The organism is Mycobacteroides sp. H001, assembly GCF_001440005.1.
GTDB lineage: Bacteria > Actinomycetota > Actinomycetes > Mycobacteriales > Mycobacteriaceae > Mycobacterium > Mycobacterium gwanakae.
Genome location: NZ_LJYH01000042.1, coordinates 1 through 227501 on the forward strand (window position 1 = coordinate 1; position 227501 = coordinate 227501).

A 227501-nucleotide genomic window follows, 5' to 3' on the forward strand; every position below is an offset into this window, starting at 1 on the left:
GAGATTGCCACCACCGGCCTGTACCGGATCAGCACCACGTACCGATCGGTCACTGCCAAGGGTACGTCTGTGCCCTATTGGGTGGTGTACAAGAACGGCTCCCGCATTACTGGGGCCATTCCGTCGGGTTGCCCGTTTGAGATACCGCTCGTGGCGGGAGATGTCGTGCAGCCGGGATTCATCGCAGTCGACTACGACCTACGGTCCAACGGCTCAACAGGGTCGGAAACCATTGTGCCACGCAGCATCACAGCCCTATCCGGCATCGCCACATTCGATGGCCGCCGAATCGCATAACCCAGAGAGGCGCAAGAGATGGCTACAACATTCACCATGCCCGAACTCCCCGGTATCACTTTCACGGTAGAGCGCGGGGGGCTCGATCCGGACGGGAAACCCAACCCGTCCTGGATGCAAATTACCGGCACTCGCGACGCCGACAATGCCGAAGAGGCGCAGGTTGTCTCGCGCATAGGGTTCGCCGGGCCCTAGATGCCCTGGTCCCCCAACCCGACCGCCCCACCGGCGCCGTCGGGCGGTAAGTGGTCGACCAATCCAGTCGCGCCAGCAAGCGCACCGGGAGGCCGGTGGCACGCCGTCATCGGTATCGACGTATCGCTGGCGATCATGTGCGTCGGCGAGGTCGAACTATCGGCCATGCAGGCAATGGGCGTGGTGCTGTCCGTACACCTCGACCGCAACCTCGCACTGGCGGCGGTCTACCAGCTGGCCGCGCAGCGTTCCATCTTGGTCACCCGGAATCTGCACCTAAAGGCCACATTCCAACAGGATCTCGCCCTGGCCGTCACAATGGAACGGGCACTGTTCCTGGCCAAGGTCATCGGGTGCGACCTTGCGCAAGCAGTGAGCATGACCGGCACCATCGGCCTGGCCCGGGTAGCCCCGATCGACTTGACCTGCAACGTGACGGTGCCGCGCTCGATCAGCTTCGACAAGCTACTGCCCGTCAATCTGACGCGCACAGTCTCGATGTCCTCGGTGCTGGTGGTCGAGCGGGTCGCCAAGATTGACGCCGCACTGTCGGTGACCATGGCCCGCGCCTGCAGCCTCGGGTACCCGCCGGGCGGGTTGCCCGCTCTGGCCAACTATACGAACGCAGGGGCGTTCACCCACAACATCGTGCGCAACTGCGACTACATGGACGCTGTTGGGTGCGGCGCTGGTGGTGGCGGTGGTGGTGGAGACGGTGGGTTAGGCACCACCGGCCAGGGCGGGCGCAAGGGCTCATGGAACGCGCGCACCGTGGCCCGCAACATCGACATCCCCGGCGCCGCGCTGACCCTGACCGGCGTCGTCGGGGCGGCCGGCACTGCGGGCGCCAAGGAGAAGGACGGCGGCACCGGCGGTGACACCACATTCCTGATCAACGGGGTCACCACAACGTGTGCAGGCGGGGCGGGCGGTAAAGGCGCCTACGCGGGCAACGGACTGAACCAACCCGGCGAGGCCGCAGGAAACACCACCGTGAGCGGCCAAACCTACACCGGCGGCGCGCAAGCGGGCACCAACACCAACGGCAACGCGCCCGGTGGCGGCGGTGGGCCCGGCTCGGGCGGGGCCTTCGGAATCGCCAACCCGGGGCGTGTCGGCGGCGTCGGCCGCGCACACATCCGGTCCTACCAATAGAAGGGAAATTCATTATGGCTTGGGGTATTTCAACGTATCTGGCGAATAAGGTTCTCGATCACATCTGCCGCAACGTGGCCTATACACCACCGGCGACGGTGTACGCCAAGATGCACACCGGCGACCCCGGCGCGGCGGGAACGGCCAACGCGTCGTCGGTGGCCACCCGGTACGCGTGTGCATTCAACGCCGCGGCGGCCGGTTCGATCAGCCAATCCAATACCCCCGAGCACACCCTCGGCGGCACGGAAGCTATTGCTGGGGTGAGCTTCTGGGACCACCCCACCGCCGGAAACTTCCTGTGGTCCTCGCAAGCCACCGTCTCCAAGTCGGGAGCCAGCGGAGACATCATCCGCATCAACACCGACACCCTCTCGCTCGGGCCGCTGGCGGCATGATGCTCGCCCAACTCGCCCGCTATGGAGCGTTCTACCTCGCCGTGTTCGCGGGCGGATTCCGCCTCGGCTGGTGGGCATCCGACCAGCTCTCGTCCTACGCACAGGAAATCGACCCACAGATTGAAAGGCAGTACACCCGATGAGTTTCCGTACCGCATATGGCAATACGGTGTCCGAGAACGGTTGGCGCATGTGCAACCGGGATGAATGCGACATCGTGCGCATCCCCGAGCTGTACCTCGTAGACACCGCACCACTGCGCAAGGGTGCGCCGCTGACCATCCTCGGCGCCTGGCTGTATTGGTATGACCGCAACGTCGAGGAAATCACCTCGCCCGTGTGGGGTTGGTCGGCGACCAACGATGTCGGCGACTCGAATCACCTGGCGGGCACAGCCGTTGACGTGATGGCGCCCAAGTATCCATGGCAGCGGTACACGATGGACGCCGCAACTCAGGCCAAGGTCCGCAAGGGGCTCGCGTTGTTCGAGGGCTCGGTGTTCTGGGGCCGCGACTGGTCCCGGCCCGACGAGATGCACTACCAGCTGGCATGGACAGAGGGCGACAAGCGCAATGAGGCGTTCGCCGCCAAGCTACGCGCCGGATACCTCGGCATCTACGCGCCCGCACAGCCTCAGGTGCCCGTGCAGAAGCGATTCCCGCAGGATCTCACCGACCGCGAGCTACTGGAGTACATCGCCGCGCAGCTAGGACCCGGAGATCCGGCATGGGCATCCAAGGGGATGACCCTGCGCGACAAGGTGTGGTCCAAGTGATCCGCATCGAGGACCGCAACGAGGCGGTGCGTCAATGGCGCGACGTGATGAACGACCGGTTTGGCCCGCTGTACACACGCCTGCTCGGTGAGCTGCCCCGCGATACCGACAAGTTCGGGCCACGTGCCGCTGCATGGGCCAGCGAGTATCAACGGCGCACCGGCCAGATACCCACCGGCGAGGTCTCCGACGATGATCTGCGCGCGTTGGGAATTGCACCCCCGGCGCCGCCCGCCAACCGTCACCTTGGCCTGATGTTCCGAGGCACCGGAGGCATCATCGGCCAGGACTACGTAAGCCGCGTCATGCAGGCGGTGGCCAACCTCGTCGAGGAAGTGCACCCCGAGTTCGCCGCGACCATGGGCGGTCTGCCGGTCGGCGCCGCTGGCGGCCCCGGCGACATCTCCATGGCCAAGGCCGTCGAGATCGCGGTCGCCGACGCCAAACGCATCTTCCTGGATCGCCACAACGCGAATCCGAAGATCAAAGTCGTCATCGGCGGCTACTCGGCGGGCGCGGTCGCAGCTGCCGGATTCCGTGCATGGCTGCTGGAGTTCTTTCCCGACAACTACCTGTGCTCATTCAGCATCGGTGACCCCACCCGCCCGTACGGTGGCAGCTACTACGGTGGCCCGATCCTTGCCGGGCAGGGCATTTCGTCGTGGCGGTTCGGCGATACCGGTGACTACCGGCACTGCTGGCTCACCGAGCCCGGCGACATGTACGGCAACATTCCGCTCGGTGTCGTCGGCGACATCATGGACGACTGTTTCGACATGGTGACCGCCTTCCAGCTCTCCGACCCCCTCGGGGCCGCTGGCGCGATCTTGCCCAAGATCCCCGAAGTGGCAAGCAAGGCCTTGGGTATCGAACTGCCCGCCGTGTTCAGCGCGCTCACCGGGGGCCCGGCCGGCATTGCAGCACTGGGCGTTCCGCTGGTCATGGGTGGGCTGCAGGGCCTACTGGGCTGGGGAGATGTCAACAAGCTGACCGGACCCGCGGCCGCGGCGCAGGCCGCGATCATCGCGCTGCGATTCGTCACCGCCAATCCCCCTACGGCGCCGCATATTCAGTACGAATTCCGTGAAGTGTGGCCCGGTCAAACCTATCTCGGTCTGGCTATCCAGCACGTCCGCGACTGGTGCAGCCGCACACCCGCAGTAGCCGCGTAACCACAACTTCTCGAAAGGACGAAGCTATGCCCAATCCCATCCCGCAAAACGACACCACCCGCCTGATCGTCTACGCGGTCATGTTCCTAGCCGTGTTCGCCGGAACGGTCGCCCTGGTGGCCCTGGGCAAGATGGAGGCCGACGACGCGCTGCAATGGATCGTCTCCGGAGCGGGCCTGATCGGAACCGGCCTCGGTGGCCTCAAGCTCGCCCAAGACATGCGCGGTGGCGGGACAGGTGGGTCGGCCGAGTGATCGTGCCCCTTCTCACTGACTGGCCATCGCTACCGCCCTTGGCACGTGACGGATGGGAGCTGGCCACCTGGGTGGTCATCGGCCTGGTGGCGCTCGTGCTCGGGCTGTATCGGAAGGATCTGCGGGCCGTGCTCCACCAGGTCAAGAACAGCCACCAGACCAACCTGCGCGACGACGTAGACGGGGTTGGCGGCCAGCTCGACGACGTGCTTGATCGCCTCGAAGAATTCGGGCGTGATCTGCGTGGCATGCGAGGCGACATCGGCGGCCTACGTGGCGAACTACGCGACGAGCGCAAGGACCGCTTGGCTTTCGAGCATGAGATCACCGACCGGTTGCGCGACTTCAAGTAGCCCGGGAACGTCAACGACAGCGCGCCCTCACCCCCCACCCGGTGAGGGCGCGTTTTGGCGTTAACGGGACAGAAGGCTCAGCCCGACTGAGCTGCGACGTTTCCGGTTTCGCTCCGAAATATGAGGTAGCTCAGCGACCGCGGGTCGCCAGCTCGGGACACTCGCTCATGACCTCTTTGTCCACGACAGCCCTGGCGGCATCGTAGCTGCGGTAGAGGTGTTGATCCTCGACAAACGTCAGGGCCACATCGACCGGACCCATGCCGGGGTACTTGCGCAGCATGTCGCACACAATCCCGGCTGGTTGAGGACTGGAGTGCGCGATGGGTGCGCACCCGAGGGCGATCATCGCGGCCAACACGAGCGACCTCATTCGATGTGCCCGGGCTCGCCAGGGGGGATGGCGTCAGGGGCGACGGTGTAGACGCTCGTCGCAACGGCGAAGCGCTGACCAGGCATGTAGGTCTGACGTGTCCGCTGCCACGAACCGTCCGGGGCTATCGGATCGTCACAGATGGTCCGGAACTGAGTACCGAACAGCCCCACGCGGTCGGTCTGACAGCCCGGAGGTACGGGATCTGCATTGGCAGGCACCGCGCAGAACATCGTCGCCGCTGCAACCATGGCGACTACCCCCGGTATGTTCCCCATGCGCACAGATTACAAGATCGCGCGCAGGTCGAGCGATGATTGGACTGATTCACGCCTTGAGACGGCCAGGTTGCCAACGGGGCGGTCCGGCCTATCTCAACTTCGGCAGTTTCGGCAGGCAGCGGTCGGGATCGGGTACCGCGTGCAGCCCGTTGCGGGCTTGCGCTTTGCGAAACGCTGCCGCGGTCTTGTCGGCCATCTTTTCCACCAGGTCTTGTGTCACGTAGTACTTCGCAGCTTGCCGGCCGATGCGCATCCGTTCGGCGGTGAAGTCCACCTGGTTGGATATGCGCTCACGCGCCCGGTCCTCGGGGATCTCCAGACCGTGGGCAGCGAGTCGGGCTATGAACTGTGCGGCGCGTTCATTCATCCACGGAGAGCGGCGAGCAGGCATGTCGGTGACGATAGAACGGGCCGGGCTTGCCGAACGCCTGACGAGTTCGATCCGTTATCTGGCGCCAGCGGTGTTCACTTACCCCGCTATGTCATCGCGGGCGCGACCGATTGCGTCCGCGATGCCCTAAATGGGTCGAGTCGGTTGATGGCGGCCTGGCGGCGCTCGTCGGGCACTTTGGTGTAGATCGCGGTCGTGGCCAGGGACTTGTGCCGAAGCAGCGTTTGCACCACGCGTACGTCCTCCCCGTCGTCCAGGAGTGTCGTGCCGAACCAATGGCGAAGGCTGTGCGGGGTGCCCGGGATTCCGGCGCGGCGCATGGCCTGACCGATGATGTCGCTGACCCCTTTGGAGTGCACATGCTGGCCGGGGCGATTGCTGTTCGACGGGAACCACCAGCCGCGTTCCGACATCGTCAACGCCGCCTCGGCGAGCAGTGGATGCAGCGGAAGCATTTCTTTCGAGCCGCCCTTGCCGTGGACGTAAAACACCCGACGCGCCAGGTCAATGTCCTCGCCCCGGAACTTGGCGATTTCGTGCACCCGCAAACCGCCAAGGGACGCCATCAGGATCATGACCCGCGTCCGGTGGTGCATTCGGCTGCGGAGCAAGCGCGCTAGGCCATCGTCGGGCACAGGCCTCGGTACCCGGTCGGGATACTTGGGCGAGCCGAGTTTGGCCATCGGGTTATCGATGCGGTAGTCCATGAGCACAAGCCATTTGAACCAGGCCCGTAGATAGCTGTGATATGTCGCGGCGGTCGATTCAGACCAGTCGATGGCGTGTGAGGCGAGCCATCGCATGACCTCGATCGGTTGCGCGGTGGCCGGATTGCAGCCTGCCTCAAGCGCGAATAATGCTATGACACGCAGCCTTTCGCTGATTGTCACCGCCTTGAGCCGGCCTGCCGTCTGCCAAAGCTCCCATTCGGTCAACAGTGGATGACCCCCGAAATGATGCATGCTCCCCGTTTCTCGCAGTGTGATTTGCGAGGACACTAGGGACAGGCGAGGCTCGACAGAGGCGTTCGCGGTCACCATTTGGACACCTTCTAATCTCTCCGAGATAACTGTGGGTACCGGCCGTTTCATCACTTATTGCACTGGCTACCAGCGGATTTGGCGATTTCATGCCGAAATGTTGAAAGTGGCAATAACACACCGCGTGGGGGTGGGTAGTCAGTCAGCGTCCAGCCAGGAATGCCTCAAGCTGATCAGCCTTGCCGATGCCGTCAAAATGGCGCGGCTGGCGCGTGATGTCTTGGCCGCCTGCCCACAGCATCACGCCGTTCATGGCGTAGACCGCCGAGGCGTACGCAGGCGTTCCGGGTAATCGGTATATGCACTGACGAGTAGGCCCGACCGCGCCCGAGGTGCCACCGTTCGATATCCAGCCGTTGACGAGAGCCACACTGCCGTGGCGCTGCGCGTCAGTCACGCGGTGGCCCGAGCTTCTAGCGCTAGGTCTATGCAAACGGGCAGGCACCCGCAGTCGTATGGCCCGTCATGGTGGTATCCGATGCAGCGGTCATCCGGGCAACCGCAACGGTCGCCGTGCCAGCTGTCCCCGCCCATATGGTGGCGAATGTAGCCCGCGATTGTCAGGCCCGAATCCCTTATGTCGGCTCGCGCCGACTTGCTGAGCGCGCTCACGCCGCGATCCGGTCGGGATCAGAGGGCGCAGGGACAACCGTGAGGCGCCCGAATCTCCGTATCTTCTGCCCAAACCTACGGTCTTTTAATCCGCAGGTCCCAGGTTCGAGCCCTGGTGGGGGCACCACATCGCTGGTTGTGATCAGCGGGAGCAGGAGCCTTATCAGGCCCTCGCCCGCTGCCTACCGTTCGGGCAATGACGTCGACAGCCGAGGAAACCACCGAGACACCCGCGCGGCAATCCCGCCCGGTGACCTTCCGGCAGGCATTCTTCGTCGCCGTGACAGCGGGCCTCGGGTACGGCTTCGACTCGTATGCGGTGAACATCTACGGTCTGGTGCTGCCCGAGATCAAAAAGACGCTGCACATCACCGAGGCCCAGGCGGGCTACATCGGTTCGATCTTTCTGCTTGGGTACACCATCGGCACCATAGGCTTCGGTCTCGCTGCCGACCGGTGGGGTCGCAAGACCACACTCGGGGCCTCGATCCTGCTGTACGGCATCACGACCGCCCTGGCAGGTCTCACCACGAACGTCGCCGCATTCACCGGGCTACGGTTCCTGACGGGTGTCGGCGGGGCCGGCGAGCTTGCGGTGGGCGCCCCCTACACCGCCGAGGTGTGGCCGGCCAAGACCCGTGCCATAGGCGTTGGCGGCGTCATCTTTTCACTGTTCTCGCTGGGATACGTGCTCGCCGCCGGCGTTGCCCTGGTCCTAGTACCACGGTTCGGCTGGCAAGCCGCATTCGTCGTCGCGATCGTGCCCGCGGTCGTACTTTTCCTTGCCCGGCAAGGCATCAAGGAATCTCACCGCTACACCCAGACGAAAGCCAAGATCGAACGCGGCGCCACCAAACCCAAGCTGTGGCATGTCCCCGGTGTGCGTCGACGGCTCATTGTCGGCTGGCTGGTCTACACCGCCAACGCGGTCGGCTACTGGGGCATGACCCTCTTCCTGACCACATACATCGTCAAGAAATTCCACGCCACCTCGGTGGAAGCGATCCGCTATGCCCTGATCTTCTTTCTGCTGCAGGCCGTCTTCGTCTTCATTGGCACCGCACTCGCCGACTGGATAGGGCGGCGTCCCTCGGCCATCCTCGCCGCAGTCATCGAAATCACCTCTACGGCATTGGGTGCCACGTCAGAATCGCTGTCCCAGTACCTATTGTTCGGCGCCATCTCCATCGCGACACTTGGTTGGCTGTGGGGCGTCGGCGATACCTATGTCGCCGAACTGTTCCCCACTGTCTTGCGCGGCACCGGATTTGGTATCGCGGTCGGCGGTGGTCGCGTCGTATCCATCGCCGCGCCCACTCTGGTGGGCTGGGCCATAACGCATTACGGAATTCAGACGCCCTATCTTGCGCTGAGCGGGCTGTGGATCCTGACGATTATCGGATACCTGCTGGGCCCCGAAACCAAGGGCAAGGAGCTCGAAGACCTTGCCGACGAGGCCTTTACCGAAGATCTGGTGACCTAACGAACGCCGATGGGGGCACCGGCAGCATGTGCCGATGCCCCCGCGCGTGTGATTCTCTTAACCGGCGAGTTCCTCAGCGGCCTCGGAGATCAGATCGGCGATGGCAATGGGTTGCGACGCCAAGGAGGCGTGGCTGGCGTCCAGTTCGATGGTCTTGCGGGGGTTGATCCGCTGCGCCATCTTGCGCTCGTTATCCGGGTTGATCATCCGGTCCTGCGTGGATACCTGGTACCAGGAGGGCTTGACCTTCCATGCGGGTGCCGTGATGGCGTCACCGAATGTCGATGCCAGTGGCGCCTTTTGAGTGACGGCCATGATGAGTGCCGCATCCTCGGGCAGATCCTGCGCGAAGCTCTCACGGAACTTGTCCTGCTTGATCCACAGATAGCCATCGCTGTCGGGGGCCAGATTGGCCGCCGCAGCAGGCGGCAGCTGCTCGGTCAGCTGACCGGGGCTCTCCCCCGCGTCAGGAGCGAACGCCGCGACATAGACCAGGCCCACCACGTTCGGGAGATCGCCCGCCTCGGTGATCACCGCGCCGCCGTAGGAGTGCCCGACAAGGAGCACCGGGCCGTCGATCTGCTCCACCATCTGCCGTGTGCGGGCGGCGTCATCGGCTAGTGACGTCAATGGGTTCTCGACCGCATATAGCTCCCCGTAGCCGCGCTTGTGCAGCTCGACGATCACGTTCCCCCAATGTGCGGCGCCACCCCAGAATCCGTGGACCAGGACGATAGCCGGTTTGCTGGACATATCTGCCTCTCAGTAGATGTTGGACGACCTCGACCCCGTCGTGTCCGCTCTCGGCGGCGCTGTTGACTTACCGGGGCTCCACCAACATATTTGGACTATGGAGCAAGTGGTATGACCGATCATCCTGAATATTTTGCCGATCAGCCAAAATCACACAGCTGGTTCTCAGATTCTCCCGATATCGACGCCTTCTCGGGAGTCTTGTCCGCCATCGGGTTGCGCGGAGAAACCGTCATGCGTTGCTCCTCCGAACCGCCTTTCGACATCGCACTACCTCCGAACGAGCGCGTGCTGCACATCGCAGAAACTCCGGGCCTTCGCGTGCACATCGACGGAGATCTCGAATACACCCTCGGCGCAGGGGACATGGTGCTGCTGGCACGGGGTACGGCGCACCGCCTCGCCCAGGGCGAGTCAACCCGTGTCCGAAATCTTTCTGCGGCAGACGGGCACGTGAGCGCTCGTGATAGCCACACCGCAACCCGTTGGGTCAGTGGACGATTCACCGCGGAGAAGAAGGCCGCCGACCCCCTACTGTCGGTCCTGCCGCCAGCCATCGTCGTGCGGACCGACCAGCCAGGACATGAATGGCTATCACTGTCTCTTCAGCTCGTGCTAGCCGAAGTCGTCACGCCCAGCCCGGGCTCCTGGGTGATGCTCTCACGGATTCTGGACCTGCTGTTCATTCACGCACTGCGGGAGTGGTCGACCTCCGACCGCGCCGAACCAGGCTGGCTCACCGCGGCTCTGGATCCCCGGCTTGCCCCCGTCCTCACCGCGATACACAACAACCTGGCGCATCCCTGGTCCATCGCGGAGCTCGCCAAGCACGCGCAGCAGTCACGCTCGGCCTTCACCCAACGATTCACCGCGCTGCTGGGGCAACCGCCCGCCGGTTACATCACCGAGCGACGGCTAGACCGGGCAGCGCATCTGCTGCGCTTCAGCACCGACGCGGTGAGCCAGGTCGGCAAAGTCGTCGGTTACACCTCCGACGCCGCGTTCAGCCGGGCGTTCCAGCGCCGATTCGGCGAGCCTCCGCTGCGGTGGCGCATGCGGCACCGGTCCAGGTGACCACCGGTCAGCGACTTCGCTTGCGGCTCAATACAATTCCTGCGACCACGATCGCCCCTCCCAGGGGTTCATGCCATCCGATTCGCTCGTTCAAGACCAGTGCCCCCAGCAGCACCCCGATCACCGGGGCCAGGTAGGTGACCGAGGACGCGGCGGTGGCACCCCATCCGTTGACGATCTGGGTGTTCCAGACGTACGCCAGTCCGGTGCCCAGCACCCCGAGAGCCGCCATGCTCAGCAGCACGGCGGGGGTGATCGCCATCCGGTGATGGTCAGCGAGCGCCACCACGGCGGTCATCAGCACCGCTCCCAAACCCACCTGAATACCCGCGACCGCAAGCGCGGGGAGCCCCAGCGGCGTGACGTACTTGCGCATGTACACAAACCCGATCCCGTAGCTCATGGTTGCCCCCAAGCACGCGAACTGCGCCAGCACCGGCCCTCCGTGGCCGATCAACTGCCACGGGGCCAACACCACGCACACCCCCAGAAACCCGAGCCCCAATCCCAGCAGCTGCATCCGGCCCGGTCGCTCAGCGCGCAAGGCGACAAGGGTCACCAATGTGGTCATCAGTGGGGTCGCCGCGTTGTAGATGCTGGCCAGCCCCGAGTCGATGCTCTGCTCAGCCCAGGGATAGAGCACGAACGGAATGACGCACAAGGTCAGCGAGACAACGCCGATGTGCCCCCACACCTTGCGCTCGCGCGGCAGCGAAACACGCAGCAGCACAACCAGAGATGCCAGCGTCAGGGCACCGAAGTCCAAACGCGCGGCAGCCACCTGTAGCGCCGACAGTCCGTGCAGCCCGACCTTGATGAAAAGGAAACTCGCACCCCACACCAAAGCAAGAGCGGCGAACCTCAAGGGAAGCCAGCGGCTACGGGCAGGGGCGGCAGTCGCGGTGTCCACCCAGCAATTCCACAGGACACCCAACCGCCCGCGCTAGCGGTTTTCCGCCATCTAGACGCCGGTACTGGACCCTGGGCGCACGATCATCAGCACGGTCACCGCTGCCCACAACAGGTTGAAGATCCCGGTGAACATCGCCAACCGCGCGAATACCCGCGCATCGAGGGACTCACCATCGCCCAGCTGGACCAACACCCGTTGTTGGCGCGGCAGCATCACAAACACCAGCACCACCGCCGCTATGCCGGTGAGCATCAGCGATGCGATCAGCCAGGGGCTGCCCAGCACCCCCATCAGATCGGCCAGCGGCAGACCAAACATCGGAATCGCAATCCCTACCACGGCATATACCCGGCAGACCCGATGCAGGGTGCGCAGACTTCCCAGCTCGCCGCCACCATCGGGCGTGGCGGCGGCCCGCCGCGCGAATGCCGGAAACATGCTGGCTGCCACGGCGATTGGCCCCACCGCGAGAATCACCGCCAGCACATGGATGGAGAGCAATAGCTTGGTCACGCGCAGACGGTATCGGTACTACCGCAATGCCGAAAGCCTGCAGCTGGCCATATTTCGACGACTTTCGGCCGTATCACGCCACAATCTTGGGAGTATGTGCCGATGGGCCGACGGATACTGATGTACTTCACCGTGTTCGGAATCGCGATGTGGTTCTTCGGAAACCTCTACGAGGCGGTCGTGATCGGACCGAACATCGCCGGTGACACCAAGGAACAGCTACGGGCCTTTCAGCAGTTCACCGTGGTCACCAACCCGGTGTATTACTACATCCCGCTCACCCAGATCGCCGCCGTCACGCTGATCGTCTGGTTCGTGCGCACCCCATGGGGGGCCCCGGAGAAGCGCTCACTGTTTATCGCGAGCCTCGCCGAGATAGCGGCGGTCGCTCTCTCGATCTACATCATTGTCAAGCTCAACATGACGCTCTTCTTCGGATCGCTTGGCGAAACTCCCGACGAGCTCCACCGTCTCGCATTGCAATGGAACCTGCTCAACCTCATCCGGGTTGGGGTGACGGCACTAGCACTGGTGTTTGCCCTGGGGGCATTGACCAAAGTACGCGCGCGGACATCGACGCAGATCCCTTAACCTGTGACACTCGATCTCATTTAGCCATCTCAGCGAGGAGTGGGCATGCCCAAGACGATCGTCATCACCGGCGCCAACGCCGGAATCGGCCTGGCCAGTGCGCACCGATTGGCCGCGGATGGGCACACCATCGTCATGGCGTGCCGCAATCAAGCGAAAGCCAACGCCGCCCGCGATCAAATCCTGGAAGCGACGCCGGGCGCTCGAGTCGACGTCTTGTCGCTGGATTTGTCTTCGTTCGGGCACATCCGACGTTTCGCCAGTGAGCTGGCAGCGCAGCATCCCCAGGTCGATGTGTTGATCAACAATGCCGGCGCCTCGCCCATGCGCCAGTCGAAAACCGAGGATGGTTACGAGCTGCAGTGGGGAGCCAATTATCTAGGCCCCTTCTTGCTGACGCACCTGTTGCTTCCTCAGTTGCAGGCCGCACCGACCGGCGATGCCCGCATCATCCATCTGGCTTCGGTCGCCCACAGCGTGGGCAGGATCAACGAAAACACCTGGCGAGGAAGGCGTTTCTACTTCACTTTCTCTGCCTATGCGCAGTCCAAGATGGGCAATCTTCTGTTCAGCAATGCGCTGGCCCGCCGTCTCCCCGAAGGTGTCACGTCGAACGCACTGCATCCCGGTAATGTCAGATCCGACATTTGGCGCGAGATACCGCAGCCCGTACGGTCAGTGGTGATGCTGGCGCTGATCACACCGGAGCGGCCGAGTCAGCTGATCACCGACATGGCGGTGTCGGAAGAGCACCGCGGACGCAATGGGGAATACCTCGCCGCACAAACACCGAGCCCGGTACGGCGCTACACCAAAAATCAAGCGGCGCAGGACGACCTGTATGCCAAGAGTTGCGAGCTCGTCGGTGTCGAGCCGTTGCCGGTCCGCGGCTAGGAAAGGTTCAGGCGGCGCTCGGCTTCGATGGCGAGATGCAGCTCGGCGATGTCACGGGGGCGCGCGATATCGCGTCCCGTCAGTTGCTTGAGCCTGCGCAACCGATACCGCACGGTGTTGGGATGGCAGAACATCGCACCTGCAGTGGCCGGAATGGAACCGTCACAGGTAACCCACTGCTGAAAGGTGCTCACCAGCAATTGCCGATCCGCGGCACCAATGTCACCGAGGCCACCTAACACCAGATCACAGTATCGCTCCATGGTCGGCGGATCGGTAACCGCCGCTATCGCATAGGGATTCACGTCGAACGCCAAAACTGCCTCGTCCCCCGTGGCCGCCAACAAAGCGGCCTTCGCATAGTTCAGAGCCGAACCATGCGGAGGGTAGCCGTCATAAACCGGGCTAACCCCTATTCGCTGCACGACAAGACCGCGTAGCGCTTCGCCCAGCTCTCCGAGCCGCGAACGCATAACGAGCGCAACCACTCCCACCTGCATATCAGGCTCAACCCGCCATGCGGAGGCAAAGCCACGGTCGCCCAGGGTCTTCTCCGCAGCACGCAACGCGCGGTAGTCAAGCGGCCCCGAATCAATGGCAACCACGACGAAGCAGCCGGATTCCGGTAGCCCGAGTAGATGTGCCGCATCCCCTGCGGTCATGCCTGCTGGCAGACGGCCGTCGATAAGCCCACCTACCAGCGCAGAACGTTCCTGATCCCGGTGGATGAGCTGCTCGACGACGACCTCGCGGTACCCCTCGGCCATCGCGTCGGTATAGATGTCCTGGTTCTGCCACGCCTGTGAAGCTGCGGCCCGCAATTCCTGCCGTGACAAGCCGGCTGCGTCAATCGCCTGCAAGATTTGGTCCCATAGAAATTGTCCCCCGGCCCGGTAAGCCGACATCACGTCGGCCAACGGCACCCCTTGTTCCGCACGCAGCCTGCCGACCCGCCCCGCCACACTCGTATCGGGAGCTCCCGCTCCCATTACCTCCAAGACGAACACCATCTGGTCACGGCCGGCCGCGAACAGATCGTCATCGGTGACCAGCGCAGGATCCCGGTATGCGGCGACCCGTTCACGAATGATCCGACATTGTTCGGCGCACATCTCGTCAACTCGGACAAGCAGCTGACGTCCGACAACATTCAGATTTGCCTTCGCGGCGTCCGACAGTGACTCACCCACGGTGACCAGGCTACTGCTTCCCCCACGTCACGGATTGTTCAAATGGACAATCATTCTTGGCCTGTACACCATCGACGTGCGACTTATAGCTAGATACGTTGTTCACAGAGTCAGAATCACGTCGATAGAGCACGGTGAGGCGCCACCCGGATAGCCGCGCACGCGCGGCAAGGCAAGAACCCGAATCTGCCGTTGCTACGCCACACAAGACGCAGGAGGAACAATGAGCGATCAGCAGAAGACCATGGCAGTCGTCGGCGCCGGCGTCATCGGACTGTCGTGGGCACGGCTGGCCCGTGACCATGGGTGGCGCGTTGGCATAACCGATCCCCGCGAGGACCTCGATGCGGTGGTTGAAGCAACCTTCGGCGCAGATGACCCCGACGTGTTCGCCAGCCACACACTCGCCGAGGTCGTCGCCGAAGCAGACTTGGTCCAGGAAAACGGTCCCGAACGCCTAGCCGTCAAGCACGACCTTTTCGGCCAGTTCCTGGAGTCGGCCCCCGAGCACGCGGTGTTGGCCACCTCAAGTTCCTCGATCGGCGCGACGCTCATCGCCGACGGCCTCGAAGCAAGCGACCGCATCGTTGTCGGTCATCCTTTCAACCCGCCCGAGTTGATGCCTCTCGTTGAGGTGGTTCCCGGAGCGCATACGAGTGATTCCACGCTTCGGACCGCCCTCGAACTGTATCGAGCTCTGGGCCGCGCGCCGATCGTGATTCGTCGCGAGGTCCCCGGTTTCGTCGCCAACCGTCTCCAGGTAGCACTCACGCGCGAGGCCCTGTACCTCGTCGCGGAAGGTGTGGTCAGCGTCCCGGACCTCGACTTCGCCCTCCAGAACTCGCTTGGCTTACGCTGGGCCGCAACAGGATTGTTCGAAGGAAACGCACTGGGCGGCGGCCCAGAGGGTGCGCGGCATCTGTATAAGGGCCTTGGTGCCGAGGTAGGCAAGATCACGCCGGGAACTCCCCCATCGGACCCACAGATCGTCGAACAACTCCTCGATGCAATTGACACCGCGTACGGGACCGGCGACGAGAACTACCACCGGCTACTGACGCGACGCAACGAACGCACCCGTGCGATCTTGGCGGCACTACATCAACTAGATGCCTGAATGGCACGACAGCCCAAGGAGAACAGCATGTTTCGACACCTTCTTGCCCTGAATCAGCTCCAGAGGGCGATCCTGAAGTTCCCCGTCTCGGGTGGAGAACCCACGGAATTGGTGACCGAACTCAACGAACTGCCCGACGGCATAGTCGTCGACCCCGCACGGCAGAACATCTACTGGACCAACATGGGCGTGCCCACGCTCACCGACGCCAACCAACCCCTTACCGAGCACAACCTCGACTTCTACGGAAAGAACGGTTCCATCGAGCGAGCAGCCATCGATGGAACCGAGCGATCCTACCTGCTGCCAGCAGGAAGTTTTGTTACTGGTAAACAACTTTCGGCGGCATGGTCACTCGGACGGCTGTACTGGTGCGATCGCGAGGGCGCGGCTGTCCGCAGCGCGCGGCTGGACGGCAGTGACCTACGCGACGAGGTGACCGTCGCGGTGAACGAATCGGACCGCAACATTGTTCGCAATCATTGCGTCGGCGTGGCGGTCGACGAACAAAACGGACTTCTGTACTGGACGCAGAAGGGCCCTACCAAGGGCGGCGATGGACGGATCTTTAGAACTTCCTTGGAGATCCCCTACGGACAGACTCCACAGCACCGAGACATAGAGGTGCTATGGAGTCGCCTGCCCGAGCCGATCGACATCGAACTAGATCTTGACGCCGGATTGATCTACTGGACCGACCGCGGCGCAGCGCCCTTGGGTAATACGTTGAACAGAGCCAAGATTCCTGCACCCGGACAGGGAGGTGGAGAGGTCACGATTCTCGCTTCGGGATTCAGCGAAGCGATCGGCCTGGCAATCGACAAGGAAGCCGGCATCGCCTACGTGAGCGACATGGCGGGAGAAATCCGGGCCGTCAACCTCGACGGCAGCGGCGAGCGCTCGTTCGCGAAAGTCGAAGGCAACCTCACCGGAATCGTTGGAATCTAAACGAAACTCGCCAATCGTCAACATAGATCGGAACAAAACATGACGTACTCGCCCCCGACAACCATCGCCAATCGACCCGTCACCGTCTTGGGAGCGGGCACACTCGGCCGCCGCATCGCCCTCACCTTCGCAACGCGTGGCGGCGCGGTGCATCTCTACGACGTATCCGAGGACTCACTGAAGTGGGCCAAGGAATTCCTCGATCAAAGAATTCCGGAATTGGTCAAGGCCAGAGCCGATGTGGGCGCCACACCGGCGAGTGTCGAGTTCTTCACCGATCTGCCCAGCGCGGTGAAAGACGCTTGGTATGTCGTCGAATCCGTTCCCGAGGTGCAGGCACTCAAAATCGATATCCTCGGCCAGCTCGATGACATCGCCGCACCCGACGCGATCATCGGCACCAACTCGTCGTCCTTCATGAGCAGCGAGCTCATCGGCAAGGTCAAACACCCAGAAAGATTTCTGAACACCCACTACGGCCAGCCTCCCGAAGCGCCGCAGGCCGAGCTGATGACCGACGGGCAGACCGATGAACGGATCTTCGACATCCTTAGTGCAGAGCTGCCTACGCACGGCTTCGTCACCGCCGTCGCACGCACGGAAAGTGTTGGTTTCATCATCAATCGGGTGTGGGCTGCCATCAAGCGGGAAGCCTTGGCCGTCGTTGCCGAGGGCGTTTCGACACCGACAGAATTCGACCGGATCTGGGTCGCGGCACATATGAGCCCGGTGGGTGTGTTTCGCGCGATCGATCAGGTAGGCCTCGATGTCGCGCTGGACATCGAAGAGAACTACATCAAGCACTTCCCCCATATCCCCACCACATCGCGGGACCTTCTGCAGCGATATGTAGATGACGGCAAGCTGGGCGTGAAATCCGGCGAGGGGTTCTACAACGACTACCCGAAGCCGTCACACGGCTGAACACGGCCTCAGGCCAACGCGTGAATTCCGTTGTATAGCACCATCACACCGATCACGATCAAGATGGTTGCCATCAGGGCCGCGTTGTTCTTCTCCATCCAATCCTTGAGCCGGCTCATCGTGTCATCGAGCCGGTGGCCCGCCGCCGCGTAGGCCAGTATCGGGATAGCGACGGTCGAGGCGGCGACAACGACAAAGAAGGCTGCTGCCGTCCACCGATCAGCGAGATCCAGCCCACTGGCACCAATCGCCAATCCGGCTGGGACGCAAATGAACAGGACATCCGGCCGCACCAGCACCAGGGCCGTCCCGGTGATCGCCGCCCGGGCCGGGCCGATGGTGGAGAACGTTCGCATCCAGGCCGGTGAGTCGGTGTGATGATGCCGGGTCAGCCATCGATAGATACCGAACAGGATCAGCACCGATCCGAGGACCACCCGCACCCACGAGGCCCAGTTCGGCGCCGATCGGTGTAGCCCGCCGAATAAACCTGTGGCCGAGACACACAGCGCCGTGAGCGCGGCGAGGCCGAAGAGCCATCCGGCCAGGAAGGCAAGCCCACTCGGCCGTGGCCGTGGCGCTTGCAAGACCAACACTGCCGGGATGACGGTGATCGGCGAGAGCGCGACAACCAATCCGAGCGGAACGAGTCCGGTAAGGACAGAGCCCCAACTTCCTGCCATGAGCAGAAATCATGGCAGGTAGACCGCGCTGTCACCGGCGAAAGTCGAACAACGGCTATGACACCTTGGGGTTGTAGTGGTTGGGGCTGCCCCAGGTATCCAGCGGCGGCAGGTTGCGGTCCGGGGTCTGCGGCAGCGGCGCATCCGTCGGCGTACGCCCAACCGCGCGATCCCATCCGGCGCGGGCCCGGGGGTGACGGCGCTTGCGCTCGGGCACGAACTTGAAGAGCACATTGACGGCCTGCCCGAACTTTCGGTGCCACCATTCGTCGCGCGCAGACCAGGTGTAGCCGAAACGTTCCCGAACGGCCGGGTGGTACAGCCCAACGGTCAGCCAGACAAACATCGGCGCCACCAAACGCCGCTGGAACCGCCACAGCCCCTCGGGAATCCAGGGCGCAAACGGCGGCACCGCCAAAGTGGACAGGTCAAGCACATCGCGCGTGGCCTTGTTGTCCTCTAAGACGTTGGTGCACATGTGATCCCAGTACTCCTGGAAATCCTCCCAGGTCTTCGGCACCGGCCGCATACTCATGCCATACATCCGGTACCACGTGATGTGCTCATCGAAGAGCTGACGCTTCTCGGCCTCACCGATACCGCCGCTGAGCCAGTCCGCGACGACGATCGTGCCCATGAAGAAGGTCGCGTGCGCCCAGTAGAAGACGTCCGGATTGAGTGCGCTGTACCGGCGCCCCTGATCGTCGACTCCCTTGATGTTGACGTGATAGTCGCGCACCTCGGCACCCGTCATCGGTGCGCGATCCCCGTCGAACACGACGCCACCGATCGGATACAACGAGCGCAGGAGCCGCTGCCAACGTTCCCGGAAGAACAGGGAGTGCTGTTCGACGGCCGCGCCCAGTTGTGGATGCATGTTCTGCATGGACCCGGCATAGGGGCCTTGCAGCACCCCACGCCAATCGCCGAAGTACTTCCACGTCAACGATTCCGGGCCAAGCGGCACGGTGGTCGACGAGGCCGCGCCATGACTCACCGGGCAGCCCGACACGAACGCACTGGATTCCGCGGCAGACTGGGCGAGCTCGGACATATCGTTGACCATTCGGAACGCTCCATTGCAGTTCGACGTATAGTGACAATCAAGGTTGTCAACTTTGGTATCAGATTAGGAGGCCCGTGACGAACGGTCAAGCGCAGCGACGTAGCTGGGCGGGTATCTCGGCGGCCGAGCGCGCCGATGAGCGGCGGCGCGAGCTCATGGCAGCCGGCGTGCGGCTACTCGGCGTGAGCCCACGGCCTGCCGTCACCGTCCGTGCCGTATGTCGATCCGCCGGCATGACCGAGCGGTACTTCTACGAGAACTTCTCCGACCGCGACACCTTTGTCCGGGCGGTCTACGACCACGTGGGATTTCGTGCGATCGAAGCGCTCAGCGGCGCGCGGTCGGCACACGAAGGTGTCGACGCGTTCGTCCGGCTGATGGTGGACGAACCCACCATGGGGCGAGTTCTCTTGATAGCGCCGACATTTGAGCCAACGCTCTCGGAGTCCGGTTATGACTGGCTGCCGCGATTCGTGGCGTTGTTGCAGGGAAAGCTGAGCACCAATCTGGCCGACGAGGTGCAGCAACAACTGGTCGCGACCAGTTTGGTCGGTGCGCTGACAAGCCTTTTCAGGGGATACCTGAATGAGGAGCTGAAAGTGGAACGCCAGCGGTTCGTGGATTACTGCGTGCAGATACTGCTACAGGGCGCGAACTCGGCGCCGACGACAACGACTGGGTCGACTACGCCGCCGCAGACTTCGCCTTATCCTCGGCAGCCTTCTTAGCCGCCGCGACCTCTGCCTTGTAGCAGCGCAGGGTCACATGAACCATCTTTCCGCGGTCGTCCTGACCCTTCTTGACGGTGAATGCTTCCTGGTGCGAGACAAGACAGTTGTCCAGGCCTACCTGATCACCGGAGCGACCGGCCACAACGACCGTGTAGCCCTCACCCTTGAGGGTCGAGGAGGCGTCGCTGTAGAACTGCCCGGTGGTATCGGTCGGACCACCCGCGTGGGCTAGCCCAGCCATCGCCAACGAAAAACCCGCACCCGCAACCGTGACAATGGCCGCGTTGACTACCGACTTCACTGGTTACACCTCCACCTTGGGTTGTCAGCAAGCATACTGCGGGTGTACAGGCCTCGCAGCTCGAGCGAGAAATGCCTTCATCCGCACGCCAGAGGGCCCGCGGGCAGGTTGTTGTGCGCCACAGTTCGTCCACTTGTATGCAACCGCCGTTTACAGATATATTGACTGCAACTTCCAGATACAGATAACTCTGTCGAACCTGAGGGATGTCCATGCAGAAGGAATTCACCGACCTGGAGCTGCTCCATGAGCTTGAGCCCGTGGTCGAGGAGAATGTGCATCGCCACCTCGGCGTCACCAAGGACTGGAACCCGCATGACTATGTCCCCTGGTCAGAGGGCAAGAACTACAAGGCTCTAGGCGGCCAGGACTGGGATCCTGAGCAGTCCAAGCTCTCCGAGGTGGCCAAGGTCGCCATGATCACCAACCTGCTGACCGAGGACAACCTGCCCTCGTATCACCGCGAGATCGCCATGAACTTCACCATGGACGGACCGTGGGGCACCTGGGTGAACCGGTGGACCGCCGAGGAGAACCGCCATGGCATCGCCATCCGCGACTACCTGGTAGTGACCCGTTCGGTGGACCCGTTCGAACTCGAGAAGCTGCGCGTGGAGCAGATGACCCGCGGCTTCTCCCCCGGCCAGAACCGCCAGGGCGGCGAGGAGCTCTTCGCCGAGAGCCTGTTCGACTCGGTGGTGTACGTGACCTTCCAGGAGCTGGCCACCCGCGTCTCGCACCGCAACACCGGCAAGGCCTGCGCCGAGCCCATCGCCGATGAGCTGCTCAAGCGCATCTCCACCGACGAGAACCTGCACATGATCTTCTACCGCAACATGGTCGAGGCCGGTCTCAAGATCGCCCCGAACCAGGCCATGAAGTCCATCTTCCGGGTGCTCGACAACTTCAAGATGCCCGGCTACACGATCCCCGGCTTCCGCCGTAACGCGGTCACCATCGCCACCGGCGGTGTCTACGACCCGCAGTCTCACCTCGATGAGGTGGTGCTGCCGGTGCTGCGCAAGTGGCGCATCTTCGACCGTGACGACATCAACGGCGAGGGCGACGAGTACCGCGAGGGTGTCGAACGCATCATCGGTGACCTCAGGAAGACCTCCGAGGACTTCGAGGAAGTCAAGGCCAAGTACCTGGAGCGCCAGGCCAAACGTGCCGAACGCAACGCCGCCAAGGCAGCCAGGGAAGCGGTCAGCGTCTAATCGACTGACACGTGACCGCATCTGTCGACCTCCCGAAGGCCCGATCCCGCGAACTGCGGATCGGGTCTTTGGCATTGCCTAGCCCAGTCGTACTGGCGCCGATGGCGGGTGTCACCAACGTGGCGTTCCGGACGTTGTGCCGGGAGCTTGAGCTGGCCACCACCGGCACCGTGAGCGGACTGTATGTCTGCGAGATGGTGACCGCGCGGGCGCTCGCCGAACGCCACCCTGTCACCCTGCACATGACGACCTTCTCCCCCGAAGAGTCGCCACGCTCGCTGCAGCTCTATTCGGTGGATCCGGAAACGACCTACCGCGCCGCCAAGATGGTCGTCGATGAGAATCTTGCCGACCACATCGATATGAACTTCGGCTGCCCGGTACCCAAGGTCACCCGAAATGGCGGAGGCGCCGCGCTTCCCTATAAACGGCGACTGTTCGGCCAGATCGTCTCCGCCGCCGTACGGGCCACCGAGGGCACCGACATACCGGTGACGGTCAAGTTCCGTGTCGGCATCGACGACGACCACCACACCCATCTGGATGCCGGAGCCATCGCCGAGGCAGAGGGCGCCGCGGCCGTCGCACTACACGCGCGCACCGCCTCGCAGCGTTACTCCGGGGCCGCCGACTGGAACCAGATCGCCGCACTCAAGAATCACGTCACAACCATCCCCGTCCTCGGGAACGGCGATATTTTCGATGCCGCCGATGCGGTCGTGATGATGGAGCAGACGGGCTGCGACGGTGTTGTCATCGGTCGCGGTTGCCTCGGCCGCCCCTGGCTCTTCGCCGAGTTGAGTGCAGTATTCAACGGTCAGACGATTCCCGAGCCCCCGAATCTCGGTCAGGTCACGGACATCATGCGGCGTCATGCGGTGTTGCTCGTCGACCATTTTGGGGAGGACAAGGCGTTGCGCGATATGCGCAAGCACATCGCGTGGTATCTGCACGGCTTCCCGGCCGGTGGAGACCTCCGCCGGGCGCTCGCGCTCGTCAGTACCCTCGCCGAGCTGGACACCCTTCTCCATCAGCTGGACGCCACGGCTCCTTTCCCCGAAGGCGGAAACGGCCCCCGCGGGCGCCAGGGGTCACCGGGCAAGGTGTCGCTACCCGATGGCTGGCTCAATGACCCCGACGATTGCACTGTTCCCTCGGCCGCCGATGTCATGCACTCTGGCGGGTGACGTGGGGTCACATCTCGGTCACTGGGCATGGTGATCTGCGGCAATGCTCAGTAGCATGTGACGACGACCGTGCCCCGGGCACGGCGCTATGTGCTGCCGGTGTGCCGTGTACTTGCAACTGTCCAGACGTTTTAAGCGAGGTTGAACATGGGTGATGGCCCCAACGCCACTCCTGCCCAACCACGCGCATATGGCGCGGCCCCATGGGAACGCGCCATCGAGCCCGTTGGCAGTCATCCTGACATCGACGTGGCGCCGGAACGATCCAACACACCGTGGACACCACCGCCGGCCCTGAATCACTCGCTGCCTGACCCCACCGACGACGAGTGGACCCGGCGCTTGGAGATCGAGCAGTCAGTGCGCGAGACGCTGCGCGCCGAGCCGTCGTCACGTTCCCCCCGGCCCGCACCCGGACAGGCCGCACGGCCTCCCCGACCGGCTCCCAGCGGAGCCAAGCCAACTCCCGCGCCGGAGGAGACCGCGGCGTCGGCGCACGAGACTGGCTCGCACTCCCTGTCCGTGGCCGACCTCCTTGCCCGCGAGGGCGCTGGCGGTGGGCGCCGATCGCGGCGGCACGCTCGCTTAGAGGACGAGGACCGCGCCGAGGAGCCCGCTCCCGGCCCGATCGCCGACGAGAGCCACACCGATGTCCTGCCGCAGGTGCCGCAGGACATGCCCCATCTCGATCACCACCCCGATGAACCGGTCGATGAGCGCCCCGACTTTGTGGACTACCCCGACGACGCCCCCCTCTACGACAAGGCCGCCGCGCGCCGCGTCCGGGCATCGAATCTGGACGACAACATCGACACCCGCGCCATTCCGATCCGGGTGGGCAATCCGGAAGCCTCTGTTCGGGAACCTGAACCCAAGCGCTCGCGGCGGCCCATCTACCTCGGACGCTCCATCGCCGCCGTCGTCGCGGTGTGCTCCCTGGCGCTGACCGGCGGTGCGTGGCAGTGGAGCAATGTCAAGAACAACCGACTCAACCGCGTCGAGGCGCTGGACCCCAACTCTCACGATATTCGTGATCCCAACGCTCAATACGGCGACGAGAACTTCCTGATCATCGGCGTGGATACCCGGGCAGGGGCCAACAGCAGCATGGGAGCCGGAGACACCTCCGACGCCGAAGGCACCCGCTCGGACACCATCATGTTGGTCAACATCCCGGCGAACCGTAAGCGTGTCGCGGTGGTGTCCTTCCCGCGCGACCTGGCGATCCAGCCGACACTGTGCGAGGTCTGGAACGAAGACACCCGGTCCTACGGACCCGATAAGGCGTACACCGAAACCAAACTCAATTCGGCATTCGCATTCGGCGGACCCAAATGCCTGGTGAAGGTCATCCAGAAGATGTCGGGGTTGAACATCAACCGCTTCCTCGGGGTGGACTTCGCGGGCTTCTCCAAGATGGTCGACGCGCTCGGCGGCGTCGAGGTGTGCACGCCCACGCCGATCGAAGACTACGAGCTGGGCACCGTGCTGGAAAACGCTGGGCGCCAAACGATTGACGGGCACACCGCCCTGCAGTACGTGCGCGCGCGCCAGGTCACCACCGAATACAACGGCGACTACGGACGCATCAAACGCCAGCAGTTGTTCCTGTCGTCCCTGCTTCGTTCGATGATCTCGCACAACACGTTCTTCTCGTTGAGCAAGCTCAACAACGTGGTGAACACCTTCATCGACGACTCCTACGTCGACAACATCAGGACCAAAGACCTTGTGGACCTGGGTCAGTCGCTCCAGGACGTGAAGGCCGGCCGAATCACCTTCCTGACGGTGCCGACCGACGGCACCGATTCCGAAGGCAATGAGACGCCCCGCACCACGGATATCCGAAAGATCTTCGACGCCATCATCAATGACGATCCGCTGCCCGGCGAGCTGCAGCCCGACGGCACCCGCGTTCCGATGCCCGGCACCACCACCCAGGACACCACGCTGGCGTCCAGCGAGCACGGAGCAGCAAGCGAGCTCGGCGAAACATCCACCGCCACACCAACTCCGGCCGCCACACCAAGTGAGCCCGTCGATCTGGTAACCACCGAGCCCAGCGAGATCAATGTGCACGTGTCCAACAGCACGGGCCAAACGGGCCTGGCAGCGTCGGCTGCGAGCCAATTGACCCACTATGGATTCGGCATCACCACTACCGACGACTATCCGTCCGCCCTGCCCTCCACCACAGTCTTTTTCTCGCCGGGGCACGAGCAGCAGGCCGCGACCGTTGCCGCCTCCTTCGGCGGTGCCAAGCTCCAGCGAATCAACGGCGCGCAAACCACCGTGCGCGTGGTCCTGGGCAGTGACTACGCCTCCACCGCGAACTTGCAGGCTCCGCCCGCCGCCGGCTCGACCGTGCCGTTACAGCTGTCCTCGGGCGCGATGGCGCCCGCCGAGCTCCCCATGGACCTGACGGTCGTCAACGCCGGCGACGCTACCTGCGGATAGTCCGTCTATTTAGACGCTGATCTCAGTTTCTTTCACGGAACCTGTGGCGGCATTCACTCGCCGTTCACGCCAGGGCCATGACTCAACGACGGCGGGTCCGTAGGCTTGATCCATGCGTACCGCGTTTCAGGAGCAGCTGTCCTCACTATCGGCACAGCTGGGGGAGATGTGTGGGTTGGCCGGAGCCGCCATGGAGCGGGCCACTCGTGCACTGCTGCAGGCCGATCTCGTGCTCGCCGAGCAGGTCATCTCCGACCACGAGCAGATCACCGCGATGAGCGCCGCCGCCGAGGAGAATGCCTTCGCCATCTTGGCCCTGCAGGCTCCCGTGGCCGGAGACCTCCGCGAGGTTGTCAGCAGCATCCAGATCGTCGCCGACGTGGACCGGATGGGCGCTCTGGCGCTGCACGTCGCCAAGATCGCCCGGCGCCGCCATCCGCAGCACGCACTGCCCGAAGAGGTCAACGGATACTTTGCCGAAATGGGCCGCGTCGCGGTCGATTTGGGCAACAGTGCGCAAGAGGTGCTGCTGACTCGCGACCCGGAGAAGGCCGCTCGCATCAACGAGGAAGACGATGCGATGGATGACCTGCACCGGCACTTGTTCACCGTGCTCATGGACCGCGAGTGGAAGCACGGAGTGGCCGCCGCCGTCGACGTGACGCTGCTGGGCCGCTTCTACGAGCGCTTCGCCGACCACGCGGTCGAGGTCGCCCGCCGGGTCATCTTCCAGGTGACCGGCACCCTGCCGCCCGAGGGACAGGGTCACGACCACCTGACGTCGCTCTGAGCGGCTAAGGCACCAAAACGATCTTTCCCCGGGTGTGCTGCCGCTCTAGAAGTTCGTACGCATTGCGCACCTCGTCCAACGGGAACGTCTGCGCGACAATCACATCAAGCTTTCCGTCGACAATCAGTGCGGCCAGCTCGGCGAGCACCTGCGCGGAGGCGCCTTCGGCGTTTCCCACACTTTGCACGCCGTATCGCTCGATCGCCGCGAAGTCGATGATGGTGTCGATTCGCCGCAGCTCCACTCCAAGCTCATTGAGCGCCAGCTCGACGTAGCCCCCGCCGAAGAGGTCGAGGAAGGCATCGACCCGCCCCTCGGGCGCTGCTGCCTTGATGCGGTCCGCCAGCCCGTCGCCGTAGTTGACCGGGATGACGCCATGCGCGGTAAGCCACTCGTCGTTACCCGGCCCCGCGATACCGATCACGGTCGCACCAGCGGCCTTGGCGAGCTGTACGGCGATGGTGCCCACTCCACCCGCCGCGCCAGAGACGGCGACCACGTCACCCGGAGCCAGATCAACCGAGCCGACCGCGGCGTAGGCGGTGGTACCCGCGACGAACAGACTGCCTGCCACCTCCCACGACAAACTCTCGGGCTTGGTCACCAGCTGGCTGGCCGGAACAACGACAAGCTCGGCGTGACTGGCCCGATCGTCGGTATAGCCGAACACCTCGTCCCCTGGTGCAAAACGCGCCACGCTATGGCCGACCTCCACCACGACACCCGCCAGGTCGCTGCCCTGCCCGGAGGGGAAGGTCGCAGGGAACCGGTCGTGCAGCATCCCGGTACGGATCTTCGCCTCACCGGGGTTGATTCCCGCGGCACGCACCTGCACAAGCACGTCCGTGGGCCCGGGTACTGGACGCGGCACCGCACGCACCTGCAGGACATCGATGTCGCCGTACTGGTCGAACTGCACTGCCTTTGTCATGCCGACTAAGACAGCGGCACGGCCCGAGGTATTCCGCCGAGTCTGCGTCTCACGACGTTTCGAGGCACAAAACCGTCGTGAGATGCAGACTCGGAGCCAATCGTGCGATCTGGATCAGCCGAAACGACCGGAGATGTAGTCCTCGGTGGCCTTCTGGCTGGGGTTGGAGAAGATCTTCTCGGTGTCGTCGATTTCCACCAGCATGCCCGGCTTGCCTGCGGCCTCCAGGTTGAAGAACGCGGTCTGATCACTGACACGCGCGGCCTGCTGCATGTTGTGCGTGACGATGACGATGGTGAACTCCTGCTTGAGCTCGGAGATCAGATCCTCGATGGCCAGCGTGGAGATGGGGTCCAAGGCCGAGCACGGCTCGTCCATCAGCAGCACGTCCGGCTGCACGGCGATGGCTCTGGCGATGCACAGACGCTGCTGCTGACCTCCGGAGAGCCCGCCGCCCGGGCGGTCGAGACGGTCCTTGACCTCGTTCCACAGGTTGGCGCCCTGCAGCGAACGCTCAGCGACTTCGTCAAGGGTCTTCTTGCTGCGCACACCCTGCAACCGCAGGCCGGCCACCACGTTGTCACGAATCGACATGGTGGGGAATGGGTTTGGCCGTTGAAACACCATGCCGATGGTCTTGCGCACCGACACCGGGTCAACCCCGGCACCGTAGATGTCGGCTCCATCGAGCAGCACCGAACCCTCGACGCGGGCACCGGGCGTCACCTCGTGCATCCGGTTGAGGGTGCGCAGCACCGTCGACTTGCCGCAACCGGACGGGCCGATGAACGCCGTCACGCTGCGGGGCGGAACCGACAGCGCGACATCCTGAACGGCATGAAACTTGCCGTAGTAGATGTTGACGTCCTTGAGATCGAGACGCTTGGCCATGACTACCTTCCTAGACCTTTTTGGGCGCGAAGAAACGCGAAATGAGTTTGGCGATCACGTTGAGAATCGCGACCAACAAGATGAGGGTGAGGGCAGCGCCCCAGAGCCGGGACTCGGCAAGACCCACCACCGAACCACTGCGCTGATCGAGCATCATGCCCGGGAGTGAGGCCATCTCCCCGCCGAACATGTCGTAGTTGATCAGCTTGCTGTAACCGACGAGCACGAGCAGCGGCGCGGTCTCGCCCATGACCCGTGCCAGCGCCAGCATCACACCGGTGACCACACCCGAGAGTGCCGTCGGCAGCACGATGCGCGCGATGGTCTTCCATTTGGGCACGCCCAGGGCAAAGGAGGCCTCGCGCAGATCATTCGGGACGATCTTGAGCATTTCCTCCGAGGAACGCACCACCACCGGAATCATCAACAGCACCAAAGCCAGTGAGACCGCAAGGCCCGACCGCGGCAGCCCTAGCGTGGCCACCCACAGGGCGTAGATGAAGAGCGCGGCGACGATGGACGGCACACCGGTCAGGATGTCGACCATGAACGTGGTGACCTTGGCCAACCGGGAGTTCGCGCCGTACTCGACCAGGTAAATGGCCACGAAGATGCCGATGGGCACCGAGATGATCGCGCAGAACAGACCTTGGAACAGCGTGCCGACGATGGCGTGATAGGCACCGCCGCCCGCGATCCGGTTGGTCATCATGTTCTGCGATTTGAACCACCAGTCCGCACTGAGAATGGCGGTGAATCCACGGTCGAACACCGTGTACAGCACCCACACCAGCGGGATCAGCGCGATCAGCACCGCGGCCGAGACCAACACCGTGGCAAGGGCGTTGGTGGCCTTGCGCCGGCCCGAGAGCGGATGGAAGGCGGGCTCCTTCACGGGCCTGTCGAGAGTCGAGGTCATGCCCGGCCCTTTCCGCCGACGACGGCACGGGCCGCCGAGTTCACCAGGAATGTCAGCACGAACAGCACCAGCCCGGCCGCGATGTATGCTCCGGCCTCTAGTTCGTTATTGAATTCCGATGCGTTGGAAGCGATATGGGTTGCAAAGGTGCTTCCGCTGTCGAACAGCGACCATCCGAACGCCACCGAGGTGCCCGACAGGATCAGCATCAGCGCGATGGTCTCGCCCAGCGCACGGCCGAGCCCCAGCATGGAACCGCTGATGTATCCGGAGGTACCGAAGGGAATGATAGTGGTGCGCACCACTTCCCATTTGGTGGCACCCAGCGCGAGCGCGGCCTCGATCTGCCCCTTGGGGGTCTGAATGAAGACCTCGCGCGTCACGGCCGCGATGATCGGCAGGATCATCACCGCCAGCACAATGCCGCCGGTGAACAGGTTGCCGCCGCCTGCAATGTTCACGGGGCTATCGGCGAAGAGCGGGATGAATCCGAGATTTCTGTTGAGCCACAGGGCAACCGGCGCGATCGCCGGAGCCAGTACGTAGATGCCCCACAGGCCGTAGACGATGGACGGCACCGCGGCCAGTAGGTCGATGACGTAGGCAAGCGGACCACGCACCCGCGCGGGTGCGTACTCGGTCAGGTAGATCGCGATGCCCAGAGCCACCGGCATCGCGAGTAAGAGCGCGAAGACCGAGACGAAGACGGTGACCTGGAACAGATCGAGCACGCCGAATTGCATGTGCGACGTGTCGTCAGTGCGCCATGGCCCGTTGTAGAGGAAGAAGTTCTCGTCGTCGTTACTCAGCGCCGGCACGGCACGCAGGATCAGGAATACGGCCACCAGACCGATGAGCGCGACAACAAATACACCTGACCCCTTGGCGAGTCCGGAGAAGATGCGGTCGCCGGGACGGGTGACCGTCTTCGTGACCGTATTGGTGGCCTTGGCGGGTGGCTGATGGTCGCCCTCGTCGCTCATGGGTTGTGGCTTCTCCTCGAAGACCGATCCGTCAAGATCCGCCGGACGGGCTACCCCCACGGGATCGATCCCGCTGGTCTGGCTGCTCATTGAACTCGCTGTCTATGTCGTTGATGGTACGTCCCCACCCGGGTCACCCAAGCTCACCGGGTGGGGACGAATCAGCTGCTAAGAGAGCGCCTTGATGGCCGTCTCCAGACGAGACTTGAACTGCGTGGGCAGCGGGGCGTAGCCGACATCGGCCAGACCCTTCTGGCCCTGGTTCACCGCGACCGTCAGGAACGACTTCACCGCGGCGGCGACGTCAGCGTCCTTGTAGCCCTTGGAGCAAACGATCTCGTAGGTGGCCAGCACGATCGGGTAAGCGCCGGCTGTCTTGGTCCCATAGATCGAGGCCAGGTCCAGCTTGAGGTCGTTGCCCTCGCCCGCGAACTTGGCGGTCTCCACCGAGGCGGCGGCGGTCTCCGGGGTCAGCGCGACGGCGCCGGCACCGCTGTCGATCTGGGCGTACGGCATCTTGAGGTCGTCGGCGTAGCCCTTCTCCACGTAGGTGATGGCACCGGGCAGAGCCTTGACCTTCTCGGCCACACCCGAGGACTTCTCGGCGCTCTCACCGGCGCCGCCCTCCCAGGTACCGCTGCTGCCCTTGGTCCAGCTCTCCGGCGCGGCGGTGGTGAGGTACTTGCCGAAGTTCTCACTGGTACCGGACTTGTCCTTGCGGTACACGGGGGTGACCTTGGTGTCCGGCAGCGTCACACCCGGGTTGAGGGCGGCGATGGCCGGGTCGTTCCAGGTGGTGATGGCGCCGGTGAAGATCTTGGCGGCCGCGTCCGCGTTCAGAACCAGCTTGTCGACACCGGGAAGGTTGTACGCCAAGGCAATTGGGCCGAAGACGACGGGCAGGTTCCACGCCTCGTTGCCGCTGCAGCGCTCCTTTGCCTTGCCCGCTTCTTCTTCGGACAGCGCCGAGTCGGAGCCGCCGATGTCGACCTGTCCGGCGATGAAGTTATCGCGTCCCTTGCCCGAGCCGGTGGGGTTGTAGTTGATCGACTTGCCGGAGCACGCGGTCGAGTACTCGTTGGCGAAGATGTCGAAGGCGTTCTTCTGGGCCGACGAACCCTCGGCGCTCAGCTTGGCCTTGCCCGCACACTCACCCGAGCCGGAAGCAGCGCCCGATGCGCTCGAGGAGGAGCCCCCCGTGGTGTTGTCGCTGCCGCAGGCGGCGAGGCCAGCGGTCAAGGCGACCGCGGCGGCTGCCGCGAAGATCGTGGTGCCGGTACTTTTAAGATTCACGGCCTTGAGGTTCACGGCTCTCGCTTTCTCGCATGAGTGATGGGAAGACGGGTGATGAGGGTGGATCTTCTACGCGCACCCCGGAAACTAAAGGCAGACGATGGACGGGCACCCGACCGCAGGTGAACGGAAAGTGAACTCACAGACTTGACAGTCCGGTCGTTATCGCAGGTAAACGCCTTGTCAGGCCCGACCGTATGCCGCGTCGGTGTGGAACACCGCAAATCCCAGCCGCTCATATGTCCGCAGGGCCGCGCCATTGTCCGACTCGACGTACAGCAACACGGTGCCCAGACCGGCGTCAGCCAGATGGTGCAGCCCCACCAGAGTCAGCAGATGGCCTAGCCCCCGCCCCTGCGCGGCTGGGTCAACCCCGACGACGTACACCTCGCCCACTCCGGGCTTGTCCAAATGCGTTTTGGTCCAATGAAATCCGAGAAGATCGCCGGTTTGTGCGTCGTGCGCGAGGAACAAACCACCCGGATCGAACCACGGTTCGGCAAACCGGGCGGACAGATCGTCCTGACCCCAGCCTCCCTGCTCCGGATGCCAGGCGAATGCGGCATTGTTGACCCGCAGAATATCCGAATCATCTTGCGGCCCAGCATAATGGCGGATTACGACACTCGCATCGGCGGAGATGGCAGGCAGATCTGCCAACGGTCGGCGCATCTGGTGCAGTCGCCGCAACGCGACCAGTCCGAGCGTCGCGGCCAGTGCGCGGGCGGGCGGAAGGTCGCCATGCGCCCAGATCCGGGTACCGTCACCGCCCTCCGCGAGGGCAAGCCGGATCATCGCCGAGCCGATTCCCCGGCGCCGTGCCCCCGGCACGACCACCAATTCGGCCATCGCCGTGACATTCTCGTCGGCGGCGCCCTCATCGGGCAGCACCAAGTTCAGGTACCCCGCCACATCGTCGCCGTCCTCGGCGACCAGATGCTTGGCCCCGGTTCCACGCAGTTCCCGCAGCACCTGCTCCCCCACCGGGGCAATGCCGTCGACGCGAGTGGCCTCGACGATCAACTCACGTATCTGCAATTGGCGCTGATCATCAAGAAGCGGGACCCATTCGGTCATACCGCCACGCTAGTCGTGATTCAGCCCGCGTTGCGCGCCCCTGGTTCGGCGGTGATGTCCTCGTCGGCGCCGTCATCATCCACGTCATCGAGCACGTCGTCGTCCAGTTCAGCGTCGTCATCAGAGTCCACGGCACCGGCACTCTCGGATCCGCCGGCATCGCCCTTCGCGCGCGGTGGGCGCACCGCCTTGTAACCGACATTGCGCACGGTGCCGATGAGCGATTCGTACTCACCGCCCAGCTTTGCACGCAGCCGTCGCACATGGACGTCCACGGTGCGGGTGCCACCGAAGAAGTCGTATCCCCACACCTCCTGAAGCAGCTGGGCCCTGGTGAATACCCGGCCGGCATGCTGCGCCAGATACTTGAGCAGCTCGAACTCCTTGTAGGTGAGGTCGAGGGGGCGGCCACGCAACCGCGCGGTGTACGTGCCCTCATCGATGACCAGTTCACCGAGCACCACCTTGCTGGCGTTCTCCACGTTGACCGCACCAGCACGGCGCCCCACCAGCAGACGCAGTCGCGCGTCGATCTCAGCGGGTCCCGTCCCGGGCAGCAGGATGTCGTCCAGACCCCAATCGACGTTGACTGCCACCAGGCTGCCTTCGTTGACCACGGCGACCACCGGAACCGAGGATCCGGCCGCGCCCAGCAGTCGGCACAGTCCGCGCGCCGACGCCAGATCGGTGCGCGCATCGACGATCGCCACGTCGGCGGAGCCCGCCTCTAACAGCGAGGACACCTCGCTGGGCACTGGTCGCACGGTATGGGCGAGCAGCGACAAGGACGGCAGCACCGCGTCCGGATTTGGGTCAGCGGTCAGCAGCAACAGGTCCAACGAGCCCTCCAACACCCGGGTGCTTCGGTCTCCAGGTGTTCCATAATGTACCGCGCCACCTGCTTGTAAGCGTGGATGAGCCGCCTGCATGAACACCAGCAGTCCGTGGCCGAGAACCGCGAACGCGCGGGAGTACGCCAGAATGTGCAGATGCGCAAACCCCTGATCGCCACTATCGCGGCGGTATGTGCACTGGCAATCGTGGCCACCGGCACCGATTTCGGGTTTGCGATTTACGCCGAATACCGGCTGTCCCGGACCCTGCGCGCCGAGGCGAACCTGAGCTCCGATCCGTCCGTCGCCATCTTGGTGTTCCCGTTCATCCCCCAGGCTCTGGCGCACCGGTACAAGGAAGTAGAGATCAAGGCGCATGGCGTGGACCACGCCGAGACGGGGAAGGCAACGCTGGAAGGCACGCTGCACGGCATCGATATCTCCCAGGCGTCCTGGTTGATCCGCCCGGACTCCCCGCTGCGGGTGGATCGGGTGGAGAGCCGGATCATCATCGACTCCAATCACCTGGGTCGATTCATGGGGATCAACGACCTCGCCGTCGAACCACCTCCGAAAGAACAGAACGACGCCACCGGCGGCACCACCGAATCGGGCATCTCCACCGGAACCGGTCTGCTGTTCACCGGCACTCCGAAGACGGGTGATTTCCAACATAAGGTGACCGTGTCCGTAGACGTCTCCGTCGGGGGACGCGACAAGACAGACCTTCAGTTCGTCGCCACATCCGTGGTCACAGGCCCGGGAACGGCCGACCGCGACGTGCCCGAGGAACAGCAGGCGGGTGTGTTCGCCGCGTTCACCAAGGTTGTCCCCCGGCAGAAGCTCCCCTTTGCCATCGAACCAACAACGGTCGGCGCACGTGGATCAGATGTGATCATCGAAGGTATCGCCAAGGGAGTAACCATCTCCCTGGACGCGTTCAAGCAGTCATGACGCCAGGTTTGTCCGCTCTTCCGGCGAGCGGCTCATCGCCATTGGTGACCGCGGTCATTGCGATCGCGGTCGCGCTGCTGGCGTCAAGCCTCATCGCGGTCGCCATCAAGAGCAAGTCCGGCAAGCTGCGTGCCGGTCCCGGTGGCGCGGACGAGGCGCAGGCCCCGCCAGGTATCGCACTATCGGCCACCGGACCGACAATCGTGCACTTCAGCGCGGTGTGGTGTGGCCCGTGCGCGGCGGTCCGTCGCGTCGTGGACCAGGTCTCGGCCGAGCAGCCCGAGGTGGCGCATATAGAGGTCGATATCGACGCAAACCCCGACGCGGCTCGGACCCTGTCGGTCTTGTCACTGCCGACCACCTTCATCTTCGATGCCAGCGGACGGCAGGCATATCGAGTCTCAGGAGTACCGAAGGCCGCGGACCTGCGCACTGCCCTGCAAGGCCTGACGCAGCCGGGGTAAACTCGTCGCCGTGCAAGCCCGCCTTGAGCCGATGCTCACCAAACGACGCGCCGTCGATCTGTGCCGCGTCGCGGGCTGCTGCTGTTGTTGCTGCTAATCGCGGCCACCTTCGAGTGTGCCGTAACAGGTGTAGCCATATCCGCCACCCTCAGGAGCACAACAACCCATGACCACTGCCAACTCAACGCCCGCAATCACGCAGGTTGACGTTCGCGGACCCCGCTTCGTCGCCTGGGTCACCACCACTGTTCTCATCGTCACCCTGGCGGTATCTGCCGTGTCGCCGGTGTCGGCCGCGGTCATCCTGGGACTCCAAGCGGTGGTCTTTGCGATCGGCGCGCTACTCGGGCCGCATCGCGGCCCCTACGGGACTATCTTCCGGACGCTGATTCAGCCCAGGCTGAGCCCGGTGACCGAGCGCGAGCCCATCCCGCCGCTGCAGTTCGCCCAACTGCTGGGCTTCACCTTCGCCGCGGTCGGAACCATCGGTTTCGCCACCGGCGTCACATTGCTCGGCTTGATCGCGACGGCGTTCGCGCTGGGCGCTGCCTTCTTGAACGCCGCCTTCGGCATCTGCCTGGGCTGCCAGCTGTACCCTCTCGTCACCCGTTTTCGCCGCACACAACCGTCGGCTCAGTAACCCGACAAAACCAACTAATTACCCTGAAAGGAACCCCTGCATGGCACGCTCTGACGTACTGGTCTCCGCCCAATGGGCGCAAGACAACCTTTCCGCCCCTAACACGGTGTTCGTGGAGGTGGACGAGGACACCAGCGCGTACGACGTCGGCCACATCGAGGGCGCCGTCAGGCTGGACTGGAAGACCGATCTGCAGGACGCGGTCAAGCGTGACTTCGTCGACCAGCAGCAGTTCTCGAAGCTGCTGTCCGACAAGGGCATCAGCAATGACGACACCGTGGTCCTCTACGGCGGCAACAACAACTGGTTCGCCGCGTACGCCTACTGGTACTTCAAGCTGTACGGGCACCAGGACGTGAAGCTGCTCGACGGCGGCCGCAAGAAGTGGGAGCTGGATGGCCGCGCGCTGTCCACCGACACCGTCTCCCGGCCCGCGACGTCCTACCAGGCCGCCGCCCCGGATAACTCCATCCGCGCTTTCCGCGACGAGGTGATCGCCGCCATCGGTGCCAAGAACCTGGTCGACGTGCGTTCGCCCGACGAGTTCTCCGGCAAGATCCTGGCTCCCGCGCACCTCCCGCAGGAGCAGAGCCAGCGCCCGGGGCACGTCCCCGGCGCCATCAACGTCCCGTGGAGCAAGGCAGCCAACGAAGACGGCACCTTCAAGTCGGATGAAGAGCTGGCCAAGCTCTACGCCGACGCGGGGCTGGACGGTGAAAAGGAAACCATCGCGTACTGCCGTATCGGTGAGCGTTCCTCGCACACCTGGTTCGTGTTGCAGGAACTCCTGGGACACCAGAACGTGACGAACTACGACGGCAGTTGGACCGAATACGGCTCTCTGGTGGGAGCCCCGATCGAGTTGGGAAGCTAGTTATGTGCAGTGCACCGAAGCAGGGCCTGGCCATTCCGGCGGGCGTCGACGTGGAGAAGGAAACCGTGATCACCGGCCGCGTGGTCGATGGCAACGGCCAGACGGTGGGCGGTGCTTTTGTGCGCCTGCTGGATTCCTCCGATGAGTTCACCGCCGAGGTGGTGGCGTCGGCGACCGGCGACTTCCGGTTCTTCGCCGCACCGGGCGACTGGACGCTGCGGGCGTTGTCCTCGGCCGGGAACGGCACCGCGACGGTGAGCCCCACCGGCGCCGGGATCCACGAGGTCGACATCAAGATCGAAAGCTGAGCGCCCTTTTCGCTCTATCTCGATAAGGCACCCAGGTACGTATTCAGCCCGGATCACGTACCTGGGTGCCTTTTCGTGTCAGCAGCTGACCGCCCGACGGATTCAGTTCGCGGTGTCCGGCGCGGCGGCCGCGCTCCGGGCCGGTTGCCGAGCCTCCAGGCCGGGCATCGGCGCATCCGGCACGGTCCCCGTGGGGGCCGGATTCTCCAGACCGAGGGGCTGCCCGGTAGGGATGTTCTGCCGGCCGTTGGCGGCCGTCGCCCCCGGCGCGGTACCTCCGGCGGCCTCCGGTGCGTCGGTCCGCTGCATGGGCGACGACGGACGGGCGCCAAACACCTGCCCGAGCGGACCGGCTTCATGGGGCTTGACCGTCACATGCTTCAGTTGCACACCCAGCCGATCGCCCGGCATACCCACATGGGATGACATGGGGTCGGCGTTGGTCATCGCCCTGGTGCCGCCGGCGTCGCGGACTCGGGGTGGCGGAGTCAACGACCAAATGGACTGCAACCCATAGACACCGGGGTAATAGCCGATGTATCCGGGCGGCGTGTAGATCTGCCCGGTGGGGTCTCCCGGAACGGACGGGTCGGCCGCGGCGATGGGCGCGCCCAGTACGCCAGCGCCCACGAACGCCGCGATGACACCGGCCTGGCGAATTCGAGCTCTCATACTCTCAGATCCCTCGTGTTGTATTGCGGTGCAGGACAATTCAGTGCGATGCGGCAGAGCCGAGGTCCGGACCACTGTTGAGTGAGCCGGGCGCGATGGTTCCGTTGTCCTTCGGCTGGACGGACTCGCTGTCGGCAGCCGGTGGTGGTTGATGGGTGCCCGGGACGGGATCTTCCAGGCCACCTGGGACGCCACCGGGCGGGCTGGCACCAGGCACCACACCGGCGGAGGGATCGGGCGCACCGATCGAGTCCATCGGCGATTCCGGCCGCACACCCGGCGCGACTCCCAGCGTCGAGTTGCGCAGCGGTTCGACACCGAGTTCCGAGCCGGGCATTCCGTACTCGGCCGACGCCGAATCGGTATTGCTCATGGCGCTGGTGCCGGCCGCATCCAGGACGCGGCGCGGCCGCATCCAGAAGCCGAGGATGTAGGTGTAAGCGCCGGGCTGGTGACCGATCCGGCCCGGCATGTTGTGGTACGGGAGCCCGTCGTACCCCGGCGGCGGCCCCGGAGGGACAGGTGGCGACGGGGCGGCGAGTGCGGTCGGTGCGAGGACGAGACCCGCGCCGAGGAGAGCGACGAGCACTCCCGTGCTCTTGCTGATGCGTGATGCCATTCGGGTGACCGTCCTCGTCTAGATCTTGATGGGTTCGCCATAGATGGCGTACGAGGAATGGGCATTGGTGGTCGAGATCCGCAGGTAGCCGTAGGACCGGATGGTGACGTCCCCACCGCAGGCGTCCACCTTGACATGCAGGTTCGTCACATCCAGTGTTGCCCGGCCCGCGGGATTGAGCGCCATGTTCGACATCGGCAGATCAACGATGACGCCGGGTTCCAGATCTGTCTGCACGTATCCCGTGGCACCAGCTCCTGCCGATCCGCCGATGGAGTTGCTCGAGCCCAGCGAGCCCGTGCCGCTCACACCCCCGGACACGGCACCACCCAGCTGCAGCCCGCTGGACACGTCGGACTGACAGCCCAACTGGTATCCCATGATGAAGAGGCTGTCCAGAATCGAGCCCTGCCCGCCGCTGACGGTCGCCGAAGAGTAGAGGTTAACGAAGGCCTCACGGGAGTTCGTGGCATTGGCGAGGTTTGGGATCGAGTTGACGACCTCGTTGTAACTATTCAAATGAATATGCCAGCCATCCGGCGTCACCTGATCCAGGTCCTCCGGCAGCATGGTCACCGGTTCCGCTAATGCCGCGGGCGCTTCCATTGCCGCCATGGAGCAGAGCACTGCCACAACACATGCAGCGCGTGTAAATCGATCCAGCATTCCCGCCATGTGACCCTTTCCAATGGTTTCGATATCTGCAACACGTCAATGAGAAGCACCCATTCAGGCAGGCATAATTCAGCCGCAATTCCGGTTCATGCTTCGGGCACAATTTGCCCATCAGGAAGGATTCGCAAAGAGATCCAGAAATTAAAATGCTGCGCCCATTGCCCGATAAACGCTCTCCCACTGAACGGATCTCATCTAGCTAGAGAGCCGTTAACGCCGTCTCGAATCTCGGTTAACGGAGCCTAAACGCGAAATTTGTTGCGGTTTACCACTATTGGGCAGGTGGGGTTACCCCCCACACGCACACGCTGCGGCAACCCAATCAGCGGATCGGAATCGAAATGTCCAGGGAAGTGCCGCGCCCGACGGGGCTGGACACGCTCAACTGCCCACCGAGTGCTTCGACCCTGTCCGTCAGCCCAACGAGTCCCGAACCTTTACGCGGATTGGCCCCACCCACCCCGTCATCGCGAATGACCATACAGAGATTGGGCCCCTCGCATCGCACCGAAACCCGCACCCCACTGGCCGCGGAGTGTTTGGCGGCGTTGGCAAGTGCCTCCGCCAGCACGTAGTAGGCGGCCATCTCCACCGACTCGCCCACGGCACCGTCGACATTCACCTCGATGGTGACCGGAACAGCCGAACGCCGAGCCAGCGTGCACAATGCGGGCCGCAAGCCGCTGGACAGGATCGCCGGGTGAACACCCCGCGAGAATTCCTGAAGGTCTTCGGCGACGCCGACCAATCCGGCATTCAACTCGGCCAGTTGGCTGGCCAGGTCCGGAACACCAACCGGCAGCTCCGCTGTCATCATGCCGAGCCGCAGTCGCAGCGAGGCCAGGCGCTGCTGGACACCGTCGTGCAAATCGCGCTCCAGGCGACGACGTGCCTCATCGGCTGCTGTCACGATCCGCGCGCGAGAGGCCGTGAGCTCTTCGCGGGTGTGAGCGTTCGCGATGGCGGTGGCCGCCAGATCGGCAAAGTCATTGACGGGCGCAACCTCAAGGCCGTCCCCCCGTAAGACCGCGGCCCCCCAGGTGTTCCCGCCCACACGGATCGGGGTAGACAAGCTGGCACCGAATGCCAGCGCTTCCCCGGGAGGCGCATCGTCATCCAGCGTGAGCTGGGTTCCCGGGACGTGGCCGATCCCTACCTCGCCGGATGCCGCGACGATGGTGACGTTGTTGCCCGCCTCGTAACGCAACAGAACCGCGGTGTCGGCGTGCAGACAATGAACCATCTCGTCGACCAACGCCGCGAAGACCTCCGCTGGCGGTACCTCACGCGCGACCAGCGTCGCTATTCGGCGCAACCCGGCCTGTTGCTCGGCGATAGCGGCCGCCTCCCGGCGGCGCGCTTCGACCTCGTTGGTGCGTGCACGAGCCAGGCTTGCCAACCCATTGGCGACCAGCGCGGCAACCAGGAAAATCACGTGCACCACGCCGTTTTGCAGCTCAACCGACAGCACGTGACCGTTCGGCCAATCCCGGACGTAGTCGAACGTGATGGCACTGGCGATGGAGGTGAGCACCGCGAGCCGCAGGCCCCAGATCGCCGATACGACCAGGATGCCCAGAAGGTAGATGGTGCCCATGCGTTCGGTGGGCGCGATCTGCCGCAGCAGCAGCGCGGCAACGGTTTCGCAGACGAGAAAGCCTGCGGCCACCAGGATTCCCAGAGTCGCCGAAGGGGGCGCACCCGGCCGAAAAGGCAGGGTCAGCCACCCCCGCAGTCTGGGTGACGATGCGCGGTGGTCATCGCCGACCGCGTCGCCGGCCACCCTGGACCGCCCCAGCGGCAGCGTTGAGATGGTGGGGGTCACGTCGGGAAACTTCCTTACCTCCGGGACCCAGATACGTCCCGCCACTTCGAATATAGCCACGCAGGTTGCGCGGCTACCCTGTCGCTGTGGTCGCCTTGCGGGTGGTAATCGCCGATGATGACGTACTCCTTCGTGAAGGGATTGCCAGCCTTCTCGAACGTTCGAGTTTCGAGGTTGTCGGTCAGGCACGCGATGCCGTCGACCTGATGGCCTTGGTCAGGGCTCAACGGCCCGACCTCGTCGTCACGGATATCCGGATGCCGCCGGCGCACACCACGGAGGGACTCGACGCAGCCCGGGCGATACACAAGGAATTCCCCGAAATCGGGGTGCTGGTCCTTTCCGCGCATGTGGAAGTGGAGTACGCGATCGAGCTCGTAGCCACCGGCGGTGGACGCGGCTACCTCCTCAAGAGCCGCATCGGTGATGTCGCGGAGTTCCTTGACGCACTGAACCGGATTGCCGGCGGGGCCGCGGTACTGGATCCAGCACTGGTCAGAGAGCTGGTGTTGACGCGCCGCCAGGATCACCCGATCGACGCCCTGAGTCAACGGGAACGGGAGGTACTGGGGGTGATGGCCGAGGGCTACTCCAATGCCGGTATCGCCCGCAGACTGTGGATTACGGAAAGCACCGTCGAAAAGCACGTCCACAATGTGATGACGAAGTTGAATCTCACCGAAACCGACGAGTATCACCGCCGGGTGCTGGCGGTGATCACCTTCCTGGCGGGCAGCTGATCCCGGACAGGTAAATCGACTGTCCCCGAAGGTTTTCCGGCCGACCTATGACGCAGTGTTTCCACAGACAACGCCCGGGTTCTCGCATTCGGGACCGGTGGCGTCAGGCAGCTGTGCCCATTCGGGCTGGCCGCGCTGACTCTGAACCTGGTCGGGGTACCAGATTCCCGTACGGCAGATGACACCCCTGTCCATGCACTGTGGCCCAGTGCCATCGGGATGGTCGACCCAACCACCGGCACTGTCGCGCGGTTGCTGCGCTTCGGACGGGGCCATGCCTCCGTCGAGCCATTCACCATCGTGATTCGGCGATGGCACCGGGGTGGGCTTGTCGGTCGCCGCATACGCAAGACCCGGCGTCGCCACCACGAGCGCGAGACTGACCAGACCCATGCCGATGCCCCGGAGTACTGATTCTGATTGCCACACAGTTGATTTCTTATTCACGACGCCCACCGGGCAATCGTCCTGCGTGCACCGGCAGCGGGCATCCAGACGGACACCCAATGTTCATGGGGGATTACCCCCAAAGATCGGGAGCGTGCGCTAGTAGGACCAGCTGCCGGAAGGCTGCACGACGAATCCGTGCTCGCCGTAATGCCGGTCCGGCGGATCCGGTGTGTCCTTTGGCCAGGAATCGGGTTTCTTGGCCTGGCACGCCAGCGCATCCTCGGCGATGACCGCACAGACGACGCCGTTACCCGGCGCGATCTTGGACCCGGTGGGTAACAGCGGGTAGGCGCGATCGTTGGGCGTCTGGTCGTACTGTGCGATGAGACCCGGCTTGGTCAATGACACCGCCACCGAGTTCATGCCCTGGCCGGCTCCCACGATCCCCCCGGTACACGACACCCCCAGATCCGCGATCATGTTGCTCTGGCAGGCGAGGCCGCCGGGAGTGCTGAACACCCAGCCCGACATGCTCGGGTGCGCGCCGATCACCCGGTAGTCGCCGAGGTCGACCGCGGGATAGGAGTCGACGTCCGGGAACTTGGGTGGTTGCGCATTCGCTACGGGCGCTGCCACAAGCCCCACAGACACCGCAAAGGGCGCGAAAAACGCAGCTAAGAATCGGCTCCACAAGATCCTCACACCCCTCCATCGCAGTAGCTGAATGTGACGTTACCCGGCGAGTTGTGGGTCACACCGTTGTCCCAGGTAAGCTCCCTTTCCGTGGTGCTCTTCTTCGAGATCGCGTTGGTGGCTGCCGTTGTCGTCATCACCTGGTTCGCGCTGTACGCGCTGTACCGGCTGATCACCGACGAGTCGTGACGGAACCAGATCCGACCGCCGCCGAGCCGCGGCCATCGGTGGGCCGGAACGTCCCCACCTTTCAAGACCTTCCCGCCCCTGCCGATACCGCGAACCTGCGCGAGGGCCCGGACCTCAACCAGGCAATGCTTGCGCTGCTGCCCCTGGTCGGGGTGTGGCGCGGCGAGGGCGAAGGCAGGGATGCCGACGGCGACTACCGCTTTGGGCAGCAGATCATCGTCGCGCACGACGGCAGCGACTATCTCACGTGGGATTCGCGCTCATGGCGTCTGGATGCCGACGGACATTTCGAGAGGCTGACCCTGCGCGAGAGCGGATTCTGGCGGTTCGCGCCCGATCCCGATGATCCCGATGAAAAACAGGCCATCGAACTGGTGCTGGCACATGCCGCGGGTTTCGTCGAGCTGTTCTATGGCTATCCGCGCAATGCCTCGTCCTGGGAGTTGGTCACCGATGCGCTGGCCCGGAGTAAGTCCGGAGCACTCATCGGCGGGGCCAAGCGTCTATACGGCATCGTCGACGGTGGCGACCTGGCCTATGTCGAAGAGCGAGTGGGCGCCGACGGCGGTCTGTCACCGCATCTGTCGGCACGGTTGTCGCGTTTCGCGGGCTAGAACTTCCCCGCCTGGCGGCTCGTAGCCGGGTACCTCAGTGACGTCTTTCCGGCCGCCCCAGAAAAGGGGGCGGCCCCCGAACCGTTCGGCTCGATCGGACTAATCGAGGGTTCGGGGGCCGGGTGGCTGCCGTGGATTTGCCCACCGCAGCACATGGCTGCAGCTAGCGAGCAGCCACCTCACATGTCCAATAAGCAATCAATTTGTCGGACCACCTCCTTCCTTGTGTACCGACGACGGTACGACGCAAGAGCGTGTGCGACAACCGATTTATTCTGCGGCGATCCGAACTGGCGATCAGAACTAGAGCGTGATGGCCTTGTCGACCAACTCGGGCAGCCGCGCCGCCAGCGGCCCCGCGGGACGGTCGGCACCATCGAGCGTACGCACCCGGGCCGCAAGCGTGATGCTGGCCAGCATCCAAACATCTTGGGCGGCAACTAGATCGGCGGGCTTCACGGCCTCGTACCGGCATGGGATGCCCTCGGCCGCAGCCACTTCGAAGAGCGCACGCTGAGTGGTTCCGTGCAAGATTCCGTGCTCCGGAAAAGGGGTGACCAGTGCGTCACCGGTGTCCACGATGACCGTCGAGCGCGGGCCCTCGAGCACGAATCCGTCCGAACTGACGAAGATGACGTCCTGAGCCCCTTGAGTTTCGGCGTACCGCAGCGCGGACATGTTGACTGCGTAGGACAATGTCTTGGCCCCCGACAGCAACCAGGGCAGCGGATCGGCGGGCTGCGCGGGCAGCCCACGATCCAGGGTGATCACCGAGACGCCATCGCGACGCGCCAGCAGCGACCGCTCGGGCACCGGCGCGATGGTCAGATATGCCGTTGCACCCCCGCCACTTTCACGCCCACGGGTGTACACCAGGCGTAGCATCGCATCCGCGCTTGATGTCGAGTTCCATTGCCGCACACCAATCTCAACCGCCGTGCGCCAGGCGGGCCGATCAGGTTCGGATAGATCCATCGCTGCGGCCGACGCGGCCATCCGGTCCAGATGCGCCTCCAGCTTGCAGACGACACCGCCCCGCACCAACAGCGTCTCGAACGCGCCATCGCCACGAACGGCGGCGAGCTCATCGGCATACAACAACGGCACCGTCGGGTCGTGCACTTCACCGTCGAGTGTGACCAGCACCGCTACCGCCATGGGCAATGAGATTAGCGGTCGTAGAGTTGAAAACATCATGACGGCCATCTACGTCCCTGAAGGTAACCCCGACACCGGTGCGGTGTGGCACTACGGCGACCCCCTCGGCGAGCAGCGGGCCGCCCTGACCAGTGCCGTTCTTGTCGATCAATCGACGCGTCCCGTCATCACCCTGACCGGCGCCGAACGGCTGAGCTGGTTGCACACGATCTCCAGTCAGCATGTCGCCGATCTGCAGGACGGCCAGACGCGCGAGAACCTCAGTCTCGACGGGCAGGGACGTGTGGAGGACCACTGGGTGCAAACCGATCTGGACGGCGTCACGTATCTGGATACCGAGCCATGGCGGGGCCAGGCACTGAAGGATTTCCTCACCAAGATGGTGTTCTGGGCGAAGGTCGAGGTCTCGTCGTCCGAACTGACGCTCTTCACCCTGCTGGGACCGGACACCTCCGGCCTGGCCGCAAAGCTGGGCATCACGGCGCTCCCCGGATTCGAGCGTGCGGTCGCGCTGCCCGGCGGCGGCCTCATCAGGCGCATGCCGTGGCCACTGCCCGATGCGACATTCGATCTGCTGGTGCCCCCCGGTCACAAGCTCCCCGAACGCCTTGGCCTACGCCCCGCCGGGCTGTGGGCATTCGAGGCGCTTCGCGTCGCCGCCGCGCGGCCACGACTGTCCCTCGACACCGACGAGCGGACCATCCCGCATGAGGTGGCGTGGATCGCGGTCGACGACGATCCCCGAGCCGTCCATCTGGCCAAGGGCTGCTACCGCGGGCAGGAGACCGTGGCCCGGGTCCACAATCTGGGCAAGCCACCACGGGTGCTGGTGTTGCTACATCTTGATGGCTCTGCCGATCGCCCATCCCCCGGTGACGAGGTGGCTGCCGGCGGGCGTTCGGTGGGCCGGGTGGGCTCGGTGGTCGACCATGTTGACCTGGGCCCCATCGCCCTGGCTCTGCTCAAACGTCCGGTGGTCGAGGCCCTCGCCAAGGGCGATCAGACGCCCCTCACGGCCGGGCCGGCGGCGGCCGCGATCGACCTCGATCTACTGCCCGAACTGCATGGTCAGCAGCCTGGACGCGAGGCGGTCAACCGTCTGCGACAAGGTTCGGCCCAACCGGGCGGTTAGGGCGTGCAGCAGTTGGTGGATCGGCACGCTAAACTATCGTCAGGATCGATAAACAAACTCCACCGGAGCCGCCCTGAAATCGGGCCGCTCCGCTATTGCGCGAGGGGGTTCCCCCATGGGCCGCGGCCGGGCAAAGGCAAAGCAGACCAAGGTTGCTCGCGAGCTGAAATACAGCTCTCCTAACACGGATCTCGAGCAACTCCGCCGTGAGCTTTCGGGGGCTCCGGTATCACAGCCGGACGATGACCGCACCGGCGATCGCTGGACTGAAGACGAGGACGCCTGGCGCCGCTAAGGCTCCAGGTATCTCTTCTCCCTAGAACCTCGGGTGCTGGCCCACCAGCACCGCATTTTCGCTGCCCGAATCCTTGCCCGACTTCTTGATCGTGCCGAGGGTCCAGCAGTCGATGTGCCGTGCGGTCAGGACGGCGAGCGCCCTGTCCACGTCTTCGGGTGCGACGACGGCGACCATACCGACGCCCATGTTGAAGGTCTTCTCCATCTCGGCACGCTCGATCCGGCCTCGCTGGGCGATCATCGCGAAGATCGGGCCCGGGGTCCAACTACCGCGCTCGAGCTCGGCGACCAATCCGTCGGGGATGACCCGGGCCAGGTTGCCCGCGAGTCCGCCACCGGTGACATGGCAGAAGGTCCGCACCTCGGTCTCGGCCGCCAGCGCCAGGCAGTCCTTGGCGTAGATGCGGGTGGGCTCGAGGAGTTCCTCGCCGAGGGTGCGGCCGAACTCCTCGACCTGTCCGAACAGGTCCATCCGGTCGATCTCCAGCAGCACGTGCCGCGCCAGTGAGTACCCGTTGGAATGCAGGCCCGAGGACCTCATCGCGATCACGACATCGCCCGGACGCACCCGGTCGGGTCCGAGCACCCGGTCTGCTTCGACGATGCCGACACCGGTGGCCGACAGGTCGAAATCATCGGGAGCCATCAGACCCGGATGCTCGGCGGTCTCGCCACCGAGCAGCGCGCAGCCTGCAATGGCGCATCCTTCGGCGATGCCGGCGACCAGCTCACTGACGCGTTCGGGCACCACCTTGCCGACGGCGATGTAGTCCTGCAGGAAGAGCGGCTCGGCACCGCACACCACGAGGTCATCGACAACCATGGCCACCAGGTCCAGGCCAACGGTGTCGCGCTTGTCCATGGCCTGCGCGACGGCGATCTTGGTGCCGACGCCATCGGTGGAGGCCGCGAGCACTGGCTCGCGGTACCCGCCCTTGAGGGCGAACAGCCCGGCGAAGCCGCCGATACCCCCCAGCACCTCGGGGCGGTGGGTCTTGGCGACGGATTTCTTGAACAGCTCGACCGCCCGGTCGCCGGCTTCGATATCCACACCGGCCGCGGCGTACGAGTTACTGGGTTTGTCGGCTCGCTCGCTCATATCGGGCCTTAGGCTACCTGTCCCAGCTGGCAGCGGTGTCCGCACAGCCCTACTTGAACCGTCCCGCGAATCCACGCAGTGGCAGGTCGGCCGAGGTGAGGATGCCGGGCGGAGCATCGATGACGCTCCGGATGGCGTTGAGCGCGGGCAGCCCGGTGACGGTCATTCCGACAGATGCGAAGGCGGCCGGGTCGGAGAAATCGGTGCCAGGCCTGGGAATGACCATGTGTTTGCTGTACACGCAGGGGTCACCCTGGATCTTTGTGATGTAGCAGCCCTTGACGTTCCAATGCGGCTGCGTCTTGGGGGTCATCTGCCATTCGACATGCACCTCGACCTTGGGGATGCCGCCGACAATCCCCTGATACTTCAGGTAATTGGCACCCAGGGAGCCCTTGGGCAATCGGTACCAACCGAGGTCGATGTCTTCGGTGCACGCGCCCAGCTCATAGGAAAACGTGACGTCGTCGAGCTCGAGGCCGAAACAGTCGGCCATCAGGTACACGCCGTCGGCGAAGACACGCGTACCCTTCTCCAGGAGTGCCGGGATCTCCGGGTCATCGATGGGGCGTCCGTATCCGACCATCTCCCAGGAGTCCACCGAGTGATGACAGGACACATCCACCGATTCGATGACCGTCACGTTTTCGATCTCCGCGACATCACAGGAGTGGATGACGCCCAGGATCTGCGTGAGCCCCGGGTTCATCCCGGTGCCATAGAAGGTGGATCCGCCACGCTCGCACGCGGCTTGCAGCACCTCGGTTGTCGGCCGCCCCGACGGATGCGGGTGGTTCTGGTCGCGGTGGTGTCCGGTGATCCAGTCGGCGGTGGTGACGATGTCGATGCCCGCTTCGAGCACCTTCACATAGAGATCCTCGTCGGGGAACACACCGTGGAAGGTCAGCACATCGGGTTTGGCGGCAATGATCTCTTCGACGGTACCGGTGGCGATCACGCCATTGGCTTCCAGACCCACCAACTCACCGGCGTCTCGGCCAACCTTTTCTCTTGAGTAACAATGCAATCCGGCCAGCTCGAGGTCGGGATGCTGGGCGATACGTTTGATCATCTCAGTGCCGACGTTTCCAGTCGCCACCTGAAAGACCCTGATTCCACTCATGTTCGGACATCCTCCGGATAGAACTGGGCCGCCCATTTCCGCAGGGCGATGAAGCCTTCGTATTCGGCCCGCACCAGCGCGGGCGGGTCCGAGTAACGCTGATGCGACCAGATGTGGATATCGGCGAGAAACTGGTCGATGATGGCCTGCGCAAAGGCCTTTGCGTTCTGCGGGGGTTCCGCCGCGCCGCCGGGCTCCCCCTCGGGCGGCCTTCCGATGAAGACGGTGAATCTGACGTCACAAGTCTCGTCGTCGACGGGGGTCACCGCCGAGACGGTGCGGTTGTCGATCATCCCCCAGCTCTTGGTGACGGCGACACCCAGTCCGCCGTTGATGGCCCGCACACCACTTCTCATGTCTTCGGCAGACATGCCCGGCACCTCGTCGAAGGCGATGGTGAAGTCGACATAGGAGACGGGCCGCTCGAACTCCTGCCGGGTGAACTTAGGAATGAAGGGAGTTTTGTGCACGTATTTGAAATGCGCGAAGTCGACGCCGTTTTCGAGAACGTACTGCGGATGTAGTTGGAGGCGTTCGCGATACAGGGTGCTGTGCGGATAGCCAGGGTAGTAGTCCTGGGCGCTGCTGCCGTCTTCGAATCCGGTGAAGACGTCCGGGACGTCGAAATACGGGTCGAGGCCATCGACGTCGTGCCAGATGTACACGGCCTCGTTGCGTTCGACGACCGGGTAGCTTCTGATGCGCCGCAACGGATTGGGCCGCTTTTCGTAGGGAATGCACACGTTCTTGCCGTCGCGGTTCCATTCCCAGCCGTGGAAGGGACAGACGATGCGATCGCCTTCGACATGTCCACCGTGCCCGAGGTGCGCGCCGAGGTGCTCGCAGTAGGCATCCATGACGGCGAGTTCACCCGAGTGCCCGCGCCAGGCCACCATCTCGCGCCCGAAGTAGGTCATCCGGTGCACGGCACCCACGGCGATCTCCGCCGACCATGCGACCTGGAACCATCCCGTGGGCTTCATCGACAACGGCGGCTTCGGCATCGGAACCTCCCTACGCGGCGACAGTAATCCACTCCCCGCATTTTTCACAGAGACTTCTATGAAAAATTCTTCGGCGGCTAGCATCACTGAGATGAGCGAAGGGGTAGCCACGGGGCGGCGCGCCAACCGCCGCGGCCTGGCGACCCGGGAGAGCATGCTCGATGCCGCGCTGCGGGTACTTGCCTCGGGTGATCCCACCGCCGTGTCGGCGAACAGAATCGCCAAGGAGTGCGGTGCCACCTGGGGCGCGGTGAAGTACCAGTTCGGTGATATCGACGGCCTGTGGGCTGCGGTGTTGCAGCGCACCGCCGAGCGCCGCGGCGACCAGCCGTGGCGGTCCGATCCCGAAGGCCCACTGGATCGCCGGGTCAGCAAGATCGTCGAAACCCTCTATCGGGGGTTGACGTCGCCTGACTCCCGGGCCATCGAGAACCTGCGCCGGGCACTGCCCCACGAATCTGCCGAGTTGGAACGGCTGTACCCCCACACCGGCGCCGAGCTGGCCTCATGGAAGCATCGTTGGGCGCGGGCGTGCCAACTGGCGTTCGACGGTTTAGACGTGGATCCAGTCCGGGTGCGCGAGGTGGCAGCCTTCATTCCCGGTGCCATGCGTGGACTTGTGTCGGAAAAACAGCTGGGAACCTATTCGGATCTGGAGGAGGCCCGCCGAGGGCTGACCAACGCGATCGTCGCCTACTTAGGAGGTCACGCATGACACGCGTGCACGCATTCACCGAGGACGCCCTGGGCGACCTGGATGCCACCGGGGTTGCGGAGCGGATCGCCTCGGGCGAGGTCACCGCCGCAGAGTGTGCCGACGCCGCCATTGTGCGCCTGGAGCGCGTCAACCCTGCGCTCAATGCGGTCGAGTTCAAGGATTTTCCGCGGGCACGGGAACGCGCACAACAGATCGAGGACGCCGCCGAACACTCCGCTTTTCGGGGCGTGCCCACCGCGACAAAGTGCAACATCCATGTCGCGGGCATGCCGCTGACCGAAGGCTCCGCGGCGATTACACCGATACTGCAGACCGCAGACGGACCATTCACGCAGCAGTTCCTCAGCACCGGGTTGGTCCCCATCGCATCGACAACCATGCCCGAATACGGATGGTCGGCCAGTACGGAACGTTCGGGCGGCTCGGTCACCCGCAACCCCTGGCATACCGACTTCTCGGCCGGAGGATCCTCGGGCGGCTCGGCGGCACTGGTGGCTGCCGGGGTGGTACCGATCGCGCACGGTAACGACGGCGGCGGTTCCATCCGGATTCCGGCGGCGGCCTGCGGTCTGGTAGGCCTCAAACCCAGTCGCGGAAGGCTTTTGGGCGATCCGTCGAGCGGCTCGGCGCCCGTGAAGATCGTCGCCGACGGGGTGCTGGTGCGCAGCGTCCGCGACTGCGCACGGTTCTTCGAGGCGGCCGAGCTGCACTATCGCAACCCCAAGCTGACTCCTATCGGTCGCGTGGATCGCCCGGTGCAGCGGCGGCTGCGCATCGGGCTGTGCATGGATTCCCCGTTCACTCCGGCCACGGATACCGCGACCCGGCAAGCGGTGAATTCCGCGGCGGAATTGCTTGAATCCCTTGGCCACACCGTCGAGCCGTACGCACCGGCGGTGCTGCCCTCTTTCAAGGTCGACTTCGAGGATTACTGGTCCTTCTTGGCGTTCGCGGTCGCCAAGGGCGGCCCCCGGCTGTTCGACGGGTTCGACGCCACCCGGCTGGATCCGCTCACGGTCGGGCTCAGCCGCAGGTTTGTCCGGCGGTCGTACCGCACGCCGCTGTTCTTGGCCCGGCTGGCCGCGTCGGCCCGGGTGTACGAGCGCGGGTTTACCACCGGCATCGATGCAGTGCTCACTCCGGTGCTGACCCACACCACGCCGCGGATCGGGTACCTCACCCCGGACCAGGATCCTGAGGTGTTGCTGGACAAGCTGAGCTCCTATGTGGGATTCACTCCGGTACACAACGCATCCGGTGCACCGGCGATATCGCTGCCGCTCGGCCAGGATCCCGACGGTCTGCCCATCGGGGTCATGTTCAGTGGTCGTCGCGGCAGTGAGCGCACGTTGCTCGAGTTGGCATTGGAGATCGAGGAGGCGCGGCCCTTCTCACTTCTGGACTAGCCGACCGCACGCCCACCGTGATGCCAGTCACAAACCGCCAGTGTTGCAACAAAATTGGCGTTCTCGACATGCGATCGGCCGGTTGAACACCTACCGTCGTGGTCATGCCGACGGCGTCGCACCGCGCGAGCAGTGACCTCCGGAATCCGTCTTCACATCACCCGCGTGCTGGCAGGCTGCGCGTCCTGCTGGCCACATCCCTGGTCGCATCATTGGTTGTCACAGACGGAACGCCCGCTGCCCTGCGGGTGAGGCCCCAGCAGTCCGTGTCCGGTCCGCTGACACTGACGGTCGAATCGGGCTTCATTTCCCTGACCTCCAGCTCGACACCTCTGGAATCCTTGACGATCACCCGGCGCGCCACCGTCGCACTGAACCCGCGCGAGAACGGCCGTGGACTCGACGCGGTCATCACGTCCGAATCCCTCACGTCCCCCTCCGAAGCCGGCAGCCCCACACCCGGGAGTATCCCGGTGGTCTTGGTACACGGGACCGCCGAGAATCAAAAGTACTGGGACGCGATGACGACAAGCCTGCACGATGCCGGAATGAAGGCATTCACCTTCGAATACGGACAGAAGGGATTCCAGGGTCTCGTCGGGTCGATCGGACAAAAGATCGGGCTGCGCGGATTCGGTGACGTCGAGGTGTCCACCCAACAACTCGCCGACGAGGTAGCGACAGTCTTGGACCGAACCGGCGCGGGCAAGGTAGACCTGGTGGGCCACTCACAGGGCGGCCTCCTGATCAAGAATTTCGTGGCGCAAGACAAATCTGACAGGGTCGCCAACGTCGTTCAGTTGGCGCCGTCGACCCACGGCACCACCTTCAGCGGGCTTGCGGACTTCATCGGCCCCGTCGGCAATTCCGTCGATATCAACGGCTGGAAGCCCGTCAAAGACGTGATCTACACGGCCGCCAGCACATTGGCGTGGCCGTCGTTAGCGCAACAAACCGTCGGCAGCCGATTTCTTGAGAAGCTCGACAAACTTCCGGACACCAAACCTGGTGTCGACTATCTGGTGGTGAGCACCAAGGACGATGTGGTGGCCACGCCGTACCGAGCTCAATTCATCACAGCGGCACCGGGTTCCACTGCGGTCAACATGGAAGTACATTCGTTGCCGGGCGTGCCGCAAGGTGGGGCGGTAGACCACGGCCTGAACACCGGAGACGTCATCTCGGCGGTGACCAATTACCTCAAGTCCAGCCAGTCGGCGCCGCGCACGGCCGATCAGGTCAAGGCCAATCCGGGTACCACGCTCACCCGGGACGGCGGCACGACAACCGTGTCCGAAGGCGGGAAGGTAGTCGCGACCATCGACGAGCAACCCGGGACTGCAAAACAGAACCCTGCCAAGCAATCTCGTGAACCGGTTGGCAAGTCCGTCACCGGCACCACGGTCACCACGCCCTCGGGAGCGACACTCGAGGTAGCGGGGCGCGATGTCACGCTGAAGCGCAATGGTCAGTCGGTCTCCATCAGCGAAACGCACGGTGTGACAGTCGCCAGCACCCCTGCCGAACGGGCGCCGAGCACCAAGAGCTCCCTACCGGCGGATCACCCTGCCAAGACGGACCAGAAGCCCTCGGCGTCCCAGCCCACGGGAATCACACCGAAAATCGGCATCGGTGCCAATGGAGTGGCCGAGCGCAGCGGGACAACGACGGGCGCCAAACCCGCAGAGCACCCGACTGGCGGCACCGCAACCGATTCGCCGTCTACGAAGACCTCGAAGACTGCGAAGTCGCCGACGGATAGCGCGACGAGCGGCACGGCGACCACAGGCACCGGCACCGGGCTGCATGCCACCAACGGCACATCCACACGCACCGGATCATCGAGCAGCCTTGGCGGGCAACAGTCCTCCACACCGAAGGCGACCACAAGCACGTCGGGATCAGGCCCTAGATCGGCAGCGGGTAGCGGCGACAGCAAGGCGGGACATTCGGGTGCGGGCTCCCGCCCGGATTCCGGCGACCACAAGAAGTCCACGGACGGGCCATCCCACGAACACGCCGCGGGCAACTCTTAAAGGCTGCGCTGGCGACTACGTTGGCGCTCGCGTTGCTCTATCGGATCCGGAACCGGCACCGCGGCAACCAATGTGCGGGTGTATTCGGTGGAGGGGTTATGCAGAATCTCGCGGCGCGGACCCAACTCTTCCAGGACACCATGGCGCAGCACCGCAACCTCGTCGGCCAGTCGATCCACCACGGCCAGATCGTGACTGATGAACAGGCAGGCGAACTGCCACTGACGCTGCAGTTCCTCGAACAGGTCCAGGACGGCCGCCTGCACCGACACGTCAAGCGCGCTGGTGGGCTCGTCGGCGACCAACAGGTCGGGTCCCAGGGCAAGCGCCCGGGCCAGGTTGGCACGCTGGCGTTGCCCCCCGGACAGTTCATGGGGATAACGATTTTCCGTGCCGGCCGGAAGCTGCACGGCATCGATCAACTCAGCCACGCGGGTGAGAATCTTGCGCTGATCGCCGTACCGGTGTACCCGCATGGGCTCGGCAATACAGTCACCCACACGCATTTTCGGATTCAGCGAGGTTGCGGGGTCCTGAAAGACGAACCCGAACTTGGCACGCAGCGGACGCAGCTTGCGTTGACTCATGCCCACAAGCTCCTGCCCGAGCATCCGCACCGAACCCGAGGCAGGCTGCTGCAGCGCGGCCACGCATCGCCCGATGGTCGACTTTCCGGAGCCCGACTCCCCCACCAGCCCGAGGGTCTTCCCTCGGGCAATACTGAAGCTCACATCGTCGACCGCACGGAAGGACGAACGACCCAGTAGACCGGGGAATTCCACGACCAGTCCGGACACCTCCAGGACAGGCTCGGCCGGTTCCCCGGCCTGGGTGGGAGCATGTTCGGGGTCTCCCTGTCCCAGGTGCGGGACCGCCGCCAGCAAGGCCCGGGTGTACGGTTCGGCTGGCTCAGCGAAAAGCTGTTCCACCGGCGCTATTTCGACGACCTTCCCCTGTTTCATGACGACGACTCGGTCGGCGATATCGGCCACCACACCCATGTTGTGGGTGATGAGCACGATCGCACTGCCGATCCTGTCCCGCAGATCTCTGAGGAGTTCCAGGATTTCGGCCTGCACTGTCACGTCCAGGGCCGTGGTCGGTTCATCGGCGATGATGACCGTGGGGTCACACGCGATGGCGATCGCGATGACCACGCGCTGTTTCTGGCCACCGGAGAGCTGATGCGGATAACAGTCGTAACGACGCTCCGGATCGGGCAGCTGTACAAGCTTCAGTAGTTCGATGACACGTGCGCGGGCCTGTGCGCGTGTCATATCCGAGTGCGCGCGGACTGCCTCACTCACTTGGTATCCGATGGTGAACAGTGGATCCAGTGCCGCACCCGGCTCCTGGAAAACCATGGCGATGTCCTTGCCGCGCATGGCTGTCAGCTCGCGAGCCGACAACGTGGTCACGTCGCGGCCGTCGAGCAGGACTGAACCGGTAATGCGCGCGGTCTCGGGGAGCAGCCGGATGGCAGTACGCGAGGACACCGACTTGCCCGAGCCCGACTCCCCGACGACTGCCAGCACCTCTCCCGGCCTGACGTCGAATGACACATCTTGAACAGCAGCCACGGAGCCGCTGTCGGTGCTGAAGGTCACCGATAGCGACCGGAACGACAGAGCAGCCAACGGTTCCTTCTCGCTCATGCTTCCCCCCGCCTGGTCCGCAGGAGTGGGTTGATGATCTCGTTGAGACTCTCGCCCACCAGCGTCATCCCGAGCACCACCAGCACAATCGCGGTACCGGGAAAGACGCCCGTCCACCAAATGCCGTTCGCCACATCCGATAGCGCTTTGTTCAGGTCATAGCCCCATTCGGCGGCTTGGGTGGGTTCGATGCCGAAGCCGAGGAATCCGAGTCCTGCCAGCGTCAGGATGGCCTCGGCACCGTTGAGGGTGATGATCACCGGTAGCGACGAGGTGACATTGGACAGGATGTGCCGGAACAAGATTCGTGGGGTGCTGGCCCCGGTGACCCGGGCGGCGTCAACGAACGGCTCTTGTTTGACGCCGACGGTGGCGTTGCGCACCACCCGGAAGTACTGGGGCACGAAGACGGCCATGATGGCAATGGCTGCGGCGAGAATGCCTCCGCCGGTGCTGGATTGACCACCAGTGACCGCAATCGACACCACGATGGCCAGCAGAAGGGAGGGCATGGCGTACAACGCGTCCATCACCAGCACCAGCACCCGGTCCAGCCAGCCGCCCAGGTAGCCGGAGGTCAGACCCAGCGCCACGCCCACCGGCAGGGACACCACCAGCGAGGTCACTATGACCAGCAGTGCGGTGCGGGCACCGAACAGCACCCGCGAGAACACATCTTCACCACGCACCGACGTTCCGAACCAGTGCTGCCAGGACGGCGCGTGCTGACGGACGAAATCAACACCGTCCGCACTGGTCTGGGCGAACCCGTACGGCGCCAACAAGGGCGCCAGTATCGCAACGAGAATGAACACCGCGACCAGGACCAGACCGGCCACCAGTGTGAACCGCTGCAGGCCATGCGTGGAACGCAACAGACCCACACCCGGCAGGCCGCGCAGCCGGTCCCCCAGAGGTGTCCTGACCGATGCCGTCATCAGAACCTCACCCTCGGGTCGATAAGGGCGACCACCACATCGATGACGAAACTCATCACCGCGACGATGATCGCGATCACGGTGACGATGCCCTGCACGGCGACGAAGTCACGCGCCGAAAGATAGTGCGCCAGTTGTGAGCCCAATCCATTCCATTCGAAGGCCGTTTCGGTCAGCACGGCACCGGCGAGCAGCATGGCAATCTGCATACCCATCACCGTGACCACCGGCACCAGTGAGTTCCGGAAGGCGTGCCGCCCCACGACGACTCTCTCCGAAAGCCCACGGGCGCGGGCCGCGTCCACATACCCCGCACGCAACGTCTGCAGGAGATTGACGCGCACCAATCGCAGGAACACCCCCGCGGTCAGCAGCCCGAGCGCCAGCACCGGTAGCACCAAATGTTTGAGCGCGTCCACGAAATATCCACTGTTGCCGTACAACACGGTGTCCACCAGCAGCAGGTGGGTGCGGTGCGGCATGGCATCCAGCGCGATCTCGGTCCCTACGGTGCTGCGCCCCGAGGCCGGCAACCATCCCAGTTTCACCGAGAAGAAGAGCTTGAGCAGGATCGCGACGAAGAACACCGGGGCCGCGTAGAAGAACACCGCCGCCAGCCGCAACGACACGTCGGTGACCTTGTCACGATGCGTTGCCGCCAGCCGCCCCAAGGGAATACCCACCAGCAAGGCCAAGAGGATCGCACCGGTGGCAAGCTCGAGGGTCGCGGCACCGTTGACCACGATGATGTCGGTGATCGATCGCTTGTCGGTCAACGTGCGCCCAAAGTCCCCGCGCAGCACGCCGCTGAGGTACTCCCAATATTGGGTCCAGATGGGCCGGTCGAACCCCGCCTCGGCCTTGCGTTTGGCGATCTCTGCGGGCGTGAGCCGCCCACCGGCCTGGGCGGTGATGGGATCGCCGATACCGCGCATGAGCACGAACACCAGCGTCATCAGGATCCATGCCGTCGGAATGATCAGTGCCAGACGTACCCCGAGATAGCGCAGCAGCGTGGTGCTCATGCGGCGCTGCCCGTCTTCTTCAGCGGAGTGAACTGGAATTTGAATGAGGGGCCGAGCTTGATCCCGTCGACATTCTTCACCGACACCGCGATTTGTTTTCCGGTGAGCAGCGGCAGCGTCGAAATGTGGTCCCGCGCCATCAGGTCCTGGATCTGCCCGATGATGCTCAGGCGCTTGGCCCGGTCAGGTTCGGTGGCCTCGGCGGTGATGAGCCGCGTGATGGTGTCGTTCTCGAAGTGGTTCACGACCATGTTGTCCGGCATGAAGAATGGCGTCAGATAGTTGTCAGGATCGGGGAAATCGGGAAACCAACCGAACTGATATACGGGATACGAGTCCGATGACCGCCTCTCCTGGTAGGCGACCCACTCTGTCGACTGCAAGTCGACCCGAAAAAGGCCGGACGACTCAAGTTGTCCCTTGACCGCCGCGTACTCCTCCGATGAATTGCTGCCGTAATGATCCGGGTTGTACTGCAGATTAATCAGCACCGGGACTGAAATCTTGGCATCGGACAAGAACTTTCGAGCCAAATCTACGTTGGGTTTGGCCCCATAGAGCGTCTTGAATGATTCGGTAGCACCCGCCATGGAGTCCGGCACCACCGAATAGGCCGGGGTATAGATTCCCTTGTACACGTTGCGGGACAGTGCTTCACGGTCGACCAACGAGGACACTGCCTGGCGGACGGCGAGCTTCTGGGCATCCGTGCCGCCCGGCATGGTCTTGAGATTGAAGACGATGTATCTGAGCTCGCCACCGGGCCCCTCATGTACGGCAAGGCGGGGATTGACCCGCAATGTCTCGATATCGTTGGGGGACAGACTCCGGTAGGCGATATCGATGGCCCGGTTCTCGATGTCGATCTTCAGGTTCTCGCCACCGGTGTAGTACTTGATACCGACTAGCTCCCATTGCGGCTTACCCAGTCCGCCAATGTATGTGGGATTGGCCCGCAGCCCGATCAGCTGGTTCTTGCTGTGCGAGGTGATGGTGTAGGGGCCTGCGAACGGCTCGGCGCGCGCGATGGCGTCGTCATCGAGCAGCCGGTCCGCCGGGAAGACCTCTTCATCGATGATGGGTCCGGCATTGGTGGCGAGCACCTGAGGAAACGTCTGATCGTTGGGGAGTTTAAGCCGGAAGTCGACGGTCAGGTCATCGGGCGTCTCAACACGATCGAGATTGGCCAGCAGCGACTGCGGCCCGTTGGTATCGTCGATCACGCGCTCGCGGTCATACGAATACTTCACATCCGAGGACGTCAGCTTGTGCCCGTTGGCGAACACGGAGCCCGGCTTGAGCGTGCAGCTGTACACCGTGGGGTTTTTGAAGCCGCACGATGACGCCAAGTCGGGTTTGAGGTCCCCAGTCCCCGGGGTGAAGTTCATCAAAAATGGGTAGACCTGGTTCTCGACCTGAAACGAGCCATTGTCGTAGGCCCCCGCCGGGTCGAGGGTGGACACGCGGTCCGTAGTGCCCACCGTGAGGTACTCGCCGTCGACAGCTCCCGGTGGCCTACCCACCCCACACCCGGCAACGAGCAGCACGGATGCGGCCACGGCCAGTTTGCGCATCCGACGAGTATGGCAACACTTGCCCCAACCCGCTGAGGTGCGGTGCAATACATGTCACAAGGCCGACCAAGCGAGCGTTAGGTAGGTTGGTTGCGATCCCGCCGTCCGCGTCAGCGCCGGGCGGTCACGACACCCGAGCCACATGAGGGACTGAAATGAAGACTGCCGTCACCGGAGCCGCCGGCTTCATTGGTACCAACCTAGTCAATCTCCTCGTGGAGAACGGCCATGACGTGGTCGCCATCGACCGCGTAGTGCCCAGCTCACCGGAGACCCGCGGCGCCGTGACCTGGGTATCCGGCGATGTACTCGACCTGGCGTCGATGACCAAGGCCCTCGAAGGCGTCGAGGTGGTCTACCACCTGGTGGCCGTCATCACCCTCAAGCACGAAGACGAGCTGTGCTGGCGCATCAACACCGAAGGTGCGCGTACCGTCGCGCAGGCCGCCCTCACCGTCGGAGCCCGCCGGATGGTGCACTGCAGCTCCATCGACTCGTACTCCAACAGCGTGTCCACCATCGACGAGAAGTCGCCGCGCTCGACGGGTGCCGACCTGCCCGTCTACCAGCGCTCCAAATGGGGTGGAGAAGTAGCTGTGCGTGAGGTCATCGAGTCCGGGCTCGATGCCGTCATCGGCAACCCCACCGGGGTTTACGGTCCAGTGGACCTGCCCAACCTGTCGCGGATCAACCAGCTGCTGTTCAACAGTGCACGCGGCCGACTGCCCGGCATGGTGAACAGCCAGTACGACCTTGTCGATGCCCGCGACGTCGCGGCCGGCCTCTACCTGGCCGGAGAGAAGGGCCGCACCGGCGAGAACTACCTCCTTGGCGGCTACATGGGCAGCCTGTTGCAGGTGTGCCGTCTGGCTGCTCAGCACGTCGGCAAGCGCGGCCCGTTGTTCGCGCTGCCCATGGGACTTCTCAACGCTGCCATCCCGGTCATCGAGCCGATCGGCAAGCTGCTGAAGAATGATGCACTGAGCCGCGCCGCATTCAACAAACTGACCGTGTCACCCGCCGTCGATATCACCAAAGCCCGGACCGAGCTCGGTTATGACCCACGGTCCACGGCGACAACGGTGACCGAGCTGGTGGACTTCTTCGTCAGTTCGGGTCGGCTCTAGCCCCGCGCGCGAGCCCCACATTGGGCACCAGCACATCGATCGGGGCGTTGCCAGGTTCCCGTATGAGCTCCTGGTCGAATTCCCTGACTTGCCCAGGGAGGCCAGGTCAGCGGCCACCTCGTGGATGCGGCAGCCGGATCACCCATGTCGAAATCACGGACATAGGAAGGGAAATCGCGATAACCTGCCCGTCAGGGAACGGCCCGAGCTATTCGCCCATATTGGTCGAGGTGGCAGAGGCCCTGCGCGCGCGTGCAATTGACGTGCCGCAGCGTCGTGGTAGTTGAAACTGGCAACAATTTATACCAAGATCACCTCTCGAATCTTGAATCTGGAGGTGACGTGGAGCAGCTGTCCATCCCGCCGCATTGGGGCACCGTGGCGACGGAACTGGCACAGCGACAGGGCATAGACGCCGCCAAAATACTGATGGATGTGCAGGTTTCACCGCGATTCCTTACTGGCGAGCCTGCGGTGCTCAGCCGCGGGCAGATTCGAACCATGGTGTGCGAGGTGCTTGCCCGCACACGCGACCTGTCATTCGGCATCAGCCCCATGCCGGTCCCGCCCGAGACGCTTCAGGTCCTCTTGTTCAGCCTCGCAACCTCGGAAAATGCCGGCGCGGCATTGGACCGCTGGACGACATTCCGGGACGCGATGCCGCTGGTACCGCATATGACGGCAACCAGATCCGGAGATCGCGCCACCGTGGAGATCGAGGTATCCGCGCTCAAGCTGCCCGACACCACGGTGACCGAGTGGAGCCTGGCCATCGTCGTGCGAGTCTGGAGCTGGTTGACGATGCGGTCGATCCGCGTCGAACGCATTCGCGTCCCGCAAGCACGCCCGATCGGACGGTCGGATCACAGTAATATCCTCAGGGCTCCGATCGAGTTCGGTAGTGCTTCGGCCACAATGATTCTGGATGCCGAGGTCCTCGACGCCCCGATCTTGCGCACCGAGGCGGAGATAACATCGCTCCTCGACCATCCCGAAGAGATCTGGTTCGACGTCCGAGGTTATGACCAGCAGTTGCCCGAGCGTATCGAGCGAATCGTCAGATCTAGCATCGGGCAGAGGATTCCAAGCGTGAGCGATATCGCGACCGCTCTGAACATGACATCCTCGGCCCTACAGCGTTCCCTTCGAAGCGAGTTCGGCACCTCGGTGCGAGAAATCAGGGACGCCGCACTCCGCGATGAAGCCATCAGGAGCCTGGAGAGCGGAGCAGAATCTCTCAGCGATCTATCGATCCGCCTTGGCTTTTCGGAGTCGAGCGCTTTTACCCGCGCCTTCCGGCGCTGGACGGGAGCTTCGCCGGCTCAGTACCGAGACGGTGCGCGTTCGGTCAAGTAATTCGCCCAATTCGGTCATCGCACGCTCCCCTTCCATCCCGTAACCTCGGGCCAACGCGATCCGAGGGGGAGAGTTTGCTATCGGCTGAACGGCGTTTCGAGTTCTCCCGCAGTCTTGAGGAAATCTCTTCGGTGGCCGACTTCGAGCTACCGTCCTCCGGCGACATCGAACCCGGCAATCACGCGCCGTTCGCGTTCACCGATAGAGCTCGTCGGCTCGGTGATCTCACCGTCGGTGACGAATTCACCACGCAGACCGGAATCGCCGGTCTCATGACACCCATCGAATGGGTCGTCGTCGAAATCACCCACACGACACAACTTCTCGCCGCCCGCCGGGGCCGCTATCAGGTGGTGTCGCAGGGATTGCAGGGGGCGACCGCCACCGTCGTGCTCAACGTCTACGAACAGACACCGTCAGTGGTGGCGGAACTGTTCGTCCTGATCGACGAGGTGATCCTGACCGGTGACCTTCAGCATTCGTTCATGACAGCACTCGACGGCATGATCGACACCCAGGTTGAACTCATCAAGGCCAACTCAGAAGTGCTTCGGGATGTCACCGTCGTTGAGGAGTACCCACCGCGGGGACGTCAGTCCTAACGCGCTTGAACGGGATCCGCGCTGTCGCTTGATGTCTCCCGTGCGGTCGCCGCGAGCATGTTTTCGACCACATTCTTGCCGAGCGCCGTTTCCTTCGGCAGCTCGATCGGGTACTGACCGTCAAAGCATGCACAGCACAACCGCGACCGGGGCTCCTGGGTGGCGGCGACCATTCCTTCGGCAGAGATATACCCCAGGCTGTCGGCACCGATCGCGGTGCGGACACCATCGAACATCTCGTCGTCCGACTCCACCGCGTTGGCGATGAGTTCTGCGGGAGAAGCGAAGTCGATGCCGTAGAAGCATGGCCAGCGCACCGGCGGCGACGCAATGCGCACGTGCACCTCGGCCGCCCCGGCCTCGCGCAACATCCGCACCAGTGCCCGCTGGGTGTTGCCACGAACGATCGAATCATCTACCACCACAAGCCGCTTGCCTCGGATGACCTCGCGAAGAGGATTGAGCTTCAGGCGGATGCCGAGCTGGCGGATGGTCTGCGACGGCTGGATGAAGGTGCGGCCCACATAGGCGTTCTTCATCAATCCCTGCCCATACGGGATGCCCGAGCCTTGCGCGTACCCGACGGCCGCCGGGATCCCGGATTCGGGAACACCGATCACCAGGTCCGCGTCTACGGAGTGTTCGGCCGCAAGCCGGCGCCCGATCTCGACGCGGGTCGAGTGCACGGAACGTCCGTCGAGCATGCTGTCGGGCCGGGCCAGGTACACGTACTCGAAGACACAGGTCTTGGGGGTCGCGTTGGCGAATCGGCTGGAGCGAACGCCGTCGGCGTCAATGGCCAGTAGCTCGCCGGGCTCGATGTCCCGCACGAAGGAGGCGCCCACGATGTCCAGGGCCGCGGTCTCCGAGGCGACCACCCAGCCGGTGTCGAGACGGCCCAGACACAGCGGCCTGACCCCGTGCGGGTCGCGCGCCGCGTACAGCGTGTTCTCATCCATGAACACCAGACAGAACGCGCCACGAACGGTGGGCAGCAGCGACATCGCCGCTTGCTCGATGGTGGTATCGGCGGCACCGTGCGCCAACAGTGCGCCCATGATGTCCGAGTCGGTCGTGGCCATACCCGGAGTCTTCGGGTTGATAAGCCCCGCGTCGCGCGCCCGTTCGGTGAGTTCGGCCGTATTGACCAGGTTCCCGTTGTGTCCCAGCGCCACCCCGGTGCCCGCGGCAGTCGTCCGGAACACGGGTTGAGCGTTCTCCCAGGTCACCGAGCCGGTGGTGGAGTAACGGCAGTGCCCGATCGCGACATGTCCGAGCATGGCGGCAAGCGTCTGCTCGTCGAACACCTGACTGACCAGACCGAGATCCTTGAACACAACCACCTGCGAGCCATCGGCGACAGCGATACCTGCGGCCTCCTGGCCGCGGTGCTGCAGCGCGTACAGCCCGTAGTACGTGAGTTTTGCTACTTCTTCGCCGGGTGCCCAGACCCCGAATACGCCGCATTCTTCACGAGGGTCGTTTTCTAACTCAATCGGCTGTGCGGTCACTATGGCTGCTCCCTGGTGGGGGGGTGGGTGACCACATCAGTCTACGGGTGAAGGTAGCTGAACGCTGAATCGGCAGGCCGCGCCCGGCAAAAGTGCCCGTGGATACCGTCGCGGACGTGATCGAGGCCACTACGGGGGCCTCATCGTGGTGCCCAGAGCGACGAGTTCCACGACGCCTGGCTAGCCGAGCGGCACCAACGGCAGCCAGTCCGCGATCTCGGCGGCCCGTGATCCGGACACCGTGACGGTGCGGTCGGCGGTGGCTACGTCCAACGTCAGCAGACCCGTCGCCAAGAGCAGCCAGGTACGCGGGGTGGTCTCCACCACGTTGGGCGGGGTACCGCGGGTATGACGCGGACCCGAGATGCATTGCACTGCAACGAAGGGCGGCACCCGTACTTCTACGGACGCCCCGGGAGCATCTGCTGCGAGAGTTCGGGCGGTGAATCGGACGGCGTCGGCGAGTGCCGCGCGTTCCGGCTCGGGCGCGTGCGCATCACGCAGCCAGTCCGCGATCGCGAGTACTGCCGCCCGCGTCGAGGACGCGTCGGGAGGGCGAGCTGGCATGTGCGCCAGCCTATCCGTGGAGCGCCGGCGCCCGGCCGGGGAACCTACGCCCCGTCGCAGATTCCCGAGTCCCGAATGGTGTTGCCGTAGACATTGGCCGTGGCGATGTTGGCGTTGATCACTCCGGATGGCAACTGCTGCTTGATCTTGTCGCTGATCTGAGTGAACTGGAACCACAGGTGATAGAACGAGTCACCGTTGTAGAGCGGCGAGTACTGGCTCTGATCCGGGTAGTTGGTGATGTACAGGGCGTGCACCCGCGGATCCAGGAATGCCGCGGACTGGTCCAGGTTGGCGGTCACCACGTTGCCGACAGTGTCCGACCCCGAGGCCGCCCAGACGTCATGGTGATCACGTAGGTAGTTCTGGAATCCGTACACCGAACCCATCAAGGTGCCGTACTGCGCATTGAACCACTGGCAGGAATCACGCAGCGCCGTGAACTGCTCATCGGTCGCGCGGTTCTGCCACATGTTGTACGGGAACACCGAGGTGTCCGGCGACCAGTCCGACGGGTACGGGACGAACACGGGTAATGACGCGCCCGCTCCGGGCTCGGCGCTTGCTGGTGCGGCCAGCGCCACTCCGGCGGCCACCGCCATACCGGCCAGCACTGCACCGGTCCTGCTCATCCACTTCGAGACCATCTGTGCAGTATTCCGCCGAATGTCGACTTTTGGTATCAGTTGCTCGCACTTTCTCGCCCCAACCCGACATTCGACCGGGAAACGTACAGGGTTACCACCGCGCCCGCCTCATTGAGCGCCAGGTGGGTGAGCATGGGCGCCGCCACGCTCCCCGATCGCTCGCGTAGCCAGCCCAACAGCCAGCCGAACATGCCGGTGACCAGCACCGTTCCCAGGATGGAATCTCCCGCTGCGCGAGCGGGCCGGATATGAGCCAGCCCAAAGGCCACCGCCTGGACCACACCACCCAGCCCGCGGCCGAAGGCCCCGATGGCCATGGGCTGCAGCACTCCGCGGAAGGCGAGTTCCTCCGACCACACCGTGCCCACCGGAATGTGCAGACCCAGCCAGGCAGCGGGATGCAGGCCGATATCTCGCTCCCGCATGGACGTGCGCACCGGTTTCAGCGCCGGAGAGGCACCGACGATGGCGGCGGCCACTGATGCGGCCACGCCACCGAGCCGCAGTCCGGCCGCCAGCTGGGGTTGCCGAAGCCCCAGCGAGATACCGGTGGCGGCCGCGAGCACCGAGCTGGCGCCCGCCCCGATCAGCGGCCGCCAACGTTGCGGGAATCGTTCCAGGGCCGCCGGCCAAGCCACGAGCGCGATGGCGAGGATGAACACCCTGACGCGGGCGATCACGTATCGGGGCCGTCGAGCGACGCGGTGTCGACCAGAGCCTTCCGGATGCGTTCGGTGTCCTGCGGGGTCCAGCCCTCCGGCGGGGCAATCGCCGCCCAGCCGTTCACCGAGGAGATGCCGTAGTTGTGTCCGTGCCCATCGGGCACACCGACGGCGTTGGCCAGGTCGGCGGCCACCTGCCAGAAGGTGACGATGGGGTACCAGCGCATGGCGACAGACCGATCCCCTACCGGCGCCTCCTTGAGCCAATCCGGTTGGCTGAAAAGCAGATCCGTGGACCACCAGGTCACCGGGTCTGACGGATGCTGCACGAAAAGCACCCGAGGGTTCTGCCACGGTGGCCTGGCCAGCGCGTCGATATCGGGGCCTATCGCGAAACGCGCCGTGAATCCACTGTCGTAGACCGGGAGAGCTTCCAACGTGCCCCGGTCGCGCTTGGACACCAGCTCATTCCAGATCTGGCTGAAATTCGGCGGACCAGTCCACAACACACCGTCGACGCCGGCCGCACGGATATCGCCGAGGCCATCGAACGCACCTTGTCCCGCAAACGATCCCAGGCTTTCGCCGTAGATGAGCAGCTTGGGCCGATGCCCCTGCGGCTGCTGCGCCCACCGTTTCTGAACGGTGTCGACCAAGAGCCTGCCCGAGGCCAGCGCCTTCTTCTTGTCTGCCAGGAACGAGATCCAACTGGGCAGGAAAGAGTACTGGGTGGCCACGATCGCGGTGTCGCCGTTGTACATGAGCTCGATACCGCGCGCGGCGGCCGGCGTCACCCATCCGGTTCCGGTGGTCGGGACGATGATCAGCGCCTTGCGCTCGAAAGCCTTGGTGCGCTCCAGTTCCCGCACCAGGATGTCGGCGCGTTCCTCGGCGGTGTCGGCGGTCTCCAGGCCCGCGTAAACCCTGATGGGTTCCTTGGCCTGGCGACCGTTCACCTTGGTCAGCTCATCGGCATGTAAGCCACCTGAGACGAAGTTGCGTCCCTCATAACCGAGGCTCTCCCACGAGGCCAGCGACGCCGGACTTCCGGAACGCTCCGGCTGCGTGGGCTGTTCCACCCCGGCACGGGTGGTGTCGTTATGTGGACCGAATGAGGCATTGGCCGCGGAGAAGAAGCCACGCACCAGCACACCGTTGAACAACATGATGGTCAGCACCGCGACGATGGCGGTACCGATGAGAAGTGATACCTCCTGACTCAGCCGCAGCCGCCGAATGAGGAACCGGGCCAGCAGCCGAACCAGGTCACGCAAGACTCGCGCCACCGAAATAAACAGTGCACCAACGGCAATCGAGACGAGGAACGATTTTGAGTACTCAATTGTCGTCGGCCCTTGAGTCTCCATGAGCGCCGCGATCTGGCGTTGCCAGCGTGCGGCGGGCACGATCATCGCCAGCGAGCACACCGCCGAGAGCAGCACCACCCCGAGCTTGGCGGTCACCATCACCCGATCACGCAGCGGCCACCATTTCTGGTGACGGAGCCAAAAACGCAGCACCAGTTTGGAGAGCGCGACACCGATGCCGTAGCCGATGGCCGCGGTAGCTCCGCCAATCAGACCCTGGAACAGCCAGGTACGCGGCATCAGCGACGGAGTAAGCGACAAGCAGAAGAACAAGGCACCGAAGGCGATTCCACTGAAGTCCAGCCGCACCAGATTCCATGCCCAGGCCACCAAGGGGTGCCGGTCCTCGAGATGATCCTCTAACTCCTGGAACGCCAGCCAACTGCGGCCGATCCAATCATCGGGATCGACAGTGCTCGTCGTGACCGGGACTCCAGGAGTCTCGCTCATCCGAACAATCCGGGCAAAACACCTTCATGGACTTCGCGCAGCTCGGCCAGCGTCACCGAGAACTGGCCCTGCACCTCAACGGAATCCGAACCCTGATCGACAACACCGATCCGCACCGCGGGCAACTGCCGCGCCTCACACATCGCGACGAATCTGCTCTCCTCGGTACGCGGCACCGCGACCAGCACCCGCCCGGCAGACTCGGAGAACAACGCCACGAAGGGATCAGCCCCCTCGGGAAGCAAGACGCGGCAACCAGTTTCGCCGGCAAGCGACGACTCGATGACGGCCTGGATGAGCCCGCCCTCGGACAGGTCGTGAGCGGCGGACACTAGCCCGTCCCGCGACGCGGCGGTGAGAACCTGGGCAATCAGCTGCTCGCGGGCCAGGTCAACCTTCGGCGGGGTGCCACCCAGGTGATCGTGTGCCACCTGCGCCCAGATGGAACCGTCGAACTCGTCGACGGTATCGCCCAGCAGGATCAGCGTTTCTCCGGGTTCGGTGCCGAATCCCGTAGGGATGCGCCGTTTTACGTCGTCAATAACGCCCAGCACCCCGACCACCGGAGTAGGCAGGATGGGCGTGGTGCCGGTCTGGTTGTAGAAGCTGACGTTGCCTCCCGTGACCGGGATGCCCAGCTCCACACAGCCATCGGCGAGGCCACGGACCGCCTCGGAGAATTGCCACATGACGCCTGGGTCCTCCGGGGAGCCGAAGTTCAGGCAGTTGGTCACCGCGACGGGGGTCGCACCGGAGGCCGCCACATTGCGGTACGCCTCAGCGAGCGCCAAGCGGGCGCCGTTATAGGGATCGAGCACCGTGTACCGACCGGAAGCATCCGTGGCCAAGGCGATTCCACGCCCGGTCTGCTCGTCCACCCGGATCACGCCGGAGTCGGCATGCTCGGCGAGCACGGTGTTTCCGCGCACGTACCGGTCGTACTGCTCGGTGATGAAGGCACGGCTGCACAGGTGCGGGCTGCCGATCATGTCCAGCAGCGTCTGCCGCAGCTCCCCGGCCGTGGCCGGGCGCGCCAAACCTGCTGCAGTGTCGGCGATCAGCGCGTCCTGAGTGTCGGGCCGGGCCACCGGGCGCTGGTAGACGGGGCCCTCGTGAGCAACGGTCCGCGGCGGCACATCGACAACGGTCTCGCCGTGCCAGGTGATCCGCAGCCGGTCACCATCGGTCACCTCACCGATGACGGTGGCCAGCACATCCCACTTCCGGCACACGGCCATGAAGGCATCTACGTTCTCCGGGGTCACCACCGCGCACATGCGCTCCTGAGACTCGCTGGAGAGCACCTCAGCCGGTGTCATTCCGGTCGCGCGCAGCGGCACCTTATCCAGATCGATATGCATGCCGCCGTCCCCGGCCGAAGCCAGTTCCGATGTGGCGCAGGATAGTCCGGCACCGCCGAGGTCCTGGATGCCGACCACCAGATGTGCCGCGTACAGCTCAAGGCAGCACTCGATGAGCACCTTCTCGGTGAACGGGTCGCCCACCTGCACGCTGGGGAGCTTCTTGCGAGAGGCACCGTCGGCCTCGTCACCGCCAAAGGTCTCCGAGGCCAGCACCGACACACCGCCGATGCCGTCGAGACCGGTGCGTGCGCCGAACAGGATGATCTTGTTGCCGGTGCCGGAGGCGAAGGCCAGATGCAGATCTTCCTTGCGCAGCACGCCTGCACACAGCGCGTTCACCAACGGATTACCGGCATAGGAGGCATCGAACACCGTCTCACCGCCGATGTTGGGCAGGCCCAGCGAGTTCCCGTAGCCGCCGATACCTCGCACCACGCCATCGAAGACACGGCGGGTGTCGGGGGCATCGGCAGCACCGAAGCGCAGCTGATCCATGACGGCGATCGGTCGGGCGCCCATGGCCATGATGTCGCGAACAATGCCGCCCACACCCGTGGCAGCGCCCTGGTATGGCTCGACATACGACGGGTGGTTGTGCGACTCGACCTTGAAGGTGACCGCCCAGCCATCGCCGATGTCCACCACTCCGGCGTTCTCACCGATGCCGGCGAGCATCGCCGAGCGCATCTCCTCGGTGGTGGTCTGTCCGAAGTAGCGCAGGTGCACCTTGGAGGACTTGTACGAGCAGTGCTCGCTCCACATCACCGAATACATAGCCAGCTCGGCGTCCGTGGGACGGCGCCCGAGGATCTCGCGGATGCGGGCGTACTCATCGTCCTTGAGCCCTAGTTCAGCGAAGGGCTGCGGGTGATCGGGGGTGGCTGTTGCGTTGTCGACCGTATCAACCCGTGAAGTCACGAACAGATTCTAACGTCGAACCCGACGTACCCTCGCTACGTGCCATGCTGCTCGTACGGAGCGACGATATCGGCAGGGTGGATAGGCTTGGCCGGATTCGCGATCATGCACAGAGCGCGCGGTTCTCCACGCTTTCCGACCAGGCCCGTCATACTTGGAAAGTGCTCCGTGCAGCTTTGCTGGTCGCAGTTGGGATCCTGACGGGTTCATGGCTGCTGGCCGCCGGCGGCTGTGCGGCAGGTCAGCCCGACCCGTCTCGCCCGATCGCCCAGGCGATCAACGGCCTGCCCGGTGTGGAGAGCACCAGTCACAGCTTCTCAATCGGCTGGTACGACACATTCACGGTGTACCTGGACGCCAACGTCCGGCCAGAGATCACGCCGGAACAGCTCACTGCGATCTGGGAAGTCTTCAGTCATCAGGTAGAGAAGGCCGGGGCCGGCCATGCACATGTCAACGTCCGGCTGACCATCAACGACTGCCCGTCCACCGTCGCTCAGCCGGACCGTTACTGCGGTGGGATCTCCGAGACCACCGACATGGAAAGTGCCGAACCCGTGCCCAACTGGCAAGAGTGGCGGGCGCTCATCCGGGGGCACTACGGAAACGACATCCGCGTGAACACCAGCCATGTGAAGGGTCAGTCGCGCAAACAGATCACGGTGGCGTTAGCCCGATGGTCCGACGGGAAGCCGAGACAAGCCCGCGTACAAGACTTCTCGTCACTCTTCCGCCGTGTTGCCACCGACTTTCCGGGCCTGCGCGAGGCAGCATGGACCGCTACCGGCACCGGCGGACAGACACCGGCACACGGAAACGATCTGGAACTCGGTACCTCGCGCGGATTACCCACCGACGCCGAGTTCGGTCTCTGGGAAGCGCTCTCTGCCGTTGCACCAGTGAAGATGAACCTCGTCAGGGACTCGGACACCACCGACCAGAAGTCATTGGTCACCGTCACGCTCCCGGGCAGCGGTGAGACTGCCTGGCGAAGCGCCGCACTGAGCCAGCTGATGCTGCTCAAGGCGTATCAGCATCGGGTCAAGTACGAGGCGACGTATGGCAAGGACACGCTATCGGTTGTTGTGGGCGGCTGCTCGCCAGAGTTCGATACCGGGTTCCCGTTGCAGAACGAGCTCCGCCAGTGGTTCGAGACCTGCTCCTAGTGATCTGCCCCGATCAACACCTTCAGCAGCTCGCGTCGGCGCAGCGCCAGGGCCGCCCAGATCAACAATCCGAAGCCGATCGCGAAGACGACCGGGAACCACGCCTCCTCGTGCATGTCGATGGTGACCGCACCACCCAGGTAGGCCGTCAGCCCGACGGCGCCGAGCACCGCGGTACGCGGGATGGCGAACACGACAGTGCACGCCAGCAGCACCCAGCCGATCAGCGCCGTCTGATAGGGCGGGAAGCCCAGCGCCTCCGTCGCGGTACGCGCGAACTGCGCCCCGAAGATCTTTGGTACGGCGTCGGCCAACAGGAACAGCACGATGATCGCGGTCAGCGCGAGACCAATCTTCTCCGGTGGCGTCCGGGCCGCGAATGCGGCGTTAACGCTCGACACAAAACTCTTGGTCTCGGCCATCACGGGTCCCTTCTCATATCGACCCTTCAACAGTATTGATGTCGACCGACAAGGGCACCGAGGCGCACCGAGACGCCATACTCCACCCATGGGAATGTTCGGCCGGTGCGGCGGCGCGCTTGGCGTTCTGGTGCTCAGCGTCGCATCCTTGGTCGCCGGCTGCGATTTCACCGGCTCGCGGACAGCCGACCGTATCGATGACGCGCTGCGACCGCTCGCTGGGGTGTCGTCGGTGTCCCACACCGTGAGTCGCAACGGCGGCTTCGGGCCTACCAGCGTCACCTTCGACGTCTACGTCCGCGGCGAGGCGTCCGCCGATCAGCTCTCCGCACTGACGCACGCCTTCACGCAGCAGATCCACGATTCCCGCGCGTTCCGGTCCTTAAATGCGACCCTCAATGTGAGGCGCTGGCCGGAGGGCCATCACCTGGATTCCACGATGTATGTCGAACTGCGGCCGGCGGCGGCTACCCCGGAGCCCCCGTGGCAGGACTGGCTGAAGCTCTCCCGGGGCGAATATGGATACGAGATCACGGGCTGGGCATCGCCGTCCACCTACGACCGACCCGCCGGCACCAGCCTCAATGTCACGTTGTTCGACGGCAAGGATCGGCGGCCGGACAACATGGGCGCCACCGAATTCGCCACAGCAGTGCGCAGGCTCGGCACCGACTTCCCCGGCTCCACCAGCGACTGGGTGGTCACCAACTCCTTCATCTACTCCAACGATCCACCCAGCATCCGATCGGGCCACGGTCTGCCGACCGCGGCACAACTGGACTTGTGGGAGGCCCTGGACACCATCGCGCCCGTCCACGGCGCATTCAATCTGGGCCCGCTGCCGGGCAACCGCGATCAGCCGGACCGAAATCGAATACGACTCAACAAGCCGGCCGGCCGAAACGTGGATCGCGTTGCGGAAGAACAGCTTCAGCTGATCAGAAAGTCGGGAACGGCGACCGCGTACACAATCGACGATGCCCAGATCACGGTCCGTCCCGGACGCTGCTCCGCGGGTGTGCGGGAGCCTCAGCCCCGGACTGCCCCCGATGTGAACCTGCAGAGCGCACTGCGCGCTCAATTCGAAACCTGCCCGCGTTGACTTCTCGTAGGCTCGCACCATGACCGTCACGATCGTCGCCAAGAACCCCGTCGTCGCCGCTCTGGCCGCGGAGTGGACCGCGTTGGACGAGCTCGGCGCCACCTTGACCGATGAGCAATGGGCCGCTCCGTCGGTGCTGCCGGGGTGGACGGTCAAGGATGTCATCGCGCACGTGGTGGGTACCGAACGCCTGCTGTCCGGAGACCCGATCCCAAGCACTGATGAGGCCGTCGCCAATCTCCCACATGTGCACAATCCCGTCGGTGTCCTCAACGAACGGTGGCTGGCCTACTACCGCAAGCTGCCGCCCGTGGCGGTGCTGAACGACTTACGCAGCGTGACCAGCGCGCGCCTTGCCGTCCTGGAGGGCCTGTCTCAGGAGCAGTTCAACGCTGAGACATCGACACCGGTGGGGCCGGAAAGCTACGGCCGGTTCATGCAGATCCGCGATTTCGACTGTTGGATGCACGAATTGGATGTGCGTGACAGCCTCGGGATGCCCGCACCGGCAGACCCGGTGGCAGCGACGCCGGCCCTCACCGAGCTGATCAACGCATTGCCGTTCCTGGTCGGAAAGCGAGCGGGTGCACCCCAAGGCAGCCGGATACGTTTCGTGCTCACCGGAATTGGTGCACAGAACATTGATATCGAAATCCCCGACCGGGCCCGCATCGTCTCGACGCTCTCCGGCGCGCCGCAGGTGACGCTCACCGCAGACACCTGCGAGTTCGCCCGTCATCTGGGTGGGCGAGCCAGCGCGAGCCGCGACGGATTCACCCTGGACGGTGATCCGGACCTAGGTTGGCACATCATCGCCAACCTGCGCTTCACGATGTAGCGGGCAGCTCCAGAAACGCTTGCAGCGCATCGGAGTACATCGGAACGTCGTGCGCACCCATCAGTTCACGCACCGAATGCATGGCCAGCGTGGCGGCACCGACGTCGACGGTGACGATGCCGGTGTGTGAGGCCGCGAACGGGCCAATAGTGGAGCCGCACTGCATATCCGCCCGATGTTCGTACCGTTGATATGGGACGCCGGCCCGCTCGCAGGCCAGCGCGAATGCCGCCGCACCCCGGCCATCGGTGGCATACCGAACGTTGGGATGAATCTTGATCACCGGCCCGGCATTGACGCCAATCTGATGACCCGGTTCGTGCCGATCCGGGTAGTTGGGGTGAGTGGCGTGCGCCATATCGGCCGAGACCATGAGCGAGGCGGCCGCACGCCGCAGGAAGTCCTCTCGGGTGCCGTTGCTGGACAGCACGATCCGTTCCAGAACTGTCGACAGTAGGTCCGAGTGGGCGCCGTGACCGGACACCGAGCCGATCTCCTCATGGTCGAAGAGCGCAAGCACGATCGTCGAGCTGGACTCGGCGGCAAGGAACGCCTCCAGCCCGGCGTAGCAGCTGGCCTGATTGTCCAGACGCGGGGCACTGACCAGGCTCTCGTCGGGACCTATGAGCGCCGCGGCGGTCAGGTCGTGCGCCATGAGATCGCGTCCGAGAACATCGGCCGCGGCGACCCCCAGCTGTCCGGCAATGAACTCGTCAAAGCTCTTCCCGCCGCTCCATACAGAATTCACATGCCACTGGGGGTCGATCACCCACTTCTTACGCTCCTCGGCGCTGACCATGTGAATCGCCAGATTCGGCACCCGCAGGATCGGCTGGTCGATGCGAATCAGGGTGGACCGCACCGCATCTCCGTCACGCACCAGCACCCTTCCGGAGAGCCCCAGATCGCGGTCCAGCCAGGTCTGCACCCATGCCCCGCCATAGGGCTCCAGGGCAATCATGGGCCAACCCGCCTGCACGCGATCGGCATTGGCCTTCACCCGGAGGTTCGGGCTATCGGTATGCGCCCCGATCACCCGGAAGGCCGCGTTGTCGTCTTCCATGTCGACACCGCGCCAGGCCACGATCGACCCCGACCGCACCGTGAAGTAGTCACCCGAGTGCCCCGGCCAACGCTGCGCCTCGAACAGCTCGGTGAAGCCTTCCTGGCGGAGTCGCTGTGCCACCGTGTCCACCGCGTGAAACGGAGACGGTGAGGCGTCGATGAATTGGCACAGTCCTGATGCGGTCGCGGTCACGCTTCCCATGATGGCTGACTGGATTGGGTCTAGGGTCGAAGCGTGACCGATCCCGTGCCACAGCCTGTTCTGGAACCGCTGTCTTCGTCGGCCATTTTCCTGGTGGTGACTGTCGACGTGGGAGCCGAACAGGCAGTTCACGCTGCATTGCCCGACTTGTCCGGCCTGGCTAAGGCCATCGGATTCCGCGACCCGGCACGGCGATTGTCGCTGGTTACGGCAATCGGCTCGGACGCCTGGGACCGCCTCTTTTCCGGGCCGCGCCCCGCTCGGCTGTGGCCGTTTCAGGAGGTGCGTGGCGAGCGACACACCGCACCATCGACACCTGGTGACATGCTGTTCCACATCCGTGCCAGCACTATGGACCGCTGCTTCGAGCTGGCCACGCGCATTACGGCCACGCTGGCCGGTGCCATTACCGTGGTGGACGAGGTACACGGCTTTCAGTACTTCGACAACCGGGACCTGCTGGGATTTGTCGACGGCACCGAGAATCCCGATGGTGAGGAAGCCGCGTCGGCAGCCCTCGTCGGCGCCGAGGATGCCGACTTCGCCGCGGGCAGCTACGTGCATATCCAGAAATACCTGCACGATATGGCCGCCTGGAGCGCGTTGCCGGTCGACGAGCAGGAGAAGGTGATCGGGCGTACCAAGCTCGACGACATCGAATTCGACGATGCCGTCAAACCCTCGAATTCACATGTGGCCCTGAATGTCATCGAGGACGACGAGGGCAACGAGCTGCAGATCCTGCGGCGCAACATGCCGTTCGGCGAGCTGGGGAAGGCCGAGTTCGGGACGTACTACATCGCTTACTCACGCACCCCGGATGTCACGGAACGCATGCTGCACAACATGTTTGTCGGGGATCCCCCGGGGAACACCGACCGCATCCTGGACTTCTCGACCGCGGTCACCGGCGGGCTGTTCTTCGCACCGTCCGCGGACTTCCTCGACGCTCCGCCACCGCTGCCCAGCCAGGTAGCCGCGAAATCCACTGAGTACCAAGGGTCCCTATCCATCGGCAGCCTGAAAGGAACGTCGGCATGAACAACCTGTATCGCGAACTCGCCCCGATCACGGATGAGGCGTGGGCGGAGATCGAGACCGAGGCCACCCGCACCTTCAAACGCCATATCGCCGGACGCCGTGTGGTCGATGTCAGTGAGCCGGGCGGCCCCTCCAGCGCGGCGGTGAGCACCGGCCACCTGTTGGACGTGGCCGCACCCGCCGACGGCGTCCAGGCGCATCTGCGCGAGAGTAAACCGCTTGTACGACTGCGTGTTCCGTTCACCATCAGCCGCTCGGCCATCGACGACGTGGAACGCGGCTCCCAGGACTCCGACTGGGACCCGGTCAAGGTGGCGGCCAAAAAGCTGGCGTTCGCCGAGGACCGCGCCATCTTCGAGGGATATCCCGCCGCCTCGATCGTCGGCATCCGTGAGTCGAGCTCGAATCCCGAACTCAAGCTCCCCGAAGATGTCCGCGAGTACCCCGACATCGTTGCGCAGGCGCTGTCGGAATTGCGTCTGGCCGGTGTCGACGGCCCGTACTCGGTGCTGCTGTCGGCTGAGGAGTACACAAAGGTCAGCGAGGCCTCCGATCGCGGCTACCCGATCCGCGAGCATCTCCGCCGGTTGGTCACCGGGGAAATCCTCTGGGCGCCGGCGATCGATGGTGCGTTCGTGCTGAGCTGCCGCGGCGGCGACTTCGATCTGCAGCTGGGCACCGATGTCACCATCGGCTACCTGTCCCATGACGCCGACAGCGTGCAGCTGTACCTTCAGGAGACCCTGACGTTCCTGGCTTACACCGCCGAGGCCTCGGTCGCACTGCTGCCCTAGACCCTTCTCTCGCCGAATGTCGACTTTCGGAGCGCCTTACCCGCAGTTCTCAACAGAAGGTCGACATTCAGCGAAGGAAATCAGGCGCTGAGCACGGCGTCGAGCGCCGAGTAAAAAATGCCGAGCCCGTCATCGCTCGGGCCGGTCAGCGGCTCGGTCGCATGCTCCGGGTGCGGCATGAGCCCCACCACGCGGCCATTGGCCGAGGAAATCCCCGCGATATCGCGCATCGACCCGTTGGGATTCTCGCGGTAGCGGAAGACCACCCGGCCTTCGCCCTCCAACTCGTCGAGTACCTCATCGGAGGCCACGTACCGGCCTTCACCGGACTTCAGTGGCACCAGGATGTCGGCACCCTTGTCGTACCGAGACGACCACGCCGTGTTGTTGGCGTCGACGCCCAGCCATACGTCGCGGCATACGAAATGCAATCCGGCGTTACGTGTCAATGCACCAGGCAGCAGGCCTGCTTCGCACAGCACCTGGAAACCATTGCAGATCCCCAGGATTGGCAGGCCTTGTGCGGCGGCGTCAACCACGGAACGCATCACGGGGGCGAACCGAGCGATGGCCCCGGCACGCAGGTAATCGCCGTAGGAAAAGCCACCGGGCACGATCACCGCATCGACGGACTTCAGGTCGGCATCGTCGTGCCACAACGAGACCGCCTCGGCACCGGAGAGCCGGGCCGCACGGGCTGCGTCGACGTCATCGAGGGTGCCGGGGAACGTGATGACACCGATGCGTGGGGTCATTCGGACTCCCGCACGATTTCCCAGTCCTCGATGACGGTGTTGGCGAGCAGCGCCTCGGCGATCGACTCGAGATCGGCGTCACCGATCTCGCCCTCGAACTCCAACTCAAAGCGCTTGCCCTGCCGGACGTCTGCCACACCGGCATAGCCAAGGCGGGCGAGTGCGCCCACGATCGCTTGCCCCTGCGGGTCCAGGATCTCGGGTTTCGGCATGACGTTTACGACGACTCGGGCCACGGCCTGACTTTACCGTGTGGGCCCGGACACATCCCGCCTAGACTCCCCTTCATGCAGCTGACCCACTTCGGGCATTCGTGCCTGCTGGCAGAATTTCCGTCTGAAAATGGGAGCACGACCCTGCTGTTTGATCCGGGCAACTTCTCGCACGGATTCGAGGGCATCACCGGCCTGTCGGCCATCCTGATCACCCATCAGCATCCCGACCATGTGGACCTGGCACGGCTACCCGCGCTGGTCGACGCCAACCCGGGGGCCGCGCTGTACGCCGACCCGATGACGGCAGCGCAGCTGGGCGAGCCGTGGCAAGCGGTGCATGCCGGTGACAGCTTCACCGTCGCGGATCTGAGTGTGCGTGGGGTGGGTGGGCAGCACGCGGTCATCCATCCGGAGATCCCACTCATCGACAACACCTCGTATCTGATCGGCGACGCCGGCCATCCCGCGCGGCTCATGCACCCGGGCGACGCGCTCTTCACTCCCGGCGAGGAGGTCGACGTGCTGGCACTACCGGCGGCGGCGCCGTGGATGAAGGTGTCCGAGGCCATCGAATACCTGCGCGCGGTCAACCCTGCTCGGGCGGTGCCGATCCACCAGGGCATCCTGCAGGAGGCCGCATACCCGTTCTTCTACACGCGGTTTCGCGAGATGTCTGACGCCGACTTCCAGGTGCTGCCGCACGAGGACGCGGTGGTGTTCTAACCCCTTCAGCGCCGAAACCGAGGTTGTGGCGGGATCGTCTCGCACATTTTCGCCAGAACCCCGGTTTCGGTGAGCACCCTAGCCGATATCCTCGGCGGCGCCCCGGCCCGCGGCCCGTCCGCTGAAGATGCAGCCACCCAGGAACGTGCCCTCCAAGGCGCGATATCCGTGCACGCCGCCGCCGCCGAATCCGGCGACCTCTCCAGCCGCATACAGGCCCTCGAAGCAACTTCCGTCGGCACGCAACACCCGCGAATCCAGATCGGTCTCCAAGCCGCCCAACGTCTTTCGGGTCAAGATATGCAACTTGACGGCGATCAACGGACCCGCCTTGGGATCGGTGAGGCGGTGCGGAGCCACCACCCTGACAATCCGATCGGCGAGATACCCCCGGGCGGCGCGGATGGCGGCTATCTGCGGGTCCTTGCCGAAGGGGTTGGCCACCTCACGGTCGCGTGCCGTTACCTGCTGAGCGATCGTCGCGTAGTCCAGCGGGGTGACGTCCGGCAGCGCGTTCATCTTGGCGACCAGATCGGGCAGATTCGTGGCACTGACGAAGTCGACGCCCTTATCGATGAACGCCTGTACCGGCGCGGGCGCGCCGGCCTTGCCACGCCGGAGCACCCCCCGCACATCCTTGCCCGTGAGGTCGGGATTCTGCTCCTGCCCCGACAGTGCGAACTCCTTGGCGATAATCCGCGCATTCAGGATGAACCACGAGTAGTCGTGCCCGCTACGGCAGATGTGCTCCAACGTGCCCAAGGTGTCGAATCCGGGGAACAAGGGCGCAGGGATTCGAGATCCATTGGCGTCCAACCAGAGTGATGAGGGACCGGGAAGGATGCGAATCCCGTGACCCGGCCAGACCGGGTCGTAGTTGGTGATGCCCTCGGTGTAATGCCACATGCGGTCACGGTTGATCAGATGGGCGCCCGCACCAACCGAGATCCCGAGCATGCGCCCGTCGACATGCGCGGGCACGCCGGTCAACAGCTGCTCCGGAACGCGTCCCATCCGCTCTGGCCAGTTGGCCCGCACCAGATCGTGGTTGGCCCCGATGCCGCCACTGGTCACGATCACGGCTTGCGCGCGGAACTCAAACTCTCCCACTGCTGTTCGCGAGGAAGCGATGCCCCTCGCGTCGGTGGAAGGCTCCAGCACGGTGCCCCGGACACCCACTGCGGCTCCTTGTTCGACGATCAGCTCATCGACCTGGTAGCGGTAGGCGATGCGCACTTGCCCCCGGTCCACAGCGGCGAGCACACGCCGGGCGAAGATCTCCACCAGGCCAGGCCCGGTGCCCCAGGTGATATGGAATCGCGGAACCGAGTTGCCCGGCCCCAACGCGTCCTTACCGCCGCGTTCGGCCCACGCCACCACGGGAAATGTTTGTAACCCCCTGGCGCGCAGCCAACTTCGCTTCTCGCCTGCGGCGAAGTCGACATACGCGTGTGCCCATTGACGAGGCCAGTGGTCCTCCGGCCGATCGAAGCCGGCGGTACCGAGCCAATCCTGCAAAGCCAGCTCGTGGGAGTCCTTGATGCCCAGGCGACGCTGTTCAGGACTGTTGACGAAGAACAGGCCTCCGAACGACCAGTACGCCTGCCCGCCCAGATTGGCGGCGTTCTCCTGCTCGACGATGACGACATTCTTGCCGCGGTCCACCAACTCACAGGTCGCCACCAATCCGGCAAGACCTGCGCCGACGACGATGACATCGGAACTCGCGTCACTCACCGGTTCACCGTAGCGGGGTCGATTGACGATTAAAAGGTCCAACTACCTTGCGGTGAAAGCACAAAGCCATGTCCCACGCGTCGAGGCAGCACATGCGGCATGCCGTTGAAGCTTCCGTCGAAATCGCAGTTCGAGGCGATCGCCACGATTCCCGAGTAAGAGACTGGGCAAACTGTAGCCACTAGGCCACGCTGTGCAACACCTGCTTGGGCGACCATTCGTAAACGCCCGGAACCGAGCCGTGCAGCAGCGAGAGGTCGATGGCGTCGATCATGGCCTGCCGCGGACCGGGCTTACGAAGGTGCTTGGCCGAGATGGCCACACGCACCACACCGTCGCGGCGCGCGGTCCGCGCGGCCGAGAGCACCAGCATCCGGCACCACCAGGGCTCGGAGAGGAATCCCTCGCCGATACCCAGCACCCGAGCCCGCACCGAGGTGCCATTGACCAGGTCGGTGATCTCGGAAAGTCCGATATTCAGACGGAAACCGTTGCGCGGCAGCATTTCCACTGCGCCGGCCGAGGCCATCCAACCCGGTGCCGCGAACAGGCGCGTACGCAAGCCGGTCTGCTCCATCACACGGTCGGCCGCCATCAGACGCAGGTTGGCCTCGTGTGCGGGCAACGCGGCGAACTCATCGCGACGCTTCTTGGTGGCCGCCTGGTCGTATCCGTGCAGGACGATGGCATCGCCCCGCGACCGGCGTGCGGCCAGCCAGTCGACCGTCGGCTGGTCCTCCACGAGGCGGTACTTGCCCTTCAAGCGCGGGGACACGAGGAACGACAGCGGAATCGACCGCTTATCCATTTCCTCAGTAAATACAGCGATCTCGTCGAGAGTGCGATCGCAGATTCCCGACACCGATACCAGCAGCTGTCCTGCCATGCCGCCAGTGTGGCAACTCCAGATGTACGCAAGGTGTCAGACACCCCGCATCGAAAAGAACGCTCCGGCGCGCTACCCCAGCTCCTTCTCGATGGCCGCGATCACCTCGGGAGCATCCGGCACCGTCGTCGGCCGAAACCGGTTGACCACCGAACCGTCCCGCGCGATCAAGAACTTCTCGAAGTTCCACTGCACGTCCCCGGCGGTGCCTTCGGAATCAGCGGTCTTGGTGAGCTCGGCGTACAGCGGATGGCGGCTCTCACCGTTGACATCAGTCTTCTCCAGCAGCGGGAAGCTCACCCCGTAGGTGGTGGAGCAGAACGTCTGGATCTCCTCCGCCGTCCCGGGCTCCTGCCCCATGAATTGGTTACACGGCACGCCCAGCACTGTCAGGCCACGGTCGGCGTAGTCGGTGGCCAGTTTTTCCAGAGCCGCGTACTGCGGGGTGAGGCCACATTTGGACGCGACGTTGACGACCAGCACGGCGTTATCACCGAAATCGGCAAGTGACAGCTCTGCGCCGTCGAGTGCGGTCAACGGGATGGAGGCGAGATCGGACATGCTCACCACGTTACCGGTGTTGCGATGGTTGACTGTTCGCACATTACGCAACGTTGCGGGAGGTCATATGAGCGAGGAGGACGAGTTCTCCTCAGGTCGCAGTGCCCTGCGGATCGCCTCGGTGGCGGCGCTGGGCGGACTGCTCTTCGGGTACGACAGCGCGGTCATCAACGGCGCCGTACAGGCGATCCAGGACGAGTTCGCCATCCGGGACGCGGAGCTGGGATTCGCGGTCGCCTCCGCCCTGCTCGGGGCCGCTGCCGGTGCCATGACGGCCGGACGCGTGGCCGACAGGATCGGGCGTGTGGCGGTCATGAAGATCGCCGCCGCACTGTTCCTGCTGAGCGCGGTCGGCGCCGGGCTGTCCACCAACATCGAGCTGCTCGTCATCTTTCGCGTGATCGGCGGAGTGGGGGTGGGTGTCGCCTCGCTGATCGCACCGGCCTACATCGCAGAGACCTCGCCGTCGAACATCCGTGGCCGGTTGGGTTCTCTACAACAACTGGCAATCGTCACCGGCATCTTCCTGTCCCTCACCGTCGACTGGCTGCTGGCGCATATCGCGGGTGGATCGCGCAGTGAATTGTGGTTGGGCCTCCCGGCATGGCGCTGGATGTTTCTCGCGATGGCACTGCCGGCGCTCGTCTACGGCGCGCTGGCCTTCACCATCCCCGAGTCACCTCGTTATCTCGTTGCCACCCACAGAATTCCTGAGGCACGCACGGTGCTGACGAGGCTGCTCGGGGAGAAGAACCTGGACATCACGATCACCCGAATCCAGGAAACTCTCGACCAGAGCACCGCGCCCTCGTGGCGTGATCTACGCAAGCCCACCGGTGGTCTGTACGGCATCGTGTGGGTTGGTGTGGCGCTGGCGGTATTCCAGCAGCTAGTAGGCATCAACGTGATCTTCTATTACTCGAATGTGCTGTGGCAGGCCGTCGGATTCGGCGAGAGCTCGTCCTTCACCATCACGGTTATCACCTCCATCACGAACATCGCCACAACGCTGGTGGCCATCGCGTTGATCGACCGCGTGGGCCGCAAGCCCTTGCTGCTCATTGGTTCGGCCGGGATGGCCGTGACGCTCAGCACGATGGCAATCGTCTTCAGTTCGGCCACCGTCCTGGACGGCAAGCCGCACCTGGGACCCGTCGCCGGACCCGTTGCGCTGGTGGCTGCCAACCTGTTTGTCGTGGCGTTCGGAATGTCCTGGGGCCCGGTGGTGTGGGTGCTGCTCGGCGAGATCTTCCCCAACCGAATCCGGGCGGCGGCCATGGGAGTGGCCACGGCCGGAAACTGGGCTGCCAACTGGCTGGTGACCGTCAGCTTCCCCGCGCTGCGCGACTCGTTGGGAATCGCCTACGGGTTCTACGCGATCTGCGCGGTGGTGTCGCTGGTGTTCGTGGCGCGCTGGGTGAACGAAACCAAGGGCCGGACACTGGAAGACATGGAGTCGGCCATCAACTGAACAGCTGGCCGGACCGCACCGCGGCGACCACTCCTCCGTCGACCAAAAGATCGGTCCCGGTGATGTACGACGCCTCGGTACCGAGCAGGAAGGCCGCTGCCGCGGCAATGTCGTCGGACGTGCCGATCCGTCTGGTCGCCGATCCGTCGATCATGGCCTTGGTGACGGCACCGGTCTCCGAGGCGAGTTCCTGATGTCCCATCTTGGTGGACACCACCCCCGGGCTGATCGAGTTGAGCCGGGCGCCGCGCGCACCCCATTGCCGGCAAGTGCTCGCACGCGAATATGGTTGGCGCGCTTCGACAACTGGTAGGCAACCGCGGGATACTCGATGCTCTGAACGTACGGTAACGCGAGCAGATCCTCGGCGCCGGTACCCGCCAGTTCCCGCTCCTGCTCGGCCGAGAGTTCCATGGGCATATGGCCGGCCATGCTGGCGATCACCACGCCCGCGCCGCCGGAGGACACGACGTTGCCGAACTCCTCCAGAACCAGGGCCACCCCCACCAGGTCGACGGCCAGAATGGCTTGTGCCGGGGCCTGCGCCGGAGAGAGACCGGCGGTGTGCGCCACCTGGGTGATCCGCCCAAGCTCCGCGGCGACGGCGGCGAGCCCGGATACCGACTCGCGAGAGGAGACGTCAACGCGGTGCCCGATGACGTTGTGTCCATCGGTCTTCAGCTCGTCGACGACAGCTCGCAGTGCGTGCTCGTTGTAGTCCGCGATCACCAGGGTCTTACCAATACCCTGGCGGCGGGCGATGACCTTGCCCATCCCGCCAGCGCCGGTGACAACGACGACTTCGTCGGACAACCGACTACTCCTTCACGGCACCAAGAACATCGAGCACCCAGGCGAGTTGGAATGCGCTTTCTTTCCAGCGCTCATAGCGTCCGCTGATACCACCGTGCCCCGCCGTCATCTCGGTGCGCATCAAGATGGGGCGATCGCCTGTAGTCGTGTGCCGCAGCTCGGCGACCCATTTGGCAGGTTCGACGTACAGCACCCGCGAGTCATGCAGTGACGTCATCGCGAGAATGGTCGGATACTCGGTGGCACGGATGTTCTCGTATGGCGAGTACGACTTGATGTAGTCGTATACATCCTTGTCTTCCAGGGGATTTCCCCACTCGTCCCATTCGGTAACGGTGAGCGGCAGCGTCGGGTCACAGATTGTGGTGACCGGATCCACGAAGGGCACTTGCGCCAGCACCCCGGCGAACAGTTCTGGCGCCAGGTTCACGGCGGCACCCACCAACAGACCGCCCGCGCTCCCGCCCCAGGCCGCGAGCCTATCCGGCAACGCAATTCCAGCATCAACGAGATGTCGTGCTGCCGCTACGAAGTCGGTGAAGCTGTGCTTCTTGTGCAGCATCTTGCCGTCCTCGTACCAGAGGCGGCCCATCTCACCGCCACCGCGCACATGGGCGATGACGAACACCACTCCCCTGTCCAGCAGCGAGAGGCGTCCAATGCTGAACTGCGGGTCCTCGCACATCTCGTAGGCGCCATACCCGTAGAGGATGGTCGGCGCCGGTTCACGAGTGTCCGTGCGATGAACCACCGACAGCGGTATCCGGGTGCCGTCCTGGGCCACCGCCCATTCCCGTCGCTCCACATAGTCTTCCCGGCGATAACCGCCGAGAACGGGTTGTTCCTTGAGCAGCGTACGTTCCCCGGTGTGTACGTCGAGGTCGTACACCCGCGTCGGCGTGATGAAGGATGTGCAACCCACACGCAGCAGCGGCGAGTTCCATTCTGGGTTGTCGCCCAGACCGGACAGCATGAGCTCCGAGTCGAACTCGACCTCCTGCGGCGCACCGTATCCGTCGGCCTCAATCGGCCATACCTGGATGCGTGGCAGCGCTTCTCGGCGATAGCCGATCACGAAACGCTCGGCGAAGGCTTCGACACCGTCCAGGCGCACATCGTCACGATGGGCGATCAAGGTGCGGGCCAGTGCCGGGTCGGCTGGTCCCTGGGCGACCGCGGCGCACGGTAGGTCTGCGAGCGCGAAGTTCACCGCTCCGTCGTTGTGCAGGATCAGGAGCCGATCCTCACCGCCGACCACAACATGATCGACGGTGTATTCGATACCGGTGCGGCGCAGCCAGACTGGAGAGAAGGTGGTCGCGGGGTCTTCGGCGTCGCCGATCAGGATCTCGGACGTCACCGACGAGTGCACGCTGATGGCGACAAAGCGGTCACTACGGGTACGGCCCACGCCGATCCAGAAACGCTCGTCCGGCTCGGAGAACACCTCGACGGGCTCCGTATCACTACCCAAGGTGTACCTGCGAATAGCGTAGGGCCGGAATGCTTCATCGATCACCGGGTAATACAGGGTGCGACTGTCCATCGCCCAGGTTGCGCCGGCACCGATGTCGGTGATCTCGTCCGGGTACATCTGGCCGGTCCGCAGATCCTTGAAGCGCAGGGTGTACATCTCGTGGCCGACGACGTCGACCGAGTAGGCCAACGTGTTTCCGTCGGGGCTGACGGTCGCAGCTCCCAGGGAGAAGAAGTCGTGCCCCTCGGCTTCCACGTTGCCGTCGAGCAGGATCTGCTCGCCAGGAACATCGTGATCCAGCGCCGGAGGCCGCCAGCTGTCGATTCCGACGGATTCGCCTATCGGACAACGACAATGAGTACCGTACTGCTTGCCCTCGAAGCTTCGGGCGTAGTACCACCACTGCCCCATCCGAGTGGGAATCGAGAGATCCGTCTCCTTGGTGCGGGACTTGATCTCGCCGAAGATGCTGTTGCGCAGGCCTTCTAGGTGGCCAAGCTGGTCATCGACGTAGGCGTTCTCTGCCTCCAGGTGCGCGATGACCTCTGGGCTCTCCTTCGCGCGCATCCATTCGTACGGATCGACGAAGGTATCCCCGTGGTACTCGCGCAGGGTGTCGATGCGGTTCGCGGTGGGCGGGCGTACGGGCCCGCTCACGCCGACGGGCCGATCCAATCAGCGAAGCTGAGCCCCGAGATGCGTTCATATGCCTCGATGTACCGCTCGCGGGTGGCTACCGCCACCGCCTCGGGCAATGGCGGCGGCGGAGTATCCGACGCGCGATCCCATCCCGATTCGGGACCGGTGAGCCAGTTGCGCACGAACTGCTTGTCGAAGCTGTCCTGCACCACACCTGCCTTGTAGTTGGCCGCGTCCCAGTACCTCGACGAGTCGGGGGTGAACACCTCGTCGGCCAGCACCAGGGTGCCTTCGATATCGACACCGAACTCGAATTTTGTGTCGGCCAAGATGATTCCCTTGTGCAGGGCGTGTGCTGCGGCCCTGGTGTAGATCTTGATCGTCTCGTCGCGCAGTTGGTTGGCGCGCACGCCGCCGACAAGATCCACCACGGCGGCGAAATCGACATTCATATCGTGCTCTCCGATGTCGGCCTTCGTCGCCGGGGTGAACAACGGCGGATCCAGTCGACTGGCCTCACCGAGCCCCTGTGGCAGCACGTGACCGCACACCGCACCGGTGCGCTGGTAGTCCAGCAGTCCGGACCCGGTGAGGTATCCACGTGCCACACACTCCACGGGGAGCATGTCGAGCCGGCGCACCAGCAGTGCCCTGCCCAGCACCTCCTCGGGTATGCGCGGGTCATCGGGCGGTCCGGCCAGATGGTTCGGCACGGTCAGCAGCCCGAAGAAGAAGACGCTCATCGCGGTGAGGATGCGCCCCTTGTCCGGTATTGGCGTGTCCAGGACGAAATCGAATGCGGAAATTCGGTCGGTGGCGACAAACAGCAGGTGCTCGTCGTCGACTCGGTACAGCTCACGGACCTTTCCGCTGGCCACATGCTGGTAATCGGACAGCGGAGGACGCATCGTGCCATCCTACGATTCATGCGATTCCTGCCCTACTCGACCCGACCGGGACGGTTGCTCGGCCAGTTGTTCAGCGACGTAGCGGTCGCGATCTGGAGCACGATCTGGGTGTTCGTCGGGCTTGCTGTGCACGCCGCGGTGTCGACGATCGCCGAGGTAGGCCGGCAGGTGAAGGACGGCGCCGACGGTATTTCGGACAATCTGAACTCCGCCGGCGACAGCGCACACCGGATCCCCTTGGTGGGCGACAAGGTGGGCGGACCGTTGCGTGCGGCCAGCGAGGCGGCCGCCGATTTGGCCGGGGCCGGCCACAATCTGGACACCACTGCGACCTGGCTGGCGATCGTTTTGGCGATCGCCGTCGCCGCGCCTCCCATTCTGGCGTTCGCAGGGCCGTGGATCTTTTTGCGGATCAGGTTCTTTCGCCGCAAGCTGGTCGCGGTACAGCTGGCGGCCACCCCCGCCGGTGAACAGCTGCTGGCCCTGCGGGCACTCGCCAACCGGCCGCTGAAGAAGCTGGCGGTGGTCACGCCCGATCCGGTGGCGGCCTGGCGTGCTCAGGACACCGCGTCGATGCGGGGCCTGGCGGCCATCGAATTGAGGGCCTCGGGTATCAGCACACCGAAAGCCTGGCGCACCTCCTAGCCGATCACGGCGCGTTAGGAGGCCGCCACAAGCAGATGGCGGATACCGGTATGCCGGTTACTGCGCGTCCATTCCACCGGCCCGGCCAGTTGCAATGACGCAAAACGCGGCAGCAGCTCCTCGAACACCACTCGCAGCTCCAGACGAGCCAGATGTGCCCCCAGACAGAAATGCACGCCCTGTCCAAAGCCTAAGTGAGGATTCGGTTTGCGCGTGATGTCGAAGACGTCCGGCCGGTCGAAAGCCAGCGCATCGCGATTCGCCGAGCCCTCCCAGACCACTACCTTCTGTCCTGCGACGATCTGCTGCCCGCCCAACATCACATCAGCGGTTGCCGTCCTGCGCTTGGACGGTGACGGCGAGGTCCAGCGCAGCATCTCCTCGATAGCCGTCGGTAGCAGGGCAAGATCTTCACGCAGGGAACGGAATTGGCCGGGGTTTTCCAGCAGTGCCAACAGGCCACCGGCAATGGCATTGCGCGTGGTCTCGGCACCGGCACTGAACAACAGGTAGAAGAACAGATACAGTTCGGCGTCCGACAGCGCGGGCGCTTCCGGATCATCGACCGTCGCATTGGCAACCACAGACAACATGTCGTCGGCGGGTGCCGCACGTTTCGCTGCAACCAACTCCGAACCATATTGATACATAACGGAGCTGGGATCGCCCAAAGAGCTGGTGACGTGCGAGCGCCGTGACTTGCCGAAGTCGAAACTGGGCTCAACTGCCTCGAACAGCCAGTGCCGTTCAGACTCCGGTACCCCCAGCAGGATGCAGATCATCTGCATGGGCAGCTCTGCGGCGATATCGACAAGGAAGTCAAACGGCACGGTCGGCTGCACCGCGTCCACGAGCGCCCGGCAGCGCATCCGCAAGTCATCCTCGACCCGCTGGATCATGCGTGGGGTCAGTCCGGAGCTCACCAACTTGCGGATCTGGCGGTGTCGCGGGTCATCCATCATGTTGAGCACCTGCCCGGCGATCGGCAGGTCCTGTATGAGGGTGCCGCCGTAGGGCCGGTCACCCCCGGTCACCGATGAGTACATCACCGGATCACGCAGCACCTCAAAGGTTTCCGCATAAGTGGCCACCGACCAGAAGCCCTCGTTGTCCGGGGTGTTCTCGGTGGGCGCGTGCCAGTACACCGGCGCCTCGCGCCGATGCTGTGCGAACAGGGCGTGCGGAAACCCGCCGGCGAAGTTGTCCAGGTCGGTCAGGTCTATGCCACGAAGAGCCGCGCAGCCCATGAACTACAGAATGGCACCCGGGTTGTAGGCCGCGGCCTCGGGGTAGGCGTCGACAAGCGCGGAAACATCGGCCACCACCCGATCGACCTGGTCGGCTGCGGCACCGGTGAACGAGGCCCGATCTGCCAGCGCGGCTTCCAGGGCCGCAGCGTCCAGCGGCAGCCTCGGATCTTCGGCCAGCAAGCCCAAAAGGTCTGGTTCGGCGCCCTTTTCACGCATGGCGAGCGCTGTCGCGACGGCATGCTCCTTGATGACCTCGTGGGCTTCTTCGCGTCCAACCCCGGCGCGCACCGCAGCCATCAGCACCTTGGTGGTCGCCAGGAACGGCAGATAGCGACGCAGCTCCCGGTCGATCACCGCCGGGTAAGCACCGAACTCGTCGAGCACGGTCAGGAACGTCTCGATCATCCCGTCGATGGCAAAGAAGGCATCGGGCAGCGCCACACGCCGCACCACCGAGCAGAACACATCGCCTTCATTCCATTGCGCCCCAGCCAGTTCCGCAGCCATGGAGCCATACCCACGCAGAATCACCTGCAAGCCGTTGACCCGTTCACAGCTGCGGGTGTTCATCTTGTGAGGCATCGCCGAGCTACCCACCTGCCCGGGCGCGAAGCCCTCGGTGACCAGCTCGTGCCCGGCCATCAGCCGAATGGTGTGCGCCAGTGAGGAGGGGCCGGCACCGAGCTGCACCAGCGCGGACACCACATCGTGGTCCAGAGAGCGTGGATACACCTGGCCAACGCTGGTCAGAGCAGCCGAGAACCCGAGGTGCTCGGCAATACGCTGCTCCAACGCGGCCAACTTGACCACGTCCCCGTCGAACAGATCGAGCATGTCCTGCCCGGTACCCATGGGACCCTTGATCCCACGCAGCGGATACCGGTCGAGAAGCTCACGCAACCGAGTGAGCGCGATCAACGTCTCGTCGGCCGCCGATGCGAACCGCTTACCCAAGGTGGTGGCCTGTGCGGCCACGTTGTGACTGCGTCCGGCCATCACCACATCCCGGTATTCGACGGCGTGACGCGCGAGCCGCGCCACCACCGCGACACCGTGAGCATGCACATATTCCAGCGACCGCCGGATCTGCAGCTGCTCCACGTTCTCGGTGAGGTCGCGGCTCGTCATCCCCTTGTGGATGTGCTCGTGCCCGGCGAGGGCATTGAACTCCTCGATACGAGCCTTGACATCGTGACGGGTGACACGCTCGCGGGCGGCGATGGAGTCCAGGTCAACCTTCTCGACCACGCGCTCGTAATCCTCGATAACGCCGTCGGGAACGTCGATGCCGAGATCGCGTTGTGCGCGCAGCACAGCGATCCACAACTGGCGCTCCAACAGCACCTTTGATTGCGGCGACCAGAGCGCTGCCATGGCATCGCTCGCGTACCGGGATGCCAGGACGTTAGGGATTTGCACAACCAGAGTCTATGGGGGGAAGGAAATCGACTCAGCCAGCTGTTCCACTTCCAACGGTGCGAGCACATCGATGACGTCCACCAGCATCGCCGTGGCAGTCGCCTGTGGACTACTGGCCGCCTCGGTGAGCGCACCCACCATCGCCCCATCGATGGTCGAAATCAGCACCGCGACACGGACGTTATCGATGGACCGACCGGACCGGCGCACCACCTGGGCCACGGCATCGTCGCGCTGTTCCCGGAGACGCTGCTGCACCTCGCGCAGTTCGGGATGGCGACTGCACGCCAGTTCACGCTCGTACCGCGACACCAGCTGTTCCCCGCCACCGAAACCCGGCGTGCCGAACAACAGCTCCACCACCGCCTCGGCGGTGGCGGCAGCTCCGCGGCGCCGGTATTGAACCAGCGACAGCCGTTCCTGGATCTGTTCCAGCTCGTGGGTTCCCGCGTGTTCGACAGCTCGCGCGATCAAGTCCTCCAACGAGGAGAAGTAATACGTGGTCGAGGCCAATGGCAGGCCGGCACGCTGCGCCACCGCCCGATGCCGAACCGCATCAATACCATTGTCCCGCAACAGATCAGCGGCAGCACTGATCAACGCCCGCCGTCGTCGTTCCCCCTTCGGGGTGGCTTGCGGACGGTGCGCGGCATTCCCTTCGGGGAACACCTCGACCTGTTGCCTGACTGTCACGTCATGTCATGCTGCCAGCAGAGACGCGTCCCCACGGGCGTTTTGCGCTATCTCATGCAAGCGGCCACATCAGGCCCGGCCGAGTCGCACCAGAGCCTCCTCGATCGCATCTGTGCTGCCGGCGAAGCTCAGGCGGATGGTGTGGTGACCACGCACGGTGTCAAAGTCGATGCCGGGCGCGACGGCTACCCCAGTGCGCGCCAACAGGTCCGCACACCACTGCTTGGCATTACCGGTCAGGTGCTCAATATCGGCATACGCGTAGAACGCGCCATCGGGCGGCGCGATCTTGGTAATGCCCGCGTCGGCAAGACCGCTGATGAGCAGCGTCCGGTTCGCCGCATACCGGCGCACATGCCCGTCGAGCTCGACGCGCGCCTCGGGGCTGAACGCCGCCAGCGCACCGTACTGCGAAACAGCCGGCGGGCAGATTGTGAAGTTCGAGGACAGTCTGTCGACGGCACGCAGGAACCGGCGCGGCACCAGCATCCAGCCCAACCGCCAACCCGTCATCGAGAAGTACTTGGACACCGAGCCCATAACCACCGATTCTCGACTGAATTCCCATGCACTGGAAGTCATTTGATCGCCGTAGGACAGCCCGTGGTAGATCTCGTCGGAGATCAGCAGTGTGCCGTTGGCTTCACACCACAGCGCGAGGGCCTCCAGCTCCCTCGCGTCGATGATGGTGCCGGTTGGGTTAGCAGGACTGGCGACGATGAGACCGGCAGGGGGTCGACCTTCCTCCTGCAAAAATGCTTCCAGCATCGCCACCGTCGGCTGGTAACGCGTCTGGAGCCCGCAGTCGATCTCGACAACCCGACAGCCAAGCGCGGCAAGACAATTACGGTATGCGGGGTAACCGGGCCGGGTCATCACGACCGCATCGCCCACATCGAAGGCCGCGAGGAACAACAGCGTGAATCCGCCCGAGGATCCCGTGGTGACGACGACGTCCTGCGCCTCGACCTCGATACCCGAACGCTCGCGGTGGTACCCGGCGATCGCCTCACGCAGTTCCAGCAACCCGAGTGTTTCGGTGTATCCGAGCACCTGCGTGCCGAGAGCCTCTCGGACCGCATCGAGAACCACAGCGGGTGCGCCGGTCGACGGCTGCCCTGCGGCCAGGGAGATCATGTCCCCGTGCGTGCGCTGCCGTGCGGCGGCCGCCGTCAGCACGTCCATGACATAGAACGGCGGAACGTCCGAGCGCCGCGAGAGACCTACCACGGCTGCGACGGTATCGAATATCTGGATCTGGACGGAACCGGCATGATGTCCCCATGCGTGATCTGTCTCGACGCTCCCTGTTCAAGCTCGGCGCGGCAACCGGTGCCGGTGCCGCACTGGCCGGTCTGGGGGCTTTCCCTGCCCATGCCGACGGCGCCATTGCCGCGGGCTCCTTTGTCTCGGCGGCGCGCGGCGGTGTCCGCACCGAATGGCGTATCGCCCGGCCACCCGGGGTAACCGGCCCCATCCGGCCCATCATCGCGCTGCACGGCAAGGGACAGACCGCCGCCGGAGTCATGGAGGGCGGCGTGGAGAACATGCTGGCGCAGGCCGTCACGGCGGGAGCCAAGCCCTTCGCCCTGGTGAGCGTCGATGGCGGCGGCGGTTACTGGCACAAGCGGTCCTCGGGTGAGGACTCCGGGGCGATGGTGCTGGACGAATTCATCCCACTGCTGGCCGAGCAGGGACTCGATACTTCGCGTGTCGCATTTCTGGGCTGGTCGATGGGCGGATACGGCGCCATGCTCCTGGGCTCACGCCTGGGCGCCGGCCGAACTGCCGCCATCACCGCCGTCAGCCCGGCGCTGTGGACGTCCTCCGGTGCCGCCGCACCCGGCGCCTTCGACGGTCCCGAGGACTACGCCGCCAACTCGGTATGGGGGCTGGCCGCACTGAACTCCATTCCGCTGCGCATCGACTGCGGTGACAGCGATCCGTTCTACAGCGCCACCAAGCAGTTCATCGCCCAGCTTCCGACACCACCTGCGGGCGGCTTCAGCCCCGGCGGTCACGATGGCTCGTTCTGGAGCTCACAGATCGGCGCCGAGCTCGCGTGGATGTCGCCGCTGCTCACCGCGTAGGGCTGTTCTCCCGCTGTTGGCTGGACCTCGACGGGTTTGCCATCCGCTGGCATTATCGATCCCGTGACCGAAATGAGCCGACGTCGCCTGTTGCAGATGGGTGCCGCGCTCGGGGCCGGTGCTGCGCTTCTTCCGACGCTCGCGGCACCCGCACGGGCCGCGGCCGATGTCACCAGCGGTTCCTTCATCTCCGAGGCCCGCAGAGGCACTCCCACCGGATGGAAGGTAGCCAGACCACCCGGAGTCGACTGGCCCGTGCGTCCGGTGATCATGTTGCACGGCCGCGACGAGAACGCCGATCGGACCATCTACTGGGGATATGAGCGGATGCTCGGGGATCTGGTCGCCGCCGGGGCGCCGCCCTTCGCGGTCGCCGCGATCGACGGGGGCAACAGCTACTGGCATCCGCATCAGAACGGCGACGACCCCGGCGCGATGATCATCGACGAGTTCCTGCCGATGCTCGCCGAGCAGGAGGGCCTCGACGTCTCTCGGGTGGCCTTCATGGGCTGGTCCGCGGGCGGCTATGGCGCGCTGCTCAACGGTGCGCGTCTGGGCGGACCCCGAACCGCAGCCGTCGCCGCGGTGTCCCCGTCGATATGGCTGTCCTACCCCGAGGCCACCGCTGACGCCTTTGACAACGAGGAGAACTGGGAAGAGAACTCGGTTTTCGGTCGGCCTCAGCTCAACGGGCTGCCGGTGTGGGTGTCGTCCGGCTATGACGACAGGTTCTACACGGCCAGTAAGGTTTTCGCCGAGCAGCTGGCGGCGCCCCCGGCCGGAGATTTCGGTCCGGGCGCACACGAGGGCGGGTACTGGCTGTCGCAGGTCCCACTCGCGCTGGGCTGGATCGCACCGATCCTGGCCGCCTAAAGCCCCGGGTTAGGCGGGATCTCGAAGGTCGTCGAGGGCTCTATAGGCTCCTGAACGCAGCTCATCGTCCACCAATTGGCAACCGACCCCGACCGGCGTCCTTCGCACTGGCGTACTTGTTCCTGCCTGATGGCTTCGAAGTCACGGGTTATGTCGCAGGAGCGGGCCGCCGACTGATGCGCGAATTCGTAGCGGAGAACCAATGCGTCGACCGAAAGGAGCCCGTCACGGCGGGCGAGCTTGTCGGCGAGCACAACATCGTTCTCTGCCATGCCGCGGATGTCCGCCTCCAGAGTCAGTCCATGGTCGGCATGATCGTCCGGCATCAGCGTCCGTAAAGACTCTGCCTCACGCCGCAACGCCGTGCTGAACGCCGAGGCAGCGGGCCCGACCCGCGGGTCCTCCCATGACCACGTGCGATTCCTCGTCAATTTCGAGAAGTCCTCGTACTCGGATTCTGCGCGCTCCGCCACGGCGAAAACGGCCGTACACAACGACAGCTCGTGGATGTACGGGGCCGGCACCGCCTGCGATCGGTTCGACCGCCAGGTGATCACCAACAGCACGATCACGGCGAGCACCAGCGCCACCGCGCCCAGCGCATACCAGTTGCGACGTGCCACCGATCCCCCCTTGCCATCCCCCTAGAGGCTGATACGCCCTTCGGCAGCAGCCAATCCGATATCAGTACGGAAGTGACTGCCGGGCAGGCGAACTGCCTCGATCTTTGCGTAGGCGTCGGCGCGTGCGGCCTGCAGGTCCTTGCCGGTGCCGACAACGGAAAGCACCCGCCCACCCGAGGACACGACGGCCCCGTCTTCCCGACGGGCCGTCCCGGCATGCAGGACACCCTCGGCCTCCGAGCCGGTGATCACATCGCCGGTGCGCGGACGCAGCGGATAGTTCTCGGCGGCCAGCACGACGGTCACGGCACTGCCGTCCTGCCAGCGCAGCGGGCCGAAGTCGGGGAGGGTTCCGGTCGCGGCGGCATTCAGCAGCTGCCCCAGCGGTGATTCCAGCAGCGCTAACACCGCCTGCGTCTCAGGATCACCGAAGCGGCAATTGAATTCGACGACCGAGGGGCCGTTCGAAGTGATCGCCAGGCCGGCGTACAGCACGCCAGAGAATCGACTGCCACGCTTAACAAGTTCAGCGGCAACGGGTTTGAGGATGGTGTTAACAATATCGGTGACGGTCTCATCGGGCAGCCAGGGCAGCGGGCTGTAGGCGCCCATGCCGCCGGTGTTCGGACCGGTGTCGCCGTCACCGACCCGTTTGTGGTCTTGCGCGGGCAGCAGCGGCACCACCGTCTCGCCGTCGACGATGCACAGCAGCGAAACCTCGGGGCCGTCCAGGAAGGACTCCAGCAGCACCGGATGTCCGTCGTCGAGCAGGCTGGCGGCGTGGGCGCGGGCCGCGGCGCGATCATCGGTGACCACCACACCCTTACCCGCGGCCAGCCCGTCATCCTTGACCACCCAGGCCGGCTCGCTCGCGAACCGGTCCAGCGCGGCGTCCAGATGCGCTGGGTTGTCGACGATCTCACTGCGCGCGGTACGCACGCCCGCAGCCGTCATGACGTCCTTGGCGAAGGCCTTGGAACCCTCGATGCGAGCGGCGGCCGCCGAAGGGCCGAAGCACGCGATACCCGCCGCGCGAACAGCGTCACCCACGCCCAGTACCAACGGCACCTCGGGCCCGATCACCACGAGGTCGATGTTGAGCTTGGCGGCCAACGCCGCGACCTCGGCACCGGAGCTGATGTCGACGGCATGCTGTTCGGCCACCGCTGAGGTCCCCGCATTACCCGGGGCTACCGCCAGGTAGTCCACGTGCGGGTCACGCTTCAGGGCGATCAACAGAGCGTGTTCACGGCCACCGGACCCAAGAACCAAGACACGCAAGGACTCCATACGCGTCACCCTATCGGCTTGGGTATGCCTGGCTATGCATCCGGGCGGTATCCCCGCAGTAGCTTGGCAAGCAACTCGTCCCTGCCCGCGACGAGCTCCGGATAGGGACGCAGCGTCTTCACCAGTGCCTCCCCGTCGAACATGTCGGTGATCATGAAGACCAACGTCACCAGCTCCGTGTCGGACAACCGGTCGGTTCCCGGCACCGAGCGCGCCAGCGTGACCATCTGAGCGCCGTACTCGGCGACCGCGACCTGCAAGGTCTCCCGCAGCTGCGTGTCGGTGCGCGCGGCCACCATGAGTTCGTAGAGCACGGCGTTGATGGGCTCCTCCTTGAGCGAGCGCATCACCGCCATTACGTCCTCGAATTCGGTGAGGCGGTCGCCCGCCTCGTCGAACTGTGCGCGCACGGTGGCCAGCTGGCGACGCAGCGTCTCGCGCGCCACCGCGGCCATGAACTCACCGACAGTCGGAAAATGCCGGAACAGCGCCCCGTAGGAGAGCCCGGCCCGCTTCGCGATCCGCTGCACGGAGGCACGCGAATATCCCAGCTCAGCGATGGTGCCGATACCGGATTCGAGCAGCCTCGCGATCGTGGATTCACGGCGCTCGGCCTGGGTGGGACTCACGGGTGCACACTAGAGGAATGCAACTCCAATGTGGCGCCCATCACTAACATTGTGATTGGTTGCCATCTTTTTTAGACTCGCCGTAACACCCAACGAAGGGCAGCCCCCATGAGCGACTACGACCTGATCATTCGCGATGGCCTCTGGTTCGACGGCACCAATTCCGAACCTCGTAGGGCCAACCTCGGTATCAAGGAGGGGCGGGTTGCCACCGTCTCCACCACGCCGCTCGACGAGACCGATTGCCCCGAGGTGATCGATGCCGGCGGCAAGTGGGTTCTGCCTGGGTTCGTCGATATGCACACCCACTACGACGCCGAGGTGCTGCTCAACCCCGGCCTCGATGAGTCGGTGCGCCACGGCGTCACCACCATCGTGTTGGGCTGCTGTTCCATGTCGACCGTCTATGCCAAGCCCGACGACGCCGCCGACTTGTTCAGCCGTGTGGAGGCGGTGCCTCGCAAGCATGTGATCGGCGCGCTCAACGAGTTCCAGGACTGGACCGATCCGGAAAGCTACGTCAAGAAGATCGACGCGCTGCCGCTCGGCCCGAATGTGACCTCTTTCCTTGGGCATTCCGATCTGCGCACCGCCGTCATGGGACTGGGCCGCGCCACCAACAACTGGTCCTTCCCCACCCGCACGGAACTCGACCGCATGGCTGACATGCTCGAAAAGGCACTCGATGCCGGCATGCTGGGGATGTCGGGAATGGACGCCCCGATCGACAAGCTCGATGGGGACCGCTACCGCTCGCGCGCGCTGCCGTCGACCTACGCGTGGTGGCATGAGCGGTGGCGCCTCATCAACGTGCTGCGCAAGCGCGACCGCATCCTGCAGAGCGCCCCGAACATCAACAACCCGGCCACCGCGGTGCTGTTCTTCCTGTCCACGGGAACACGTTTCTTCAAGCGCCGCAAGGCTGTTCCCGTCAGCTTGCTGGTCGCGGCCGACTCCAAGAGCATCAAGGGCGCCAACGTGTTCTTCAGCGCCGCAGCACGAATCGGCAACAAGATCTTCAAGTCCAACGTCAAGTTCCAGCACCTGCCCGTGCCGTTCACGCTGTACTCCGACGGCATCGATCTGCCGGTGTTCGAGGAGTTCGGTGCGGGCACCGCCGCCCTGCACATCAAGGAGCAGCTCGAGCGCAACAAACTGATGGCCGACAAGGCGTATCGCCGCAAATTCCGGCGCGAGTTCGCCATCAAGAAGCACAAGCCAGGCCTGTGGCACAAAGACTTCCACGATGCCGTCATCGTGGAATGCCCCGATGCCTCGCTGATCGGCAAGACCTTCGGTCAGATCGGTGACGAGCGCGGAATCGAGGGACTGGATGCCTTCCTGGACGTCCTGGTCGAGAACGGCGAGAAGAACGTCCGCTGGACGACGACCGTCGGCAACCACCGTCCCAAGGTGCTCGACGAGATGGCCAAGGACCCCAACTTCCAGATGGGCTTCTCCGATGCCGGTGCGCACCTGCGTAATATGGCGTTCTACAACTTCCACCTGCGCTTCCTCAAGCGCATGAACGACGCCCAGAAGGCCGGGAAACCCGTCTTGTCCCTTGGCCACACCGTGCATCGACTCACCGGCGAACTGGCCGACTGGTTCGGGCTGGACGCCGGGCACCTGCGCGAGGGCGACCGTGCCGATTTCGTCATCATCGATCCGGAGAAGCTGGACGGCAGCGTCGATGCCTACAACGAGGCGCAGGCTCCATTCTTCGACAACCTGTCTCGCATGGTGAACCGCAATGACGAGACCGTCATTGCCACCGCGGTCGGCGGCAAGGTGGTGTTCCGTCTCGGTGAGTTCATCGAGGGGTACGGGCACGATCTGCAGACCGGCCGGTATCTGAAGGCCGGTGAGAAACTCGCGGTCCGATGAGCGCGGCGACACGCCTGTCGACGTTCACCAATGACGGGCTGACCTTCGACGTCATCGACGAGGGCCCGCTCGACGGACCGGTGATCGTTGCTCTGCACGGTTTTCCCGAGCGCGCAGACAGCTGGAGCGGTGTAATCCCGATCCTCACCGCCGCCGGGTTTCGGGTGCTGGCCCCGGACCAGCGGGGCTACTCCCCCGGTGCCCGCCCTAAAGGCATACGGAATTACACACTCGACAAGCTAGCCGGCGACATCCTGGCACTTGCCGATCAGGCCGAAGTACCGAAATTCCATGTGCTGGGACATGACTGGGGCGCTGCGGTCGCCTGGGAACTAGCCGGGCAGCATGCCGACCGCGTGATCACCGCATCCATCCTCTCGGTGCCACATCCGCGGGCGTTTCTCGCCGCCTTGCCGCGCGGGCAGATTCTGAAGTCTTGGTACATGCTCTTCTTCCAGATCCCCTGGCTACCGGAACGACAGACCACAGGGAACGGCCTGCTCGTCCGCAAGTTGGCACGAGATATGAGGCTCAGCGACGCCAAGGTCCAGGAAACACTGGAATTGGCACGCGAGCCTGGCGCCGCCACCGCGACCATCAATTGGTACCGCGCTATGCGGTATGCCAAGCCGTCCGGTCCTGGGCAGGTCCAGATCCCGACCTTGTATGTATGGAGCACCGACGATGCGGCGCTGGGTCGCAGGGCCGCCGAAAATACCGCCAAATACGTCGACGGGCCTTATCGGTTCGAGGTGTTCGATGGTGTCTCCCACTGGATCGCAGCGGAACGACCGAGCGAAACTGCGGCTCTAGTGCTGGAACACATTAAGGCGCATACAAATCGGGTCGCGGGACTATAGGTCCACCACGATCCGGGCGCCCGCCGATGTCGCCCGGGAAACGCAGACCAGCATGTGGCCCGCCGCTCGCTGTTGCTCGGTGAGGGTTCCATCACGATGCTCTACCTCACCGGACAGCACGCGCTGTATGCACGTCCCGCAGAACCCTTGTTGGCAGGAATACCCGATGTTAGGCCGCGCGACCCGCAACGCGGCCAACACAGTCTGCTGCGGTGCGACAGCCAGTACGTCTCCGGTACGTGCCAACTCCACCTCGAACGCCATACCGTCAGCGACAGGTAGCGGCGAGAATCGCTCGGTGTGTAGCTCGACGCCCAGCGGGATTGCTCGAATCACCGACTGCGCCATCAGTGGCGGACCGCACACATAGACAGCCGTTCTTCTGTCAAACCCGCCGAGAAGCTCACCGGCACAGGGCAATCCACCCTGATCATCGGTGCGCACCCGCACCTTGTCTCCGAACGCAAGCAGTTCGTCCACGAACGGCAAGCTGCCTCGATGCCGACCGGTGTAACACAAGGTCCAGGGCACACCCAGCTGCTCGGCCACCCGGATCATCGGCAAGATCGGTGTGATGCCGATGCCTCCGGCGATGAAGTGCAGACTTGTGGCACGCGACGACACTCCGGGCAACGCCAGCATAAAGGCATTGCGGGGGCCACTGATGTCGATTCGATGACCTGCGGCCAGCCTATGTACCTCCACGGACCCACCGCCTCCATTCTCGATGCGGCGCACTGCGATTCGATACTCTAGCGGTTGCAGTGGATCACCGCATAAGGAGTACTGGCGTATTCGCCCCGACGGCAGGTGGACATCGATGTGCGCCCCCGGATGCCAACTCGGCAACGGTTCGTCATCGTCGGCTACAAGCGTCAGCTGTACAACATCCGAATCACCGGCAAGCACCCTACGATCCACCACTCGTACCGTTCGTCGGTTTGTGACGCACGGAAGCTCGGGCAGTTCACGATCGCCGCCAAGACGCATCACCAACGACACAAAGTGCGGAACTGCCGCACCCGCTAAACGGATCAAGGCGTCAGGGCGGGTGTCCCGGTAGAGCCCAGGGGGCGGCTCGCCCGTGTACGGCTTGAGTAAACCTCTTGCGAGCCGTGACAATCGGCCCTTAGTCATGGAGAAGGCGTGCCGCCGGGGACGTGGCCAGATAGGCGACCGCCTGCGCAGTGCTGCCCTCATCCACCGGGCTGTAGTCGCGTTTGAGCAGCCGGAGTCCGCTGCGAGCTATGTATCCGGCAGCGGGCACCGCACCCCGCCGCCCGGAAGCGCGTAGCTTCCACAAAAGCCGGATGTAGCCGATATTTGGCAACACCGGATCTTCGTGGACAAGAAACCTGGTGCCGCGCAGCAGCATTACGAAGAAGACAACGCTAACCATGACCCCCGACACGACTTGGGCGAGATAGTCCATGCCGAAATACTTCGCCACGTTGTACGAGACGTGCCGGTGTTCCACTTCTTCGGCTCCATGCCACCGGTACAGGTCGCACAACATCGGGTCGGCGTTCATTTCGCCCCATGAGTTGTTCAGTGCCCAATGACCCAGCACACCGGTGTAATGCTCTGCGGCACATAGCGCGTGGGTTCCGGAGGCCAGCGCCTTACGCCGGTTCGTCTTATTCGCCCGCGCGGAACGATGGCCGTATTGGGCCACGACCCACTCCAGCTGACGCGTGAACGGCACCGGATCGATCCCATGCCGGCGCACATAGTCGACCAAGACTTCATCATGCGTCTTCGCATGCACTGCTTCCTGTCCGATAAAGCCGACAATCTCCTCGCGCAGGTGCTCGTCTCGCACGTATTCCAGCGCATCGGATAACAACGCGCTGAACCAGCGCTCAGCCACCGGCAGGAACAAATTGAGCGCCGTCACGACATGCGATGCGTACGGATCGCCAGGAATCCAGTGCAGCGGCGAGGCTCCCCAGTCAAAATGGACATTTCGTGGGCGCAGCGCCACTTCCTCGGGAGCAAACCTATCGGTCGCCATTGACACTCCTCACCGACAACGTGCGCAAACTACACCGATCGAGCCGACGTTCTTGCGCTTTGGGAGTAATTCGATGCCAACGGCCCTCTGGACGGGTGTCTGTTGCGTCGGTTTTCACAAAGATCTCGCCGATGGATGGGAGACCCAACCGGCCGAGCACACACCACAGCGACTATCCCGACTGCAGTACCGCCGCCGCGTCCTGCAGGCCGCGGATCGCTGCGGCAATCGCCGGACGGTGCTGGGCACCGGGACGGACCAGCACCTCGTAGAGCCGTCCCGCCCGGACCTCGCGGATGACCAGGCGTGCCACCCGCGGACTCCGGCTCACGTATCGCGGCATCAGCGCGATGCCATGGCCGTGCGCCACCATATCCTCGACGATCTGGAAATCCTTGAAACGGAACCGGACTCGGGGTCGAATACCCGCCGACACTCCGAGTGAGACCAGCACATCGTCCACCGGAAATCCCTCCGGGACACTGATCCAGGTCTCGTCGGCCAACTCGGACGGAGTCACCGATCCTCGCCCCGCCAGCGGATGATTCTTGTGCACCAGCAGATCGATGGGCTCACGCATCAGCGTCATCGACCACACCCGTGCAGAGCTCAGCACGGCGGCCCGCTCGTCACGGTGGGTGACGACAATGTCGTACTCGGTCAACAACCCGGGAGCCTCGCTGTACGTCACGTCCTCGTCTGCCGGACGCACATCGACCTCACCGGCCACCGCGGCCACCAGCCTGGGCAGCAGCAGGCTCCCACCGGACGGGAACGACGCGATCCGCACGATCGGCTGTGTCCCCTCCCGATACGCCACCATCTCCTCGGCCGCGCGGTCGACGGCGGCAATCACCTCGTCGGCCCGCAGTACCAGCGCGCGACCTGCCTCGGTAAGAGCGATACCCCGCCCGTCCTGCCGCAATAGCGGCACACCGGCCTCCCGTGCCAAAACCTTCAACTGCTGCGACACCGCCGAGGGGGTGAGCCTCATCGCGTCCGCCACCTCGCCGACGGTGCCGCGATCGGCAAATTCTCGGAGAATCCGCAGGCGGCGCGCATCCATGAAGGAAATCTACATCAATAGTGCACATTAATTAGATTGTGCTAAATCGATTGGATACGCAGGATCAACGGCATGACAACCCGGCACCGTCTCCTCGGACTGACAGTTGCAGTGTTGTGGGGCCTGAACTTCGTGGCGATCCACGCTGGGCTCGAGCATTTCCCGCCGATCTTCTTCGCCGGACTGCGGTTCGCGGTGCTGGCGATCCCGGTGATCCTGTTCGTGCCCCTGCCACGAGTACCGCTGCGATGGTTCCTGCTGTACGGGATCGGCTTCGGCACCGTTCAGTTCGCGTTCCTGTTCCTGGCCATGGCGAACGGGATGCCGACAGGGCTCGCTTCCTTGGTGTTGCAGGCCTCGGCGCCGTTCACGGTGATCCTCGGCGTGCTGCTACTCGGCGAACGGATGTCGCGTCTGCAGGTCGCGGGGATCACCCTCGCGGTCGGCGGCATGGCTCTCATCGCCGCCGATCGGGCCGTGCATGGGGCCTCTGCCGCCGTGGTGCCGGTAATCCTGACGCTGCTCGGCGCCCTCGGCTGGGCGTTCGGCAACATCGCGAGCCGAAAAGCCATGGCAGACAACAGCGATCCGCACACGCCCATGCGGTTGACCCTGTGGATGTCGGTGGTACCGCCGATCCCGCTGTTCGCGCTCTCGGCGTTCACCGAAGGGCCGTCGGCCGGATGGCACTCGCTGACGTCACTCGGCGAGCGCAGCGGGCTCATCGCCCTCGGCGGCCTGGCGTACATCGTGCTGCTGGCCACCATCGTCGGCCTGGGCCTGTGGACGTACCTGATGGGCCGCTACCCCGCCAGCCGGGTGGCACCGTTCTCGCTGCTGGTTCCGGTCGTCGGTATCACCGCTTCGTGGCTGGCACTCGGCGAGCGCCCCACCGCGATGGAACTCCTCGGGGCGGCGGTGGTGATCACCGGATGCCTGATCGGCATGACTGCGCGCCCCGTCGCCACGGCCGATGCCGATACCGATACCAGCGACGCGCACGACCCCGTGCCCCTCGAACTGTCCGCGACCTGCGCCTCGCGAACGGCCCACTAACCTATGGGCATGTCGAGTGTGTTCACGAAGATCATCAACGGAGAGCTGCCCGGTCGGTTCGTCTATGAGGACGAGGATGTCGTCGCGTTCCTCACCATCGCGCCGATCACCCAGGGCCACACCCTGGTGGTGCCGCGCGCCGAGATCGACCAGTGGCAGGACATCGACGCGGCCGTCTTCGCGAAGGTCAACCTCGTCGCGCAACGCGTCGGCCGCGCCATCCGTAAAGCCTTCGACGCCCCACGCGCCGGCTACATCATCGCCGGGATGGAGGTGCCCCATCTGCATGTGCACGTCTTCCCGGGTTTCACGCTGACCGATTTCAGCTTCGAAAACGCCGATTCCAATGCCTCGGCGGAATCCCTCGACGAGGCGCAGGCGAAGATCAAGGCTGCGCTGGCTGAGATCGACTAGTCCGCACGATCTTTGGCGCCGTCGCGGTGGTGTCCAGGTCGTCCGGTCCGGCGTCGTCGTCGGTCATGTCGGCGCGCGGCAGCCGCACCTCGAATCGGCAGCCCGCACCCGGCGCGGTGTGCACGGTGACCGTGCCGTCGTGTGCGGCGGTGAGGGCATCAACGATCGACAGCCCCAGCCCCGTGCCGCCGCTGCTGCGGGTACGTGACGTGTCCGCGCGATAGAACCGCTCGAAGACGCGTTCGGCATCAGTCTTCGTCATGCCTGGTCCCGCGTCGATGACCTCCAGGACGGCGTCATCTCCCTCGGTGCCCACCCGAACCCGGACGGCCGCGGTGGTGTGCCCGAGCGCGTTACTCACCAAATTGCCCAGCACCTGACGCAACCTCAGTTCGTCTCCGATGACCTCCGGGGTCCCTGGCCCATCGAAGACTTCCAGTTCCACATCACGTTCGGGCGCAGTGGCTTTCGCGTCGTGCACGGCGTCGGTGGCCAGCACCAGCAGGTCGACGAGGCGCTGTTCCATGGGCCGATGTGCGTCCAATCGCGCCAAGAGCAGCAGGTCCTCCACGAGCTGACCCATGCGGGTCGACTCGCCTTCGATACGGCCAAGCACCAGCTCGATATCGGTGGCCGCGCCCTGGCGGTAGAGCTCGGCGTAGCCGCGGATGGTGGTCAGGGGTGTGCGCAATTCATGGCTGGCATCGGTGATGAACCGGCGCATGCGCTCCTCAGAGGTGCGGGCCGTCTTCGCGGACTTCTGCGAGTCGGCCACCGCACGCTGAATCTGCGCCAGCATTCCATTGAGCGCCAACGATAATCGGCCCACCTCGGTGCGCGGGTCGCGTTCGGGCACCCGTCGATCGAGATGGCCCGCGGCGATATCGGCGGCCGTCGCCTCCACCTCGGCCAGCGGCCGCAGACTGCGGTGCACCAACCAATATCCGGCAATACCAAGCACAGTCAGCACGGCGGCCCCTATGGCCACCTGCAACCACAACAGGTCCCGGGCCGTAGTGCGCACATCGGTGATGTCGCGGGCGACGGTGGTGTACCCGCCCATCGCGTCGTGGCGGGACACCGCACGCCACTCGGTGGTGCCGTCGGCAGAGCGCACCGTCACGGGACGGCCGCCCACATCATTGTCGAACGGCAGGTCCGGATCGGCCCGGGCACGGTCATTGAGCATGATGACCACCCGCCCGCGGTCATCGGTGGTGCGGATGAAGAACAAGGACGGCGGCCGATGCCGGTTGGTGTCGAAAGTCGGCGGCGGCGGAGGGGGCCGATTCGCCCACCCATTAGCGGCGTCGATCAGCTCCCGATCGGCGCGGTTCATCATGGTGCGCTGCATGGTGGTAGTCACCGCGATGCCAGATGCCACCAACCCCAGCGCGACCAGAACCAACGTTCCGACCACGAGGCTCACCCGCAGCGGTACACCCCGACGAACGCCGGGGCGGGTACTCACCGCGGCTCGCGCAATACGTATCCCACGCCACGAAGCGTATGCAACAAACGCTTCTCACCGTTGTCGATCTTGCGCCGCAGATACGAGACGTAGGACTCGACGACGTTCACGTCGCCACCAAAGTCATAACGCCACACATGGTCGAGGATCTTGGGCTTACTGAGCACGGTGCCCGCGTTGATCATGAAATACCGCAGCAGCGTGAACTCGGTGGGCGAGAGCGCGACGGGCTCGCCGGTCTTCCACACCTCGTGGGTGTCCTCGTCGAGCTCGATATCGGCGAAGCTAAGCCGCGACTTGCGAGCGGGCTCCGAGCCCATCCCGGAACGGCGCAGGATGACGCGTAGCCGGGCCACCACCTCTTCGAGGCTGAACGGTTTGGTGACGTAGTCATCGGCGCCCAGCGTCAGCCCGGCGATCTTGTCCTGCAGTCCGTCACGCGCGGTGAGGAAAAGCGTCGGAGCATCGATACCGTCGGCGCGCAGACGCCGCAGCACGCCAAACCCGTCCATCCCGGGCATCATCACATCGAGGATCACCGCATCGGGGCGAACCGTGCGGGCCAGATCCAGCGCGGCAGCCCCGCTATCGGCGGTATAGACGTCAAACCCCTGGAATTTGAGACTGACCGAGAGCAGCTCGACGATGTTCGACTCATCGTCGACCACCAGCACCTTGGCGGGCGTGGTGCCGTTGACGGGAAACGTTCCTTGGTGTGTCTCAGTCGTGATGCTCACCTCCGACAATCTTCCCCTCAAAATTTACGGTGCGCTGGATCTTCGCTGTGAGGTTCCTGTGAGTTCTTCACAGGAGATTGTCAGCCAACCGCGCAAACTCGCCCTAGAGTTGTGCCATGAAGCTGGTGTCGCTGATCACCGCGCCGCTCAGGATTTCGCTGGCCGTTGCCGATACCGGCTTGGCGGTGGCTGCCAAGGCGATCGATACCGGGCGCGAGATTCTCGCCGAACTTCCCGACGGGGAGCCCCATGACGGACGCCGTGACCCCGGCGCGGGCCTGGTCGGCACCGTCGAATCCCTGCTGGGGATGGCCGGGCGTAAGAGTCCGCTGCAGTCGGCCATGAAGGTCGCCGAGCTGATGGAGGAGGACAAACCGCTTGGCAGAGCGCTGCGGCCGGGCGGGCCGGTGGAGCGTGTCATGGCGCCCGGCGGGCTTGCTGATCGGCTGACCGAACCCGGCGGCGTCCTGGACCGGCTCTTCGCCAAGGACGGGCCCGTCGACAGATTGACTTCACAGGATGGCGCCCTGGACCGGGCGCTCGCTCCGGGAGGGCTGGTCGACCAGCTGCTTGCGGAGGACGGGATCCTGGAACGGCTGATGCGCGAAGAGGGCGTCCTGGACAAATTCACCGCCACAGACGGTCCGCTGCAGCAGCTGGCCAACCTGTCGGAGACGGCTGCCAAGGTGGCCCCCAACATTGACGCGCTGACACCCACCATCGAGCTACTGACCGATACCGTCTCGGCGCTCAGCTCCGTGGTCGGTCCGCTGGGCGGTTTCCTGCCGCGCCGGCGTCCGTCCCGGCCGTCCGGTTCACCGCAGCCGATACGGTCCGAACGGGTTATCGAAGGCGAGATATAGCTGGCTGGCTAGTACGACTTTCCGTCGACATAGCGCTGCCGGCGAAAACTGCGGCCATTGCCGCGATTGCGGCTCTTGTAGGTCGGCAGTTGCGAGTCGCAATTCGGGCAGACGAGTCGCAGATTCTCTCGACAATTGTTGGCAGGGTTTCCGTCGATATGGTCCAACACCAGTACAAGCGGGGAGTCCTGCCAGATGCTCGCTCCGCTGCAGATCGCGCAACGGCCCAATTGGGCCTCGGCGAGAAAGAGCCGAATGAAGTGACCCTGCTCGCTGCGCACCCGGGCCTCACCGGATTCGAGCCACAGTCTGGTACTGGCGTCGCGTCGGGCTGCTGCCTGACAAGCATTGCCGCAATAGACCTTCTGGCTTCGCCTGGAAAGTGGTGCGCCGCAACCAAGGCACAGTCTCATGGGCTGAAATTACGTGAAGGCACCGACACGGCAGATGACGCGTTGAGCCCCCTGTCAGGATTGAACTGACGACCTTCGCTTTACAAGAGCGGTGCTCTACCACTGAGCTAAGGAGGCAATGGAACGTCGTACAGCTTAGCGGTCTTCGTTCACGCTGCGTACGGAGACCGCCGCACGCAGCCAGGTACTGCAGAGACAGCGGTCTTCAGGAGTGCCCACACACGATGTCACTCCGAGACTCAGCCCTTGACCAGCAGCGCCACCAACAGCACGACCATCCCCAGCAGCAGGACGCTGAGGAAGGTCGGCATGTGACTCGGGGGCAGGTCGGCGTCGCGGCGCATGGCGTCCTGCACCCGGCGACGGCGTCGCGCAGCCGCCATCGCCAACAGACCGCCCGTGGTCACCAAAAGGATGCTCACCACATGCCGGGCACCCGGAATCCAGAACTCCGGGACGAACTGCATGAGGGCGACACCGCTGGCGATAAGCGCCAGCGAGGTGCGCACCCACGCGAGATATGTCCGCTCGTTGGCGAGCGTGAATCGGTAATCAGGTTCGGCGCCAACGGATTCGCCGACGGTCACGAGCCGTACTTCAGCCACAGCGGCAACACCTTGTTGAGCCGGTCCATGAATTTCTGCAGACCGACACGGTGCTCACCGAAGCCCATCGGGTCAATCCGATACTCGGGGAACGCGATTCCCACACCGAAGAGACCAGGGGCGATGATCCCGTTGGCTGGGTTGTACTCCAGCTTTCCCCACTGCGGCGCCGCGGGCACCGGCCGCGGGCTGAATCCCACGGTGTACACCGCGTAGTCGCAACTCTGGAGCAGCTCGGGGAACTCGCGGCTGTCGACGAGGCATCGCTGCAGTCGGGCAGGCAGCACCCCGTCGATGTTCTCCCGTGCCCACCGTGCCGCCTCCCCCTTCAGGCCGGTGTCGTCGAACAGTGTCCAGTCCCCCATATCGACCGCGTAGCGCAGCGGCCCGCGGTAGAAGTTGATCACCTTGGCCGCGGGCCCCGCCAGGAGGTTGGGCAGCGCGATCATGCTCGAATGCGAAGCGCCGAAGACTGCGACAGTGGCGCCCTCCAGCGGCAGCGCGGCCAGCTTCTCAGGGTTGAGTGCCGCCTCTAGCGGAATCTCGTTCAGCCACGGATAGTCCAGGTTTTTGGGAACCGAGCCGACGGCGAGAATCACGTTCTTCGAGGTGATCCCGCCCATTTCGGTCTCTACGGTCCACCGGCCGCCGTGCAGCGACAGCCCCGTCGCGGTGGTGCGCAGGGCGCTCACCTGCTCGCGGAGCTGGCCGGTGATCCATACCAGCGGGTCCGCCACATCACCGAGCAGACACGTGTCCGTGGGCGCAAGGTCGTTCAGCGCGAAATGCGGCGCATGCGCGAACCGGAAGGACTGCGCATCCGTCAGGTAGTTGATGAACAGCTTGACCGACGTATTACTGTGCACGGCACGCCATTTCGTACCAAAGTCACCTGCGGCGAACTCCGGGTCGATCCAAGCGATGGAGCCGGACGGCACTCCGCGATCAAGGAGCTTCCCCACTGCCGCAATTCCCGCGGGGCCCGCACCGACCACTGTCCATCCGTACTCGCTCACTGTTCTGCCCTTCTCTGCGTCGAAAATCTCGGAACGCCACCGCCGCACTTCCGGTGACTGTCTTCGATTGTTCTGCGCAACGACGGGCGCGAGTAGTGACTAATCCGTGAACAGCTCCAAAGTTTTACTTATAAACACAGGTAAGACGGCTACGAACGTTCCGTGTCTTCTATTTCCCAGGTACTGGGGAGCATGGGAGCCACCTGCCGGGTGTCATCGGAAGCGAGTCTGACGGTCCGGGCGCTGTGCGTATCCGTGGCGGCGCGCACGGTACCTGCGAATCCCAGCGGGCCGGCGCCTCTGCTCGTGGCCGCGCGCTCGACAGTCTCGGCGGAGTGCCCGACCGTCGCGCCCATTCCGGCTGTCTCCTCCAGGTATTCGTAACGTTGGCCTCCGATGCGGGCCTTGTTCTTGGCGCGCTGCCTGCGTCGAGCCTGGGCTAGCGCCGTCGCGCTTGCCGCTGCCGCGGCATCGACGGTGTCGACGGCATTCTCCGACGACTTCGCGGCACCCTTGGGACCAAAGCTCACTCCAGGTGGCACTAAACCGGGTATGGCATAAGTGATTCCACTCAACGGCGCGGGCGCGGGAGACGGGGCCGGCGCAGCCCCGCTCGATGTGGGAGTGATCGCCGACGAGCCTCCCGACGGCGTGACGGACATGGCCGGCAGCGCTGCGGCCGCCACACCCGGCTCCGGACGGTGCACAGCGCGGAACACCGGCCGCTCAGCTGATGGGGCCGGTGCCGGAGCCGGAACCGCCGCCGGAGCGGGACGCAGGTGTATCAACGCCGCCAATCCGCTGAGCCCGCTGAGGGCTGGAATGAGGAACGGCAGCAGGTACGAGGCGTAGTACGGGTACCAGAGCAGGTCGTAAAGGAACAGCATGATCACCGCCAGCACCGCCGAGGTCGCCGGGTTGAAGCCCATCTTTTCGAACCACTGCTGGAATCCCTGCAGCATCTTCGAGATCTGGTCCGGTGAGCCCGGGATATCCGACTGGTCACTGCGCGCTTCGCCGCCGGGCGCGAGAATCGGTGGTGCCTGTTGCGTCGGCGGGATCGCCGAGGTCATGGCCTCCGTGGTCGCCTGATACGTGCTCATGGTGGCTGCCGCCTGCACCCACATCCGGACATAGTCGGCCTCGTTGAGCGCGATCGGAATGGTATTGATTCCAAAGAAGTTCGTGCCCACCAGCACTGCGTGTGTGACATGGTTGGCGGCAAGCTCCACCAAGGTCGGCATTGCCATGAGCGCGATACCGTAGGCTGCCGCCGTTGCTTCGTGTTGCGCGGCAATGACACCGCTCTCGACAGCGGCCTGCTCGAGCCATGCCAAGTACGGCACGTGGGCAGCCACGTACTCCGATGCGCTGGGCCCTTGCCAACTACTTGCCTGTACCCCGGCCAAGATCTGGGTCAGTTCAACCGCCGTGCGCGCGTAGTTGTCCGCGATCTCTTGCCACTGCAAGGCAGCGGCAAGCACCGCCCCCGGACCGGGTCCCGCACTCAACAGCGCCGAATGCACCTCCGGAGGCTCCGCCATCCATATCGGTGCCGTCACACGCCGCCTCCCTGCCTAATGGGCGCAACAGTTTCACGCCACAGTTGGAGTAGTCGTACTGAGTACCGAAAAGTTCCCACACAACCAGAATCCGCGTCTGAAATCACATTTATCGTTGCGCGCCAGGAATTCCCACGCAGTGTCACCGTCCCGTACAGTCGGCCCCATGCCAGTCATCGACGCTCGACATCTCGACGGTGTGTCCGAGACCGCGCTGCTCACCTTGCACCAGCGGGCGACGGAAGCGGCCCGGCCGGACGGCATCATCGACGACCCGATGGCCGTTGCGCTGCACGCCGGCCTGGATTACGACTTTCAGCACTTTGGCCGCATCCATCAAGCTACTGCCTTGCGTGCCTTGATATTCGACAAGGCAACGCAGGAGTACCTGGCGGAACACCCCCGGGCGAATGTAGTGGCGTTGGCCGAAGGATTGCAGACGAGTTTCTGGCGCGTCGACAATGGCGAACTCACCTGGTTGTCGGTAGACCTTGAGCCCATCGTGCGGCTGCGCCAGCAGCTTCTTCCGCGATCGGAGCGGTTGCGCTACAGCGCCCAATCCGCGCTCGACTACTCGTGGATGGATCGGGTGGATGACTCCAATGGGGTGCTGATCACCGCCGAGGGCCTCTTCCAGTATCTGGAGCGTGAGCCGGTGTTCGATCTGATCACCGAGTGCGCCAGGCGTTTTCCCGGCGGCAGGTTGATCTTCGATTCGGTGCCGAAGTTCCTGAGCGCACACTCGCAACGCGGCATGAGACTCAGTGAGCAATACACCGTGCCGCCGATGCCGTTCTCGTTCACCGCCAATCAGTACGGTGAGCTGCGCGCCATTCCCGGCATCCGCAGCGTGTGCGAGCTGCGGATGCCGGCGGGGCGTGGCAAGGTGCTGCGCTGGGCCGGCCCTCTCCTCTATGCACTGCCCGGCCTGCACCGGCTGCGCGCACCTCACACGGTAATCGAGTTCGGCTGAGGTAAAAGATCTTTCGGCGATCGGCCGCTATCCGGCGGCGACAGCGAAATCGCCACCGGCCCTGACGAGCGTGTCATGCACTTCTTCCACCGACAGCACACTGTCAGTCAGGACACGCACGGTCGAGGCGCCCTTGGGATCCAGGTCGACGGATACCTCACGCACCGGATCGAGTGCGGTCAGCGCCTCGGTCACTCCCATGACGCATGAGTTGCAGTGCATCCCGCTGATGGCGAAAATCTGCTCGGACATCGTGTTTTCCTCCTGAGATATTTGTTCACAACGGATTTGATGGAACGAAACCTTCTAGGCGTTTATGCGCCCCATTTGGCGCCTTCGGCCATGTCGCGGGCGTTCATCGACAAGGTGTTGGTTTCGTGGGTGGAGCCCATCGCGCGGTAAGCGCGGATGAGTTCTTCCATCGCGGTGTTCCACTGAGCCTGCCAAGCGGCCTGGCTCATCGAGGTATCACCGTGCCAGGCCGCCTGCAGGGAAGCCTGCTGAGCGGCCAGGTCAGCACCCAGGGCGGTCAGCACACCGGAATAGGTGTTCATCTCACCGGCATGGGCCAGCATCGCGGGGTAGTTGAAAGTAATCTGCGACATTTCTATCTCCTCAAAAGTCCGGTCTTAGACACCGACGTAACGGCTGGCGGCGGCGGCATCCTCGGCCACGTAGGTGGCGGCGGCATCACCAAGGTTGATCTGCGCGATATCGAGCAGCGCGTTGACCTTCGCGGCGACCTCCACGAACCGGGCGTGCGCGGCCTGGAAAGCCACCGAAGACTCACCGACATGAAACGCCTGCGCCGACAACGCCGCCGACTCCGCCTGCGAGATAGTCGAACGCATCAAAGCAGTCTTGGCACCAAAGGTGCCCTCCGCAGCCACCAGGGCCGGAATGTGCGCATCAAGCAAACTCATGAAACTACCTCTCGTTGTGTGGTGGATTGCGCCGGGAACTAGGCGATTCCCGGCATATACGTTGCGGCAGCATGCATATCGCCGACGGTGTAACCCGCGCCGGCCTCGGTCACCCCGACTCCGGCCCTTCCCAGCTCGTAGACGGCACCGGCCGCGGCAGCGTTGCGCTCGATGCCATGGGCGCTGAAGACGGCCGTGCTCTGGATGGATACCGGGTCGGCGGCCGGTGGTGCCACCGCGCCGATCACCGGGGCCGCGGCGGCATGCACCGCGGCGAGCCGTGCGGTCAGGGCTTCTACCGCGGCACTGGCGGCTGTCAGCCCCTCGGGAACGACGTTCAGGTACATGGCGAATTCTCCTTCTCTGATCCCACATCGGTCATTGAGAACATCCCTGCACGAGTAGATCTCGGATCGACTCCGGTACTGTGCCAAGTTCTGATACCGCCGCGTCGAGGGAAATCGTCGGGTATCGGGCGAGATGGTCCGCATAGGTCTGCGAGCCGAGCCGCAGCCCCAACCCGGCCCAGGCGTCAATCACCGACCATCGCCGTGGATTTCGCTTGGCCCAATCACTACCGTCCAGCAGTTGCTTCCATTCACTCAGCTCGAGCTCATCGAGGCCGAACCCCGCGAGGAACTCGGCATAGCGGACCTCCATACCGCGCACCACGGTGATGCCCCGGCCGAGTGCCGACGGTTCACCCGCCATGCCAAGGATGGACGTCGCCGCGGCGTACCCCGTGGTGACCTCTTCGGTCAGCGAGACAGAAGGACAGGCCCGCAGGGCAATACATGCATCGGCGATCGACACCAGCACATCGGCACTGTCGACCAATTGACCGGCCTCCCCGAGAACCCTTGGCAGCCGCGCTAGCGTGAAGTCAAGCCCGCGCGGTGACGCCGCGACCACCAGTTCGGCCAGCGCCTTGGACGCCGCGTAGGGATAGAGCGCCTCACGTGGATCGGTGACACGTGCGGCATCAAACTCCGCGTTGACGACGAAGGTCGACATGTGAATCAACCGGGCATCGCGTGCCGCACAGATGTCCACGGCGGCAGACACCCACTGCACGTTGGCGTCCCGGATATCGCGATAGGGGGCCAACATGTTGGTGTTTCCAATGCAGTTGACCAGCGTGCGCGCCCCGTTCTCGCGCATCAATGTGTCCAGTGCCTGCGGGCCGAACCCCGTACCAACATGCTGAACCCTGACTCCATCGACAGCCCGGAGGGCCGGCCATGGTCCGGAATCGGGGAGCTCCGACCTCGTCACCAACACGACGTCCGGACGCAGCGCGCCATCGCGTTTTAGGTCGAGTGTGGCGCGGGCGAACCCGGTTCCGACGATCCCGGATGCTCCCAACACCACGATCGGCCCGTCTGCGTTGGCCCGGGAGTTGTTGCCATTCAACACCGTCACGCGGGGCGTTGCCGTCAGCCGTTCAAAGTCTGCGCCGATCTCGCACGCGGTGTCGGCGGCACCGAGCTGGTCGGCCGCCGCACCCGCCGCCGCGAGGTAGGCGGCGCTGTCGGCGCTGATCACATCGAGTACGGACAGCTGACGGCCGAGATACCGGCGTGTGTCCGGCAGAATTCTGATCAGGTCGAGCGAACCGATTCCCTCGGCGAGGAGCGACGACTCCGCCCGGATTTCCCGCCCGAGGTGCCGGCTCCAGATTCGTGCGAGACCGGCGGCTGTCGCGATGGTCGCTTCCTCGTCCGGCGCTGCGTCCACAAACTGTGGCATGGTCCGCAAGCGTTCGTCGTCGATCTTGCCGTTGGGCTTACGTGGGATGCGCGACACACTCACCACAAAGAACGAAGAGACACCCGAGTCCACCAGAAGTCGCCTGATCCGCGTCGCCAATTCGTTGTCGTTCAGGCCTTTACGAGCCTGGAACCACACCACCAGCGCGCCCCGGTGTACCCCCACTCCGGCATCGGCGATACCGGGTTCCTCGCCGACACATCGAACGATCGCGGCGGTGTCAATCCTTCTCCCGGAAATCTTCACGATGGCGTCGCGGCGCCCGGAGAAGGCGGGGAATCCATCCTCGTCGAACACGACGCGGTCGGCGGTGGCGAATGCCCTCCGGGATGCGCCATCGGCGGTGCGGACCACACCGAAGCTGTCGCCCGATGTCCCGAGGTAACCTGCCGAAACGGTTTCTCCGACAACCACGATCTCACCGAATGCGACAAAGACCGTGTTGGGCACCACCGGCAGACCCACCCGAAGCCGCTCGGAACTATCGCCGTGCCGCGCACCGTCGATCGGTAGATACGTGACGACGACAGTGGTTTCGGTCGGACCATAGCTCGAGACGAGTGAGACACCCTGCGGACCGGCCGAGTCCAGCCACGTGTCGACTGCGCTCGGACGGATCGCCTCACCGCCGACGACCACCTGCCGAAGAGCAGAACAACCGATCGACGCCAGCGACTGGGCGTCATCGCACAGCAGGTGCCATACGGCGGTCGGCAGGTCGATCAGGGTCGGTTCCAGCACCTGGATGTCCCGAACGAGCGCAACCAGATCTCCGGATTTCATTGCCGCAGAACGGACTATCCGCAAACCAGAGACCGCGCCGCAGAATATCTCCTCCACACTGATATCCGATGTCAACGGTGCGCATTGGAGGATGCTGTCCCGCGCCTCCCAGCCGTAGGCGTTCGCGGCCGCGCGGGCGAACAGTGCGAGCGCGCCATGCGTTACCGGCACGAGTTTGGGCCGACCGGTCGACCCGGAGGTAGCCATGATGTACGCCGTCCTGGTCGCCAGGCCGGCGTCCCGCACCACCGCCTCGGTGCGCTCTTCGACGAGACGCCGCGTCGCACCATCCAGGTTCATCGGGATCGGCGCGGCGGTATCGACAACGTGTGTTGCGGCACCACCACCACCATGTTCGGTGACGGAATCGGCGCGCAGCGGCATATCTTTCGCGCTGTCACACACGCTGTATCCGCAGCCTGCGAGATGACAGGCGATCAGAAGGTCTACGGTCTTGTCGGTGTCGTCGTCAACGCACACCACGATGTCGCCCGGCGCGACCCCGCCCGTGACCAACCAGGCGATCCACGGCTGGACGAATTGCCGCCCCCGAAGGAACCGGTCCACGTCACCGCCGGCATCAAGGAACCAGGCGGGCGTCGCGGCTGCCTCGGCCCGCACACATTCATCACCACGGCGTCGTGTGCCATCGACACCGATTCCGAACCACTCGTTCACCGTCATGGCGATCGGTAAGTGCCACATGGTTTCCATCGAGCCCAGCGCCGCCGCGATCCGTTCGGCCATCCACAACGGCGGCGTGTTCGCGTCGCCCACGTCCGCGCGGTTCCAGATCGACAAGGTGAGTGTTCGTTGTTCCTCGTCGACGACGCACGACACGGTCGTGCCTTCCACCGGACCGATATCGGTTGCGTAAGGCGCCGCCGACAGGAACGGGCGAAGGGCGGGTGCGCACGTCTCGCGGATGAAGTTGAAGGTCAGCGCCTCGACGTGCGAGGTCTTGTTTATTGCCAGGTACATTCGGCGATACTGTTCCTCGCGGAGCCACCGGCGCCGCGAGGCTCTGACATAGTCACGGTCCAGCGCGTGTACGACATCCTGCACAGAGGCAAAAGCAGGGAAACGGACCGGATGCGCGATCGAATTGACCAGGCAGGTTGCTACGTTCAGGTCGGGTTCCGCGAACCTGTTGTCTACCGCATGGATCAGCAGGGTGGCTGTGCTCTGCCGCAGACTTGCATCCACTGCGATCGCGGCCGCCGCCACCAGAATGTTCAATGGCACCTGCTTGGCTTCGGACAGCGTTTCGACCTTCTCGAAGGCCTTGCCGGATAGCGTGAATGACTCTCGCAGAACACCTCTGGCCGCCCCCAACGGCCCACCGCCCGCGTCATGTCCGTATCCGCCGGTGTGGGATGCGTCGGCGAGTTCGCGCTGCACTGCCTGGCCAAACCGTCGCAACGATTCGTCTGTCTTGGTGGCCTCGCGGCTGTGCGCCTCAGAAATCTTCGCTAGAGATTCTCTCGGACATGGGGTTTCGGTCTGCGTCAAGCCCGCTAGCTGTCGGCCGAGATCGGTCTCTATCACCGCGATGGCGCCGCCATCGAGCAGGAGGTGGTGCGCGTGGATGTCGAGCCCCACCACGCGCCCGTCCGTTCCGGTATGGACGGTGTAGCGCACGAGCGGCTTGGCTTCGAGGTCTGTTGACCACATGCGGACAAGCTCGTCAGCGCCCCGTGTTGTCGGAGCACCCGTGTCCGTAGCCGTCTGCACGATGTCGCCGAACTGCAATCGCCGCACCAGTTCTGGGTAGCGGGATTCGCCTGGCACGTGTTCGAGGACACACAGCTGGACCGCGTTGGCGACTACTGCCGCTTCCAGCGCGGACATGAACACCGGACCCTCGATGGGATGAAGCCGGTAGCTCTTCCCGATCAGATACAGCCGGGGGTCATCGGCCTGCGACGCGCCGTTGTACATGTTCTGCTGGGACCTGCTCAACGACACCCGGTCAACTCGAGGTTCCACCGCCAGCGTCATGTGACGCCCTCTGGCTGCGCCTGCTCCAACACCTGCACCCATCCGGCAACGGAGAGATCCGAGACCAAACGCTTCTGCAGATCCGACCCTCGGGCTACGCCCAGCTGTTTCATCAACAGCACGAAACGGACCGAGTCCAGACCCAGCTCCCGAAGATCAGTGGCATCGCCGTCGAAAAGCTCCGATTCGGAGATGTACAGCACGTCACAGACGGCCGCCACGATCCGGTTCCGCACGTTGTCAGGCACGCGTCAGTGCCCCATTCAGCGAGGCGGCCAATGCCGAACGCATGACCTTGCCGGACTTCGTCCGCGGGATATCTGCGACTACTGCGATGATCGACGGCCTGGCCATCGACTCGGATTCATGGCGGTATGTGGCCGCGATCCGCTGCTTAAGCTCAACGGTGCCCAGCTCGTCAAGCTGCGCGGCCGGTACCACCGCCAAACCGACCAGCGCGCCGAACTCCTCGTCCGGTATCTCGTAACACGCCGCTTCACACACGCCTGCAACGCTTTCGGCGATCCTGTCAACCTCGTCCGGTACCACGTTGACCCCTCCGGAGATGATCATCTCCGAGGAACGCCCCCTGATGTAGAAGAAACCATCGTCACGATGCTCCACCAGGTCACCGGTGTTCACCCATCCGTCGGCCAGTACCTCACGGGTACGGTCGGGATTTCCCCAGTAACCGAGCATGTTGGCCGGCGACTTGATCCACAGCGTGCCGTACGGCGCAGAGGTGCCGCCGTCCATGGGTCCGCCGGTCTCGCTGTCCGAGAGGAAGGTCTGCACCCCAGGATAGGGACGGCCGACCGCACCCTGCTCGATCCTGGCGAGCGATTCCTCGTCGGTGGGCAGACACAGTGCGGTACAACCAGTTTCACTCAGGCCATAGACCTGAGCCGTTCGCACCCCCGCGGCTTCGATGAACTGCACATCGTCAGGGATCGCCCGTGAGCCGCCATAGGCTATGAACCGCAACGAGGAAACGTCTTGCCCGGTGATTCTGAGTTCGGACACCAACCTGGTCAAGAGGGTGGGCACCAGGCAAGCAGTCGCCACCTCATTGCCCACCAGCAGGTCCATCAACGATGCCCCACCCTCGCCGCCGGTGATACACGATGCGCCGTGCATCAGGCCGTTGAGAATCCACCAGAGCCCACCGATATGCGTTGCCGGTAACGGCGAATAGCTCGTCTCGCCCGCGACCCAGTCGATCCAGCTCAGCCCCTCATCGCGCAGGATATCCGGGATAGCGAAGAACGTGCGGTGAGCGAGCAGCACGGCCTTCGGTTCACCTGTCGTTCCGCTGGTGAAGATCATCGCGAGCGGGTCGTCGGCGTTACTTCCGGTATGCGTTGCCGGCCAATCTATGTCGCGATTCGGGTCATCAAGCCCGCCGGTCGCCTCAGCCGCATCCGGGAGGATCGCGGCCGGATCAGTGATTTCGCAGAACCGCGCGATGGCGGCGGCGGGCAGGTCCTTGTCCACCATGACGGCGATGGCGCCGAGCTGCGCACACGCGAGTACCGAAAGGTACGTCTGGGGTCCGTTGTCCGACAGCACCACAACCCGTGATCCCCGAATCACCGACTGTGCCCGAAGGGCCGCGGCGAGCCCTCCGACCTCGGCGACGAGCTCTGCGTAACTCACGGCACCTGTGCCGTCACTGCGGCGCAGGGCGATGAGATCTGGCCGGATACGGGCCTGCTCGAGGACTCGTTCCCAAACGGTGGGTGGTGGCGCGGACATGGCAGAGGGAGACGCTTCCTGTCGGGGGCTACGGGATGTTCAGGACCGCGAGCTCGAACTCTCCGGCCGCGGATCCTCCGTCCTGGTCCCAGAATTCGATGGTGCTGTGGAATTGGAGATAACGCCACGACCGGTCGACGATGTGGAAATTGCGGGCCTGTAGGCGGGCGGAGAACCGCTGCGCGTTGACCAGCCGCCGGAACCGGGACGACGTGCTCTTGATCAGCATGTTGGCGAGTTGGTTCTGGCAGTAGTCATCGATCGACCAGCCCCGGAATGCCCAGATATCGTCGTTGACAACACCTTGAGCGAATGCACAGTACGCCAGCTGGTTGAAGCACAGCACCAACTCGACGGCGTTGAAGTGCCCCGTGCTCCGGATATAGGCGGACTCATTGATCGCGAAATTGCCCTGCGCGTGCACCGCATCCGAGGTGATTCCGTATTCGGCATCGGACAGATAGCGGCATCCCTTATAGGAATATGGCTCAAGCACCCTGCCGAGTAGCTCCTCGTCGATCGGCGCCATGCCGGTGGAAGGCAGCCCGGTCTGTACCGACAGGGTCGCCGCGACCGCGCTCACGCTGCGTATCCGGGTGTCTCAAGACCGTCCAGCATGGTCAGGCGGTGGGTCGTCAGCGTGCCCGCCGCTGTTCCATGCTTTGCGCGGTGAACAAGAGCTCTGTTGTCCCACAGCACAATATCCCCGACCTCGTAGTGCTGGGCGTGGATGAAGGGCGACGCGTAGTCGGGATCGAGCTGCCCCGACTCTTCGAGTAGCTGCTGAAGCAGCGCAGCATCGAGTAGCCTTCCATCCCCGTCCTCGATCGTCTCGGTGCCGGCCTCGCAGATGTAGAGGATCTCTTCCCCCGTCTGCGGGTGCTTGATCACCGTGGGCCACTTCTGGGGCGGTGTGACCCTTTCGATCTCGGCCAGGATTTCTCCGATGGGCCGGTAGACATCACTGGGCCGGATCTTGATGTAGCGGCGGGGCGTGTGTGTGCTGAACGTCCCACGCACAGAGTCCTTTACCGTGCTCGGCAACGATTCCCACACCTTGTTGAGATCGATGAAATAGGTTCCCCGATCACTCCCGGGCACCGCCAAGGGCACCACCATGGAGAACGCGAAGGGTTCCGGCATGAACATGTAATCGACGTGCCAGAATGCGCCGGTCCGCGGAACTCCTTGTCCCTCTTCCGTAGACGAGACAAAGATTTCCGGGTGGTCCTCGTGGTGATACACCGGCTCGTAATAGGGCACTATCTCCCCGATCAATCTCCCCAGCTGGATGAACTCCGCGGGTGAGGGATGAACATCCTTGAGGACGACGAGCTTGTTCCGGTAAACGAGTTCGCGGATCTCCTGTGTGGTGATTCCGTCCAGGTTCCCGGGATCGATCCCCGTGACCTGCGTGCCCAGTCCCTCGCCCTTCACATTGAGCGTCATCGACTCCCTATTCCTGATTCAGCCCTCGCCTCTCGGCGATTGGATGGGCACCTTCGGTCTCACCGCCCGGCCGCCGACTACCGGCGACCACTAACACAGCAGTCGATTCGATGACCGAAATAGTTCCCAAGACTTGACGAAGCAGTAGTTTTCTGTGAGCGCGACACCACGAACCACAGCGGATAATTCGTTATTGCCCTGCGGTTTTGGAGACCAGACCGCAATCACCGGGAGGTAGCGTCCGTCGCGGTGACCTTCGTCTCAGGAACTTCGGGGGCATTCGGCACGACTCACTGCAGAGCACCGACTGCTCTCAGGAGCGAGGCGCCTGGCCAAAGTGCCGTGAGCTCGGCGTCAAGGCCGCAGCGGCAGGCGCCAACAAGCAAACCGCCGCACACACTGCCAGCACCGGCGCGCTACCGAAGTGATCCATCGCCGGGGCGATGATCACCAGGCCCAGTGGCGCCAAACCGTAGGACAGCAGAAAGTCCAGAGAAGACACCCGGGCCAGCTTGTCGGGTTCGACTTCGCGCTGGGTGGCGGTAAACCAGGGAACATTGAAAAGTTCGATGCCCATACCGGTGATCACGTAGGCCATCACCACGATCGCCAGAGGCACGGGCAGCATCAAGCTCAGCGGTGCCGCGCTGTAAAGCGCGAGGCCTGCGAGCGCCGCCCAGCCTTGGTTACGCGGGCGCCAACGACTGATAAGGATCGCGCCGATAAGCGCTCCGGCGACGTATGCCGTTGTCGCGCTTGCTAACAGCACTTCAGTCCCATAGCGGTCACGACTTACCAACGGCAGCGCAACCCCGGTGGCCGAATAGCCGGTCGCGATCACCGCGGTCAACGCCGCCAGGCCCGCGAGGAACCACGGGTGACGGCGAGCCTCTCGGAACCCGTCGGCGAAGTCGCTGAACACGGTGAACCCTGAACCAGCCACCTCGGCTCGGCCACGGCCCGCCGGCGGTGCGAGCGCAGACAGAAGCCACAATCCCGCGAGAACTATCAGCAGCGGGGCCACCCCCAGCCGGGCGGCAGCCAACGCCGCCACCCCAGGCGCGACGAGCGTCACCACCCGCACGGCAATGGTGATGGCGGCATTCGCCTGCTGACGCTGCGACACCGCGACCACCTCAGCGGTCAACGCCTGGTAGGAAGGCCGGCACGCACCCTGCCCTGCCCCAGCCAGCACCGCGGCCGCTGCCGGAATCGCAATCACATGGTGGATACCTCCCGCGATCACCAGATGCCCCACTGCTGCCAGCATCGAAGACACCGCGATCACGCCACGTCGCGAATAGCGATCCGCGAGAACGCCTCCCAGCGGGACTGCCGCCAAGAACCCGACGGTCCGGGCGGCGAGAACCAGACCTAGCGCGGTTGCCGACAAGGTTCCGTCGAGGACCGCAAATCCGAGCACGATGGGCAACATCCAGGTCGCCAAACCCGAGGCAGTGGTGCCTGTCCACAACCGCAGGAAGGGGACGCTACGGAGCACGGACGGGGCGCTCGGCTCCGCGGGGTGAGGCGATGTCACAGCTGTGTTGTCTACACGACAGCACAGCGATAGGGGAAATATGAGACGACCGGGAACTATTGACCGCACAGCGACGACCACTCGGACGTGACAGTAGCTGAGATGACCTTCGGGAAGCGCCGCCCGATTCTCATTCCCAAGTACGCGACCCGTACCCGGCGCGCCTCAGCGCAGCATGCGGGACTGTTACAGAATGGGTACACACATCATGGTGGCCCGGTCTTACCGGGGAACGGCCCCAACGTCCACGTTGCCGATGGCACCGGACGCGCCGCACTACGTGGCGGCGCGGTAGCGACATCGTCGACATACAGGGCAAATACGATCAGAAGGGCTGGCAGCTGAGAGTGGACAGACATTTCGCGGAGTCGGTGGGGCGCCCCGACCTGATTCAGTTGGCCGACGGGATGTTCTGTCTGCGATTCGAGACCATGAAGGTTGTTTCGGCCATGGCGGCCGTGCAGCAGCTGCTGGACAGCGGCGTGATTGATCGCGAGACAACCCTCCTCGACAGCTCCAGTGGTATCTACGCGCACGCGCTGGCGCTGGCCGCACATCGCCACGGCCTGAAATGTCACATCGTGGGTTCCACCACCGTCGACGAGACACTGCGCGTGCAGCTGGCTATCCTGGGCGCGCACTTCGAGCAGATGCCCCCGACTCCGAATCTGAAACTGGATCAGAACCGCCGGGTTGCCCGCATCCACGAGATTCTGCGCGAGCGACCCAACTACCACTGGATGCGCCAGTATCACGACGACATTCACTACGCCGGGTACCGCCCGATTGCTCACCAGATCCGGCGCGAGCTCGGGGACACCGCGCTGACCCTTGTCGGCGGTGTGGGTACCGGCGCATCAACCGGAAGCCTCGCCACCGAGCTGCGCGTCGATGCACCCGATACCCGCTTGGCGGGGATACAGCCGTTCGGCTCGGTGACTTTCGACGCGGATCATCTCGATGACCCTGACATCATCATTGCCGGCATCGGCAGCTCCATTCCCTTTGAGAATGTGGACCCAAGCCTGTACGACACGGTGCACTGGATCGGCTTTGGCGCCGCCCAGTCAGGTGCCATCGAACTACTGCGCAGGCACGCGGTCTTCGCGGGACTGTCCACCGGTGCGGCGTTCCTTGCCGCTCAATGGGAGAAGGAACGCGCCCCCGAGCGCGCGGTGGTTTTCACCGCACCCGATACCGGGCATCGCTACGTGCAGAACGTGTTCGCCCGTCATGAGGACGCCGCTGCCATGGCGCAGTTCTCACCAAAGGCCGTGGCGGACAACGCCGATCTGGCACTGCCCTGGTCGTACCGCGACTACGACAGGCCTGCGTCCGGTTTCGTAGCGGACGGCCACAGCCTGTGCCATGCCGCCGCACGCACCTGATAGCCACGGCCCGCGACACTGCGACACCCGCGAATTCCCGGCTCAGCAAACATGTTCATTGCTAGCCTGAATCGGTGACTTACCCACCACAGGAGCCGCCCGCAGCGGGCGATCCGTCAGCGTACGACCCACACCAGCCGCCCCCGGGGTACCAGCCGCCCCCGCCGCCTGGATATCAACCCGGGTACCAGCCGGGTCCTCCGCCGGGAGCCCCCCAGTACCCGGGTGGACAATTCCCGCCCCCTCCCCAGGGATACCCGCCTGTGGGCTACGGCTATCCGTCGCAGGCGCCGTGGCCACCGCAGGGACCGTTCAGCGCCGGTGAGTCGTGGAGCTGGTCGTGGGCCCAGGTCACCAAGCGCTTCGGAACCTTCATTCCGCCGTATCTGGTCTGGTTCCTTGCGATCGGTGTGCCGTTCGGAATCGTCTACGCGATTCTGATCGCCAGCCTGCCGCAGACCAGCACCAGCGGCTACGGCGGTGACTCAAGCTCCTCGTACTCATACTCGTATGAGGGACCCGAGTTCTCCGGCGGAGCCATCGCCATCATCATCCTGCTCTACGCGGTGGTGTTCGCCGTCAGCCTCTACGTGGGCGCCTGCATCGTCAGCGCCAATCTCGATGTCGCCGACGGCAAGCCCGTGAGTTTCGGAACCTTCTTCCGCGCCCGCAGTTTCGGCGCCTACACGGGGACCGCGCTCTTGGTCGCGCTCGGAGTGCTGATCGGAAGCTTCTTGATCATCGGCGGAATCATCTTCGGGTTCTTCGCCCAGTACGCCGTGTTCTTCGCCGTCGACCGCGGCCTGGGCCCTGTTGATGCGATCAAGGCCAGCTTTCAGATCGTCAAAGACAATCTGGCACAGGCCTTGCTCGTGTTCCTGATCACCTTGGGTGTTGCTTTCGCCGGTGTCGCAGCGACATTCATCACCTGCGGCTTGGGCGGCATCATCGCCTACCCGACGATTGCGGCCCTATCCGGTCTGATTCACGTCTACACCTACCGGCGTCTCACCGGCGGCATCATCGCACCAGCACCGGTGTAAACCTCGGCGCCGCAAGCCGAGTGGGAATCTCACGAGAGAATCGAGCCCATTTCCCACGCCAGATTCCCACTCGGCGCACGGAGTCACCAACGAAAAGGCCCGGCCTGCATGACGCAGACCGGGCCTTCTTCGTTGGTGGACTTAGAAGTCCATACCGCCCATGCCACCGGTCGGGTCGCCCGCAGGTGCGGCGGCCTTCTCCGGCTTGTCGGCAACGACGGCCTCGGTGGTGAGGAACAGCGCCGCGATGGACGCCGCGTTCTGCAGCGCCGAGCGGGTCACCTTCACGGGGTCGGCAACGCCGGCCGCGAGCAGGTCCTCGTACACGTTGGTCGCCGCGTTCAGGCCGTGGCCCGCAGGAAGGTTCGCGACCTTCTCCGCGACGACACCCGGCTCCAGACCACCGTTGAAGGCGATCTGCTTCAGCGGAGCCGACAGCGCCACCCGGACGATGTTGGCACCCGTGGCCTCGTCACCCTCGAGCGAGAGCGAGTCCAGCGCGGGGGCAGCCTGCAGCAGGGCGACGCCACCACCGGCGACGATGCCCTCTTCGACGGCGGCCTTCGCGTTGCGAACGGCGTCCTCGATGCGGTGCTTGCGCTCCTTGAGCTCCACCTCGGTGGCAGCTCCGGCCTTGATCACCGCAACACCGCCGGCCAGCTTGGCCAGGCGCTCCTGCAGCTTCTCGCGGTCGTAGTCGGAGTCGCTGTTCTCGATCTCGCTGCGGATCTGCGCCACGCGACCGGCGATGGCGTCGGAATCGCCCGCGCCCTCGACGATGGTGGTCTCGTCCTTGGTGACGACGACCTTGCGAGCCTGCCCGAGCAGGGAGATGTCGGCGGTCTCCAGGGAGAGGCCGACCTCTTCGCTGACGACCTGGCCACCGGTGAGGATCGCCATGTCCTGCAGCATCGCCTTGCGACGGTCACCGAAGCCCGGAGCCTTGACGGCGACGGACTTGAAGGTGCCACGGATCTTGTTGACGACCAGGGTCGAGAGAGCCTCGCCCTCAACGTCCTCGGCGATGATCAGCAGCGGCTTGCCGCCCTGGATGACCTTCTCCAGCAAGGGAAGCAGGTCCTTGACGGTCGAGACCTTGGAGCTGACCAGCAGGATGTAGGGATCCTCCAGGACGGCTTCCTGACGCTCGGCGTCGGTCACGAAGTAACCCGAGATGTAGCCCTTGTCGAAGCGCATGCCCTCGGTGAGCTCCAGCTGCAGGCCGAAGGTGTTGGACTCCTCGACGGTGATGACACCCTCGTTGCCGACCTTGTCCATGGCCTCGGCGATCAGATCACCGATGGACTGGTCACCCGCGGAGATGCCCGCGGTGGCCGCGATCTGCTCCTTGGTGTCGATCTCCTTGGCGGAGTCCAGCAGAGAGCTGGTGACGGCCTCCACGGCCTTCTCGATGCCGCGCTTCAGGCCGAGCGGGTTGGCGCCGGCAGCGACGTTACGCAGACCTTCCTTGACCAGAGCCTGGGCAAGCACGGTGGCGGTAGTAGTGCCGTCACCCGCGACGTCGTCAGTCTTCTTGGCAACTTCCTTGACCAGCTCAGCGCCGATCTTCTCGTACGGGTCCTCCAGCTCGATCTCCTTGGCGATGGACACACCATCGTTGGTGATCGTGGGGGCGCCCCACTTCTTCTCCAAGACGACGTTGCGACCCTTGGGGCCCAGCGTCACCTTGACCGCGTCAGCGAGGGCGTTGAGGCCCCGCTCCAGGCCGCGGCGGGCCTCTTCGTCATACGCAATTGTCTTGGCCATTGCGAAGTGATTCCTCCGTATAGGGGGTGGCACGTTCTTTGGCCGGGCTCAGTGCCCGCGACGGACGGACGCAGCTGTGTGGGCTGCGGCCTCACCGTCCCGGCCTAGCACTCACCGGTCGTGAGTGCCAATGCCATTTTTAGCACTCGGACATGGCGAGTGCAAGGGCGATTGGCCGAAGCCCGGGCCAACAAACACGACGTCGGCTCCAGATCAAAAGCCGTGGTGATGTGGACGGACGTCGATACCCACGTCGCACCCTTCGGTCTCACCCCCCATGCTGTAACGCTTTGCGTCCTGCAGAGCACTCAGTCGTGTCACCATCCCCATCAGTAGAGGAGTCGCCATGATCACCGCTCAACTGCAGCGTCACATCGAACCGGACGCACCCTTGGCACGCACCGGGGTCGCCCTGGCGCGCTATGGGCTCGCGATCGTCATCGCGTGGATCGGCATGCTGAAGTTCACCGAGTTCGAGGCCAACGGCATCGTGCCGCTGGTGTCCCACAGTCCGCTGATGTCCTGGGTGTACGACGTCTTCTCGGTCACCGCGTTCTCATCGCTACTCGGAATCGTGGAAATCACGATCGCAGTCCTGCTCTCCGTCAAGCCGTGGTTGCCCCGGCTCTCGGCAGTCGGCAGCCTCATGGCCATCGGCATGTTCGCCACCACTGTGAGCTTCCTGTTCAGCACACCGGGGGTGTTCGAGAGCGCGGCCGGAGGGTTCCCGGTGCTGTCCTCGACCGGGCAATTCCTCATCAAGGATGTCGCGCTCCTCGGCATCTCCGCCTGGACCTTGGTCGATGCACTCACGCGACGCTGAAGCAGCCCTCGTCGCTTCGCTACAAGCAGGCGACGAGGGCGCGTTCGCGCAGGTGGTGGACGCACACACGCCCGCGATGCTGCAGCTTGCGCGCAGCTACGTGAGAAGCCGCGAGATCGCCGAAGAGGTGGTGCAGGAGGCCTGGCTCGCATTGTGCAAGGGGATCGACGCATTCGAAGGTCGATCAACACTGCGCACCTGGCTGTTCACGATCCTGATCAACATCGCCAAGGAACGGGGAATCCGCGAACGTCGCGATACCGCGAAGGCCATCGCGGCATTTACCGGAGGGACCGTCGACCCGGGCCGTTTCCAGGACACCGGCGAGTGGGTGGGCCACTGGCGCGACGACGCCGCCCCGCATTCGTTTCCCGAGACGCCGGAGAACCTAGTGCTCTCCGAGGAGCTGCTCGCCCACGTAGTTCTGCAACTCGACGGGCTGCCGGAGACGCAGCGCGTGGTGGTGACGATGCGGGACCTACTGGGACTCGATTCGAAGGAGGTCGCCGAACACCTGGGAATCACCTCGGCCAACCAGCGTGTACTCCTGCATCGCGGACGGGCGGCGGTTCGTCAAGGGCTTGAGGACTACATGAAGGACGTGAGTTGAATGAACTGCGACGAACTCGTCGAGCTGATCACGGAGTACCTCGACAATTCACTATCACCGGTCAAGCGCGCGAAGCTCGAGGCACACCTGTTGGAGTGCGACGGATGCGTGAACTACCTGAACCAGTACAAATCCACCGTGTCGATCTTGAGCCAGATCCCGCAGGACGGCCCCAGCGCGGCGCTGCGAGAGAGACTGCTCGCCGGTTTTCGGGAGCGGCAACGCTGAGCCGCGAACACGGCCCTACCTATGACGCGCCTAACGACGCGGCCGTAGCCCGTCGAAGACAACGTCGGTGACCTGCTGCGAGACCTCTTTGTTGTAGCTCTGCATGGCCTGGCACCCCACCAGGAGCGCCTTTACCTCGTGCACGCCGATATCGGAGCGCGCCGTGCCCGCCTGCTGTGCGGCCTTCACCAAATCACCCAGGACCGCGTAGAAGGATTCCTCGATCTGAGGGATAAGAGCTTCGACACTGACACCCGCGCCGGCCAGGGCATCCACCAATCCCTGATCGGTCCCACCCCACTCGACCATCACGCGCAGGAATCCGAACAGCGCCTCACCCGGATCGGCCGACTCCAGTAGCTCGCGCCCCTTACCGATCACCGTGCTCATCCGGTCTTCCGCGACGGCGCGATACAGATCCTCCTTGGCCGGAAAATGCCGGTAGACGGTCCCGGCACCCACTCCCGCGCGCCGCGCGATCTCGTCGATCGGGACACCGAGGCCCTCCTCGGCAAACGTTTGATAGGCAACCTCAAGGACCCGCGCACGGTTGCGGGCGGCGTCAGCACGCAAGGGCCGGGCAGGTTGATCCATCTCACACTCCTCAAGGTTCCAACACGCCTTGACAAAACGGGGCGCGCGTTCCGTATATTCGTAAGCGGAGTAGCCGCCCCGGTTACTGAAGATACTACCCAAGGAGCCCCCATGACCAAATGGAATACCACCGACATCCCCGATCAGACCGGTCGCATCGCGATCATCACCGGTGCCAACACCGGCCTCGGACTGGAGACCGCCAAGGCGCTCGCCGCGCACGGCGCCCACGTTGTGCTCGCGGTGCGCAATACGGAGAAGGGAAAGGCAGCGGCCGACGCGATCACCGCGGCCCACACGAACGCCGACGTGACCCTGCAGCCGTTGGACCTTTCCTCGCTGGAGTCCGTACGCCGGGCCAGTGACGAGCTCAAGTCGCGCTACGACAAGATCGACCTGCTGATCAACAACGCCGGGGTCATGTGGACCGAGAAATCCACCACCGCCGATGGCTTCGAGCTGCAGTTCGGCACCAATCACCTGGGGCACTACGCATTCACCGGCCTGCTCCTGGATCACCTGCTACCTGTCGAGGGTTCACGTGTGGTGACCGTCTCCAGCATCGGGCACCGCATTCGCGCCGGGATCCACTTCGATGACCTGCAATGGGAACGCGACTACAACAGGGTCGCGGCCTATGGACAATCGAAGCTGGCCAATCTGTTGTTCACCTACGAACTGCAGCGGCGCCTGGCAGGCACCAATACGGCCGCCCTGGCGGCGCACCCCGGCGGCTCCAACACCGAGCTGGCCCGCAACTCTCCGCTGTGGGTGCGGGCCGTGTTCAACGTGGTCGCGCCGCTGCTCACTCAGGGCGCGGATATGGGTGCGCTGCCCACGTTGCGGGCCGCCACCGACCCTGCAGCCCTGGGCGGGCAGTACTACGGACCGGATGGATTCGGCGAACAACGCGGTAACCCGAAGGTCGTCGCATCAAGCGAGCAATCCTATGACCTCAATTTGCAGCGACGCTTGTGGTCGGTATCTGAAGAACTCACCGACGTGATCTTCCCGGTGAAGTGAGCTGAACGGAAAGAGGCGGGCACTGTGCTGATTGTCGCCGACTGTCACTCTGGTGACACGACACGCGGTGCCCGCCACGCCCGTCGGGATGCACTCCCGTAATCCGTTGCGCTAGTCTGCAGTCCAATCAGTGAGGAGTCTGACGGGTGCGGGCTGTAGAGGCGCCCAGCACCCATACATTGCGGGGCTGGCAGCGTAGGGCATTAGTGCGGTATTTGGCCGCCAAGCCCCGAGATTTCCTGGCGGTCGCGACCCCGGGATCAGGGAAAACAAGGTTTGCCCTGCGCATTGCTACCGAGCTGCTGGCCGACGGTACGGTCGACAAGATCACCGTGGTGGTGCCGACCGAACACCTCAAGGTCCAGTGGGCTCAGTCGGCCACTTCCTTCGGGCTGTCTCTGGACCCGAGATTCAGCAACTCGGACGCACAGAACTCCTCGGAGTATCACGGAGTCGTCGTCACCTATGCGCAGGTGGCAAGTCACCCCACCCGGCACCGGGTCCGCACGGAGAACCACCGTACGTTGGTGATCTTCGACGAGATCCACCACGCCGGAGATGCCAAGAGCTGGGGTGAAGCGGTCCGCGAAGCCTTCGACGACGCGACGCGGCGCCTCTCCTTGACCGGAACCCCGTTCCGCAGTGACGACAGCCCGATCCCATTCATCAACTACGAGCCCGACGGCGCGGGCTTCCAGCGCTCGCAAGCCGACCACACCTACGGCTACTCCGAGGCGCTGGCCGACGGCGTGGTGCGTCCCGTGGTGTTCATGGCGTACTCGGGAGAGGCCCGTTGGCGTGACAGTGCCGGCGAGGAACATGCCGCTCGCCTCGGCGAACCACTCACCGCCGAGCAGACTGCGCGCGCATGGCGCACCACCTTGGATCCCAATGGCGAATGGATACCCGCGGTGCTGCGCGCCGCCCACGCGCGGCTGCAGCAGAAGCGCAATGGCGGGATGACCGATGCCGGCGCCATGATCATCGCCTCCGATCAGAAGGCGGCCCGCGCCTACGCGAAACTACTGACCAACATCACCGGATCGGAACCCACGGTGGTGCTCTCGGACGACCCGAAGTCCTCGGATCGCATCGCGCAGTTCTCCAACAGCACCAGCGAGTGGATGGTCGCGGTGCGCATGGTGTCCGAGGGCGTCGACGTGCCGCGCCTTGCCGTCGGCGTGTACGCGACAAGCGCCTCGACGCCGCTGTTCTTCGCCCAGGCGATTGGTCGGTATGTGCGCTCCCGAACACAAGGTGAGACGGCCAGCATCTTCCTGCCCTCGGTGCCGACACTGCTGGAACTCGCCAGTCTGCTGGAAGAGCAGCGCAATCACGTACTCGGTAAACCACACCGCGAGCCGATGGGCGATGAGGAGCCGGTGGAGCGCAAGCGCACCGAGCCGGGCGAGGAAGAGAAGGGCTTCGAATCGCTCAGTGCCAGTGCCGAACTGGATCAGGTGATCTTCGACGGAGCCTCCTTTGGCACCGCGACGCCAGCGGGCAGCGAGGAGGAAGCCGAGTACCTTGGTATTCCCGGCCTGCTCGATCCAAATCAGATGCGAGATCTGTTGCGGCGCAGGCAAGAAGAGCAGCTAACGAAGCGCACCGCTTCCGGCGAGGTACCCCCGGAAATCACTTCGACACACGGTCAACTGCGCGAACTGCGTCGCGAGCTCAACGCCTTGGTGTCGGCCACGCACTTCAAGTCGGGTAAACCGCACGGCTGGATTCACAACGAGCTGCGCAGGCGGTGCGGAGGCCCCCCGGTGGCCGCGGCCACCCGCGATCAGCTCAAGGAACGCATCGTCGCCGTGCGCACCCTGCATCGGGAGCTCTAAACCTCCGAGTGTCGGCTTAGCGTGTGATTTTCTCGCTCAGCGACACCGAAAGTCGACAGGAACGGCTTAGACGGGGAAATTCACTCCAGTCAACTCTTCCGAGACAGACCAAAGCCGTTGTTGCAGAGCCTGATCGTGTGACTGCCTGGTGGACTTGACCACCTTGGGATACCCACGAAACTCACCAAAGCCCGAGGGCCCGTAGTACTGGCCACCAACGGCGGTGGGGTCCGTAGCGGCACGCAGACTGGGCAAGGCGCCCATGGCCGGACTCTGGGCGAGTTTCAACGCCGCCGCACTGAGCGCCTCCGGACCGAAGGTGATGTGACGCATCAACTCGGTACCCGACGCACCGGGATGTGCCGCCAACGCCACCGTCTCCGCCCCCGCGGCCTGGAGGCGCCGCTGCAGCTCGTAGGTGAACAACAGATTGGCCAGCTTCGACTGAGCATATGCCCCCACCCGGCTGTAGTCGCGTTCCCACTGTAAGTCATCGAAATGTATTGCGGCTCTGAACTTATGACCGTTACTGCTGACGGTTACGACGCGGGAGCCACGCACCGTCGTCAGGTTCTCCAGCAGCAGGGCGGTGAGGGCGAAATGGCCCAGATGGTTGGTGCCGAACTGCAGCTCGAAACCGTCCGCGGTGTTGCCCTTCGGCGGATACATCACCCCGGCGTTATTGATGAGCAGATCGATCTGTGGGTATTGATCACCCAATTGTTCAGCAGCAGAACGGATATCCGAGAGGGAAGATAGATCCAGGCGCTGCAGCGCCAGGTTGCCTGCGGGCGTGGTCTTCCCGATCTCTTCGACAGCGGCAGCACCCTTGTCCAGATCGCGGACCGCAAGAACTACCTGTGCCCCCGCGGCCGCCAACGCGCGGGCGGTCTCCAGGCCCAGTCCGGTGTTGGCACCGGTGATGATGGCGACGCGTCCCGTCTGGTCGGGAATGTCGGCAGTGCTCCAATGTGCGGTCACACACGCATCCTGCCCCAGATCCATCGCGCTGCCCAGCCTGCTTATTCACAGTTCTCCCGGTGTTCGATACCAGGAATCCCACAGCAGGGGTCAATACGCTCATCGCCGGATCACTGAGCTTGGCCACCTACTGCATGTAAGGCGGGTCCGTGCGCAAACTTACTTCTGTTGCCACCCTTGTAATTTCACTTCTGTGCTCGGGCATGGGAGTGGCTGCGGCAGACCCGCTGCCGGTCGCCGACGTCAGCCAGTCTGCCGATACCGACGACGGCTGGCATCTGAGTGCTGCGCTGTCGCGGATGACTATCAACTCTGTGCCAAACATGGCCGCCACTGCGTTCACACGAGAGGGGTTTGTCACCGGCAAGGCCCTCGCCAGCATCGACGGTAACGGCGCGGTTCCGGTCAACTCCGGAACCCTCGTCATGGGGTTGCAGCTGGGCTGCCAGATCGACCTCAGCGAGGGCGGAAGCGTCGACGTCGGCGCGGACGCGGGAGTCAGTCCCGGCTTCTCCGGCGGCAGCAATCTGCTGGCTATGGTCGGCCCTTACGCGGAAGTCAACGGGAGCATCTCGGTCAATCTGCTTCCGGGGACGATCAAGAACATCGTGCTGGGCAAGAAGGCCCTCAAAGGACGCACCGGCGAAATCGTGGTTCACGACGCCCACGTGAAAGTCGACGCCTGCGGCGGACCGGTCTCCATCCGGTTCTTCACGACGGCGCTGATCGACACCGACAAGTCCGACGACAGCGTGAACGTGTACGGGGACATTCTTTCGCTATGAGCCCTACCCACGCGCGACCACAACGCCACCGAATGGCACGGCTGATCATCGCCACCACCCTGTGCGCAAGCCTCATTGTCGGTCCGGCATCCGTGGCACAGGCGGACAACTGCAGCCCCGGCGACTTCGGCGCAGCGCAAGGATGTGCGCCCCCAGCCGCCGCGACCGGCGGCGACAAGGCTGAGACTTGGCCCCCGACGAGTGTGGACTGGCCACCCGAACCCGACTCGGACACCGATTCCGACGGTCAACAGGGCACCGCACCGCCTCCGATCGTCATGCCCGCCGGCGCGGCACCCGTCAAACCCGCATCGCCAGCCCGGGAACCGGCCAGCGCGTCGGCGCCGATTGTCAGTGCCGGCCCTTAGGCGGGCGCCGCCCCGTGAAACACCGCCTCGACGTTGTTGCCGTCAGGGTCGCGGACGAACGCACCGTAATAACCCGGGTGATACTCCGGCCATAGCCGCGGCGCATGAAGGGCCTCGGCGCCTTCACCCGTCGCCGTCGTGAAGAACTCGTCGACCTTCTCGGTGCTCTCGGCAGAGAAGGCAACGTGGATCTCACGATTGGGTCCGCCCGCGGCATCGCCGCCGCCGATCCAAAAGTCAGGCTTTCCCGCGGTCCCGTACCCGATGGCGACACCGAAATCCATCTGTCGCGTGTACCCGAGAACCCCGAGCACCTTGTCATAGAACGCGGCCGCGGTCGGCAGGTCCGCGCAGTTGATACCGAAGTGGTCGATCATGAGGCAGATTCTGGCTCACAGGTCCGACAACAAGGACGGCAAATCGGCGATCGAATCGATGACGTACGCGGGTTGCATCGAATACTGATCGGCAGCCCATCTGTCGAGGGTGTCTTGACGGAACTTCCCGGTGCGCACCAGCACACCCGTCATCCCGACGACTTGGGCCGCCAGCACATCGACATGCAGGTCGTCGCCCACCATCACGACTTGATCCGGCTCGCACCCCATCCGCTCGGCGGCCAGCTGAAATCCCGCCGGGGCGGGCTTGCCGACAGCGACCGCCTTGCGCCCCGAAACCTGTTCCATGCCCGCCAGGTACACACCGGTATCGACGCGCAATCCCTCGCGTGTGCTCCACACCGCGTTGCGATGCATCGCGACCACCGGGATTCCCTGAGCCATCAGGTCGTATACCCGGCTCAGCGCCACATGATCGAACTGCGGACCGGCCCCACCAAGAATGATGACGTCGGGATCATCGGAAAGGGATTCGACGAAGTCGACCCCGGGCATGTCGGCGGTGATGTCCCCGTCGTTCAGCAGATAGCACCGGGCGCCGGGGTGCTGGGCGATCACGTGATCGGCGGTCAGCATGGCGGCAGTAATCACCTCGTCGGCAGGCACTGCCAGGCCCGCTGCGGTCAACAGCTCCGCGATCTGCACTCGGGTACGCGAGGTGGTGTTCGTCAAGAAGCAACGACGAACGTCGTCACTCTCCAGCACCTTGAGGGCCTGCGCGGCGCCGTCGATCGGCTCCCACGAGGTCACCAGGACCCCGTCGATATCGAAGAGCACTCCGCCGACGGTCATGGCGCTATTTTCCCGCCATGCCGTGCGCGGCGCACGCCGAGGGCATTCCGGACCCACCGGACTCAGCGAAACCCCTGCGTGCGGTATGCGCTGGGTGGTCGGGCAATAATGAGCCGATGCGTTCCGTCGCCGAACACCAGCAAGTCGTCGCGGGATTGATCCAGGCGCCCGCGCTTGTCCGGGTGCCGGTAGGTGCGGCTGAGCGACTGGTCCTGGCCGCCGACGTGATCGCGCCACTGAATCTGCCGGTGTTCGACAACTCGGCCATGGATGGGTATGCGGTCCACCGCGACGATCTCGCGGGGGCTTCGCCCACCAATCCGGTGACACTGCCGGTCACCGAGGACATCCCGGCCGGGCGCACCGACGTCCTGACGCTCAAACCCGGTACCGCGCACCGGATCATGACGGGTGCGCCCCTTCCTGCCGGTGCCACCGCGGTGGTGCCCGTCGAAGTCACCGACGGCGGCACCGAAACCGTGACCATCACCGAAGAACCCCGTGCCGGCCAGCACATCCGGTCCGCAGGCGAGGATGTACGAGTTGGCGACTCCGTACTGAGCGCCGGCACCCGGCTGATGGCGCCGGCGTTGGGTCTGGCGGCGGCACTCGGACTCGAGGAGCTGACCGTGCATCCGCGCCTGCGGGTGGTCATCGCCTCCACCGGCAGCGAGTTGGTGCCCCCGGGCACCGACCTCAAGCCCGGGCAGATCTATGAATCCAACGCCATCATGCTTGCCGCCGCTGTCCAGGAGGCCGGGGCCGACGCCGTGGTGGCGCCGACCGTCGCAGACGATGTCGAGCAATTCCTCGCAGTACTCGACGAATTCGGCGCCCAGGCCGACCTGGTCATCACCACCGGTGGAGTCAGCGCCGGAGCCTATGAGGTGGTCAAGGACGCACTCACCGACGCCGGTGTCCAGTTCGTCTCGGTGGCCATGCAGCCCGGCAAACCACAGGGAGCAGGACACGTCAATGGCGTCCCGGTGCTCACCCTGCCCGGCAATCCCGTCAGCGCGCTGGTGTCGTTCGAAGTGTTCATTCGCGAGCCCTTACGCGCGGCGATGGGGCTGGCGCCCGCGCGGGCGCGCCACGAGGCCGTCCTCACCGATCCCATCTCCGCGCCCGCGGGTAAGCGGCAGTTCCGGCGCGGGTGCTGGGATGCCGACAGAGGGACCGTGACGGCTGTCGGACCTCCCGCATCGCATCATTTGAGATGGCTGGCGGCCTCGAACTGCCTGCTGGACATCCCCGAGGATGTCACCGAACTCGCGGCGGGGACCACTGTCAGCGTGTGGAATCTGAGCTGATCACGGCCGTTGATTGTCTAGTCACCGCGGAGCACCGAGAACTCGAGTGCGAGCCTCGCGCGGATTTCACGACAGATTTTCGCGTGAGACTCGCACTCGTTGGTGCCCAAGAGCGAATACGACCCGACTGCACCGTAAAGGTGTACTACTCAGGTGACTCGTTGATACCCCTCGGAAGGCACCACCTGACAACGGCGTCTGGGGAACCACGTCCCCAACTGAATGCCCACATCACTAGGATGGTCCGGTGGCAAGACGCCCCCGCCCCGTAGGTTCAGAGCCGGACTCCGGCATCCCGCATATCGTCGAACTCATCCGCTCGACGATCCCACCGATCCACCCGGCAGGACTCCCGTTCATCGCCGGTGGAGTGGGACTGGCGGGACTTGGGTTCAAGAATCGCTGGATTCGCGGAACCGGGCTGGCGCTCGCGGGCGCTTGCGCCGGATTCTTCCGGCATCCTGCGCGCATCCCACCCAACCGTGCCGATGTGGTGGTGGCCGCGGCCGACGGCCAGATCTGCTTGGTCGATCGCGCGGTACCTCCGCCGGAACTGGGGCTGCCCGCCGAGCCTCTCCCCCGCATCAGCATCTTTCTGTCGGTGTTCGATGTTCACGTGCAGCGGGTCCCCGTCGCCGGTGAGGCGACGGCAGTCATTCACCGCAGTGGGCAGTTCCTGTCGGCCGACCGTGCCGAGGCGAGCGTTGCCAACGAACGCAACAGCGTGCAGATCCGTACTCGCACCGGGCACGATGTGGTGGTGGTCCAGATCGCCGGACTCATCGCACGCCGGATCATCTGCCACGCCAAGGTCGGTGACCAGTTGTCCATCGGCGACACCTACGGATTGATCCGATTCGGTTCCCGGGTGGACACCTACCTGCCCGAGGGGTCGAAAATTCTTGTCCAGCCAGGGCAACGAGCCGTGGGCGCCGAGACCGTGCTGGCCGAGCTGCCGTCCTCCACCGATAACGCGTAAGCGGCTCAGTCATGAACCAAGCCGCGTCCTCGAAGCGCCCCGTACACATCCGGATTCTGCCGAGTGTGATGACGGTGCTGGCGATCTGCGGTGGCCTGTCCTCGATCAAGTTCGCGTTCGACGGAAAGCCCTACATCTCGCTGACCCTGATCGCCGCGGCCGCGATCCTCGACGGTCTCGACGGCAGGATCGCCCGGCTCTTGGACGCGACATCGCGAATGGGCGCGGAGATCGACTCGCTGGCCGACGCGGTGAACTTCGGTGTCGCGCCCGCGGTGGTGCTCTACATCTCGATGCTCTCGGATACCCCGACAGCATGGGTCTTTTCGCTTCTCTACGCGGTGTGCATCGTGCTGCGGCTGGCTCGCTTCAACACATTGCTTGACGACGATTCCCAACCCGCGTTCACCAAGGAGTATTTCGTCGGAGTGCCCTCCCCCGCGGGCGCGCTGATGGTGCTGGCCCCGCTGGCGGCCTTGCTGCAATTCGGCGACGGATGGTGGTCGTCGGTATGGGCGATATGCGCATGGATGGTGTTCGTATCCATGCTCATCGTTAGCCAGATCCCCACCGCGGCCATGAAATCCGTCTCCGTGCCGCCCCGCATGGTGGTCCTGCTGCTCGCGCTGGTGACGGTGGCCGCCGCCGGACTGCTGCAATACCCATACGTACTGCTGCTGATTCTGATCGTTGTCTACCTTGCCCATATCCCGTTCGCCTGGCGCAGTCAGCGCTGGGTGGCGGCCCGACCCGAGTCGTGGGACGCCAAACCCAAGGAGCGACGGGATCTACGCCGCGATCAGCGCCGGGACCAGCGGCGCGCCTTCCGGCACGCCGCACTCCCCAAGCGGCGCACAGCGGAGCGTCTGGGGTTGCGCCGGCCCGGTGGGCCACGCTAGGTACGCATGAGCGAACATCCCGATGCTCTTGGCCCCAATGGCCCGTCACTGACTCTCACCGCCCGCCTCAACACTTCGGCCGTCGACTCGCGGCGCGGTGTCGTCCGATTGCATCCAGAAGCGATTGCAGCCCTGGGTATCCGGGAGTGGGATGCGATTTCGCTGACCGGATCACGAACAACGGCGGCTGTCGTCGGGGTCGCACCGCGCTCAGTTCCGGCCGGCACCGCCCTGCTCGACGACGTCACGCTGTCCAACGCGGGGTTGCGCGAGGATGCGTCGGTCATCGTCTCCCCCGTAACGGTGTATGGCGCACGGTCGGTCAGCGTCAGCGGTTCTTCTCTTGCCACCCAATCTGTTTCGTCCGCGACTCTTCGGCTGGCGCTACTGGGCAAGGTCATGACCGTTGGGGATACCGTGTCGCTGCTGCCACGGGACCTCGGACCTGGCACGTCCACGTCGGAGGCTACGACGACGCTGGCCCGGTCGGTGGGGATAACCTGGACCTCCGAGTTGCTCACGGTGACGGCGGTCGATCCGGCCGGTCCGGTCAGCGTGCAACCCAATTCTCTTGTCAGCTGGCAGGGCACAAACCCGTTGAGCCCCAATGCGCAACAGACGGCTCTGCCTGCCGAAGCCGTCGCCGCTGTGGCTCCGTCGCCCGAGCCCCCCGCCCCGATATCCGTGGAGGACCTCAAGGGCTCCCGGGCGCAGGCGACCCGGCTCACCGAGTGGCTCAAACTCGCCCTCGATGAACCCGCCCTGCTGAAAACACTGGGCGCACAGCCGAATCTGGGCGTGCTGATATCTGGCCCGGCGGGCGTCGGCAAGACGACGCTGGCGCGCGCGGTCTGTGCGCCGCGCACGCTCGTCGAGCTGGACGGGCCGGAAGTGGGTGCCACCACCGCGGAAGGACGTCTCACCGCGATACGGGAGGCCGTGAGCCGGATCCGGCAGTCTGGCGGCGTCTTGCTGATCTCCGATATCGACGCGCTGCTGCCGGCCACCGCAGAACCCGTGGCGACACTCATCCTCGCCGAACTACGTTCAGCGGTAGCCACTTCCGGCGTTGCCTTCATCGCAACGACCGCACATCCCGACGCCATCGACGTGCGCCTGCGCGCTCCCGAGCTGTGCGACCGTGAGCTGGGCCTGAGCCTGCCCGACGCCGCTACCCGTAAGTCACTGCTGGAAGTCCTCTTGACGAAGGTGCCGGCGCAGGACCTACAGCTCGACGAGATCGCCGCGCGAACACCGGGTTTTGTGGTGGCCGATCTGGCCGCGCTGGTCCGCGAAGCCGCATTGCGGGCAGCGGCACGGGCCAGCGAGAAGGCCAGCGCCCCCGCGCTGACCCAGGAAGATCTTGTCGGTGCCCTGTCGGTGATCCGACCGCTGTCCCGTTCCAGCACTGAGGAAGTGGCCGTCGGGTCGATAACTCTCGACGACGTCGGCGACATGGTGGCCACCAAACAGGCTCTGACAGAGGCTGTCCTGTGGCCGTTGCAGCATCCGGACACTTTCGAACGCCTCGGCGTGGACCCGCCCCGTGGGGTACTGCTGTATGGACCGCCCGGCTGCGGAAAGACCTTCGTGGTGCGGGCGCTGGCTAGCTCCGGACGGTTGTCGGTGCACGCGGTCAAGGGCGCCGAGCTGATGGACAAGTGGGTCGGCGCCTCCGAGCAGGCGGTGCGCGAGCTGTTTCGGCGTGCGCGCGATTCGGCGCCATCACTGGTCTTCCTGGACGAGGTGGACGCACTGGCGCCGAGGCGCGGGCAGAGCTTCGACTCGGGTGTCACCGATCGCGTGGTGGCGGCCCTGCTGACCGAACTGGATGGGGTGGAACCGCTGCGCGATGTGGTGGTGCTCGGCGCCACCAACCGGCCCGAGCTCATCGACCCGGCGCTGCTGCGTCCAGGCCGGATGGAACGCCTGGTGTTCGTCGAGCCACCGGATGCTCAGGCCCGCAAAGACATTCTCAAGACGGCCGCGCGGGCGGTACCGCTGGACGCCGATGTAGATCTGGACGCGCTCGCGGCTGGCCTGGAGGGCTTCTCGGCCGCCGACTGTGCGGCGCTGCTGCGCGAGGCCGCGATGGCGGCCATGCGGCGATCCATCGACGCCGCCGATGTGACAGTCGCCGATATCGAAACCGCGCGGGCCACAGTACGTCCGTCGCTGGATCCCGTGCAGGTAGCATCCCTGCGCGCGTTTGCTGACAACCGCTGAAAAGGGTTGCGTCGCGCCAATCGACGAGCGCCCCGTAAACTAGGCAGCACGACACCCCGCCCAACAACCGATAGACGGGAGTGCCTTTGCTTGCCATTCTGCTTGCCCACGCACTTGCCGCCGCGATGGCGCCGCTACTTGTGGCGCGCGTTGGTCGACTGGCGTTCTACCCTCTTGCCCTGGTCCCTTTGGGTTCGCTGATCTGGGTATTGGCAAGATGGCCTGCCGCCGGGGCGGACACCCGTATCGACATCCCCTGGGTGCCCGAGCTGGCGATGGACATCTGTCTGCGCTTCGACTCGCTGGCCGCGATCATGAGCGTGCTGGTGCTCGGCATCGGGTCACTGGTGCTGTTCTATTGCGCGAGCTACTTCCGGCATCGTGACGGGCACACCGAGCCACGGCTTCCGAGTTTCGCTGCCGAGCTGGTGGCCTTCTCCGGGGCCATGTTCGGTCTGGTGATAAGCGACAACCTGCTGCTGCTGTACATCTTCTGGGAACTGACGACCGTGCTGTCCTTCCTCTTGGTGGGTCACTACGCAGAACGGCTCGCGAGTCGCCGCGCGGCGGTACAGGCACTGCTGGTGACCACTGCTGGTGGACTGGCGATGCTGGTCGGGATCATCGTGCTCGGCCATGTCGGCGGAAGCTTCCTGCTCTCCGACCTCATCGCAGACCCGCCATCGGGTATGGCCGCCAGCGTCGGTCTGGTGCTGATACTGATCGGCGCCCTGAGCAAGTCCGCCATTGTCCCCCTGCACTTTTGGCTTCCCGGCGCCATGGCCGCACCAACCCCTGTCAGCGCCTATCTCCATGCCGCGGCCATGGTGAAGGCCGGTATCTATCTGGTGGCCCGTATGTCGCCCGGGTTCGCCGAGGCGACACCGTGGCGGCCCGTCGTGCTGGTGTTGGGCATCGCCACCATGATCCTGGCGGGCTGGCGCGCCCTGCGCGAGTACGACCTCAAGCTGATCCTGGCCTTCGGCACGGTGAGCCAACTCGGATTCCTGGTGGTGCTCACGGGCACCGGTGATCCCGACATCCTGTTGGCCGGGCTGGTCATGCTGTGCGCGCACGCCCTGTTCAAGGCCGCACTGTTCATGGTGGTGGGAATCATCGACCACACCGTCGGGACTCGCGATATCCGCAAGTTGGCGTGGCTCGGAAGACGCGAACCGTCTCTACTCGTGATTGCCGGGCTGGCCGCTGCGAGCATGGCGGGGGTGCCACTGACCCTCGGATTTGTCGGTAAGGAGCTGGCCTTCGCGACGGTGCTGCACAGTCAGGTGCTCGGTTCGTCCGCCCCCTGGGTGCTGGCGGGGATAGTCGTCGGATCCATGTTCACCATCACGTACAGCATGCGATTCATCTGGGGAGCATTCGCACGCAAGGGTTTACCCGAGCCAAGCGCCCGCGTACAGGGGATGCACGCTCCGGCGCCTGCCTTCCTGGTGGCACCCGCCGTGCTGTCGGTGGCAAGCATCGCGGCCGGGATACTGCCCGACTGGCTCAACTGGGCGCTGGGCAGCTATGCCAATCCTGTCGACGCGCATATCGCGATCTGGGAGGGCTTCGGCGTACCGCTGCTGCTTACCGCGATCGCGTTCGCGGTCGGTATCTTCGCGTTCTTCTCGCGGGGACGCCTGCGCAAGGCCCGGCTCGCCGTCAACCCACTGGGTAATGCCGACCGCGGCTACGACGCCGTTCTGCGCGGTGCCGATGTGCTGTCCCAGCGGCTGACCGCACTGACGCAACGAGGCTCGATCCCGTTCACCCAGGCCACCATTCTGGTGACCCTGGTGACACTGCCGACCATTGTGCTGGCACTCGGAGCCCGCGACGAGCCGCACCTCAAACTGTGGGATTCGCCGCTGCAGGGGGTGGTCGGGTTACTGATGCTTGCCGCCGCCATCGGCGCCGCCGTCATGCGCAACCGTCTGGCGGCGGTGCTGCTCGTCGGCATCACTGGCTACGGAACAGGCGTTATCTTCGCACTACACGGGGCGCCAGATCTGGCGCTGACGCAGTTCCTCGTCGAGACCCTGACCCTCGTCATTTTCGTGTTGGTGTTGCGCGCCCTACCCGCCGAGTCGGATGCGGAGCAGGCCAACAGATTCCGGCTGCCCCGTGCCGTGCTCGCGATTGCGGTCGGATGCACCGTGACGGCGCTAGGGGTGTACGCGATGGCGGCGCGACGTGATCGCCCGATCGCCGACCTGCTCCCTGAGGCGGCATACCAGCGCGGGCACGGCGCCAACACGGTGAACGTGCTGCTGGTGGATATCCGTGCCTGGGACACCCTCGGCGAGATCTCGGTACTGCTGGTTGCCGCGACGGGCGTGGCTTCGCTGATGTTCCGGCACCGGCGTTTCGGGAGAGCTCCCCGGGTCGGGGACGCGGCGGGTCAACCGGATGTGGTGGTGGCCTCCAGCGTCTGGTTGCGCGGGAGCGAACTGCGCGACCCCAAGCACCGATCGTTGGTCCTGGAAGTCGCGACACGGCTCATCTTCCCGCTGGTCATGGTGTTGTCGTTCTACTTCTTCTTCGCCGGACACAACGTTCCGGGCGGTGGATTCGCCGGTGGCCTCACGGCCGGTCTGGCTCTCGTACTGCGCTATCTCGCCGGTGGGCGGTATGAGCTGGGCGAGACACTGCCATTCGACGCAGGCAAGATCCTCGGGCTCGGGCTGGCATTTTCCGGCGGGACGGCATTGGCTTCGATCTTGCTGGGGGCCCCGGTGCTGTCTTCGGCCACAATCCAATTCGATGTGCTTGGATTTGGGCACGTCAAGATCGTGACGGCGCTGTTCTTCGATCTGGGCGTATACCTGGTGGTCGTCGGTCTGGTACTCGATGTGCTGCGCAGCCTGGGCGCACGCTTGGATGTGGAGCTCGAAGAGTCTCCACGGGCCCGGGCAGGGGTGCGCGCGTCATGACCAATCTCGGACTACTCATCATCATCGGCGCGCTCACCGCATGCGGCGTGTACCTGATGCTCGAACGCAACCTGACGCGCATGGTGTTGGGTCTGCTTCTCGTCGGCAACGCGGTGAACCTGCTGATCCTCACCGTGGGCGGCCCGTCCGGTAATCCACCGATCATCGGACGCGAGTCCGCGGGGCGGACCTCTATGGCAGATCCGTTGGCCCAGGGCATGATCCTCACCGCGATCGTCATCACCATGGGTGTTGCCGCATTCACTCTCGCCCTGATCTATCGCATGTTCACGTTGGAAGCCGATGACGTCGTCGATGACGACGCCGAGGACGCGCGCGTCGCCCAGGAACCACTTGAACCCGTCACCGACGGCAGGGAAGAGCACCACGAGGCGCCCGAATCCGGCGACGAGGACTCGCCTTCCGAACTCGACGCGCTTCCGGCGGGTGAGAAGTCATGAACGCCATGGCTGTTCTGACCCCGCTCCCGGTCCTCGTGCCGACCGCCGCGGCAGCGTTAACGCTGATCGCGGGCCGTCGCCCACGACTGCAACTGCTGATCACCGTCACGGCATTGACCACGGTGCTCGGAGTCTGCGCGGTACTGCTCTACCTGGCAGATCGCAACGGCACCTTCGCACTGGCGGTCGGAGGCTGGGGGCCTACCGAGGAGAAACTGGGGCCGCTCGGAATCACCCTTGTGGTGGACCGGCTTTCGGCATTGATGCTGGTGGTCTCGGCCATCGTGTTGCTCGCGGTGGTGCTGTACGCGGCGGCGCAGGGTATTCGGGACGGTGACGAGCGCCAGCCGGTGTCGATCTTCATGCCCACATACCTGGCGCTGTCCGCAGGTGTCTGCAATGCCTTCCTGGCCGGCGACCTGTTCAACCTGTATGTCGGTTTCGAGGTACTGCTGGCCGCCAGCTTCGTGCTCCTGACCATCGGTGCCAGCGGTGACCGGGTGCGGGCGGGTATCTCGTACGTGATGGTCTCGATGATGTCCTCGGTGGTCTTCCTGCTGGGCATCGCGTTCGTCTACGCGGCAACCGGAACATTGAATATGGCCGAAATCGCAATCCGCGCAGACGGTATACCGTCGGGTACCCGGATGGCGATCTTCGCGGTGTTGTTGGTGGCCTTCGCCATCAAGGCGGCGGTCTTCCCGCTGTCGACGTGGCTACCCGACTCCTACCCCACCGCGCCCGCACCCGTGACCGCGGTCTTCGCGGGCTTGCTCACCAAAGTGGGTGTGTACGCCATCATTCGCGCACATTCGCTGCTCTTCCCGGGTGGAGTTCTGAACACGGTACTGCTGGTGGCCGCGCTGCTGACCATGATCGTCGGCATCCTGGGCGCCATCGCGCAGAGTGACATCAAACGACTGCTGTCCTTTACCCTGGTCAGCCATATCGGGTACATGATCTTCGGCATCGCGCTGTCCAACGAGCTCGGCATGTCCGGCGCTATTTACTATGTGGCACACCACATCATCGTGCAGACAACGTTGTTCCTCGTGGTGGGACTCATTGAGCGCCAGGCAGGGGCGTCATCGCTGAATCGCCTGGGTGGTCTAGCGGCCGCCAGTCCGCTACTGGCCTTCGCGTTCGTGGTGCCGGCCTTGAACCTCGGTGGCATACCGCCGTTCTCGGGGTTCATCGGCAAGGTTGCATTACTGGAGGCAGGGTCGCTACAGGGCTCGGTGCTGGCCTGGACCTTGGTGGCCGGGGGCACCATCACGAGCCTGCTGACCCTGTATGCGGTGGCACGGGTGTGGACCAAGGCGTTCTGGCGGCCGCGCGCCGACGCACCGGAGGGCGATCTCGCCGCGGCGACACCGTCCGCGCTTCTCGATGACGGAGAAGAAGTCGCGTTTGTAGACCGCGCCGACGTGGGCCGGATGCCGGCCGGCATGTTGGCACCCACATTGGGTTTGATCGCGGTCGGGGTGGCGCTGACCATATTCGCCGGTCCGATCATCGGCATGAGTGATCGTGCTGCCGCCGAGGTCCGTGACCGTGCGGTATACATCAGCGCGGTCCTCGGGGGTGGCCCTCGATGAAAAGCCTCACGATGTACGGCCCTCGCGAAATTGTCTTGCGCATCTGGATTTTGGTGTGGCTCATGCTGGTATGGACGATGCTGTGGGGAAACTTCTCCGTCGCCAACACCGTTACCGGGCTGCTGGTGGCACTGGTCATCACGGTGCTGCTACCGATGCCCCGGCTGCCGGTGGAGGGCCGCCTGCATGTCGGTTCGATGATCCGGCTCGCCTTCACGGTCGCGTACTACATGGTGCTGTCCAGTCTGCAGGTGGCGTGGTTGGCGATCAGGCCGGGCGCGCCACCGTTGAGTGCCGTACTGCGCGCCCAGCTTTCGGTGAAGTCCGACTTGGTGATGGCGCTTCTGCTCAACACCCTGACCATCATCCCGGGATCGGTGGTCCTGGAAATAGACCAGGAGCGCCGGCTGGCGTACGTGCACGTGCTGGATGTGGGCTCGCCCAAGGCTGTGGCGACTTTCTACGCCCAACTGCGGCAACTGGAAAGACTTTTCATCGCAGCCTTCGAACGGGACGCCGATTGGCATCCCGACGATGACACCACCGAGTCCGAGATGAGGGAGGGACTGTGAACGTCGTATGGCACATCGCGGCCGTGCTGCTCATCGCCGCGGCGACCATCACCACATACCGGCTGCTCGCCGGCCCCAACACACTCGACAGGCTTGTCGCCGTGGACACCCTGGTGGCCGTCACCATGTGCACGCTGGCCGCATGGGCGGCCTACAGCCTGGATTCCACTGTGCTGTACGGGATGGTCGCGCTGTCTCTCATCAGTTTCCTCGGCTCGGTGAGCGTGACACGATTCCGCGTACCCGACACCGCGATCGACCCACGCGACGAGAGGAGGCAACCGCGATGAACACTCTTCTCGACGGCATCTCGGGTGCGCTGGTGTTACTCGGTTCCGCGCTGGCCCTGACCGCCGCGATCGGCGTGGTGCGATTTCCTGACACGTTGGCCCGCATGCACGCCGCCTCCAAGCCTCAGGTGTTGGGACTGCTGCTGGTTCTGGCGGGTGCCGCGCTGCGGCTGCGCGGTCACGCCGACGTCAGCATGATCGTGCTCACCGGGCTGTTCACCATCATCACCGCCCCCGTCGTCGCGCATCGGGTTGCACGGCTGGCCTATCACGAACGCAGCGTTCGCGACGACCTGATGACGACCGACGAACTGGAGCGCTAGCCCCAGCTGGTCTGCCGGGTGTTTCCGCCCTCGTAGAAGCCATCGGCCACCGAGGCCGCCAGTTCCATGAACGCCAGCCGGGTCTTCTTACCCATCAGATCCAGCGAGATCTCCGACCCCTCCGACAGATGGTTGTCGAACGGGACGATGTGCACCGCCCTGGCCCGCGTGAGGAAATGCCGGCTCAGCTGTTCGAGGTCGATCGAGGAAGCACCCGGCCGCGACGAGCTGATGGCCACCACAGATTGCCGCACCAGGTGCGAATACCCGTGGTGATCAAGCCAATCCAGGGTCGCAAGAGCGCTGCGCGCACCGTCGATGGCCGGCGAGGTCACCAACACAATGGCATTGGCCTCACCGAGCACACCGGCCATCGCCGAGTGCATGAGTCCGGTACCGCAGTCGGTCAGGATGATGTTGTAGAACCGCTGCAGGATCCGCATCACGGCCAAATAGTCGGCTTCGGAGAACAGCTCGGAGGCCGCCGGATCGCGTTCGGAGGCCAGCACCTCTAGGCGGCTCGCGCTCTGCGACGTGTGCCTGCGTACGTCGGAGTATCGGTGAATATCAGGATCGCGCAACAGGTCTCGCGCGGTGGAACGTGTCTCATCCGGGCCGCGTTGAGCAAGCGTCCCGAAGTCCGGGTTCGCGTCGACGGCGATCACACGGTCACCGCGCAGCGAGGCGAAGGTGGCACCCAACGAGAACGTGGTGGTGGTCTTGCCCACGCCGCCCTTCAAGGACAACACGGCGATTCGGTAGTCACCGCGGACGGGCAGGTTGATTCGGTCGATCAACTCGCTGCGATGCGACTCGTCCGACGACTCGCCGGGGTTGATCGCGCCACCCGAGAGTCGGTGAACGGCCTTGCGCCACCCGCTTCTCGGCAGCGGCTTGACTGACCTGATGAGACCAAGCTGGTCGTGGCTGGGCCCCTGCGGTCGTGATGGTTGCGGGGGCTGCGGCGGCCGGTACACGGGCGCTTCGGGGCGGGCAGCCGTGAACGGTGTCTGACCGGGAACAAAGGGGGCCTGCTGTGGCGCGGCCGACACGTTCCAGTCCGCTCGAGGATATGCCGCCGGAGGGGCCACCGGGGCTGGAGGCAGGGGTGGGGCCGGTGCCCACGATGGCGCGGGTGGCGTTGGTGCGGAAGGTGTTTGGGGTACTTGCCCACCCCACGGTGTCTTGCCCTCCGGAATCATCGAGGACGCATCATCGGGCCTGATCTGTGGCGCGGGTGCCGGCACAACGGGCGGGAGCGGGGGCACCTCGACGTCAGGTGCTTCGTCCCTGGGCGCCTCTTCCTCACTGCGGACCTGAGACTGTTCGGTAGGAGGCGCTCCGACCGAAGACTCCGGCATCACCGCAGAGGTGGGCCAAGCAGGCAGCTGACTTGCCCACTCCGGGTTAGGAGGGGGCGCAGCGGGCGTGACGGGTTCCGCCGGAGCCGGCGGCCCCGGCGGTGGGGCGGAGGGCGCCGGGGGTGCGTGATAGTTCTGTGGCGGCGGCCCGTAGTAGTTCTGCGGGGGCCGCTGGGCCGGCGCACCGTATCCCTGTGGCGGAGGCTGCGGCGCCCCCTGCCGAGGCGGAGCTTGAGGCGCCGGGTTCTGGTACTGCGGCATGCCGTACGCGCTCAGCGGATCCGGTTCCCATATCGGATTCATCGGACGCTGGTGGTTCCGTTGGCGCCGTGAGAGTTTGGGAGTCTTCGGCAGCGGAGACGGTGGCTTGAGCGTCGGTTGGGGAAAGTAATCGGCGCTGGGCGGCACGAATTCCTGGTTGTTCGGGTTCTTGGACCGGCGGAACGGATTGCCCTTGGTGTCCCCGCCGCCCAGCCCGTCAGCGACGGGCTCGCGCCACGGGCCGCTCGGCGGCGGCGAATTGGGAGTGTTGTCTTGCGAGTCAGCCATATCAGATCACTTCGCCATCATTGCGAAGTACAACGTTGCGATCGGCTATCAGACGGTCGATTGGGATAGGAAGCGAGAGCACACCAGCGTCAAGAACCCGCTGGGCGTCTCTAGCATCAACCATCTTGCTGTCCTGCCTCTTTCGCTTTATCGCTGCTCATCGCCGCGCACCCGAATCCGCGGGAAACTCTCGGAGATCGCGCCGGCCAGCTTCAGATACGCGGCATTGGTATCCGCATTGAGCAGGTTGAAGTCGACGTCAGCCCCCTCGGCGAGATGGGGATCGAACGGGATCATGTGAATGGAACGGCAACGCGCCTGGAAATGCTCATAGACCTTGTCCAGCTTGATCCCGGCAGACCCAGGACGTGAGGCACTCAAGACGACATGCGCCTCACGTACCAGCGCCGAATGCCCATGCTGCATAAGCCAATCGAGCGTGGCCGAGGCACTGCGCGCGGAATCCATCGCGGATGAGCTCACCAACACAATAGTGTGGGCGAGGGCAAGCACGCCCGCCATTGCCGAATGCATGATTCCCGTACCACAGTCGGTCAGGATGACATTGTAGTAACGCTCCAGGATGTCGATCGTATTGCGATAGTCGACCTCGCCGAATGCCTCCGATACCGCCGGATCCTGCTCACTGGCAAGTACTTCCAGACGGCTTGTCGCCATGCGGGTGTGGCTACGCACATCGGCGTAACTTCTGATGTTTCGATCATTGAGAAGGTCCCGAACGGTGGACTGCGTCGAATGGTCGCGCACCCGCTCGGCCAAAGTGCCGCGGTCGGGGTTGGCGTCCACGGCGATAATCCGATCGGCACGAATTGTCGCGAATGCCGAACCCAATCCCAGCGTGGTGGTTGTCTTTCCGACACCACCCTTAATGGAGAGCACCGCGATGCGGTAATCCCCGAGAATCGGCTGCCGAATGCTGGCGAGCAGCTGGTCCTGTTCGCGGTCCTTGCGCGAGTCGCCCGGATTGACCCTACCTCCGGTGGACCTGTGCACCGCCTTGCGCCAGCCGGATCGCGGCGCGTAACGACCACGGTTGATGACTTCAGCCTCGTCGAGCGAGGGCGGCATCCGGTAAGACTGCGGCCCACGGTAGTTGGGGGGAGGTGCCCCTCCCTGCGGCGGTGGCACGTAACCCGGAGGCAGCTCTTGCGGTCCAGAGGGTTGAGGCGCCTGCGGCTGCTGCTGCGGCACCCATTGCCACTGACCCTGAACACTGGTGGGCTGCGGGGGTGGCTGTGGCGAAAACTGCTGTCCACCAAATAATTCCGGAGCCTGTGGAGCGCCCTGCGGCCACTGCCCCGGGTACGGCTGACGCGGGTTCCATCCAGGGGGTGCCTGAGCCGCAGGCCGATACTCGGGTCCGGGCTGCGGCGGAACGGCGTGTTGCGGAGCAGGCGGCGGCACGTAGTAGGCAGGTTGCGCTGTCGGTTCCGCCACCGGGACCCCCAGGGTAGCCGACGGGGCCTCACACGGCGAATGGGCATCGCCTTCGTTCGTCTGAAGATGCGAATCACCTTCTACTGCCGCATCTTCAGCAGAATTATCGGGCGTCACCGGCGCGTCATCCGTCGATTCAACGGCGGTGTCAGCCGAGAGTTCAGGCTCCGGCCCCACGACGTCCTCAATTGCGGAGCCACCGGACGTCTCCTCGAATACCGCTGCAGGCAGCTCGATGACGATGTCCGCGTCGAACAGAGGCGCAAATCCCTCAAGGTCGGGCGCCGCCGTTTCCGCTGTTTCCGTTTCCGCGGCTTCTTCGGCACTGGTGCTGAGGTCGGTGCTCTCGGTCCCGACGACTTCGGGCACCGAAGCCCACGGCGCAATCATCGGCACAAACGGCGCGGGTTCAGGCTCGGACACCGACACATCCGAATCGGCCGCATCGTGCGCAGCCAATTCCTCATTGAGCTCGACACGTTTGGCTTCGATGCGCTGCAGCAGTGCAGCCGCTCTCGAGTCGACGTCATCGACTTCGGGCGCATCTGCCGACTTCGGTGCTTCCGGTTCTGCGGGGTGTTCGGATACCGGCGTGGGCTCATCCTCCACCGGCGGCTCTGGGGTCAGGTCCTCGACGACGGGTGCATCGGGCTCGGCGTCCGGTACCGCGGCCGCGGGTTCCGGCTCCTCCGTCTCGGAAAACGACTGGTCGAGCGCCTCAGGGAGCGTGAACCCGAGCGCAGGCTCGGGCGGCGCCCCTGCGGATTCCGTGTCTAGAGCCACCTGCGCGGCGCCCGCTATGTCCTCAACGACCTCGTCCCCATCGCCCCCCTCTGGCGACGTGAAACTGAGTGCACCGCAGGCCTCCGGAGCGGGGATGACCTCGGATTCGGGCATCGCGTGGCGCCGATGACGCTCGAGTTCAGCGTCAGTGATGCTTTCATCGAGACTCATCTGACGCAGTTGCGCTTCGAGCAAGCTGAAACGCGAGAACGGGTCCGTGCCCGCGGACTCCTCGCGGCGCTGATCAGCGGTAGGTGCGGGTGAACTCGACTCCGCTGGCGGTTCGGCCGCCGGTGTAGGTTCCAGTGAATCTGCGACGTCTCTGGGCGCGGCGGGCTCGGGTGCCGGGATTGCCGGGGACTCGTCGGACACAGGCACCTGCGGTTGCTCGACCTGCGATATTGGCTGCGGCTCCGGCCTTATCTCTGGGATAGGACTCGTAATGATCCGCAGCTCACCCGGTACGGACTTCGCGACGATCTCGTTCGACTCGGCCGTCAACGGCCGCTGCGCGGGCGGCTCGGGCGCCCGCGGTGGCGTGTAGTACTTAGAGATGTCGGGCACCGATGAGGTCCCGTTGGCCGTGTCTTCGCGAGGGGCGGCGGCGCGCGTGTCAACTGGCAGCAGGACCGACTCGGCGGTCGGTTTATGAGCCGAAGTGTTGGAAGCGTAGGTGCGCCCAGCCTCGTGAGCTAACGAGCCTTCGTTGGACTCGGGATCGTCCACGTAGCGCTTCTTGCGCCTCAACGAACGCAGAAACCCATGTTGTTGGTCTTCTGCGGGCAGCCATGGAGGATGGGCCGGCGTGCCACGATCTTGCTTGGGCAACGTCCCCCTCTCCTTCCTCAATCGCCAAATGCTCGTCGAGTTCGATCGTACTCAGTAGCTAGCTCACGGGTACCAAGACCGGTTACCCAACCAGATGAACCCCCGCACTCAACCAGCAGCTTAAGCGAGATGACGGTGTCCTCGCAGCGTTCGGTGCGATCCCTCGTCGGCTCCGTCCCGGCGGTAGCCACAGGGTAGTGCCTGCTGCTCAGTCTGAGGATCAACCAAGCCGTACTGGCTAAGCCACCGCGAGCACCTGTGGGCGCCTAAGGACGCTGAGCTCCCGCTCCCGAGCGGGCGCATCTGGTCTTCGACCAGAACCCAGGCAACCGTCCCTGCCCGGGTGCGCGAGCACCTGATCGACACTCCCGTGCCCCCGCGCGCACGACGGCGCGATCACGACCGCAGCAGAGTGGAGATAGCGAGCCGCGACTACGACTTCTTTTCGGCGTTCTCGCGCTGAATCTCCAATGCGATATCGATGAGCTGGTCCTCCTGCCCACCAATGAGCTTTCGCTCACCGGCCCGGTGCAGCAGCTGGTGTGCGGGCACCCCGTAACGCTCACCCTGCCGGATGGCGTGCTTGAGGAAGCTGGAGTACACACCGCTGTAGCCCATGATCAGCGCATTGCGATCCAGCAGGCACTCCGCCGGCATCGCAGGTGCGACCACCTCTTCGGCGGCGTCCGCGATATCGAAGAAGTCGATGCCCGTCTTCACGCCGATCTTGTCGAAGACACCGATCAGGGCCTCTACCGGAGCATTACCGGCACCAGCACCGAATCGCCTTGTGCTGCCGTCGATCTGCTTGGCACCAGCACGCACCGCCTCGATGGAGTTGGCCACGCCGAGACCGAGGTTCTCGTGCCCATGAAAACCAACTTGAGCATCGTTGCCGAGCTCTGCCACCACTGCGGCCACCCGGTCGGCGACACCGTCGAGCACCAATGCGCCCGCGGAGTCCACTACATACACACACTGACATCCGGCGTCTGCCATGATCCGGGCCTGCTTGGCCAGCTTCTCCGGCGAGATGGTGTGCGACATCATCAGGAAGCCAACGGTTTCCAACCCGCGCTCACGCGCCAGCCCGAAATGCTGTAGCGACACGTCCGCCTCGGTGCAGTGAGTGGCGATACGACAGATGGAACCGCCGTTGCCCTGCGCCTCGATGATGTCTTCCTTGGTACCTACGCCCGGCAGCATCAGGAAAGCGATCTTGGCGTTCGTCGCGGTCTCCGCGGCGAGCTTGATCAATTCCTGTTCAGGCGTTTTGGAGAACCCGTAGTTGAATGACGATCCACCAAGACCGTCACCGTGGGTCACCTCGATGACCGGCACACCGGCACCGTCGAGGGCGGCCACGATCGCGCGCACCTCATCGGCGGTGAACTGGTGACGCTTGTGGTGCGACCCGTCGCGCAATGACGTATCGGTGATCCGCACATCCCACGCGGCGTCGAAGAAGACGCCGTCGGTGCCCAAGAGCTGAGTGCTGGTGTCCGAAACCATTTTACGAAACCTTCGCTGATAGAAGTTCTTTGGCGATTTCCTCGCCGACCTTGGTCGCGGCCGCGGTCATGATGTCCAGGTTTCCGGCATACGGCGGCAAGAAGTCTCCCGCACCCTCGACCTCCACGAAAGTGGTGACGACGTGGTTACCTCCATTGACCACAGACGGCTCATCGAACTGAGGCTCGTTGAGTAGCCGGTATCCGGGTACGTACTGCTGCACCTGGCTCACCACGTCGTGAATCGACGCGACGATCGCATCGCGATCCGCATCCTCCGGGATGGCACAGAAGATGGTGTCGCGCATGATCATCGGCGGGTCAGCCGGGTTGAGGATGATGATCGCCTTGCCGCGCTTGGCACCGCCAATCACTTCCACACCCTTGGATGTGGTCTTGGTGAATTCGTCGATGTTGGCACGTGTACCCGGACCCGCCGAGACCGACGCAACCGACGCAACGATTTCCGCGTAGGCCACCTCCACCACGCGGGAGACCGCGTACACGATGGGGATTGTCGCCTGGCCACCGCAGGTGATCATGTTGACGTTGGGAGCATCGAGGTGCGCACGCAGATTCGCGGGCGGTACCACGGCCGGCCCGACCGCGGCCGGAGTCAGGTCGATCGCCCGGATACCGGCTTCCTCGTAGCGCGGCGCGGCGGCCTTGTGCACGTACGCGGATGTCGCCTCGAACACCAAGTCGGGCTTCTCATCCTGCGCCAGCAGCCAGTCCACGCCCTCGTGCGAGGTTTCCAGCCCGAAGCCGCGGGCGCGCTTGAGGCCCTCGGACTCGGGGTCGATGCCGATCATCCACCGCGGTTCCAGCCACTCAGACCGCTGCAATTTGTACAGCAGGTCGGTACTGATGTTTCCTGAACCGACGATCGCTACAGATGCCTTGCTACCCATACGTTCTCCTCTACCTCGGCTATTCAAAAGCCAGTCGGACCGAACCAAGTCCGGCGAACTCAGCCAAAAATTCGTCCCCCGGATGCGCATCGAATGCCCGCGTGCACGAACCCGGCAGCACCACGTCACCGGCGCGCAGGCGCACCCCGAACGAAGCCACCTTGCGCGCCAGCCACGCCACCGATGTCACCGGGTTACCCAGCACCGCGTCGCTTCTGCCTTCAGCCAATTTCTCGCCGTTGCAGGTCAGCACCGCGTCGATCGACTTGATGTCGATGTCCTTCGGCGAAACACGTTGCTTACCAATGACAAAACCGGCTGAGGATGCGTTATCGGCGATGGTGTCGCAGATCTTGATCTGCCAGTTGGTGATCCGGCTGTCCACCACCTCGATGGACGGCACGTATGCGGCCGTCGCCGCCAGCACGTCATCCTCGGTGCAGTCCTCACCCGGCAGGTCGGCGGCCAGGATGAATCCGACCTCCACTTCGACCCGCGGGAACAAGAACTTGGACGCGGAGGCCGCGACGTCCTCGAACAGCTCCATATCGGCCAGCAGGTGCCCATAGTCCGGCTCGTGGACACCCATCATCTTCTGCATCGCTTCGGACGATAGGCCCACCTTGTGCCCGACGACCTTGGCTCCGTCCGCTAGGCGGGAGCGAATGTTCATCAGCTGGATCTCATAGGCGTCGACCACACCGAAATCCGGATACGTGTCGGTAGGCGGCGCGATGGCCACCCGGGTGCGCTCGGCCGCTGCCAAATCGGCGGCGATGGCCTCACGAACTTCGGAACTAAGCATCTATGTGTCTCCCAGTCTCAGTCCCGGCCCGCCGTCCGGAGAAGACGCAGTCGGCCAGGGACAATCCGCTCACATACGAATTGGAGCAGATACCCACCGCCGCACGTCCGGCGGCATAGAGACCGGGGATCGCCGCGCCCGATGTGGTCTGCACGGCACCAGTCTCCTCGTCCACCACCAGCCCGCCAAGGGTCAGCATCGGACACGGATTGAGCATGTTGGTCTTGATGGACACGTTGAACAGATAGAACGGCCCTTCGGCGACGGGAACCCGAATATCGTCCGGCTTGCCGAGGGGGTCAGGGGTGCCATCGGCGATGGCCCGATTATGTTCGGACACGGTGCGCGCCAATCCTTCCGGATCGATGCCCGCCTTGGCGGCCAGTTCCTCGATGGACCCGGCCTTCCTGCGCCCCACGTTCAGGAACGCTTCGGCCTGGATCCGCTGAAACCACAGGGTCTGCGACCCTAACTGCCGACGGGCCCGCTTCACCAGCGCCTTGTCGGCAACCAGATAGCCCACCCCTCCTGCCGTGCGCACGATCTCCTTACCCAATGCGGCGCCATATCGGGACTCGTCAATCATCCTCTGCCCCTTGGCATCTACCAATAGCGAGCCGAGGAAGGCCGCGGGCGGCACGATGAACCGCCAGGCCGAGATCTCGTCGAGATGCCCGGTGGCCGCGTTCAACGGCTCCGCGAGCGTCAAGGCAGTCCCGTCGTCACCGGCGGTGCCGAGCTGCAACCCGTCCCGATAGGCGGGGGCATGACGCTCGATGAGTTCGCGGTTCGCGATGAACCCACCCGAAGACAGGATCACCCCGTCATTCGCCCGGATCTCGAAGGGCTTAGCGAACCGGCGCTCCAGCGCGTACGCCGGTCCTTCCAGCACCTTTCGCATCGGCGGGTAGTAGATGCCCGGCTTGGTCGCGTACCGCGTGAACAACGAGTACGCCCGCCGCACCCAGCCGGGCGCATCCTTCAGCGTCACGCCCCGCACCCCCACGACACGACCGTCCTCCACGATCAGGCCGGTGGCCCGGGTCTGCCGCCAGACATCGGCGCCCAAACGCTCCGCGGAGGCCGCCAACGGTGCGAACAGCGCCTTACCGGACACGCCCGGGCCAAAGGCCCGATGTCCGCGTTGGCGGGGCGGGGTGACGGCTCGCGCCATCCCGGAGGATTCGCTGCCGGAAAAGTAGAGGTAGTAGTCGTTGGTGGGGTACGAAGTCTTAAACGGAGCCAGCGAACCTTCGAACGGCACTCCGTAACCTTGGAGCCAATCCAGAGTGTCCGCGCTACCGTCGACGAATCTCTGCAGCGTCTCGGGCTTCACCGCGTCTCCGACTTCAAGCTGCAGGTACTCCATCATCAGCTCCGGGGTGTCCTCGACACCGGCGTCACGCTGAATATTGGTGCCGCCTCCGGCGTAATAGATGCCCCCTGAAATGGCCGAAGCCCCGCCGCCGTCAAACCGTTCCAGGATCGTCACCGATGCGCCACGCTCCAGGGCGGCCAGTGCGGCGGCCGCCCCCGCGACCCCGTACCCGACGATGACGACATCCGAGGAAGGCACCGCGGGCACCGCGGGCACCTCGACATCACCCGGCACTAGGCCTCCCTCACCGTCATTTGGCCAAAACAGCAACAAGTTTCTGTTTTCACCGCAACATCAAAGTGTCGAGACGGTGAAACCACAGGCCAGCGCCGGTAGCGCCGGGCCGCCTCAATTCTATAACGTGTTCTACATGACTGAGCAGGAGTACGACGTCGTCGTCGTCGGGAGTGGTGGCGCCGGCATGGTTGCGGCGCTCACCGCGGCACACAACGGGCTGAGCACCGTACTGATCGAGAAGGCCCCCCACTTCGGCGGATCGACCGCGCGTTCCGGTGGCGGCGTCTGGATCCCCAACAACGAGGTGCTCAAGAAGGCCCGCCAGAGCGACACCCCCGAGGCGGCCCGCGAGTACCTCTACACCATCATCGGCGATGTCGTCCCCCGCGAGAAGATCGATACCTATCTCGATCGCGGCCCGGAGATGCTCTCGTTCGTGTTGGCCAACTCTCCGCTCAAGCTCGACTGGGTGCCCAACTACTCCGACTACTACCCCGAGGCTCCCGGCGGGCGTGCGGCCGGCCGCTCGGTGGAACCCAAGCCTTTCGATGCCAAGAAACTTGGCGACGAGCTGCCCAACCTGGAGCCCCCTTACGGCAAGGTCCCGTTGAATGTCGTCGTACGCCAGCAGGATTATGTGCGGCTGAACCAGCTCAAGCGGCATCCCCGTGGTGTGCTGCGCAGCCTGCGCGTGGGCGTGCGCACCTTCTGGGCGCAGGGCACCGGCAAGAAACTCGTCGGCATGGGACGGGCCCTTTCGGCCGCGTTGCGCATCGGCCTGCGTGACGCCGGCGTTCCGGTCAAGCTCAACACCGCTTTGACCGACCTCTACCTCGAGAACGGCACGGTCAAAGGCGTCTACGTGCGTGAGAGCGGTTCTTCGGAGGCTTCCGAGCCGACGGTCATCAGGGCACGCAAGGGCGTCATCCTGGCCTCCGGCGGGTTCGAGCACAACGAGCAGATGCGCGTGAAGTACCAGCGCGCCCCCATCACCACCGAGTGGACGGTCGGCGCCAAGGCCAACACCGGCGACGGCATCCTGGCTGCAGAAAAGCTCGGCGCCGCGCTGGAGTTCATGGAGGACTCGTGGTGGGGCCCAACGGTTCCGCTGGTCGGCAGGCCGTGGTTCGCGCTGTCCGAGCGCAACTCCCCCGGGTCCATCATCGTCAACGCATCCGGTAAGCGGTTCATGAACGAGTCGCTGCCCTATGTCGAGGCCACCCACCGCATGTATGGAGGCGAGTACGGCCAGGGCGCGGGACCCGGCGAGAACCTGCCCGCATGGCTGGTCTTCGACCAGGAGTACCGCAACCGGTACATTTTCGCCGGATTGCAGCCGGGACAAAAGATTCCGAGCAAGTGGATCGAATCCGGCGTGATCGTCAAGGCCGACAGCATCGAAGAGCTCGCGGCGAAGGCCAACCTGCCCGTCGAGGAGTTCAAGGCGACTGTCGACCGGTTCAACGGCTTCGCCCGCAGCGGTACCGACGAGGACTTCGGCCGCGGTAAGAGCGCCTACGACCGCTATTACGGAGACCCGACGAACAAGCCGAACCCAAATCTGGGTGAACTCAAGAAGGGGCCCTTCTACGCGGCCAAGATGGTGCCCGGCGATCTGGGTACCAAGGGTGGCGTGCGCACCGACGTCCAGGGCCGGGTGCTGCGCGATGACAACAGCATCGTCGAAGGCCTTTACGCCGCAGGCAATGTCAGCACCCCGGTGATGGGTCACACCTACGCCGGCCCCGGCGCCACCATTGGTCCGGCCATGACATGGGGCTACCTCGCGGCGCTCGATATCGCCGGGAAGTAGGGTCAGCTCATGCCTATCAACGTCGATATCGCTCTGGGCGCTGCTGTCGAGCCCGCAGAATTCTCGTGGACCGCATCCGATGTGCAGCTGTATCACCTGGCCATCGGTGCGGGCGCCGACCCGGTGAGCGAGACCGAGCTGCGCTACCTGCAGGACAAGACTCCGCAGGTGCTGCCGACGTTCGCGACCGTGGCCTCGGGCTTCCACGCGGTGGAGCCACCCAAGGTGTCATTCCCGGGTATCGAGATCGACCTAGCCAAGATCCTGCACGGCACCGAGCAGGTGACTGCGCACCGTCCCTTGCCGCCCGCGGGTTCGGCCCGCTCCGAGGGCAAGGTCGTGGAGATCTGGGATAAGGGCAAGGCAGCCGTCATCGTCACGGAGACAACGACTTCCGATGACCAGGGACCGCTCTGGACGATCCGCCGGTCGATCTTCGCACGTGGCGAGGGTGGCTTCGGCGGCGAGAGAGGGCCCTCCGCCGCAGGCGGCACTCCCGACCGCACGCCCGACATTGAGGTCTCGACGCACATCCTGCCGCAGCAGGCGCTGCTGTACCGGCTCTGCGGTGACCGCAACCCGCTGCATTCCGACCCTGCCTTCGCGGCGGCGGCCGGATTCCCCCGCCCGATCCTGCACGGGCTGTGCAGCTACGGCGTGGTGTGCAAGGCGGCGGTTGACTCCGCACTCGACGGGGATGCCTCGCGGGTGACGTCGTATGCCGCGAAGTTCGCGGGTGTGGTGTTCCCGGGCGAGACCCTCAAGACCCGCATCTGGAAGGAAGACGGCAAGCTGCTGATCTCGGCTGTCGTGGCCGAACGTGAGGATGCCGCCGCGCTCGCAGACGTGGAGCTCACCTACACCTAGCCCGACGCCCTAGTACCAACGTATTCCGCGGTAGCGGTACACCCCCAGGGCCAGCGCGGTGCCCATGCTCCAGACGGCGACGCCCAAGCCGAGTTCCAGTAGGGATCGTTCGGTGAGCGGCATGGAGTGGAAAACGTTGCGCCCGAAGATGGCTCGAGGGATACCTCCAACCGGCGCAACGAGGTAGTAGACGCCGTACGGTAGAGCTAGATAAAAGAGCCATCGCGCCGTGGCTGGAACGTCCCCTCGTTGCCGCCACCGCTCACGCAACGGGCGCGTCACCATCGGCAGCAGTACCGAGACCAGATTGCCCAGACCAAGCCAGCTGACGATGTGTACGCCCACATCGGGCACGGTGATCGCGGTTTGGGTTGCCTGCTGCCGGTGGATGGTCAAGAAGGCCGTCAGGATGAGCGTCGGCAGCCCGGCGACAAGAAACAGCGCGATGTTCTTGACCAGCAAGACGTACAGAAGCGATCGATGTCCCCGCAGCACGTGCCTGACTCGATCGGCATCCAGACCCAGCATGTTGGTCACCGACACATCGGCGAAGATGAACATCGCGAAGTACAGGCCGATCAGCAGCGCCCAGTCGCGTTTGCGCCCATGTTGGGCAATCGGCTGCCAGATGATCAGATAGGCGATTGCCAGGGCGAGGTTCAGACCCAATCCCTCGAGCCACCGACGCGGCGGCCGGAAGGTCTCGACGACATCCTTGCGCAGGCGGGTCAATACGCCTGTCGCAGTGGCGGCCTTTGATTGAGTCACTGGGCAAGCATCGCCGCGGTTTCTGTCAGAAAGCTGTGACTGCGATACGGTCTCGTCTCGGTCACAGTTCAACCGAGCCACATGTCGGGTTCTCAAATCCCAGGTTCGGGGCCTACCTTTCCGGCGTGCAGACCACCCCGTGCGGTCCCGCCAAGCGGTCCCGCTGCCTCTCGCGACGCGACGTCCTCAAGTACGCCTCGAGCGTGCCCGTCCTACTCAGCATGCCGGCCGTGCTGTCCAACACGGCCCTGGCCCACGCGGAATCTCCCATCGCGGGAAAGATCGTCTTCCTCGACCCCGGGCACAACGGCGCCAACGACCGCTCAATCACCCGGCAGGTCAGTGACGGCCGGGGACGCACCAAGGACTGCCAGACCAGCGGCACCGCAACCGATTCAGGTTTTCCAGAACATACCTTCAACTGGAATGTGGTGTTGCACATCCGGCAGGCCCTCACCGTGGCCGGTGTTCGCACCGCATTGTCTCGTGGCAATGACAACGCGCTCGGGCCGTGCATCGACGAGCGCGCTGCCACCGGAAACTCGTTCAGGCCCAACGCCATCGTCAGCATTCACGCCGATGGCGGCCCCAGGGATGGCCGGGGATTCCACGTCAACTACTCGAACCCACCGATCAATGAAGCGCAAGGAGGTCCCTCGTTGCGCTTGGCCAGCACCATGCGCGATCAGCTCAAGGCCTCGGGATTCCAGCCGTCGACCTACCGCGGAAACGATGGTCTGTATGGACGTTCCGACCTGGCCGGGCTGAACCTGGCTCAGTACCCGGCGATCCTCATCGAGTGCGGAAACATGAAGAACAGCGACGACGCCGCGATGCTGTCCAGTGCGGACGGCCAGGCGCGTCTGGCAGCGGCTATCGCGCAAGGCATCGCCAGGTTTCTGAGCTGAGCCGGCTATCCCAGGATGAGGCCGGACGTCGGCACACCGGTGCCCGCTGTGACGAGCACGTGCTCGACATTGGGCACCTGGTTCACCGAGGTTCCTCGCAACTGACGCACGCCCTCGGCGATGCCGTTCATACCGTGGATGTAGGCCTCGCCGAGCTGACCACCGTGTGTGTTGATCGGCAGCTTTCCGCCCAGTTCGATGGCACCGTTGGCGATGAAGTCCTTGGCCTCGCCCGTGCCGCAGAAGCCGAGTTCTTCGAGCTGCAACAAGGTGTACGGCGTGAAGTGGTCATACAGGATCGCGGTCTGAATATCGTTGGGCGTCAAGCCGGACTGGTCCCAGAGCTGCCGACCGACGAGTCCCATCTCGGGTAATCCCAACTCGTCCCGGTAGTACGAGTACATGGTGAACTGGTCGTCGCCGGACCCCTGCGCGGCCGCCTCGATGACCACCGGCCGGTTCTTGAGATCCTTGGCCCTCTCCGGTGTCGTCACGACGATCGCCACCCCACCATCGCTCTCTTGGCAACAGTCCAGCAGTCGCACCGGATCGGCGATCATCCGCGAATTCTGGTGGTCCTCAATGGTGATCGGCTTGCCATAGAAGAATGCCTTCGGATTGGTGGCCGCATGCTTACGGTCGGCCACCGACACCGCACCGAAATCGGCACTCGTGGCACCGTATTCGTGCATATACCGGCGAGCGATCATCGCCACCGAGGCGGCCGGCGTACTCAGCCCGTGCGGGTACGACCAGCTGTACTCAACGCCTCGCGAGTCGGCGGTCGAACTCAGTCCCGTCATCACCTGACCGAACCTGAACTCCGAGCGCTCGTTAAAGGCCCGGTACGCGACGACCACCTCTGCGACACCGGCAGCGACCGCCAATGCGGCCTGCTGCACCGTCGCCGCAGCCGCGCCACCGCCATAACCGATCTGGCTGAAGAACTTCAGCTCGCCGATGCCCGTCGAACGCGCAACCGCGGTCTCCAAGTTCGAGTCCATGGTGAAGGTCACCAGGCCGTCGACTTCGTCGGGAGACAAACCGGCATCCGTCAACGCATCGAGCACCGCCTCGGCCGCCAACCTCAACTCGGATCGGCCCGACTTCTTCGAGAAGTCGGTGGCACCGATACCGGCAATAGCGGCCTTACCCGACAAGCTCACGCGCTTGCTCCGATCGTCAGCTTGACCTTGGCGGTGACATGCGCACCCAGGCTGTTGTTGCCCACCACATCCACCTCCACGACGCCGTCATCGACGGCGGTCACCTCGCCGGAGAACACCGTGGTGTCATAGGCGTACCACGGCACACCCAAACGCAGCGAAATCGATTTCACCCGAGCCGAAGGTCCGGCCCAGTCGGTGACGAATCGCTCGACCAGACCGGTATCGGACAGGATGTTGATGAAGATGTCCTTGGACCCCTTCGCCTGCGCCAGGTCACGGTCATGATGCACGTCCTGGAAGTCACGCGTGGCCAGCGCGGTCGACACGATGAACGTCGGAGTGCCCTCAAGTTTCAGCTCGGGCAGCTTCTCGCCAACGGTGGTCACTTTGCCTCCCAGGCATACAGAGTCCATGCCGGGCTCTCCCCCTCGGCCGGGAAGTCCAGATATGTCACCTGAACCGGCAACCCGATCTGAACATCGTCGGGCGACACCCCTCGAAGCTCGCCCAGCATCCGAACACCCTCTTCAAGCTCCACCAGCGCGATCACGAAAGGCAGTGTGCGACCAGGCACCTGAGGGGCGTGATGCACCACGTAGCTGAACACCGTGCCATGCCCACTGGACACCTGGTACTCGATCGGAGCGTCTTTGTCCTGCCACACAGCGGGAACGGGCGGATGCTGCAACGACCCATCGGGCCGCTTCTGCAACCGCAGTTCATGGGCCGCGACGCCCTCCCAGAAGTACGCGCTATCCCTCGACCAGGATGGACGCATCAACTTCGAAGGATCGAGATCATCCGGCACCTCGGCCGACTTCTTAGCGCCCGGCCGGAACTTCATGATGCGCCAGTTCATTTCATTGACGAGCTCATCGCCCACATGCCATTCGGCGTGGATGTTGATGAACCAGCTCTCGCCGAGCGCGGTCTGCTTCGGCCCGAAGACCTCGGTCACCTCATTGGTGGTGGTGACCTGCTCGCCCAGCCGCAGATAGCGGTGATAGATCTGTTCGTAGTTGGTGGCGACCACCGACTGGTAACCCGCCGAATCGAGCAGCTCCATCACCCGGCCCAGCGGGTCGTCTCCCGAGCGCTCGCCGTACAACCCGGCCATCGTCCACACCTGCGCCATCGCGGGTGGCGCGACCACACCGGGATGCCCGGCGGCCTTGGCGGCGTCCTCGTCGACGTAGATCGGGTTGCGGTCCCCCATCGCCTCAACCCAGTTGTTGATCATGGCCTGGTTCACCGGATCGCGCGCCAGACGGGGGGCGCTGGGTCCGGCGGCCTTGATCTCGGCGAAGCCGTCCTGAATATCCACGACGCTCATGATTGTCCGTTCTTCGCGCGAGCCTTCATCACCGCGGCACCCTGGGAGTACCCAGACCAGCCGTCGCGACCATCTCGCGCATCACCTCGTTCACACCGCCACCGAACGTGATCACCAGGTGGCGCTTGGTCTGGGCGTCCAGCCATTCAAGGGTCTCGGCAGTGTTCGCGTCGGCGGGGTCTCCATAGCGCCCCACGACACCCTCACTCAACCGGCCAAGCTTCTGAATCCATTCGGTGGCAAGGATCTTTGTTGCGGCAGCGTCGGCCATGCTGATGTCATCACCCGACGAGGCCACCTGCCAGTTGAGCAGCTCGTTGAGGCGCCACACAGCCTTCATCTCGCCCAGAACCCGGCGCACATCCTCATGCGCCAGCGGCGCCACACCGTCGTGTCCCGGCTTGGCTGCCCATTCGTAGACGCGGTCGTACATACCCGCGATCCGGCCGGACGGTCCGAGCGAAACCCGCTCATGGTTCAGCTGAGTGGTGATGAGCTTCCATCCCAAGTTCTCTTCACCCACCAGCATGTCCACCGGAACCCGCACGTCCGAGTAGTAGGTGGCGTTGGTGTGGTGTGCACCATCGTTGGTGATGATCGGGGTCCATGAGTAGCCCGGATCCTTGGTATCGACGATGAGAATCGAGATTCCCTTGTGCTTGGGCGCATCCGAGTCTGTCCTGCAGGCCAACCAGATGTACTGGGCCTGGTGGGCACCGGTGGTGAAGATCTTCTGCCCGTTGACGATGTAGTGATCGCCATCGCGTACCGCGGTGGTACGCAACGACGCCAAGTCTGTCCCGGCTTCCGGTTCGGTGTATCCGATGGCGAAATGTATTTCACCCGCGAGGATTCCGGGCAGAAACTTCTTCTTCTGCACCTCAGTCCCGTACTTCTGCAGAGTCGGACCGACGGTTTGCAGCGTCACCAGCGGCATCGGCACGTCGGCCCGCATGACCTCGTTCATGAAGATCTGCTGCTCCAGCGGACCGAATCCGTGCCCGCCGTATTCCTTCGGCCAGCCCACACCGAGCCAGCCATCCTGACCCATCCGCCGCACCACTGCCTCATAGGACGAGCCGTGGCGGTCGACCATCATCTCGCGCGTCTCATCGGCAGTAACCAGATTCGAAAAGTACTGTCGCAGATCGCTTTGCAACTTCGCCTGTTCCGGCGTGAGATCTATCAGCATCACTGGCTCCTAAACCTGGGCCGCAGCGAGAACGTCGAGGCGCTCGGAGGACCCACCCACCAGACGACTCAGGTCCTTGATGGTCGAGTAGTAGCGGTTCATCGGGTAGGTGATGTCGACGCCCAGACCACCATGCAGGTGATGACAGATCTGCATGACTCGCTGCGCTTCCGCGGCCATCCAGAACGCCACGACGTCAAGATCCTCCGTCGCGTCAAGCCCGGCAGAGAGACGCCATACCGCAGACGTGACACCGAGATTCAGCGTGCGCGAGACCACATACACGTCGGCCAGCTGCTGCGAAACCGCTTGGAAGGTAGCCAGTGGCTTGCCGAACTGCACCCGGTTGGACACGTGATCGGCGGTCAGGCGCAGGGCGCCCGAGACCAATCCGTCCGCATAGGAACCGACCGCCGCCAAGGCGAGCTCGTTCACACGCTCAACAGACCCGCCCAACACATCCGAATCGGGTACCGAGGCATCGGCGAAGGTCACCGCGTATTCGGCGGCTTTACTGGCCGTCGGCGTCCGGGTGATCGTCACTCCCGGGGTGTTGGGTGCCACCACAACGACGCCGTTGTCGGTGGTGACAAGTATCCAATCTGCCTCGGCCGCATGTAGAACGCCGATCTTGTGACCGTTCAACACCAACGAGGAACCGTCACGCACGGCGGAAACCGAGGGGGACGAGGGCAGCGCGGACCCTGGCTCATCGAGGGCCGCGGTGAGGATCGAGCCGGAGCCGACGCCGTCGAGGAATCTGTCCTGTTGCTCGACAGAGGCCAGCTCCACCAGGGGAACCACGCCGAATCCGAGCGTCGCCAGCGCCGGCGTCAATGCGCCGTGCTTTCCGAGCACTCGCAACGCCACCGACACTTCGGCCAGGCCCAGTCCGTCGCCGCCCAGCCGTTCAGGCAGCGCAAGACTCAGGACCCCATTGGCGGCCAGCGACTGCCACAATCCGTCGTCATATCCAACCTCGGGCACCACACCGATGAACTCCCGATCGGCAAGCACCGCTTCGACGACGTCGGAGACAGCCTGCTGCTCCTCCGCGAAAGCGAAATCCATAGCGTGCGTTTCCTTTGAATGGCTAGTGCAGAACCGGGCAACCGCTGGTGCCGTTGAAATCGACCTGCCAGTGCTTGATGCCGTTGAGCCAGCCGGACTGCAGTCGCTTCGGGTCGCCGGCCGGAGCCAGGTTGGGCATGTGGTCGGCGATGGCGTTGAACATCAGGTTGATGGTCAGCCGCGCCAAGTTCGCGCCGATGCAGAAATGCGCACCGCTGCCACCGAATCCCATGTGCGGGTTGGGGTTACGCATGACATTGAAGCTGAACGGATCGTCGAAGACTTCTTCATCGAAGTTGGCCGAGCGGTACATCATCACCACCCGCTGACCCTTCTTGATCTTCACACCACCAAGCTCGGTGTCCTCCAGCGCAGTGCGCTGGAAAGACGTCACCGGTGTTGCCCAACGGACAATCTCATCGGCCGCCGTCTCCGGACGCTCCTTCTTGTACAACTCCCACTGCTCCGGGAACTGCGTGAAGGCCATCATGCCCTGGGTGATCGAGTTGCGAGAGGTCTCGTTGCCGGCCACCGCGAGCATGATCACGAAGAAGCCGAACTCGTCATCGGAGAGCTTGCCCTCGCCCTCAACCTCGGCGTTGATAAGGGTGGTCACGATGTCCTCGCCGGGATTCTCGGACTTCTGCTTCGCCATCTCCATCGAGTAGGCGAGGATCTCCATCGACGATGCCGCCGGGTCGATGTGCGAGAACTCGGGGTCGTCGTACGAGGTCATCTCGTTCGACCAGTTAAAGAGCTTGCCCCGGTCCTCGATGGGCACCCCGAGCAGACCCGCGATGGCCTGCAACGGCAGCTCGCAGGACACCTGCTCCACGAAGTCACCCGAGCCGGTCGCCGCGGCGGCCTTCGCGATCTGCTGAGCGCGCTCGTTCAGCTCGTCGCGCAGCCGGCCGATCGCCCGGGGCGTGAAACCGCGGGAGATGATCTTGCGCAGCCGGGTGTGATGCGGGGCGTCCATGTTGAGCATCACGTAGCGCTGCAGCTCGATGGCCTCGCGGGTGATGTCATCCTGAAACCGCGGGATGGCGGTGTTTTCCCAGCTGGAGAAGACATCGCTACGCAGCGACACCTCCTTGACGTCCTTGTGCTTGGAGACGACCCAATACCCGCCGTCATTGAAGCCGCCGACGCCGTCGGGCTGCTCCTGCCACCAAATCGGAGCCGTCTTCCGTAGCTCCTTGAGCTCCTCGATCGGGAGCCGTTCTGCGTAGATCTCCGGGTCGGTGAAGTCGAAACCGGCGGGAAGGCTGGGGTGCACCACGTTGAACTCCTATGGCCTTTCAGGGCGTCATTCAGGGACGATCTTGTTAGAGCATCTAGTGAGAGCTTAGTGAGATACGACACTCTCTAGCCCCATTGAAGCACACGATCAGCGCAGACAAAACGTGGTGGATGGGGGGAGAACACGTTCTCATTGCTTCGAGACTGGAACGTGTTCTACCGTGAAGTCAACGTTCAGAGCGCAAAGGAGCAGCTCCATGGGTAATCCGGTCATCGTCGAAGCGACGCGCAGCGCCATCGGCAAACGTGGTGGATGGCTCGCGGGCCTGCATCCGGCCGAGCTGCTCGGCAGCATCCAGAAGTCGGTGATCACCCGTGTAGGTCTGGATCCGCACGAAGTCGAGCAGGTCATCGGCGGCTGTGTCACCCAGTTCGGTGAGCAGGGCGGCCACATCACTCGGCAGGCATGGCTGCACGCGGGGCTGCCCGAAGCCGCCGGTGCCACCACCATCGACTGCCAGTGCGGCAGCGCGCAGCAGGCCAACCACCTCATCGCCGGCCTGATCTACTCCGGTGCGATCGACACCGGCATCGCCTGCGGTATCGAATCGATGAGCCGCGTGCCACTGGGCGCCAACGTCGGCGGCACCGGCATCCCCCGCCCCGCCTCCTGGGATATCGACATGCCCAATCAGTTCGAGGCAGCAGAGCGGATTGCCAAGCGCCGCGGCATCACCCGCGCCGATGTCGACGGCCTCGGAGTGCGCTCGCAGGCACTGGCCAAGCAGGCATGGGCCGAAGGACGATTCGATCGCGAGATCACCGCGCTTGATGCGCCGCAGGTGGACAAGGAAGGCAACCCCACCGGTGAGACCCTGACGGTCAGCCGCGACCAGGGCCTGCGCGACACCACCCTGGAATCTCTGGGCAACCTCAAACCCGTTATGCCGGAGGGCATTCACACAGCCGGTACGTCCTCGCAGATTTCCGACGGCGCGGCTGCGGTATTGCTCATGGACGAGGACAAGGCCCGCTCACTGGGCCTGACGCCGCGCGCCCGCATCGTGTCGCAGGCGCTCGTCGGCGCCGAACCCTACTACCACCTGGACGGCCCGGTGCAGTCGACGCAGCGCGTGCTGGACCGCGCGGGCATGAAGATCGGCGATATCGACGTCGTGGAAATCAACGAGGCTTTCGCCTCGGTGGTGCTTTCTTGGGCCGCGGTGCACAAGCCGGACTTCGACCGGGTCAACGTCAACGGCGGCGCCATCGCGCTGGGGCACCCCGTCGGCAGCACCGGCAGCCGCCTGATCACCACGGCACTGCACGAGCTGGAACGTACCGACAAGTCAACGGCTTTGATCACCATGTGTGCTGGTGGCGCGCTGTCCACCGGCACCATCATCGAGCGGATCTAGTACCTGCGCGAAGGCCCCCGGCACTTCGATGTCCGGGGGCCTTTTCGTCAGCTGGCGCGCCCGAACCCGGCCGGGCAGAAGTCAACCTCCCAGTGCTTGACCCCGTTGAGCCATCCGGATCGCAGCCTGTCCGGCTCGCCCGCCGAGGCGAGGTCCGGCAGGTGATCGGCGATGGCGTTGAACATCAGGTTGATGGTCATGCGGGCCAGGTTGGACCCGACGCAATGGTGTTCGCCATTTCCACCAAATCCCACATGCGGGTTGGGGTTACGCATGATGTCGAAGGTAAACGGATTCTCGAAGACTTCTTCATCGAAGTTGGCCGAGCGGTACATCATCACCACCCGCTGACCCTTCTTGATCTTCACACCACCAAGCTCGGTGTCCTCCAGCGCAGTGCGCTGGAAAGACGTCACCGGTGTTGCCCAACGGACAATCTCATCGGCCGCCGTCTCCGGACGCTCCTTCTTGTACAACTCCCACTGCTCCGGGAACTGCGTGAAGGCATGCATTCCATGAGTGATGGAGTTGCGAGTCGTCTCATTGCCGGCCACCGCCAAAAGCATGACGAAGAAACCGAACTCGTCATCGGAAAGCTTCTGCCCATCGATATCGGCATTCACCAGGTCGGTACAGATATCCGGGCCGGGCTCCGCTGTCTTGCGTGCCGCGACCTGCATGGCATACATCAACAGCTCGGCGCTGGCGATCGCGCTGTCATCCTCGCCGTCGTCGGAACCCACCAGCCTGTTGGACCAGTCGAACAGCTGCTCGCGTTCCTCGAGCGGAGTGCCCAACAAACCGGCGATGGCCTGCAACGGAAGCTCGCAAGCCACTTGTTCCACAAAGTCGCCGTGCTGCAGTCGGGCCGCCGATTTCGCGATGCCCTGCGCGCGGGCATTGAGGTCATCGCGGAGCCGGTTCACCGCGCGCGGCGTGAACCCTCGGCTGATGATGTGCCGCAACCTGCTGTGCCGCGGTGGGTCCATGTTCAGCATGATCAAGCGGGTCGCGTCGATGCGCTCACGCGGCGTGGTGGACAGATAGCGCGGTATCGCGGTGTTCTGCTCGCTGGAGAATACGTCGCACCGAAGTGAGATCTCTTTGACGTCTTTATGTTTGGACACCACCCAGAAACCGTCATCATCGAATCCGCCGACCCCACGCTCGGTGTGATTCCACCAGATCGGTTCGGTATGCCGCAGTTCGGCGAGCTCGACCTCTGGGATTCCGTGCACAAAAAGATCGGGATCGGTGAAGTCGATACCATCCGGCAAGTGGGGATGTTGGGCCTGTACCACGCTGTACCTCCCGGCCTGTGATGCATTTCACTAATGGCTCTAGTGGCAGTGAAGCACAGAAATCGACCCCGGGACAAGGGTGCGTCGAGGAAAAAGCCCAGATATAGAACGCGTTCTAGATGCGTGACAGCTTCGGCACGAAGATCGCCCGGATGTGGTGGATCCGCGGATCAGTAGCCGGAATCTTGAACGTCTCGTCCACTTTTGCCACGACGCGCCATCCGGCGACCTTTGCTTTGGTCTCGATGACAAAACTCGCGATGACGTCGTCACCTTCGACACGAAATTGCCGATTGGACGCGGCAGCAATCAGCCGGAACTGCGGTCCGCTATTCAGGCTGCGCCGCAAGTGATCTCCAGAAAAGCCGGTCTTGACACCCTGCTCGATCCGCACACATTCCGGGGCGAACGGCACCGCGTCTGCCTCATGGGTGACGAGGGCATCGATGTAGGCATTCGCGGCGGCAATACGTACTTCGTCGGAGGCTCCAGGTGTTGACACCCTCGTAGCATAGGGCCATGTCTGATGGTCTTGCCGCGAGCGGCTCCTCCGCGAATGCACCCGCCCAGTTGAACTCGGAGTTGGCCGGAAAGCTGATCAAGTGGATGACCACCGCCAATGTCTGGCTGTATCAGCGGACTGACGGCCGCCTGGGCGGAAAGTGGCGTGTGGGTGCGGCTTTCCCCTGGGGCATACCGGTACTACTGATCACCACCATCGGCCGCAAGACCGGGCAAAAGCGGCTGAGCGCGCTGCTTTACTTACCCGACGGCGACAAGATCGTCCTGGTGGCGTCGCAGGGCGGACGCGACGCCAATCCGGCGTGGTACCTCAATCTCAGGGCGAATTCTGAAGTCACCGTTCAGATAAAGGGCGATATCCGAACCATGACGGCCCGCACCGCGACCGACGAGGAACGCGCGTACTACTGGCCCAAGCTGGTCGAGCTCTACGCCGACTTCGCTAAGTACCAGTCGTACACGACCCGCAAGATTCCCGTCGTCATCCTGGAGCCCTAACCCCTTCATCGACACGCCGTCTCGTGGCGGACACGTGCGATACGAATCCTCCGCGACACGGCGTGTCGGCGGGATCAGGCCTGTGAGCCGTAGACCGGAACCGGCGTACGAGCTTTATCGAGCAGGTCTGCGACCACGGGACCCAATTCACTTGGGTCCCAACGCGCACCCTTGTCCACCTGCGGACCGTGCGCCCATCCCTCGGCGACGCGGATGATGCCGGCTTCGACCTCGAACACCTTTCCGGTGACCGCGCGTGACTCCGGGCTGCCCAGCCACACCACCAGCGGCGAGACGTTCTCCGGGGCCATCGCGTCGAATGCACCGTCCTCGGGCTTGGCCATGGTCTCGGCGAACACCGCCTCGGTCATCCGGGTACGCGCGGCCGGAGCGATGGCGTTGACAGTGATGCCATAGCGGCCCATCTCGGCAGCAGCCTGCAGGGTCAAGGTGGCGATACCGGCCTTGGCGGCGGCGTAATTCCCTTGCCCGACACTGCCTTGCAGCCCGGCGGCGGAGCTGGTGTTGATGATGCGGGCATCCACCGCATTGCCGGCCTTGAACTCGTCACGCCAGTACGCGGCGGCATGACGCAGCGGCGCGAAGTGCCCCTTGAGGTGCACACGAATCACCGCGTCCCACTCCTCCTCGCTCATGTTGGCGAGCATCCGGTCGCGCAGAAATCCGGCGTTGTTGACCAGAACATCCAGACGGCCAAAGGAATTGACGGCGGTGTCGATCAGGTTCTTGGCACCGTTCCAGTCGGCGACATCATCACCATTGGTGACGGCTTCGCCACCGGCAGCCTTGATCTCCTCGACCACTTCCTGAGCGGGGCTGGTGCCAGCCGATCCATCCAGGCCCACACCGATGTCATTGACAACCACCCGGGCGCCTTCGGCCGCGAACGCCAGCGCGTGCGCACGTCCGATGCCCCGGCCTGCACCGGTGATGATGACGACCCGACCGTCGAGCAAACCTGGCATGTTCTATTCCTTTTCGCCGTTCTCATTGCTGTTGACATTGGCGGCGTCGAGGAACGCGGGACGCTCCCCTCCACCGTGAACCGTAAGAACCGAACCCGTCACGTAGGAGGACAGGGGCGAGGCAAGAAACGCTGCCGTCCAACCAATCTCGTCCGGATTGGCAAGGCGGCCCAGCGGCACCGTCGCGCCGACGGACGCGATTCCCTCTTCATCGCCATAGTGCATTTCCGAGAGCTCGGTGCGGATCATTCCGGCGGCCAGGGCGTTCACCCGCACCTTAGGCGCCCATTCCACAGCGAGGCTCCGAGTCAGGCTCTCGAGCCCGGCCTTGGCGGCGCCGTATGCGGCGGTACCCGGCGAGGGCCGGCTTGCGCTCACGCTGGTGATGTTGACGATGGTGCCGCCCTCGTCCTGCCGCTGCATCACGGCGTTGGCGCGCTGCGAGACGAGCAAGGCGGAGAGCAGATTCAGTTCGATGATCTTGCGATGAAAGTTATGGCTCGCGTCGGCAGCCAGTGCGAAGGGCGCACCACCGGCGTTATTGACGACGGCGTCCAGACGCCCATGCGTGGAAACAACGGTGTTGATGAGCGCATCGACCGACTCTTCATCACGGACATCGCAGGAATGGAATTCGTAAGGGGTATCACCGGGACGGCGCGCACAGGTAATCACCGTTGCACCGAGCTCGTCGAACACCCGGCTGATCCCGGCACCGACGCCGCGGACACCTCCGGTGACCAGCACGACGCGACCCGCGAGGCCGAGTTCGTAAGGGGTTCGCACGTCACTCCTTGCTGTATTCCTGCTGTTTGTCCTGCGCTTTCGAGCCATGGTAGCGTACCAAGCAAGTGCTTGTTTCGGTACCTTGAGGAGTCTCATGGGCATCATCACCGCGACGGTTGAACCGGGCATCGTGACCGTCACCGTCGACTATCCGAAGGTCAACGCCATCCCCTCGCGCGGATGGTTTGAGCTGGCCGACGCCATCCTGGCCGCGGGCAACGACCCGTCCACCCACGTCGTGATCCTGCGAGCCGAGGGCCGCGGGTTCAACGCGGGCGCCGACATCAAGGAAATGCAGCGCACTCAGGCAGAAGGACAGGGCTTCACCGCCTTGATCGACACCAACCGCGGCTGTTTCGAAGCCTTCAGCGCGGTCTACCGCTGCAAGGTGCCCGTCATCGCCGCCGTCAACGGCTTCTGCCTCGGCGGTGGAATCGGCCTGGTGGGTAACGCCGACGTGATCGTCGCCTCCGACGACGCGGTGTTCAGCGTGCCCGAGGTGGACCGTGGTGCGCTCGGCACCGCCACTCATCTGCAGCGCTTGGTTCCCCAGCATGTGATGCGCCGGATGTTCTACACGGCGGCCAAGGTTGACGCAAAAACGTTGCACCACTACGGATCCATCCACGAGGTGGTGCCACGGGAGGAGCTCGACGAGGCCGCGCTGCGCGTAGCGCGTGACATCGCCGCCAAGGACACCCGCGTCATCCGCGCCGCCAAGGAAGCCATCAACTTCATCGATCCGCAGGACGTCGAGTCGAGTTACCGCATGGAGCAGGGCTTCACATTCGAGCTCAACCTGGCGGGTGTCGCCGACGAGCATCGCGACGCATTCGTCGAGACCGGAAAGCCGAAGGGAAACTAATGGCAGACAAGACAAGCACTCTCGACGAGGTCGTCTCCGAACTGCGCAGCGGCATGACCATCGGCCTCGGAGGCTGGGGTTCGCGCCGCAAGCCGATGGCCTTCGTGCGCGCGATCTTGCGTTCGGATGTCAAGGATTTGACGGTCGTCACCTACGGCGGACCGGACTTGGGCCTGTTGTGTTCGGCGGGCAAGGTCAAAAAGGCCTACTACGGCTTCGTGTCCCTGGATTCGCCGCCGTTCTATGACCCGTGGTTCGCCAAGGCGCGCACCACCGGCGCGATCGAGTCCCGCGAGATGGACGAGGGCATGGTCAAGTGCGGCCTGGAAGCCGCCGCCGCCCGCCTGCCGTTCCTGCCCATCCGGGCCGGGCTGGGCTCGGATGTCATGAATTTCTGGGGCGACGAGCTCAAGACCGTCACATCCCCGTATGCGGATAACGAGACCCTGGTCGCGATGCCCGCGCTGAATCTGGACGCCGCATTCGTGCACCTGAACCTGGGTGACGCCACCGGCAATGCCGCCTACACCGGAGTGGACCCATACTTCGACGACCTCTACTGCCTGGCAGCCGAGCGCCGCTTCCTCTCTGTGGAGAAGGTCGTCTCCACCGAAGAACTGGTGAAAACCGTTCCTCTGCAGTCACTTCTGCTGAACCGCATGATGGTGGATAAGGTGGTGGAAGCTCCCGGTGGCGCGCACTTCACCATCGGCGCCGCCGACTACGGCCGCGACGAGAAGTTCCAGCGGCACTACGCCGAGGCCGCCGGGGATCCGCAGACCTGGCAGACCTTCGTCGACACCTATCTGTCCGGTTCCGAAGAGGACTACCAGGCAGCCGTTAAGCGGTTTAAGGAGCAGCAGGCATGAGCGAGGCAACCCGCGCCGAGGTATGCGCCGTAGCGTGCGCCGAGTTGTTCAGGGACGCAGGCGAGATCATGGCCTCTGCGATGTCGACCATGTCCACCGTCGGCGCCCGGCTGGCTCGTCTGACGTTCTCCCCTGATCTGGTGCTCTCCGATGGCGAGGCCGTCCTGATGGCCGAGACACCGGCGATCGGCGGCGTCTCGCCGATCGAAGGGTGGATGCCCTTCCGCAAGGTGTTCGATGTGGTGGCCTCCGGCCGCCGGCATGTCGTCATGGGCGCCAACCAGATTGACCGCTACGGCAATCAGAACCTCTCGGCGTTCGGGCCGCTGCAGCATCCGACCCGGCAGATGTTCGGTGTGCGCGGCGCTCCCGGCAACACCATCAATCACGCCACGTCGTATTGGGTGGGCAACCACTCGGCGCGTGTGTTCGGGAACTCTGTCGACATCGTCTCGGGCGTCGGCTACGACAAGGTCGACCCGGCCAACCCGGCGTACAAGTACCTCAACGTGTTCCGGGTGATTTCTAACCTGGGTGTGTTCGATTTCAACGGCCCCAACCACGAGATGCAGGCCCTGTCACTGCACCCCGGCGTCTCGGCCGAGGACGTCGCGTCCAACACCAGCTTCGAGGTGCACGGGCTGGCCGACGCCGGTGATACCCGCCTGCCCACCGATGAAGAGCTACGGATCATTCGCGAGGTGATCGATCCGAAGTCGTTCCGGGACAAGGAAGTCAAGCAATGAGCGCACCGGTCCTCAAAACAGCACTGACTGGCCTGGTCGGCATCGACCATCCCGTCGTCCAGACCGGCATGGGCTGGGTGGCCGGACCGCGCCTGGTAGCCGCCACCTCCAACGCCGGCGGTCTGGGCATCCTCGCCTCGGCGACCATGACGCTGGAAGAATTGGTCGCGGCAGTCGCGAAGACGAAGTCACTCACCGATAAACCCTTCGGTGTGAACATCCGTGCCGATGCCGGTGATGCCACCGAGCGCATCGATCTGCTGATCCGCGAGAAGGTGAAGGTGGCCTCGTTCGCGCTGGCACCCAAGCAGGATCTAATCGCCAAGCTGAAAGACAATGGCGTGGTCGTGGTTCCGTCTATCGGAGCGGCCAAGCATGCCAAGAAGGTCGCCGCCTGGGGCGCCGACGCGGTGATCGTCCAGGGTGGTGAGGGCGGCGGACACACCGGTCCGGTGGCAACCACCCTGCTGCTGCCCTCGGTGCTCGATGCGGTGAAGGACACCGGAATGCCGGTCATCGCAGCCGGTGGATTCTTCGACGGGCGTGGCCTCGCCGCCGCGCTGTCCTACGGCGCGGCCGGTGTCGCCATGGGCACCCGATTCCTGCTGACCTCCGATAGCACCGTGCCGGATGCAGTCAAGGAGCGCTATCTGGCCTCGGCGCTCGACGGCACCGTGGTGTCGACCCGGGTCGACGGCATGCCGCACCGGGTGTTGCGCACCGAGCTGGTCGAGAAGCTCGAAAGCGGTTCGCGGGTACGTGGATTCAGTGCAGCGATCCGGAACGCGGCCAAGTTCAAGAAGATGTCGGGAATGACGTGGCGGTCCATGGTCAAGGACGGCCTGGCGATGCGTCACGGCAAGGAGCTCACCTGGTCTCAGGTGCTCATGGCCGCGAACACCCCGATGCTGCTGAAAGCCGGTCTGGTGGAGGGCAACACCGGTGCCGGTGTTCTCGCCTCCGGTCAGGTCGCGGGCATCCTCGATGACCTGCCCAGCTGTCAAGACCTGATCGACGCGATCGTGACGGAAGCGGTCGCCCATCTGAAGAGTGCGAACGCGGCTATCCTCTAACCGCCGAGCGGGAATCTCACGAGGCAAAACGGACGAAATCCCTCGCCAGATTCCCACTCGACATCGCCATTCGAAACGCCTCATCGACCCGGGCCACGATCGTGCCTGCTCGATGCCGCAGCATCTCGGATGTCACCCGAATGATGGTCCAGCCCTCTGCGGAGAGTCCGGCTGACCGGTCGACATCGCGGGAGTGCTGGTGCGGATCAGTCCAGTGCTGGGCGCCGTCGAATTCGACTCCGAGTTTGAGGTCCTCCCACCCCATATCGATCCTCGCGACGAATTCTCCATAGCGCGTGTAGACCCGGATCTGAGTCCGCGGCGTAGGGAATCCCGCCTTTACGAGAAGCAGCCTCGTGCGGGTTTCTTGAGGTGACTCTGCTCCGCCGTCGACCAACTCCAGCGCCCTGCCGAGCGCCACCAGCCCCCTGGCTCCGGGATGCATATCCGCGATCTGAAGAATCTGTGCAGGGCTGACGCCAGTAGCTGCGATCAGGGCGTCCAAGCGTTCAACAACGGTGTGCGGCGGCAACCAGCGTCCAAGATCGAAGGCCGTGCGTGCCGCCGAGGTGACCGCGAGGCCGTCAACGCGGTCAACCTCGTCTGCCAGCAATGACTCTCGGTGAACCCTCAACCCCTTCGGCGCCTTATGGTTTTGATAGATCAATTCCGCTGGGGCCGAACCATCTACCCACTTTGAGCCGAGAAGCGCCGACGCGGACAAGCCCGCGACCACCCCGCCCCGCCGCGACCATAACCATGCGGCCCGCGCACGCTGTATGGCCGTCACATTCGATCCGCGTGGAACGTACACGGATGGGTAGAGCTGTTCGTATCGACGACGGATTTCGTGCCCAGCCACAGCCCCGGAAGCAATAGCCTCACCAGAACGAAACGGCCACGGAACCCCCCCCCATAGCGGGAGCATTCCACTCACCACTGACAAATCTGAGTGGGAATCTCACGAGGGAAATCGCCCGAAATCCCTCGCCAGATTCCCACTCGGCAGGAATGGGCAAGGATAGGGACAGCGGATTCACAGAATGCGGGAGAATCCTGGAGACATGAGACATCGAACGTTCAGCTTCTCGACAGCTGCGTGTTGTTTGGCCGCAGCCGCCGCCTTCGTGCTGGCACCGATCGCCGCAGCCGACCCCGACGAACCATTGGTACCCGAGCAACCCATCCACGCACCCTCACAAGGGGCGATGGAGCTACCGACCGACCGGGGTCCGCACCACGTGTTGTTGCAGGACCAGAACAAGGGCGGCGCCGACCCGGACGTGCCGTACGGAACCGATCCCTATGTCCCGGACCATGCCAACGACATCGGTGGCGCCGACCCGGATACCCCGCTGGGCACCGACCCTGACGTCCCGTTCGGCACCTGGGCCGGAAACTAGTCGCCCGGTAGAGCAGGCCCCGGTAGGGGTGGCGGCGCCTGCTCCGGCGCCCACGCATCGGATGGCTGCGAGCGAATGAAGTCCGCTGCCCCTGGGGTGTCGAACATGCCTGTGTTGTCCCGCTTGCTCAACCAATCCCAGGCCTGGCCCATCCACATCGGGTCTTGTGGCAGGTCAGACATCTGCGGGTTGAACGGCAGACTGCCGCCCGGCAATCCGGGAATGCTGCAAACCTCCGGCGGACACGGTTCGGCAGATGCCGGCGCACTGCTTGCGATGATGCCGAGGGCCGCCGCGGCCGTGCCGATCAGGATTCCTGCACGCATCAGTTCAGGCTACGCCCGCGACGCGCTCAGAGGCGCTCGATGATGGTGACGTTGGCGGTGCCGCCGCCCTCACACATCGTCTGCAGGCCGTACTTGCCGCCGGTGCGCTCCAGCTCGTTGAGCATGGTGGCGAACAACTTGGCGCCGGTGGCCCCCAACGGGTGACCCAGCGCGATTGCGCCGCCGTTGGGGTTGACCTTCTCCAGGTCGACATCCAGCTCCTTGGCCCATGCCAACACCACGGGGGCGAAGGCCTCGTTGATCTCGACAACGTCGATATCGTCCATCGTCAGACCGGTCTTGGCCAGCGCGTACTTGGTGGCGGGGATGGGGCCGGTCAACATGAACACCGGGTCGTCGCCCCGGGCGCTGATGTGATGAATACGTGCGCGTGGCTTCAGCCCGTGCGCCTTCACGGCGCTTTCCGAGGCGACCAGCGTCGCGCTACCACCGTCGGAGATCTGGCTGGCCAGAGCTGCCGTGAGCCGGCCCCCATCGACGAGGGTCTTGAGCCCAGCCATCTTCTCCAGCGTGCTCTCGCGCGGACCCTCGTCGACACGGAAGTCGCCGACCGGGATGATCTCATTGTCGAAGTGTCCGTTGCGGATCGCGGCAAAAGCCCGCTCATGGCTGGAGAGCGCGAACTGCTCCATCTCCTCGCGGCTGATGTCCCACTTCTCGGCGATCATCTCCGCGCCGCGGAACTGGGAGATTTCCTGATCGCCATAGCGGTGCAGCCAGCCTTCGGACTCTGCTGTGGGCGAGGTAAATCCGTACTCCTTGCCGACGATCATCGCCGCAGAGATCGGAATCTGGCTCATGTTCTGGAAGCCACCGGCCACCACCAGGTCCGCGGTACCGGACATAACAGCCTGCGCGGCAAAGGAAATGGCCTGCTGGCTCGATCCACACTGGCGGTCGACGGTGCAGCCCGGCACCTCTTCCGGGTATCCACCGGCCAGCCACGCGAGGCGTCCGGCATTGCCGGCCTGCCCACCGATGGCGTCCAGGACACCCATGATCACGTCATCGATGGCGTCGGGGTCGACGTCGACGCGGTCGAAGAGCCCCTTGAAGGTGGCCGCACCCAGATCCAGCGGGTGCACGGTGGACAGTGAGCCGTTGCGCTTACCGACAGCGGTACGCACAGCGTCAATGATGTACGCCTCAGACATGGTGAATCTCCTTATTTCCCAGACTAATCGACGGTAATCCCGCCGAGGACTATCGAAAGGTACTGTTCGGCGACTTCCTGCGCCGTGCGTGAACCACCCGGACGGAACCAGCGCACCGACACCCATGTTGCGTCGCGAATAAACCGGTACACCACTGCCACATCAAGATCGGGACGGAAGTAGCCCTGGGCGATGCCGTCGCGCAGCACTTCGAGCCATAACTCGCGCTGCTCGGTGTTGAGTTCGTTCAGATAGGCGAACCGCTCCTGCGACAGCAGCCGAGGTGCTTCCGCCTGGTAGATGGCGACCTGTGCGTGCTTGGTTTCGATAGCGTCGAACGAGGCCAGGAACAGGCCCTTAAGCGTGTCGACAGGATTCAGGTTGGCCGCAGCAATCTCGCGATACCGGGCGAAGAGTCCCTCGAGGAAGTCGCGCAGCAGTTCGTCGACGATCGCCTCTTTGGAATCGAAATGGTGATAGAGGCTGCCTGACAGAATTCCGGCGGCATCGGCGATGTCGCGCACCGTGGTGGCGCGCAGGCCGCGCTCTGCGAACATGGCAGCCGCAAGGCTCAGCAGTTCGTCACGTCGCGACGGCTGCGATGCACCGCTTGCGCGAAGAGCGTCCGACTCTCGCACTTCTGCCACCTTGTCCACCTCCCTACTGTATCAACCAAGCGCTTGTTTGGTCACCGCTTAATGGCGCATGTCACGCCCGCTGGCTGGACACCGAGATGACCTCACCTGTCAGATAGCTCGAGTAATCGCTGGCCAGGAAGGCGATGGTGGAGGCAATCTCCCACGGCTCGGCGGCGCGACCGAATGCCTCATCGGAAGACAGCTTGTCCAGCAGATCCGAGGACGTCACCTTGTCGAGGAACTTGTGCCGAGCAATGCTCGGGGCTACCGCGTTGATGCGTACGCCATGCTCGACGGCCTCGATGGCGCTGCATCGCGTGAGCGCCATGACGCCGGCCTTGGCGGCGGCGTAATGCGATTGTCCGTACTGCGCGCGCCAGCCCAGCACGCTCGCGTTGTTGACGATGACGCCGCCATGACCGGCCTCGCGGAAGTACCGCAGGGCCGCACGGGTCGCGCGGAACGTGGAGGTCAAGGTGACATCGAGAACCCGGTCCCACTGCTCATCGGTCATGTCGGCAACGGGAGTCTCACCGCCGAGCCCGGCATTGTTCACCAGTACATCGATACGGCCCAGTGCGGCAACGGATTCGACGATGAGTGCGTCGACAGCCTCGGTAGAGGTGACATCACACACCACCGCGGCCACCTTGCCCAGCCCGAGTGCCGCGAGCTCGTCACGCGTCTCGGTGAGGCGGCGCTCGTGGTAGTCGGAAACGACCACGTCGGCGCCCTCGGCCAGAGCACGGCGCGCGGTCGACGAGCCGATACCGGTTCCGGCGGCCGCGGTCACGACGACGGCCTTGCCCTTCAGAAGACCGTGTCCGTCAATCTCTTTCGGTGCCTGGGACAAGCTCACTTAGCGCGCCTCTCTGGGTAGTCCGAGCACCCGCTCGGAGATGATGTTGCGTTGGATCTCGTTGGAGCCGCCATAAATCGTGTCCGCACGAGAGAAGAGGAATAGACGCTGCCATTCGTCCATCTCGCCGTCATCGGTCAACAGGGTCGACTTTCCGATGATCTCCATCGCCAGCTCGCCCAGATCACGATGCCAGTTGGCCCACAACAGCTTTGACACATTGTCCTGGCCGGGACGCTCCTCGTCCATGGTGGCCAGCGCGTAGGCGCGCATGGTACGAAGCCCGACATAGGCCTGGGCCAGGCGCTCGCGGATCGCAGGGTCGTCCGCCGAGCCGTTGGACTTGGCGAGCTCGGCAAGCCTCGAAAGCTCACGGGCATAGGTGATCTGGTTACCCAGGGTCGAGACACCACGCTCAAAGGTCAGGGTGCCCATGGCGACCCGCCAGCCATCGCCCGGCTCACCGACCACCAGATCGGCGGCGGTGCGCGCGCTGTCGAAGAACACCTCGTTGAACTCCGAGGTGCCGGTCAGCTGGATGATCGGGCGGATCTCGACACCTGGCTGATCAAGGGGCACCAGAAGATACGAGAGACCCTTGTGTCGCGTCGATCCGGGTTCAGTACGCGCGACCACGAAGCACCACTGCGATTGCAGCGCCAGCGAGGTCCACACCTTCTGCCCGTTGATCACCCATTCGTCACCGTCAAGCACCGCAGTGGTGGATACGTTCGCAAGGTCTGACCCCGCGCCGGGCTCCGAATATCCCTGACACCACAGCTCGGTGACATCGCGGATGGCCGGAAGGAAGCGCTGCTGCTGCTCGGGGGTGCCGTAGGCGATGAGTGTCGGTCCGAGCAGCTCCTCGCCCAGGTGATTGACCTTGTGCGGCGCCTCGGCGCGCGCGTACTCCTCATAGAAGATGACGCGCTGGCTCACGGTGGCTCCGCGACCACCGTGCTCGACCGGCCAGCCCAGGCAGGTCCAGCCCGCGGCAGCCAAGTGACGGTTCCAGGCGAGGCGCTCTTCGAACGCCTCGTGCTCGCTACCCGGGCCGCCCAGGCCCTTCAGCTCGGCGAACTCGCCGACAAGGTTCTCGGCCAGCCATTCCCGGATCTCGGCACGCACCTGATCGTCGGATATCTCCGACAACGGACGCTCGGAAGCCGCTTGGAACTCACCCACACCTGTAGGCTAACCTACCAAGCACTTGCTTGTTATTGGAAGGTGGGTCGGACGCGTATGGAGTCGGCGCAGCAGACACCCGAACTCACCATCCCGGCAGCATTGGACCAGGCAGCGGCCCGTTTCGGCGGTCGCGACGCCCTCTATGCGGACGGCTCCTGGCTGACCTTCTCAGAACTTCGTACCCGCGCGCGGCGCTTCTCCGCGGCGCTGATCGCGCTCGGGGTCGAGCACGGCGATCGCGTGGCCATCTGGTCCCCCAATTCATGGCACTGGCCCATCGCCTGCCTGGGTGCGCAGTACGCGGGCGCCGCCGTCGTCCCGATGAACACCCGCTACACCGTCGACGAGGCGACCGACATTCTGCAACGCAGCCAGGCCCGCGTGCTGGTTTCTGTCGGGATCTTCCTCGGTTCGGACCGCATCACCCAGCTGGACGCCGCAACGCTCCCCGACCTGCGGCACATCGTGCGGGTCGCGGTGGAGGCCGGCGATCGGTGCAACTGGGACGAGTTCGTGGCGCACGGAAACGACGTCACCGACGAGGACATCGACACCCGCCGGGACACAGTGGGTTCCGAGGACATCAGCGACATCCTTTTCACCTCCGGCACCACCGGGCGCAGCAAGGGCGTGCTGTGCATGCACCGTCAACCGCTGGCCGCCTCCCTGGCCTGGGCCACCTATGGCGAATTCACCGAAAACGACCGCTATCTCTGCGTCAATCCGTTCTTCCACAACTTCGGGTACAAGGCGGGCATCCTGGCCTGCCTGCAGACCGGCGCGGCACTCATGCCGCAGCTGACCTTCGACCCCGAAAAGGCGATGGCCGCCGTCCAGGAGCACCAGATCACCGTGCTGCCCGGCGCGCCGACCATCTTCCAGATGCTGCTCGACCATCCGGCACGCAAGAACTACGACCTGACCTCGCTGCGGTACTCGGTCACGGGCGCGGCCGTCGTCCCGGTGGTGCTCATCGAACGCATGCAATCTGAACTGGATTTCGATCTGGTGCTTACCGCCTACGGCCTCACCGAGACTCAGGGGTTCGCCACGATCTGCCGCTCCGATGACGACGCGGTCACCGTCGCGACCACCTGCGGGCGCCCGATGATCGGCTACGAGCTACGGATCGACGGCGCGCAGAAACCCGGCGACGAAGGCGAAGTGCTGCTGCGTAGTGCCAATGTCATGAAGGGCTATCTCGACGATCCGCAGGCCACCGCCGAGACCATCGACTCGGACGGCTGGTTGCACACCGGTGATATCGGAAAGCTCGACGAGCGCGGAAATCTCACCATCACCGACCGCCTCAAGGACATGTACATCTGCGGCGGGTTCAACGTGTATCCCGCCGAGATCGAGCAGGTGCTGATGCGCCTGGAGGGTGTGGCCGATGCCGCCGTGATCGGCGTTCCCGACGCGCGCCTCGGCGAGGTCGGTAAGGCGTACATCGTGCGCAAGCCCGGTGCATCTCTGGACTCGCAGGCAGTAATCGATTACTGCGCACAGCATGTGGCGAACTTCAAGAAACCGCGGTTCGTCGAGTTTCTCGACGAACTTCCCCGCAACCTGGGCGGCAAGGTGGTCAAACCCACCCTGCGTGCCATGCATGAGGAGTCTGCGTAATGGACCTATTGCTTGACGACGAGACCGAGGCATTCCGGGCGGAGGTGCGCGAGTTCCTCGCCGCCAACGTCCCGAACCCGCCGCTGCCCTCCTACGACTCCCCGGAAGGTGCAGTGGCGCACCGGCAATGGGAACGCACCCTGTACGACGCGGGATTTTCCGCGGTGTCCTGGCCCAGGGAGTACGGCGGTCGCGATGTCACCCTGCTGCAGTGGGTGATCTTCGAGGAGGAGTACTTCAAGGCGGGCGCCCCTGCGCGCATCAGCCAGAATGGCATGTTTCTGCTGGGCCCGACGTTGTTCGCACATGGCAGCAAGGACCAGCTGGATCGCATCCTGCCCAAAATGGCCAACGGCGAGGAGATATGGGCGCAGGCATGGTCGGAGCCGGAATCCGGTAGTGACCTGGCCTCGCTGCGCTCCCCCGCCCGCAAGGTCGACGGGGGCTGGCGGCTGTCCGGTCAGAAGATCTGGAGCTCGCGAGCACCCTTCGCGGACAGGGCATTCGGGCTGTTCCGATCCGACCCGGCGGCCCAGCGCCATCAGGGATTGACCTACTTCATGTTCGACCTCAAGGCCGAGGGCGTCACGGTGCGCCCCATTCCGCAGCTCGACGGCGACCCCGGCTTCGCCGAGATCTTCCTGGACGACGTATTTGTTCCCGACGAGGACGTCATCGGCGGCGTGCACGACGGCTGGCGCGTGGCCATGAGCACCTCGAGCAATGAGCGTGGCATGTCGCTGCGCAGCCCCGGCCGTTTTCTGGCCACCGCCGATCGGCTGGTGGACTTGTGGAAATCGGTTCCGGACAATGGGTTCGCTTCCGGACGTGTGGCGGACGCCTGGATCGCGGCACAGGCCTACCGGCTGCACACCTTCGGCACCGTGACCCGGCTGGCGGGCGGCGGCGAGCTAGGTGCCGAGTCCTCGATCACCAAGGTGTTCTGGTCCGAATTGGATGTCGCCCTGCACGAGACGGCCTTCGATCTACGCGGCGCGGACGGCGAGCTGACCGGACCCTGGACCGACGGGTACCTGTTCTCCCTCGGCGGCCCGATCTACGCGGGTACCAATGAGATTCAGCGCAACATCATCGCCGAACGCATCCTTGGCCTGCCCAAGGAAAGTGCTCGCACGGGAGGTGCCAAGTGAGGTTCGATCTGGACACTCAGCAGCGGGATTTCGCGGCCAGCATCGATGCCGCCCTGTCGGCCGCCGATGTTCCCGGCGCAGCGCGCGCGTGGGCAACGGGCAACCACGAGCCCGGGCTGGCCGTGTGGTCAACGCTGGCCGACCTTGGCGTCACGGCCCTGGCGGTATCCGAGAAGTACGACGGCATCGGGGCACACCCCGTCGATCTGGTTGTCGCTCTCGAGGGCTTGGGCAAGTGGGCGGTACCCGGACCCGTTGTCGAATCGATCGTGGTGGCACCAGTCTTGCTCACGGAGGATGAGCGGTCCTCACAACTCGCCGCCGGAGAACTCATTGCTACGGTCGCCGCACCTCCCGTCACACCGCGTGCGCTCGATGCAGACGTCGCCGGTCTGGTGCTCATCGCCGATGACATCGGGCTCCGTGAGGGGCAGGCCGGTGCCCAGCATGAGTCGATCGATGCCACCCGTCGGGTGTTCGACGTGACGCCGACTGGCGGCGGTGTCTCCCTGGACACCAGCCGCGCCATCGACTTTGGTGTGCTTGGCATTTCAGCACAACTGATCGGTGCCGGACAGGCCCTGCTGGACCGTGCCGTGGAGTACGCCAAGCAGCGTTCCCAGTTTGGCCGGCCGATCGGCTCTTACCAGGCCGTCAAGCACAAACTGGCCGATGTACACATCGCTCTGGAGCTGGCGCGCCCGCTGGTGTACGGCGCCGCACTGGCCCTCGCCGACGAATCCCCCACCGCCGCTCGCGATGTGAGCGCCGCGAAGGTTGCCGCCGGCAAGGCCGCCTACCTTGCCGCGCGCTCTTCTCTACAGACCCATGGCGCCATCGGCTTCACCGCCGAATACGACCTTTCTCTGTGGATCCTCAAGGTGCGGGCGCTGACGGCGGCGTGGGGCACACCGGAATGGCACCGTGCGCGTGTACTGGAGGCCCTGTGAGTACTTCCTCAAACGACGAACGGCAGATGCTGCGTGACACCGTCCGTTCCTTGGTGACCAAACGAGCCGACTCGGCTGCGGTGCGCAAGGCGATGGAATCCGAGCGCGGCTATGACGAGAACCTGTGGACCGTCCTGTGTGAGCAGGTCGGAGCGGCAGCGTTGCTGGTTCCGGAGGAGTTGGGCGGTGCCGGAGGCGAGCTCGCGGACGCGGCCGTCGTGGTGGAAGAACTCGGCCGTGGGCTGGTGCCCAGTCCACTGATGGGCACCCTGTGGGCGGAGCTGGCCCTCCTCGAGGCCGGCTACCAGGGTGAACTACTGGAATCGCTGGCGGCCGGTGAATCGATCGGTGCGGTGGCCTTCGACCCGGGATACGTCGTCAACGGAGCTATCGCCGATGTAGTACTCACCCTGGATGGCGACGAAGTACACCGAGCAGAGAACGTCACCGCTACGGCGCTGTCGACGATGGATCCCACCCGCCGACTCGCCGCAGTCGTGGACAGCGGAAACGAGCCGATCGGCACTGCCCCAGGACTGATCGACAAGGCCGGGCTACTGCTGGCCGCCGAGCAGGTGGGCGCAGCGGCGCGCGCCCTGGAACTCACTGTCGAATACACCAAGACCCGGGTGCAGTTCGGCCGTACGATCGGCAGCTTCCAGGCCCTCAAACACCGGATGGCAGATCTGTATGTGCTGGTGGAGTCCGCACGCGCCATCGTGTACCAGTCCATCCAAGACCTCACCGCCGAGGCCGCGACCGTAGCGAGAATCAAAGCCAGCGAGGCACTCTCGGCAGTGGCCGCGGACTCGATCCAGTTGCACGGCGGTATCGCCATCACCTGGGAGCACGACGCCCACCTCTACTTCAAGCGCGCACACGGCAGCGCGCTGCTGCTGGGAACACCACGTCAGCTGCTCCCAAGCCTGGAGAGCGCCGCGGGACTGTAGGTTCCCGGCCTAGACTCCGGGCATGCAGACCAAAGCCAGCCCCTGGCCCGCCTACCGGCTCGCCGCCGTGCTCCTCGGCGTCGGCGTCGTACATTTCGTCGCACCCAAACCCTTCGACGACATCGTCCCGGCCCAGCTGCCTGGTGAAGCCCGGTTCTACACGTATGCCTCGGGTGTTGCCGAACTCGGAACCGGTGCGCTGCTACTGGCCCCGAAGACACGCAGGCTCGGCGGTACGCTCGCGGCGCTCCTGTTCATCGCCGTCTTCCCCGCGAACATCAACATGGCGCGGCAGTGGTGGGACAAGCCGCTGCCACTGAAGCTCGGCGCCATCGCCCGGCTACCGTTGCAGATTCCGATGATCACCGAGGCCCTCAAGGTACGACGCACGGCGTAGCCGTCTTTGATCTTTTCCTGTCGTGTTCAGTCATATATGACGGCGTTTCCCGTGCGCTGAAGGTTGGCTAGCCCCGCCCGGAAGGTTTCCATGAATTCAGGCGGGGGCCCTTCCCAGTCCTCAACCTCGCCAACGATGCGCACGGGTTCCCGGGTGCGGTACGAGTGGGTCGGATTCCCGGGGAACTTCTTGTCCGTCACGTTCGGATCATCTTCCAGGGTGCCCTCCGGTTCCACGATGTAGACATGGCCCCTGCCCTCGCCTTTGGCCATGATGGCGGCGAGTCCCGCGCCGATCAGTGTTCTCGTCACGTAGACGTGGTTCATGATGCGGCCCTCCTCGTAGTTCGACAGATGCCCGGGGGTCAACAGATCGCCTATCTCGAGGTCTGCCTTGGTGCCATGGAAGTACGCGCCCGACTCGTGCGCCTCGAAAAAGTTCGGCATCGTCATACCCGTTCCCATCAGTCGAAATTCGTGGTCGCAGGATTGTGCGTCACGATGGGGGCCTTGCCGCAAGCCCCCCTTCGTGACATATTTTGAAAGGGGACAAGCCAAAAGGTTGACCCCACAACCGCGCAGTGGTCGGCTTGATCCATGACACTGCAGATATCCGACCGCGAACGCGAAGCCCTGGCAGAGGTCACCACGTTCCCGCTGCTGGCAGCGATCACCGGGCGCCGGTCCCGACGCTTCCCTCTCGGCGGACGCATTCCCGACGGTCCGCTGGCCTACACCAGCGGGCATCCTGTCAGACCGATATCGGAAGTCGAACGCGCACTGATCCTTTCGGTGGTTGGGGGTGTAACCGGATGGCACTATGGCATCACCTATCACCCCGGATACGCCCCCGCGTTCCCGAACTACTCCGGCAGTGCGACTGGACGCACCTTTCCCTCCGCCGCCGGATTTCACACCAGCCAGCTCTTCTTCACCGATGACACCGGGATCTACCTGCTGCCGACACGTGATGAACCCCCTCGTGAATTCGCGTCTATCGAGGACTGGATCACTCACACCGCCGACTCCTACGTGCGGATTTCGGACAAACGTCTGGAACTGCCACGAGAGGAGCCGTACATGGAAGGCCACAACACCTGGATCGGGAATCACCCGGGCAGCCTGCTGGCCTTCCCGGTGGCCGATCTGGCCGAACACCTGATCGCGAACCTGTCCTTCTTCGCCGCGAACGGCTACCTGGTCTACGACGACGTCAACAACCGGAGCCTTCCCGGCACCGAAAAGTTCAGCAGCTTAAGGAATTACGACGATCCTATTCCGCTGTCTTTTGTGGAGCAGTACACGCTCACCGAGGCCAGCGCCGAACTGGCCACCGCAACCCACAACGGCGTACTCCTCCTTCAAGCGCTCGGACTGGGTGGCTGGATGTTCGACGGGCTCGACCGGCTTTCGGTGCTCGGCGGCTCTGGCGACCCGCGTGCACCCGGTATCGGGTTCCGCTCCGACAACGACGATCGGTGGCCATTTCCGAATGCCACCGGTCTGGATGGATTCTTCGAAACCCTCAGTCCCCCACATGTGCCGACGGTCGCAGCGGGCGTCCAGAAGTACATCGAGCGCAAGTACGGCCCCGGCGGGCCCTTCCACCCCGACACCCCTGGCGCCTGGGTGGATTCACGCAAGGTGCGCGCGGCCGCGCTACCGGCCGAGGCGATCCAGGAGATCGTCACGACGCAGGCCTCGTACATTTACGACACCTTCGGAAAGATTCCCGGCACCGTTCCGACCGTCCATGTCTTGATGTATCTGCAAGCTCAGAACATCGATCTGGGCTTCTATGACGCGCACTTCGGCCCGGGCGCCTACCTATCGACACACGCCGAACACGGCAGACGTTGGTACGGAGATTAACTGCCGTTCGGCCCGGCGGCGGCCCGCAACTCAGCGTTACGGACCCGGACGGGCTTGTTTCGGCACTGAACCGCCGGGGGTAGCACAATCTGGATATGCGCCGACGACACCTGCTCCAACTCGGAACGGCAGTGGCAGCGGGCCTCGCACTGACTTCCTGCGCGGACACTCCCGACGAGCCGCAAGATAATGGCGAGGTGAGCGACGGCGAGACCTGGCGCATGCCCGACGAGGGTGAACCACACCTGCGAACCTGGATGGCCTTCGGCGCCAGCGACGAGATCTGGGGCCGGCGGCTCAACCGGAATGTGCAGCAGAATCTGGGTGCGATCGCCCAGGCGATCGCACAGTTCGAACCGGTGTCCATGCTGGTGCGACCGCAGGAGATCGAACTGGCGCGCCAATTGGCTGGACCCAATGTGGAACTGGTTCCCGCACCACTGGATGACCTGTGGATTCGCGATAGCGGGCCGGTGTTCGTCCGCAACGACACCGGCAAGGCAGCTGTCGATTTCAACTTCAACGGCTGGGGCAACAAACAGAAGCATGACTCCGACGCCACGGTCGCCGTCGAGGTCGCCAAGCGCGCCGGAGTGCGGGTCCTTCACACCGACCTCGTGCTCGAGGGCGGCGGCATCGAGGTCGATGGGGGCGGCACCGCGATCATCACCGAGAGTTGCGTGCTCAACAACAACCGCAACCGGAGACGCTCCAAAAAGGATGTCGAGGCAGAGCTTGCGCGTCTGCTTGGTCTGCAGAAGATCATTTGGCTACCGGGCATCGCGGGCATGGACATCACGGATGGTCACACCGATTTCTACGCGCGATTCGCCGGACCGGGTGTCGTCGTCGCAGGGCTGGATAACGACCCCGACTCGTTCGACTACGACGTGACGCGCCGGCATCTCGACATCCTCGAAAAGGCAACGGACGCGGCCGGACGCCCACTGCGCGTGGAAGTACTCGAGGCACCCGAGCAGGGGCGCGATGACTTCGAATCAGCGGACTTCGCAGCGGGTTACATCAATTTCTATGTGTGCAATGGCGGCGTCATCGCACCCGAATTCGGAGACCCAGACGCCGACGCGGCGGCCAAATCCACGCTGGAGGCGGTCTTTCCCGGGCGCAGGGTGGTTCAGCTCGATATCGACGGTATCGCCGCGGGCGGCGGCGGCATCCACTGCGCCACCCAGCAGGAACCGCGGTAGGCCGCCCTCAGCTTGCCACCGAACGCGGCGCGCCGGGCCCGGGATCGATTCGCACTGGCCCCGTCGCGGACGGCGTCACCGGAAAGTCGAAGATCGCCGTCGGGATATACACAGTGGCACAGGAATTCGGAATATCGACGACACCCGACAGTCGACCCTCGATGGGTGCTGCGCCCAGGAGGAGATAGGCCTGCTCCGGGCTGTAGCCGAACTTGGTCAGGTAATCGATAGCGTGCAGACAGGCCCTCTGATACGCCAAATGCGAATCCAGATAGCGTTGTTCGTCGTCGAGAGTGACCGAGGTTCCCGAGAAGGCCAGCCATTGCGAGTACTGCGGGTCGGTGTTACCCGGCATGAAGATCGCGTTCTCCGACACCCCGTAGGTGTCCATTCCGCCCTTGAGCACGTCGACGTGCAGATCGATGAAGCCACCCATCTCAATGGCTCCGCAGAACGTGATCTCGCCATCTCCCTGCGAGAAATGCAGGTCACCCACCGACAGCTTTCCGCCCGGCACGAACACCGGGTAGAACACCCGGCTGCCCTTGGTCAGATTCTTGATGTCCTGATTACCGCCATTCTCCCTGGGCGGCGCGGTCCTGGCCGCCTCCGCCGCCGCCCTGTCAAAGGTGTCGCCGGTAAGCCCACCGAGTACGGCGTCCTGCGGTTCTGGCGGAAGAGCCAGTGCGGGAACACGATAGGGGTCAGTAGCGATCAACGCGCCCTCGCGCGCATTCCAACGCGCCAGCAATTCCGCCGACGGCGCCGTCCCCATCAGCCCGGGATGCACAATCCCCGTGAAGCTGACCCCAGGGATATGTCGCGAGGTTGCGGTTTGACCTGAGAAGTCCCAAATCGCCTTGTAGGCATCGGGAAACTGCTCCGTGAGGAATCCGCCACCGTTGGCCGTCGGGAAGATGCCGGTGTAACCCCAGCCCTGCCCGGCCAGTGGCCCGGAGTCTTCCTGCGGAATCGGGCCCACATCGAGAATGTCGACGATCAGCAGGTCCCCCGGCTGAGCACCCTCCACCGAGAACGGCCCCGACAGTGCGTGCACGGTGGTCAGTGGTGCGTCACGGATGTCGTCGGCGGAGTCGTCATTGTGGATCGCACCGTCGAACCATTCGCGGCAATGCACCCGGAATGAAGTACCGGGTTTGACGACGGCAGCCGGCGGAATGTCGGGGTGCCACCGGTTATGCCCGACGATCTGTTGTTCGGTGAACTTCTTGCTCGAATCCAACGGGAACAACACTTCGGGCATGGCAATCCTTCCGGTCAGGGGCGAGGCAACTTGCGATGCAAGGGATTTGCTGTCAGGGGAATCGCCCGGCGCGCGGTGGGCAGCGCAGCCACCGCGGACGGCTCACTGGCGCTGCGCTGGGTGTCGTCAAGCAGACGCATGCGAGACGAGGCGCCCCGGCCCATCCCCGCTATGCCGAAAACCCGGCGTGCCGACTCAGGGCAGCCGGGGCAGGACACACTATCGGGGGCGGTCGCCAAGGGAAAATTGCGCGACGTACTGCCGCAGCTCGTGCAGCGATACTCGTACAACGCCATGACCCGCCCTCACCGAGGTAACACCTGGATCTGAGACGTTACGCCGGATCGGCCAGGCCCGCAGAGGAAATCGATGGCAGGCCGGTTACAACCAGGTGTCCTCGGTGGTAGCGGTGAGGAACGCCTCCAGGTCATTGCGCCAATCGGCGGGCGTGGTCTTGTCCGGCTCGATGCCGGTGTACTGCCCTCGGTAGAACAGCAGTGGCCGGGTGGCCGTCGGCTTCTCGGGGATTTCACTCAGTTCGTTGACCGACCCGAATACCACCCAATGGTCTCCGCCGTCGTGGACGGTGGCGACCTCGCAGTCGATGTGCGCCAGCGACCCGTCGATGATCGGGGATCCGAGACCCGATGGATGCCAATCTATTCCAGCGAACTTGTCCGGCTCTCGTGAGCCGAACCGCGCCGAGACCTCACGCTGGTCCTCGGCCAGCACGTTTACGCAGAACTTGCCCGATGCCTCGATAGCAGCCCAGGATCGCGACTGCTTTGTCGGGCAGAACAGCACCAGCGGCGGCTCCAACGAGAGCGCCGCGAACGACTGGCATGCAAACCCCACCGGCTCGCCGTCGTGCGTCGTGGTAATGATGGTGACGCCGGTGCAGAACTGCCCCAGCACATTCCGGAACGCCCTCGGGTCAATAGCCGTCACTGGTTCAGCTTCGCACCGATGGTGAAGTCGTGGCCCCACAAGCTAACCGCGGTACTCTCCCGCGCAACCCAGGACTCGTCTTCGACCTGGCGCCCCTCACAACCGAATTCGATGTCGAATCCGCCCGGTGTCTTCATGTAGAAGGACAGCATCAAGTCGTTGACATGTCGCCCCAAGCTGGCCGACATCGGCACCTTGCGACGCAATGCACGGTCCAGACACAGACCCACATCGTCGGAGTTCTCCACCTCGACCATGAGGTGCACGATCCCGCTCGGGGTCGGCATCGGCAAGAACGCCAGGCTGTGGTGGCGCGGGTTGCAGCCGAAGAAGCGCAGCCAGGCCGGCTCACCGTCGGCGGGACGGCCCAGCATCTGCGGTGGGAGCCGCATGGAGTCACGCAGCTTGAACCCCAGTACATCTCGGTAGAAATGCAGCGACTCGGCGTCGTTCTTGGTCGACAGCACCACGTGACCCAGGCCCTGCTCCTCGGTGACGAACTTGTGCCCGTACGGGCTCACCACCCGGCGGTGTTCCAGGGCAACACCGTGGAACACCTCTTGGATGTTGCCCGACGGATCCTCGAAGATGATCAGCTCATCGACACGGCGCTCGGCCTTCTCCTGCGCGGTGCCCTCCTTGTACGGAGTGCCGTTGGCTTCCAACGCCTCCCGGACTTGCTGTAGTCCGGCAGCGTTGGCGGCTTCCCACCCGGTAACCGACAGTCGGTCGTGCTGTCCGGGGAAAATCACCAGACGGGCAGGGAAGTCGTCCATGCGCAGGTACAGCGCACCGTCAACCGTGCCCTTGCCTTCGACCATGCCGAGGATCTTGAGCCCGTACTCACGCCAGGCCGCCATGTCAGTGGCCTCGATGCGCATGTATCCCAGTGAGCGGATGGCGTCCATTCTCGGATTCCTCCTAATACCCGGCGTTAAACCATTGTGTCGGTGGCGGGCAGCTCGAAGGCGTGGTTACCCCAGATTTGGTAAGCCCGCTCGGCGTCGTTGGCAGCGTGCACACGACCGGCGTGGGCATCACGCCAGAATCGCTGAACCGGAGCGTCATTGGACAACGCGGTAGCACCGGAGTTCTCGAACAGCAGATCGATCGAGGCGATCGCCCGGCCGGTGGCACGCACCTGGTCGCGGCGGGCCGCGGCGCGTAGCTCGAACGGAACCTCCTGGCCTGCCGAGATGAGCTTGTACTCGTCGCCCACATTCCCGATCAATTGGCGCCACCCGGCGTCGATATCACTGGCCGCCTCGGCCACCCGCACCTTGGTGAACGGATCATCCTTGGCCTTCTCACCGGCGTACGCGGCGCGCACCCGCTTGCCCTGGGCCTCGACGTGGGCGTCGTAGGCGCCATATGCCATGCCCATGATCGGCGCGGTGATGGTGGTGGGATGCATGGTGCCCCAAGGCATCTTGTACACGGGTGCCGTGTTGGTCTCGTAGCCACCGGCCGTCTGGTCGTTCATCTTCTTGTACGACAGGAAGCGGTGCGACGGCACGAACACGTCCTTGACGACGACGGTGTTGCTGCCGGTGCCACGCAGACCCACGACGTTCCACACGTCGTCGATCCGGTACTCGGTACGCGGGATCAGGAAGCTGCCGAAGTCGACCGGACGGCCGTCCTTGATCACGGGGCCACCGAGGAAAGCCCAGGTGGCGTGGTCACAACCCGAGGACCAGTTCCACGCGCCGTTGACCAGGTACCCGCCGTCGACGACGACGCCGGCACCCATCGGCGCGTACGAGGAGGACACGCGCACGTTGGTGTCGTCGCCCCACACCTCCTCCTGCGCCTTCTGGTCGAACAGGGCCAGGTGCCAGTTGTGCACGCCGATGATCGAGGAAACCCAACCGGTGGAGCCACAGGCGCTGCCCAAACGACGCACCGCCTCGTAGAAGGTGGTGGGGGCGGTCTCGTACCCACCCCACTGCGAGGGCTGCAGCAGCTTGAAGAAGCCGATCTCCTGCAGTTCGGCGACCGTGGCGTCAGGCAGACGCCGCAGGTCCTCGGTCTCCTGCGCGCGCTTGCGCAGGATCGGCAGCAGGTCGTCAATTCCTGCGAGAACCGCCTGAATCTCGTCCCGCTGTTCGGTCGTCGTCACTGCATTTCCTCCACTGCTGTAGTTAGCATCAGTCGGCACAAACTAGGGCTAGTAGTTCGCGACACCCGCTGTACACCCACGGTGGTAGCGCGTGTTCCCTGCTGAGACTAGAACACGTTTCGATCTGTGTCGACACCGCCTCGCCTACCCCAGGAAGGCGGGCTCATCTGGAACGAAGCGACGACGGTGTTGTAGGGCCAAAGGTCAATTCTGTAACCTGTTCTAGTTCCACGAAGCTGGCGGCTCTTCGCGCAAGCGGCTCATCGCCCCCGGGCGACGTACAACTGACGGAGGAAATCACGTGACGGACGTTCCGCTGGGGAAACACGTCCTCGAGGTTCGCATCGCCGAGGTGATCGACGAGACCGCCGACTCCCGGTCGCTGGTCTTCGACATCCCCGAGGACGCGGCCGACAAGTTCGCGTACACACCCGGCCAGTACCTGACGCTGCGCATTCCCTCCGATCGCACTGGATCGGTGGCACGCTGCTACTCGCTGTCCAGCTCACCGCATATCGACGAGCGGTTGACTGTCACGGTCAAACGCACCGTCGATGGTTACGGGTCCAATTGGCTTTGCGATAACGCGCATGCCGGCATGCACATGCACGTCCTGGCGCCCTCCGGAGTATTCGTCCCCAAAGAACTCGATCGTGACTTCCTGCTGCTGGCCGCAGGTAGCGGCATCACCCCGATGATGGCGATCTGCAAGTCCGCACTCTCACAGGGCAGCGGCAAGGTGGTGCTCATCTACGCCAACCGCGACGAGCGGTCGGTGATCTTCGGTGCGGCACTTCGCGAACTGACGGCGCAATATCCGGATCGGTTGACCGTCATCCATTGGCTCGAATCGGTCCAGGGGCTGCCCTCACAACAAACCCTGGCCACTCTGGCCGCCCCGTTCGCGGCCGGACACGAGGCCTTCATCTGCGGCCCCGGGCCGTTCATGGACGCCTCGGAGGCCGCGCTCAAGGGCAACGGCATGCCCGAGGAGCGCGTGCATGTCGAGGTTTTCCGTTCCCTGGAGAGTGACCCGTTCGCCGAGGTGGTGCTGGCCGAGCCCTCCGACGACGATGAACCGCCTGCCACGGCCACCGTCGAACTCGACGGTGAGACCCACACGGTCAGCTGGCCCCGGAGCACCGTCCTGCTCGACGTCCTACTCGCAAAGGGACTGGACGCACCGTTCTCTTGCCGCGAAGGGCACTGCATGACCTGCGCCTGCATCTTGAAGGACGGCAAAGTCCGCATGCTCGTCAACGACGCGCTGTCGCAGAACGACCTCGATGACGGGTACATCCTGGCGTGCCAGGCGGTTCCCGAGACCGACGATGTCAACGTCACCTTTGATGAGTGAACGCCAGGTTCAGAAAAAAGATCTCAGCGACGCGGCCCCACCGGGCCGATACGATTCCCCCATCATGAGCTCCCTGAAAGCGGCGCTGGCCGCCGCATCACTGGTGGTCACGTCCCTGGTCTTCCCGGGCACGGCCACCGCCGAGGTCAAAACCACCGACGTCAGCACGCCCGTCGACGAGGGGCGTCAGCTCGAGGTGCACGCCACGGCCGACTGCCGCAAGGCCGAACGGCAGTGCTATTACACCGCGAGCTTCAACCTTCGGACTCCCAACGGAATTGAGGGATTCGGGGGCGATCTGTGGGCCAAGCAGACCACCGAGCTGCGTACCTCGGACCGGATGAACTATCTCTGGGTGCAATGGGCCGACAATCCGAACACCGTGGAGCACAACGGCGGTAGCACCTGGCTGCTCACCACCGTCTACTTCGGTGGAGGTGACGTCGACCGCTTCCGGATCACCGGCACCACCCAGCCGACCGACTGGGCGACCGGACAACCCAAGCTCGACGCCGACTACATCGTATGCAGCCACGTGGAGGCCAGCATCGGCGGCCGGAGCGTAATCTCGCCCGACGCCTGCGCACAGGCCCGCTTCAGCTAACCGTCACCAGACGGCGTACTGAGCACCCGCTCTGACCATGTAGGTGTGCGGCCCGCGTCTATGCGACAACAATTGGTCTGGCCGGTAGTTGTCGCATAAACGCGGGCACCAGACGTGTGTTGTTTAAGACGCCAGTCCGACAATGTCGGCGCACCATGACATGGTGCTGAGCATGAATGCTCGGGCCCGGTCGCTGCGCACCGATTTGCGTTACCTGCTCGTCCTGCATATCCATCGCCACGGGCTCACCACGGTATCCGAGATGGTCACCATGTTGGCGGACATAGGTTTTGACGTAGATGGCCGGCCGTCAAAGACGATCTCGGATGCACTGCGCACCGATGTCAAGCTCGACCGAGTTCGTCGACGCGGCCGTGGCCTCAGTCCGGGCGCTCTCCCGCGCAGCACCCAACACCGCATGCGCACCCGAGCTGACTGCTGGCTGTCAACGCGGCAGACCGAGCAACCGCTCCCCTGCCACGCTAAGCAGGATCTGTGTGGTGCCCCCGGCAATCGACAGGCATCGGTCCCGCATGAACAGCCACATCTCGTGTGACTCCACCGCTCCATGAGAGTCCACGTAGTCGAGGATGTGCTCCGACAGCCCCTGACGATGCCGCACTCCGACGAGCTTGCGCACGCTCGAGGCCGCACCCGGATCCTGACCACCGATGGCGCGCAGCGCGGTGCGCAGATCCAGCAGCGCACCCGTCTGCGCCGAGCACACGAATACACCAAGCGTATCTAGTTGTGCCCCATCTAATTCTGCGTCTCCGATGAGCGTCAGCAGCGACTCCATGGCCTCGTCGAGCGTGCCGCCCCCGGCCATGGCCACCCGTTCATTGGCCAGTGTGGTGCGGGCTAGACGCCATCCATCGTCGGCCGATCCGACCACATTCTCGTCCGGAACGATCACACCATCCAGGAAGACCTCGTTGAACATCTCCTCCCCAGTGATCTCACGCAGCGGCCGCACGGTGATTCCCGGGGTCTTCATATCGAGCAGGAAGTACGTAATACCCTTGTGCTTAGGAACATCGGGGTTGGTCCGCGCCAGGCAGATCGCCCAGTCCGCAATCTGAGCCTTGGAGTTCCACACCTTCTGTCCGTCGAGCTTCCACCCGCCGTCCACCCGGGTTGCCTTGGTACGCAATGCCGCAAGATCACTACCGGCACCGGGCTCGGAGAACAGCTGGCACCATTCGATCTCACCGCGCAGTGTGGGTGCGACGAATTGCGCTATCTGCTCTGGAGTTCCGTGCTCGAGAATGGTAGGAGCCGCCCACCACCCGATCACGAGGTCGGGGCGGGTGACTCCCGCGGCGTGCAGCTCCTGATCGATGAGCAACTGCTGCGCGGCCCCCGCGCCCAGCCCGTACGGAGCGGGCCAGTGCGGGGCCAGGAAGCCCGTCTCGGCCAGCCGAACCTGGTGTTCATCTTTTGGCGCCGAAGCGATTTCCGCAGCGGTGGCAGCGACCTGAGCCCGCTGGGTCTCCACCTCACCGAGGTCGATGGTCAGGGAGCGGCGAGTTCCCCCGAGGGTCAGCGCGGCGGCCTTACGCCGCCATACCGCCGGCTTACCCAGGAAGGACTGCAGTGCGTAGGCACGCCGCAGGTACAGGTGCGCGTCGTGCTCCCAAGTGAACCCGATGCCGCCAAGAATCTGAATGCAATCCTTGGTGTTGACCACCGCGGCATCGACCGCCACGGCCGCCGCGACCGCGGCGGAAAGCGAAAGCTGATGGAAATCAACACCATTGGCCACCGCATCCTGCGCGCATCCGGCAGCATCCCAGACCGCGACATCTGCCTGCTCGACCCTGCACAGCATTTCGGCACACATGTGTTTGATGGCCTGAAAGCTGCCGATCTGCTTACCGAACTGCTCACGCACCTTGGCGTACTCGACGGCGGTCCGCAGCGCCCAGCGCGCCACACCCACCGCCTCGGCCGCGAGGGTCACCGTCGCAAGATCGGCGACCACGGCCTTCGGCAGACTCACCGGATGCGCCTCGGCGCCGTTCAGGGTGATCGCGGCCCACGGGCGGGAGAAATCAGTAGCCTTTTTGACGTCCACCGTGGCACCCGCACCCGCGCAGTCGACCAACACCCAACCATCGGGCCCCGGCGCAAGCAGCACTCCATCGACGGTGCCACCCAGCACCGCGGGCAACACGCCCGAGGCCAGCCCGTCGGCGACGGTCAGGCTCCCGGTGAGGGCCAGGCCCGCCGTGCGCTCACCGGAGGCCAGCGCCGCCACCAATTCCGCCGGCCCGGCGGGCGCGAGCACCACAGCAGCCAACGCACTGGTGGCAACCGGCCCCGGCACCAAGGACGCCGCGGCCTCGTCGACCATGGCGATCATGTCGTCGAATCCGGCACCCGAACCGCCTGCGGCCTCGGGCACCGCGACACCGAATATTCCCAGCTCAGCCACCCCGGCATAGGCCGGGCCCCACCCGTGGGGGTCGGATTCCATCTTGCGGACCGACTCGATGACAGCCGCGCTCTTGGCCCACTGACGGACAGCGTCCCGGGCGGCTTCCTGAACATCGGACGACACAGATTCTCCTCGGCTTGATTCGGGTACACGAGACTAGAACGTGTTCTAATATCGTGATTGGGTTCAGTGTAGTAGGAACGCATTCAGGCTGTACAGAGCACTACCGGAGGGCCAGGGAGACCTGAAACGACCGACGGTCATCCGTATAGTCGTGCGCTGAAACCGTCCCGTGGACACGCGGGATTGAGCACAGGGAGTACAGACGCCATGGCAACGCCTCGGACATCTAACGCATCGGAAGCCGTGCAGTCGGATAACGGTGACACCGACGCCGCGAATCAGCCTGCAGCCGTCTCAGCACTGTCCGATGACGATCTCGGTTCGACCGCGCAGCGCGAGCGCCGCAAGCGCATCCTGGATGCCACCTTGGCCATCGCATCCAAGGGCGGGTACGAAGCAGTGCAGATGCGTACTGTCGCCGAACGGGCAGACGTCGCCGTGGGCACGCTGTATCGGTACTTCCCCTCCAAGGTGCACCTGCTCGTGTCCGCGCTGGAGCGCGAATTCGAGCAGATCGACGCCAGATCGGATCGCAACACCGTCAGCGGCAGCACCGCGTACGAACGCCTGCACACGGCGATCACGCGGCTGAATCGCAACATGCAGCGCAACCCCCTCCTTACCGAGGCGATGACCCGCGCCTTGGTCTTCGCGGACGCCTCCGCCGCCGGTGAGGTTGATCACGTGGGCCGGCTGATGGACGGTATTTTCGCCCGCGCGATGGCCGGTGACGACGACCCTTCCGACGCGCAGTTCCACATCGCCCGTGTCATCTCGGATGTCTGGACCTCCAACATGATTGCCTGGCTGACGCGTCGGGCGTCGGCAACCGACGTGAGCCACCGTCTCGATCGCACCGTCAGATTGCTGCTCGGCATTACCTGAGCAGCAACGCTTGGCCTAGCCAGCCCGCCGTAGGTAGCGGACGTAGACTCGGGACCCGTGGTGAGTGCCCAAGATCTGCCTGTCGAACTGCGCCGGGCTCTTTCCGAAGTCGCCCGTACTCCTCGGCTGTTGGTGGCCTCCGACTACGACGGAACCATCGCTCCGCTGGTCAACAACCCCGATGACGCACGCCCACACCCCGAGTCGACCACGGCGTTGCGGGCGTTGGCGGGACTGCCGTCGACAACCTCGGCGCTGATCTCCGGGCGCGCACTGCGTGACCTGGCGACCCTGTCGCGGCTGCCCTCCGAGGTACATCTGGTCGGTAGCCACGGATCGGAGTTCGATGCCGGCTTCGTGCATGCCATCGACGGAGACGCCAAGGCGCTATTGAAGACCATCGCCAACAAGCTGTCGGCCATCGCCGCCGAATACGCCGGGGTGGCTATCGAGCTGAAACCGGCGAGCGTCGCACTGCACGTACGTAATGCCTCGGAAGAGGACGGCGATGCCGCGCTGTCCCAAGCACTTACCGTGGCCAACGGATGGGGCGCGCAGGTCACCGAGGGCAAAAAGGTTCTCGAATTCGCGGTTATACCCACCGACAAGGGACAGGCGCTCGACATCTTGCGCCATCAGGAAGGCGCGACCGCCGCGGTGTTCTTCGGCGACGACGTCACCGACGAGAAGGCCTTCAAGCGACTGCATGGCCCCGACGTGGGTGTCAAGGTGGGCGACGGAGAAACACTCGCCGGATACCGCATCCCGGACACCGAATCGGTGGGCACCGCACTGGCTTTCCTGCTTGAGGAACGTCGCACCTGGCTGCTCGGCGGTCACGCCACCCCCATCGAGCGTCTCACCATGCTCGCCAACTCACGCACGCTCGCGCTGGTGACCCCCACCGGTGACATCACCTGGATGTGTCACCCGGAACCCGACTCGGCAGCCGTCTTCGCCCACCTCCTCGGTGGGGATGAGGCCGGGCACTTCACCATTGGCCCCGCACGGTCAGCGCTGCCACTCGGCCAGAAGTACATCGACAGCACCATGACTGTTGAAACCCGTTGGGCCAGCCTGCAGGTCACCGACTACCTGGCGCACGACGAGATTCCCGGGCGTACCGATCTGATCAGGGTTGTCACCGGCGAGGCCGATGCGGTGGTCACGTTCGCCCCGCGCCCCGAGTTCGGTCAGACACCAGTGCAGCTGGTAGCCGACGAGGGCGGTCTGCGGGTGCTGGGCACCAACGACCCGATTGTGCTGCGCGCACCCGGCGTCACCTGGAGCATCTCCGCCGACGAACAGACCGCCACCGCGACGATCAGCCGCTCCAACCGGCCGATCGCTCTCGAATTACGCTGCGGTACCGAAGATTTAGGGCCAAACCCGGTCCCCGAACCTGAGCTGCGGCGCCGCGCCGAGTCGTATTGGCGCGACTGGGCGCAGACCTTGACACTCCCCGAGCGCAAGCCCGGACTGATGAAGCGCTCGGCGCTGACGCTGCGCGGCCTGGTGCATGCCGAATCCGGCGCGATCCTTGCGGCCGCCACCACGTCATTGCCGGAAGACATTGGCGGCATTCGCAACTGGGATTATCGGTACTGCTGGCTGCGCGACGCCTCGATGACCGCATCGGCCCTGGTGGCGTTGGGATCTCTAGGCGAGGCCGAGGGCCTGTTGGGCTGGCTGCACCGAGTGCTGGAGCACCTACCCGGCCCAGATCGCCTGCACCCGCTGTACACCTTGTCTGGAACCGTGCTACCGCCCGAGGCGGTGATCGACTCGCTGCCCGGATACGCGGGCTCACGCCCGGTCCGCGTCGGCAACGCCGCCAACTCACAAGTGCAGCTGGACGTCTTCGGTCCCGTGGTGGAACTGATCCACGATCTGACTCACGCCCGCAAGCGTCTCGGACACGCCGAACCGCTGACCGATGCCGACTGGAACCTGGTATCCGACATGGTTCTTGCCGTCGAACGCCGGTGGTACGAACCCGACCACGGAATCTGGGAGATCCGCGGCAATCCGCGGCACCACGTCTACTCCAAGGTGATGTGCTGGGTGACCGTGGACCGAGCGGTGAAACTCGCCGAAGAATTCCAGCGCGAGACTCCCGCGGGCTGGGCCGGACTACGTGACGAGATCGCCGCCGAGGTCATCGACAAGGGGTGGAACGACTCGGTGAAGTCCTTCACCGCCGCCTATGACGGCACAGATCTGGATGCTGCCACCCTGTACATCGGACTGTCCGGGCTGATCGAGCCCACCGACCCCCGGTTCACCGCGACAGTGATCGCCACTGAAGCCGAGTTACGTAGTGGTGCAACGGTTTACCGATACCACCGCGATGACGGCCTGCCCGGCGGAGAGGGCGGCTTCCATCTGTGCGCCGCCTGGCTCGTGGAGGCCTACCTGCTCATCGGTGCGCGATCACAGGCCGAGCTGCTGTTCGACCAGTTGGTCAAGGCCACCGGCCCCACCGGCCTGTTGTCCGAGGAGTACGACCCGGTGGCCGAACGCTCGCTGGGCAATCACCCGCAGGCATACAGCCACATCGGGCTGCTGCGCTGCGCCGCCTTGCTGTCCTAACGGCCATTTCGCCGCGCCACCGGCGGCGCGGGCATAGCGTTCAGCCATGAACCCCATGCAACGTCTCAGCTCCCTGGCGTCGCAGCAGTTTGGCAAGGTCAACAAGGCCCTGACAACGCCGACCGGACAGCTCACACCACACGCCATCGCCAAGCTCGTCACACCGAGCCGAAGTCTGCGCTCGTCGGTCCGCAAGAAGATCGTCATGATCACCGGCGGCTCGTCCGGCATCGGCCAGGCCGCAGCGCTGCAGATCGGCGAGGCCGGGGGCACGGTACTGCTCGTCGCCCGCTCCGAGGACAAGTTGCAGGAGACCGCCGCGCAGGTTCGCGGTGTCGGCGGGACCGCCCACGTGTTCCCGTGCGACCTGTCCGATATGGATGCCATCGATCGGATGGTGAAAGACGTGCTTGCCGAGCACGGCAGGGTGGACATCCTCATCAACAACGCCGGTCGATCGATCCGGCGCTCGCTGGCCCTGTCCTACGACAGGCCACACGATTTCGAGCGCACCATGCAACTGAATTACTTTGCGCCCCTGCATCTCATCCTCGGCTTCATGCCGGGCATGCGTGAGCGCAAGTTCGGCCACGTCATCAACATCTCGTCCATCGGGGTGCAGACAAAGGTGCCACGATTCGGCGCGTACATCGCATCGAAGGCGGCGTTGGACACGGTCTCCGATGCGTTCCAGGCCGAGACGTCGGACGAGGGACTGCGTTTCACCACCATTCACATGCCCTTGGTACGGACACCGATGATCGCGCCGACGACGCTGTACCAGAAGTTCCCGGCCCTGACCCCAGACGAGGCGGGCGAGGTGATCGCCAAGGCGATCATCGAGCGGCCCCGGCGAGTGGCTTCGGCATTCGGACGGATCGCCTCGTTCGCAGATTCACTCACCCCGGAAATCATGGACGCGGTGCGCAATCAGGGGTACAAGATGTTCCCGGACTCCGATGCCGCCAAGGGGGTCAAGAACCTCAAGCCCGAAGAAGTTGACAGCGGACAGCAGATCTTCATCGACGCCACACCCGGGGTGCACTGGTGAGCCTGCCCAAGCCAGAGGCCGCCGGCCCCGTCGTCATCACCGGGGCGTCCTCGGGCATAGGCACCGAGCTGGCGTACGGGCTGGCCAAGCGCGGATACTCGTTGACGCTGGTAGCGCGCCGCAAGGACAGGATGGACAAGCTCGCCGACATCCTGACGGCACGCCACCACATCGAAGTCGGCGTGCAGGCACTGGACCTTGGCACCGAGTCCGGCCGCGCCGAGCTGCGCGAGTGGATTGCCGCCAATCGCATTGCGGGATTGTGCAATTCTGCGGGGTTCGGCACCAGCGGGGTCTTCCATGAGTTGCCGTTGGATCGCGAGCGTGAAGAGATCGAGGTCAACGTCATCACACTGGTCGAGCTGACCCATGCCGCGGTGGCAGGCATGGTTGATCGGGGGACCGGGGCCGTCCTGAACATCGCCTCGGTTGCCGCCTTCCAGCCGATTCCGTACATGGCGACCTACGCGGCGACCAAGGCCTACGTGCAGTCCTTCTCCGAGGCCGCGCACGAGGAGCTGCGGGGCACGGGCGTGTCCTGCACGGTGCTGTGTCCGGGACCGGTGCCTACGGAATGGGCCGAGATCGCGAGTGCGGAGCGGTTCAGCGTGCCGTGTGTACAGGTCTCTGCGAAGCAAGTGGCCGCAGCGGCAATCAAGGGCATGCAGCAGGGTGCGCGCAGCGTGGTCCCGGGAGCGGTACCCCAGGCGATGACCGTGGCCGGGCGATACACCCCACGATCACTGCTGCTACCGGCACTGCGCGTGGTCACCAAGCTCAGCGAACGCTGACACGTTTTGCACTCTCCTCGCCCATCCCCCATAATGAAAACCGTTTTCATTACTGGAGAGCTGGAGGTCTGCTGTGCACGCTCGCGTGACTGGGTTGGCTTTGGCGGTTACGACCGTAGGAACGCTCGCGCTCTCCGGCTGCGGCCAAGGCGCCCAACGGTCCAGCGAACCCACGGTGGTGGCCTCCACGGATGCCTGGGCCTCAGTGGCCCAGGCCGTAGCCGGTGACCACGCCAAGGTGAGCGCATTGGTCAGCGGCGCCAACACCGACCCACATTCCTTCGAGGTAACGCCCGCGGCCGCGGCGCAGGTCCAGGACGCCACGCTGGTTGTGTACAACGGCGACGGCTACGACCCGTTCATCGACAAGCTGCTCAAGGACGGCCAGCCTCGGGTCAACGCCTACCAGCTTCTGCCCGCGGACTCCGCCGACAAGAATGAGCATGTGTTCTACAGCCTGAGCACCGCGAAAAAGGTGGCCGATCAGGTTGCAGACGAACTTGCCAAGGCGGACCCGGACGACGCCGATAGCTACCGAGCGAATGCCAAAACATTTGGGCAGCAGCTTGACTCCATCTCAGATCTGCAGCACGGCATCGCCGAGAAGGACCATGGCAAGGGGATCCTCGCGACCGAGCCGGTGGCCAGTCACCTGGTCTCTCATTGCGAACTGGTTGACCGTACGCCCCACGACTTCGCCGAAGCCGCCGAGCAGGGCCAGGACCCCTCCCCCGCCGATGTCGCCACCGCGTTGGACCTGATCAACACCAAACAGGTTGCGGCACTGCTCTTCAACTCTCAAACGGCCGGACCGGTCACCAATCAGCTCAAGCAAGCCGCCGAATCTCATGGCGTTCCGGTGGTGACGGTGACCGAAACCCTGCCGGACGGCACCGACTACATCACCTGGCAGCGACGCACCACCGAACAGCTCGCGACCGCCCTGAGATAATGGCCGAATGAGTACCGCGACGCTGTGCAATGCATCGCTCAATCGCGGCGGACGCACCCTGTGGCAGGATCTGGATCTCACGGTCGAACCCGGTGAGTTCATCGCGGTATTGGGCCCCAACGGTTCCGGGAAGACCTCGCTGCTGCGCCTGCTGCTGGGGCAGGTGCCACTCACCCGAGGCACCATGAGTGTCACCGGCGAACTCGGGTACGTCCCCCAGCACCGGCTCGCCGACAACGCGCTGATTCTGCGTGCGGAGGATCTTGTCGGCCTCGGAATCGACGGGCATCGTTGGGGTTTGGCGGCGTTCAACGGCGCCCGCCGCGCGCGCCAGCGTGAGGCGATCAAACTCGCACTGGATCAGGTCGACGCGACCCACCTGGCCACCAAGGCAGTCTCGTCGCTGTCCGGAGGTGAGCTACAGCGGGTACGCATCGCGCAGGCACTGGCGGGCGATCCCGCGCTACTCCTCTGCGACGAGCCGCTGTTGAACCTGGATCCGGCTAGTGCACAACAGATTTGCGCCCTGATCGACAAACGGCGCAGGAGCGCACAAACGGCGGTGCTGTTCGTTACGCACGAGATCAATCCGATCGTGCCGTATGTCGACAGAATCCTGTACCTGGTGGACGGACGCTTCCAGATCGGCACCGTCGACGAGGTGATGACGACGGAGACGTTGTCACGGCTATACCGCGCGCAGATCGACGTGGTGAAGGTACGTGATCAGTACGTGGTGGTGGGCGAAAACCAGCAGCTCACGTCAGAGTGCGCCGAGCACGCCCATGAATAACTTCTTCAATCTCTCACTCACCGCCGATCTGCTCGGGCGCGACTTCGTGCAGCAGGCGATCCTCGCGGCCGCTCTGCTGGGATTGCTGGCCGGGCTCATCGGCCCCTTCGTGATCATGCGCCAGATGTCTTTCGCCGTCCACGGCTCCAGCGAGTTGTCACTAACCGGTGCCGCAGCAGCGCTGCTGGCCGGTGCCAATGTCGGGACCGGCGCACTCCTCGGAAGCGTGGTCGCGGCAATCCTTTTCGGGATCCTCGGGCAGCGCACCAAGGATCGCGACTCCTCAATCGGTGTCGTCATGGCCTTTGGGCTGGGGCTGGCAGTGCTTTTCATCCATCTGTACCCGGGACGCACCGGCACCAACTTCGCACTTCTGACCGGACAGATCGTCGGCGTCGGATACAGCGGGCTGCTGATGCTCGTCGTCGTGAGCCTCGTGGTGGGCGTGGTGCTGGCCGTCACCTACCGGCCGATGCTGTTCGCCACCGTAGACCCCGATGTGGCCGAGGCGCGCGGAGTGCCGGTTCGCACCTTGGGCATCGTGTTCGCGGCCCTCGTAGGCCTCACCGCGGCACAGGGTGTGCAGATCGTCGGCGCGCTACTGGTGATGTCGCTGCTCATCACACCCGCGGCGGCCGCCGCTCGCGTCACCTCGTCCCCGGCGCGCGCCATCGGCCTGTCGATCCTCTTCGCCGAGATCGCCGCGGTCGGTGGCATCGTGCTGTCGTTGGCGCCAGGGGTGCCGATCTCGGTCTTTGTCACCATGATCGCGGTATCGATCTACCTGCTCTGCCGGGTCATCGGGCGATATCGGCAGGCCTGAGCGGGCTAGGCTCGCACGGTGACGCGCATCGACCTGAATGCCGACCTTGGTGAAGGATTCGGTGCCTGGCGCCTGGGCGACGATGAGGCGATGCTCGATGTGGTCACAAGCGCAAACCTCGCCTGTGGCTTCCATGCGGGCGATCCTGCGACATTGCATCGCACCTGCCGCGCCGCTGCCGCTCGGGGTATCCGCATCGGCGCGCAGGTCGGCTACCGTGATCTGGCGGGCTTTGGCCGCCGGTTCATCGATGTCGCCGCAGACGACCTCTACGCCGACGTGGTGTACCAGATCGGCGCATTGGATGCGTTGGCCCGCACGGTCGGTTCGCCCGTGACCTATGTGAAACCGCATGGCGCGCTGTACAACACAATTGTTCATCATGAGGTGCAAGCGGACGCGGTTGCGCGCGCGGTACGCGACGTGAACGCCGCCTTTCCGGTGCTGACACTGCCGCACAGTGCGTTCGGGGACCGTGCGCGCGAATTAGGGTTGCGCGTGGTGACCGAGGCCTTCGCCGACCGGGCCTACCGAGAGGACGGCACCCTGGTACCGCGCGGCGAACCGGGGGCGGTGTTGCACGATCCCGCTGCGGTCGCGGCGCGCATTCCCGCCCTGAGCAAAACTGCTGAATCGATATGCGTACACGGCGATTCCCCGGATGCCGTGACAATCGCACGGACCGTGCGCGCGGCGCTGACAGCCAACGGAATCGAGCTGGCCCCGTTCGTTTAGCGGTGATAGGCCGGTGGCAGCGCCAAACCCTTCTCTGCCAACACCTTCCGCAGGATCGTCGGGTAGTCGCTGATTATCCCGTCGGCACCGGCGTCGATCTGTGCCTTCATGGTCTCGGCGTCGTTGATGGTCCACGGAATAACCTTGAGCCCCAAAGCGTGTGCCTTCTCGACGAACTTCTTGTCGGCGACCAGCGTGAAACCCGGATCACCCACCTTGCCTCCATAGGGCACGGTGTATCCCGGTGACAAGATGGTGGCACCTATCTGCTTGGCCCCGTCAATCGGATCCTTGACGACCGCGGGATCCACTCCACCGAGCCACGGCGAGCCCGGATACCAGGTGGTCTCGTCCCAGAGCGCGACAAGTGGGATACCCGGTTCGGCTCGCTTGGTCATCGGCAGCGTGCGCCAGTCGAAGCTCTGAATTTCGGCTTTGTCGACCTTGCCCCCCGCCCGAATAGCCCCGAGAATGACGTCGACAAACACCTGCGGTTCCGCCGATTTCTGAGGTTCGGCGGCCTCCACCTTCGTCTCGATGTTGTACCGCACATCGGCATGATAGGAATCCGCGAGGGCGAAAACCTCGGGTAGCAAAGCAATCCTGTCGTTCTTCACTACCTCTGCCTGTGGAAAATCCTTGAGCAGCTTGCCGCAGTCCAGGGTGCGCAACTGATCGGAAGTCAGGTCTTTCACCAGCTTTCCGACATAAGGGAACTGTGGGTCACCCGGTGTCACCGGGGCAGTATCTGAGCATTTCGCGGAATCGATCACCGGATCGTGCCAGACCATGGGTTTGTGGTCCTTGGAGATGACGACGTCGAGCTCGAGAGTGCTCACCCCGAGTTCAAGTGCTTTCGCGAAGGCGCGCAATGATTCTTCGGTGGTTTCACCGCGCCCGCCCCGGTGCGCCTGCAGATCAAAAGACGCCGCGTCCTTATTGCCACAGGACGTCAGTGCCAGGGTAACTGCGAGAACGGCAGCCAAGCGCTTCATGGCGATGAGGCTATGCCACTCGCACCGGGAAGGCACTCGCGTACACCAAACAGCCATCTTCCGTACACAGATGCCTTCGCGGCACAAAGCAATCAGCGCCGCTGGCGCGCGATCTCCGCGAGCACCACGCCGGCGGCCACCGACGCGTTCAACGATTCGACCGGCCCGGCCATGGGGATCGACACCACCGCGTCGCAGGTCTTACGGACCAGCTGGGACAGACCCTTGCCCTCTGATCCAACGACCACAGCGATATCGCCCGCGCCGTCGAGGTCATCGAGCTCGGTATCTCCGCCGGCGTCAAGTCCGACAATGGTGAGACCCTTGTCCTGCCAATCCTTGAGTGTGCGTGTCAGATTCGTGGCGCGCGCGACCGGAAGGCGCGCCGCCGCACCAGCGCTGGTTCGCCATGCAACAGCGGTGACCGATGCACTTCGCCGCTGCGGAATGACAACCCCGTGCCCCCCGAAGGCAGCCACGGAGCGCACGATGGCGCCCAGATTGCGCGGGTCCGAGATGTTGTCCAGTGCCACCAATAGTGCGGGCTGCGCCTCCGCACGCGCGCGGGCCAGCAGATCGTCGGGATGGGCGTATCGATACGGAGGGACCTGCAGGGCAAGCCCCTGGTGCAACCCGTTGGTGCTCATGCGGTCCAGGTCGGGCCGCGGCACTTCTAGGATCGCGATACCGGCATCGGCCGCCAGCGACACGGATTCGGTGAGTCGCTCGTCGTTGTCGGCGCCGACGGCGACATATAACGCCGTTGCCGGCACACCCGTGCGCAGGCATTCGAGCACCGGGTTGCGTCCCAGCACCATCTCGGACTCGTCGCCCTGCTTCAGCCGACGCTGCTTGGCATCGGTGATCTTCCGTTGCACAGCAGCACGTTTGGCAGCTGGATGCTTCGTCCGCTGTTCGGCCGGAGGTGTCGCGCCCTTGCCCTCCAGGCCCCGTCGGCGTACACCGCCGGAGCCGACAGTGGGGCCCTTCTTGGTGCCGGGCTTACGTACCGCGCCGCGGCGCTGGGAATTTCCTGCCATTGCTACTCTTCGTCACTACTCGTAAGGGACCACTGAGGGCCGTCTGCGGTATCGGTGATCTCCAGGCCCGCCCGCTTGAGCCGGTCCCGGATCTCGTCTGCGAGTGCCCAATCCTTCTCTGCCCGAGCGGTTCCCCGCCGCTCTAGCTCGGCCGTCACCAGCACGTCGACGGCATTCAGTGCGGCGGACGTCTCGTCACGCGTCTCCCAGCGCTCGTTGAGCGGGTCACATCCGAGGATCGACATCATGGCGCGGACGCTCGACGCCGCCGATAGCGCGCCCTCGTGGTCACCGGCATCCAGTGCCCGGTTTCCGTCCGCGCGCGTGGAATGCACCTCTGCCAACGCGATCGGCACCGACAGGTCGTCATCCAGAGCCGCTGCGAAGCCAGGAGTCCAGGTACCAACCGGGACGTCGCCGACCCGGATCCGCACCCGGTGCAGGAAGTCTTCGATACCGCAGTAGGCCTTGACCGCGTCCGCGAGCGCGGTCTCGGAGTATTCGAGCATGGAGCGGTAGTGCGCGCTACCGAGGTAGTAGCGCAGCTCGACAGCCCGGACTCGTTGCAGCACAGCCGGAATGGACAACACATTGCCCAACGACTTGCTCATCTTCTCGCCACCCATGGTGACCCAGCCGTTGTGCAGCCAGTAGCGTGCGAATCCGTCGCCGGCAGCACGGCTCTGCGCAATCTCGTTCTCGTGATGCGGGAAGATCAGATCCATGCCGCCCGCGTGAATATCGAACTCCGGGCCCAGGTATGACTCGCACATCGCCACGCACTCGGTGTGCCAGCCCGGTCGTCCGGGTCCCCACGGAGTCGGCCACGACGGCTCACCGGGTTTGGCGCCCTTCCACAGGGTGAAGTCCCGCGGGTCACGCTTGCCGGTCGCGACACCCTCGCCCTGGTGCACGTCGTCGATCTTGTGTCCGGACAGTTGCCCGTACTCCGGATAGCTCAGCACGTCGAAGTAGACGTCGCCGCCGCTGGCGTAGGCGTGCCCGGTGTCGATGAGTCGCTCGATCAGCTCGACCATCTGGGTGATATGGCCCGTCGCCCGTGGGGACACCGAAGGAGGCAGCACTCCGAGCGCGTCGTAGGCCTGGTCGAAAGCGCGCTCATAGGTGGCCGCCCACTCCCACCATGGCCGGCCGGCATCGGCCGCCTTGTTCAGGATCTTGTCGTCGATATCGGTGACATTGCGAACGAACAGGACGTCATAGGCGCGGGCGGTGAGCCAGCGACGCAGCACATCGAACGCGACGCCGCTGCGGACGTGCCCAATATGGGGCAGACCCTGCACAGTTGCCCCGCACAGGTAGATGGAGACGGACCCGGGCTGCAAAGGCACGAAGTCACGCACGGCACCCACACGGGTGTCGTACAGCCGAAGCGGAGCGTGACCGGTCACGACCAGCGAGCTTACAGCGCTGTGACGAGCGCCGTTGCCACCGCGGCCAAGCCCTCGCCGCGTCCGGTCAGACCCAGCCCGTCTGTTGTAGTCGCCGAAACCGAAACCGGTGCTCCGAGGAGGCCCGACAGTAGCTCCTGGGCCTCGGCCCGGCGCGGCCCGATCTTCGGGCGATTCCCGATGACCTGAACTGCGGCGTTACCGATCTGGAAACCGCTGTCGTGCAGCAGCTCCCGCACGTGGGTCAGCATCTTCGCCCCGCTGACACCCGACCATTCAGGCTGGCCGGTTCCGAACACCGCACCCACATCGCCCAGTCCGGCCGCCGAAAGCAGCGCATCGCACAGCGCGTGGGCGGCGACGTCACCGTCCGAATGTCCCTCGCAGCCATCCGCATCGGGGAACAAAAGCCCCAGCAACCAGCATTGCTTGCCCGCCTCTATTGGGTGTACATCGGTGCCGATGCCCACCCGGGGCAATGCGCTCATTGAGCTACCTCCCTGCTCAGAATCGCCTCCGCCAGCGTCATGTCCAGCGCCGTGGTGATCTTGAAGGCCAGCCGGTCACCGTCCACGACGTGCACGCTCTCACCCATCTGCTCGACGAGTGCGGCATCATCGGTGGCGACATCCCCTGCGGCCGCGTACGCGCGCCTCAGCAGGTCTGCGGCGAACCCCTGCGGTGTCTGCACGGCGCGCAGGCCGGCCCGATCGGGTGTGCCGCTCACATCGCCGGCCGCATTGACCGATTTGATGGTGTCCGCGACGGCTATCGCCGGGATAACCGCGCGACGGCCGCCTTTCAGCTCCGCGACGATGCGGGCGATCATGTCCGGAGGGGTCAACGGACGCGCTGCATCGTGAACAAGAATCCAGTCGGCCGCATTCACCGCTGCCAGCCCGGCGCGTACGGAATCGGTGCGTTCTGCGCCGCCCGGCACAAGTGTGGCCGTTGGGCCCAGCAGGGCCGCAGCCTTTTTCAGCTGCTCGGCGCCGACTACGACGACTACCTCGTCGACGGCCCCGGAAGACAACAGACCATCGACACAACGTTCGAGCATTGTCCGGCCACCAACAGTGACGAAGGCTTTCGGAATGTCTGCACCCAGCCGCACACCGAGACCGGCGGCCGGGACAATCGCCGCCGTCCTACGAGGCAGCTGCGAGCACCTCGTCGAGAATGGTGTCGGCCTTGGCAGCGTTGGTGTTCTCGGCAAGCGCCAGCTCACCGACCAAGATCTGACGAGCCTTGGCCAGCATGCGCTTCTCGCCTGCGGACAGGCCACGCTCCTGCTCGCGGCGCCACAGGTCACGCACAACCTCGGCGACCTTCTTCACGTCGCCGGAAGCCAGCTTTTCCTGGTTGGCCTTGAATCGACGGGACCAGTTGGTCGGCTCTTCGGTGTGCGGCGCACGCAGCACCTGGAAGACCGTGTCCAGACCCTCGCGGCCCACCACGTCACGGACGCCGACGTACTCGGCATTCTCTGCAGGCACACGAACAGTCAAATCGCCCTGGGCAACCTTCAGGACGAGATACTCTTTCTGCTCGCCTTTGATGGTTCGGGTCTCGATCGCTTCGATCAGCGCTGCACCGTGATGTGGATACACAACGGTGTCTCCGACCTTAAATATCATCTTGTTTCGTGCCCCTTTCGATACCCAATTCTATCACGGGGTATCTCGACGTGTGCACCAACGGTGCAGGTCAGGGGCACTGCAGGTGAACCCTCGGGGTTGACATGGTGACGTTTTCGTGCATCCAGCGCCCCTCAGCGGCGGCGTCCGCCGACCCATAAACCAGCCCTCACAAGCGGTAATCCAGGTCACATCGGTTCCCCGATGCCAGACTGGGACACCGGATCCGGACGGATCTGGACGGTCTTCACGCGAGTGACTCATCCCGGGTGCCCCGCCGTTTTCGTCGTCGCCAGGCACCTACTACTGTCTATAGGACATATCGGCCGCAGGTGGATTTCGGACTATCCGGAGCCGCTTTCGAATCAGGGAGATGCCTGTGTTTCGCACTCGGTCCCATCGCAGCACCGCTCGCGTGACGACACTTCTTGGCGCCGCGGTTCTCGCGACTGCCCTCACCGGCTGCGGCTCGGGGCAGATCTCGCAGACAGCGAACCAGTCCTCGGCGATCAATGGCGGCAGTGCCAACCTCGGCAAGCTGGCGTTGCGCAACATCCATCTCGTCGGCACCCCGGACCCGGTGAAGCAGCGTGCCGGGCAGAAGGCCGAGCTGGTTCTGGTCATCACGAATGAATCAGCGGATGTCAACGACAAGCTCACCGCAGTTTCCTCTCCGGACGACATCGGCAAGGTGACCCTGAGCGGCGACAGCGAGATCCCGGCGACCGGCCGCCTGTTCGTCGGGGCCGCCGAAGGCCAGGAGCCCGCATCCGAGGCCAAGGGACCCGAGGCCGCCGGCGCAGAAGGCAGCAACGGGGAGCACGGTGCCACCGTCTCCACCGAGCCCGGAGCCGCCACGACGGAGGTCAAGGCACCAGAGCCCAAGCCGCAGGCCGCCTCTGACCCGACGATCAAGCACGGCAAGGCTCAGCTACAACTGACGAAGGATCTGGCCGACGGCCTCACGTACCGATTCACCTTCACCTTCGAGAAGGCCGGAGAGGTCACCGTCGCGGTGCCCATCGACGCCGGTCCGAGTGCACCTCGCCAGCACACCGCCAATGAGGAAGGCCACGAGGGCGGCGGACACTAACACAGTCGCACAGCGAGGGCCCGGAACGGCGATCTGCCGTCTCGGGCCCTCGCTTTTTTCGTGTTAGCTTGCGCCCATGAAACGGCTCTTCACCTGCATGGCGGCGGTGGCCACGATGGGCGCGGTAGTGACCGCTCCTGCCGCACACGCGGCGCCCAAAACGGTGACGTACCGAGTCTGGGCGGAATACGGCCCACTGGTCGCGGCAACCATCGGCTACAACGAAGCGGACGGTTCCCGACATGGTGCCATGAATCCGCAGTTGCCATGGGGCAAGGACATCACCTGGACCGATGACACCAAGCACCCCCTGATCAATGTCACCGGGTACAACACCGGGGACGGTCCGCGCATCTTCTGCCAGATCCTCATCGACGGCCAGGTGGTCGACGAGGATGATCGCGTGGAGCTGGCCACCTGCAGCTACGCCACCGACGGCGTGCCCCGCGAGCATTGCCAGCGCGGAAACTCAGGCTCCATCGTGGGCATCTTGAGCAAGGTGCCCGGCGACCCATGCAGCCGCGATCAGTGACGCCCGCCGTGTGACGAATCGGCCCATTGCCCGCGGCCGTCGTGATAGCTTCCGGCCCAAAGCCTGAACCGGGAGGACATCGTGAAGCGAACCCTGGCAGCGGTAACCGCGGCAACCGCAGTCGTTGGCCTGGCCCTCCCCGGGACCGCGCAGGCTGCGCCCCCCAAGGTGACCTACCTGGTGTGGGCGGCCGGCAAGGCACCCGAGGCCGGCACCATCAGCTACGGCGGCTACAACGGAACGCCTCAGTCCGTCAGCGACGTCAAGCTGCCATGGTCGGTGACGGTGGCCTGGCCGTACCAGGACACTGTCAAGCAGGTGACGGCGATCTGGGGCTCGGGGCACATCTATTGCCGGATTCTGGTGGACGGGCAGACCGTCTTGTCCAACGACGGCGAGAAGACCGTGAATTGTCAGGACCGCATCGTCCCACTGCCGCCTGACTAAGCACGTCCCACCGACGGCTTCAATTCCGCACTGGCACTTCGTCTCCGCCCCCACAAGCCAGCCGTTGGGAGGCCGGCTTGTGGCAAGGCTCAGGCAGCGGCCCGAAACTGGCGCCTCACCATCCGCACAGGGAACGCGACGATGTCTGCAATCGTTGCGATCGGCGACTTCTGGAAGAAGTTGTCCGGGAACGAAAGCCTGAACACCTTCTTGTAGACACTTCCCAGCTGCTTCGCCATCGAAGCCTCGTGGTACGCGATGCCGTACTTCTCGCATATCGCACGGACCTCCACCGCAATCTCTGCATAGCGGTACGCGGGGAGGTCGGGGAACAGGTGGTGCTCGATCTGATAGCTCAGGTTGCCCGACAGGATGTCGATGCCCTTCCAACCGGTGAAGTTGGCCGAGCCGAGGATCTGGCGGTAGTACCAAGCGGCATGGCTCTCGTCCTCGGTCTCTTCGATCGAGAACGTCTGAACCTCTTCAGGGAAGTGGCCGCACCAGATCACCGACGACGCCCACAGGTTGCGGACCAGGTTGGCCGCCATGTTTCCGAGGAAGGTGAACGGCGCGCCCGGACCCGAGAGCAGCGGGAAGATGACGTAGTCCTTGAGCGCCTGCTTGCCAGCCTTCGCGCGGAACCTGGCAAGTCCTTCTTTCATGTCGGACCACGACTTCTCACCCTTGAAGAACTTCTCCGACTCGAGCTCCTGGAGCGCGGTCCCCCACTGGAAGAAGATCTGCAGGGTGGCACAGAAGACGGGGTTGAGCAGCCAGATCGGGTGCCACGGCTGCTCCTCGGTCATGCGCATGACGCCGTAACCCTCGGCGTCGTGGTCTTTGCCGACGATGTTGGTGAAGGTGTGGTGCACGTAGTTGTGCGTGTACAGCCAGCTGTCGGCGTGGATGGTGTTGTCCCAGTCGAAGTTCTTCGACGTAAGAGCCGGGTCCTGCATCCAGTCGTACTGGCCATGCATGACGTTGTGCCCGATCTCCATGTTGTCGATGATCTTGGAGAGGGAAAGCGCTACGACTCCTCCCAACCAGGCCGGCGGGAACCAGCCGGCCCACAGCAGCGCGCGGCCAGCGACTTCGAGCTTCTTCTGCTTGCTCACGATGTCGCGGATGTAGTTGGCATCCTTTTCACCGAGGTCGGCGACGATGCGGGCACGCAGGGCGTCCATTTCCTTGCCGAACTCTTCGATCTGCTCGGACGGCAGTTTCTTGAGGTCATTCGGCCTGGCCGGGGGTGCGTACGTGGTCGGCTTCTTCTGGCTCTTCTGCTTGTTGGCAGGTGCGAAAGTAGTCATTTCGTGTCTCCTTCGGGGCTGTGGTGGAGGCTGGTTCGGCGTTGCTCAGAGGGCGATGACGACATCGCCAACGGGTTTGTTGATGCAGAGCTTGACGTTGGTGTCAGGGTCGCTGCAGAGGTCGCCGTTGAGAACGTTCTGCGTTGTTCCGCTGTCCTTCTTGCGAACACACGTGAAGCAGATGCCGATGCGGCAGCCGTACTCCGGAGTCAGGCCCGCGGCCTCAGCCTGCTCGAGGATCGTCTGGCCGTTGTTGGCGATAGCCAGGTTCGACTCGGAGAAGGTGAGGTCGCCTTCGGCATCGTCGGTGCTGACGGTCCGAATCGGGGCGGCGAACTGCTCGAGGTGGAGCTTGTGCGCGAGACCCTCGGCATCGAAGATCTCGCGGACCGCGTTCATGAGCGGCATCGGGCCGCACAGGTATGTTTCGGCTTCTGCGTAGTGGCGGTCAGCGGCGAGCAGGTGCTCCTTGCAGAAGTAGCCCTCGAGGTCTCCGTCCGACGCTTCGGTATACGCGCGGACGATCCTGACACCTTCGTACTTGGCCTTGATCTCATCGATTTCAGCCTGGTAGATCACGTCATCCTTGGTGAACGCGTAGTGCAGGAAGGTGATCTTCCCGATGTACGCCTTATCGGTGAGTGTGCGCAGCATCGACATCACCGGCGTGATTCCCGAACCACCGCTGATGAACAGGATGCTTCGCGGATGCGGCAACGGCAGGCAGAACTCGCCTTGCGCGGCCGAGATCTGTACGACCAAGCCGGGCTTGGCGTTGGCCAGCAGCCATGGCGAAACAAGGCCGTTCGGGTCTACTTTGACGGTGAGCTCGATCTGGCCGTCACGACGGAACTGCGAGTTCGCCGGCGAGTAGCAACGGGTGCGGCGGACACCGTCGATCTCAACCGAGAGCTTGACGAACTGTCCGGCCCGGAAGCCCTTCCAGTTGGCATTGGGACGCAAAGTCAGGGTGACGCTGTCCTTGGTCTTCCGGACGACGTCGGTCACCTCTGCGCGGGTCTCAGTCGTGGACCACAGCGGGTCGATCATTTCGAAGTAGCGGTCCACACCATGCGGAGTTGTAGCGGCCTTGACGAACGAAGAGGTCAGTATCCGACGCGCAAGCCGAGAAGAGGTCAAGGTCTGAACATTGAGAGACATGCTCGACTCCATTTCGGTTAACGTTTGTATACTGAATACAGTACGGCAGGGCGCCTTAAGCCACAACCTATGCGCCGCGGCGCACCCAAAACTGAACTATTACCGCAGTTCATGGCACCTATTGACCGGGGTAATCAGTGCACTTGCCGGGCAATGGTCTGCCGCGATCAAGTCATGCAATCCCCTTGAAACAAGTGCACATTTGTGTGTGAATACGTTGTGACAACAGGAAGCGCACCCGGGAAATCACTCGCCCCGGGCCCGCATCCCCGGATTTGTCACACCCGACGGCTAACGTCGCGGTGTGGCCAAACCCCGCGCGCAGTTCAGGTGTTCTGAATGCCAGCACACCACCGCCAAATGGGTGGGCCGCTGCCCCGATTGCGGCACCTGGGGCAGCGTGAGTGAAACCGCCGTGCTGTCCTCGATCGGCGGACTCGGCGCGGTGCGAGCCGTCGCTCCGGCCTCGGCAGCGGTACCCATCACCAGCATCCCCACCGACACCACCAAGCACCAGCCCACCGGTGTCTCCGAGCTCGACAGGGTGCTGGGTGGCGGCGTCATCCCCGGCTCGGTGAATCTTCTCGCCGGTGAGCCGGGCGTCGGCAAATCGACGCTGCTGCTGAAGGTCGTCCACCAGTGGGCGGCCTCAGGCGGACGTGCGCTCTACATCAGCGGCGAGGAGTCGGCGGCCCAGGTTCGGCTTCGGGCCGAACGCACCGGATGCGCGCACGACGAGGTGTATCTGGCCTCCGAATCCGATCTACACAGCGTGCTGGGGCATATCGAGGCGGTCAAACCCACACTGGCAATTATCGATTCGGTGCAGACCATGTCCACCACCGATGCCGACGGCGTGACCGGTGGTGTTACCCAGGTGCGTGCGGTGACGACGGCGTTGACCATGGCGGCGAAGTCTTCGGGGGTGGCGATGGTGCTGGTCGGCCATGTCACCAAGGACGGTGCGATCGCTGGGCCGCGATCTCTGGAACACCTGGTCGACGTGGTGTTGCACTTCGAGGGCGACAAGCACACGGCGTTGCGCATGGTCCGTGGAGTCAAGAACCGATTTGGCGCCGCCGATGAGGTCGGATGTTTCCAGTTGCGCGACAGAGGGATCGAATGTGTGTCCGATCCTTCCGGGTTGTTCTTGGAACATCGCGAGAAGGCCGCTCCCGGAACGGCGGTGACGGTAACCCTCGACGGTAAGCGCCCCCTGCTCGGCGAGGTGCAGTCTCTCGTCACCACTTCCACCAACCCGTCACCGCGGCGCGCGGTGAGCGGACTCGATCATGCACGTTCGGCGATGGTTACCGCCGTACTGGAACGCCATGGACGAATCCCCTTGGGCAATAACGATATTTACATGGCAACGGTGGGCGGCATGCGCATGACCGACCCGTCGTCGGATTTGGCCATCCTGATGGCGGTGGCCTCGGCGTACACCGACATCGCATTGCCGGCCAACATGGTGTTCATCGGTGAGGTGGGGCTGGCGGGCGATATCAGGCGCACCGCTGCCGTGGGCAAGCGCATCGCCGAGGCCGCGCGGCTCGGCTACACCCATGCGGTCATTCCGCCCGAGGGGGACGATCTGCATCCGGCCGGTATGCACCTGCTGCGCTGCCCCACGGTCGGCAGGGCCCTTGAAGTGCTCTCCGAGGCCCGCCGGATCGAGCCGGAAAAGCGCCCGAGTCTACGCCTGGCACAACAATTTACGGACTGATGCCGAGCGTCCGCGAGGCTCCTTCACCGTAGTGCGCATCCGGGTCGATGATCACGAAGATCCCCTGTGAGCTAGCCACCAGCTCACCGTCGATTCGCGCACTGGCCGTCGTGTACAGCTTGCGTCCGGCCCTGCCCTCCACCGCAGCCGCCAGGTCTACCGTTGCCCCAACGGGAATGGGCCTGCGGTAGTCGATCTCCAAATGCGCAGTGACAGCGATCAACTGCGTCACGATGCCCAGCACGCCCTGCAACTCATCAAAGATCGCCGCCATCACACCGCCGTGGATGACGCCGGGTCCGCCCTCTAGCTCCGGGAGAACCTCGAACTGGCCGGTAACACCGGCACCGTCAGCAGCGAAGAACCGCGTGCCCCACAGGTCCTCCTCGGAACCCGGATAACTGAACCTGCGGGGCCAGCCCGGGTTCAGCGCTGCTCCCGGAGCGGGGGCTTCCGGGCCGCGGCTAACCGGCTCTAGCCCCTCGGGCAACGTCCACGTCGACATGACCACGTAATCTAACTGCGGCGAACCGAGCCTGGAGAGGGAGGGGCGCGATGGACAACGCGGAAGCCAACGCAAGAATGCGGGAGACCCTGGCCCGGTTGGCGCCGGGCACACCCCTGCGCGACGGGCTGGAACGCATTCTTCGTGGTCGCACCGGGGCGCTGATTGTCCTGGGCTACGACGACAAGGTCGAGAGCATCTGCGACGGCGGTTTCTCACTCGATGTCGCTTTCGCCCCGACCCGACTTCGCGAGCTGTCCAAAATGGATGGTGCCGTGGTGCTGTCCACGGACGGATCGCGCATCGTTCGCGCCAACGTGCAGCTGGTCCCCGACCCGTCCATCCCGACCGAAGAGTCCGGTACCCGGCACCGGTCCGCAGAGCGAACGGCCATCCAGACGGATTATCCCGTTGTCTCGGTGAGCCATTCAATGAACATCGTGAGCGTGTACACCGCCGGCATCCGGCACGTGGTCATGGATTCGGCGACCGTCATGTCCCGGGTCAACCAGGCGGTGTCCACCCTCGAGCGCTACAAGACACGACTGGACGAGGTGACCTCGTCGTTGTCCACCGCGGAGATCGAGGACTTCGTGACCCTGCGCGACGTCATGACCGTGGCGCAGCGGCTGGAACTGGTGCGCCGGATCAGCCAGGACATCGAGCTCGATGTCATCGAGCTCGGCACCGACGGACGTCAGCTCAAACTGCAGATCGGCGAACTCGTCGGCGATAACGACACCGAACGCGAACTACTGGTGCGGGATTATCACGCCAACCCCGAGCCACCGACGCAGGCACAGATCGCGTCGACACTGGAAGATCTGGACGCGCTCTCGGATACCGATCTGTTGGACCTGACGGTGCTGTCGCGCACATTCGGATACCCATCGACCGTCGAAGCCCAGGACACCGCGATGAGTTCCCGCGGTTACCGGGCCATGACGCACATTCCCCGACTGCAGTTCGCACATATCGACAGGCTGGTAAGGGCCTTCGGGTCGCTACAGGGACTTCTGGCCGCCAGCGCGACCGATCTACAGTCGGTGGAGGGAATCGGGGCCATGTGGGCCCGGCACATCCGTGAAGGACTGTCCCGTCTGGCCGAATCGACTCTTACCGAACAAACCGGTTAGGCCGGTGGTGCTGCCGGCGGCGGTGCATCGGCAGGCTTCTCACCGATGATGAAGGGCACTGGCGCGCTGCGCAGATCTCCGAGCTGAACCACCAGCGAGTAGGTCCCCGGGCCGATGGCCGGGCGAGGCAGCGGGCAGTTGGGCGCGGAACCCATTCCCGTCCAGGTGACCTCGGTGGTCACCTGCTCGCCGGGGTTGAAGGTCTTGATGGAGTTCTCTTGCGACGGAGCGCAATCCAGGTTGGCCCAGATCCGCTTGTTGTCCACACTGAACACCGAAGCGGCCAGCACAGCGGCACCCACATCTCGTTTGCACTGCACCAGGCCGATATTGGTGACCACCATGGTGAACTTGGGCTGCTCGCCGGCCAGATAGCTGGGCTTGTCGGTGGAGGCCTTTACCGCGAGCGTCGCGTCGGGGCAGTCATCGCCGGCGTTCAACGCCACTGGCGGCACCAATTCGGGCTTGGCGATGGGCGGTCCGTCGTGGACCGGCGCATCCACGGGCTTGTCGGTCGGCTTCTGGATCTCGTTGGGCGGCAGAATGACCGGCTTACCGGCGGGTGCCGTCGCTTCAGCAGGCTGATCCGCGGCCTTGGTGTCGGCTCCTGCACTGCCACCGACCAGCGCGAAGATCACCGCGGCGACGATGGCGACAACAACCACCGCCACACCGATCGCGAGGGCGCGGCGCCGCCAATAGATCTCCGAAGGCAGCGGGCCTGAGGGGTGCATGTCAATCACGATTCAACGGTAAGCGCAGGTCACTATAGGATGGCCGACCTCGCTCGGCGTGTCGGCGAGCTACACAGACTTCACAGTGCTAATTGAGGGTGACGCGGCAGAGCCGTTCCGGCGCACCGGGCACTAGTTCACGCAGGGAATGCCACTGCTGCCAACAACCGGCTTACCCGAGTCCGGCGGTGCGTAGTCCTCCGAACTCAACGAGCCGGCCATCGAACTCGCGGTGCCACTGTCTTCGGCACTCAAGACATCGGACGGCGCAGAGTATCCGTCTCCCAGCATGACCCGAATTCGTCCGGGCGCCAACGCGGGATCCGCACTGGGCTTCACATCAATGCCCAACATTGTGGACATGGTCTTGGCGTCGGCATCGGCACCTGCGCCGTAATCGATGGTGGTACTGGTCGATTCGCCGCTTTCCGGATCCCGCACGTCACCCTTGGTGTAACCGCGGCTCACCAGTGCCGACGAAATCGTTGATGCCAGACCCGACGTCGAGGTGGCATTCACCACGTCGACGGTGCTCGTGGGTGTCGCGGGAGCGGACGCGGGCGCGGCGTCCTCCCCCTTGAACGCGGCGGCCACCTTGGCCCGGATCGCCACCGGGTCGACGATGTTCACGTCGGCACCGTTGATGGTGTCGTACCGCACCACCGGCAGCGTCTGGAAGTTCACGTTGCCGTCCGCGATCTGTCCTATGCGCTGGAACTGCTTCTCGGTCCAGCCCTTTGACAGCACAACGTCCTTGTGGACGACGTTCATCAGACCGTTCAGTTTGGTGATGTCGGTGAGGGTGCCGGCATTGCGCAACTGCTGCATCACCGAGATCAGGAAGGCCTGCTGGCGATGGGTTCGGTCCAGGTCACCGTTTTCCAGGCCGTGGCGTTGACGCACGAACGCCAGGGCCTGTGAGGCGTTGAGGGTTTGTTCTCCGGCCTGGAAGTTCGCACCCGAATAGCTGTCGTAGACGGCATTGTTCAGGCAGACGGTGACCCCACCCAGCTCGGAGGCCAAGTCGTAGAAGCCGACCAAGTTGACCTCGGCGAAGTAGTCGATGGGCTGACCAGTAAGCCGGTGCACGGCATTGAGGGTGGCGCGCCTGCCTGCCTCACGGCTCTGCTGCTCCAGCGTCGCTTGATCGGTGATGCCCTCGTTGACGAGCTTGTCCGCCTCATTGGCCTTGGTCAGGCCATAGGCTTCCTTGATCTTGATGTGCTTGTAACCGGGTATGCCCTCGGCCGGGACCCAGTCGTCGCGAGGAATCGAGAACGCGGTGACCTTGTTGTCCGCGCCGACGTGCACGAGGATCAGGGTGTTGGTGTTGTAGCCGCCGGCATCCGAATCACCGGCATGCAGCTGGCTCAGGACCGCCTTCGGCAGGTCGTTTCCGTCCTGATCCTTCCGCGAATCCAGACCGATGAGCAGCATGTTCATCGAGCCGTCGCTGGACTTGCCGCCCTCGGCCTCCGCACCCGAAGTGGGGACATGACTGAACGCCTTGTAAAACACCTGCCAGCCGGCGCCGGTTACCACCAGGCTGGCGCACGCCAGCAGAGCGAAGACTGCTCGACCAGCCGCAGTTTTACTTATTGACCAGCGGTTATTTGATTTGGGCAGTGCGTGCTTTGGCCGCCTGCGACCAGTGTCGCGGCTCATCGGTCGCCACCCCCGTGTGGCAGCAACGTACACACTGAACTACCCATCCCTCCCCCAGAGAAATCTGCATTCCGTCTAATTCTCCCATCACGGGCATCGAGATGCCATGTGACGTTTACCGAATGCACGTTGACCTGGGGTTTTGATATCTTTACTCGCCGATGTCGCCGACGTGGCCGTGTAAAACGATGCGTCCGTCGGCGAGTTTGTAGGTCAGGTACACGATGGCGAGCTTGTTGGCCTTGACCGCATCGGCGACCACCTGCGAGCGCTGCAGCAGTTTGATGCCGGTCTCTTCGACGTGGCGGGCCTCGAACTCGTCGATGCGCGACAGCCCGTCTTTGCGGCCGCCCAGGATCGAGGGCATCACCCGCACCACCAAGTCCCGGATGTACCCGCCGGGTACCTCTCCGGTGTCCAGGGCGGCCACCGTGGCCCCCACCGCGCCGCAGGAGTCGTGGCCCAGGATCGCGATCAGCGGCACACCCAGCACTGCCACCGCGTACTCGATCGAGCCCAGGACGGCGGAGTCGATCACCTGACCGGCGGTACGCACGATGAACATATCGCCCAGGCCCTGATCGAAAATGATCTCCGCGGCCACCCGGCTGTCCGAACACCCGAACAACAGCACATTGGGGTTCTGACCATTGGCCAGCTCGGCCCGACGCGTAATGCTCTGGCTCGGGTGCTGCGGAAAGCCACCCACAAAACGCTGGTTACCCTCTTTGAGTGCCTTCCAGGCGGACCTCGGATCAGCTGTCATACCCGTCATTGTGCCCTGACGAACTTTTGAGCTGGTTTGATGCCGCCGAACGAGACCTTCCCTGGCGACATCCGGAAGCGACGCCGTGGCACATCCTCATCAGCGAAGTGATGCTCCAGCAGACCCCGGTGTCGCGGGTGGAACCGGTGTGGCGGGAATGGGTGGCACGCTGGCCAGTTCCGTCCGCGATGGCGAAAACCTCTGTGGCAGAAGTACTACGCGCCTGGGGAAAGCTGGGATACCCGCGTCGCGCCATGCGCCTACACGAATGCGCCACGGTGCTGGCCCGCGACTATGGCGACCAGGTTCCCGACGACGTGGAGACATTGCTGACGTTGCCCGGAGTCGGGGCGTACACCGCGCGGGCCATTGCCTGCTTCGGCTATGGGCAGCGAGTTCCCGTGGTGGACACCAATGTTCGCCGAGTGATCGCGCGAGTGGTCCATGGCGTCGCCGACTCCGCACCATCGGCACGGGACCTGCGGGACGCCGAGGCATTGCTGCCCGTCGACAACGGGGCACGGTTCTCGGCGGCACTCATGGAGCTGGGCGCCCTGGTGTGCACCGCCCGCGCGCCGCAGTGCCCGCTGTGTCCGCTCAGTTCCTGCACGTGGCACGAGGCGGGCCGACCCGAATTGGATACACCCGCACGGCCGGTGCAGAAATACGCCGGTACGGATCGCCAGGTACGAGGCCGATTGCTGGATGTATTACGCGGCAGCAGCATTCCCGTGACACGGGCACAGCTCGACGTGGTATGGCTGTCTGACATAGCCCAGCGCGACCGCGCCCTGGACTCGTTGCTGGTCGACGGATTGGTCGAGCAGACCTCGGACGGCCGCTTCGCATTGGCCGGCGAGGGCGGCTAGCCGACCGCCGTCGCGAAGGTCTTGCGGTAATCGGTGGGCGTGATCCCGACACCGCGGCGGAAATGATGGCGCAACAGGATCGCCGTACCGAAACCGCTGCGCGCCGCCACGGCATCGATATCTAGATCGGTCTCCTCCAACAGACGCCGGGCCAGCAGTACCCGCTGGTCGATGATCCAGCGCAGCGGCGTCACCCCGGTCTGATCGGTGAACTTTCGGGCGAACGTGCGGGTCGACATATGCACGCGTGCGGCAAGATCGGCGACCGTATGCGTCTGGTCGATGTTTTCGATGAGCCAATCAAACAGTCCGCCAAAGCCGTTGGTATCCACATCGGGTACCGGCTGCGGGATGAACTGACGCTGGCCACCCGCGCGCTGCGGCGGCACCACCATGCGTCGCGCGATCTTGTTGGTGATCTCGCTACCCAGCTCGCGGCGGACCAGATGCAGGCAGGCATCGATGCCCGCGGCGGTCCCCGCGCTGGTGATTAGGTCGCCGTCATCGACGAACAACACATCACGGTCCACCGTCGCCGTTGGATGCCGGCGCGCCAGCTCGTCGGTGTACATCCAGTGCGTGGTGCAGCGGCGGCCATCCAACAGCCCTGCCGCACCCGCGATGAAGACACCTGAGCAGACGGTGAGCACTGTGGCACCGCGATCTGCGGCGGCACGCACTGCATCCAGCGCCTCCGGCGGGTAACCCTCGGTGTAGGTACGCGCCGGCAACGCCACCAGATCGGCATCGGCGAGCCCGTCGAGTCCGTGATCGGGGATCAGCGCGGCCCCGACCGTGGTGCGCAGCGGAACCCCGGGTTCCACCCCGCACACCCGAAAGTCGAAATTGGGAACGCCGTCGCTAGTGCGGTCGAGGCCGAAGACCTCACATAAGACACCGAACTCGAAAACGGCGACCCGGTCGAGGACCAGCGTCGCCACCGAACGCAACATGGCTGAATATTATCGAAGGTCGTCAATTCCGCCACTGTTGGCGTGATATTTATCAGAACACAATTATTGCCATGACCATCTTCGCCGCCATTCTCGTCCTGCTATCCCCATTCGCCCTGGCGGTCGCACTGAGCTGGGTCGCCCGCCGAAACAAGACCTTCCGAATCCACCTCGATCAGTTCCGGGTCGCCGCACCTCTGGGCGGAACCTTTGCCGACGATCGTGACCTGCAACGGCAACTGCACGAGATGGAAGTGATCCACTCCCGGCGCTAGCCGGTTACCCGGCCGCGACTGCTGCGATGAACTCGCACACCGCCGCCCGATAGCGCTCTGGCGCGTCGTCGTGAATCAAATGCCCGGCCCCCTCAACCTTCACATAGGTTGATTTCCAACCTATTTCGGCCATCTTGGTCATCTGTCCGGGTGGCGCCACGGTCACCGACGCCTCCATCAGTAGCGACGGACAACGCACCTGCCGCCACTGATCCCAGAAGTCGCGCACTCCCCATTCCGCAGCCGTAGCTATCCATTTGTCAATGGGGCCGTGCAAGCGCCAGCCGCCGGGCACCTGGTCAAACGCCTCCAGGAAATACTGTCCTGCAACGGGTCCGAACCTTTCGGTGACGTCGGCGGCCGATGTGAAGACTTCCGGCCAGGAGTACAGCCAGGGTTCCCATGGCCCCGTGGTACCGCCGACGAAATCCGGAGCCATGTCCTCCACGACCAACCCCGACACCAGCTCCGGATGCTCGGCAGCCAGGCACCACGAATGCAAACCACCCATGGAGTGCCCAACGAGCAGAGCCGGACCGTCCAGCTCGCGCACCGCCTTCGCGAGTGCCTCGACATAACGCTCAGTCGAAATCGGTTGGGCATCAACGACGTCCCGCCCTCGATGCCACGGTGCGTCATAGGTGTACACCCGGCCCAGCTCACGCAGCCAGGGCAACTGGCGCGACCAGGTGCTCCCACGTCCCATCAGACCGTGCACGAGCACGATCGACGGCGCCCCCACAGCTCTAGACAGACCGCCTTGGTCGAACAGGCGGTCGTGGTCCATGTCTCTCATCATCGCCCTGTCAACATAAGCCCCGCTGCCGGGTAGCCTGAACCCATGTCCGTGGTGAAGATCAACGCAATCGAGATCCCCGAGGGTGCGGGTCCGGAGCTGGAGAAGCGGTTCGCTCAGCGCGCCGGAGCAGTGGAGAACCAGCCAGGATTCCTGGGCTTTCAGCTGCTGCGCCCCGTAAAGGGCGAAGACCGCTACTTCGTGGTCACCCAGTGGGAATCCGAGGAGGCCTTCCAGGCCTGGGCCACCGGTCCGGCGGTCGAAGCACATGCCGGCCAGCAGGCCAAGCCCGTGGCTAAGGGCGCCCACCTGTTGGAGTTCGAGGTTGTGCTCGACGTGACCGGGGCCGCCGCCAAGGCGTGAACGGGGGGTTGCTGCGCGCGCGCATGACGCGCGCCGTCTCAGTGTGCACGGTGGCCGTGGTGGCGTTGTCGGTGGGCAGCACAGCGGGGTGTGGCATCAAACTGCGGCAGGTGCCGCACGGTGATGTCGATACAAGCACGCCTCCGGGCCTGCGCTCGCAACAGCTCATCGACATGCTGAATTCGAACTGGCCGATCGGTAAGCAAGGCGTGGCGACATTGGCCGCCGCCAACAAGGTCGATGACTACACCGAGATCATGACCAAGTTGTGGGTCGACCGGCCGTACAAGGTGAGCTCGGTGGATCTCGCCGCGAACAGCTCCACCGTCCACCTGATCGCTCCCTACGGCGCCAATGTGGACATCGGACTGCGCACTAATGACAAGGGAGATGTCGACAGGCTGGTCCCCTACCAGCAGCCCCCGACGATCGCCGACTGGTCCGATATCGACACCGCGCTGTCGGCATCCGGCGGCCGGTACTCCTACCGGGCCTCCAAGATTGTCAACGGACAGTGCGAGCAGATCGCCGGAACCAACACCTCCGAATCCATGCCGTTGGCTTCGGTTTTCAAGCTCTACGTACTGTTGGCCACCGGCACCGCGATCAACGCGGGCACCCTCAAGTGGGATGACCAACTCACCGTCACCGATCGCGGCAAGGCGCTCGGAAGCTCGATGGACAAGCTGCCGACGGGCTCAACCGTCTCGGTGCGCACCGCCGCTCAGAAAATGATTTCGGTGAGCGACAACATGGGCACCGACATGCTGATCAACCGCCTGGGTCGCCAGGCGATCGAAAAGGCCCTCGCAGACGGCGGGCACCATGACCCGGCGTCGATGACCCCTTTCCCCACCATGCACGAGCTGTTCAACATCGGCTGGGGCATACCGGATGTCCGCCAGCAATGGAAGGACGCCACCACACCCGCACAGCGTGGTCAGATGCTCGCCGAGGCGGACACCCACGACTACAAGCTGGATCCGGACCGGACCACCACGCCCGCATCGAAATTCGGCATCGAGTGGTACGGCAACGCCGAGGACATCTGCCGTGTGCACGCGGCACTGCAGAAGGTCGCGGTGGGTGCGGCCGCCCCGGTCCGCGACATTCTGTCCGCGGAGCCCGGGATCGACCTACACAGCGAGAACTGGCGCTACATCGCCGCCAAGGGTGGCAATCTGCCCGGTGACCTGACGTTCAGCTGGTACGCCGAGGATCGCCACCATCAGCCGTATGTGGTGAGCTTCCAACTCAATTGGGACCGCGCATTCGGCCCTGGCGCGGCCGGGTGGGTGATCGGCCTGGCCAAGGGCGTCTTCAAGAAGCTGGGATGAGCGCTGGCTAGCCGGTGACGGCGGCCTCGGCGTTGACGGGCTTACGCCCGATCACCGTGGCGAATCCGATACCGATCGTCGCCCACATGATGGCCTGCGTCGTGAACGAGTACAGCCGGAACAGATACAGGTCATGCGCCGGAAACCCCGGATAGACGATCTTCCCGTCGGCATCGAGCAGCGGTTGCGGCGCCTCGACAAATCCGGGCGTGACCGCGATGACGAGCCCCACCAGCACGACGAACACCGCGGCGGCCGTGAGCGTGGCCGTCCAGGTGTCCACGCGCTGGGATAGCTTTCGGCCCACCCACAGCGCGACCGCGAGTGCGATCGCCGCGACCAGAATCATCAGCACGAAGTACCCGGTGCGCTCCTTGATGGTGCCCTCGGCGCTTGCTGCCGGCGGATTGGCCGGGAACTTCAGAAACGGCACCACATACAGCACCAGGAACAGACCACCGGCGACCGCCAGAGCCTGTGCGCGCGGACTGAGATTGCCGACCCGTCCGATCGCCACCACGTACGCCACCGCGAAGAGTGCGCCCATCGCGATTCCGAATCCGATGACACCGAGCGCCAAACCCGCATTTGCCTGCGCGAAACGGCTGAACAGTTCCGCGCCCTCATGATGGGCGTGAACGCCGGCTGCCTCGTCGAGCGCGGCTTGCGCCTCACCCCGGCCCTCCTCGTAAGAGATGGCCCTGTTGATGACGGGCTCGACGAAGATCCATCCAAAGATGAAGGACAGCAACCCGCCCAATGCGCCGAAGCCCAAGCCGCGCAAAATTATTGACTTTTCCATGTATTCGGTCCGCTGCTAGTGGCAGGGGAAACCGAGCAGATGGCGGGCGTCATGCACGAACTCATGAACGTGCATATCGCTACCGAAGATCGACACCGCACCCTGGTCGATGCCGATGAAGTAATAGGCGAGCAGCCCAAAGAGGGTAGTCACGCTCAACCACAGCGCAGCCTGGGGAATCGACACCGCAACCGGATGGCTGGCGGACGTTGTGTGTGCCATATTGCTCCTTTTCGGGATACCGCGTCCCGGGTCCGATCGTCGTCTTCTGGAATCGACAGGTCGGGGTCTGACTTTTACAGTGGCGCGACCGTCCTGGGATCACACCAGGTTCCCGTCCTGTCGAAGGACGAACTGAGCTTAGTCGACGCGGCTGGTCTGCGCCTTCGAGTGATAGTTTTGGCCTCGCATTGGTTTCTCCATGAGCACCAAGAAGCGCTCCTGGAGATCGCAAGAGGGAATCCGGTGTGAGTCCGGAACTGCCCCGCAGCGGTATGTGGAAACGACAGCGGCACTAGAAGCACTGGGTCAAGTACCCGGGAAGCGGCCGCCGGTAGGTGAGGCTCGTAGATGAGCCTCGAGTCCACGAGTCCGAAGACCTGCCAACGCGGCCGCACCTCCTGGTGCGGTCATTCGCCAGTGCCGAGGGCCCGCCTGGTGGGTAGTGCCTATGCGGCGTATCCGTCATGCCCGAAGTGTCGGCGACCCGACGACGCAGGAAGATCGATGCTCGCAGCACAGCACGGACGGCCAGTGTTCCTGGCAGCGGTCGGCGGTCTGGCAGCACTACTGCTGCTGTCGGTGACGGCACTCGCCTTCGGCACCGCCGACGTGCCATGGCGCGACTGTCTGCATTTCCTCTGGGCAGGCGCGACCGGCGGCTCCGTGCCGGCCGCCGACGCGGCGAATTACCGAATCGTTGTCGAGTCCCGGCTGCCGCGGGTGATTCTCGCGATCCTCGTCGGTGCGGGGCTGGCGGTGGTGGGCGTGCTCGTACAGGCCATGGTCCGCAATGCACTTGCCGATCCGTACGTTCTGGGCATCTCCTCGGGCGCCTCGGTAGGCGCCACCGCGGTCGTGGTCTACGGGGTACTTGGCACCCTCGGGGTGTACGCACTCTCCCTTTCGGCCTCATTGGGAGCGCTTGCAGCAACCGCACTTGTCTACCAAATCGCCCGTACCCCACAAGGTCTGATACCTCTGCGGCTGGTGCTGGTGGGCACTGCGGTGGGGTACGGCCTGTCCGCGGTGACAACAGTGCTGGTGTTCTTGGCGCCGAACGGCGAAGCGGCGCGCAGTGTGATGTTCT

The 227501-nt window shown here is 64.3% G+C and carries 230 protein-coding genes, 1 tRNA gene, 6 pseudogenes and 2 riboswitches (1 of these 239 running past the window's edge); of the genes and pseudogenes, 110 read left to right on the top strand and 127 right to left on the bottom strand.

The window, feature by feature from the left end:
* From AOT83_RS19575 to AOT83_RS19605, 9 genes and pseudogenes are all read left to right on the top strand, one after another.
* A pseudogene (locus tag AOT83_RS19575) lies at positions 1–297 on the top strand (hypothetical protein); the annotation flags it as partial.
* An 18-nt stretch (positions 298–315) separates the two neighbouring features.
* Positions 316–492 carry a hypothetical protein gene (locus AOT83_RS27910; protein ID WP_165592891.1) on the top strand — a complete coding sequence of 59 codons (177 nt, stop codon included), beginning with the start codon at positions 316–318 and terminating at the stop codon, positions 490–492.
* Positions 493–1647 (top strand): hypothetical protein, encoded by a 1155-nt coding sequence (locus AOT83_RS19580; protein ID WP_057966489.1) that lies wholly within the window; start codon positions 493–495, stop codon positions 1645–1647.
* 14 nt (positions 1648–1661) lie between these two features.
* A complete protein-coding gene (locus AOT83_RS19585) occupies positions 1662–2045 on the top strand; it encodes a hypothetical protein (protein WP_057966488.1) in 384 nt (127 codons plus the stop codon).
* Positions 2042–2188: a hypothetical protein gene (locus AOT83_RS27915; RefSeq protein ID WP_157858366.1), complete on the top strand. Its 147-nt coding sequence runs from the start codon at positions 2042–2044 to the stop codon at positions 2186–2188. Before AOT83_RS19585 ends, AOT83_RS27915 begins: the two co-directional genes overlap by 4 nt.
* Complete coding sequence (locus tag AOT83_RS19590; RefSeq protein ID WP_057966487.1) at positions 2185–2820, top strand: M15 family metallopeptidase; 636 nt, start codon at positions 2185–2187, stop codon at positions 2818–2820. The genes AOT83_RS27915 and AOT83_RS19590 overlap by 4 nt, the downstream gene beginning before the upstream one ends.
* Positions 2817–3992, top strand: a complete 1176-nt coding sequence (locus tag AOT83_RS19595) for a hypothetical protein (RefSeq protein ID WP_057966486.1) — start codon at positions 2817–2819, stop codon at positions 3990–3992. Before AOT83_RS19590 ends, AOT83_RS19595 begins: the two co-directional genes overlap by 4 nt.
* Positions 3993–4018: 26 nt before the next feature.
* Positions 4019–4246 carry a hypothetical protein gene (locus tag AOT83_RS19600; protein WP_054430147.1) on the top strand — a complete coding sequence of 76 codons (228 nt, stop codon included), beginning with the start codon at positions 4019–4021 and terminating at the stop codon, positions 4244–4246.
* A complete protein-coding gene (locus AOT83_RS19605) occupies positions 4243–4599 on the top strand; it encodes a DUF2746 domain-containing protein (RefSeq protein ID WP_054430149.1) in 357 nt (118 codons plus the stop codon). Before AOT83_RS19600 ends, AOT83_RS19605 begins: the two co-directional genes overlap by 4 nt.
* Positions 4600–4729: 130 nt before the next feature.
* On the opposite strand, the gene AOT83_RS19610 is transcribed toward AOT83_RS19605, so the two are convergent.
* The 5 genes from AOT83_RS19610 to AOT83_RS19630 form a co-directional block, all read right to left on the bottom strand.
* Positions 4730–4972 carry a hypothetical protein gene (locus AOT83_RS19610; protein ID WP_057966485.1) on the bottom strand — a complete coding sequence of 81 codons (243 nt, stop codon included), beginning with the start codon at positions 4970–4972 and terminating at the stop codon, positions 4730–4732.
* Entirely contained in the window at positions 4969–5250 is a 282-nt protein-coding gene (locus AOT83_RS19615) for a hypothetical protein (RefSeq protein ID WP_054430153.1), read from the bottom strand. The genes AOT83_RS19610 and AOT83_RS19615 overlap by 4 nt, the downstream gene beginning before the upstream one ends.
* Before the next feature lie 91 nt (positions 5251–5341).
* On the bottom strand, positions 5342–5620 hold the full coding sequence (locus AOT83_RS19620) for a hypothetical protein (RefSeq protein WP_054430156.1): 279 nt from the start codon (positions 5618–5620) through the stop codon (positions 5342–5344).
* A 110-nt stretch (positions 5621–5730) separates the two neighbouring features.
* The gene (locus AOT83_RS19625) at positions 5731–6606 is read right to left on the bottom strand and encodes a tyrosine-type recombinase/integrase (RefSeq protein WP_054430157.1); all 876 of its coding nucleotides are present in this window, start codon (positions 6604–6606) and stop codon (positions 5731–5733) included.
* A gap of 220 nt (positions 6607–6826) precedes the next feature.
* Positions 6827–7081 (bottom strand): hypothetical protein, encoded by a 255-nt coding sequence (locus AOT83_RS19630; protein ID WP_054430158.1) that lies wholly within the window; start codon positions 7079–7081, stop codon positions 6827–6829.
* A gap of 411 nt (positions 7082–7492) precedes the next feature.
* Between AOT83_RS19630 and AOT83_RS19635 the strand changes: the two genes are divergently transcribed.
* A complete protein-coding gene (locus tag AOT83_RS19635; RefSeq protein WP_057966484.1) occupies positions 7493–8779 on the top strand; it encodes an MFS transporter in 1287 nt (428 codons plus the stop codon).
* A gap of 57 nt (positions 8780–8836) precedes the next feature.
* Here AOT83_RS19635 and AOT83_RS19640 read toward each other — a convergent pair whose 3' ends face one another.
* Positions 8837–9532 carry an alpha/beta hydrolase gene (locus AOT83_RS19640; RefSeq protein WP_030094275.1) on the bottom strand — a complete coding sequence of 232 codons (696 nt, stop codon included), beginning with the start codon at positions 9530–9532 and terminating at the stop codon, positions 8837–8839.
* Positions 9533–9643: 111 nt separating this feature from the next.
* Here AOT83_RS19640 and AOT83_RS19645 point away from each other — a divergent pair, with 111 nt between their 5' ends.
* The gene (locus tag AOT83_RS19645; protein WP_057966483.1) at positions 9644–10606 is read left to right on the top strand and encodes an AraC family transcriptional regulator; all 963 of its coding nucleotides are present in this window, start codon (positions 9644–9646) and stop codon (positions 10604–10606) included.
* Between the two features lie 7 nt (positions 10607–10613).
* On the opposite strand, the gene AOT83_RS19650 is transcribed toward AOT83_RS19645, so the two are convergent.
* Together AOT83_RS19650 and AOT83_RS19655 are read right to left on the bottom strand one after the other, a co-directional pair.
* Entirely contained in the window at positions 10614–11516 is a 903-nt protein-coding gene (locus tag AOT83_RS19650; protein ID WP_057966482.1) for an EamA family transporter, read from the bottom strand.
* Between the two features lie 51 nt (positions 11517–11567).
* Positions 11568–12032 carry a membrane protein gene (locus AOT83_RS19655; RefSeq protein ID WP_030094272.1) on the bottom strand — a complete coding sequence of 155 codons (465 nt, stop codon included), beginning with the start codon at positions 12030–12032 and terminating at the stop codon, positions 11568–11570.
* 102 nt (positions 12033–12134) lie between these two features.
* On the opposite strand from AOT83_RS19655, the gene AOT83_RS19660 reads away from it, so the two are divergent.
* Positions 12135–12623 (top strand): DUF1772 domain-containing protein, encoded by a 489-nt coding sequence (locus tag AOT83_RS19660; protein ID WP_057966481.1) that lies wholly within the window; start codon positions 12135–12137, stop codon positions 12621–12623.
* A gap of 45 nt (positions 12624–12668) precedes the next feature.
* Positions 12669–13517 (top strand): SDR family NAD(P)-dependent oxidoreductase, encoded by an 849-nt coding sequence (locus AOT83_RS19665; protein ID WP_030094270.1) that lies wholly within the window; start codon positions 12669–12671, stop codon positions 13515–13517.
* On the opposite strand, the gene AOT83_RS19670 is transcribed toward AOT83_RS19665, so the two are convergent.
* Entirely contained in the window at positions 13514–14629 is a 1116-nt protein-coding gene (locus AOT83_RS19670; protein ID WP_057966490.1) for a helix-turn-helix domain-containing protein, read from the bottom strand. The two genes, AOT83_RS19665 and AOT83_RS19670, sit on opposite strands and share 4 nt — an antisense overlap.
* A gap of 301 nt (positions 14630–14930) precedes the next feature.
* Here AOT83_RS19670 and AOT83_RS19675 point away from each other — a divergent pair, with 301 nt between their 5' ends.
* Genes AOT83_RS19675 through AOT83_RS19685 form a run of 3 tightly spaced genes read left to right on the top strand, consistent with a single transcriptional unit; the run spans position 14931 to position 17696 of the window.
* A complete protein-coding gene (locus tag AOT83_RS19675; protein WP_030094268.1) occupies positions 14931–15824 on the top strand; it encodes a 3-hydroxyacyl-CoA dehydrogenase NAD-binding domain-containing protein in 894 nt (297 codons plus the stop codon).
* Between the two features lie 27 nt (positions 15825–15851).
* Positions 15852–16772 carry a hypothetical protein gene (locus AOT83_RS19680; protein ID WP_030094267.1) on the top strand — a complete coding sequence of 307 codons (921 nt, stop codon included), beginning with the start codon at positions 15852–15854 and terminating at the stop codon, positions 16770–16772.
* A gap of 39 nt (positions 16773–16811) precedes the next feature.
* Positions 16812–17696 (top strand): 3-hydroxyacyl-CoA dehydrogenase family protein, encoded by an 885-nt coding sequence (locus AOT83_RS19685; RefSeq protein ID WP_057966480.1) that lies wholly within the window; start codon positions 16812–16814, stop codon positions 17694–17696.
* 8 nt (positions 17697–17704) lie between these two features.
* Here the strand turns inward: AOT83_RS19685 and AOT83_RS19690 are convergent, their stop codons facing one another.
* On the bottom strand, positions 17705–18379 hold the full coding sequence (locus AOT83_RS19690; protein ID WP_030094265.1) for a GAP family protein: 675 nt from the start codon (positions 18377–18379) through the stop codon (positions 17705–17707).
* A gap of 55 nt (positions 18380–18434) precedes the next feature.
* Positions 18435–19343, bottom strand: a pseudogene (locus AOT83_RS19695) (oxygenase MpaB family protein); the annotation flags it as partial.
* Positions 19344–19519: 176 nt separating this feature from the next.
* On the opposite strand from AOT83_RS19695, the gene AOT83_RS19700 reads away from it, so the two are divergent.
* Positions 19520–20173, top strand: coding sequence for a TetR/AcrR family transcriptional regulator (locus AOT83_RS19700; RefSeq protein ID WP_030094263.1), 654 nt, complete (start codon positions 19520–19522; stop codon positions 20171–20173).
* On the opposite strand, the gene AOT83_RS19705 is transcribed toward AOT83_RS19700, so the two are convergent.
* Complete coding sequence (locus tag AOT83_RS19705) at positions 20130–20477, bottom strand: hypothetical protein (protein ID WP_030094262.1); 348 nt, start codon at positions 20475–20477, stop codon at positions 20130–20132. The two genes, AOT83_RS19700 and AOT83_RS19705, sit on opposite strands and share 44 nt — an antisense overlap.
* A gap of 212 nt (positions 20478–20689) precedes the next feature.
* On the opposite strand from AOT83_RS19705, the gene AOT83_RS19710 reads away from it, so the two are divergent.
* The 4 genes from AOT83_RS19710 (at position 20690) to phoU (ending at position 26128) form a co-directional block, all read left to right on the top strand.
* Positions 20690–21694 (top strand): acyl-ACP desaturase, encoded by a 1005-nt coding sequence (locus AOT83_RS19710; RefSeq protein ID WP_030094261.1) that lies wholly within the window; start codon positions 20690–20692, stop codon positions 21692–21694.
* A gap of 11 nt (positions 21695–21705) precedes the next feature.
* Positions 21706–22881: a tRNA dihydrouridine synthase DusB gene (gene dusB, locus AOT83_RS19715; RefSeq protein ID WP_057965195.1), complete on the top strand. Its 1176-nt coding sequence runs from the start codon at positions 21706–21708 to the stop codon at positions 22879–22881.
* Positions 22882–23028: 147 nt separating this feature from the next.
* On the top strand, positions 23029–25338 hold the full coding sequence (locus AOT83_RS19720) for an LCP family protein (protein WP_030094259.1): 2310 nt from the start codon (positions 23029–23031) through the stop codon (positions 25336–25338).
* 112 nt (positions 25339–25450) lie between these two features.
* Positions 25451–26128 carry a phosphate signaling complex protein PhoU gene (phoU, locus tag AOT83_RS19725; protein WP_030094258.1) on the top strand — a complete coding sequence of 226 codons (678 nt, stop codon included), beginning with the start codon at positions 25451–25453 and terminating at the stop codon, positions 26126–26128.
* 4 nt (positions 26129–26132) lie between these two features.
* On the opposite strand, the gene AOT83_RS19730 is transcribed toward phoU, so the two are convergent.
* From AOT83_RS19730 to AOT83_RS19760, 7 genes are all read right to left on the bottom strand, one after another.
* Positions 26133–27059 (bottom strand): NADP-dependent oxidoreductase, encoded by a 927-nt coding sequence (locus AOT83_RS19730; protein WP_030094257.1) that lies wholly within the window; start codon positions 27057–27059, stop codon positions 26133–26135.
* A gap of 114 nt (positions 27060–27173) precedes the next feature.
* Positions 27174–27950 (bottom strand): phosphate ABC transporter ATP-binding protein PstB, encoded by a 777-nt coding sequence (pstB, locus tag AOT83_RS19735; protein WP_030094256.1) that lies wholly within the window; start codon positions 27948–27950, stop codon positions 27174–27176.
* 10 nt (positions 27951–27960) lie between these two features.
* Positions 27961–28869: a phosphate ABC transporter permease PstA gene (pstA, locus tag AOT83_RS19740; RefSeq protein WP_030094255.1), complete on the bottom strand. Its 909-nt coding sequence runs from the start codon at positions 28867–28869 to the stop codon at positions 27961–27963.
* The gene (pstC, locus tag AOT83_RS19745) at positions 28866–29942 is read right to left on the bottom strand and encodes a phosphate ABC transporter permease subunit PstC (RefSeq protein ID WP_030094254.1); all 1077 of its coding nucleotides are present in this window, start codon (positions 29940–29942) and stop codon (positions 28866–28868) included. The genes pstA and pstC overlap by 4 nt, the downstream gene beginning before the upstream one ends.
* Before the next feature lie 78 nt (positions 29943–30020).
* A complete protein-coding gene (gene pstS, locus AOT83_RS19750; RefSeq protein ID WP_057965196.1) occupies positions 30021–31160 on the bottom strand; it encodes a phosphate ABC transporter substrate-binding protein PstS in 1140 nt (379 codons plus the stop codon).
* Positions 31161–31328: 168 nt separating this feature from the next.
* A complete protein-coding gene (mshD, locus tag AOT83_RS19755) occupies positions 31329–32222 on the bottom strand; it encodes a mycothiol synthase (RefSeq protein ID WP_057965197.1) in 894 nt (297 codons plus the stop codon).
* A gap of 20 nt (positions 32223–32242) precedes the next feature.
* Positions 32243–33061: a response regulator transcription factor gene (locus AOT83_RS19760; protein WP_030094251.1), complete on the bottom strand. Its 819-nt coding sequence runs from the start codon at positions 33059–33061 to the stop codon at positions 32243–32245.
* 150 nt (positions 33062–33211) lie between these two features.
* Here AOT83_RS19760 and lmeA point away from each other — a divergent pair, with 150 nt between their 5' ends.
* The 5 genes from lmeA to AOT83_RS19785 all read left to right on the top strand — a co-directional run bounded on the left by lmeA (position 33212) and on the right by AOT83_RS19785 (position 36295).
* Positions 33212–34009 (top strand): mannan chain length control protein LmeA, encoded by a 798-nt coding sequence (gene lmeA, locus AOT83_RS19765; RefSeq protein ID WP_030094250.1) that lies wholly within the window; start codon positions 33212–33214, stop codon positions 34007–34009.
* 44 nt (positions 34010–34053) lie between these two features.
* Complete coding sequence (locus tag AOT83_RS19770; RefSeq protein ID WP_078313684.1) at positions 34054–34473, top strand: thioredoxin family protein; 420 nt, start codon at positions 34054–34056, stop codon at positions 34471–34473.
* 166 nt (positions 34474–34639) lie between these two features.
* Positions 34640–35113, top strand: coding sequence for a DUF4395 domain-containing protein (locus AOT83_RS19775; protein WP_030094248.1), 474 nt, complete (start codon positions 34640–34642; stop codon positions 35111–35113).
* Positions 35114–35153: 40 nt separating this feature from the next.
* Positions 35154–35987, top strand: coding sequence for a sulfurtransferase (locus AOT83_RS19780; protein WP_030094247.1), 834 nt, complete (start codon positions 35154–35156; stop codon positions 35985–35987).
* Positions 35988–35989: 2 nt separating this feature from the next.
* Complete coding sequence (locus AOT83_RS19785) at positions 35990–36295, top strand: DUF1416 domain-containing protein (protein ID WP_005064245.1); 306 nt, start codon at positions 35990–35992, stop codon at positions 36293–36295.
* 102 nt (positions 36296–36397) lie between these two features.
* On the opposite strand, the gene AOT83_RS19790 is transcribed toward AOT83_RS19785, so the two are convergent.
* The 4 genes from AOT83_RS19790 to AOT83_RS19805 form a co-directional block, all read right to left on the bottom strand.
* Entirely contained in the window at positions 36398–36967 is a 570-nt protein-coding gene (locus AOT83_RS19790; RefSeq protein ID WP_057965199.1) for a hypothetical protein, read from the bottom strand.
* A gap of 40 nt (positions 36968–37007) precedes the next feature.
* Positions 37008–37586, bottom strand: coding sequence for a hypothetical protein (locus AOT83_RS19795; RefSeq protein WP_057965200.1), 579 nt, complete (start codon positions 37584–37586; stop codon positions 37008–37010).
* An 18-nt stretch (positions 37587–37604) separates the two neighbouring features.
* Positions 37605–38261: an MspA family porin gene (locus AOT83_RS19800; protein WP_030094244.1), complete on the bottom strand. Its 657-nt coding sequence runs from the start codon at positions 38259–38261 to the stop codon at positions 37605–37607.
* 322 nt (positions 38262–38583) lie between these two features.
* On the bottom strand, positions 38584–39942 hold the full coding sequence (locus AOT83_RS19805; protein WP_234921063.1) for a DUF4118 domain-containing protein: 1359 nt from the start codon (positions 39940–39942) through the stop codon (positions 38584–38586).
* Between the two features lie 230 nt (positions 39943–40172).
* Here AOT83_RS19805 and AOT83_RS19810 point away from each other — a divergent pair, with 230 nt between their 5' ends.
* Positions 40173–40826 (top strand): response regulator transcription factor, encoded by a 654-nt coding sequence (locus AOT83_RS19810; RefSeq protein ID WP_057965201.1) that lies wholly within the window; start codon positions 40173–40175, stop codon positions 40824–40826.
* Positions 40827–40871: 45 nt separating this feature from the next.
* On the opposite strand, the gene AOT83_RS19815 is transcribed toward AOT83_RS19810, so the two are convergent.
* Positions 40872–41219, bottom strand: a complete 348-nt coding sequence (locus AOT83_RS19815) for a hypothetical protein (protein WP_030094241.1) — start codon at positions 41217–41219, stop codon at positions 40872–40874.
* Between the two features lie 153 nt (positions 41220–41372).
* Positions 41373–41747, bottom strand: a complete 375-nt coding sequence (locus tag AOT83_RS19820) for a hypothetical protein (protein WP_078313682.1) — start codon at positions 41745–41747, stop codon at positions 41373–41375.
* Between the two features lie 195 nt (positions 41748–41942).
* On the opposite strand from AOT83_RS19820, the gene AOT83_RS27920 reads away from it, so the two are divergent.
* Both AOT83_RS27920 and AOT83_RS19825 read left to right on the top strand, forming a co-directional pair.
* Positions 41943–42098 (top strand): hypothetical protein, encoded by a 156-nt coding sequence (locus tag AOT83_RS27920; RefSeq protein WP_162269692.1) that lies wholly within the window; start codon positions 41943–41945, stop codon positions 42096–42098.
* Positions 42095–42712, top strand: a complete 618-nt coding sequence (locus tag AOT83_RS19825; protein WP_030094238.1) for an FABP family protein — start codon at positions 42095–42097, stop codon at positions 42710–42712. The genes AOT83_RS27920 and AOT83_RS19825 overlap by 4 nt, the downstream gene beginning before the upstream one ends.
* A 303-nt stretch (positions 42713–43015) precedes the next feature.
* Here the strand turns inward: AOT83_RS19825 and AOT83_RS19830 are convergent, their stop codons facing one another.
* Complete coding sequence (locus AOT83_RS19830; RefSeq protein ID WP_057965202.1) at positions 43016–43870, bottom strand: aminodeoxychorismate lyase; 855 nt, start codon at positions 43868–43870, stop codon at positions 43016–43018.
* A 37-nt stretch (positions 43871–43907) separates the two neighbouring features.
* Between AOT83_RS19830 and AOT83_RS19835 the strand changes: the two genes are divergently transcribed.
* Together AOT83_RS19835 and AOT83_RS19840 are read left to right on the top strand one after the other, a co-directional pair.
* Complete coding sequence (locus tag AOT83_RS19835) at positions 43908–45002, top strand: folate-binding protein YgfZ (RefSeq protein WP_057965203.1); 1095 nt, start codon at positions 43908–43910, stop codon at positions 45000–45002.
* Positions 45003–45117: 115 nt separating this feature from the next.
* On the top strand, positions 45118–45297 hold the full coding sequence (locus tag AOT83_RS19840) for a DUF3073 domain-containing protein (RefSeq protein ID WP_030094235.1): 180 nt from the start codon (positions 45118–45120) through the stop codon (positions 45295–45297).
* 21 nt (positions 45298–45318) lie between these two features.
* Here the strand turns inward: AOT83_RS19840 and purM are convergent, their stop codons facing one another.
* The 3 genes from purM to AOT83_RS19855 are packed head-to-tail and all read right to left on the bottom strand — an operon-like array spanning position 45319 to position 48525.
* The gene (gene purM / locus AOT83_RS19845; RefSeq protein WP_030094234.1) at positions 45319–46398 is read right to left on the bottom strand and encodes a phosphoribosylformylglycinamidine cyclo-ligase; all 1080 of its coding nucleotides are present in this window, start codon (positions 46396–46398) and stop codon (positions 45319–45321) included.
* 49 nt (positions 46399–46447) lie between these two features.
* Positions 46448–47521 carry a dihydrodipicolinate reductase gene (locus tag AOT83_RS19850; RefSeq protein WP_030094233.1) on the bottom strand — a complete coding sequence of 358 codons (1074 nt, stop codon included), beginning with the start codon at positions 47519–47521 and terminating at the stop codon, positions 46448–46450.
* Positions 47518–48525, bottom strand: coding sequence for a Rieske 2Fe-2S domain-containing protein (locus AOT83_RS19855; RefSeq protein ID WP_057965204.1), 1008 nt, complete (start codon positions 48523–48525; stop codon positions 47518–47520). Before AOT83_RS19855 ends, AOT83_RS19850 begins: the two co-directional genes overlap by 4 nt.
* A gap of 91 nt (positions 48526–48616) precedes the next feature.
* On the opposite strand from AOT83_RS19855, the gene AOT83_RS19860 reads away from it, so the two are divergent.
* The 3 genes from AOT83_RS19860 (at position 48617) to AOT83_RS19870 (ending at position 52685) form a co-directional block, all read left to right on the top strand.
* Positions 48617–49240, top strand: coding sequence for a TetR family transcriptional regulator (locus AOT83_RS19860; protein WP_057965205.1), 624 nt, complete (start codon positions 48617–48619; stop codon positions 49238–49240).
* Complete coding sequence (locus tag AOT83_RS19865) at positions 49237–50649, top strand: amidase (protein ID WP_057965206.1); 1413 nt, start codon at positions 49237–49239, stop codon at positions 50647–50649. Before AOT83_RS19860 ends, AOT83_RS19865 begins: the two co-directional genes overlap by 4 nt.
* A gap of 104 nt (positions 50650–50753) precedes the next feature.
* The gene (locus AOT83_RS19870) at positions 50754–52685 is read left to right on the top strand and encodes an alpha/beta fold hydrolase (RefSeq protein ID WP_057965231.1); all 1932 of its coding nucleotides are present in this window, start codon (positions 50754–50756) and stop codon (positions 52683–52685) included.
* Here the strand turns inward: AOT83_RS19870 and AOT83_RS19875 are convergent.
* From AOT83_RS19875 to AOT83_RS19890, 4 genes are read right to left on the bottom strand one after another with little or no spacing between them, the layout of a single operon-like run.
* Complete coding sequence (locus AOT83_RS19875; RefSeq protein WP_057965207.1) at positions 52682–54340, bottom strand: ABC transporter ATP-binding protein; 1659 nt, start codon at positions 54338–54340, stop codon at positions 52682–52684. The genes AOT83_RS19870 and AOT83_RS19875 overlap by 4 nt on opposite strands.
* Positions 54337–55278: an ABC transporter permease gene (locus AOT83_RS19880; protein WP_030094227.1), complete on the bottom strand. Its 942-nt coding sequence runs from the start codon at positions 55276–55278 to the stop codon at positions 54337–54339. Before AOT83_RS19880 ends, AOT83_RS19875 begins: the two co-directional genes overlap by 4 nt.
* The gene (locus AOT83_RS19885; protein ID WP_057965208.1) at positions 55278–56303 is read right to left on the bottom strand and encodes an ABC transporter permease; all 1026 of its coding nucleotides are present in this window, start codon (positions 56301–56303) and stop codon (positions 55278–55280) included. Before AOT83_RS19885 ends, AOT83_RS19880 begins: the two co-directional genes overlap by 1 nt.
* Entirely contained in the window at positions 56300–57826 is a 1527-nt protein-coding gene (locus tag AOT83_RS19890) for an ABC transporter substrate-binding protein (RefSeq protein ID WP_081343724.1), read from the bottom strand. The genes AOT83_RS19885 and AOT83_RS19890 overlap by 4 nt, the downstream gene beginning before the upstream one ends.
* Positions 57827–58032: 206 nt before the next feature.
* Between AOT83_RS19890 and AOT83_RS19895 the strand changes: the two genes are divergently transcribed.
* The 3 genes from AOT83_RS19895 (at position 58033) to AOT83_RS19905 (ending at position 60962) form a co-directional block, all read left to right on the top strand.
* The gene (locus AOT83_RS19895) at positions 58033–59004 is read left to right on the top strand and encodes an NAD-dependent epimerase/dehydratase family protein (protein WP_057965210.1); all 972 of its coding nucleotides are present in this window, start codon (positions 58033–58035) and stop codon (positions 59002–59004) included.
* Between the two features lie 342 nt (positions 59005–59346).
* Complete coding sequence (locus tag AOT83_RS19900; RefSeq protein ID WP_030094223.1) at positions 59347–60360, top strand: AraC family transcriptional regulator; 1014 nt, start codon at positions 59347–59349, stop codon at positions 60358–60360.
* 74 nt (positions 60361–60434) lie between these two features.
* Entirely contained in the window at positions 60435–60962 is a 528-nt protein-coding gene (locus AOT83_RS19905) for a hypothetical protein (RefSeq protein WP_057965211.1), read from the top strand.
* On the opposite strand, the gene purF is transcribed toward AOT83_RS19905, so the two are convergent.
* The 6 genes from purF to purL all read right to left on the bottom strand — a co-directional run bounded on the left by purF (position 60959) and on the right by purL (position 68448).
* Positions 60959–62473, bottom strand: a complete 1515-nt coding sequence (purF, locus tag AOT83_RS19910; RefSeq protein ID WP_030094221.1) for an amidophosphoribosyltransferase — start codon at positions 62471–62473, stop codon at positions 60959–60961. The genes AOT83_RS19905 and purF overlap by 4 nt on opposite strands.
* A gap of 180 nt (positions 62474–62653) precedes the next feature.
* On the bottom strand, positions 62654–63040 hold the full coding sequence (locus AOT83_RS19915) for a sterol carrier family protein (RefSeq protein ID WP_030094220.1): 387 nt from the start codon (positions 63038–63040) through the stop codon (positions 62654–62656).
* Positions 63041–63084: 44 nt separating this feature from the next.
* Entirely contained in the window at positions 63085–63687 is a 603-nt protein-coding gene (locus tag AOT83_RS19920; protein ID WP_030094219.1) for a hypothetical protein, read from the bottom strand.
* A 35-nt stretch (positions 63688–63722) separates the two neighbouring features.
* A complete protein-coding gene (locus AOT83_RS19925) occupies positions 63723–64364 on the bottom strand; it encodes a CPBP family intramembrane glutamic endopeptidase (protein ID WP_057965232.1) in 642 nt (213 codons plus the stop codon).
* Positions 64364–66166, bottom strand: a complete 1803-nt coding sequence (locus AOT83_RS19930; RefSeq protein WP_030094217.1) for an alpha/beta-hydrolase family protein — start codon at positions 66164–66166, stop codon at positions 64364–64366. The genes AOT83_RS19925 and AOT83_RS19930 overlap by 1 nt, the downstream gene beginning before the upstream one ends.
* A complete protein-coding gene (gene purL, locus AOT83_RS19935) occupies positions 66163–68448 on the bottom strand; it encodes a phosphoribosylformylglycinamidine synthase subunit PurL (RefSeq protein ID WP_057965212.1) in 2286 nt (761 codons plus the stop codon). Before purL ends, AOT83_RS19930 begins: the two co-directional genes overlap by 4 nt.
* 116 nt (positions 68449–68564) lie before the next feature.
* On the opposite strand from purL, the pseudogene AOT83_RS19940 reads away from it, so the two are divergent.
* Positions 68565–69614, top strand: a pseudogene (locus AOT83_RS19940) (hypothetical protein); the annotation flags it as partial.
* Here the strand turns inward: AOT83_RS19940 and AOT83_RS19945 are convergent.
* On the bottom strand, positions 69611–70039 hold the full coding sequence (locus tag AOT83_RS19945; protein WP_030094214.1) for a DoxX family protein: 429 nt from the start codon (positions 70037–70039) through the stop codon (positions 69611–69613). The pseudogene AOT83_RS19940 and the gene AOT83_RS19945 overlap by 4 nt on opposite strands.
* An 85-nt stretch (positions 70040–70124) precedes the next feature.
* Between AOT83_RS19945 and AOT83_RS19950 the strand changes: the two genes are divergently transcribed.
* A complete protein-coding gene (locus AOT83_RS19950) occupies positions 70125–71138 on the top strand; it encodes a hypothetical protein (RefSeq protein ID WP_057965213.1) in 1014 nt (337 codons plus the stop codon).
* Positions 71139–71157: 19 nt separating this feature from the next.
* Positions 71158–71976 carry a maleylpyruvate isomerase family mycothiol-dependent enzyme gene (locus AOT83_RS19955; RefSeq protein WP_057965214.1) on the top strand — a complete coding sequence of 273 codons (819 nt, stop codon included), beginning with the start codon at positions 71158–71160 and terminating at the stop codon, positions 71974–71976.
* Here the strand turns inward: AOT83_RS19955 and AOT83_RS19960 are convergent.
* Positions 71966–73234 carry a M18 family aminopeptidase gene (locus AOT83_RS19960; protein WP_030094211.1) on the bottom strand — a complete coding sequence of 423 codons (1269 nt, stop codon included), beginning with the start codon at positions 73232–73234 and terminating at the stop codon, positions 71966–71968. The two genes, AOT83_RS19955 and AOT83_RS19960, sit on opposite strands and share 11 nt — an antisense overlap.
* 42 nt (positions 73235–73276) lie before the next feature.
* Between AOT83_RS19960 and AOT83_RS19965 the strand changes: the two genes are divergently transcribed.
* Complete coding sequence (locus AOT83_RS19965; protein ID WP_030094210.1) at positions 73277–74284, top strand: Dyp-type peroxidase; 1008 nt, start codon at positions 73277–73279, stop codon at positions 74282–74284.
* Complete coding sequence (locus AOT83_RS19970; RefSeq protein ID WP_030094209.1) at positions 74281–75078, top strand: family 1 encapsulin nanocompartment shell protein; 798 nt, start codon at positions 74281–74283, stop codon at positions 75076–75078. Before AOT83_RS19965 ends, AOT83_RS19970 begins: the two co-directional genes overlap by 4 nt.
* A gap of 80 nt (positions 75079–75158) precedes the next feature.
* Here the strand turns inward: AOT83_RS19970 and purQ are convergent, their stop codons facing one another.
* The gene (gene purQ, locus AOT83_RS19975; protein ID WP_030094208.1) at positions 75159–75833 is read right to left on the bottom strand and encodes a phosphoribosylformylglycinamidine synthase subunit PurQ; all 675 of its coding nucleotides are present in this window, start codon (positions 75831–75833) and stop codon (positions 75159–75161) included.
* On the bottom strand, positions 75830–76069 hold the full coding sequence (gene purS / locus AOT83_RS19980; RefSeq protein WP_030094207.1) for a phosphoribosylformylglycinamidine synthase subunit PurS: 240 nt from the start codon (positions 76067–76069) through the stop codon (positions 75830–75832). Before purS ends, purQ begins: the two co-directional genes overlap by 4 nt.
* A 51-nt stretch (positions 76070–76120) precedes the next feature.
* On the opposite strand from purS, the gene AOT83_RS19985 reads away from it, so the two are divergent.
* Positions 76121–76771 carry an MBL fold metallo-hydrolase gene (locus AOT83_RS19985; RefSeq protein ID WP_030094206.1) on the top strand — a complete coding sequence of 217 codons (651 nt, stop codon included), beginning with the start codon at positions 76121–76123 and terminating at the stop codon, positions 76769–76771.
* Between the two features lie 78 nt (positions 76772–76849).
* On the opposite strand, the gene AOT83_RS19990 is transcribed toward AOT83_RS19985, so the two are convergent.
* The 3 genes from AOT83_RS19990 to AOT83_RS20000 all read right to left on the bottom strand — a co-directional run bounded on the left by AOT83_RS19990 (position 76850) and on the right by AOT83_RS20000 (position 79955).
* Positions 76850–78508, bottom strand: a complete 1659-nt coding sequence (locus AOT83_RS19990) for an FAD-binding dehydrogenase (protein ID WP_030094205.1) — start codon at positions 78506–78508, stop codon at positions 76850–76852.
* Between the two features lie 181 nt (positions 78509–78689).
* A complete protein-coding gene (locus AOT83_RS19995; protein WP_057965215.1) occupies positions 78690–79394 on the bottom strand; it encodes a DUF2334 domain-containing protein in 705 nt (234 codons plus the stop codon).
* A 72-nt stretch (positions 79395–79466) separates the two neighbouring features.
* Complete coding sequence (locus tag AOT83_RS20000; protein ID WP_030094203.1) at positions 79467–79955, bottom strand: glutathione peroxidase; 489 nt, start codon at positions 79953–79955, stop codon at positions 79467–79469.
* A gap of 67 nt (positions 79956–80022) precedes the next feature.
* Here AOT83_RS20000 and AOT83_RS20005 point away from each other — a divergent pair, with 67 nt between their 5' ends.
* Complete coding sequence (locus AOT83_RS20005; protein ID WP_030094202.1) at positions 80023–81426, top strand: sugar porter family MFS transporter; 1404 nt, start codon at positions 80023–80025, stop codon at positions 81424–81426.
* Here AOT83_RS20005 and AOT83_RS20010 read toward each other — a convergent pair.
* From AOT83_RS20010 to AOT83_RS20020, 3 genes and pseudogenes are all read right to left on the bottom strand, one after another.
* Positions 81419–82239 (bottom strand): annotated as a pseudogene (locus AOT83_RS20010) (SDR family oxidoreductase). The gene AOT83_RS20005 and the pseudogene AOT83_RS20010 overlap by 8 nt on opposite strands.
* Positions 82240–82243: 4 nt before the next feature.
* Positions 82244–84373, bottom strand: a complete 2130-nt coding sequence (locus tag AOT83_RS20015; protein WP_057965216.1) for a S9 family peptidase — start codon at positions 84371–84373, stop codon at positions 82244–82246.
* The gene (locus AOT83_RS20020; RefSeq protein ID WP_030094199.1) at positions 84370–85263 is read right to left on the bottom strand and encodes a phosphoribosylaminoimidazolesuccinocarboxamide synthase; all 894 of its coding nucleotides are present in this window, start codon (positions 85261–85263) and stop codon (positions 84370–84372) included. Before AOT83_RS20020 ends, AOT83_RS20015 begins: the two co-directional genes overlap by 4 nt.
* 18 nt (positions 85264–85281) lie before the next feature.
* Here AOT83_RS20020 and AOT83_RS20025 point away from each other — a divergent pair, with 18 nt between their 5' ends.
* Complete coding sequence (locus tag AOT83_RS20025) at positions 85282–85908, top strand: hypothetical protein (RefSeq protein ID WP_030094198.1); 627 nt, start codon at positions 85282–85284, stop codon at positions 85906–85908.
* Positions 85909–85922: 14 nt separating this feature from the next.
* On the opposite strand, the gene AOT83_RS20030 is transcribed toward AOT83_RS20025, so the two are convergent.
* From AOT83_RS20030 to AOT83_RS20045, 4 genes are all read right to left on the bottom strand, one after another.
* Complete coding sequence (locus AOT83_RS20030) at positions 85923–87155, bottom strand: cytochrome P450 (protein ID WP_057965217.1); 1233 nt, start codon at positions 87153–87155, stop codon at positions 85923–85925.
* Positions 87156–87158: 3 nt separating this feature from the next.
* Positions 87159–88577, bottom strand: a complete 1419-nt coding sequence (gene purB / locus AOT83_RS20035) for an adenylosuccinate lyase (RefSeq protein ID WP_057965218.1) — start codon at positions 88575–88577, stop codon at positions 87159–87161.
* Between the two features lie 9 nt (positions 88578–88586).
* Positions 88587–89270 (bottom strand): TetR family transcriptional regulator, encoded by a 684-nt coding sequence (locus AOT83_RS20040; RefSeq protein ID WP_030094195.1) that lies wholly within the window; start codon positions 89268–89270, stop codon positions 88587–88589.
* Positions 89271–89339: 69 nt separating this feature from the next.
* Complete coding sequence (locus AOT83_RS20045; protein ID WP_234797653.1) at positions 89340–90455, bottom strand: pyridoxal phosphate-dependent aminotransferase; 1116 nt, start codon at positions 90453–90455, stop codon at positions 89340–89342.
* A 98-nt stretch (positions 90456–90553) separates the two neighbouring features.
* On the opposite strand from AOT83_RS20045, the gene AOT83_RS20050 reads away from it, so the two are divergent.
* Both AOT83_RS20050 and AOT83_RS20055 read left to right on the top strand, forming a co-directional pair.
* Complete coding sequence (locus AOT83_RS20050; RefSeq protein ID WP_030094193.1) at positions 90554–91360, top strand: hypothetical protein; 807 nt, start codon at positions 90554–90556, stop codon at positions 91358–91360.
* A 63-nt stretch (positions 91361–91423) separates the two neighbouring features.
* The gene (locus tag AOT83_RS20055; RefSeq protein WP_030094192.1) at positions 91424–92233 is read left to right on the top strand and encodes an alpha/beta hydrolase; all 810 of its coding nucleotides are present in this window, start codon (positions 91424–91426) and stop codon (positions 92231–92233) included.
* Here AOT83_RS20055 and AOT83_RS20060 read toward each other — a convergent pair.
* From AOT83_RS20060 to AOT83_RS20070, 3 genes are read right to left on the bottom strand one after another with little or no spacing between them, the layout of a single operon-like run.
* Entirely contained in the window at positions 92230–92856 is a 627-nt protein-coding gene (locus AOT83_RS20060) for a hypothetical protein (protein WP_057965220.1), read from the bottom strand. The genes AOT83_RS20055 and AOT83_RS20060 overlap by 4 nt on opposite strands.
* 21 nt (positions 92857–92877) lie before the next feature.
* Positions 92878–94137: a phosphoribosylamine--glycine ligase gene (gene purD, locus AOT83_RS20065; protein ID WP_057965234.1), complete on the bottom strand. Its 1260-nt coding sequence runs from the start codon at positions 94135–94137 to the stop codon at positions 92878–92880.
* Between the two features lie 41 nt (positions 94138–94178).
* The gene (locus AOT83_RS20070; RefSeq protein ID WP_057965221.1) at positions 94179–94775 is read right to left on the bottom strand and encodes a TetR/AcrR family transcriptional regulator; all 597 of its coding nucleotides are present in this window, start codon (positions 94773–94775) and stop codon (positions 94179–94181) included.
* A 108-nt stretch (positions 94776–94883) separates the two neighbouring features.
* Here AOT83_RS20070 and AOT83_RS20075 point away from each other — a divergent pair, with 108 nt between their 5' ends.
* Both AOT83_RS20075 and AOT83_RS20080 read left to right on the top strand, forming a co-directional pair.
* A complete protein-coding gene (locus AOT83_RS20075) occupies positions 94884–96662 on the top strand; it encodes an amidohydrolase family protein (protein WP_057965222.1) in 1779 nt (592 codons plus the stop codon).
* Positions 96659–97522, top strand: coding sequence for an alpha/beta fold hydrolase (locus AOT83_RS20080; protein ID WP_030094187.1), 864 nt, complete (start codon positions 96659–96661; stop codon positions 97520–97522). Before AOT83_RS20075 ends, AOT83_RS20080 begins: the two co-directional genes overlap by 4 nt.
* Here the strand turns inward: AOT83_RS20080 and AOT83_RS28235 are convergent.
* The 3 genes from AOT83_RS28235 to AOT83_RS20095 form a co-directional block, all read right to left on the bottom strand.
* The gene (locus tag AOT83_RS28235; RefSeq protein ID WP_234797644.1) at positions 97517–98227 is read right to left on the bottom strand and encodes an iron-sulfur cluster-binding domain-containing protein; all 711 of its coding nucleotides are present in this window, start codon (positions 98225–98227) and stop codon (positions 97517–97519) included. The two genes, AOT83_RS20080 and AOT83_RS28235, sit on opposite strands and share 6 nt — an antisense overlap.
* A 424-nt stretch (positions 98228–98651) precedes the next feature.
* Complete coding sequence (locus AOT83_RS20090) at positions 98652–99536, bottom strand: metal-dependent hydrolase (protein ID WP_057965224.1); 885 nt, start codon at positions 99534–99536, stop codon at positions 98652–98654.
* Positions 99537–99708: 172 nt separating this feature from the next.
* Positions 99709–100602: a LysR family transcriptional regulator gene (locus AOT83_RS20095; protein WP_030094184.1), complete on the bottom strand. Its 894-nt coding sequence runs from the start codon at positions 100600–100602 to the stop codon at positions 99709–99711.
* 72 nt (positions 100603–100674) lie between these two features.
* Here AOT83_RS20095 and AOT83_RS20100 point away from each other — a divergent pair, with 72 nt between their 5' ends.
* Both AOT83_RS20100 and AOT83_RS20105 read left to right on the top strand, forming a co-directional pair.
* Positions 100675–101658: an EamA family transporter gene (locus tag AOT83_RS20100; protein ID WP_030094183.1), complete on the top strand. Its 984-nt coding sequence runs from the start codon at positions 100675–100677 to the stop codon at positions 101656–101658.
* Between the two features lie 9 nt (positions 101659–101667).
* Positions 101668–102072: an HIT family protein gene (locus AOT83_RS20105; protein WP_030094182.1), complete on the top strand. Its 405-nt coding sequence runs from the start codon at positions 101668–101670 to the stop codon at positions 102070–102072.
* On the opposite strand, the gene AOT83_RS20110 is transcribed toward AOT83_RS20105, so the two are convergent.
* Both AOT83_RS20110 and AOT83_RS20115 read right to left on the bottom strand, forming a co-directional pair.
* Positions 102044–103564 carry a HAMP domain-containing sensor histidine kinase gene (locus AOT83_RS20110; protein WP_272936927.1) on the bottom strand — a complete coding sequence of 507 codons (1521 nt, stop codon included), beginning with the start codon at positions 103562–103564 and terminating at the stop codon, positions 102044–102046. The genes AOT83_RS20105 and AOT83_RS20110 overlap by 29 nt on opposite strands.
* Positions 103540–104280 (bottom strand): response regulator transcription factor, encoded by a 741-nt coding sequence (locus AOT83_RS20115; protein WP_272909190.1) that lies wholly within the window; start codon positions 104278–104280, stop codon positions 103540–103542. Before AOT83_RS20115 ends, AOT83_RS20110 begins: the two co-directional genes overlap by 25 nt.
* Before the next feature lie 116 nt (positions 104281–104396).
* Here AOT83_RS20115 and AOT83_RS20120 point away from each other — a divergent pair, with 116 nt between their 5' ends.
* Positions 104397–105143 carry a hypothetical protein gene (locus AOT83_RS20120; RefSeq protein ID WP_057965225.1) on the top strand — a complete coding sequence of 249 codons (747 nt, stop codon included), beginning with the start codon at positions 104397–104399 and terminating at the stop codon, positions 105141–105143.
* An 8-nt stretch (positions 105144–105151) separates the two neighbouring features.
* On the opposite strand, the gene AOT83_RS20125 is transcribed toward AOT83_RS20120, so the two are convergent.
* The 5 genes from AOT83_RS20125 to AOT83_RS20145 all read right to left on the bottom strand — a co-directional run bounded on the left by AOT83_RS20125 (position 105152) and on the right by AOT83_RS20145 (position 108739).
* Entirely contained in the window at positions 105152–105550 is a 399-nt protein-coding gene (locus tag AOT83_RS20125; RefSeq protein ID WP_198530383.1) for an HNH endonuclease, read from the bottom strand.
* Positions 105551–105601: 51 nt separating this feature from the next.
* Positions 105602–105673: transfer RNA gene (locus AOT83_RS20130), tRNA-Thr, on the bottom strand.
* 122 nt (positions 105674–105795) lie between these two features.
* Positions 105796–106143, bottom strand: a complete 348-nt coding sequence (locus AOT83_RS20135) for a DUF202 domain-containing protein (RefSeq protein ID WP_046252489.1) — start codon at positions 106141–106143, stop codon at positions 105796–105798.
* A complete protein-coding gene (locus AOT83_RS20140; RefSeq protein WP_057965236.1) occupies positions 106140–107177 on the bottom strand; it encodes a pyridine nucleotide-disulfide oxidoreductase in 1038 nt (345 codons plus the stop codon). Before AOT83_RS20140 ends, AOT83_RS20135 begins: the two co-directional genes overlap by 4 nt.
* 149 nt (positions 107178–107326) lie before the next feature.
* Positions 107327–108739: a PPE domain-containing protein gene (locus tag AOT83_RS20145; RefSeq protein ID WP_057965227.1), complete on the bottom strand. Its 1413-nt coding sequence runs from the start codon at positions 108737–108739 to the stop codon at positions 107327–107329.
* Positions 108740–108905: 166 nt separating this feature from the next.
* Between AOT83_RS20145 and AOT83_RS20150 the strand changes: the two genes are divergently transcribed.
* The gene (locus AOT83_RS20150) at positions 108906–109712 is read left to right on the top strand and encodes a class I SAM-dependent methyltransferase (RefSeq protein ID WP_057965228.1); all 807 of its coding nucleotides are present in this window, start codon (positions 108906–108908) and stop codon (positions 109710–109712) included.
* A 27-nt stretch (positions 109713–109739) separates the two neighbouring features.
* Here the strand turns inward: AOT83_RS20150 and AOT83_RS20155 are convergent, their stop codons facing one another.
* The 10 genes from AOT83_RS20155 to AOT83_RS20200 all read right to left on the bottom strand — a co-directional run bounded on the left by AOT83_RS20155 (position 109740) and on the right by AOT83_RS20200 (position 119894).
* Positions 109740–109964, bottom strand: coding sequence for a heavy-metal-associated domain-containing protein (locus AOT83_RS20155; RefSeq protein ID WP_030094173.1), 225 nt, complete (start codon positions 109962–109964; stop codon positions 109740–109742).
* A 62-nt stretch (positions 109965–110026) separates the two neighbouring features.
* The gene (locus tag AOT83_RS20160; RefSeq protein WP_005062633.1) at positions 110027–110317 is read right to left on the bottom strand and encodes a WXG100 family type VII secretion target; all 291 of its coding nucleotides are present in this window, start codon (positions 110315–110317) and stop codon (positions 110027–110029) included.
* Between the two features lie 24 nt (positions 110318–110341).
* Entirely contained in the window at positions 110342–110635 is a 294-nt protein-coding gene (locus AOT83_RS20165) for a type VII secretion protein EsxS (protein WP_030098163.1), read from the bottom strand.
* A 38-nt stretch (positions 110636–110673) separates the two neighbouring features.
* The gene (locus AOT83_RS20170; RefSeq protein WP_030095695.1) at positions 110674–110982 is read right to left on the bottom strand and encodes a PE family protein; all 309 of its coding nucleotides are present in this window, start codon (positions 110980–110982) and stop codon (positions 110674–110676) included.
* Between the two features lie 31 nt (positions 110983–111013).
* Positions 111014–115189, bottom strand: coding sequence for an AMP-binding protein (locus tag AOT83_RS20175; RefSeq protein WP_057965237.1), 4176 nt, complete (start codon positions 115187–115189; stop codon positions 111014–111016).
* Positions 115186–115425, bottom strand: coding sequence for an acyl carrier protein (locus tag AOT83_RS20180; protein ID WP_057965282.1), 240 nt, complete (start codon positions 115423–115425; stop codon positions 115186–115188). Before AOT83_RS20180 ends, AOT83_RS20175 begins: the two co-directional genes overlap by 4 nt.
* Before the next feature lie 4 nt (positions 115426–115429).
* Complete coding sequence (locus AOT83_RS20185) at positions 115430–116944, bottom strand: AMP-binding protein (protein WP_057965238.1); 1515 nt, start codon at positions 116942–116944, stop codon at positions 115430–115432.
* A 28-nt stretch (positions 116945–116972) separates the two neighbouring features.
* A complete protein-coding gene (locus AOT83_RS20190) occupies positions 116973–117527 on the bottom strand; it encodes an FcoT family thioesterase (protein WP_030095699.1) in 555 nt (184 codons plus the stop codon).
* A complete protein-coding gene (locus AOT83_RS20195) occupies positions 117524–118393 on the bottom strand; it encodes a TauD/TfdA family dioxygenase (protein WP_046252481.1) in 870 nt (289 codons plus the stop codon). The genes AOT83_RS20190 and AOT83_RS20195 overlap by 4 nt, the downstream gene beginning before the upstream one ends.
* Before the next feature lie 313 nt (positions 118394–118706).
* Positions 118707–119894, bottom strand: a complete 1188-nt coding sequence (locus AOT83_RS20200) for an MFS transporter (RefSeq protein WP_057965239.1) — start codon at positions 119892–119894, stop codon at positions 118707–118709.
* Positions 119895–120280: 386 nt separating this feature from the next.
* On the opposite strand from AOT83_RS20200, the gene AOT83_RS20205 reads away from it, so the two are divergent.
* Together AOT83_RS20205 and AOT83_RS20210 are read left to right on the top strand one after the other, a co-directional pair.
* Positions 120281–121321 carry a pyridoxal-phosphate dependent enzyme gene (locus AOT83_RS20205; RefSeq protein WP_044104805.1) on the top strand — a complete coding sequence of 347 codons (1041 nt, stop codon included), beginning with the start codon at positions 120281–120283 and terminating at the stop codon, positions 121319–121321.
* A 74-nt stretch (positions 121322–121395) separates the two neighbouring features.
* Positions 121396–122364 (top strand): hypothetical protein, encoded by a 969-nt coding sequence (locus tag AOT83_RS20210; protein WP_057965240.1) that lies wholly within the window; start codon positions 121396–121398, stop codon positions 122362–122364.
* A 141-nt stretch (positions 122365–122505) separates the two neighbouring features.
* Here the strand turns inward: AOT83_RS20210 and groL are convergent, their stop codons facing one another.
* The gene (gene groL, locus AOT83_RS20215; RefSeq protein WP_030095704.1) at positions 122506–124131 is read right to left on the bottom strand and encodes a chaperonin GroEL; all 1626 of its coding nucleotides are present in this window, start codon (positions 124129–124131) and stop codon (positions 122506–122508) included.
* A gap of 346 nt (positions 124132–124477) precedes the next feature.
* On the opposite strand from groL, the gene AOT83_RS20220 reads away from it, so the two are divergent.
* Genes AOT83_RS20220 through AOT83_RS20230 form a run of 3 tightly spaced genes read left to right on the top strand, consistent with a single transcriptional unit; the run spans position 124478 to position 125792 of the window.
* Positions 124478–124954: a DUF417 family protein gene (locus tag AOT83_RS20220; RefSeq protein WP_030095705.1), complete on the top strand. Its 477-nt coding sequence runs from the start codon at positions 124478–124480 to the stop codon at positions 124952–124954.
* Complete coding sequence (locus AOT83_RS20225; RefSeq protein ID WP_057965241.1) at positions 124935–125564, top strand: RNA polymerase sigma factor; 630 nt, start codon at positions 124935–124937, stop codon at positions 125562–125564. The genes AOT83_RS20220 and AOT83_RS20225 overlap by 20 nt, the downstream gene beginning before the upstream one ends.
* Complete coding sequence (locus AOT83_RS20230) at positions 125565–125792, top strand: anti-sigma factor (RefSeq protein WP_030095707.1); 228 nt, start codon at positions 125565–125567, stop codon at positions 125790–125792.
* A 30-nt stretch (positions 125793–125822) separates the two neighbouring features.
* Here the strand turns inward: AOT83_RS20230 and AOT83_RS20235 are convergent, their stop codons facing one another.
* Positions 125823–126386 (bottom strand): TetR/AcrR family transcriptional regulator, encoded by a 564-nt coding sequence (locus AOT83_RS20235; RefSeq protein WP_030095708.1) that lies wholly within the window; start codon positions 126384–126386, stop codon positions 125823–125825.
* A 111-nt stretch (positions 126387–126497) separates the two neighbouring features.
* Here AOT83_RS20235 and AOT83_RS20240 point away from each other — a divergent pair, with 111 nt between their 5' ends.
* Together AOT83_RS20240 and AOT83_RS20245 are read left to right on the top strand one after the other, a co-directional pair.
* Positions 126498–127409 (top strand): SDR family NAD(P)-dependent oxidoreductase, encoded by a 912-nt coding sequence (locus tag AOT83_RS20240; RefSeq protein WP_057965242.1) that lies wholly within the window; start codon positions 126498–126500, stop codon positions 127407–127409.
* Between the two features lie 146 nt (positions 127410–127555).
* Positions 127556–129250 carry a DEAD/DEAH box helicase gene (locus tag AOT83_RS20245; RefSeq protein WP_044104808.1) on the top strand — a complete coding sequence of 565 codons (1695 nt, stop codon included), beginning with the start codon at positions 127556–127558 and terminating at the stop codon, positions 129248–129250.
* A 66-nt stretch (positions 129251–129316) separates the two neighbouring features.
* Here the strand turns inward: AOT83_RS20245 and AOT83_RS20250 are convergent, their stop codons facing one another.
* A complete protein-coding gene (locus tag AOT83_RS20250; RefSeq protein WP_030095711.1) occupies positions 129317–130231 on the bottom strand; it encodes an SDR family NAD(P)-dependent oxidoreductase in 915 nt (304 codons plus the stop codon).
* Positions 130232–130434: 203 nt separating this feature from the next.
* Between AOT83_RS20250 and AOT83_RS20255 the strand changes: the two genes are divergently transcribed.
* Together AOT83_RS20255 and AOT83_RS20260 are read left to right on the top strand one after the other, a co-directional pair.
* Complete coding sequence (locus AOT83_RS20255) at positions 130435–131016, top strand: MspA family porin (RefSeq protein WP_030095712.1); 582 nt, start codon at positions 130435–130437, stop codon at positions 131014–131016.
* 32 nt (positions 131017–131048) lie between these two features.
* Positions 131049–131384: a hypothetical protein gene (locus tag AOT83_RS20260; RefSeq protein WP_057965243.1), complete on the top strand. Its 336-nt coding sequence runs from the start codon at positions 131049–131051 to the stop codon at positions 131382–131384.
* On the opposite strand, the gene AOT83_RS20265 is transcribed toward AOT83_RS20260, so the two are convergent.
* Together AOT83_RS20265 and AOT83_RS20270 are read right to left on the bottom strand one after the other, a co-directional pair.
* Positions 131381–131761, bottom strand: a complete 381-nt coding sequence (locus AOT83_RS20265; RefSeq protein WP_057965244.1) for a VOC family protein — start codon at positions 131759–131761, stop codon at positions 131381–131383. The genes AOT83_RS20260 and AOT83_RS20265 overlap by 4 nt on opposite strands.
* A 15-nt stretch (positions 131762–131776) precedes the next feature.
* Positions 131777–132574 (bottom strand): HAD-IIA family hydrolase, encoded by a 798-nt coding sequence (locus tag AOT83_RS20270; RefSeq protein WP_030095715.1) that lies wholly within the window; start codon positions 132572–132574, stop codon positions 131777–131779.
* A 116-nt stretch (positions 132575–132690) separates the two neighbouring features.
* On the opposite strand from AOT83_RS20270, the gene glp reads away from it, so the two are divergent.
* From glp to mnhG, 10 genes are all read left to right on the top strand, one after another.
* Entirely contained in the window at positions 132691–133884 is a 1194-nt protein-coding gene (gene glp, locus AOT83_RS20275) for a gephyrin-like molybdotransferase Glp (RefSeq protein ID WP_030095716.1), read from the top strand.
* Between the two features lie 247 nt (positions 133885–134131).
* Positions 134132–134863 carry a phosphatidylserine decarboxylase gene (locus AOT83_RS20280; RefSeq protein ID WP_030095717.1) on the top strand — a complete coding sequence of 244 codons (732 nt, stop codon included), beginning with the start codon at positions 134132–134134 and terminating at the stop codon, positions 134861–134863.
* A gap of 11 nt (positions 134864–134874) precedes the next feature.
* Positions 134875–135762, top strand: a complete 888-nt coding sequence (gene pssA / locus AOT83_RS20285) for a CDP-diacylglycerol--serine O-phosphatidyltransferase (protein WP_057965245.1) — start codon at positions 134875–134877, stop codon at positions 135760–135762.
* A 6-nt stretch (positions 135763–135768) separates the two neighbouring features.
* Entirely contained in the window at positions 135769–137988 is a 2220-nt protein-coding gene (locus AOT83_RS20290; RefSeq protein ID WP_057965246.1) for an AAA family ATPase, read from the top strand.
* An 86-nt stretch (positions 137989–138074) separates the two neighbouring features.
* Positions 138075–140924 (top strand): Na+/H+ antiporter subunit A, encoded by a 2850-nt coding sequence (locus AOT83_RS20295; protein WP_057965283.1) that lies wholly within the window; start codon positions 138075–138077, stop codon positions 140922–140924.
* Entirely contained in the window at positions 140921–141385 is a 465-nt protein-coding gene (locus tag AOT83_RS20300; RefSeq protein WP_057965247.1) for a Na(+)/H(+) antiporter subunit C, read from the top strand. The genes AOT83_RS20295 and AOT83_RS20300 overlap by 4 nt, the downstream gene beginning before the upstream one ends.
* A 5-nt stretch (positions 141386–141390) precedes the next feature.
* Complete coding sequence (locus AOT83_RS20305; protein ID WP_030095722.1) at positions 141391–142983, top strand: Na+/H+ antiporter subunit D; 1593 nt, start codon at positions 141391–141393, stop codon at positions 142981–142983.
* Positions 142980–143555: a Na+/H+ antiporter subunit E gene (locus AOT83_RS20310; protein ID WP_030095723.1), complete on the top strand. Its 576-nt coding sequence runs from the start codon at positions 142980–142982 to the stop codon at positions 143553–143555. The genes AOT83_RS20305 and AOT83_RS20310 overlap by 4 nt, the downstream gene beginning before the upstream one ends.
* On the top strand, positions 143552–143845 hold the full coding sequence (locus tag AOT83_RS20315; RefSeq protein WP_030095724.1) for a monovalent cation/H+ antiporter complex subunit F: 294 nt from the start codon (positions 143552–143554) through the stop codon (positions 143843–143845). Before AOT83_RS20310 ends, AOT83_RS20315 begins: the two co-directional genes overlap by 4 nt.
* Entirely contained in the window at positions 143842–144168 is a 327-nt protein-coding gene (mnhG, locus tag AOT83_RS20320; RefSeq protein ID WP_046252462.1) for a monovalent cation/H(+) antiporter subunit G, read from the top strand. The genes AOT83_RS20315 and mnhG overlap by 4 nt, the downstream gene beginning before the upstream one ends.
* Here the strand turns inward: mnhG and AOT83_RS20325 are convergent.
* The 6 genes from AOT83_RS20325 to AOT83_RS20350 all read right to left on the bottom strand — a co-directional run bounded on the left by AOT83_RS20325 (position 144165) and on the right by AOT83_RS20350 (position 154025).
* Positions 144165–146078, bottom strand: a complete 1914-nt coding sequence (locus AOT83_RS20325; RefSeq protein WP_057965248.1) for a MinD/ParA family protein — start codon at positions 146076–146078, stop codon at positions 144165–144167. The genes mnhG and AOT83_RS20325 overlap by 4 nt on opposite strands.
* A 147-nt stretch (positions 146079–146225) precedes the next feature.
* On the bottom strand, positions 146226–149147 hold the full coding sequence (locus AOT83_RS27925) for an AAA family ATPase (RefSeq protein ID WP_057965249.1): 2922 nt from the start codon (positions 149145–149147) through the stop codon (positions 146226–146228).
* 432 nt (positions 149148–149579) lie between these two features.
* Positions 149580–150632 (bottom strand): 4-hydroxy-2-oxovalerate aldolase, encoded by a 1053-nt coding sequence (gene dmpG, locus AOT83_RS20335; protein ID WP_044104937.1) that lies wholly within the window; start codon positions 150630–150632, stop codon positions 149580–149582.
* Positions 150633–150660: 28 nt separating this feature from the next.
* Positions 150661–151569 (bottom strand): acetaldehyde dehydrogenase (acetylating), encoded by a 909-nt coding sequence (locus AOT83_RS20340; RefSeq protein ID WP_057965250.1) that lies wholly within the window; start codon positions 151567–151569, stop codon positions 150661–150663.
* A gap of 19 nt (positions 151570–151588) precedes the next feature.
* A complete protein-coding gene (locus AOT83_RS20345) occupies positions 151589–152374 on the bottom strand; it encodes a 2-keto-4-pentenoate hydratase (RefSeq protein ID WP_030095730.1) in 786 nt (261 codons plus the stop codon).
* Complete coding sequence (locus AOT83_RS20350; RefSeq protein WP_081343708.1) at positions 152367–154025, bottom strand: FAD-binding protein; 1659 nt, start codon at positions 154023–154025, stop codon at positions 152367–152369. The genes AOT83_RS20345 and AOT83_RS20350 overlap by 8 nt, the downstream gene beginning before the upstream one ends.
* A gap of 88 nt (positions 154026–154113) precedes the next feature.
* Between AOT83_RS20350 and kstD the strand changes: the two genes are divergently transcribed.
* Together kstD and AOT83_RS20360 are read left to right on the top strand one after the other, a co-directional pair.
* Positions 154114–155802 (top strand): 3-oxosteroid 1-dehydrogenase, encoded by a 1689-nt coding sequence (kstD, locus tag AOT83_RS20355; protein ID WP_057965285.1) that lies wholly within the window; start codon positions 154114–154116, stop codon positions 155800–155802.
* Positions 155803–155811: 9 nt separating this feature from the next.
* On the top strand, positions 155812–156669 hold the full coding sequence (locus AOT83_RS20360) for a MaoC/PaaZ C-terminal domain-containing protein (RefSeq protein ID WP_057965251.1): 858 nt from the start codon (positions 155812–155814) through the stop codon (positions 156667–156669).
* Between the two features lie 9 nt (positions 156670–156678).
* Here AOT83_RS20360 and AOT83_RS20365 read toward each other — a convergent pair whose 3' ends face one another.
* Positions 156679–157437, bottom strand: coding sequence for a hypothetical protein (locus AOT83_RS20365; protein WP_057965252.1), 759 nt, complete (start codon positions 157435–157437; stop codon positions 156679–156681).
* Positions 157438–157658: 221 nt separating this feature from the next.
* On the opposite strand from AOT83_RS20365, the gene AOT83_RS20370 reads away from it, so the two are divergent.
* The gene (locus AOT83_RS20370) at positions 157659–158345 is read left to right on the top strand and encodes an Rv3717 family N-acetylmuramoyl-L-alanine amidase (RefSeq protein ID WP_057965286.1); all 687 of its coding nucleotides are present in this window, start codon (positions 157659–157661) and stop codon (positions 158343–158345) included.
* Between the two features lie 5 nt (positions 158346–158350).
* On the opposite strand, the gene AOT83_RS20375 is transcribed toward AOT83_RS20370, so the two are convergent.
* The 6 genes from AOT83_RS20375 to AOT83_RS20400 are packed head-to-tail and all read right to left on the bottom strand — an operon-like array spanning position 158351 to position 164392.
* A complete protein-coding gene (locus AOT83_RS20375) occupies positions 158351–159505 on the bottom strand; it encodes a lipid-transfer protein (protein ID WP_030095736.1) in 1155 nt (384 codons plus the stop codon).
* Between the two features lie 2 nt (positions 159506–159507).
* Positions 159508–159927 (bottom strand): MaoC family dehydratase, encoded by a 420-nt coding sequence (locus AOT83_RS20380; protein WP_057965253.1) that lies wholly within the window; start codon positions 159925–159927, stop codon positions 159508–159510.
* Positions 159897–160847 (bottom strand): OB-fold domain-containing protein, encoded by a 951-nt coding sequence (locus tag AOT83_RS20385; RefSeq protein WP_057965254.1) that lies wholly within the window; start codon positions 160845–160847, stop codon positions 159897–159899. The genes AOT83_RS20380 and AOT83_RS20385 overlap by 31 nt, the downstream gene beginning before the upstream one ends.
* A gap of 28 nt (positions 160848–160875) precedes the next feature.
* The gene (gene fadE29, locus AOT83_RS20390; RefSeq protein WP_030095739.1) at positions 160876–162039 is read right to left on the bottom strand and encodes an acyl-CoA dehydrogenase FadE29; all 1164 of its coding nucleotides are present in this window, start codon (positions 162037–162039) and stop codon (positions 160876–160878) included.
* 9 nt (positions 162040–162048) lie between these two features.
* Positions 162049–163110 (bottom strand): acyl-CoA dehydrogenase family protein, encoded by a 1062-nt coding sequence (locus AOT83_RS20395; RefSeq protein ID WP_057965255.1) that lies wholly within the window; start codon positions 163108–163110, stop codon positions 162049–162051.
* 22 nt (positions 163111–163132) lie between these two features.
* Positions 163133–164392, bottom strand: coding sequence for a cytochrome P450 (locus tag AOT83_RS20400; RefSeq protein WP_030095741.1), 1260 nt, complete (start codon positions 164390–164392; stop codon positions 163133–163135).
* A 217-nt stretch (positions 164393–164609) separates the two neighbouring features.
* Here AOT83_RS20400 and AOT83_RS20405 point away from each other — a divergent pair, with 217 nt between their 5' ends.
* Complete coding sequence (locus AOT83_RS20405; protein ID WP_057965256.1) at positions 164610–165770, top strand: steroid 3-ketoacyl-CoA thiolase; 1161 nt, start codon at positions 164610–164612, stop codon at positions 165768–165770.
* 47 nt (positions 165771–165817) lie between these two features.
* Here AOT83_RS20405 and AOT83_RS20410 read toward each other — a convergent pair whose 3' ends face one another.
* Positions 165818–167071 (bottom strand): cytochrome P450, encoded by a 1254-nt coding sequence (locus AOT83_RS20410; protein ID WP_030095743.1) that lies wholly within the window; start codon positions 167069–167071, stop codon positions 165818–165820.
* 115 nt (positions 167072–167186) lie between these two features.
* The gene (locus AOT83_RS20415; RefSeq protein WP_057965257.1) at positions 167187–167573 is read right to left on the bottom strand and encodes a hypothetical protein; all 387 of its coding nucleotides are present in this window, start codon (positions 167571–167573) and stop codon (positions 167187–167189) included.
* Positions 167574–167590: 17 nt separating this feature from the next.
* On the opposite strand from AOT83_RS20415, the gene AOT83_RS20420 reads away from it, so the two are divergent.
* Positions 167591–168091, top strand: a complete 501-nt coding sequence (locus AOT83_RS20420; protein ID WP_057965258.1) for a nitroreductase family deazaflavin-dependent oxidoreductase — start codon at positions 167591–167593, stop codon at positions 168089–168091.
* A gap of 74 nt (positions 168092–168165) precedes the next feature.
* Here AOT83_RS20420 and AOT83_RS20425 read toward each other — a convergent pair whose 3' ends face one another.
* Together AOT83_RS20425 and AOT83_RS20430 are read right to left on the bottom strand one after the other, a co-directional pair.
* Positions 168166–169077, bottom strand: a complete 912-nt coding sequence (locus tag AOT83_RS20425) for an SDR family oxidoreductase (protein ID WP_057965259.1) — start codon at positions 169075–169077, stop codon at positions 168166–168168.
* A 3-nt stretch (positions 169078–169080) separates the two neighbouring features.
* Entirely contained in the window at positions 169081–169863 is a 783-nt protein-coding gene (locus tag AOT83_RS20430) for an SDR family oxidoreductase (protein ID WP_030095747.1), read from the bottom strand.
* Positions 169864–169957: 94 nt separating this feature from the next.
* On the opposite strand from AOT83_RS20430, the gene AOT83_RS20435 reads away from it, so the two are divergent.
* From AOT83_RS20435 to ipdC, 4 genes are read left to right on the top strand one after another with little or no spacing between them, the layout of a single operon-like run.
* On the top strand, positions 169958–170728 hold the full coding sequence (locus tag AOT83_RS20435) for an enoyl-CoA hydratase family protein (RefSeq protein ID WP_030095748.1): 771 nt from the start codon (positions 169958–169960) through the stop codon (positions 170726–170728).
* Positions 170728–171597 (top strand): CoA-transferase, encoded by an 870-nt coding sequence (locus AOT83_RS20440; RefSeq protein ID WP_030095749.1) that lies wholly within the window; start codon positions 170728–170730, stop codon positions 171595–171597. The genes AOT83_RS20435 and AOT83_RS20440 overlap by 1 nt, the downstream gene beginning before the upstream one ends.
* Positions 171594–172343 carry a hypothetical protein gene (locus AOT83_RS20445; protein ID WP_057965260.1) on the top strand — a complete coding sequence of 250 codons (750 nt, stop codon included), beginning with the start codon at positions 171594–171596 and terminating at the stop codon, positions 172341–172343. Before AOT83_RS20440 ends, AOT83_RS20445 begins: the two co-directional genes overlap by 4 nt.
* Entirely contained in the window at positions 172340–173416 is a 1077-nt protein-coding gene (ipdC, locus tag AOT83_RS20450) for a (3aS,4S,5R,7aS)-5-hydroxy-7a-methyl-1-oxo-octahydro-1H-indene-4-carboxyl-CoA dehydrogenase (RefSeq protein ID WP_057965261.1), read from the top strand. Before AOT83_RS20445 ends, ipdC begins: the two co-directional genes overlap by 4 nt.
* A 16-nt stretch (positions 173417–173432) precedes the next feature.
* On the opposite strand, the gene AOT83_RS20455 is transcribed toward ipdC, so the two are convergent.
* Complete coding sequence (locus AOT83_RS20455; RefSeq protein ID WP_057965262.1) at positions 173433–174344, bottom strand: DUF559 domain-containing protein; 912 nt, start codon at positions 174342–174344, stop codon at positions 173433–173435.
* A 136-nt stretch (positions 174345–174480) separates the two neighbouring features.
* Between AOT83_RS20455 and AOT83_RS20460 the strand changes: the two genes are divergently transcribed.
* Positions 174481–174819, top strand: a complete 339-nt coding sequence (locus AOT83_RS20460) for a hypothetical protein (RefSeq protein ID WP_030095753.1) — start codon at positions 174481–174483, stop codon at positions 174817–174819.
* A gap of 92 nt (positions 174820–174911) precedes the next feature.
* Here AOT83_RS20460 and AOT83_RS20465 read toward each other — a convergent pair.
* The 5 genes and pseudogenes from AOT83_RS20465 to ipdE1 all read right to left on the bottom strand — a co-directional run.
* A pseudogene (locus tag AOT83_RS20465) lies at positions 174912–175145 on the bottom strand (hypothetical protein); the annotation flags it as partial.
* Positions 175146–175171: 26 nt separating this feature from the next.
* Positions 175172–176320, bottom strand: a complete 1149-nt coding sequence (fadA6, locus tag AOT83_RS20470) for a steroid 3-ketoacyl-CoA thiolase FadA6 (protein WP_057965263.1) — start codon at positions 176318–176320, stop codon at positions 175172–175174.
* Positions 176321–176343: 23 nt separating this feature from the next.
* Positions 176344–176967, bottom strand: coding sequence for a TetR family transcriptional regulator (locus tag AOT83_RS20475; RefSeq protein ID WP_164514113.1), 624 nt, complete (start codon positions 176965–176967; stop codon positions 176344–176346).
* Between the two features lie 61 nt (positions 176968–177028).
* Positions 177029–177817 carry a (5R,7aS)-5-hydroxy-7a-methyl-1-oxo-2,3,5,6,7,7a-hexahydro-1H-indene-carboxyl-CoA reductase gene (gene ipdF, locus AOT83_RS20480; RefSeq protein ID WP_057965264.1) on the bottom strand — a complete coding sequence of 263 codons (789 nt, stop codon included), beginning with the start codon at positions 177815–177817 and terminating at the stop codon, positions 177029–177031.
* Positions 177818–178960: an acyl-CoA dehydrogenase IpdE1 gene (gene ipdE1 / locus AOT83_RS20485; RefSeq protein WP_057965287.1), complete on the bottom strand. Its 1143-nt coding sequence runs from the start codon at positions 178958–178960 to the stop codon at positions 177818–177820. It lies immediately after the preceding gene.
* Positions 178961–179059: 99 nt separating this feature from the next.
* Here ipdE1 and AOT83_RS20490 point away from each other — a divergent pair, with 99 nt between their 5' ends.
* From AOT83_RS20490 to AOT83_RS20510, 5 genes are read left to right on the top strand one after another with little or no spacing between them, the layout of a single operon-like run.
* Positions 179060–180631, top strand: coding sequence for a FadD3 family acyl-CoA ligase (locus AOT83_RS20490; protein WP_030095759.1), 1572 nt, complete (start codon positions 179060–179062; stop codon positions 180629–180631).
* Positions 180631–181782, top strand: coding sequence for an acyl-CoA dehydrogenase family protein (locus AOT83_RS20495; protein ID WP_057965265.1), 1152 nt, complete (start codon positions 180631–180633; stop codon positions 181780–181782). The genes AOT83_RS20490 and AOT83_RS20495 overlap by 1 nt, the downstream gene beginning before the upstream one ends.
* Positions 181779–182732 (top strand): acyl-CoA dehydrogenase family protein, encoded by a 954-nt coding sequence (locus AOT83_RS20500; RefSeq protein WP_030095761.1) that lies wholly within the window; start codon positions 181779–181781, stop codon positions 182730–182732. Before AOT83_RS20495 ends, AOT83_RS20500 begins: the two co-directional genes overlap by 4 nt.
* Positions 182729–183682 carry an acyl-CoA dehydrogenase family protein gene (locus AOT83_RS20505; protein WP_057965266.1) on the top strand — a complete coding sequence of 318 codons (954 nt, stop codon included), beginning with the start codon at positions 182729–182731 and terminating at the stop codon, positions 183680–183682. Before AOT83_RS20500 ends, AOT83_RS20505 begins: the two co-directional genes overlap by 4 nt.
* A gap of 22 nt (positions 183683–183704) precedes the next feature.
* Entirely contained in the window at positions 183705–184079 is a 375-nt protein-coding gene (locus AOT83_RS20510) for a MauE/DoxX family redox-associated membrane protein (protein ID WP_030095763.1), read from the top strand.
* A gap of 26 nt (positions 184080–184105) precedes the next feature.
* Here the strand turns inward: AOT83_RS20510 and arr are convergent, their stop codons facing one another.
* On the bottom strand, positions 184106–184531 hold the full coding sequence (arr, locus tag AOT83_RS20515) for an NAD(+)--rifampin ADP-ribosyltransferase (RefSeq protein WP_057965267.1): 426 nt from the start codon (positions 184529–184531) through the stop codon (positions 184106–184108).
* 144 nt (positions 184532–184675) lie between these two features.
* Between arr and AOT83_RS20520 the strand changes: the two genes are divergently transcribed.
* Both AOT83_RS20520 and AOT83_RS20525 read left to right on the top strand, forming a co-directional pair.
* On the top strand, positions 184676–185950 hold the full coding sequence (locus AOT83_RS20520; RefSeq protein ID WP_030095765.1) for a hypothetical protein: 1275 nt from the start codon (positions 184676–184678) through the stop codon (positions 185948–185950).
* A gap of 95 nt (positions 185951–186045) precedes the next feature.
* Positions 186046–187158 carry an agmatine deiminase family protein gene (locus AOT83_RS20525; protein WP_057965268.1) on the top strand — a complete coding sequence of 371 codons (1113 nt, stop codon included), beginning with the start codon at positions 186046–186048 and terminating at the stop codon, positions 187156–187158.
* Positions 187159–187165: 7 nt separating this feature from the next.
* Here the strand turns inward: AOT83_RS20525 and fmdA are convergent, their stop codons facing one another.
* From fmdA to hsaA, 5 genes are all read right to left on the bottom strand, one after another.
* The gene (gene fmdA / locus AOT83_RS20530) at positions 187166–188422 is read right to left on the bottom strand and encodes a formamidase (RefSeq protein ID WP_030095767.1); all 1257 of its coding nucleotides are present in this window, start codon (positions 188420–188422) and stop codon (positions 187166–187168) included.
* Positions 188423–188436: 14 nt separating this feature from the next.
* A complete protein-coding gene (locus AOT83_RS27010) occupies positions 188437–188718 on the bottom strand; it encodes a zinc ribbon domain-containing protein (RefSeq protein WP_081343709.1) in 282 nt (93 codons plus the stop codon).
* 85 nt (positions 188719–188803) lie between these two features.
* The gene (gene hsaB, locus AOT83_RS20540; RefSeq protein WP_030095768.1) at positions 188804–189370 is read right to left on the bottom strand and encodes a 3-hydroxy-9,10-secoandrosta-1,3,5(10)-triene-9,17-dione monooxygenase reductase subunit; all 567 of its coding nucleotides are present in this window, start codon (positions 189368–189370) and stop codon (positions 188804–188806) included.
* Entirely contained in the window at positions 189367–190278 is a 912-nt protein-coding gene (gene hsaC / locus AOT83_RS20545) for an iron-dependent extradiol dioxygenase HsaC (RefSeq protein WP_030095769.1), read from the bottom strand. The genes hsaB and hsaC overlap by 4 nt, the downstream gene beginning before the upstream one ends.
* A gap of 26 nt (positions 190279–190304) precedes the next feature.
* On the bottom strand, positions 190305–191492 hold the full coding sequence (gene hsaA / locus AOT83_RS20550; RefSeq protein WP_030095770.1) for a 3-hydroxy-9,10-secoandrosta-1,3,5(10)-triene-9,17-dione monooxygenase oxygenase subunit: 1188 nt from the start codon (positions 191490–191492) through the stop codon (positions 190305–190307).
* Between the two features lie 301 nt (positions 191493–191793).
* On the opposite strand from hsaA, the gene AOT83_RS20555 reads away from it, so the two are divergent.
* The 3 genes and pseudogenes from AOT83_RS20555 to AOT83_RS27015 form a co-directional block, all read left to right on the top strand.
* Positions 191794–192849: a ferredoxin--NADP reductase gene (locus AOT83_RS20555; protein WP_030095771.1), complete on the top strand. Its 1056-nt coding sequence runs from the start codon at positions 191794–191796 to the stop codon at positions 192847–192849.
* Positions 192850–192913: 64 nt separating this feature from the next.
* Positions 192914–193453: a hypothetical protein gene (locus AOT83_RS20560; protein WP_057965288.1), complete on the top strand. Its 540-nt coding sequence runs from the start codon at positions 192914–192916 to the stop codon at positions 193451–193453.
* A gap of 172 nt (positions 193454–193625) precedes the next feature.
* A pseudogene (locus AOT83_RS27015) lies at positions 193626–193877 on the top strand (hypothetical protein); the annotation flags it as partial.
* Between the two features lie 21 nt (positions 193878–193898).
* Here the strand turns inward: AOT83_RS27015 and AOT83_RS20565 are convergent.
* On the bottom strand, positions 193899–196016 hold the full coding sequence (locus tag AOT83_RS20565) for an acyl-CoA dehydrogenase (RefSeq protein ID WP_057965269.1): 2118 nt from the start codon (positions 196014–196016) through the stop codon (positions 193899–193901).
* A gap of 207 nt (positions 196017–196223) precedes the next feature.
* Here AOT83_RS20565 and kstR point away from each other — a divergent pair, with 207 nt between their 5' ends.
* From kstR to AOT83_RS20605, 8 genes are all read left to right on the top strand, one after another.
* A complete protein-coding gene (gene kstR / locus AOT83_RS20570) occupies positions 196224–196901 on the top strand; it encodes a cholesterol catabolism transcriptional regulator KstR (protein WP_030095774.1) in 678 nt (225 codons plus the stop codon).
* 60 nt (positions 196902–196961) lie between these two features.
* Positions 196962–199493: a trehalose-phosphatase gene (gene otsB / locus AOT83_RS20575; RefSeq protein ID WP_030095775.1), complete on the top strand. Its 2532-nt coding sequence runs from the start codon at positions 196962–196964 to the stop codon at positions 199491–199493.
* A 46-nt stretch (positions 199494–199539) separates the two neighbouring features.
* Positions 199540–200544 (top strand): SDR family NAD(P)-dependent oxidoreductase, encoded by a 1005-nt coding sequence (locus AOT83_RS20580; RefSeq protein ID WP_030095776.1) that lies wholly within the window; start codon positions 199540–199542, stop codon positions 200542–200544.
* A complete protein-coding gene (locus AOT83_RS20585; protein ID WP_057965270.1) occupies positions 200541–201335 on the top strand; it encodes an SDR family oxidoreductase in 795 nt (264 codons plus the stop codon). Before AOT83_RS20580 ends, AOT83_RS20585 begins: the two co-directional genes overlap by 4 nt.
* Positions 201336–201408: 73 nt before the next feature.
* Complete coding sequence (locus AOT83_RS20590; protein WP_057965271.1) at positions 201409–202287, top strand: zinc ABC transporter substrate-binding protein; 879 nt, start codon at positions 201409–201411, stop codon at positions 202285–202287.
* Between the two features lie 7 nt (positions 202288–202294).
* Entirely contained in the window at positions 202295–203080 is a 786-nt protein-coding gene (locus AOT83_RS20595) for a metal ABC transporter ATP-binding protein (protein ID WP_057965272.1), read from the top strand.
* Positions 203073–203903, top strand: a complete 831-nt coding sequence (locus AOT83_RS20600; protein ID WP_057965273.1) for a metal ABC transporter permease — start codon at positions 203073–203075, stop codon at positions 203901–203903. The genes AOT83_RS20595 and AOT83_RS20600 overlap by 8 nt, the downstream gene beginning before the upstream one ends.
* Positions 203904–203921: 18 nt before the next feature.
* Complete coding sequence (locus AOT83_RS20605) at positions 203922–204638, top strand: 5-oxoprolinase subunit PxpA (protein ID WP_030095781.1); 717 nt, start codon at positions 203922–203924, stop codon at positions 204636–204638.
* On the opposite strand, the gene AOT83_RS20610 is transcribed toward AOT83_RS20605, so the two are convergent.
* From AOT83_RS20610 to AOT83_RS20635, 6 genes are all read right to left on the bottom strand, one after another.
* Positions 204635–205633, bottom strand: coding sequence for a glycerophosphodiester phosphodiesterase family protein (locus AOT83_RS20610; RefSeq protein ID WP_057965274.1), 999 nt, complete (start codon positions 205631–205633; stop codon positions 204635–204637). The two genes, AOT83_RS20605 and AOT83_RS20610, sit on opposite strands and share 4 nt — an antisense overlap.
* Positions 205634–205725: 92 nt before the next feature.
* Positions 205726–206673, bottom strand: coding sequence for a 23S rRNA (guanosine(2251)-2'-O)-methyltransferase RlmB (gene rlmB, locus AOT83_RS20615; RefSeq protein ID WP_030095785.1), 948 nt, complete (start codon positions 206671–206673; stop codon positions 205726–205728).
* A gap of 2 nt (positions 206674–206675) precedes the next feature.
* A complete protein-coding gene (cysS, locus tag AOT83_RS20620) occupies positions 206676–208085 on the bottom strand; it encodes a cysteine--tRNA ligase (protein ID WP_030095786.1) in 1410 nt (469 codons plus the stop codon).
* Between the two features lie 11 nt (positions 208086–208096).
* Complete coding sequence (gene ispF, locus AOT83_RS20625) at positions 208097–208573, bottom strand: 2-C-methyl-D-erythritol 2,4-cyclodiphosphate synthase (protein ID WP_030095787.1); 477 nt, start codon at positions 208571–208573, stop codon at positions 208097–208099.
* Positions 208570–209244 carry a 2-C-methyl-D-erythritol 4-phosphate cytidylyltransferase gene (gene ispD, locus AOT83_RS20630; protein WP_075908351.1) on the bottom strand — a complete coding sequence of 225 codons (675 nt, stop codon included), beginning with the start codon at positions 209242–209244 and terminating at the stop codon, positions 208570–208572. Before ispD ends, ispF begins: the two co-directional genes overlap by 4 nt.
* Complete coding sequence (locus tag AOT83_RS20635) at positions 209234–209722, bottom strand: CarD family transcriptional regulator (RefSeq protein ID WP_005064991.1); 489 nt, start codon at positions 209720–209722, stop codon at positions 209234–209236. Before AOT83_RS20635 ends, ispD begins: the two co-directional genes overlap by 11 nt.
* A gap of 379 nt (positions 209723–210101) precedes the next feature.
* On the opposite strand from AOT83_RS20635, the gene AOT83_RS20640 reads away from it, so the two are divergent.
* From AOT83_RS20640 to AOT83_RS20650, 3 genes are all read left to right on the top strand, one after another.
* Positions 210102–210815: a hypothetical protein gene (locus tag AOT83_RS20640; protein ID WP_030095789.1), complete on the top strand. Its 714-nt coding sequence runs from the start codon at positions 210102–210104 to the stop codon at positions 210813–210815.
* 76 nt (positions 210816–210891) lie between these two features.
* Positions 210892–211347, top strand: a complete 456-nt coding sequence (locus AOT83_RS20645) for an MmpS family transport accessory protein (RefSeq protein WP_057965275.1) — start codon at positions 210892–210894, stop codon at positions 211345–211347.
* Positions 211348–211428: 81 nt separating this feature from the next.
* Positions 211429–211794 carry an MmpS family transport accessory protein gene (locus tag AOT83_RS20650; RefSeq protein ID WP_030095791.1) on the top strand — a complete coding sequence of 122 codons (366 nt, stop codon included), beginning with the start codon at positions 211429–211431 and terminating at the stop codon, positions 211792–211794.
* An 89-nt stretch (positions 211795–211883) separates the two neighbouring features.
* Here AOT83_RS20650 and AOT83_RS20655 read toward each other — a convergent pair whose 3' ends face one another.
* Together AOT83_RS20655 and AOT83_RS20660 are read right to left on the bottom strand one after the other, a co-directional pair.
* On the bottom strand, positions 211884–212978 hold the full coding sequence (locus AOT83_RS20655) for an acyl-CoA desaturase (protein WP_232783312.1): 1095 nt from the start codon (positions 212976–212978) through the stop codon (positions 211884–211886).
* A 171-nt stretch (positions 212979–213149) separates the two neighbouring features.
* Positions 213150–214265 carry a ferredoxin reductase gene (locus AOT83_RS20660; RefSeq protein ID WP_030095793.1) on the bottom strand — a complete coding sequence of 372 codons (1116 nt, stop codon included), beginning with the start codon at positions 214263–214265 and terminating at the stop codon, positions 213150–213152.
* 304 nt (positions 214266–214569) lie between these two features.
* On the opposite strand from AOT83_RS20660, the gene radA reads away from it, so the two are divergent.
* On the top strand, positions 214570–215991 hold the full coding sequence (radA, locus tag AOT83_RS20665) for a DNA repair protein RadA (RefSeq protein ID WP_046252412.1): 1422 nt from the start codon (positions 214570–214572) through the stop codon (positions 215989–215991).
* Here radA and AOT83_RS20670 read toward each other — a convergent pair.
* Positions 215981–216496: a PaaI family thioesterase gene (locus AOT83_RS20670; RefSeq protein ID WP_109394605.1), complete on the bottom strand. Its 516-nt coding sequence runs from the start codon at positions 216494–216496 to the stop codon at positions 215981–215983. The genes radA and AOT83_RS20670 overlap by 11 nt on opposite strands.
* A 50-nt stretch (positions 216497–216546) precedes the next feature.
* Between AOT83_RS20670 and disA the strand changes: the two genes are divergently transcribed.
* Positions 216547–217632, top strand: a complete 1086-nt coding sequence (disA, locus tag AOT83_RS20675; RefSeq protein WP_044104838.1) for a DNA integrity scanning diadenylate cyclase DisA — start codon at positions 216547–216549, stop codon at positions 217630–217632.
* Here disA and AOT83_RS20680 read toward each other — a convergent pair.
* The 3 genes from AOT83_RS20680 to AOT83_RS20690 form a co-directional block, all read right to left on the bottom strand.
* The gene (locus AOT83_RS20680; protein WP_030095797.1) at positions 217629–218372 is read right to left on the bottom strand and encodes a hypothetical protein; all 744 of its coding nucleotides are present in this window, start codon (positions 218370–218372) and stop codon (positions 217629–217631) included. The genes disA and AOT83_RS20680 overlap by 4 nt on opposite strands.
* Before the next feature lie 126 nt (positions 218373–218498).
* The gene (locus tag AOT83_RS20685) at positions 218499–220031 is read right to left on the bottom strand and encodes an LCP family protein (RefSeq protein WP_030095798.1); all 1533 of its coding nucleotides are present in this window, start codon (positions 220029–220031) and stop codon (positions 218499–218501) included.
* A gap of 151 nt (positions 220032–220182) precedes the next feature.
* On the bottom strand, positions 220183–220797 hold the full coding sequence (locus tag AOT83_RS20690; protein ID WP_057965276.1) for a carbonic anhydrase: 615 nt from the start codon (positions 220795–220797) through the stop codon (positions 220183–220185).
* 26 nt (positions 220798–220823) lie between these two features.
* On the opposite strand from AOT83_RS20690, the gene AOT83_RS20695 reads away from it, so the two are divergent.
* The gene (locus AOT83_RS20695) at positions 220824–221666 is read left to right on the top strand and encodes an A/G-specific adenine glycosylase (protein ID WP_109365367.1); all 843 of its coding nucleotides are present in this window, start codon (positions 220824–220826) and stop codon (positions 221664–221666) included.
* Here the strand turns inward: AOT83_RS20695 and AOT83_RS20700 are convergent.
* Positions 221663–222619: a helix-turn-helix domain-containing protein gene (locus AOT83_RS20700; RefSeq protein WP_057965277.1), complete on the bottom strand. Its 957-nt coding sequence runs from the start codon at positions 222617–222619 to the stop codon at positions 221663–221665. The genes AOT83_RS20695 and AOT83_RS20700 overlap by 4 nt on opposite strands.
* A gap of 71 nt (positions 222620–222690) precedes the next feature.
* On the opposite strand from AOT83_RS20700, the gene AOT83_RS20705 reads away from it, so the two are divergent.
* Positions 222691–222894 (top strand): hypothetical protein, encoded by a 204-nt coding sequence (locus AOT83_RS20705; RefSeq protein WP_030095800.1) that lies wholly within the window; start codon positions 222691–222693, stop codon positions 222892–222894.
* Positions 222895–222898: 4 nt separating this feature from the next.
* Here AOT83_RS20705 and AOT83_RS20710 read toward each other — a convergent pair whose 3' ends face one another.
* On the bottom strand, positions 222899–223681 hold the full coding sequence (locus AOT83_RS20710; protein WP_030095801.1) for an alpha/beta hydrolase: 783 nt from the start codon (positions 223679–223681) through the stop codon (positions 222899–222901).
* A 54-nt stretch (positions 223682–223735) separates the two neighbouring features.
* On the opposite strand from AOT83_RS20710, the gene AOT83_RS20715 reads away from it, so the two are divergent.
* Both AOT83_RS20715 and AOT83_RS20720 read left to right on the top strand, forming a co-directional pair.
* Complete coding sequence (locus tag AOT83_RS20715; protein WP_030095802.1) at positions 223736–224053, top strand: antibiotic biosynthesis monooxygenase; 318 nt, start codon at positions 223736–223738, stop codon at positions 224051–224053.
* 41 nt (positions 224054–224094) lie between these two features.
* Entirely contained in the window at positions 224095–225390 is a 1296-nt protein-coding gene (locus AOT83_RS20720) for a serine hydrolase (RefSeq protein WP_030095803.1), read from the top strand.
* Positions 225391–225397: 7 nt separating this feature from the next.
* Here the strand turns inward: AOT83_RS20720 and AOT83_RS20725 are convergent, their stop codons facing one another.
* Positions 225398–226192, bottom strand: coding sequence for a CbtA family protein (locus tag AOT83_RS20725; RefSeq protein ID WP_057965278.1), 795 nt, complete (start codon positions 226190–226192; stop codon positions 225398–225400).
* Between the two features lie 15 nt (positions 226193–226207).
* A complete protein-coding gene (locus AOT83_RS20730) occupies positions 226208–226414 on the bottom strand; it encodes a CbtB-domain containing protein (protein ID WP_030095805.1) in 207 nt (68 codons plus the stop codon).
* 19 nt (positions 226415–226433) lie between these two features.
* Positions 226434–226562, bottom strand: a riboswitch (cobalamin riboswitch).
* Between the two features lie 24 nt (positions 226563–226586).
* Positions 226587–226814, top strand: a riboswitch (cobalamin riboswitch).
* 104 nt (positions 226815–226918) lie between these two features.
* On the opposite strand from AOT83_RS20730, the gene AOT83_RS20735 reads away from it, so the two are divergent.
* Positions 226919–227501, top strand: the 5' portion of a protein-coding gene (locus AOT83_RS20735; RefSeq protein WP_030095806.1) for an iron ABC transporter permease. 470 nt of this gene lie beyond the right edge of the window; the window shows 583 of its 1053 coding nt (coding positions 1–583); it begins with the start codon at positions 226919–226921; its stop codon lies off the right edge, out of view.

Excerpts from the sequence above, each read along its gene's own strand:
- AOT83_RS19955 (WP_057965214.1), top strand. The coding sequence starts at position 71,158 with ATGACCGTCACGATCGTCGCCAAGAACCCCGTCGTCGCCGCTCTGGCC.
- AOT83_RS19870 (WP_057965231.1), top strand. The coding sequence starts at position 50,754 with ATGCCGACGGCGTCGCACCGCGCGAGCAGTGACCTCCGGAATCCGTCT.
- AOT83_RS19880 (WP_030094227.1), bottom strand. The coding sequence starts at position 55,278 with ATGACGGCATCGGTCAGGACACCTCTGGGGGACCGGCTGCGCGGCCTG.
- AOT83_RS19930 (WP_030094217.1), bottom strand. The coding sequence starts at position 66,166 with ATGAGCGAGACTCCTGGAGTCCCGGTCACGACGAGCACTGTCGATCCC.
- AOT83_RS20240 (WP_057965242.1), top strand. The coding sequence starts at position 126,498 with ATGACCAAATGGAATACCACCGACATCCCCGATCAGACCGGTCGCATC.
- AOT83_RS19790 (WP_057965199.1), bottom strand. The coding sequence starts at position 36,967 with ATGAGAGCTCGAATTCGCCAGGCCGGTGTCATCGCGGCGTTCGTGGGC.
- ispF (WP_030095787.1), bottom strand. The coding sequence starts at position 208,573 with ATGAGCGCATTGCCCCGGGTGGGCATCGGCACCGATGTACACCCAATA.
- AOT83_RS20580 (WP_030095776.1), top strand. The coding sequence starts at position 199,540 with ATGAACCCCATGCAACGTCTCAGCTCCCTGGCGTCGCAGCAGTTTGGC.
- AOT83_RS19915 (WP_030094220.1), bottom strand. The coding sequence starts at position 63,040 with ATGCCAGCTCGCCCTCCCGACGCGTCCTCGACGCGGGCGGCAGTACTC.
- AOT83_RS19875 (WP_057965207.1), bottom strand. The coding sequence starts at position 54,340 with ATGAGCGAGAAGGAACCGTTGGCTGCTCTGTCGTTCCGGTCGCTATCG.
- kstR (WP_030095774.1), top strand. The coding sequence starts at position 196,224 with ATGGCAACGCCTCGGACATCTAACGCATCGGAAGCCGTGCAGTCGGAT.
- hsaC (WP_030095769.1), bottom strand. The coding sequence starts at position 190,278 with ATGGACGCCATCCGCTCACTGGGATACATGCGCATCGAGGCCACTGAC.
- AOT83_RS20005 (WP_030094202.1), top strand. The coding sequence starts at position 80,023 with ATGAGCGAGGAGGACGAGTTCTCCTCAGGTCGCAGTGCCCTGCGGATC.
- AOT83_RS20445 (WP_057965260.1), top strand. The coding sequence starts at position 171,594 with ATGAGCGAGGCAACCCGCGCCGAGGTATGCGCCGTAGCGTGCGCCGAG.
- AOT83_RS20490 (WP_030095759.1), top strand. The coding sequence starts at position 179,060 with ATGGAGTCGGCGCAGCAGACACCCGAACTCACCATCCCGGCAGCATTG.
- AOT83_RS20155 (WP_030094173.1), bottom strand. The coding sequence starts at position 109,964 with ATGTCCGAGCAGATTTTCGCCATCAGCGGGATGCACTGCAACTCATGC.
- pssA (WP_057965245.1), top strand. The coding sequence starts at position 134,875 with ATGAACCAAGCCGCGTCCTCGAAGCGCCCCGTACACATCCGGATTCTG.
- AOT83_RS20495 (WP_057965265.1), top strand. The coding sequence starts at position 180,631 with ATGGACCTATTGCTTGACGACGAGACCGAGGCATTCCGGGCGGAGGTG.
- AOT83_RS20185 (WP_057965238.1), bottom strand. The coding sequence starts at position 116,944 with ATGTCCGCGCCACCACCCACCGTTTGGGAACGAGTCCTCGAGCAGGCC.
- AOT83_RS19795 (WP_057965200.1), bottom strand. The coding sequence starts at position 37,586 with ATGGCATCACGCATCAGCAAGAGCACGGGAGTGCTCGTCGCTCTCCTC.
- AOT83_RS20175 (WP_057965237.1), bottom strand. The coding sequence starts at position 115,189 with ATGACGCTGGCGGTGGAACCTCGAGTTGACCGGGTGTCGTTGAGCAGG.
- AOT83_RS20670 (WP_109394605.1), bottom strand. The coding sequence starts at position 216,496 with ATGTCGACGTGGACGTTGCCCGAGGGGCTAGAGCCGGTTAGCCGCGGC.
- AOT83_RS19840 (WP_030094235.1), top strand. The coding sequence starts at position 45,118 with ATGGGCCGCGGCCGGGCAAAGGCAAAGCAGACCAAGGTTGCTCGCGAG.
- AOT83_RS20095 (WP_030094184.1), bottom strand. The coding sequence starts at position 100,602 with ATGGATGCGCGCCGCCTGCGGATTCTCCGAGAATTTGCCGATCGCGGC.
- AOT83_RS20700 (WP_057965277.1), bottom strand. The coding sequence starts at position 222,619 with ATGTTGCGTTCGGTGGCGACGCTGGTCCTCGACCGGGTCGCCGTTTTC.
- AOT83_RS19585 (WP_057966488.1), top strand. The coding sequence starts at position 1,662 with ATGGCTTGGGGTATTTCAACGTATCTGGCGAATAAGGTTCTCGATCAC.
- AOT83_RS19625 (WP_054430157.1), bottom strand. The coding sequence starts at position 6,606 with ATGCATCATTTCGGGGGTCATCCACTGTTGACCGAATGGGAGCTTTGG.
- phoU (WP_030094258.1), top strand. The coding sequence starts at position 25,451 with ATGCGTACCGCGTTTCAGGAGCAGCTGTCCTCACTATCGGCACAGCTG.
- AOT83_RS20610 (WP_057965274.1), bottom strand. The coding sequence starts at position 205,633 with ATGAAGCGCTTGGCTGCCGTTCTCGCAGTTACCCTGGCACTGACGTCC.
- AOT83_RS20105 (WP_030094182.1), top strand. The coding sequence starts at position 101,668 with ATGTCGAGTGTGTTCACGAAGATCATCAACGGAGAGCTGCCCGGTCGG.
- AOT83_RS20385 (WP_057965254.1), bottom strand. The coding sequence starts at position 160,847 with ATGAGCGTCGTGGATATTCAGGACGGCTTCGCCGAGATCAAGGCCGCC.
- AOT83_RS20220 (WP_030095705.1), top strand. The coding sequence starts at position 124,478 with ATGATCACCGCTCAACTGCAGCGTCACATCGAACCGGACGCACCCTTG.
- AOT83_RS20420 (WP_057965258.1), top strand. The coding sequence starts at position 167,591 with ATGTCTGATGGTCTTGCCGCGAGCGGCTCCTCCGCGAATGCACCCGCC.
- AOT83_RS20460 (WP_030095753.1), top strand. The coding sequence starts at position 174,481 with ATGAGACATCGAACGTTCAGCTTCTCGACAGCTGCGTGTTGTTTGGCC.
- AOT83_RS20395 (WP_057965255.1), bottom strand. The coding sequence starts at position 163,110 with ATGGATTTCGCTTTCGCGGAGGAGCAGCAGGCTGTCTCCGACGTCGTC.
- AOT83_RS20225 (WP_057965241.1), top strand. The coding sequence starts at position 124,935 with ATGCACTCACGCGACGCTGAAGCAGCCCTCGTCGCTTCGCTACAAGCA.
- AOT83_RS19640 (WP_030094275.1), bottom strand. The coding sequence starts at position 9,532 with ATGTCCAGCAAACCGGCTATCGTCCTGGTCCACGGATTCTGGGGTGGC.
- AOT83_RS20710 (WP_030095801.1), bottom strand. The coding sequence starts at position 223,681 with ATGGACCACGACCGCCTGTTCGACCAAGGCGGTCTGTCTAGAGCTGTG.
- AOT83_RS20405 (WP_057965256.1), top strand. The coding sequence starts at position 164,610 with ATGGGTAATCCGGTCATCGTCGAAGCGACGCGCAGCGCCATCGGCAAA.
- AOT83_RS19670 (WP_057966490.1), bottom strand. The coding sequence starts at position 14,629 with ATGTGCGCCGAACAATGTCGGATCATTCGTGAACGGGTCGCCGCATAC.
- AOT83_RS19780 (WP_030094247.1), top strand. The coding sequence starts at position 35,154 with ATGGCACGCTCTGACGTACTGGTCTCCGCCCAATGGGCGCAAGACAAC.
- AOT83_RS19785 (WP_005064245.1), top strand. The coding sequence starts at position 35,990 with ATGTGCAGTGCACCGAAGCAGGGCCTGGCCATTCCGGCGGGCGTCGAC.
- AOT83_RS20440 (WP_030095749.1), top strand. The coding sequence starts at position 170,728 with ATGGCAGACAAGACAAGCACTCTCGACGAGGTCGTCTCCGAACTGCGC.
- AOT83_RS20160 (WP_005062633.1), bottom strand. The coding sequence starts at position 110,317 with ATGTCGCAGATTACTTTCAACTACCCCGCGATGCTGGCCCATGCCGGT.
- lmeA (WP_030094250.1), top strand. The coding sequence starts at position 33,212 with ATGCGCAAACCCCTGATCGCCACTATCGCGGCGGTATGTGCACTGGCA.
- AOT83_RS19600 (WP_054430147.1), top strand. The coding sequence starts at position 4,019 with ATGCCCAATCCCATCCCGCAAAACGACACCACCCGCCTGATCGTCTAC.
- AOT83_RS20595 (WP_057965272.1), top strand. The coding sequence starts at position 202,295 with ATGAGTACCGCGACGCTGTGCAATGCATCGCTCAATCGCGGCGGACGC.
- AOT83_RS27915 (WP_157858366.1), top strand. The coding sequence starts at position 2,042 with ATGATGCTCGCCCAACTCGCCCGCTATGGAGCGTTCTACCTCGCCGTG.
- AOT83_RS19950 (WP_057965213.1), top strand. The coding sequence starts at position 70,125 with ATGGGAATGTTCGGCCGGTGCGGCGGCGCGCTTGGCGTTCTGGTGCTC.
- AOT83_RS19580 (WP_057966489.1), top strand. The coding sequence starts at position 493 with ATGCCCTGGTCCCCCAACCCGACCGCCCCACCGGCGCCGTCGGGCGGT.
- AOT83_RS20090 (WP_057965224.1), bottom strand. The coding sequence starts at position 99,536 with ATGGCGACCGATAGGTTTGCTCCCGAGGAAGTGGCGCTGCGCCCACGA.
- AOT83_RS20050 (WP_030094193.1), top strand. The coding sequence starts at position 90,554 with ATGCGTGATCTGTCTCGACGCTCCCTGTTCAAGCTCGGCGCGGCAACC.
- glp (WP_030095716.1), top strand. The coding sequence starts at position 132,691 with ATGCGTTCCGTCGCCGAACACCAGCAAGTCGTCGCGGGATTGATCCAG.
- AOT83_RS20380 (WP_057965253.1), bottom strand. The coding sequence starts at position 159,927 with ATGGACTCTGTATGCCTGGGAGGCAAAGTGACCACCGTTGGCGAGAAG.
- pstC (WP_030094254.1), bottom strand. The coding sequence starts at position 29,942 with ATGAGCAGCCAGACCAGCGGGATCGATCCCGTGGGGGTAGCCCGTCCG.
- AOT83_RS19645 (WP_057966483.1), top strand. The coding sequence starts at position 9,644 with ATGACCGATCATCCTGAATATTTTGCCGATCAGCCAAAATCACACAGC.
- AOT83_RS19590 (WP_057966487.1), top strand. The coding sequence starts at position 2,185 with ATGAGTTTCCGTACCGCATATGGCAATACGGTGTCCGAGAACGGTTGG.
- AOT83_RS20645 (WP_057965275.1), top strand. The coding sequence starts at position 210,892 with ATGAAACGGCTCTTCACCTGCATGGCGGCGGTGGCCACGATGGGCGCG.
- AOT83_RS20360 (WP_057965251.1), top strand. The coding sequence starts at position 155,812 with ATGCCTATCAACGTCGATATCGCTCTGGGCGCTGCTGTCGAGCCCGCA.
- AOT83_RS19610 (WP_057966485.1), bottom strand. The coding sequence starts at position 4,972 with ATGAGGTCGCTCGTGTTGGCCGCGATGATCGCCCTCGGGTGCGCACCC.
- AOT83_RS19710 (WP_030094261.1), top strand. The coding sequence starts at position 20,690 with ATGCAGAAGGAATTCACCGACCTGGAGCTGCTCCATGAGCTTGAGCCC.
- AOT83_RS20165 (WP_030098163.1), bottom strand. The coding sequence starts at position 110,635 with ATGAGTTTGCTTGATGCGCACATTCCGGCCCTGGTGGCTGCGGAGGGC.
- AOT83_RS20000 (WP_030094203.1), bottom strand. The coding sequence starts at position 79,955 with ATGTCCGATCTCGCCTCCATCCCGTTGACCGCACTCGACGGCGCAGAG.
- mshD (WP_057965197.1), bottom strand. The coding sequence starts at position 32,222 with ATGACCGAATGGGTCCCGCTTCTTGATGATCAGCGCCAATTGCAGATA.
- AOT83_RS20300 (WP_057965247.1), top strand. The coding sequence starts at position 140,921 with ATGACCAATCTCGGACTACTCATCATCATCGGCGCGCTCACCGCATGC.
- AOT83_RS20345 (WP_030095730.1), bottom strand. The coding sequence starts at position 152,374 with ATGCTTAGTTCCGAAGTTCGTGAGGCCATCGCCGCCGATTTGGCAGCG.
- AOT83_RS20100 (WP_030094183.1), top strand. The coding sequence starts at position 100,675 with ATGACAACCCGGCACCGTCTCCTCGGACTGACAGTTGCAGTGTTGTGG.
- AOT83_RS19970 (WP_030094209.1), top strand. The coding sequence starts at position 74,281 with ATGAACAACCTGTATCGCGAACTCGCCCCGATCACGGATGAGGCGTGG.
- AOT83_RS20120 (WP_057965225.1), top strand. The coding sequence starts at position 104,397 with ATGAAGCTGGTGTCGCTGATCACCGCGCCGCTCAGGATTTCGCTGGCC.
- AOT83_RS20520 (WP_030095765.1), top strand. The coding sequence starts at position 184,676 with ATGACACTGCAGATATCCGACCGCGAACGCGAAGCCCTGGCAGAGGTC.
- AOT83_RS20195 (WP_046252481.1), bottom strand. The coding sequence starts at position 118,393 with ATGACGCTCAATGTGAAGGGCGAGGGACTGGGCACGCAGGTCACGGGG.
- AOT83_RS19850 (WP_030094233.1), bottom strand. The coding sequence starts at position 47,521 with ATGAGTGGAATCAGGGTCTTTCAGGTGGCGACTGGAAACGTCGGCACT.
- AOT83_RS19685 (WP_057966480.1), top strand. The coding sequence starts at position 16,812 with ATGACGTACTCGCCCCCGACAACCATCGCCAATCGACCCGTCACCGTC.
- AOT83_RS20370 (WP_057965286.1), top strand. The coding sequence starts at position 157,659 with ATGCCGGCCGTGCTGTCCAACACGGCCCTGGCCCACGCGGAATCTCCC.
- AOT83_RS20150 (WP_057965228.1), top strand. The coding sequence starts at position 108,906 with ATGCCAGTCATCGACGCTCGACATCTCGACGGTGTGTCCGAGACCGCG.
- AOT83_RS20730 (WP_030095805.1), bottom strand. The coding sequence starts at position 226,414 with ATGGCACACACAACGTCCGCCAGCCATCCGGTTGCGGTGTCGATTCCC.
- AOT83_RS19885 (WP_057965208.1), bottom strand. The coding sequence starts at position 56,303 with ATGAGCACCACGCTGCTGCGCTATCTCGGGGTACGTCTGGCACTGATC.
- AOT83_RS20455 (WP_057965262.1), bottom strand. The coding sequence starts at position 174,344 with ATGCTCCCGCTATGGGGGGGGGTTCCGTGGCCGTTTCGTTCTGGTGAG.
- fadE29 (WP_030095739.1), bottom strand. The coding sequence starts at position 162,039 with ATGCTGATAGATCTCACGCCGGAACAGGCGAAGTTGCAAAGCGATCTG.
- AOT83_RS19675 (WP_030094268.1), top strand. The coding sequence starts at position 14,931 with ATGAGCGATCAGCAGAAGACCATGGCAGTCGTCGGCGCCGGCGTCATC.
- AOT83_RS20660 (WP_030095793.1), bottom strand. The coding sequence starts at position 214,265 with ATGTCTCTCAATGTTCAGACCTTGACCTCTTCTCGGCTTGCGCGTCGG.
- AOT83_RS19800 (WP_030094244.1), bottom strand. The coding sequence starts at position 38,261 with ATGGCGGGAATGCTGGATCGATTTACACGCGCTGCATGTGTTGTGGCA.
- AOT83_RS20325 (WP_057965248.1), bottom strand. The coding sequence starts at position 146,078 with ATGGCTGACTCGCAAGACAACACTCCCAATTCGCCGCCGCCGAGCGGC.
- AOT83_RS27010 (WP_081343709.1), bottom strand. The coding sequence starts at position 188,718 with ATGGCGTTGTACGAGTATCGCTGCACGAGCTGCGGCAGTACGTCGCGC.
- AOT83_RS19860 (WP_057965205.1), top strand. The coding sequence starts at position 48,617 with ATGAGCGAAGGGGTAGCCACGGGGCGGCGCGCCAACCGCCGCGGCCTG.
- mnhG (WP_046252462.1), top strand. The coding sequence starts at position 143,842 with ATGAACACTCTTCTCGACGGCATCTCGGGTGCGCTGGTGTTACTCGGT.
- AOT83_RS27910 (WP_165592891.1), top strand. The coding sequence starts at position 316 with ATGGCTACAACATTCACCATGCCCGAACTCCCCGGTATCACTTTCACG.
- AOT83_RS19865 (WP_057965206.1), top strand. The coding sequence starts at position 49,237 with ATGACACGCGTGCACGCATTCACCGAGGACGCCCTGGGCGACCTGGAT.
- AOT83_RS20510 (WP_030095763.1), top strand. The coding sequence starts at position 183,705 with ATGCAGACCAAAGCCAGCCCCTGGCCCGCCTACCGGCTCGCCGCCGTG.
- purM (WP_030094234.1), bottom strand. The coding sequence starts at position 46,398 with ATGAGCGAGCGAGCCGACAAACCCAGTAACTCGTACGCCGCGGCCGGT.
- AOT83_RS19820 (WP_078313682.1), bottom strand. The coding sequence starts at position 41,747 with ATGTCGGGCTGGGTGTTCAGCACTCCCGGCGGCCTCGCCTGCCAGAGC.
- groL (WP_030095704.1), bottom strand. The coding sequence starts at position 124,131 with ATGGCCAAGACAATTGCGTATGACGAAGAGGCCCGCCGCGGCCTGGAG.
- AOT83_RS20635 (WP_005064991.1), bottom strand. The coding sequence starts at position 209,722 with ATGATATTTAAGGTCGGAGACACCGTTGTGTATCCACATCACGGTGCA.
- arr (WP_057965267.1), bottom strand. The coding sequence starts at position 184,531 with ATGACGATGCCGAACTTTTTCGAGGCGCACGAGTCGGGCGCGTACTTC.
- ipdC (WP_057965261.1), top strand. The coding sequence starts at position 172,340 with ATGAGCGCACCGGTCCTCAAAACAGCACTGACTGGCCTGGTCGGCATC.
- AOT83_RS20080 (WP_030094187.1), top strand. The coding sequence starts at position 96,659 with ATGAGCGCGGCGACACGCCTGTCGACGTTCACCAATGACGGGCTGACC.
- AOT83_RS20705 (WP_030095800.1), top strand. The coding sequence starts at position 222,691 with ATGACCATCTTCGCCGCCATTCTCGTCCTGCTATCCCCATTCGCCCTG.
- AOT83_RS19995 (WP_057965215.1), bottom strand. The coding sequence starts at position 79,394 with ATGGCAGGACAGCTGCTGGTATCGGTGTCGGGAATCTGCGATCGCACT.
- AOT83_RS20435 (WP_030095748.1), top strand. The coding sequence starts at position 169,958 with ATGGGCATCATCACCGCGACGGTTGAACCGGGCATCGTGACCGTCACC.
- AOT83_RS20230 (WP_030095707.1), top strand. The coding sequence starts at position 125,565 with ATGAACTGCGACGAACTCGTCGAGCTGATCACGGAGTACCTCGACAAT.
- AOT83_RS20525 (WP_057965268.1), top strand. The coding sequence starts at position 186,046 with ATGCGCCGACGACACCTGCTCCAACTCGGAACGGCAGTGGCAGCGGGC.
- AOT83_RS20260 (WP_057965243.1), top strand. The coding sequence starts at position 131,049 with ATGGCACGGCTGATCATCGCCACCACCCTGTGCGCAAGCCTCATTGTC.
- AOT83_RS19690 (WP_030094265.1), bottom strand. The coding sequence starts at position 18,379 with ATGGCAGGAAGTTGGGGCTCTGTCCTTACCGGACTCGTTCCGCTCGGA.
- disA (WP_044104838.1), top strand. The coding sequence starts at position 216,547 with ATGGACAACGCGGAAGCCAACGCAAGAATGCGGGAGACCCTGGCCCGG.
- AOT83_RS19835 (WP_057965203.1), top strand. The coding sequence starts at position 43,908 with ATGACGGCCATCTACGTCCCTGAAGGTAACCCCGACACCGGTGCGGTG.
- AOT83_RS19730 (WP_030094257.1), bottom strand. The coding sequence starts at position 27,059 with ATGACAAAGGCAGTGCAGTTCGACCAGTACGGCGACATCGATGTCCTG.
- AOT83_RS19665 (WP_030094270.1), top strand. The coding sequence starts at position 12,669 with ATGCCCAAGACGATCGTCATCACCGGCGCCAACGCCGGAATCGGCCTG.
- AOT83_RS20725 (WP_057965278.1), bottom strand. The coding sequence starts at position 226,192 with ATGGAAAAGTCAATAATTTTGCGCGGCTTGGGCTTCGGCGCATTGGGC.
- AOT83_RS19815 (WP_030094241.1), bottom strand. The coding sequence starts at position 41,219 with ATGGGTCTGGTCAGTCTCGCGCTCGTGGTGGCGACGCCGGGTCTTGCG.
- AOT83_RS19615 (WP_054430153.1), bottom strand. The coding sequence starts at position 5,250 with ATGGGGAACATACCGGGGGTAGTCGCCATGGTTGCAGCGGCGACGATG.
- AOT83_RS20340 (WP_057965250.1), bottom strand. The coding sequence starts at position 151,569 with ATGGGTAGCAAGGCATCTGTAGCGATCGTCGGTTCAGGAAACATCAGT.
- AOT83_RS20170 (WP_030095695.1), bottom strand. The coding sequence starts at position 110,982 with ATGTACCTGAACGTCGTTCCCGAGGGGCTGACAGCCGCCAGTGCCGCG.
- AOT83_RS20020 (WP_030094199.1), bottom strand. The coding sequence starts at position 85,263 with ATGCGTCCTCCGCTGTCCGATTACCAGCATGTGGCCAGCGGAAAGGTC.
- AOT83_RS19830 (WP_057965202.1), bottom strand. The coding sequence starts at position 43,870 with ATGGCGGTAGCGGTGCTGGTCACACTCGACGGTGAAGTGCACGACCCG.
- AOT83_RS19620 (WP_054430156.1), bottom strand. The coding sequence starts at position 5,620 with ATGAATGAACGCGCCGCACAGTTCATAGCCCGACTCGCTGCCCACGGT.
- AOT83_RS19855 (WP_057965204.1), bottom strand. The coding sequence starts at position 48,525 with ATGCCGAAGCCGCCGTTGTCGATGAAGCCCACGGGATGGTTCCAGGTC.
- rlmB (WP_030095785.1), bottom strand. The coding sequence starts at position 206,673 with ATGGCAGGAAATTCCCAGCGCCGCGGCGCGGTACGTAAGCCCGGCACC.
- AOT83_RS20270 (WP_030095715.1), bottom strand. The coding sequence starts at position 132,574 with ATGACCGTCGGCGGAGTGCTCTTCGATATCGACGGGGTCCTGGTGACC.
- fmdA (WP_030095767.1), bottom strand. The coding sequence starts at position 188,422 with ATGCCCGAAGTGTTGTTCCCGTTGGATTCGAGCAAGAAGTTCACCGAA.
- AOT83_RS19920 (WP_030094219.1), bottom strand. The coding sequence starts at position 63,687 with ATGGTCTCGAAGTGGATGAGCAGGACCGGTGCAGTGCTGGCCGGTATG.
- AOT83_RS20560 (WP_057965288.1), top strand. The coding sequence starts at position 192,914 with ATGAGCTCCCTGAAAGCGGCGCTGGCCGCCGCATCACTGGTGGTCACG.
- AOT83_RS19895 (WP_057965210.1), top strand. The coding sequence starts at position 58,033 with ATGAAGACTGCCGTCACCGGAGCCGCCGGCTTCATTGGTACCAACCTA.
- pstB (WP_030094256.1), bottom strand. The coding sequence starts at position 27,950 with ATGGCCAAGCGTCTCGATCTCAAGGACGTCAACATCTACTACGGCAAG.
- AOT83_RS19985 (WP_030094206.1), top strand. The coding sequence starts at position 76,121 with ATGCAGCTGACCCACTTCGGGCATTCGTGCCTGCTGGCAGAATTTCCG.
- AOT83_RS20265 (WP_057965244.1), bottom strand. The coding sequence starts at position 131,761 with ATGATCGACCACTTCGGTATCAACTGCGCGGACCTGCCGACCGCGGCC.
- AOT83_RS20425 (WP_057965259.1), bottom strand. The coding sequence starts at position 169,077 with ATGCCAGGTTTGCTCGACGGTCGGGTCGTCATCATCACCGGTGCAGGC.
- AOT83_RS20655 (WP_232783312.1), bottom strand. The coding sequence starts at position 212,978 with ATGGACGCCCTGCGTGCCCGCATCGTCGCCGACCTCGGTGAAAAGGAT.
- AOT83_RS20290 (WP_057965246.1), top strand. The coding sequence starts at position 135,769 with ATGAGCGAACATCCCGATGCTCTTGGCCCCAATGGCCCGTCACTGACT.
- AOT83_RS20045 (WP_234797653.1), bottom strand. The coding sequence starts at position 90,455 with ATGGACGTGCTGACGGCGGCCGCCGCACGGCAGCGCACGCACGGGGAC.
- AOT83_RS20255 (WP_030095712.1), top strand. The coding sequence starts at position 130,435 with ATGGGAGTGGCTGCGGCAGACCCGCTGCCGGTCGCCGACGTCAGCCAG.
- AOT83_RS19680 (WP_030094267.1), top strand. The coding sequence starts at position 15,852 with ATGTTTCGACACCTTCTTGCCCTGAATCAGCTCCAGAGGGCGATCCTG.
- purQ (WP_030094208.1), bottom strand. The coding sequence starts at position 75,833 with ATGACCCCACGCATCGGTGTCATCACGTTCCCCGGCACCCTCGATGAC.
- AOT83_RS19720 (WP_030094259.1), top strand. The coding sequence starts at position 23,029 with ATGGGTGATGGCCCCAACGCCACTCCTGCCCAACCACGCGCATATGGC.
- AOT83_RS19635 (WP_057966484.1), top strand. The coding sequence starts at position 7,493 with ATGACGTCGACAGCCGAGGAAACCACCGAGACACCCGCGCGGCAATCC.
- AOT83_RS20600 (WP_057965273.1), top strand. The coding sequence starts at position 203,073 with ATGAATAACTTCTTCAATCTCTCACTCACCGCCGATCTGCTCGGGCGC.
- AOT83_RS20310 (WP_030095723.1), top strand. The coding sequence starts at position 142,980 with ATGAAAAGCCTCACGATGTACGGCCCTCGCGAAATTGTCTTGCGCATC.
- AOT83_RS20305 (WP_030095722.1), top strand. The coding sequence starts at position 141,391 with ATGGCTGTTCTGACCCCGCTCCCGGTCCTCGTGCCGACCGCCGCGGCA.
- AOT83_RS20025 (WP_030094198.1), top strand. The coding sequence starts at position 85,282 with ATGCGATTCCTGCCCTACTCGACCCGACCGGGACGGTTGCTCGGCCAG.
- AOT83_RS19660 (WP_057966481.1), top strand. The coding sequence starts at position 12,135 with ATGGGCCGACGGATACTGATGTACTTCACCGTGTTCGGAATCGCGATG.
- AOT83_RS20685 (WP_030095798.1), bottom strand. The coding sequence starts at position 220,031 with ATGAGCCGCGACACTGGTCGCAGGCGGCCAAAGCACGCACTGCCCAAA.
- AOT83_RS20235 (WP_030095708.1), bottom strand. The coding sequence starts at position 126,386 with ATGGATCAACCTGCCCGGCCCTTGCGTGCTGACGCCGCCCGCAACCGT.
- AOT83_RS20690 (WP_057965276.1), bottom strand. The coding sequence starts at position 220,797 with ATGACAGCTGATCCGAGGTCCGCCTGGAAGGCACTCAAAGAGGGTAAC.
- fadA6 (WP_057965263.1), bottom strand. The coding sequence starts at position 176,320 with ATGTCTGAGGCGTACATCATTGACGCTGTGCGTACCGCTGTCGGTAAG.
- AOT83_RS19775 (WP_030094248.1), top strand. The coding sequence starts at position 34,640 with ATGACCACTGCCAACTCAACGCCCGCAATCACGCAGGTTGACGTTCGC.
- AOT83_RS20715 (WP_030095802.1), top strand. The coding sequence starts at position 223,736 with ATGTCCGTGGTGAAGATCAACGCAATCGAGATCCCCGAGGGTGCGGGT.
- AOT83_RS20030 (WP_057965217.1), bottom strand. The coding sequence starts at position 87,155 with ATGGGCTGCGCGGCTCTTCGTGGCATAGACCTGACCGACCTGGACAAC.
- pstA (WP_030094255.1), bottom strand. The coding sequence starts at position 28,869 with ATGACCTCGACTCTCGACAGGCCCGTGAAGGAGCCCGCCTTCCATCCG.
- AOT83_RS20075 (WP_057965222.1), top strand. The coding sequence starts at position 94,884 with ATGAGCGACTACGACCTGATCATTCGCGATGGCCTCTGGTTCGACGGC.